Origin of the sequence: Rhizobium sp. P44RR-XXIV (assembly GCF_001999485.2) — a bacterium.
In the GTDB taxonomy this organism is placed as follows: Bacteria; Pseudomonadota; Alphaproteobacteria; order Rhizobiales; family Rhizobiaceae; genus Rhizobium.
The window spans coordinates 1599713-1823770 of record NZ_MPVZ02000028.1 but is presented as its reverse complement, the minus strand read 5'-3'; the positions used below and the strand labels follow the sequence as shown (position 1 = coordinate 1823770).

At 60.4% G+C, this 224058-nt stretch carries 218 protein-coding genes, 2 tRNA genes, 14 pseudogenes and 1 riboswitch (2 of these 235 only partly in view); of the genes and pseudogenes, 124 read left to right on the top strand and 110 right to left on the bottom strand.

Going from position 1 to position 224058, the window contains the following annotated elements; translation table 11 throughout:
- On the top strand, window positions 1-1258 hold the 3' portion of the coding sequence (locus BSK43_RS26110) for a cyclopropane-fatty-acyl-phospholipid synthase family protein (protein ID WP_068384790.1). The gene continues 2 nt to the left of window position 1, outside the view; 1258 of the gene's 1260 nt are visible here — the last part of the coding sequence; only part of the start codon is in view: it crosses the left edge, with 1 base visible at window position 1; its stop codon occupies window positions 1256-1258.
- Window positions 1259-1328: 70 nt separating this feature from the next.
- On the opposite strand, the gene BSK43_RS26105 is transcribed toward BSK43_RS26110, so the two are convergent.
- The gene (locus tag BSK43_RS26105) at window positions 1329-1763 is read right to left on the bottom strand and encodes a hypothetical protein (RefSeq protein WP_068384792.1); all 435 of its coding nucleotides are present in this window, start codon (window positions 1761-1763) and stop codon (window positions 1329-1331) included.
- A gap of 271 nt (window positions 1764-2034) precedes the next feature.
- Between BSK43_RS26105 and BSK43_RS26100 the strand changes: the two genes are divergently transcribed.
- The 3 genes from BSK43_RS26100 (at window position 2035) to BSK43_RS26090 (ending at window position 4347) form a co-directional block, all read left to right on the top strand.
- Window positions 2035-2844 carry a MipA/OmpV family protein gene (locus BSK43_RS26100; protein ID WP_077471321.1) on the top strand — a complete coding sequence of 270 codons (810 nt, stop codon included), beginning with the start codon at window positions 2035-2037 and terminating at the stop codon, window positions 2842-2844.
- A gap of 62 nt (window positions 2845-2906) precedes the next feature.
- A complete protein-coding gene (gene ubiA, locus BSK43_RS26095; RefSeq protein WP_077471320.1) occupies window positions 2907-3869 on the top strand; it encodes a 4-hydroxybenzoate octaprenyltransferase in 963 nt (320 codons plus the stop codon).
- Window positions 3870-3891: 22 nt separating this feature from the next.
- Window positions 3892-4347, top strand: a complete 456-nt coding sequence (locus tag BSK43_RS26090) for a GNAT family N-acetyltransferase (RefSeq protein ID WP_077471319.1) — start codon at window positions 3892-3894, stop codon at window positions 4345-4347.
- 68 nt (window positions 4348-4415) lie between these two features.
- On the opposite strand, the gene BSK43_RS26085 is transcribed toward BSK43_RS26090, so the two are convergent.
- Window positions 4416-4982 (bottom strand): DUF6101 family protein, encoded by a 567-nt coding sequence (locus tag BSK43_RS26085; protein ID WP_068384801.1) that lies wholly within the window; start codon window positions 4980-4982, stop codon window positions 4416-4418.
- A 316-nt stretch (window positions 4983-5298) separates the two neighbouring features.
- Here BSK43_RS26085 and BSK43_RS26080 point away from each other — a divergent pair, with 316 nt between their 5' ends.
- From BSK43_RS26080 to BSK43_RS35820, 3 genes and pseudogenes are all read left to right on the top strand, one after another.
- Entirely contained in the window at window positions 5299-7806 is a 2508-nt protein-coding gene (locus BSK43_RS26080; protein ID WP_077471318.1) for a DUF1217 domain-containing protein, read from the top strand.
- A 217-nt stretch (window positions 7807-8023) separates the two neighbouring features.
- Complete coding sequence (locus BSK43_RS35825) at window positions 8024-9445, top strand: hypothetical protein (RefSeq protein WP_246662674.1); 1422 nt, start codon at window positions 8024-8026, stop codon at window positions 9443-9445.
- A 1-nt stretch (window position 9446) separates the two neighbouring features.
- Window positions 9447-10997: pseudogene (locus BSK43_RS35820) on the top strand (DNA translocase FtsK); the annotation flags it as partial.
- A gap of 285 nt (window positions 10998-11282) precedes the next feature.
- Here BSK43_RS35820 and BSK43_RS26070 read toward each other — a convergent pair.
- Window positions 11283-11834 (bottom strand): MOSC domain-containing protein, encoded by a 552-nt coding sequence (locus tag BSK43_RS26070; RefSeq protein WP_077471316.1) that lies wholly within the window; start codon window positions 11832-11834, stop codon window positions 11283-11285.
- 72 nt (window positions 11835-11906) lie between these two features.
- On the opposite strand from BSK43_RS26070, the gene phnF reads away from it, so the two are divergent.
- Entirely contained in the window at window positions 11907-12641 is a 735-nt protein-coding gene (gene phnF, locus BSK43_RS26065; protein WP_077471315.1) for a phosphonate metabolism transcriptional regulator PhnF, read from the top strand.
- Between the two features lie 15 nt (window positions 12642-12656).
- Here the strand turns inward: phnF and BSK43_RS26060 are convergent.
- From BSK43_RS26060 to BSK43_RS26050, 3 genes and pseudogenes are all read right to left on the bottom strand, one after another.
- Window positions 12657-14083 (bottom strand): annotated as a pseudogene (locus tag BSK43_RS26060) (FAD-binding oxidoreductase).
- Between the two features lie 36 nt (window positions 14084-14119).
- Window positions 14120-15093 (bottom strand): annotated as a pseudogene (locus BSK43_RS26055) (L-threonylcarbamoyladenylate synthase).
- 58 nt (window positions 15094-15151) lie between these two features.
- Window positions 15152-15769 carry a DUF6656 family protein gene (locus BSK43_RS26050; RefSeq protein ID WP_068384818.1) on the bottom strand — a complete coding sequence of 206 codons (618 nt, stop codon included), beginning with the start codon at window positions 15767-15769 and terminating at the stop codon, window positions 15152-15154.
- Window positions 15770-15870: 101 nt separating this feature from the next.
- Here BSK43_RS26050 and BSK43_RS26045 point away from each other — a divergent pair, with 101 nt between their 5' ends.
- The 3 genes from BSK43_RS26045 to BSK43_RS26035 all read left to right on the top strand — a co-directional run bounded on the left by BSK43_RS26045 (window position 15871) and on the right by BSK43_RS26035 (window position 19139).
- Window positions 15871-16284 (top strand): ACT domain-containing protein, encoded by a 414-nt coding sequence (locus tag BSK43_RS26045; RefSeq protein WP_077471313.1) that lies wholly within the window; start codon window positions 15871-15873, stop codon window positions 16282-16284.
- A gap of 217 nt (window positions 16285-16501) precedes the next feature.
- Window positions 16502-16706: riboswitch (cobalamin riboswitch) on the top strand.
- A gap of 97 nt (window positions 16707-16803) precedes the next feature.
- A complete protein-coding gene (locus BSK43_RS26040) occupies window positions 16804-18048 on the top strand; it encodes an aromatic ring-hydroxylating dioxygenase subunit alpha (protein ID WP_077471312.1) in 1245 nt (414 codons plus the stop codon).
- Window positions 18049-18056: 8 nt separating this feature from the next.
- Window positions 18057-19139, top strand: coding sequence for a hybrid-cluster NAD(P)-dependent oxidoreductase (locus BSK43_RS26035; protein ID WP_205910658.1), 1083 nt, complete (start codon window positions 18057-18059; stop codon window positions 19137-19139).
- On the opposite strand, the gene BSK43_RS26030 is transcribed toward BSK43_RS26035, so the two are convergent.
- The gene (locus BSK43_RS26030; protein WP_077471310.1) at window positions 19136-20140 is read right to left on the bottom strand and encodes a glycoside hydrolase family 25 protein; all 1005 of its coding nucleotides are present in this window, start codon (window positions 20138-20140) and stop codon (window positions 19136-19138) included. The two genes, BSK43_RS26035 and BSK43_RS26030, sit on opposite strands and share 4 nt — an antisense overlap.
- A 246-nt stretch (window positions 20141-20386) precedes the next feature.
- Here BSK43_RS26030 and BSK43_RS26025 point away from each other — a divergent pair, with 246 nt between their 5' ends.
- Entirely contained in the window at window positions 20387-20848 is a 462-nt protein-coding gene (locus tag BSK43_RS26025) for a BA14K family protein (RefSeq protein ID WP_077471309.1), read from the top strand.
- A 62-nt stretch (window positions 20849-20910) separates the two neighbouring features.
- On the opposite strand, the gene BSK43_RS26020 is transcribed toward BSK43_RS26025, so the two are convergent.
- Window positions 20911-21912 (bottom strand): CorA family divalent cation transporter, encoded by a 1002-nt coding sequence (locus BSK43_RS26020; protein ID WP_077471308.1) that lies wholly within the window; start codon window positions 21910-21912, stop codon window positions 20911-20913.
- Between the two features lie 289 nt (window positions 21913-22201).
- On the opposite strand from BSK43_RS26020, the gene BSK43_RS26015 reads away from it, so the two are divergent.
- Window positions 22202-23980, top strand: a complete 1779-nt coding sequence (locus BSK43_RS26015; RefSeq protein ID WP_136687238.1) for an acyl-CoA dehydrogenase — start codon at window positions 22202-22204, stop codon at window positions 23978-23980.
- Window positions 23981-23989: 9 nt separating this feature from the next.
- Window positions 23990-24742 carry a crotonase/enoyl-CoA hydratase family protein gene (locus BSK43_RS26010; protein WP_077471307.1) on the top strand — a complete coding sequence of 251 codons (753 nt, stop codon included), beginning with the start codon at window positions 23990-23992 and terminating at the stop codon, window positions 24740-24742.
- 36 nt (window positions 24743-24778) lie between these two features.
- Here the strand turns inward: BSK43_RS26010 and BSK43_RS26005 are convergent.
- A pseudogene (locus BSK43_RS26005) lies at window positions 24779-26028 on the bottom strand (class I SAM-dependent RNA methyltransferase).
- Window positions 26025-26764, bottom strand: a pseudogene (locus BSK43_RS26000) (TlyA family RNA methyltransferase). Before BSK43_RS26000 ends, BSK43_RS26005 begins: the two co-directional pseudogenes overlap by 4 nt.
- Before the next feature lie 114 nt (window positions 26765-26878).
- Here BSK43_RS26000 and BSK43_RS25995 point away from each other — a divergent pair.
- From BSK43_RS25995 to BSK43_RS25985, 3 genes are all read left to right on the top strand, one after another.
- Window positions 26879-27886, top strand: coding sequence for a DUF4424 domain-containing protein (locus tag BSK43_RS25995; RefSeq protein WP_077471306.1), 1008 nt, complete (start codon window positions 26879-26881; stop codon window positions 27884-27886).
- 228 nt (window positions 27887-28114) lie between these two features.
- Window positions 28115-30055: a methyl-accepting chemotaxis protein gene (locus BSK43_RS25990; protein WP_077471305.1), complete on the top strand. Its 1941-nt coding sequence runs from the start codon at window positions 28115-28117 to the stop codon at window positions 30053-30055.
- Between the two features lie 348 nt (window positions 30056-30403).
- Window positions 30404-31432, top strand: a complete 1029-nt coding sequence (locus BSK43_RS25985) for a sensor domain-containing diguanylate cyclase (RefSeq protein WP_077471304.1) — start codon at window positions 30404-30406, stop codon at window positions 31430-31432.
- Between the two features lie 49 nt (window positions 31433-31481).
- On the opposite strand, the gene dxs is transcribed toward BSK43_RS25985, so the two are convergent.
- The 4 genes and pseudogenes from dxs to BSK43_RS25965 form a co-directional block, all read right to left on the bottom strand.
- Window positions 31482-33398 (bottom strand): 1-deoxy-D-xylulose-5-phosphate synthase, encoded by a 1917-nt coding sequence (dxs, locus tag BSK43_RS25980; protein WP_077471303.1) that lies wholly within the window; start codon window positions 33396-33398, stop codon window positions 31482-31484.
- Between the two features lie 125 nt (window positions 33399-33523).
- Entirely contained in the window at window positions 33524-34447 is a 924-nt protein-coding gene (locus BSK43_RS25975; protein WP_077471302.1) for a pirin family protein, read from the bottom strand.
- A 71-nt stretch (window positions 34448-34518) separates the two neighbouring features.
- Entirely contained in the window at window positions 34519-34770 is a 252-nt protein-coding gene (locus BSK43_RS25970) for an exodeoxyribonuclease VII small subunit (RefSeq protein WP_077471301.1), read from the bottom strand.
- Between the two features lie 2 nt (window positions 34771-34772).
- Window positions 34773-35716, bottom strand: a pseudogene (locus tag BSK43_RS25965) (histone deacetylase family protein).
- A gap of 168 nt (window positions 35717-35884) precedes the next feature.
- On the opposite strand from BSK43_RS25965, the gene BSK43_RS25960 reads away from it, so the two are divergent.
- Window positions 35885-36286, top strand: a complete 402-nt coding sequence (locus BSK43_RS25960) for a thioesterase family protein (protein ID WP_068384861.1) — start codon at window positions 35885-35887, stop codon at window positions 36284-36286.
- A 7-nt stretch (window positions 36287-36293) separates the two neighbouring features.
- On the opposite strand, the gene BSK43_RS25955 is transcribed toward BSK43_RS25960, so the two are convergent.
- The 3 genes from BSK43_RS25955 to BSK43_RS25945 are packed head-to-tail and all read right to left on the bottom strand — an operon-like array spanning window position 36294 to window position 38159.
- Complete coding sequence (locus BSK43_RS25955; protein WP_077471299.1) at window positions 36294-36851, bottom strand: biotin transporter BioY; 558 nt, start codon at window positions 36849-36851, stop codon at window positions 36294-36296.
- A 28-nt stretch (window positions 36852-36879) separates the two neighbouring features.
- Complete coding sequence (locus BSK43_RS25950; RefSeq protein WP_077471298.1) at window positions 36880-37482, bottom strand: CbiQ family ECF transporter T component; 603 nt, start codon at window positions 37480-37482, stop codon at window positions 36880-36882.
- Entirely contained in the window at window positions 37482-38159 is a 678-nt protein-coding gene (locus BSK43_RS25945; RefSeq protein WP_077471297.1) for an ABC transporter ATP-binding protein, read from the bottom strand. The genes BSK43_RS25950 and BSK43_RS25945 overlap by 1 nt, the downstream gene beginning before the upstream one ends.
- A 105-nt stretch (window positions 38160-38264) precedes the next feature.
- On the opposite strand from BSK43_RS25945, the gene BSK43_RS25940 reads away from it, so the two are divergent.
- Both BSK43_RS25940 and BSK43_RS25935 read left to right on the top strand, forming a co-directional pair.
- A complete protein-coding gene (locus tag BSK43_RS25940) occupies window positions 38265-39455 on the top strand; it encodes a winged helix-turn-helix domain-containing protein (RefSeq protein ID WP_077471335.1) in 1191 nt (396 codons plus the stop codon).
- Window positions 39456-39617: 162 nt separating this feature from the next.
- Entirely contained in the window at window positions 39618-40163 is a 546-nt protein-coding gene (locus tag BSK43_RS25935; RefSeq protein ID WP_077471296.1) for a GNAT family protein, read from the top strand.
- A 77-nt stretch (window positions 40164-40240) separates the two neighbouring features.
- Here BSK43_RS25935 and BSK43_RS25930 read toward each other — a convergent pair whose 3' ends face one another.
- Window positions 40241-40702 (bottom strand): Lrp/AsnC family transcriptional regulator, encoded by a 462-nt coding sequence (locus tag BSK43_RS25930; protein ID WP_246662673.1) that lies wholly within the window; start codon window positions 40700-40702, stop codon window positions 40241-40243.
- 137 nt (window positions 40703-40839) lie between these two features.
- Here BSK43_RS25930 and BSK43_RS25925 point away from each other — a divergent pair, with 137 nt between their 5' ends.
- Window positions 40840-42084 carry an argininosuccinate synthase gene (locus BSK43_RS25925; protein WP_077471294.1) on the top strand — a complete coding sequence of 415 codons (1245 nt, stop codon included), beginning with the start codon at window positions 40840-40842 and terminating at the stop codon, window positions 42082-42084.
- A gap of 176 nt (window positions 42085-42260) precedes the next feature.
- Here BSK43_RS25925 and ribB read toward each other — a convergent pair whose 3' ends face one another.
- Together ribB and aroC are read right to left on the bottom strand one after the other, a co-directional pair.
- On the bottom strand, window positions 42261-43364 hold the full coding sequence (gene ribB / locus BSK43_RS25920) for a 3,4-dihydroxy-2-butanone-4-phosphate synthase (protein WP_077471293.1): 1104 nt from the start codon (window positions 43362-43364) through the stop codon (window positions 42261-42263).
- Between the two features lie 10 nt (window positions 43365-43374).
- A complete protein-coding gene (gene aroC, locus BSK43_RS25915; RefSeq protein ID WP_077471292.1) occupies window positions 43375-44472 on the bottom strand; it encodes a chorismate synthase in 1098 nt (365 codons plus the stop codon).
- A gap of 372 nt (window positions 44473-44844) precedes the next feature.
- Here aroC and BSK43_RS25910 point away from each other — a divergent pair, with 372 nt between their 5' ends.
- Complete coding sequence (locus BSK43_RS25910) at window positions 44845-45105, top strand: DUF1344 domain-containing protein (RefSeq protein ID WP_068384882.1); 261 nt, start codon at window positions 44845-44847, stop codon at window positions 45103-45105.
- Between the two features lie 111 nt (window positions 45106-45216).
- Here BSK43_RS25910 and BSK43_RS25905 read toward each other — a convergent pair whose 3' ends face one another.
- From BSK43_RS25905 to BSK43_RS25890, 4 genes are all read right to left on the bottom strand, one after another.
- On the bottom strand, window positions 45217-45813 hold the full coding sequence (locus BSK43_RS25905; protein ID WP_077471291.1) for a histidine phosphatase family protein: 597 nt from the start codon (window positions 45811-45813) through the stop codon (window positions 45217-45219).
- An 18-nt stretch (window positions 45814-45831) separates the two neighbouring features.
- Window positions 45832-46650 carry an enoyl-ACP reductase FabI gene (fabI, locus tag BSK43_RS25900; RefSeq protein WP_068384885.1) on the bottom strand — a complete coding sequence of 273 codons (819 nt, stop codon included), beginning with the start codon at window positions 46648-46650 and terminating at the stop codon, window positions 45832-45834.
- A 122-nt stretch (window positions 46651-46772) separates the two neighbouring features.
- Window positions 46773-47933: a DnaJ domain-containing protein gene (locus BSK43_RS25895; protein WP_136687274.1), complete on the bottom strand. Its 1161-nt coding sequence runs from the start codon at window positions 47931-47933 to the stop codon at window positions 46773-46775.
- Window positions 47934-48238: 305 nt separating this feature from the next.
- Window positions 48239-48643, bottom strand: coding sequence for an RT0821/Lpp0805 family surface protein (locus tag BSK43_RS25890; protein WP_246662694.1), 405 nt, complete (start codon window positions 48641-48643; stop codon window positions 48239-48241).
- A 118-nt stretch (window positions 48644-48761) separates the two neighbouring features.
- Here BSK43_RS25890 and pdxH point away from each other — a divergent pair, with 118 nt between their 5' ends.
- Complete coding sequence (gene pdxH, locus BSK43_RS25885; RefSeq protein ID WP_077471289.1) at window positions 48762-49382, top strand: pyridoxamine 5'-phosphate oxidase; 621 nt, start codon at window positions 48762-48764, stop codon at window positions 49380-49382.
- A gap of 22 nt (window positions 49383-49404) precedes the next feature.
- Here the strand turns inward: pdxH and BSK43_RS25880 are convergent, their stop codons facing one another.
- On the bottom strand, window positions 49405-50463 hold the full coding sequence (locus tag BSK43_RS25880) for a polysaccharide deacetylase family protein (RefSeq protein ID WP_077471288.1): 1059 nt from the start codon (window positions 50461-50463) through the stop codon (window positions 49405-49407).
- Between the two features lie 230 nt (window positions 50464-50693).
- Between BSK43_RS25880 and BSK43_RS25875 the strand changes: the two genes are divergently transcribed.
- Together BSK43_RS25875 and BSK43_RS25870 are read left to right on the top strand one after the other, a co-directional pair.
- Window positions 50694-51983 carry a D-alanyl-D-alanine carboxypeptidase family protein gene (locus BSK43_RS25875; RefSeq protein ID WP_077471287.1) on the top strand — a complete coding sequence of 430 codons (1290 nt, stop codon included), beginning with the start codon at window positions 50694-50696 and terminating at the stop codon, window positions 51981-51983.
- A gap of 108 nt (window positions 51984-52091) precedes the next feature.
- Complete coding sequence (locus BSK43_RS25870) at window positions 52092-52397, top strand: pyrophosphatase (protein WP_077471334.1); 306 nt, start codon at window positions 52092-52094, stop codon at window positions 52395-52397.
- Between the two features lie 13 nt (window positions 52398-52410).
- Here BSK43_RS25870 and tldD read toward each other — a convergent pair whose 3' ends face one another.
- Window positions 52411-53826: a metalloprotease TldD gene (tldD, locus tag BSK43_RS25865; RefSeq protein WP_077471286.1), complete on the bottom strand. Its 1416-nt coding sequence runs from the start codon at window positions 53824-53826 to the stop codon at window positions 52411-52413.
- 63 nt (window positions 53827-53889) lie between these two features.
- Window positions 53890-54509: pseudogene (locus BSK43_RS25860) on the bottom strand (invasion associated locus B family protein).
- 339 nt (window positions 54510-54848) lie between these two features.
- Here BSK43_RS25860 and coxB point away from each other — a divergent pair.
- From coxB to BSK43_RS25830, 6 genes are all read left to right on the top strand, one after another.
- Window positions 54849-55739: a cytochrome c oxidase subunit II gene (gene coxB / locus BSK43_RS25855; protein WP_077471285.1), complete on the top strand. Its 891-nt coding sequence runs from the start codon at window positions 54849-54851 to the stop codon at window positions 55737-55739.
- Between the two features lie 12 nt (window positions 55740-55751).
- The gene (gene ctaD / locus BSK43_RS25850; RefSeq protein WP_077471284.1) at window positions 55752-57446 is read left to right on the top strand and encodes a cytochrome c oxidase subunit I; all 1695 of its coding nucleotides are present in this window, start codon (window positions 55752-55754) and stop codon (window positions 57444-57446) included.
- Between the two features lie 58 nt (window positions 57447-57504).
- Entirely contained in the window at window positions 57505-58464 is a 960-nt protein-coding gene (locus tag BSK43_RS25845; protein ID WP_077471283.1) for a heme o synthase, read from the top strand.
- Window positions 58461-58601: a hypothetical protein gene (locus tag BSK43_RS25840; RefSeq protein WP_169055456.1), complete on the top strand. Its 141-nt coding sequence runs from the start codon at window positions 58461-58463 to the stop codon at window positions 58599-58601. Before BSK43_RS25845 ends, BSK43_RS25840 begins: the two co-directional genes overlap by 4 nt.
- Before the next feature lie 9 nt (window positions 58602-58610).
- The gene (locus BSK43_RS25835; protein ID WP_077471282.1) at window positions 58611-59222 is read left to right on the top strand and encodes a cytochrome c oxidase assembly protein; all 612 of its coding nucleotides are present in this window, start codon (window positions 58611-58613) and stop codon (window positions 59220-59222) included.
- A 63-nt stretch (window positions 59223-59285) separates the two neighbouring features.
- Complete coding sequence (locus BSK43_RS25830; protein WP_077471281.1) at window positions 59286-60164, top strand: cytochrome c oxidase subunit 3; 879 nt, start codon at window positions 59286-59288, stop codon at window positions 60162-60164.
- A 60-nt stretch (window positions 60165-60224) separates the two neighbouring features.
- Here BSK43_RS25830 and BSK43_RS25825 read toward each other — a convergent pair whose 3' ends face one another.
- Window positions 60225-60878: a chloramphenicol phosphotransferase gene (locus BSK43_RS25825; RefSeq protein WP_077471280.1), complete on the bottom strand. Its 654-nt coding sequence runs from the start codon at window positions 60876-60878 to the stop codon at window positions 60225-60227.
- A gap of 146 nt (window positions 60879-61024) precedes the next feature.
- Between BSK43_RS25825 and BSK43_RS25820 the strand changes: the two genes are divergently transcribed.
- The 9 genes from BSK43_RS25820 to BSK43_RS25780 all read left to right on the top strand — a co-directional run bounded on the left by BSK43_RS25820 (window position 61025) and on the right by BSK43_RS25780 (window position 68462).
- Window positions 61025-61444, top strand: a complete 420-nt coding sequence (locus BSK43_RS25820; protein ID WP_077471279.1) for a DUF983 domain-containing protein — start codon at window positions 61025-61027, stop codon at window positions 61442-61444.
- Entirely contained in the window at window positions 61437-62198 is a 762-nt protein-coding gene (locus BSK43_RS25815; protein ID WP_077471278.1) for an SURF1 family protein, read from the top strand. The genes BSK43_RS25820 and BSK43_RS25815 overlap by 8 nt, the downstream gene beginning before the upstream one ends.
- Before the next feature lie 161 nt (window positions 62199-62359).
- The gene (ispH, locus tag BSK43_RS25810; protein ID WP_068384923.1) at window positions 62360-63367 is read left to right on the top strand and encodes a 4-hydroxy-3-methylbut-2-enyl diphosphate reductase; all 1008 of its coding nucleotides are present in this window, start codon (window positions 62360-62362) and stop codon (window positions 63365-63367) included.
- Window positions 63368-63562: 195 nt separating this feature from the next.
- Window positions 63563-64528, top strand: coding sequence for a homoserine kinase (locus BSK43_RS25805; RefSeq protein ID WP_077471277.1), 966 nt, complete (start codon window positions 63563-63565; stop codon window positions 64526-64528).
- Entirely contained in the window at window positions 64525-64965 is a 441-nt protein-coding gene (gene rnhA, locus BSK43_RS25800) for a ribonuclease HI (protein WP_068384929.1), read from the top strand. The genes BSK43_RS25805 and rnhA overlap by 4 nt, the downstream gene beginning before the upstream one ends.
- A gap of 141 nt (window positions 64966-65106) precedes the next feature.
- Entirely contained in the window at window positions 65107-65544 is a 438-nt protein-coding gene (locus BSK43_RS25795) for a GNAT family N-acetyltransferase (RefSeq protein ID WP_077471276.1), read from the top strand.
- Window positions 65541-66167, top strand: a complete 627-nt coding sequence (locus tag BSK43_RS25790; RefSeq protein WP_077471275.1) for an NAD(P)H-dependent oxidoreductase — start codon at window positions 65541-65543, stop codon at window positions 66165-66167. Before BSK43_RS25795 ends, BSK43_RS25790 begins: the two co-directional genes overlap by 4 nt.
- A 38-nt stretch (window positions 66168-66205) precedes the next feature.
- Window positions 66206-67651 carry a PLP-dependent aminotransferase family protein gene (locus BSK43_RS25785; protein WP_136687236.1) on the top strand — a complete coding sequence of 482 codons (1446 nt, stop codon included), beginning with the start codon at window positions 66206-66208 and terminating at the stop codon, window positions 67649-67651.
- A gap of 109 nt (window positions 67652-67760) precedes the next feature.
- Entirely contained in the window at window positions 67761-68462 is a 702-nt protein-coding gene (locus tag BSK43_RS25780) for an NAD(P)H-binding protein (RefSeq protein ID WP_077471274.1), read from the top strand.
- 47 nt (window positions 68463-68509) lie between these two features.
- Here the strand turns inward: BSK43_RS25780 and BSK43_RS25775 are convergent, their stop codons facing one another.
- Complete coding sequence (locus BSK43_RS25775) at window positions 68510-69505, bottom strand: aldo/keto reductase (RefSeq protein ID WP_077471273.1); 996 nt, start codon at window positions 69503-69505, stop codon at window positions 68510-68512.
- 142 nt (window positions 69506-69647) lie between these two features.
- On the opposite strand from BSK43_RS25775, the gene BSK43_RS25770 reads away from it, so the two are divergent.
- On the top strand, window positions 69648-70229 hold the full coding sequence (locus BSK43_RS25770; RefSeq protein WP_077471272.1) for a TetR/AcrR family transcriptional regulator: 582 nt from the start codon (window positions 69648-69650) through the stop codon (window positions 70227-70229).
- A 58-nt stretch (window positions 70230-70287) separates the two neighbouring features.
- On the opposite strand, the gene BSK43_RS25765 is transcribed toward BSK43_RS25770, so the two are convergent.
- From BSK43_RS25765 to BSK43_RS35810, 6 genes are all read right to left on the bottom strand, one after another.
- Window positions 70288-71535 (bottom strand): MFS transporter, encoded by a 1248-nt coding sequence (locus BSK43_RS25765; RefSeq protein ID WP_077471271.1) that lies wholly within the window; start codon window positions 71533-71535, stop codon window positions 70288-70290.
- Entirely contained in the window at window positions 71532-71861 is a 330-nt protein-coding gene (locus BSK43_RS25760; RefSeq protein ID WP_077471270.1) for a hypothetical protein, read from the bottom strand. The genes BSK43_RS25765 and BSK43_RS25760 overlap by 4 nt, the downstream gene beginning before the upstream one ends.
- 1 nt (window position 71862) lies before the next feature.
- Complete coding sequence (locus tag BSK43_RS25755) at window positions 71863-72429, bottom strand: isochorismatase family protein (RefSeq protein WP_077471269.1); 567 nt, start codon at window positions 72427-72429, stop codon at window positions 71863-71865.
- A 58-nt stretch (window positions 72430-72487) separates the two neighbouring features.
- Window positions 72488-72940 (bottom strand): MarR family transcriptional regulator, encoded by a 453-nt coding sequence (locus tag BSK43_RS25750; RefSeq protein ID WP_077471268.1) that lies wholly within the window; start codon window positions 72938-72940, stop codon window positions 72488-72490.
- An 85-nt stretch (window positions 72941-73025) separates the two neighbouring features.
- A complete protein-coding gene (locus BSK43_RS35815; RefSeq protein WP_246662672.1) occupies window positions 73026-73259 on the bottom strand; it encodes a helix-turn-helix transcriptional regulator in 234 nt (77 codons plus the stop codon).
- Complete coding sequence (locus BSK43_RS35810) at window positions 73190-73777, bottom strand: cupin domain-containing protein (protein WP_246662671.1); 588 nt, start codon at window positions 73775-73777, stop codon at window positions 73190-73192. Before BSK43_RS35810 ends, BSK43_RS35815 begins: the two co-directional genes overlap by 70 nt.
- Before the next feature lie 259 nt (window positions 73778-74036).
- On the opposite strand from BSK43_RS35810, the gene BSK43_RS25740 reads away from it, so the two are divergent.
- Together BSK43_RS25740 and BSK43_RS25735 are read left to right on the top strand one after the other, a co-directional pair.
- Window positions 74037-74882 carry an SDR family oxidoreductase gene (locus BSK43_RS25740; RefSeq protein ID WP_077471267.1) on the top strand — a complete coding sequence of 282 codons (846 nt, stop codon included), beginning with the start codon at window positions 74037-74039 and terminating at the stop codon, window positions 74880-74882.
- Window positions 74883-75076: 194 nt separating this feature from the next.
- Window positions 75077-75385: a Dabb family protein gene (locus BSK43_RS25735; RefSeq protein ID WP_068384970.1), complete on the top strand. Its 309-nt coding sequence runs from the start codon at window positions 75077-75079 to the stop codon at window positions 75383-75385.
- A 78-nt stretch (window positions 75386-75463) separates the two neighbouring features.
- Here BSK43_RS25735 and BSK43_RS25730 read toward each other — a convergent pair whose 3' ends face one another.
- From BSK43_RS25730 to BSK43_RS25710, 6 genes and pseudogenes are all read right to left on the bottom strand, one after another.
- Entirely contained in the window at window positions 75464-76366 is a 903-nt protein-coding gene (locus BSK43_RS25730; RefSeq protein ID WP_077471266.1) for a zinc ABC transporter substrate-binding protein, read from the bottom strand.
- A 19-nt stretch (window positions 76367-76385) separates the two neighbouring features.
- Window positions 76386-77257: pseudogene (locus tag BSK43_RS25725) on the bottom strand (metal ABC transporter permease).
- Window positions 77254-78036, bottom strand: coding sequence for an ABC transporter ATP-binding protein (locus BSK43_RS25720; RefSeq protein ID WP_077471264.1), 783 nt, complete (start codon window positions 78034-78036; stop codon window positions 77254-77256). The pseudogene BSK43_RS25725 and the gene BSK43_RS25720 overlap by 4 nt, the downstream one beginning before the upstream one ends.
- Window positions 78033-78161, bottom strand: coding sequence for a hypothetical protein (locus BSK43_RS36035; RefSeq protein ID WP_281406655.1), 129 nt, complete (start codon window positions 78159-78161; stop codon window positions 78033-78035). Before BSK43_RS36035 ends, BSK43_RS25720 begins: the two co-directional genes overlap by 4 nt.
- A gap of 225 nt (window positions 78162-78386) precedes the next feature.
- A complete protein-coding gene (locus tag BSK43_RS25715; RefSeq protein WP_077471263.1) occupies window positions 78387-78872 on the bottom strand; it encodes a peroxiredoxin in 486 nt (161 codons plus the stop codon).
- Window positions 78873-78954: 82 nt separating this feature from the next.
- Window positions 78955-79794 carry a protein-disulfide reductase DsbD domain-containing protein gene (locus BSK43_RS25710; RefSeq protein WP_077471333.1) on the bottom strand — a complete coding sequence of 280 codons (840 nt, stop codon included), beginning with the start codon at window positions 79792-79794 and terminating at the stop codon, window positions 78955-78957.
- A 141-nt stretch (window positions 79795-79935) separates the two neighbouring features.
- Between BSK43_RS25710 and BSK43_RS25705 the strand changes: the two genes are divergently transcribed.
- The 3 genes from BSK43_RS25705 (at window position 79936) to BSK43_RS25695 (ending at window position 82026) form a co-directional block, all read left to right on the top strand.
- Window positions 79936-80541 carry a YqgE/AlgH family protein gene (locus tag BSK43_RS25705; RefSeq protein ID WP_077471262.1) on the top strand — a complete coding sequence of 202 codons (606 nt, stop codon included), beginning with the start codon at window positions 79936-79938 and terminating at the stop codon, window positions 80539-80541.
- Window positions 80542-80635: 94 nt separating this feature from the next.
- Window positions 80636-80827: a CsbD family protein gene (locus BSK43_RS25700; RefSeq protein ID WP_068384996.1), complete on the top strand. Its 192-nt coding sequence runs from the start codon at window positions 80636-80638 to the stop codon at window positions 80825-80827.
- Between the two features lie 143 nt (window positions 80828-80970).
- Window positions 80971-82026: a putative zinc-binding metallopeptidase gene (locus BSK43_RS25695; protein ID WP_077471261.1), complete on the top strand. Its 1056-nt coding sequence runs from the start codon at window positions 80971-80973 to the stop codon at window positions 82024-82026.
- 30 nt (window positions 82027-82056) lie between these two features.
- Here the strand turns inward: BSK43_RS25695 and BSK43_RS25690 are convergent, their stop codons facing one another.
- Genes BSK43_RS25690 through thrC form a run of 4 tightly spaced genes read right to left on the bottom strand, consistent with a single transcriptional unit; the run spans window position 82057 to window position 88347 of the window.
- A complete protein-coding gene (locus BSK43_RS25690; protein ID WP_077471260.1) occupies window positions 82057-84969 on the bottom strand; it encodes a sensor domain-containing phosphodiesterase in 2913 nt (970 codons plus the stop codon).
- Window positions 84966-85580, bottom strand: coding sequence for a GNAT family protein (locus BSK43_RS25685; RefSeq protein ID WP_034489725.1), 615 nt, complete (start codon window positions 85578-85580; stop codon window positions 84966-84968). Before BSK43_RS25685 ends, BSK43_RS25690 begins: the two co-directional genes overlap by 4 nt.
- Window positions 85581-85630: 50 nt before the next feature.
- On the bottom strand, window positions 85631-86929 hold the full coding sequence (locus BSK43_RS25680; protein ID WP_077471259.1) for a pitrilysin family protein: 1299 nt from the start codon (window positions 86927-86929) through the stop codon (window positions 85631-85633).
- A 20-nt stretch (window positions 86930-86949) separates the two neighbouring features.
- Window positions 86950-88347, bottom strand: a complete 1398-nt coding sequence (thrC, locus tag BSK43_RS25675) for a threonine synthase (RefSeq protein ID WP_077471258.1) — start codon at window positions 88345-88347, stop codon at window positions 86950-86952.
- Between the two features lie 313 nt (window positions 88348-88660).
- Here thrC and BSK43_RS25670 point away from each other — a divergent pair, with 313 nt between their 5' ends.
- Window positions 88661-89281, top strand: a complete 621-nt coding sequence (locus BSK43_RS25670) for a hypothetical protein (protein WP_077471257.1) — start codon at window positions 88661-88663, stop codon at window positions 89279-89281.
- 173 nt (window positions 89282-89454) lie between these two features.
- Here the strand turns inward: BSK43_RS25670 and BSK43_RS25665 are convergent, their stop codons facing one another.
- Window positions 89455-90147, bottom strand: a complete 693-nt coding sequence (locus BSK43_RS25665) for an HAD family phosphatase (protein ID WP_077471256.1) — start codon at window positions 90145-90147, stop codon at window positions 89455-89457.
- Between the two features lie 232 nt (window positions 90148-90379).
- Here BSK43_RS25665 and BSK43_RS25660 point away from each other — a divergent pair, with 232 nt between their 5' ends.
- The 3 genes from BSK43_RS25660 (at window position 90380) to BSK43_RS25650 (ending at window position 92345) form a co-directional block, all read left to right on the top strand.
- Window positions 90380-91048, top strand: coding sequence for a GntR family transcriptional regulator (locus tag BSK43_RS25660; RefSeq protein ID WP_077471255.1), 669 nt, complete (start codon window positions 90380-90382; stop codon window positions 91046-91048).
- Between the two features lie 284 nt (window positions 91049-91332).
- A complete protein-coding gene (locus BSK43_RS25655) occupies window positions 91333-91923 on the top strand; it encodes a biotin transporter BioY (RefSeq protein WP_077471254.1) in 591 nt (196 codons plus the stop codon).
- Window positions 91920-92345 (top strand): DUF1284 domain-containing protein, encoded by a 426-nt coding sequence (locus tag BSK43_RS25650; protein ID WP_077471253.1) that lies wholly within the window; start codon window positions 91920-91922, stop codon window positions 92343-92345. The genes BSK43_RS25655 and BSK43_RS25650 overlap by 4 nt, the downstream gene beginning before the upstream one ends.
- Here BSK43_RS25650 and BSK43_RS25645 read toward each other — a convergent pair.
- Window positions 92342-93040 carry a helix-turn-helix transcriptional regulator gene (locus BSK43_RS25645; RefSeq protein ID WP_077471332.1) on the bottom strand — a complete coding sequence of 233 codons (699 nt, stop codon included), beginning with the start codon at window positions 93038-93040 and terminating at the stop codon, window positions 92342-92344. The two genes, BSK43_RS25650 and BSK43_RS25645, sit on opposite strands and share 4 nt — an antisense overlap.
- A 71-nt stretch (window positions 93041-93111) precedes the next feature.
- On the opposite strand from BSK43_RS25645, the gene BSK43_RS25640 reads away from it, so the two are divergent.
- The 3 genes from BSK43_RS25640 to BSK43_RS25630 all read left to right on the top strand — a co-directional run bounded on the left by BSK43_RS25640 (window position 93112) and on the right by BSK43_RS25630 (window position 95073).
- Window positions 93112-93441, top strand: a complete 330-nt coding sequence (locus BSK43_RS25640; RefSeq protein ID WP_077471252.1) for an NIPSNAP family protein — start codon at window positions 93112-93114, stop codon at window positions 93439-93441.
- Window positions 93438-93803 (top strand): antibiotic biosynthesis monooxygenase, encoded by a 366-nt coding sequence (locus tag BSK43_RS25635; protein ID WP_077471251.1) that lies wholly within the window; start codon window positions 93438-93440, stop codon window positions 93801-93803. The genes BSK43_RS25640 and BSK43_RS25635 overlap by 4 nt, the downstream gene beginning before the upstream one ends.
- 139 nt (window positions 93804-93942) lie before the next feature.
- The gene (locus tag BSK43_RS25630) at window positions 93943-95073 is read left to right on the top strand and encodes a site-specific DNA-methyltransferase (protein ID WP_077471250.1); all 1131 of its coding nucleotides are present in this window, start codon (window positions 93943-93945) and stop codon (window positions 95071-95073) included.
- A 290-nt stretch (window positions 95074-95363) separates the two neighbouring features.
- Here the strand turns inward: BSK43_RS25630 and BSK43_RS25625 are convergent, their stop codons facing one another.
- The 3 genes and pseudogenes from BSK43_RS25625 to mutY all read right to left on the bottom strand — a co-directional run bounded on the left by BSK43_RS25625 (window position 95364) and on the right by mutY (window position 97473).
- Window positions 95364-95729, bottom strand: coding sequence for a nuclear transport factor 2 family protein (locus tag BSK43_RS25625; RefSeq protein ID WP_077471249.1), 366 nt, complete (start codon window positions 95727-95729; stop codon window positions 95364-95366).
- Between the two features lie 3 nt (window positions 95730-95732).
- Complete coding sequence (locus BSK43_RS25620) at window positions 95733-96347, bottom strand: HAD family phosphatase (protein WP_077471248.1); 615 nt, start codon at window positions 96345-96347, stop codon at window positions 95733-95735.
- A gap of 17 nt (window positions 96348-96364) precedes the next feature.
- Window positions 96365-97473: pseudogene (mutY, locus tag BSK43_RS25615) on the bottom strand (A/G-specific adenine glycosylase).
- A gap of 95 nt (window positions 97474-97568) precedes the next feature.
- Between mutY and BSK43_RS25610 the strand changes: the two are divergent.
- From BSK43_RS25610 to ppdK, 5 genes are all read left to right on the top strand, one after another.
- Window positions 97569-98063: a DUF721 domain-containing protein gene (locus BSK43_RS25610; protein WP_068387611.1), complete on the top strand. Its 495-nt coding sequence runs from the start codon at window positions 97569-97571 to the stop codon at window positions 98061-98063.
- Window positions 98064-98230: 167 nt separating this feature from the next.
- The gene (locus tag BSK43_RS25605) at window positions 98231-98959 is read left to right on the top strand and encodes a DsbA family protein (RefSeq protein ID WP_077471246.1); all 729 of its coding nucleotides are present in this window, start codon (window positions 98231-98233) and stop codon (window positions 98957-98959) included.
- 185 nt (window positions 98960-99144) lie between these two features.
- Window positions 99145-102606 (top strand): chromosome segregation SMC family protein, encoded by a 3462-nt coding sequence (locus tag BSK43_RS25600; protein WP_077471245.1) that lies wholly within the window; start codon window positions 99145-99147, stop codon window positions 102604-102606.
- Between the two features lie 138 nt (window positions 102607-102744).
- Complete coding sequence (locus tag BSK43_RS25595; RefSeq protein WP_077471244.1) at window positions 102745-104070, top strand: hemolysin family protein; 1326 nt, start codon at window positions 102745-102747, stop codon at window positions 104068-104070.
- A 194-nt stretch (window positions 104071-104264) separates the two neighbouring features.
- A complete protein-coding gene (gene ppdK, locus BSK43_RS25590) occupies window positions 104265-106931 on the top strand; it encodes a pyruvate, phosphate dikinase (protein WP_077471243.1) in 2667 nt (888 codons plus the stop codon).
- A 27-nt stretch (window positions 106932-106958) separates the two neighbouring features.
- On the opposite strand, the gene BSK43_RS25585 is transcribed toward ppdK, so the two are convergent.
- Together BSK43_RS25585 and BSK43_RS25580 are read right to left on the bottom strand one after the other, a co-directional pair.
- Window positions 106959-107240 (bottom strand): hypothetical protein, encoded by a 282-nt coding sequence (locus tag BSK43_RS25585; protein WP_077471242.1) that lies wholly within the window; start codon window positions 107238-107240, stop codon window positions 106959-106961.
- Between the two features lie 91 nt (window positions 107241-107331).
- Window positions 107332-107745: a hypothetical protein gene (locus BSK43_RS25580; RefSeq protein ID WP_136687235.1), complete on the bottom strand. Its 414-nt coding sequence runs from the start codon at window positions 107743-107745 to the stop codon at window positions 107332-107334.
- A gap of 241 nt (window positions 107746-107986) precedes the next feature.
- Between BSK43_RS25580 and BSK43_RS25575 the strand changes: the two genes are divergently transcribed.
- Window positions 107987-108919: a DUF1499 domain-containing protein gene (locus tag BSK43_RS25575; protein ID WP_077471240.1), complete on the top strand. Its 933-nt coding sequence runs from the start codon at window positions 107987-107989 to the stop codon at window positions 108917-108919.
- 67 nt (window positions 108920-108986) lie between these two features.
- Here BSK43_RS25575 and BSK43_RS25570 read toward each other — a convergent pair whose 3' ends face one another.
- Entirely contained in the window at window positions 108987-109895 is a 909-nt protein-coding gene (locus BSK43_RS25570) for an MBL fold metallo-hydrolase (RefSeq protein WP_077471239.1), read from the bottom strand.
- Window positions 109892-110194 (bottom strand): cupin domain-containing protein, encoded by a 303-nt coding sequence (locus BSK43_RS25565; protein ID WP_068385075.1) that lies wholly within the window; start codon window positions 110192-110194, stop codon window positions 109892-109894. Before BSK43_RS25565 ends, BSK43_RS25570 begins: the two co-directional genes overlap by 4 nt.
- A gap of 156 nt (window positions 110195-110350) precedes the next feature.
- Here BSK43_RS25565 and BSK43_RS25560 point away from each other — a divergent pair.
- A tRNA-Gln gene (locus BSK43_RS25560) sits at window positions 110351-110425 on the top strand.
- An 89-nt stretch (window positions 110426-110514) separates the two neighbouring features.
- Here BSK43_RS25560 and BSK43_RS25555 read toward each other — a convergent pair.
- From BSK43_RS25555 to BSK43_RS25540, 4 genes are all read right to left on the bottom strand, one after another.
- Window positions 110515-111237 (bottom strand): amino acid ABC transporter ATP-binding protein, encoded by a 723-nt coding sequence (locus BSK43_RS25555; protein WP_077471238.1) that lies wholly within the window; start codon window positions 111235-111237, stop codon window positions 110515-110517.
- The gene (locus tag BSK43_RS25550; RefSeq protein ID WP_077471237.1) at window positions 111224-111892 is read right to left on the bottom strand and encodes an amino acid ABC transporter permease; all 669 of its coding nucleotides are present in this window, start codon (window positions 111890-111892) and stop codon (window positions 111224-111226) included. The genes BSK43_RS25555 and BSK43_RS25550 overlap by 14 nt, the downstream gene beginning before the upstream one ends.
- Before the next feature lie 136 nt (window positions 111893-112028).
- Entirely contained in the window at window positions 112029-112847 is an 819-nt protein-coding gene (locus tag BSK43_RS25545) for a transporter substrate-binding domain-containing protein (protein WP_205910657.1), read from the bottom strand.
- A 353-nt stretch (window positions 112848-113200) separates the two neighbouring features.
- Window positions 113201-113611, bottom strand: coding sequence for a hypothetical protein (locus BSK43_RS25540; protein ID WP_077471236.1), 411 nt, complete (start codon window positions 113609-113611; stop codon window positions 113201-113203).
- A gap of 302 nt (window positions 113612-113913) precedes the next feature.
- Here BSK43_RS25540 and BSK43_RS25535 point away from each other — a divergent pair.
- Window positions 113914-113990, top strand: a tRNA-Pro gene (locus BSK43_RS25535).
- Between the two features lie 187 nt (window positions 113991-114177).
- Here the strand turns inward: BSK43_RS25535 and BSK43_RS25530 are convergent.
- Complete coding sequence (locus BSK43_RS25530) at window positions 114178-114843, bottom strand: hypothetical protein (RefSeq protein ID WP_077471235.1); 666 nt, start codon at window positions 114841-114843, stop codon at window positions 114178-114180.
- Between the two features lie 440 nt (window positions 114844-115283).
- Between BSK43_RS25530 and BSK43_RS25525 the strand changes: the two genes are divergently transcribed.
- The 5 genes from BSK43_RS25525 (at window position 115284) to BSK43_RS25505 (ending at window position 118041) form a co-directional block, all read left to right on the top strand.
- Complete coding sequence (locus tag BSK43_RS25525; protein ID WP_246662693.1) at window positions 115284-115937, top strand: pentapeptide repeat-containing protein; 654 nt, start codon at window positions 115284-115286, stop codon at window positions 115935-115937.
- A 42-nt stretch (window positions 115938-115979) separates the two neighbouring features.
- The gene (locus tag BSK43_RS25520) at window positions 115980-116477 is read left to right on the top strand and encodes a GAF domain-containing protein (RefSeq protein WP_077471233.1); all 498 of its coding nucleotides are present in this window, start codon (window positions 115980-115982) and stop codon (window positions 116475-116477) included.
- A 179-nt stretch (window positions 116478-116656) separates the two neighbouring features.
- A complete protein-coding gene (msrB, locus tag BSK43_RS25515; RefSeq protein WP_068385086.1) occupies window positions 116657-117106 on the top strand; it encodes a peptide-methionine (R)-S-oxide reductase MsrB in 450 nt (149 codons plus the stop codon).
- Window positions 117103-117630, top strand: a complete 528-nt coding sequence (gene msrA, locus BSK43_RS25510; protein WP_077471232.1) for a peptide-methionine (S)-S-oxide reductase MsrA — start codon at window positions 117103-117105, stop codon at window positions 117628-117630. The genes msrB and msrA overlap by 4 nt, the downstream gene beginning before the upstream one ends.
- 51 nt (window positions 117631-117681) lie before the next feature.
- Window positions 117682-118041, top strand: coding sequence for a DUF6314 family protein (locus tag BSK43_RS25505; protein ID WP_136687233.1), 360 nt, complete (start codon window positions 117682-117684; stop codon window positions 118039-118041).
- Between the two features lie 66 nt (window positions 118042-118107).
- On the opposite strand, the gene BSK43_RS25500 is transcribed toward BSK43_RS25505, so the two are convergent.
- The 5 genes and pseudogenes from BSK43_RS25500 to BSK43_RS25480 all read right to left on the bottom strand — a co-directional run bounded on the left by BSK43_RS25500 (window position 118108) and on the right by BSK43_RS25480 (window position 124057).
- On the bottom strand, window positions 118108-118533 hold the full coding sequence (locus tag BSK43_RS25500) for a lipocalin-like domain-containing protein (protein ID WP_077471230.1): 426 nt from the start codon (window positions 118531-118533) through the stop codon (window positions 118108-118110).
- Window positions 118534-118898: 365 nt separating this feature from the next.
- Window positions 118899-119959, bottom strand: a pseudogene (locus tag BSK43_RS25495) (3-deoxy-7-phosphoheptulonate synthase).
- A 445-nt stretch (window positions 119960-120404) separates the two neighbouring features.
- Complete coding sequence (locus tag BSK43_RS25490) at window positions 120405-121466, bottom strand: porin (protein WP_077471228.1); 1062 nt, start codon at window positions 121464-121466, stop codon at window positions 120405-120407.
- Between the two features lie 435 nt (window positions 121467-121901).
- Entirely contained in the window at window positions 121902-122267 is a 366-nt protein-coding gene (locus tag BSK43_RS25485; protein ID WP_246662670.1) for a hypothetical protein, read from the bottom strand.
- Window positions 122268-122494: 227 nt separating this feature from the next.
- Window positions 122495-124057, bottom strand: coding sequence for an MFS transporter (locus tag BSK43_RS25480; RefSeq protein WP_077471227.1), 1563 nt, complete (start codon window positions 124055-124057; stop codon window positions 122495-122497).
- A 178-nt stretch (window positions 124058-124235) separates the two neighbouring features.
- On the opposite strand from BSK43_RS25480, the gene BSK43_RS25475 reads away from it, so the two are divergent.
- The 3 genes from BSK43_RS25475 (at window position 124236) to hisC (ending at window position 126750) form a co-directional block, all read left to right on the top strand.
- Window positions 124236-125159, top strand: a complete 924-nt coding sequence (locus BSK43_RS25475) for a LysR family transcriptional regulator (protein WP_077471226.1) — start codon at window positions 124236-124238, stop codon at window positions 125157-125159.
- Between the two features lie 131 nt (window positions 125160-125290).
- Complete coding sequence (locus BSK43_RS25470) at window positions 125291-125581, top strand: hypothetical protein (RefSeq protein WP_077471225.1); 291 nt, start codon at window positions 125291-125293, stop codon at window positions 125579-125581.
- A gap of 110 nt (window positions 125582-125691) precedes the next feature.
- A complete protein-coding gene (gene hisC / locus BSK43_RS25465; RefSeq protein WP_077471224.1) occupies window positions 125692-126750 on the top strand; it encodes a histidinol-phosphate transaminase in 1059 nt (352 codons plus the stop codon).
- 89 nt (window positions 126751-126839) lie between these two features.
- On the opposite strand, the gene cysN is transcribed toward hisC, so the two are convergent.
- From cysN to BSK43_RS25450, 3 genes are all read right to left on the bottom strand, one after another.
- Window positions 126840-128330 carry a sulfate adenylyltransferase subunit CysN gene (gene cysN, locus BSK43_RS25460; protein WP_077471223.1) on the bottom strand — a complete coding sequence of 497 codons (1491 nt, stop codon included), beginning with the start codon at window positions 128328-128330 and terminating at the stop codon, window positions 126840-126842.
- A 1-nt stretch (window position 128331) separates the two neighbouring features.
- Window positions 128332-129285 carry a sulfate adenylyltransferase subunit CysD gene (cysD, locus tag BSK43_RS25455; protein ID WP_077471222.1) on the bottom strand — a complete coding sequence of 318 codons (954 nt, stop codon included), beginning with the start codon at window positions 129283-129285 and terminating at the stop codon, window positions 128332-128334.
- Window positions 129286-129410: 125 nt separating this feature from the next.
- Window positions 129411-130148, bottom strand: a complete 738-nt coding sequence (locus BSK43_RS25450; RefSeq protein WP_077471221.1) for a phosphoadenylyl-sulfate reductase — start codon at window positions 130146-130148, stop codon at window positions 129411-129413.
- A gap of 490 nt (window positions 130149-130638) precedes the next feature.
- Between BSK43_RS25450 and BSK43_RS25445 the strand changes: the two are divergent.
- Window positions 130639-131084: pseudogene (locus tag BSK43_RS25445) on the top strand (Rrf2 family transcriptional regulator).
- A 3-nt stretch (window positions 131085-131087) separates the two neighbouring features.
- On the opposite strand, the gene BSK43_RS25440 reads toward BSK43_RS25445, so the two are convergent.
- From BSK43_RS25440 to betI, 5 genes are all read right to left on the bottom strand, one after another.
- Window positions 131088-132449 carry a chloride channel protein gene (locus tag BSK43_RS25440; protein ID WP_077471220.1) on the bottom strand — a complete coding sequence of 454 codons (1362 nt, stop codon included), beginning with the start codon at window positions 132447-132449 and terminating at the stop codon, window positions 131088-131090.
- 178 nt (window positions 132450-132627) lie between these two features.
- A complete protein-coding gene (gene betA, locus BSK43_RS25435; RefSeq protein ID WP_077471219.1) occupies window positions 132628-134277 on the bottom strand; it encodes a choline dehydrogenase in 1650 nt (549 codons plus the stop codon).
- A gap of 172 nt (window positions 134278-134449) precedes the next feature.
- Window positions 134450-135913 (bottom strand): betaine-aldehyde dehydrogenase, encoded by a 1464-nt coding sequence (gene betB, locus BSK43_RS25430; RefSeq protein WP_077471218.1) that lies wholly within the window; start codon window positions 135911-135913, stop codon window positions 134450-134452.
- Window positions 135913-136554, bottom strand: a complete 642-nt coding sequence (locus BSK43_RS25425) for a glutathione S-transferase family protein (RefSeq protein ID WP_077471217.1) — start codon at window positions 136552-136554, stop codon at window positions 135913-135915. Before BSK43_RS25425 ends, betB begins: the two co-directional genes overlap by 1 nt.
- Before the next feature lie 3 nt (window positions 136555-136557).
- Window positions 136558-137145 carry a transcriptional regulator BetI gene (gene betI, locus BSK43_RS25420; RefSeq protein WP_077471216.1) on the bottom strand — a complete coding sequence of 196 codons (588 nt, stop codon included), beginning with the start codon at window positions 137143-137145 and terminating at the stop codon, window positions 136558-136560.
- 152 nt (window positions 137146-137297) lie between these two features.
- Between betI and BSK43_RS25415 the strand changes: the two genes are divergently transcribed.
- The 4 genes from BSK43_RS25415 (at window position 137298) to BSK43_RS25400 (ending at window position 141414) form a co-directional block, all read left to right on the top strand.
- Window positions 137298-137846 carry an HdeD family acid-resistance protein gene (locus tag BSK43_RS25415; RefSeq protein WP_077471215.1) on the top strand — a complete coding sequence of 183 codons (549 nt, stop codon included), beginning with the start codon at window positions 137298-137300 and terminating at the stop codon, window positions 137844-137846.
- 224 nt (window positions 137847-138070) lie between these two features.
- On the top strand, window positions 138071-138322 hold the full coding sequence (locus BSK43_RS25410) for a type II toxin-antitoxin system ParD family antitoxin (protein ID WP_077471214.1): 252 nt from the start codon (window positions 138071-138073) through the stop codon (window positions 138320-138322).
- A gap of 208 nt (window positions 138323-138530) precedes the next feature.
- A complete protein-coding gene (locus tag BSK43_RS25405) occupies window positions 138531-140336 on the top strand; it encodes an EAL domain-containing protein (RefSeq protein ID WP_077471213.1) in 1806 nt (601 codons plus the stop codon).
- 79 nt (window positions 140337-140415) lie between these two features.
- Window positions 140416-141414, top strand: a complete 999-nt coding sequence (locus BSK43_RS25400) for an NAD(P)H-quinone oxidoreductase (protein ID WP_077471212.1) — start codon at window positions 140416-140418, stop codon at window positions 141412-141414.
- On the opposite strand, the gene BSK43_RS25395 is transcribed toward BSK43_RS25400, so the two are convergent.
- On the bottom strand, window positions 141395-142819 hold the full coding sequence (locus BSK43_RS25395; RefSeq protein WP_077471211.1) for an MFS transporter: 1425 nt from the start codon (window positions 142817-142819) through the stop codon (window positions 141395-141397). The genes BSK43_RS25400 and BSK43_RS25395 overlap by 20 nt on opposite strands.
- Before the next feature lie 100 nt (window positions 142820-142919).
- On the opposite strand from BSK43_RS25395, the gene BSK43_RS25390 reads away from it, so the two are divergent.
- Window positions 142920-143546: a MarR family transcriptional regulator gene (locus tag BSK43_RS25390; RefSeq protein ID WP_077471210.1), complete on the top strand. Its 627-nt coding sequence runs from the start codon at window positions 142920-142922 to the stop codon at window positions 143544-143546.
- 102 nt (window positions 143547-143648) lie between these two features.
- Window positions 143649-144656: an asparaginase gene (locus tag BSK43_RS25385; RefSeq protein ID WP_077471328.1), complete on the top strand. Its 1008-nt coding sequence runs from the start codon at window positions 143649-143651 to the stop codon at window positions 144654-144656.
- A gap of 9 nt (window positions 144657-144665) precedes the next feature.
- Here the strand turns inward: BSK43_RS25385 and BSK43_RS25380 are convergent, their stop codons facing one another.
- Window positions 144666-145145, bottom strand: coding sequence for a DUF2127 domain-containing protein (locus BSK43_RS25380; RefSeq protein WP_077471329.1), 480 nt, complete (start codon window positions 145143-145145; stop codon window positions 144666-144668).
- A gap of 168 nt (window positions 145146-145313) precedes the next feature.
- The gene (locus BSK43_RS25375) at window positions 145314-146069 is read right to left on the bottom strand and encodes a DeoR/GlpR family DNA-binding transcription regulator (protein WP_077471209.1); all 756 of its coding nucleotides are present in this window, start codon (window positions 146067-146069) and stop codon (window positions 145314-145316) included.
- A 125-nt stretch (window positions 146070-146194) separates the two neighbouring features.
- Here BSK43_RS25375 and BSK43_RS25370 point away from each other — a divergent pair, with 125 nt between their 5' ends.
- Together BSK43_RS25370 and BSK43_RS25365 are read left to right on the top strand one after the other, a co-directional pair.
- Window positions 146195-146551: a DUF4406 domain-containing protein gene (locus tag BSK43_RS25370; RefSeq protein WP_077471208.1), complete on the top strand. Its 357-nt coding sequence runs from the start codon at window positions 146195-146197 to the stop codon at window positions 146549-146551.
- A 151-nt stretch (window positions 146552-146702) separates the two neighbouring features.
- Window positions 146703-147323 carry a glutathione S-transferase N-terminal domain-containing protein gene (locus BSK43_RS25365; RefSeq protein ID WP_077471207.1) on the top strand — a complete coding sequence of 207 codons (621 nt, stop codon included), beginning with the start codon at window positions 146703-146705 and terminating at the stop codon, window positions 147321-147323.
- Here BSK43_RS25365 and BSK43_RS25360 read toward each other — a convergent pair whose 3' ends face one another.
- Together BSK43_RS25360 and BSK43_RS25355 are read right to left on the bottom strand one after the other, a co-directional pair.
- Window positions 147324-147686, bottom strand: coding sequence for an MmcQ/YjbR family DNA-binding protein (locus BSK43_RS25360; protein ID WP_077471206.1), 363 nt, complete (start codon window positions 147684-147686; stop codon window positions 147324-147326).
- A 27-nt stretch (window positions 147687-147713) separates the two neighbouring features.
- Window positions 147714-147899: a hypothetical protein gene (locus BSK43_RS25355; RefSeq protein WP_077471205.1), complete on the bottom strand. Its 186-nt coding sequence runs from the start codon at window positions 147897-147899 to the stop codon at window positions 147714-147716.
- Window positions 147900-148047: 148 nt separating this feature from the next.
- On the opposite strand from BSK43_RS25355, the gene BSK43_RS25350 reads away from it, so the two are divergent.
- Entirely contained in the window at window positions 148048-148944 is an 897-nt protein-coding gene (locus BSK43_RS25350; protein ID WP_077471204.1) for a LysR substrate-binding domain-containing protein, read from the top strand.
- Window positions 148945-148950: 6 nt separating this feature from the next.
- Here the strand turns inward: BSK43_RS25350 and BSK43_RS25345 are convergent, their stop codons facing one another.
- A complete protein-coding gene (locus BSK43_RS25345) occupies window positions 148951-149610 on the bottom strand; it encodes a glutathione S-transferase family protein (protein WP_077471203.1) in 660 nt (219 codons plus the stop codon).
- A 446-nt stretch (window positions 149611-150056) separates the two neighbouring features.
- On the opposite strand from BSK43_RS25345, the gene BSK43_RS25340 reads away from it, so the two are divergent.
- The 7 genes and pseudogenes from BSK43_RS25340 to BSK43_RS25310 all read left to right on the top strand — a co-directional run bounded on the left by BSK43_RS25340 (window position 150057) and on the right by BSK43_RS25310 (window position 160497).
- A complete protein-coding gene (locus tag BSK43_RS25340) occupies window positions 150057-153557 on the top strand; it encodes an indolepyruvate ferredoxin oxidoreductase family protein (protein WP_281406658.1) in 3501 nt (1166 codons plus the stop codon).
- 88 nt (window positions 153558-153645) lie between these two features.
- Window positions 153646-154809, top strand: coding sequence for an isovaleryl-CoA dehydrogenase (locus BSK43_RS25335; RefSeq protein ID WP_077471202.1), 1164 nt, complete (start codon window positions 153646-153648; stop codon window positions 154807-154809).
- Between the two features lie 36 nt (window positions 154810-154845).
- A pseudogene (locus BSK43_RS25330) lies at window positions 154846-156454 on the top strand (carboxyl transferase domain-containing protein).
- Window positions 156455-156464: 10 nt separating this feature from the next.
- Window positions 156465-156848, top strand: a complete 384-nt coding sequence (locus BSK43_RS25325; protein ID WP_077471200.1) for a RidA family protein — start codon at window positions 156465-156467, stop codon at window positions 156846-156848.
- 9 nt (window positions 156849-156857) lie between these two features.
- Window positions 156858-158846: an acetyl/propionyl/methylcrotonyl-CoA carboxylase subunit alpha gene (locus BSK43_RS25320; RefSeq protein WP_077471199.1), complete on the top strand. Its 1989-nt coding sequence runs from the start codon at window positions 156858-156860 to the stop codon at window positions 158844-158846.
- Window positions 158843-159712, top strand: coding sequence for a hydroxymethylglutaryl-CoA lyase (locus BSK43_RS25315; RefSeq protein ID WP_077471198.1), 870 nt, complete (start codon window positions 158843-158845; stop codon window positions 159710-159712). The genes BSK43_RS25320 and BSK43_RS25315 overlap by 4 nt, the downstream gene beginning before the upstream one ends.
- Window positions 159709-160497, top strand: a complete 789-nt coding sequence (locus tag BSK43_RS25310) for a crotonase/enoyl-CoA hydratase family protein (RefSeq protein ID WP_136687229.1) — start codon at window positions 159709-159711, stop codon at window positions 160495-160497. Before BSK43_RS25315 ends, BSK43_RS25310 begins: the two co-directional genes overlap by 4 nt.
- Here BSK43_RS25310 and BSK43_RS25305 read toward each other — a convergent pair.
- Window positions 160494-161864, bottom strand: coding sequence for a TIGR03808 family TAT-translocated repetitive protein (locus BSK43_RS25305; RefSeq protein ID WP_077471196.1), 1371 nt, complete (start codon window positions 161862-161864; stop codon window positions 160494-160496). The genes BSK43_RS25310 and BSK43_RS25305 overlap by 4 nt on opposite strands.
- Before the next feature lie 217 nt (window positions 161865-162081).
- Between BSK43_RS25305 and BSK43_RS25300 the strand changes: the two genes are divergently transcribed.
- The 4 genes from BSK43_RS25300 to BSK43_RS25285 all read left to right on the top strand — a co-directional run bounded on the left by BSK43_RS25300 (window position 162082) and on the right by BSK43_RS25285 (window position 166605).
- On the top strand, window positions 162082-162849 hold the full coding sequence (locus BSK43_RS25300; RefSeq protein ID WP_077471195.1) for a carbon-nitrogen hydrolase family protein: 768 nt from the start codon (window positions 162082-162084) through the stop codon (window positions 162847-162849).
- Window positions 162850-162878: 29 nt separating this feature from the next.
- Complete coding sequence (locus BSK43_RS25295; protein ID WP_077471194.1) at window positions 162879-163889, top strand: ligase-associated DNA damage response exonuclease; 1011 nt, start codon at window positions 162879-162881, stop codon at window positions 163887-163889.
- Window positions 163889-165526, top strand: a complete 1638-nt coding sequence (locus tag BSK43_RS25290; RefSeq protein WP_077471193.1) for a cisplatin damage response ATP-dependent DNA ligase — start codon at window positions 163889-163891, stop codon at window positions 165524-165526. The genes BSK43_RS25295 and BSK43_RS25290 overlap by 1 nt, the downstream gene beginning before the upstream one ends.
- A gap of 89 nt (window positions 165527-165615) precedes the next feature.
- On the top strand, window positions 165616-166605 hold the full coding sequence (locus tag BSK43_RS25285; protein ID WP_077471192.1) for an alpha/beta fold hydrolase: 990 nt from the start codon (window positions 165616-165618) through the stop codon (window positions 166603-166605).
- Window positions 166606-166617: 12 nt separating this feature from the next.
- Here the strand turns inward: BSK43_RS25285 and scpA are convergent.
- Window positions 166618-168749: pseudogene (scpA, locus tag BSK43_RS25280) on the bottom strand (methylmalonyl-CoA mutase).
- Between the two features lie 347 nt (window positions 168750-169096).
- Entirely contained in the window at window positions 169097-170350 is a 1254-nt protein-coding gene (locus BSK43_RS25275; RefSeq protein WP_246662668.1) for a methylmalonyl-CoA mutase family protein, read from the bottom strand.
- 156 nt (window positions 170351-170506) lie between these two features.
- On the opposite strand from BSK43_RS25275, the gene BSK43_RS25270 reads away from it, so the two are divergent.
- Complete coding sequence (locus tag BSK43_RS25270; RefSeq protein WP_077471190.1) at window positions 170507-171313, top strand: L,D-transpeptidase; 807 nt, start codon at window positions 170507-170509, stop codon at window positions 171311-171313.
- A gap of 161 nt (window positions 171314-171474) precedes the next feature.
- Window positions 171475-172206, top strand: coding sequence for a L,D-transpeptidase (locus BSK43_RS25265; RefSeq protein WP_077471189.1), 732 nt, complete (start codon window positions 171475-171477; stop codon window positions 172204-172206).
- Between the two features lie 97 nt (window positions 172207-172303).
- On the opposite strand, the gene BSK43_RS25260 is transcribed toward BSK43_RS25265, so the two are convergent.
- Window positions 172304-172768: a MarR family transcriptional regulator gene (locus BSK43_RS25260; protein ID WP_077471188.1), complete on the bottom strand. Its 465-nt coding sequence runs from the start codon at window positions 172766-172768 to the stop codon at window positions 172304-172306.
- A 134-nt stretch (window positions 172769-172902) separates the two neighbouring features.
- On the opposite strand from BSK43_RS25260, the gene BSK43_RS25255 reads away from it, so the two are divergent.
- The 3 genes from BSK43_RS25255 (at window position 172903) to BSK43_RS25245 (ending at window position 174543) form a co-directional block, all read left to right on the top strand.
- Window positions 172903-173325 carry an organic hydroperoxide resistance protein gene (locus BSK43_RS25255; RefSeq protein ID WP_068385214.1) on the top strand — a complete coding sequence of 141 codons (423 nt, stop codon included), beginning with the start codon at window positions 172903-172905 and terminating at the stop codon, window positions 173323-173325.
- Window positions 173326-173450: 125 nt separating this feature from the next.
- Window positions 173451-173834 carry an MbcA/ParS/Xre antitoxin family protein gene (locus BSK43_RS25250; RefSeq protein ID WP_077471187.1) on the top strand — a complete coding sequence of 128 codons (384 nt, stop codon included), beginning with the start codon at window positions 173451-173453 and terminating at the stop codon, window positions 173832-173834.
- On the top strand, window positions 173794-174543 hold the full coding sequence (locus BSK43_RS25245; protein WP_077471186.1) for an RES family NAD+ phosphorylase: 750 nt from the start codon (window positions 173794-173796) through the stop codon (window positions 174541-174543). The genes BSK43_RS25250 and BSK43_RS25245 overlap by 41 nt, the downstream gene beginning before the upstream one ends.
- Before the next feature lie 6 nt (window positions 174544-174549).
- Here the strand turns inward: BSK43_RS25245 and BSK43_RS25240 are convergent, their stop codons facing one another.
- Entirely contained in the window at window positions 174550-174996 is a 447-nt protein-coding gene (locus tag BSK43_RS25240) for a MarR family transcriptional regulator (RefSeq protein WP_068385223.1), read from the bottom strand.
- 71 nt (window positions 174997-175067) lie between these two features.
- Between BSK43_RS25240 and BSK43_RS25235 the strand changes: the two genes are divergently transcribed.
- Both BSK43_RS25235 and BSK43_RS25230 read left to right on the top strand, forming a co-directional pair.
- On the top strand, window positions 175068-175793 hold the full coding sequence (locus tag BSK43_RS25235) for a thioredoxin family protein (RefSeq protein ID WP_077471185.1): 726 nt from the start codon (window positions 175068-175070) through the stop codon (window positions 175791-175793).
- Between the two features lie 221 nt (window positions 175794-176014).
- Window positions 176015-176791, top strand: coding sequence for a VOC family protein (locus BSK43_RS25230; RefSeq protein ID WP_077471184.1), 777 nt, complete (start codon window positions 176015-176017; stop codon window positions 176789-176791).
- 138 nt (window positions 176792-176929) lie between these two features.
- Here the strand turns inward: BSK43_RS25230 and BSK43_RS25225 are convergent, their stop codons facing one another.
- A complete protein-coding gene (locus tag BSK43_RS25225) occupies window positions 176930-178456 on the bottom strand; it encodes a helicase HerA-like C-terminal domain-containing protein (protein ID WP_136687228.1) in 1527 nt (508 codons plus the stop codon).
- 217 nt (window positions 178457-178673) lie between these two features.
- On the opposite strand from BSK43_RS25225, the gene BSK43_RS25220 reads away from it, so the two are divergent.
- From BSK43_RS25220 to BSK43_RS25210, 3 genes are all read left to right on the top strand, one after another.
- Complete coding sequence (locus tag BSK43_RS25220) at window positions 178674-179072, top strand: hypothetical protein (protein ID WP_077472676.1); 399 nt, start codon at window positions 178674-178676, stop codon at window positions 179070-179072.
- 150 nt (window positions 179073-179222) lie between these two features.
- Window positions 179223-180584, top strand: a complete 1362-nt coding sequence (locus BSK43_RS25215; protein ID WP_246662667.1) for a metallophosphoesterase — start codon at window positions 179223-179225, stop codon at window positions 180582-180584.
- An 87-nt stretch (window positions 180585-180671) separates the two neighbouring features.
- Entirely contained in the window at window positions 180672-181535 is an 864-nt protein-coding gene (locus tag BSK43_RS25210; protein WP_077472675.1) for a carbon-nitrogen hydrolase family protein, read from the top strand.
- Window positions 181536-181582: 47 nt separating this feature from the next.
- Here BSK43_RS25210 and zwf read toward each other — a convergent pair whose 3' ends face one another.
- The 4 genes and pseudogenes from zwf to BSK43_RS25190 form a co-directional block, all read right to left on the bottom strand.
- Window positions 181583-183109, bottom strand: coding sequence for a glucose-6-phosphate dehydrogenase (gene zwf / locus BSK43_RS25205; protein ID WP_077472674.1), 1527 nt, complete (start codon window positions 183107-183109; stop codon window positions 181583-181585).
- 165 nt (window positions 183110-183274) lie between these two features.
- On the bottom strand, window positions 183275-184045 hold the full coding sequence (gene tam, locus BSK43_RS25200; RefSeq protein WP_077472683.1) for a trans-aconitate 2-methyltransferase: 771 nt from the start codon (window positions 184043-184045) through the stop codon (window positions 183275-183277).
- A gap of 15 nt (window positions 184046-184060) precedes the next feature.
- Window positions 184061-185620 (bottom strand): TerC family protein, encoded by a 1560-nt coding sequence (locus BSK43_RS25195; protein WP_077472673.1) that lies wholly within the window; start codon window positions 185618-185620, stop codon window positions 184061-184063.
- A 334-nt stretch (window positions 185621-185954) separates the two neighbouring features.
- Window positions 185955-186996 (bottom strand): annotated as a pseudogene (locus BSK43_RS25190) (zinc-dependent alcohol dehydrogenase family protein).
- 207 nt (window positions 186997-187203) lie between these two features.
- Between BSK43_RS25190 and BSK43_RS25185 the strand changes: the two are divergent.
- Complete coding sequence (locus BSK43_RS25185; protein ID WP_077472671.1) at window positions 187204-188091, top strand: branched-chain amino acid aminotransferase; 888 nt, start codon at window positions 187204-187206, stop codon at window positions 188089-188091.
- An 18-nt stretch (window positions 188092-188109) separates the two neighbouring features.
- On the opposite strand, the gene BSK43_RS25180 is transcribed toward BSK43_RS25185, so the two are convergent.
- A complete protein-coding gene (locus BSK43_RS25180; protein ID WP_077472670.1) occupies window positions 188110-188634 on the bottom strand; it encodes a GNAT family N-acetyltransferase in 525 nt (174 codons plus the stop codon).
- A gap of 142 nt (window positions 188635-188776) precedes the next feature.
- Here BSK43_RS25180 and BSK43_RS36030 point away from each other — a divergent pair, with 142 nt between their 5' ends.
- Both BSK43_RS36030 and BSK43_RS25175 read left to right on the top strand, forming a co-directional pair.
- Complete coding sequence (locus tag BSK43_RS36030; protein WP_267549768.1) at window positions 188777-188899, top strand: hypothetical protein; 123 nt, start codon at window positions 188777-188779, stop codon at window positions 188897-188899.
- Window positions 188900-188968: 69 nt separating this feature from the next.
- A complete protein-coding gene (locus BSK43_RS25175; protein ID WP_077472668.1) occupies window positions 188969-189220 on the top strand; it encodes a DUF1488 domain-containing protein in 252 nt (83 codons plus the stop codon).
- 5 nt (window positions 189221-189225) lie between these two features.
- Here BSK43_RS25175 and BSK43_RS25170 read toward each other — a convergent pair whose 3' ends face one another.
- The 3 genes from BSK43_RS25170 to BSK43_RS25160 all read right to left on the bottom strand — a co-directional run bounded on the left by BSK43_RS25170 (window position 189226) and on the right by BSK43_RS25160 (window position 192062).
- The gene (locus BSK43_RS25170; protein WP_077472667.1) at window positions 189226-190455 is read right to left on the bottom strand and encodes an MFS transporter; all 1230 of its coding nucleotides are present in this window, start codon (window positions 190453-190455) and stop codon (window positions 189226-189228) included.
- Window positions 190452-191138 (bottom strand): YbhB/YbcL family Raf kinase inhibitor-like protein, encoded by a 687-nt coding sequence (locus BSK43_RS25165; protein WP_077472666.1) that lies wholly within the window; start codon window positions 191136-191138, stop codon window positions 190452-190454. Before BSK43_RS25165 ends, BSK43_RS25170 begins: the two co-directional genes overlap by 4 nt.
- A gap of 108 nt (window positions 191139-191246) precedes the next feature.
- The gene (locus BSK43_RS25160; protein ID WP_077472665.1) at window positions 191247-192062 is read right to left on the bottom strand and encodes a helix-turn-helix domain-containing protein; all 816 of its coding nucleotides are present in this window, start codon (window positions 192060-192062) and stop codon (window positions 191247-191249) included.
- A gap of 186 nt (window positions 192063-192248) precedes the next feature.
- Here BSK43_RS25160 and BSK43_RS25155 point away from each other — a divergent pair, with 186 nt between their 5' ends.
- Window positions 192249-192593: a nuclear transport factor 2 family protein gene (locus tag BSK43_RS25155; RefSeq protein WP_077472664.1), complete on the top strand. Its 345-nt coding sequence runs from the start codon at window positions 192249-192251 to the stop codon at window positions 192591-192593.
- A gap of 38 nt (window positions 192594-192631) precedes the next feature.
- Here the strand turns inward: BSK43_RS25155 and BSK43_RS25150 are convergent, their stop codons facing one another.
- The 3 genes from BSK43_RS25150 to BSK43_RS25140 all read right to left on the bottom strand — a co-directional run bounded on the left by BSK43_RS25150 (window position 192632) and on the right by BSK43_RS25140 (window position 194042).
- Complete coding sequence (locus tag BSK43_RS25150) at window positions 192632-193282, bottom strand: aspartate/glutamate racemase family protein (RefSeq protein ID WP_077472663.1); 651 nt, start codon at window positions 193280-193282, stop codon at window positions 192632-192634.
- Between the two features lie 140 nt (window positions 193283-193422).
- Complete coding sequence (locus tag BSK43_RS25145) at window positions 193423-193638, bottom strand: hypothetical protein (RefSeq protein WP_077472662.1); 216 nt, start codon at window positions 193636-193638, stop codon at window positions 193423-193425.
- Between the two features lie 197 nt (window positions 193639-193835).
- The gene (locus BSK43_RS25140; protein ID WP_068385273.1) at window positions 193836-194042 is read right to left on the bottom strand and encodes a cold shock domain-containing protein; all 207 of its coding nucleotides are present in this window, start codon (window positions 194040-194042) and stop codon (window positions 193836-193838) included.
- Window positions 194043-194432: 390 nt separating this feature from the next.
- Here BSK43_RS25140 and BSK43_RS25135 point away from each other — a divergent pair, with 390 nt between their 5' ends.
- Both BSK43_RS25135 and BSK43_RS25130 read left to right on the top strand, forming a co-directional pair.
- Window positions 194433-195035, top strand: coding sequence for a superoxide dismutase (locus tag BSK43_RS25135; RefSeq protein WP_068387638.1), 603 nt, complete (start codon window positions 194433-194435; stop codon window positions 195033-195035).
- A gap of 115 nt (window positions 195036-195150) precedes the next feature.
- Window positions 195151-195993, top strand: coding sequence for a metallophosphoesterase (locus BSK43_RS25130; protein ID WP_077472661.1), 843 nt, complete (start codon window positions 195151-195153; stop codon window positions 195991-195993).
- A 10-nt stretch (window positions 195994-196003) separates the two neighbouring features.
- On the opposite strand, the gene BSK43_RS25125 is transcribed toward BSK43_RS25130, so the two are convergent.
- A complete protein-coding gene (locus tag BSK43_RS25125) occupies window positions 196004-196705 on the bottom strand; it encodes a YafY family protein (protein WP_077472660.1) in 702 nt (233 codons plus the stop codon).
- 128 nt (window positions 196706-196833) lie between these two features.
- Here BSK43_RS25125 and BSK43_RS25120 point away from each other — a divergent pair, with 128 nt between their 5' ends.
- From BSK43_RS25120 to BSK43_RS25110, 3 genes are all read left to right on the top strand, one after another.
- Entirely contained in the window at window positions 196834-197469 is a 636-nt protein-coding gene (locus BSK43_RS25120) for a LysE family translocator (RefSeq protein ID WP_077472659.1), read from the top strand.
- A 164-nt stretch (window positions 197470-197633) separates the two neighbouring features.
- The gene (locus BSK43_RS25115) at window positions 197634-198077 is read left to right on the top strand and encodes a cytochrome c (RefSeq protein WP_077472658.1); all 444 of its coding nucleotides are present in this window, start codon (window positions 197634-197636) and stop codon (window positions 198075-198077) included.
- A gap of 101 nt (window positions 198078-198178) precedes the next feature.
- Window positions 198179-199093 carry a cytochrome c gene (locus tag BSK43_RS25110; protein WP_077472657.1) on the top strand — a complete coding sequence of 305 codons (915 nt, stop codon included), beginning with the start codon at window positions 198179-198181 and terminating at the stop codon, window positions 199091-199093.
- Between the two features lie 16 nt (window positions 199094-199109).
- On the opposite strand, the gene BSK43_RS25105 is transcribed toward BSK43_RS25110, so the two are convergent.
- Entirely contained in the window at window positions 199110-199883 is a 774-nt protein-coding gene (locus BSK43_RS25105) for a class I SAM-dependent methyltransferase (protein WP_077472656.1), read from the bottom strand.
- Between the two features lie 107 nt (window positions 199884-199990).
- Here BSK43_RS25105 and BSK43_RS25100 point away from each other — a divergent pair, with 107 nt between their 5' ends.
- Entirely contained in the window at window positions 199991-200617 is a 627-nt protein-coding gene (locus BSK43_RS25100) for a C39 family peptidase (RefSeq protein ID WP_281406654.1), read from the top strand.
- Window positions 200618-200656: 39 nt separating this feature from the next.
- Here the strand turns inward: BSK43_RS25100 and BSK43_RS25095 are convergent, their stop codons facing one another.
- On the bottom strand, window positions 200657-201145 hold the full coding sequence (locus BSK43_RS25095) for a GNAT family N-acetyltransferase (protein ID WP_068385291.1): 489 nt from the start codon (window positions 201143-201145) through the stop codon (window positions 200657-200659).
- A gap of 199 nt (window positions 201146-201344) precedes the next feature.
- Window positions 201345-201758 carry a helix-turn-helix domain-containing protein gene (locus BSK43_RS25090; RefSeq protein ID WP_068385294.1) on the bottom strand — a complete coding sequence of 138 codons (414 nt, stop codon included), beginning with the start codon at window positions 201756-201758 and terminating at the stop codon, window positions 201345-201347.
- A gap of 126 nt (window positions 201759-201884) precedes the next feature.
- On the opposite strand from BSK43_RS25090, the gene dmeR reads away from it, so the two are divergent.
- From dmeR to bla, 3 genes are all read left to right on the top strand, one after another.
- A complete protein-coding gene (gene dmeR / locus BSK43_RS25085) occupies window positions 201885-202157 on the top strand; it encodes a Ni(II)/Co(II)-sensing transcriptional repressor DmeR (RefSeq protein WP_077472654.1) in 273 nt (90 codons plus the stop codon).
- 36 nt (window positions 202158-202193) lie between these two features.
- Complete coding sequence (gene dmeF / locus BSK43_RS25080) at window positions 202194-203150, top strand: CDF family Co(II)/Ni(II) efflux transporter DmeF (protein WP_077472653.1); 957 nt, start codon at window positions 202194-202196, stop codon at window positions 203148-203150.
- Window positions 203151-203235: 85 nt separating this feature from the next.
- Complete coding sequence (gene bla / locus BSK43_RS25075; RefSeq protein WP_077472652.1) at window positions 203236-204237, top strand: class A beta-lactamase; 1002 nt, start codon at window positions 203236-203238, stop codon at window positions 204235-204237.
- An 84-nt stretch (window positions 204238-204321) separates the two neighbouring features.
- Here bla and BSK43_RS25070 read toward each other — a convergent pair whose 3' ends face one another.
- From BSK43_RS25070 to BSK43_RS25055, 4 genes are all read right to left on the bottom strand, one after another.
- Window positions 204322-204855: a hypothetical protein gene (locus BSK43_RS25070; RefSeq protein WP_077472651.1), complete on the bottom strand. Its 534-nt coding sequence runs from the start codon at window positions 204853-204855 to the stop codon at window positions 204322-204324.
- Window positions 204856-204930: 75 nt separating this feature from the next.
- Window positions 204931-206436 carry a protein adenylyltransferase SelO gene (locus BSK43_RS25065; RefSeq protein ID WP_077472650.1) on the bottom strand — a complete coding sequence of 502 codons (1506 nt, stop codon included), beginning with the start codon at window positions 206434-206436 and terminating at the stop codon, window positions 204931-204933.
- A 72-nt stretch (window positions 206437-206508) separates the two neighbouring features.
- Window positions 206509-207036 (bottom strand): DUF1697 domain-containing protein, encoded by a 528-nt coding sequence (locus BSK43_RS25060; protein WP_077472649.1) that lies wholly within the window; start codon window positions 207034-207036, stop codon window positions 206509-206511.
- Window positions 207037-207057: 21 nt separating this feature from the next.
- Window positions 207058-209151: a S9 family peptidase gene (locus tag BSK43_RS25055; RefSeq protein ID WP_077472648.1), complete on the bottom strand. Its 2094-nt coding sequence runs from the start codon at window positions 209149-209151 to the stop codon at window positions 207058-207060.
- 285 nt (window positions 209152-209436) lie between these two features.
- Here BSK43_RS25055 and BSK43_RS25050 point away from each other — a divergent pair, with 285 nt between their 5' ends.
- Window positions 209437-209826: a DUF930 domain-containing protein gene (locus BSK43_RS25050; RefSeq protein ID WP_077472682.1), complete on the top strand. Its 390-nt coding sequence runs from the start codon at window positions 209437-209439 to the stop codon at window positions 209824-209826.
- Window positions 209827-209850: 24 nt separating this feature from the next.
- Here the strand turns inward: BSK43_RS25050 and BSK43_RS25045 are convergent, their stop codons facing one another.
- Complete coding sequence (locus BSK43_RS25045; protein WP_077472647.1) at window positions 209851-210183, bottom strand: chaperone modulator CbpM; 333 nt, start codon at window positions 210181-210183, stop codon at window positions 209851-209853.
- Between the two features lie 3 nt (window positions 210184-210186).
- The gene (locus BSK43_RS25040; RefSeq protein ID WP_077472646.1) at window positions 210187-211098 is read right to left on the bottom strand and encodes a DnaJ C-terminal domain-containing protein; all 912 of its coding nucleotides are present in this window, start codon (window positions 211096-211098) and stop codon (window positions 210187-210189) included.
- A 268-nt stretch (window positions 211099-211366) separates the two neighbouring features.
- On the opposite strand from BSK43_RS25040, the gene BSK43_RS25035 reads away from it, so the two are divergent.
- Window positions 211367-212161: a polysaccharide deacetylase family protein gene (locus tag BSK43_RS25035; RefSeq protein WP_077472681.1), complete on the top strand. Its 795-nt coding sequence runs from the start codon at window positions 211367-211369 to the stop codon at window positions 212159-212161.
- Between the two features lie 22 nt (window positions 212162-212183).
- On the opposite strand, the gene BSK43_RS25030 is transcribed toward BSK43_RS25035, so the two are convergent.
- Both BSK43_RS25030 and BSK43_RS25025 read right to left on the bottom strand, forming a co-directional pair.
- Window positions 212184-213353 carry an AI-2E family transporter gene (locus BSK43_RS25030; protein ID WP_077472645.1) on the bottom strand — a complete coding sequence of 390 codons (1170 nt, stop codon included), beginning with the start codon at window positions 213351-213353 and terminating at the stop codon, window positions 212184-212186.
- Window positions 213354-213455: 102 nt separating this feature from the next.
- Complete coding sequence (locus BSK43_RS25025) at window positions 213456-214322, bottom strand: VOC family protein (protein WP_077472644.1); 867 nt, start codon at window positions 214320-214322, stop codon at window positions 213456-213458.
- 313 nt (window positions 214323-214635) lie between these two features.
- On the opposite strand from BSK43_RS25025, the gene BSK43_RS25020 reads away from it, so the two are divergent.
- On the top strand, window positions 214636-215304 hold the full coding sequence (locus tag BSK43_RS25020; RefSeq protein ID WP_077472643.1) for a hemolysin III family protein: 669 nt from the start codon (window positions 214636-214638) through the stop codon (window positions 215302-215304).
- Here BSK43_RS25020 and BSK43_RS25015 read toward each other — a convergent pair.
- Window positions 215279-215794: a hypothetical protein gene (locus tag BSK43_RS25015; protein WP_077472642.1), complete on the bottom strand. Its 516-nt coding sequence runs from the start codon at window positions 215792-215794 to the stop codon at window positions 215279-215281. The genes BSK43_RS25020 and BSK43_RS25015 overlap by 26 nt on opposite strands.
- Before the next feature lie 345 nt (window positions 215795-216139).
- Between BSK43_RS25015 and BSK43_RS25010 the strand changes: the two genes are divergently transcribed.
- The 8 genes from BSK43_RS25010 to BSK43_RS24975 all read left to right on the top strand — a co-directional run bounded on the left by BSK43_RS25010 (window position 216140) and on the right by BSK43_RS24975 (window position 223046).
- Window positions 216140-218515, top strand: a complete 2376-nt coding sequence (locus BSK43_RS25010; protein ID WP_077472680.1) for a putative monovalent cation/H+ antiporter subunit A — start codon at window positions 216140-216142, stop codon at window positions 218513-218515.
- The gene (locus BSK43_RS25005; RefSeq protein WP_077472641.1) at window positions 218512-218931 is read left to right on the top strand and encodes a Na+/H+ antiporter subunit B; all 420 of its coding nucleotides are present in this window, start codon (window positions 218512-218514) and stop codon (window positions 218929-218931) included. Before BSK43_RS25010 ends, BSK43_RS25005 begins: the two co-directional genes overlap by 4 nt.
- On the top strand, window positions 218931-219308 hold the full coding sequence (locus tag BSK43_RS25000; RefSeq protein ID WP_077472640.1) for a Na+/H+ antiporter subunit C: 378 nt from the start codon (window positions 218931-218933) through the stop codon (window positions 219306-219308). The genes BSK43_RS25005 and BSK43_RS25000 overlap by 1 nt, the downstream gene beginning before the upstream one ends.
- 4 nt (window positions 219309-219312) lie before the next feature.
- Window positions 219313-220878, top strand: coding sequence for a Na+/H+ antiporter subunit D (locus tag BSK43_RS24995; protein ID WP_077472639.1), 1566 nt, complete (start codon window positions 219313-219315; stop codon window positions 220876-220878).
- A complete protein-coding gene (locus BSK43_RS24990) occupies window positions 220875-221348 on the top strand; it encodes a Na+/H+ antiporter subunit E (RefSeq protein WP_077472638.1) in 474 nt (157 codons plus the stop codon). The genes BSK43_RS24995 and BSK43_RS24990 overlap by 4 nt, the downstream gene beginning before the upstream one ends.
- A complete protein-coding gene (locus BSK43_RS24985) occupies window positions 221345-221722 on the top strand; it encodes a cation:proton antiporter (RefSeq protein ID WP_077472637.1) in 378 nt (125 codons plus the stop codon). The genes BSK43_RS24990 and BSK43_RS24985 overlap by 4 nt, the downstream gene beginning before the upstream one ends.
- A complete protein-coding gene (gene mnhG, locus BSK43_RS24980) occupies window positions 221722-222087 on the top strand; it encodes a monovalent cation/H(+) antiporter subunit G (RefSeq protein ID WP_077472636.1) in 366 nt (121 codons plus the stop codon). The genes BSK43_RS24985 and mnhG overlap by 1 nt, the downstream gene beginning before the upstream one ends.
- 527 nt (window positions 222088-222614) lie before the next feature.
- Window positions 222615-223046 (top strand): MucR family transcriptional regulator, encoded by a 432-nt coding sequence (locus BSK43_RS24975; RefSeq protein WP_068387651.1) that lies wholly within the window; start codon window positions 222615-222617, stop codon window positions 223044-223046.
- 169 nt (window positions 223047-223215) lie between these two features.
- Here the strand turns inward: BSK43_RS24975 and BSK43_RS24970 are convergent, their stop codons facing one another.
- Together BSK43_RS24970 and BSK43_RS24965 are read right to left on the bottom strand one after the other, a co-directional pair.
- Window positions 223216-223638, bottom strand: coding sequence for a SufE family protein (locus tag BSK43_RS24970; protein ID WP_068385369.1), 423 nt, complete (start codon window positions 223636-223638; stop codon window positions 223216-223218).
- A 130-nt stretch (window positions 223639-223768) separates the two neighbouring features.
- Window positions 223769-224058 carry the 3' portion of a DUF5330 domain-containing protein gene (locus BSK43_RS24965; RefSeq protein WP_077472635.1) on the bottom strand. Its footprint extends 175 nt past the window's final position, so only the last 290 of its 465 coding nucleotides appear in the window; the start codon falls outside the window, past its right edge; its stop codon occupies window positions 223769-223771.

The window sequence follows — 224058 nt, the reverse complement described above, 5'->3', positions numbered from 1 at the left end:
GGCGTCGGCACTTCTATCTCTCGTCAAGAAACTCATCCGTAAAGGTTCGCTGAAAATCACGCTCGCTTCCGGCGAGACGCAGGTGATCGGCGACGGCACCGGCGAAACCATCGTCGTGCGCATCGCTGATCAGCAGGCGGAGGACGCGATTGCGCGCGATCCGACCTTGAAGCTCGGCGAAATGTACATGGAAGGACGCTTCATACTGGAGCAGGGGGATATTTATGAATTCCTCTCCCTGGTGAAGCAGAATACCACGAACGAAATCTTCGACCTGCGCATGGCCGCCCTGCTCATGGGGCGCATCGTCTGGCAGCAGCTCAAGAGCCGCTCACCGATCAATCGCAACAAATACAATGTTGCGCATCACTACGATCTGTCGGCCAAGCTCTTCGATCTCTTCCTCGATGAGGACTGGCAATATTCCTGCGCCTATTTCAATCCGCCGGGCATCAGCCTCTACGAGGCGCAGGTTGCCAAGAAGCGCCATATCGCCGCGAAGCTGTTGGTCGAGCCAGGTCAGCGGGTGCTGGAAATCGGTTCCGGCTGGGGCGGCATGGCAATGTATCTTGCCGAAGCCTATCCCGGCCTTGATGTCACCGGCATCACTTTGAGCGAAGAACAGCTGAAGGTCTCGCGCGAGCGCGCCGCCAAGCGCGGCCTGTCCGATCGCGTGCGCTTCGAGCTGCAGGATTACCGCTATCTCAAGGGCAAGAAGTTCGACCGTATCGTTTCGGTCGGCATGTTCGAACATGTCGGCATTGGCGATTACCGCAAGTTCTTCAACAAGGTCTCCGAGCTGCTCGACGATAACGGTGTCATGCTGCTGCATTCCATCGCGCGTCCGAAGCCGAGCTTTGCGACCAATGCCTTTATCGAGAAGTACATCTTCCCGGGTGGCTACATTCCGTCGATCGGCGAGACCACGCCGCCGCTGGAAAAGGCCGGCTTGCTGTCCAGGGACATCGAAACCCTGCCGATGCACTATGCCTACACGCTGCGGCATTGGCGCAACAACTTCGTGGCGCGCAAGGCCGAGGCCGTTGCGCTCTATGACGAGAATTTCTTCCGTATGTGGGAGTTCTATCTGGCCGGCTCGGAAATGGGCTTCCGCTGGGACGAGCTCTTCATCATGCAGATCCAGATCGCCAAGAACCAGTTCGCCGTTCCCGACAACCGCAACTACATTGCGGAACGCGAGGCGAAGCTGAAGGAGTTCGAGGCAACGCGTGCGCCGCTGGAGAAGATAACGTTCTAAACGGTCAATTGCCGTTCTTTTCGCTGCGCCGGCCCCTGGGTTTCCAGGGGCCGGCGTTTGTATTTCAAATTCATTTCCCGACGTGAACGACGAATGTTCCGTCTTGCACCGTGCCGTCTGTGTTCAATCCAGTCAGGCGAATGGTGAATTGATCGGTGCCCGCGAAACCCGGGTTCGGCGTGTAGAAAATGATGTTTCCCTGAACGGTTTTGCCGCTGCATATGAAAGCAGGGCTGTCCTTCGCAAATTTCGCGGCGACAGGACCATGTTCGACATCGACTTTGCCATGAGCTGGCTCTTTGACAACGCCGGTATAGGGGAAGCCCGCAAAGGTGCAGTCCTGCTTCACCAGCGAGGTGCTCGTGATTTTTGTTTTCTTGCCGGGGGCGATCCTGCTTGAAAAATGGCTTTGCTTCGCGCCCCCGATCGGTGCGCTGACGCAACCTGACAGTGCAACGCCAATGCCGAGGAACAGGCCTAGGGAAATCAGGGATGTGGTCTTCATTCGTTTCTCTTCTGCAGGATCCGGGGCTTTGAATGATCATGCGCCGCAGCACGCAAGTGACCATTACCTATGATTGAGTATCTCATAACCCATTTAAATCACCGCGACAGATCGGCGCAGGCTGCGGGCCAGCAAATTTCAACCTAAATTTGGCTTGCTCACCGGATTCGGCTGCTTGTGGTTAAGAGACCGGTAACGCGATCCGGATAGTTTGAGGCAACTCTAGGGCTGCGTGTATCGCCCTTTGTATTGCGTATTATGGAGTTGCGTTGTGTTTGTAAAATCGCGTCTGTTTTTCACTCTCAGCTTGCTTGTTGCCTCCGCCGGCGCCGCCTCGGCGGGAGACGGCCAGCATCTCTGGTCGGGCGATTGGTACTTAAGCGTCGGTGCAGCCGGTTTCTCTGCGCCGAAGTTCGAGGGTGGCAAGCACAACAAGCTTCAGTGGGCGCCGTTGATCTCCGTCGGCCGGCAAGGCCCCGGTCCACGCTTCTCCTCCCGCAATGACAATCCTTCCTTTGCCTTTATCGAGACTGACGCTTTCCGCGTCGGTATCGTCGGCAAGTTCGTGCCGAGCCGCGATAGCGGCGACGGGCGCGAGTTGAGGGGGTTGAAGAAGACCAAATGGGGGCTGGAAGCCGGTGGTTTTGCCGAAGCCTATCCGACGGACTGGCTCCGGGCCCGCGTCGAAGTGCGCCAGGGCATCCGCGCCCATAGCGGCCTCGTCGCCGACGCGGCCGTTGATGCCTTCACCGATATCACACCGGAGTTTCGCGCCTCGGCCGGTCCGCGCATGACGCTCGCCACCAACGACTATTTCAACACCTATTACGGCGTTAACGCGCGCGAGTCGGCGGCATCGGGCTTGAGCCGCTATAACCCGGGCGGCGGCGTAAAGTCCGTCGGTTTCGGCGGCGCCCTGACATGGAAGGCTTCGCAGAACTGGACGACCAGCACGTTCCTTGAATATACCCGCCTGACAGGCCCCGCTGGTGACAGCAGCCTCGTGCGCGAGCGCGGCGACCGCAATCAGTTGCTGATCGGTGTCTCCGCCAGCTACAAGTTCAACTTCACGATGAACTGAAATGAGCGGGGCTCCGACCCCGCCGCTTGACCTCCGAGGCCGGATGTCACTACTAGTTGCCTATGCAAAAGACAGGCGACATCAACGGGCGCGTCGCTGACGCGCCATCCGGCAACTGGGTGTACCGCGTTCTGCCCCCGGCACTGTGGCCCTATGCGCAGCTCGCGCGCTGGGACAGGCCGATCGGCTGGCAGCTTTTGATGTGGCCGTGCTTCTGGTCGGTAGCACTTGCCGCCAATGCCTCGGCGTCCACGGGGCATGGTTCACCAGGCCTTGTGGTGGTCTATCATCTCTTCCTTTATTTCATCGGCGCCGTCGCCATGCGGGGCGCCGGCTGCACCTATAATGATCTGGTCGATCACAAGATCGACATGTCGGTGGCACGTACCCGCTCGCGCCCGCTGCCGTCAGGCCGCGTGACGCGCAGTCAAGCCAAGGTCTTCATCGCGCTACAGGCTTTGGTCGGCTTGCTGGTGCTGCTGCAATTCAATTGGTTCGCGGTCATTCTCGGCGTGCTGTCGCTGGCCATCGTCACGCTTTATCCCTTTGCCAAGCGCTTTACCGATTGGCCGCAATTCTTCCTCGGCCTTGCATTTTCCTGGGGCGCTCTCATGGGTTGGGCCGGTCTCTTCGGCAGCCTGTCCCTTGCCCCGATCATCCTTTACGCAGCCGCCATCCTCTGGACGATCGGCTACGACACCATCTATGCGCATCAGGACAAGGAAGATGACGAGTTGATCGGCGTGCGCTCGACCGCCCGGCTCTTCGGGGATCAGACGCGGCTCTGGCTGATCGGCCTTTATGGCGCGGCGCTGCTTTTGATGCTGATCGCCTTTGCCCTGGCCGGTGCAGGCTGGATTTCCTATGTCGGCCTGATCGTTGCCGGCGGCATGTTCGCCTATCAGATCGCCGTGCTTGACATCAATGACGGCGAACAGTGCCTCGCCCTGTTTAAATCGAACAACCGGGTCGGCCTGATCATCTTCGCCGGCCTCTTTCTGTCGTTTCTGTTTCTTGTCCCGTAGTTACACCTATTGAGGGATTGTCGTGGTTTGCAAAATCCGCGCGGCTCGCGAAGGGGATGCTGAAGCAATCAGCCGCGTGATTATCGCTGCCCTTCGCGAAACCAATGCCGGAGACTACTCTCCCAAAATCATTGCCCGCGTTGCCGAAAACTTCAGTCCCGCGGCCGTGCTCCGGCTTCTGGCATCCCGAGTGGTTTTCGTGGCAGTCCAAGGCGCGACGGTGGTCGGCACCGCCAGTCTCGATGGCGCTGTGGTTCGCACCGTATTCGTATCGCCTTCGGCGCAGAAACAACGTGTCGGTCTGAAGCTCATGGCTGAAATAGAAGGTGCGGCCAGAGCCAATGGCATCGCAGTCCTCTCCGTGCCATCGTCCATCACGGCACAGGGCTTTTACGCGAAGCTCGGTTTTGAAGCCGTCGAGGAGCGCTACCATGGAGATGAGCGGACGATCGTCATGAAACGATCCTTGGCCTCCTAAAGATTTCGGCCGCGGGATTGATGATCCCACGGCCGACGGTTGGCAGTATTCTTCTGATCGGGCGCGGCTCAGTGCCTTGCGATGATCTCGCGGCCTTCGATCTTCATCTTGATACCGAGCTTGCCAGTCGAGCGGCGCACCAGGAAGCGCGGGCGGCGATCGGCGAAATAGGAGTGGCGCCGACGCGGCTGGCTGTCCTGCGACCGGACGCCGCCCAGATGTTCTTCCAGCGGGCGGGCAACGCCGTCGGCTTCGATCATCAGCATCGGGATGCGGAAGGCTTCAGACCAGGAACGCCAGTCGGCAGCGATGTCGCTGAGGTCGTGAGCAACCAAGAGGGGGATGCAGAGATCCGGATCGGAGTGATGCAGTTCCAGCGTGACGGTGACTTCGCCGTCTCCATGGTCGATGGCCCGTGCGGCAACACCCATGAAGGCGCGCTTCGGCAGAGCAACGGAGAGTGGCAGCCCGCTGGATGGCAGGATCTTGCGCAGCACCGCTCCACGCTCGTCGATCGTGATGGTGACGTCTCCATCGGCACCGCGCATGGCGTAGCTGACCTGTTGAGGAAAGCGCGTCGGATCAAGTCGCAGTGTGGTTCCAGCCCAATCGGGCTTTAGGACGGTATTTGTCATCGATTTTCTACCCTTGCTTTACCTGAGAGCCCGTTTCCCGGCCTTCTCTCGGAGAACTTCTGTCCTCTCGTTGTTGGGCAGATTAGGCGCCGTCTCTTCCGGACAGCTTAAAAATCGAGGTTAAGAAAACTTTGCGTCCTCAAATGGTTAGCAAAGTCGAATGCATCAGGGTTTCCATAAGGTGAACACACGGCAGGGCGGCTGCCCCAATATAGTGCACGTATAAGGTGAGTGTGTGTAAGTCTCGGGTAAGGTTTGTATGTAACAATCACCGCTAGATTCGCCCCTTTATTAGAGATCTATTGGGATTCTGCTGATGATTTCCACCTATCTTGGTTATACGATCGCAACCAGAGATATGGCGACCTCGCTCAATCAGGTGGCGTCGCAGGCGCAAAACAAGCGCCAGATCGACTATTACAATGCCAATATAGGCAAAGTAACCAACGCCGACGACTTCGTGAATAACTATCAGCTATACAGTTATGCCATGGAGGCCTACGGGCTCTCCGACATGACCTATGCCAAGGCCTTTATGAAACAGGTGCTGACGAGCGACCTCAGCGACTCCACCAGTTTTGCGAATCAGCTGACGGATCCGCGCTACAAGGAATTCGCCGCCGCGTTCAATTTCGGCACTGGCAGTACGAATACGGCGCAATCCAGCACGCAGGAAGACGATCTGATCGGGCTTTATCAGCAGTCGTTTACGAATGAAGAGACGTCCGCCGCCACCGAAACCAGCTATTACAGCCAGAACATCAGCTCCGTGAAGACGGTCGATGACCTGCTCGGCAATAGCAGGCTGAAGAACTACGTGCTGCAAGCCTACGGCATCGATCCGACGGATGTATCGAATTCGATCCTGAAGCAGATGCTGACGAGCGATCTCAGCGACCCCAACAGCTTCGTCAATCAGAATGGCGGCGCGGCCGACAAGGCTCTGGTGGCGGAATTCAATTTCAATGCGGACGGCACGGTCAAGACGTCGACGCCGGATAGCGATACGGCCTACTATCAGGCCAATATCGGCTCGATCACCTCGGTCGATCAGCTGACATCCAATGCACGGCTGTTTCAGTACGTCAGAACTGCTTTCAATATCCCGTCCTACATCACTGCGGACCAGTTCAATGCGTCGGCCATGGATGCAAGTGCTGCGAGTTCGAACGGCCTGACCAGTGTCATGGCCCAATTCAACTTCAAGAGCGACGGAACGGTCGCCTCCGGCTCGCAGGCGCAGACATCGGATCAGATAAGTGCCACGACGGCGGCCTACACTACAAATTATCCCGGTGGACCGCAGACCCTCGGCCAGCAGGCCGATGTGATGAGCGCTTATAATTCGACCGTACCCTCATTCGTCACGAGCGTCGGCGCGGCCGACAATGACCTGTATTACAAGGATCATATCGGCTCGATCACCTCTGTTGACCAGCTGACATCGGACACGCGCCTCTTCAATTACATCAAGACGGCCTATGGCATCGACCCGACCACGCCTGCCGTCGTTTTCAAGAACGCCTTCGGAGATGCGACGACCGCCTCGATCTTCGGCCTGACGGATGTCGTCGCGGCGTTCAACTTCCAGTCGGACGGCACGCTTGCATCCGGCGCGACGGCGCAGTCCCAGAGTGAGATCACCGCAGCCTCGACTGCCTATATGAAGAATTATCAGACGTCACAGTCGAGCCTGACGACCGATGCGGTCACCAACTACAAGAACCGCCTTGCCGACGTGAAGACCATCAAGGATTTCTTCACGAGCAACACCGCCGATAGCGACACCACCAATGACAGCATGCCCGAGATCTACCAGATGGCGTTGCGCGCCTATGGCATCGGCACGAACGAGGTCACCAAGTCGCAACTGACGAAGATGCTCGAAAGCGACCCCTATGATCCGAAGAGCTATGTCAGCTCGCTCAAGGATTCCCGCTTTACCGCACTGGTCAAGGCTTTCAACTTCGACAGCTCGGGCAATCTGAAGGCTCCGGTCCAATCCCTGTCGCAAACGCAGATCAACGGCTACATCTCCGAATATTCCAGCCGCAGCACCGCCGGCTTGACGGGCGCCCAACTGACCAAGGCCACCAGCGATGCCAAGGACGCCGGCACCTATTTCGCGACCAACATCGTCAAGGTGAACAGCGTCACGGATCTGCTGGCGGACAGCAAGCTCACCAATTTCGTCCTCACCGCCAACGGCATTGATCCGAAAACGGTCGATACGGCGACCCTAAAGAAGGCTTTCGCTTCCGACCCGTCCGATCCGAAGAGCTTCGTCAACACCACCGACGGCGCCAAGTTCAAGAGCATCGTCGAGGCCTTCAATTTCGATACCAGCGGCAATCTGACGGATAGCAAGCTTGGAACGGCGCAAAATGCCGGCGCATTGTCCCAGACGAATGATCTCTACCTGCACCAGACGCTGGAGGACCAGCAAGGCGATACCAATCCCGGCGTACGCCTGGCCCTCTACTTTCAGCGCAAGGCGCCGGATATCAATTCGGTTTACGACATCATGGGCGATGCGGCGCTCTATCAGGTGATCACGACGACCTACAATCTGCCAAGCTCAATGTCGTCGATGGACGTCGATACGCAGGCGCAGATGCTGGAAAAGTTCGTCAACGTCAGCGATCTCCAGGATCCAACCAAGGTCAATACGCTGCTGCAGCGATTCTCGGCGCTGTACGATATGCAGAACAATACGACCTCATCGACGTCGCCGGCCCTGTCTATTCTGACGGGTGGTTCTTCCGGCGCCGGCATCAGCGCCGACACGCTGCTTTCGATCGCGCAGCTCTCCTCGTCGAGGTAGCCTAACATTAAAAAATATGGCCTGTCTCTTTGCCGCGTTTCCGCGCGGCAAAGCTGTTGCTGCGCGCCTCTTTCATCGGGATTTCCGATGTTGTTCGGCTAACACAGTGAGGGCGAAATGAGAGCTTTCAGGGGGGATAGGAAGGAACTTATTAACCATCCTTGCCCTATTCGATTGAGTAGCCATCGGCAATATCAATGACTGGGTTGCAGGTCTTATGCGTCATCCCCGAACGACATTTTCAAATGCGTCACAAGGCGTCCAGCCCGAGGGCGAATTCGACCCGGAGCAGGCAGCCGAAGAGGCACGCCGTGCCGAGCAGATCGCTGCCCGCCGCGCGTTCCTGGAAGAGAAGATTCGCAACGCCCGCGAAGCCAAGCGCAAGGCGGAAGAGCACCGCCGCGCCGAGGAATTGCGGCGTGCCGAAGAAGTGAGGCAGCGCACTGCCGCCGCGCCGAAACCGGTTGTCGAAGCCCTGCAGGCAAAGCCTGCAGAGGGTGCTCCGGTCATGCCCGTGCTGCCGCAGGGAATTTCCGCCGAGGATCTTGCCACGCCCGGCTGGCAGAACGCCTTTTTAATGGGGCCGAACGTTCGCTTCACCCGCACGCGGGAAAACGAAATCATCAGCCGCCGCCCGCCCGCCGAACCTACCGTCGTGATCGTGCCGCCCGTCGCCGCGCACGCCGCGATGCGGGTGATGGAACCGCCTGTCATCGAGGCTCCAGCCACCCCCGCTGCGCCGCAGCCAACAGAGCCTGCCGAGTTTCATCTGCCGCTGCTGGAGGACATGCCCTTCGCGGTGGAGAGCTACATACCCTCGGTAATTCAGAAATTTCCGGCGACCGCGCCGGACGCATTGGAGATGACCGTTATCGCTACCGCATTTTCGAAGGCTCCGGCGATTGCGCTGGACGCTTCCCCAGTTTCGTCGAGTGTTTCCGAATCCGTTGCCGCGCCTGTGGTCGAGTCGCGTCTTAGCCATCTTTCCGATTTCGCCTTCTGGGATGCGATGCCCTTCGACGGCGAATTCGTATCCGCCATCCGGGGCATGCCAGGCCAGCCGGTGATGATTCCCCAGCTTGAGGTCGAAGCCGAATCGATCGTCGCGAAGTTCCGCATCGTCGAATGCCGCCGGACCGCTGTCATTGCCGAGACCCTGCCGATTGTCGAAGCGCCCGCTTTGGTCGAAGCCCCTGTGTCTGTTGACGCAGTTGCCGGCCTCTCGCCAGCCACCGTCAACACGCCGGTCATGGACGAACTTGCCGCATGGGAGGCCACGGTTGTGGCATCCGTCGCAGAGCAGGCGGCGCCAGAGGTTGCCGCACCGGTCGTTGCCGAGCCGCAAGCCGTGGCCGCGCCTGACGTATTCGTACCGCCAGCCTTCGTGACCGCCGTCTATGGCGCTGAAGCTGCAACACCTGCCAAAACCCTTCTGGCACCGGTGGTGGTCGTGGCGCCGATGCCGGCCAAGGTCGCGGCATCCGCACCCGTCGAGCCGGTCGCCAAGGCAACGCCGATCGTTCCGGCCGTCGAAGCCGCCGCGCAGGCGCCTGATCGATGCGCCGCCATCGCGGATCTCGCCGCGCAGGCCCGCATCCCTGACACCGCCCGAATGGCGCCCGATCGCCAGCAGCGGTGAAGGAGAATATGAGCTTCCGCCGCGCGAGTTGCTGCAGGAGCCGGCCGTCCGCTCCGGCGTGATCATGACCCAGGAAACGCTGGAGCAGAATGCCGGCTTGTTGGAAAGCGTGCTCGAGGATTTCGGCGTCAAGGGCGAGATCATCCATGTCCGCCCCGGCCCGGTCGTCACGCTTTATGAATTCGAACCGGCCCCCGGCGTCAAATCCTCGCGTGTCATCAATCTCGCCGATGATATCGCTCGCTCCATGTCGGCGCTCTCGGCACGTGTCGCTGTCGTTCCCGGCCGCAACGTCATCGGTATCGAATTGCCGAACGTGACCCGCGAGACCGTTTATTTCCGCGAGATGATCGAATCTCCGGATTTCGAAAAGAGCGGCTACAAGCTGGCGCTCGGCCTCGGCAAGACGATCGGTGGCGAGCCCGTCATCGCCGAACTCGCAAAGATGCCGCATCTGCTGGTCGCCGGCACCACCGGCTCGGGCAAGTCGGTCGCTATCAACACGATGATCCTGTCGCTGCTCTATCGCATGACGCCGGAACAGTGCCGCCTGATCATGGTCGATCCGAAGATGCTGGAGCTGTCGGTTTACGATGGCATCCCGCACCTCCTGACCCCCGTCGTCACCGATCCGAAGAAGGCCGTCATGGCGCTGAAATGGGCGGTGCGCGAAATGGAGGATCGCTACAGGAAGATGTCGCGCCTCGGCGTGCGCAATATCGACGGCTACAACAGCCGCGTTGCCTCCGCCAAGGAAAAGGGCGAGACGATCCACGTCATGGTCCAGACCGGCTTCGACAAGGGCACAGGTGCCCCGATCGAGGAAAGCCAGGAAATGGATCTGACGCCGATGCCCTATATCGTCGTCATCGTCGACGAAATGGCCGACCTGATGATGGTTGCTGGCAAGGAAATCGAAGGCGCGATCCAGCGTCTGGCCCAGATGGCGCGTGCCGCCGGTATCCACCTGATCATGGCAACGCAGCGTCCCTCCGTTGACGTCATCACCGGCACGATCAAGGCGAACTTCCCGACGCGCATTTCCTTCCAGGTGACGTCGAAGATCGACAGCCGCACCATTCTCGGCGAACAGGGTGCTGAACAGCTCCTCGGCCAGGGCGACATGCTGCATATGGCCGGTGGTGGTCGTATCTCCCGCGTCCACGGGCCGTTCGTTTCGGACGAAGAAGTCGAAAAGGTCGTCGCGCACCTGAAGCTGCAGGGCCGTCCGGAATATCTCGACACGGTCACCGCCGACGAGGACGAGGAAGACGAGGAAGAAGACACCGCAGTCTTCGACAAGGGCGCGATTGCTTCTGAAGACGGCGACGATCTCTACGAACAGGCGATCAAGGTGGTCATGCGCGACAAGAAGTGCTCGACCTCCTACATCCAGCGCCGCCTTGGCATCGGCTACAACCGTGCAGCCTCGCTCGTCGAACGCATGGAAAAAGACGGTCTTGTCGGTCCGGCCAACCATGTCGGCAAGCGCGAGATCATCACCGGCAACCGCAATGGCGGCGGCAATGCGAGCCAGGAAGATTTCGACTGATATAGCAGGGGGTTGACGCTAGCCGCGGTCGCCGCGGAGAGTGCGCACCCCCCTCTGTCACTGTCGTGCCATCTCCCCCACAAGGGGGGAGATTGGTAACCCGCAGCGCGTACTCGCCTCAAACAAGCATCTCACCCGCAGAAACTAAAGTGTGATAACTTAGCGACGTCTGGCAGCATACTCCCAACAATCTCCCCCCATGTGGGGGAGATGTCCCGAAAGGGACAGAGGGGGGTATCAGACGCTCGGCATACTCGAAGCTGACTTCTCTTCAAACGGAGCGCATCAGACGCGCTCGAGCTTCACATGCGGCAAGGGCGGCAACTCGACCCGGACGGTGTCGTCAGGCTGCACCCGGCCGCCCTTTGAGACAATGCCCATGATGCCGGCCTTGCGGACCAAACCGCCATCCGCATCCTTGTCGAGCACCGCATGTAGCAAGCCCTTCTGGAAATCGTCGATCTGCTTGCAAGGGTTGCGTAGGCCGGTTACCTCGACGATCGCGTCGTCGCCGATATGCAGGCGTGTGCCCTGGGGCAGGGAAAGCAGATCGAGCCCTCTGGTCACGATGTTTTCACCCATGTCGCCCGGAGCAACGGAAAACCCTTTCTCGGTGAGTTCGGCGAACAGCTCTTCGTGGATGATGTGCACCTGGCGCAGATTGGGTTGCGTCGGATCGACCGCGACGCGAGAACGGTGCTTTACCGTGACCCCCATATGCGCGTCACCTTCGACACCGAGCCCCGTCAGCAGTCGAATGTGATCCTTCGTCTGCTTGCTGAACCCGTGCACGCCGCTGCTGCTGACCGATGTCACATATATGCGCTTGCCGCCCATGCCGAACCCTTCCATAAACGATCCAGATCTTTATAAATTGGTATATACCAATTTCAAGGCGACAGTATTGTGATGGACGAGAAAAATCGGCAGGGCAAAGGCGTAAAAGCGGGGGCTGGCTGGGCGACCGTAGCTGATGAATTGCGGAGCGCCATCGACAAGGGCAAGCATGCGCCGGGCACCCGGCTGCCGAGCGAGCGTGCCCTGTCGGAACAGTTTGGTGTCTCACGGGTGACGATGCGGCGCGCAATTGCCGAGCTGGAGGGTGAGGGGCTCCTGCGCGTCGCGCGTGGTAGCGGCGCCTATGTGCGCGCCGACATGCCCGTTCGCTTCCAGCTGGGCGACAAGGTGCGGTTCGGCAAGGACCTGACCGCGAGGGACGCAAATCTCACCCGCAAGGTTTTCTCGACCAGGGAAATTCCAGCCAGTGCCGATATCGAGGCGAGGCTCGATCTGCAGCCGGGCGAAATGGTGCTGGAAATGTGTGTGGTTGCCTACGCCGACGAACTTCCCGTCTCCGTGGTCCTGCGCATTTGTTCGGCTGCGCGTTTTCCCGGGTTGGCGGAGAAGTTCGCTGCATTCGGCTCGTTCACGGCGGCGCTGAAGGATTACGGTGTGACGGACTATTGGCGCCGCTCCACCGACATCACGGCGCGGATGCCGACGGAGGTCGAGGCACGCCTCCTGCAGCAATCGCGCCTGACGCCGGTTCTCGCCTATGCCGGCGAAGACATCGATGCCGATGGCACGATCATTTCGCGCCAGATCGGCTGCTTTGCCTCGGAGCGGGTCGTGGTGACCGTTTAAGGCCGTCGATTGAACTCAGGCCTTGAGAACCTTCCCCGGGTTCATGATCCCCGCCGGGTCAAACGCCGTCTTGATCCGGCGCATCAGGTCCATCTCGATATCCGAGCGGATGGAAGCCAGTTCGTCGCGCTTTAGCTGGCCGATGCCGTGCTCGGCTGAGATCGAGCCGCCGTGCTGCAACACCAGTCCATGCACGATCTTGTTCATCTCATGCCAACGGCCGATGAACTCGTCCTTGTCGGCGCCGACCGGCTGCGAGATGTTGTAGTGGATATTGCCGTCGCCCATATGGCCGAAGGCGCAGATGCGCGCGCCGGGCAGGGCGGCCATAACAGCCGTCTCGGCCTCGGCCATGAATTGCGGCACCTGCGCGACAGGAACGGAAACATCGTGCTTGATCGAGCCGCCTTCCGGCTTCTGCGCGTCCGACATGCTCTCGCGCATGTGCCAGATCGCCTTCTGCTGCGCTTCAGAGCTGGCAATGGTCGCATCCTGGATCAGGCCGGCCTCGTAGCCTTGTTCCAGCAGCGTCATCATCATCCGCTCTGCGGTTTCGGCCGAATCCGAGGTCGAGATATCGATCAGCACATACCAGGGATGCACTGTTTCCAGCGGATCGCGCACACCGGGATATGGCGCTCGGTGAATTCGACGCCAAGGCGCGGCATCAGCTCGAAGCCGGTCAGCGCCGTGCCGCAGAGGCCGGAGGCGTTCTTGAACAGGGTCAGCGCATCATCGACCGACTGTAGCCCGGCAAAGGCGACCTGATGGCCGAGCGGCTGCGGGAAGAGCTTCAGCACTGCCCCGGTGATGACGCCAAGCGTGCCTTCGGCGCCGATGAAGAGATCGCGCAGATCGTAGCCGGTATTGTCCTTCTTCAGGCGGCGCAATCCATTCCAGATCTCGCCTGTGGGCAGTACCACTTCGAGCCCCAGGCAGAGCTGGCGCATATTGCCATAGGCGAGAACCGCCGTGCCGCCGGCATTGGTGGAGAGATTGCCGGCGATGCGGCAGGAGCCTTCCGAGCCGAGAGACAGAGGGAACATGCGGCCATGCTCAGCCGCAGCCTTGTGCACATCCGCCAGAATGCAGCCGCCATCGACGATCATGGTATTGCCGACCGGATCGATATCGCGGACCCGGTTCATGCGTTCCAGCGACAGGATGATGTCGGAGCCGCCTTCGCGCGGTGTCTGACCGCCGACAAGGCCGGTATTGCCTGTCTGCGGCACGATGGCCGTGCCGGTCTCGCTGGCAAGCTTGAGGATTGCCGACACCTCCTCCACGGACGCGGGCTTCAGCAGCATCGGCGAAGCGCCGTGGTAGAGCCCACGGTTCTCGACCAGATGCGGTGCGATCTCTGCGGGGTCCCGCGACGCATGCTTGTCTCCGACGATCGCAGCGAAGCGGTCGAGAAGGGCTGAAGAGGGGGCAGAGCTCATGGCGTATCCTTTGCCGATAGAGTGTCGGGCCGATTTTTAATCTCTGGGTGCTGCCGCACGGCGCAGCCGGTCGTTGATGGCCTCGCCGAGGCCCTCGTCCGGAATATGGGAAAAGGCGATCGTTGCAGCACCTGTGGCGTCGGCGCGCTTCATGAAGTCGAAGAGGTTTGCCGCGGCCTCGGAAAGATCGCCTGTGGCGCTCAGGTCGAGCACGGCAATGGCGCTTTCGATCCCGGCAATGTCAGGCGTCCCGAAGCGGATCAGTGTTTCACCGGCCGCAACCTCCGTCGCGTCGAGCCGCACGGCCGCGCCGGGGGCATAATGCGACGCCAGCATGCCGGGGGCTTCGATGGCGGCCGATGCCTTCTTCTTGCGCTTCAGCGCCTTGCCCGCGACCCGCTCGATCTCACGGGCGGCCAATCCGCCCGGCCGCAACAGCCGCAATTCGCCGTCTTCGACCTTGACGATGGTCGACTCGACACCGACGACGGAGCGCCGGCATCGAGGATCAGCGTGATCCGCTCGCCGAGATCGTCATCGACATGGTCGGCGCTGGTGGCGCTGATCTTGCCCGACGTATTGGCGCTCGGCGCGGCAAGAGGGCGCCCGAAGGCACGGATCAGCTCGCCGGCAAAGCCCTGCGGCACGCGGATGCCGACCGTGTCGAGTCCGGCCGTCGCCAGCGGATGGATGCCGCTGTCGGGCCTGAGCGGCAGCACCAGCGTCAGCGGGCCTGGCCAGAATGCTTCCGCCAACTTGCGGGAGATGGGATCGAAGATCGCATACCGTTCGGCCATGGCGAGATCGCTCATATGGCAGATGAGCGGGTTGAAGCGCGGCCGTCCCTTGGTTTCGTAGATCCGGGTGATGGCAGCCGGGTTGGTGGCATCGGCTGCAAGGCCGTAGACCGTCTCCGTTGGCAACCCGATCGGCAGACCTTCGGCAAGCGTTGCCGAGGCGACATCTATCGCCGTTTGCGGATGTTCGAGAATGTCTATGTGTCGTGCCATGGCCTGCCCGTTTGCAGTTCAGGCCGTTCTTATGCTTTTCGAGTTTTCGGATCAATGATCAAAGCTGGCGAATGATGTCGCGAAGCTGTTCGTTGCGGGCGCCGAGCAAGAGGACGTTACGGACGGCGATCTGCGGATCGTGCGTGTGGAACAGCACGCCGTTGCCGCGAATGTCGCGATTGATCGTCAGCTTCTTGTCTTCCGCCTCCTTGCCCGGATGGATGGCGACGGCGAAATACATCCGCGAATATTTCAGGCTGATATCCTCGAAGAAATTCTCTTCCTGGCCGATGCGGGCAAAGAAGTTCGCGATGTAGAAGGCCCAGTTCACCTCTTCATATCGAGCGAATTGCGTGCGCGCCGCTGTTACGTGGCAATAGCCGAGATGCGGCGTGTCCTTCAGCGTGTGATGAAAGATGAGCTTCGGAAAACGAATAGACTTATGAAAGCCGTTGAGCCGGTCATGGGTCATTTCCCCGGCATTCCGCAGCTTCTGCGCGGTCTGCTCGGCGACCTCCTGGTGGGTCATGTATCGCCGCTCTTCGGCAAGCCAATGTGGCCTGTCGCGGTTGATGCGACCGGTGCGCAGGAATTCGCTATGCCCCGTTGTCGATACCGCCGGTATCGGCTCGGGGTCGGCGGGCTTCCCAGCGTCGAAATATCTGAGTTTGGCCATGCCGGGTCTCGCTATAGAGGTCTGGAGACTGCATGATAGCTAGTCTTGCTTGAGCCGGGCTTAACGGCGCTGGTTGCAAATCCCCGAGGAGGCCAAAACATATGTCCGGAATTACCGATCTCAATCTGCTGCTTTCCGGCATGAAACCGAATCTCGTCGAGGGCGAGTTCGTCTATTGCACCGTTCCATCGTCGACATTGGCCGATCATATTCATCTGGAGCCGATCGGTTTTTTCCGGGAAGGGGAGGGCGTGACCCTGATCCTGCCGCTGGAGGCCGCGCGGCAGACCGGGTTTCCGATTGCGCCCGCAATGCGCATGATCACGCTCGATGTCCATTCCTCGCTGGAGGCTATCGGCCTCACCGCGGCGTTCGCTACAGCCTTGGGAAATGCGGGCATCAGCGCCAATGTCGTCGCGGCCTATTACCACGACCATATCTTCGTTCCGGCTGCTGATGCTGACCGTGCAATGGCGGCGCTGCAGGCACTTTCGGCGGCGCAAGCGACCCCTTGATTATCGGAGATCAACCGCATTGTCGCAATCAGGATAAAGCGTCATCAAGAGGAGGCAAAGTAGCGACGATCTACATGTCTGCCGATAATCGATAAGAGATTGAATTGCCTTCCTATATTGCCTCTCCCTACGACCGTCTTGCTGTTCCGTTTCATCTGTCGCCAATTTCGAAGCCGATGTCGCATTGTAGCGCAGCGGCTGACGGGGCCGAGAGTTATGATGTTATCAATCTCAAGGTGCCGTCTGCTAGGGAGACGGAGAATTGGGAAGCCGGTCAAAATCCGGCGCTGCCCCCGCAACGGTGGTGGAGTGAGGCATGGCGAATAAAGCCACTGGGTCGGCCGACCTGGGAAGGTGCCATGGGGTTCTGGAAACAGGACCGCTCCAGAGCCCGGAAACCAGCCTTGGGGAAATTCGGTTTACTGACCGCGGCGGGCGGTCGGGACATTGCTTCAGGCCGCTCCCAAACGGCCTTGCATGTCCTTCGTCCGTTTCCCGGTAACGCGCAAGGATAGGCAAATGGATATCAGCAGCAATGTTTTGCGGCAATTGAAGAACCGCCGCGAGGGCTTCAGCCTCGAGCAGCCTTTCTATATCGATCAGGATTACTTCAAGCTCGATATGGAAATGATCTACTATCGCGACTGGCTGTTCATCGGCCATGACTGCGAAGTGCCGCGCGCGGGCAATTATTTCACCGTCCAGATCGGCGATTATCCTGTCGTCATCGTCCGTGGTCGCGATCAGGTCATCCGCGCCTTCCACAACAGCTGTCGCCATCGCGGCTCGCGCGTCTGCACGACAGAGCGCGGCTCGTCGGCAAAGCTTGTCTGCCCTTATCACCAGTGGACCTACGAGCTGGACGGCTCGCTGCTGTTCGCCCGTCAGATGGCCGAGGACTTCGACAAGACCCAGTATTCGCTGAAGCCGGTTCACTGCGAAAGCGTCGCCGGCTACATCTTCATCTGCCTGGCAAAGAACGCTCCGGACTTCGCGCCCGTCCGCGCCACGATCGAGCCCTATATGGCGCCGCATCGCATGAGTGAGGCCAAGGTCGCCTTCCAGAGCACCATTATCGAAAAGGGCAACTGGAAGCTCGTCTGGGAAAACAATCGCGAGTGCTACCACTGCGCTGCCAACCATCCCGAACTCTGCCGCACGTTTTCGGAAGCGCCGACGGTCAGCGGCGTGCAGGGGGCGATGAGCGATCCGGTGATCACCGCTCATTGGGAGCGCTGCGAAGCCGCCGGCCTGCCGAGCGAATTCAAGATCTCGCCTGATGGCCAGTTCCGCGCCGCCCGCATGCCGCTCATCGAAGGGGCCGAAAGCTACACCATGTCCGGCCAGAACGCCGTCAAGCGGCCGCTCTCGCCCGATGTGACGATCAACGGCATCGGCACCATGCTGCTGTTCCACTACCCGACGACATGGAACCACCTGCTTGGCGACCACGCGATTTCCTTCCGCGTCCTTCCGCTCAATGCCGAGGAGACCGCAGTCACCACCAAATGGCTGGTGCACAAGGATGCCGTCGAAGGCGTCGATTACGATCTCGAGGAACTGACCCACGTCTGGACCGAGACCAACGACCAGGATCGCCGCATCGTCGAGGAAAATGCTTTCGGCATTCACTCGCCGGCCTATGAGCCCGGTCCTTACTCGGAACTCCACGAGGGCGGCGTCATGCAGTTCGTCGAATGGTATTCGAATTTCATGATCAACCGGCTGCAGGGCGATCAGGCCAAGCTGTCGGCGGTTGCCTGAGTATGAACATGACCGTCTCCCTTAGCCATCGACACCTCGATCAGATGCAGCCCTGGAGCGACAGGCAGCATCTGCTCGAATGCCTCTCCGTCACGCCCGAAGCGCCCGATGTGATGACCTTCACATTCCGGTCCGACAAGGACAACTGGTTCCGCTATCTGCCGGGCCAGTTCGTGACGCTGGAGCTGCCGACGGCGCCGGAGCCGGTCATGCGCACCTATACGCTGTCCTCGACGCCATCGCGGCCCTTCTCGGTCGCGGTGACGGTCAAGGCGCAGAAGGACAGCATCGGCACGCGCTGGATGTTCGAGAACCTCAAGCCGGGCATGCGCATCAAGGCTTTCGGTCCTCTCGGCGATTTCACGCACGTCCGCCATCCCGGCGATAAATACCTCTTCGTCTCCGCCGGTTCCGGCGTGACGCCGATGATGGCCATGACCCGTTACATGGCCGACACCGCGCCATTGTCCGACATCACTTTCGTCAATTGCTCGCGCAGCCCGACTGACATCATCTTCCGCTCGGAGCTGGAATATCTCGCCCGCTTCATGCCGAACCTCAATCTCGGCCTGATCGTCGAGGGCTGTGGCCGCACCGATCTCTGGTCGGGGCTGAAGGGCCGCATCGACAAGGCCAAGATCGGCCTGCTGGCGCCTGATTTCATGGATCGCACGATCTTCTGCTGCGGCCCGGAAGTCTTCATGGATGCCGTCCGTTCCATGTTGGAAGCGCACGGCTTCGACATGAAGCGCTACCATCAGGAAAGCTTCCAGCCGGCAAATGCGGCGACGCCGCTTGCTGAAGTTACCGACGATGCCTCAACGGACGCTGCGACCACGATCCGCTTCACCATGGCCGGCAAGGACGTGGTTTGTGCGGCCGGGCAAACCGTGCTTCAGGCCGCGCGCGGCGCCGGCGTGCGGATCGGCGCTGCCTGCGAATCGGGTCTCTGCGGCACCTGTCGTGTCATGAAGCTTTCGGGCGAGGTCGAGATGAGCCACAATGGCGGCATCCTCGATGACGAGATCGAGGAAGGCTATATCCTGGCCTGCTGCTCGCGCCCGAAGACGGATGTTCAGGTCGAAGCCTAATAATCCTGGTAATTCAGTTCATTGATCTCCACCGGCGCGGATCGGCTGGTAGAGGCCGTGACGACCGGATCGACCATCAGCGAGACAAGCGTCTGTAGCGGCCCGCTGCAGGTCGGTCCCTGAGCGATCGTCAGGTCGGGCGCAGGCAGCGGTTTCGCGGGCAGCAACTCGCCCTGTGGCCAGATCTTGGCGAGCTGTATGCTGGTCATCGGCACCACATTGACGTCGATATCCGTCAATGTGCCGGGAACGCGGTAGGGGCAGCTCTTGTCGGAACAATTGTCCGATGAGGCAAACTGCCAGATGGCGTAATTATCCCAGTTGCCAAGCGGGAAGGTGCCCTTCAGATCCGGCTTGTAGCGCGCGTACCAGAGCGGTAGCCGCGACAGCAGCGGATAGATATCGCGGTGATCGGCGATATAGCGCGCGGTGTTGTGATTGACGTAGAGGATCGGATAACGTCCGGTCCTGACCTTGATGTGTGCGACAAAGACCTGCGCATCATCAAGCGACATGAAACGCGTGGGATCCATGCCGTCAATGTCGAGCACCATCAGCTCGTCCGGCTGTGGATCGGCATAATCGAGAAAATGATTGGCCTGATCGATCGGATTGCCCGGTCGCCCCAGATGATAGGCGCCCCATAACAGGCCATTCGTTTTCGCCAGCATCCGGCGGGTCTGATAGAGTTCGCGCGTGACGGCATATTTGCGCCACATGGTCTTGCAGTGAGCGAAGGTGTCACCGGCATGGTCGCCCGTACAACTGAAACTCTCGGGCAGACCGTCGGACGCCTTGGAGATGAAAGCGGCGATCCGCTTGTCCTGCAGGAACGCGGTCCAGTCGATGGTATTCAGTTCATAGGCGTCGACGATGAGGGCGTTTTGTGGATCCGTCCAAGGCTGGTTTTCGCCGGCCGAAGGCTTCGTGGCCGGCCCCAACAGGGCCAGTACGGTCAGGAAGCTGCAAATCAGGCTGTGACTGTGCCGGGACCCTTTCATGAAATAATAGTAAGGATTGCTGGTTAATCTTGGGTTAAGGATCGGTTCACTATACATTCATCGTGGAGCCCTCGCATAACTCCTTAAATTGGTAGGGATTTAAGGAACAGAATAAGGTGTTGCCGCGTTTCTTGTTGTCTATTCGGACATGCTGCGAAGCAGGGCGCTTAATCCTGCGAAAGAAGCATGCCCGACATCAAACGCTATACGCTTGAGCACAAGACAAACCAGCGAATGGAGATAAGAATGCTTGGTTTCCGTGCGAGAATTGCGACCATCGCTATTTCGGCCGCTGTCACCCTGACGAGCTTCACGCCGTCCTTTGCCATTCAGATGCCTGCTGCGCCGATCGCACCTGTGGAGAAATCCACGCTTGGCAATGTCGAGCAGGTTCAATGGCGGGGCTATCACGGCGGCTATTATCGCCGCGGCTGGTATGGCGGCTATCGCGGCTATTCGGGTTATCGCCATGGCTATCGTTACCATGATGGCTACTGGTTCCCGCTGGCCGCCTTCGGTGCCGGCGCGCTGATCGGCGGGGCGATTGCCAGCCAGCCTCGCTACTATGCGGCCCCGCCTCCGTCCGGCGGCATCAATCCGCGCCACGTCGAATGGTGCTCTGATCGTTATCGTTCCTATCGGGCTTACGACAACACGTTCCAGCCCAACCAGGGCCCGCGCCGTCAGTGCTACTCGCCCTATTATTGAGCGACACGCCAAAAATCATCGACACAGCCGCCCGTTATCCGGGCGGCTTTTTTGTGCCGGCGTCAGAGAATGTTGACCCGCTTGAGCAGCCACCATGCCAGCAGCATGGATGCGATAATAAAGCCGATCGCGTATCCCGTACCGCTTGAGCCGCCCGAAAGGGGCAGGCTCGATGTATTCATGCCGAAGAAGCCGGTCACCAGCGTCGGCGGCAGCAGGAACGCCGTCATGATCGAGAGGATGTAGAGATGGCGATTGATCTCGGAGGCAAGCTTCGAGTCGATTTCTTCATGCAGCAGCCTGGCGCGCTCCTGCAGCGCGTAGACATCGTGTTCGACTGCCTCGAGGCGTCCCGTCAGACGTCCCGCAATGTCCTCGAATCCAAGCGGCATTTCCTCGTCGTCTGAGGCGGCCGCATGCCGCATCAGGGAGAGGACGGTGCGCAGATGGCGGTGCAGCCGCACGATCGTCCGTCGGATGGGCGGAAGCTGCGTGCGCTCGTCACGCGAGCTATTGCCGTGGATGAAATCCTCGATGCCGTTCAGCTCTTCGCTGATCTCGATGACGACGGAGATCAGGGTGCGCTGGAACTCGACAACCAGCGCTTCGAAAATATCCACAGGGCATGAAAACCGTGCAGCATTCTTTTCGATCAGCACGCGTCCCCGGTCCACGCTGCGAAGCGGCTGCAGCCGGCTGGTGATGAGCACGCGGTCAGTCACGGCGAAATGCAGCCAGCCGATGTCATGGGTGTTGTGAGCGAAATCGCGCTGAAAATCGACAAGGGTGCCGAAAAGCATCTGGTCGTCGACGGTGATCGTCGCGTGGGTCTCGTGCGTCGTCAGCGCTATGCGCGCCGCGTCGTTCAGCCCCGGCGCGTCCTCCAGGAAGGCTGGAACGCGGGCGTCGACGAGATTGAGATGCAGCCAGAGGAAGCCGTCTCCGTCAAAGAGCGTGGTGCGATCCGCATCGTCGGGGAGCCGCTCCGCCTTGTCCGCGCCTGGACGAAGACGATAGGCCCAGACAAAGCCGGGTATGGTGGTGGCTGACGTTATCGTGTTCATGGCCGCATCATTCGCTTTGTCAGAACAGTTGCCTTAGTCTTCGTTCATGACGATTGTTTATGCAAGGCTGCATGTCGGTGGAATAATCGCACATGCCGGCGCCGTTATTGACGACGTGTGGCGCGCGTGACGCGAACTGCCGTTCCGGTTCACGATTGAGTGGAAATCGCCCTGCGGAATGCCTCAGTGAAAATTGACGTTTACGTAAAAATAAACTAGCTCTATCCACATAGGGCCGATGATCCGGGTGAGGCGGGTAATCGGCAGCACCGACGCGGAGGAAATCACCATGTACAAAGCGCCTGTCGAGGAAATCGCATTCACGCTGAAATACGTCGCCGGCATGGATCGGGCGATGGAGGAGGGCATTCTCGGCGATCTCAGCGCCGATGTCCTCGATGCCATTCTATCGGAGGCCGGGCGTTTTGCCGGCGATGAGATGGAGCCACTTGCCGAAAATGGCGACCGGCAGGGCGCGAAGCTGGTCGACGGCAAGGTGGTTCTTCCCGACGGATGGGAAAAGCTCTATCGCGACTGGATCGCCGGCGGCTGGAACGGGCTGACCGCGCCGGAGGAATTCGGCGGGCAGGGCCTGCCGCATATGCTCAATATCGCGACGCTGGAAATGTGGAATTCCGCTTCGATGGCCTTTGGTCTCGCCCCGACGCTGACAATGGGCGCGGTCGAGGCGCTGAACGCGCACGGCAGCGATGACCTCAAGAAGAAATATCTGGCAAAGCTCATCTCCGGCGAATGGTCTGGCACCATGAACCTGACCGAGCCGCATGCCGGTTCCGACGTCGGAGCCTTGCGCACGCGTGCGGAGCGTCGGGACGATGGCACCTATCGCCTCTTTGGCCAGAAAATCTTCATCACCTGGGGCGATCACGAGGCGGCGGAAAACATCATCCATCTGGTGCTGGCCCGTCTTCCGGACGCGCCGGCCGGCACGCGGGGCATCTCGCTGTTCCTCGTGCCGAAATTCCTGGTGAACGATGATGGCTCGCTTGGCGCCCGTAACGATTATTTCGCCCATTCTTTGGAGCACAAGCTCGGCATTCACGGCTCACCGACCTGCACGATGATCTGCGGTGACGGCAAACATGGCACTGAAAAAGGTGCCATCGCCTGGCTGGTCGGCGAGGAGAACAAGGGCCTCGCCTGCATGTTCACCATGATGAACAATGCCCGTCTCGCCGTCGGCATTCAAGGCGTGGCGATCGCGGAAGCGGCGACCCAGAAGGCCATCGCCTATGCACGGGAGCGCACACAGGGCCGCGCGCCGGGAACGAAAGCGGCAGGCATGAGCCCGATCATCGAGCATCCCGATGTCGCGCGCACGCTTCTCACCATGAAGGCGCTGACGCAGGGATCTCGCGCCATCTGCTACGCTTGCGCCGAGGCGATCGACATGTCGCATCGCGATGCGCAGAAGGCTAAATATTGGCAGGAGCGCGCAGCACTACTGACGCCGATTGCCAAATCCTTTTCCACCGATGCCGGCGTCGATGTCGCTTCGCTGGGCATTCAGGTCCATGGCGGCATGGGCTTCATCGAGGAGACGGGTGCGGCGCGGTTGTTGCGCGACGCCCGCATCGCCCCGATCTATGAAGGCACCAACGGCATCCAGGCGATCGACCTCGTGACGCGCAAGCTGACCATCGCCAATGGGGACCATGTGCGCGGCTTCATCGCTGAGCTGCGCGAGATCGCTGACGCCGTCGCCAAATCCAATCTCGATGGCTTCGGAGAGACCGCGCCGCGGCTGCGGGCGGCCATTGCCGACCTGGAAAAGACAAGTGAATGGCTCCTGACGAAACAGGCGGAAGGTGCTGTCGCGGAAGCGCTTGCAGGCGCTACCCCTTACCAGCGGCTCTTCGGCCTGGTGCTGACCAGCTCGTATCTGGCCAAGGGAGGCCTTGCCAATGCAGGGGATGGCGAGGGAGGCAAGCGCATCGCGCTCTGCCGCTTTGCTGCAGAAAACCTGCTGGCCGAAACCGCTGCTCTCTCTGATCGCGTGACTTCCGGCGCCTCCAGCCTTGAAGCCGCCCGCGTCGCCCTTGCCTGAGGAAAATCCATGACCGACCACATTCTGATCGAACGTTCCGAGACCGCGCCGCATGTCCAGATCATCCGGTTCAATCGACCGGAAAAGAAGAACGCGATCACCCGCGCCATGTATCAGGCGATGACCGATGCGCTGAAGGCGGCAGACGAGACGCCGGATATCCGCGTCAGTGTCTTCCTTGGCACGGACGGCTGCTTCTCCGCGGGCAACGACATGGCCGATTTCCTGGCCTTCGCCATGGGCGGCAGCATGGGCCGCGAAGTGATCGACTTTCTCGTCGCGCTGGCGAGCGCCAGGAAACCGGTCGTTTCCGGCGTCGACGGACTTGCGATCGGCATCGGCACGACGATCCATCTGCATTGCGATCTGACGGTTGCGTCCGACCGCAGCCTGTTCAAGACGCCCTTCGTCGATCTCGCCCTCGTGCCCGAAGCCGCCTCAAGCCTGATTGCGCCGCGCCTGATGGGTCATCAACGCGCCTTCGCCCTGCTCGCCCTCGGCGAAGGTTTTTCCGCTACTGACGCGAAGGACGCCGGCCTGATCTGGAAGGTGACCGCACCAGAGGCTGTGGAAGCCGAGACCCTGGCACTTGCCGCCAGGCTCGCCGCCAAGCCGCCAGAGGCGCTGCGGATCGCCCGCGACCTCATGCGCGGCCCGCCGGACGCCATCCTTGGCCGCATCACGGAAGAGGCCGAGCATTTCGCCGCGCGGCTGAAAAGTGCGGAAGCCCGCGCGGCCTTCGAGGCGTTCATGAAGCGGTGAGGATACCTGCGCGAGGACTCTGCCTCGCGCAATTCCTTACTTCTCGAGCGCCACGACCACCTCGACATGCGAGGTCCAGAGGAACTGGTCGATCGGTGTCACCTTGGTGATGCGGTAGCCGCCTTCGATGAGCAGCGCGAGATCGCGGGCGAGCGTCAGGGGATTGCAGGAGACCGCGACGATCTTCTTGACTTGCGAGAGGGCGAGTTCCTTGCTCTGAAACTCTGCTCCGGCGCGCGGAGGGTCGAAGACGACGGCGTCGTAGACTTTCAGTTCCTGTTTCATCAGCGGCCGGCGGAAGAGATCGCGGCGCTCAATGGTGACGGGCTTCAACCCCTGCGTATTGCGGGCGGCGTGGTCGAGTGCGGCGAGCGGCTTGCCTTCGCTTTCCACCGCATGCACGCGCCCGATGCGCGCCAGACGCAGCGAGAAGGTGCCGGCGCCGGCGAAAAGATCGGCGATGCGCTTGGCCTTGCCAACATGGGCTGCGACCAGCTCGGCCATCGCGTCCTCGGCCTGCTTGGTTGCCTGCGTGAAGGCGCCCGGAGGAGGTGCGATCTGCACGCCGCCGAATTCGATGATCGGCTTTGCCGGCTCGACCAGGATTTCGCCGTTCAGCGATACGCGGGCTATGCCGCGAAGCGCCAGCACAGTCTCGACCGTGCTGCGGCGCTGCTTGTCGGATAGAGATTTGATGCCGTCGACGGCGAGATCGAGGCCGGATGACGTTTCCAGCACGGAGATGCGGAAGGCTTCGGCATTGACGGCGAGCGCGTCGCGACCGCCCTGATCGCCTCCAGCCGCGACATGATCCCCGCGGACGCGATGGGACATTCCTCGATCGCGACGATGTGATGGCTTTCGGCCTGGTTGAAGCCGATCAGCGTGCTCTTTTCGGTCTTGCGTGCCGCAAAGACCACCCGCCGCCGCTCGCCGGGATGGGCAGCGACGATATCGTCCACCTCGGGCGTCAGGCCCTTGGAGCGCAATGCATCGACGACGAGCTGACGCTTGAAAGCGCGGTAGGGCGCATCGGCATAGTGCTGCAGCGTGCAGCCGCCGCAGGTGCCGTTGACGCCATCCGGGCCGAAGTGTCGACAGTGCGGCTCCTGCCGATCCGGCGAAGCCGATGCGATCGACATCAGCGTGCCCTGACTTTTCACCCGCGCGATGGCGACGCTTTCGCCGGGAAGCGTGAAAGGCACATAGATCGGTCCGTCCGTGCCTTGCGCAATGCCGTCGCCCTGGGCGCCGAGCTTCTGGATGGTGACGGTTTCAGTGCTCATGGCTTGATCCCTGCGAGAAGAAATTCGTGGTTGCGTCGCCGCCGGCAATGGGCGAGGGGATGAGGCCGAGGCTCTTCCAGCCCATATCCTCGGAGAACCAGCGCTCAAGTTCGGCAGCAACCGCCGGAGCGGAGGAGGGATCTTTCAGCAGTCCGGCCTTGCCGACAGCATCGCGACCCGCCTCGAATTGCGGCTTCACCAGCAGCGCCGCGCGCGCGCCCGGTTCGGCAAGAGCCAAGGCCGGTGCCAGCGCCAGCTTCAATGAGATGAAGGAGACGTCGGAAACGAGAAAGGAGAACGGCCCGCCGATATCTTCGGCGGTGAGGTTGCGGGCGTTCAGCCCTTCCATATTGGTGACGCGCGGATCGGCCGATATGCGCGGATGCATCTGTCCATGGCCGACATCGATGGATGTGACATGCGCGGCGCCGCGCTGCAGCAATACCTCGGTAAATCCGCCGGTGGATGCGCCGACGTCGAGACAGTGCAGGCCTTGCGGATCGAGACCGAAATGATCGAGCGCGGCTACCAGTTTCAAGGCCGCACGGGACACGTAATCCTGAGCCGGATCGTCGATGCCGATCTGCACCTCCTCGGTAAACAGCGTCCCCGGCTTGGTCACGACCCTGCCGTCGACGGTCACGGTGCCGCGTTGGATGGCATCGCGCGCGCGGGATCGGCTGGCGAAGAGCGAAAGGGTGACGAGGAGCTGGTCAAGGCGTTGAGGTTCGGACATAGGCTGTCCATGCCGGTCAATGCATTGCGTTGCAAGCCTTTTGTGGCAATCTCGGCGTTGACGCCGGACTGCAGCCGGAGATAATCGCTTAAATCAACGGCTGAGGGGTCATTCATGCGAAGAATCGGTGGCTATGCGGCTCTATTGGCGATGTTTGCCACGCCGGCCCTGGCGAACGACACCATGGCCGAGCTGAAGACGGGCGGCCTCGCCTATGTCCGCAGCGGCGATATCAGCATGGATCAGGAAAAACTGTTCATATCGGCAACCGAGGTGCGGGTGGATTACGTCTTCGAAAACACCTCCGATAAGGATGTCGAAAGCGTGGTTGCCTTCCCGATGCCCGATATCAAGGGCGATGTCGACAGCATGGTCGATGCCGGAAATGTCGAGGCAGACAATTTTCTCGGTTTCACTGTGACCCAGGATGGCAAGGCCATCACCCCAACGCTTCAGCAGCGCGTATCGGTCGCCGATGTCGACATGACCGATGAGTTGAAGGCGCAGGGCGTGCCGCTGTTGCCGCTCAGCAAGGCCGCGATGGATGCCGTCGCCAAGTTGCCTCTCGATGTGTTGGAAGATTGGACGGCTCGCGGTTTGATCACCGACGACGAATACGACAATGACGGCCAGGGCATGAAGCATCATCCGACGCCGATGTGGACCCTGCATACCACTTACTGGTGGCGCACCAAATTCCCGGCCAAGGCGAAGATAACAGTCCAGCATCGTTACAAGCCGAGCGTCGGCGGCACCGTGGCCATCACCTTTGCCGGCGACGAGGACTACCAGAAGCAGCAGCTGCAGGTCTATCGCGGCCGATATTGCGTGGATGAGGCATTCCTCAAGACGGCGACCAAGCTTGCCGCCGTGGCCGACAAGGGTGGCCGCACCTATGTAGAGAGCTGGATTTCCTATGTGTTGACGACGGGCGCCAACTGGTCTGGACCGATCAAGCACTTCGAGCTGACCGTCGACAAGGGCAGCCCGGAAAACTACATCAGCTTTTGCGGAACGGACGTCAAGAAGACCGGGCCAACGACTTTCCAGGTGACGGCGCAGGATTTTTATCCCGAGCACGATCTGGACATTCTGATCCTTTCCGCGGCACCCGTGAACTAGGCCGCGTTTAAAGACCAGTTGCGCGAAATTAAATAAATTTAAAGCCGAAGCCCTTACGGATATTCGGGATTACGGCGATCGGTTTCGAGATCGCCGCCTGCCATGAAGGCTTCGCGCTTTTGCGTCCCAATCATGCCCTTCCCTGAATTTCCCGAGTATCCGGCAGTGTTTCTCCCAAACACGGCCCGTCGATGCTCGCCAGGACCGGCGCTCAGGAGGCGCTCGCTCATGTTTGCGAAAAGACTCTCGCTGAATGGCAAGCTTGCCATCACGTTCACGGCGCTGATTGCCATTTTCGCCTGTGTTTCCGCATTCGTCTATTCCAAGGAAGAGGTGTCGGCCGGCGCTGCTGCAGAGCAGGCCAAGTCACACCAGCTCGTCAATCTTGTCGACGACTCCTTGCAGGCCATGCTGGAACAGGCCGTCAATCTGCGCGGCTTCCTGTTGCTGCGCAGCGACAGCACCTATGGCGATATTTTCGCCAACCGCGAGCGGATGCTGAAGAGCATTGCCGCTGCCAAGCAGGTCGCGGCTGATTCTCCGGACTTGCTGCAGGCCATAGACAACATGCAGAAGGCCGCCGATATCTATTTCCATCAGCTTGCAGAGCCGCAGGCCAAGGCCCGCAAGGAAACCGAGACGCCGCTCGACCAGATCGTCAAGATCGGTCAGAACGAAACCAAGGGCCAGCTCGATGGCTTCCGCGAGGCTGCGGCGAAGATCAAGCAGGCCGCCCGTACCCAGGCCAACGATCTGGGGGCTATGCAGGATGAAGCCAACAGTGATCTGCGCCTGACGCTGATCGCAGGCGGCATTTTCGTGGCACTGCTTGCCGCACTCCTCGCCTGGCTGCTGTCGCGCATCACCGTTCGTCCGATCGTCGGCATGACGGCTGCCATGGGCCGCCTGGCCAGCGGCGAGCACGATATCGACGTTCCGGCTGTCGGCCGTGGCGACGAAGTCGGCCGCATGGCCGATGCCGTCCTCGTCTTCAAGCAGGCGGCGATCGAAAAGCTCCGTCTTGCCAGCGAGACCGATCGCATGCGCGATGACGCTGAGCGCCAGCGCCAGATGAGCGACGAGCAGAAGGCGCGCGAAGAGGGTGAAATCCGCTTTGCCATGGAAACGCTTGCGGGCGGGCTTGCCGCTCTCTCCTCCGGCAATGTCGCGGCACGCCTTGACCGCGCCTTCGCACCGCAGTTCGACAGCGTTCGTGCCGATTTCAACAATGCCGTCGAGAAGCTGGAAGCAGCCCTGCAGTCGGTCGGCCGTAATGCCGCCGCCATCAATGCCGGTGCCGGCGAGATCCGCTCCGCGGCCGATGAGCTTGCTCATCGCACCGAGCAGCAGGCAGCCTCCGTCGAGGAGACAGCCGCAGCGCTGGAACAGGTGACGACGACGGTTCGTGATTCGGCCAAACGCGCCGAAGATGTCGGCCATCTCGTCGAACGCGCCCGTCTCGGCGCCGAAAAGTCCGGCGAAGTGGTGCGCAAGGCAGTCTCCGCCATGCAGCAGATCGAAAAGTCTTCGGGCGAGATCAGCAACATCATCAGCGTCATCGACGATATCGCCTTCCAGACCAACCTGCTGGCGCTGAACGCCGGTGTCGAAGCCGCCCGTGCCGGCGATGCAGGCAAGGGCTTTGCCGTCGTTGCCCAGGAAGTGCGCGAGCTCGCCCAGCGCTCCGCCAATGCCGCCAAGGAAATCAAGGCGCTGATCACGACCTCGAGCGACCAGGTCAATACTGGCGTGTCCCTGGTCGGCGAGACCGGCAAGGCGCTGGAGCTGATCGTCTCCGAAGTGCAGGAAATCAATCGCCATGTCGGCGCGATCGTTACGGCGACCCGCGAACAGTCGACCGGCCTGCAGGAGATCAATACTGCGGTCAACACCATGGATCAAGGCACGCAGAAGAATGCCGCCATGGTCGAGGAACAGACTGCGGCAAGCCATGCGCTTGCCCGCGAAGCTGCTGGGCTGAACGAACTGCTCCAGCAGTTCCGCCTCGGCAACGCACCACAGGCAGCGCCCGCTCGGCCTGCCGTCGCGACCCCACGTTCGAAGCCGGCGGCATCGCCGGCGAGGGCTCTGAGCCGCACCGTGGCCAAGGCTTTCGGCGCCAAGGCAAGTGCCGTAGCGCCCGCGCAGGACGAATGGGAAGAGTTCTGAGCGCTTTCCGGTAATGCTCCCAGTGGCAGCCTTGCGAGGCCGCCACTGGGGAATCATCGCCTTCAGACTTCGTCGGCCCGCCGCTCTGTGGCGGGCCGATTTGCGTTTCACAGGCTGCGCAAAAAGGAAAAATTGTGGATGCGTTATTTTGGAGCAGGCCGTTTCAAGGCAGGCGGCGGCTCTTCCCAAGGGCTGCGGGGTTTTAAGAGCTGCCATACCGTTTTCGATGCGCGGCCGGGACATGCTTTCGTCAAGATTTATTAAATATTTGATCGGTGGCAGGGTTGCGCTGAGCGTCGATCCACTTTTTCTATAGCCCGGTCACAAGGATTGCCGAGGGAGATTCGAATGGGACAACTCGTCCGAGTTCCGGCCAATGAAACGCAGAGACTTTTGGCCGTACGCTCCCTGAATGCGATCCACAGCATTCCGACGCCGGAGCTGGCCATTGTCGCCGAGCTCGCAAGGCAAGTCTTCGCCTCGCCCTATGCCGCGATCAATATCATCGACGAGGACTGGCAGCGCATAGCCGGGCAGGCAGGCCTGAAGATTGCCGAATGCTCCCGCGACATGTCGATCTGCACCCGCGTGGTCTTCGACGACGAATTGCTTGTTATATCCGATCTCGCCGCCGATCCCGAGCTGAAGAGCGCCCCCTTCGTGGTCGAGGATCCGCATCTGCGCTTTTATGCGGGCGCGCCGGTGCGGTTGGAAAATGGCCTGCCGGTCGGCGCCTTCTGCATTCTCGACCAGAAGCCGCGGGAGTTTTCCGAGAGCGAGGAGCAAAGCCTCGTGCGGTTCGCCCAGATCGCAAGTGCGCTTCTGCGGCTTCAAAAGACCAATCTGCTGATGGGCATCGCCGAGAATGGTTTGCGCACTGCTGCCATGACCGACCCTTTGACTCGTTTCCTGAACAGGTCGGCGCTGGAGGCCGTGGTCGATGGATCGCTGAGCGCTGCCGTCGCTGCCGGCCGCAACTTCGGTGTGCTCTATCTCGACATGGACGGCTTCAAGTCGATCAACGACCGCTTTGGTCACAATGTCGGCGATGAGGTCTTGTGCGAGGCTGCCCTGCGCATCCGCTCGGTCATTTCCACCGAGGACATTGTCGTACGCATGGGCGGCGATGAGTTCGCGATATTCGTTCCTGATCCGGCCGACAGGAGCGCTCTTCTATCGCTTTCGGAACGGCTGCTTGTCGCCTTTCGTGCGCCATTCACGGTCGACGGTGTGTCCATTTTTGCCCGGTTGAGCATAGGCGCGGCGCTGGCGCCGCATGACGGTGCGACGCGCATATTGCTGTTGAAGAATGTCGATGCCGCCCTCTATCAGGCCAAGGCAGCCGGGCGAGACCGGGTTGCTGTCTTCCAGCCCTGAGATCACAAACGATCAGCAAGGCCGAGATGCTGCCGATAAGGCTTAGATCCTATCCGGCTGCTTCGACGATACGGCTGTGGCCAAGCGCTCTGAACACCGTCTGCACGATGCCGGCGCGGTCGAGGCCGGCCTTGGCATTCATCACCTCGGGCTTGGCCTGATCCATCCAGATATCGGGCATGACGAGCGTGCGGATCTTCAGCCCGTTGTCGAGCAATCCCTCGCTGGCGAGGAACTGCATGACCTGGCTGCCGAAGCCGCCGACCGAACCTTCTTCGATGGTGATCAGCATCTCGTGGTGAGCGGCCAGCTGGCGAATGAGATCGTGATCGAGCGGCTTGGCGAAACGGGCGTCCGCAACCGTCGTCGGCAGGCCGGCAGCATCGAGATCCTCGGCAGCGGCAAGGCTATCGGCCAGGCGCGTGCCGAAGGAGAGCAATGCAACCTTCGAACCCTGCTTGATCACGCGACCCTTGCCGATTTCCAGAATCTGGCCGCGCTCAGGCATTTCGATGCCGACGCCTTCGCCGCGCGGATAGCGGAACGAAATTGGGCCGAGATCATAGGCGGCCGCAGTGCGCACCATGTGCTTGAGCTCCGCCTCATCGGAAGCGGCCATGACAACGAAACCGGGCAAGGTGGCAAGAAAGGCGGTGTCGAAGGAGCCCGCATGCGTCGGACCATCAGCCCCGACAAAGCCGGCACGGTCGATCGGGAAGCGAACCGGCAGGCCCTGGATCGCCACGTCATGCACCACCTGGTCATAGGCGCGCTGCAGGAAGGTGGAATAAAGCGCCGCGAACGGCTTGTAGCCTTCGGTGGCAAGGCCTGCGGCGAAGGTCACGGCATGCTGCTCGGCGATGCCGACGTCAAAACAGCGCTTGGGGAAAAATTCCTGCAGCTTATCGAGGCCGGTGCCATTCGGCATGGCGGCTGTAATGCCGACGATCTTCTCATCGAGCGTTGCCTCCTGCACCAGGGCATCGGCGAAGACGCTGGTATAGCTCGGTGCATTTGGTTTCACCTTGGCCTGCGCGCCGGTGATGACGTCGAACTTGTTGACGCCATGGTACTTGTCGGCAGCTGCCTCGGCAGGGGGATAACCCTTGCCCTTCTGCGTCACGACATGAATCAGCACCGGACCCTGCGCATTGTCGCGCACATTGCGCAGCACTGGCAGCAGGTGTTCGAAGGAGTGACCGTCGATCGGGCCGATATGGTAGAAACCCATCTCCTCGAACATCGTCCCGCCGGTCACATAGCCCCGTGCATGTTCGACTGCCCGCGTGATGGCGCGATCAACCTTCTTGCCGAGATAGGCCGTCAATTTCTTGCCGAGGTCGCGGAAGCCCATATAGGTGCGGCCTGAGGCGAGGCGGGCGAGATAGGCGCTCATTGCGCCGGTCGGCGGTGCGATCGACATGTCGTTGTCGTTGAGGATGACGATCAGTCGCGCGTCGAGCGCGCCGGCATTGTTAAGGGCTTCATAGGCCATGCCGGCCGACATGGCGCCATCGCCGATGACGGCAATGACGCGGCGGTCGGTCTTGTCGAGCTCGGCGGCTACAGCCATGCCGAGGCCGGCGGAAATGGACGTCGATGAATGCGCGGCGCCGAAGGGGTCGTATTCGCTTTCGGCCCGGCGCGTGAAGCCGGAAAGGCCGTCTTCCTGCCTCAGCGTGCGGATACGATCACGCCGCCCGGTCAGGATCTTGTGCGGATAACACTGATGCCCGACATCGAAGATCAGGCGATCGCTCGGCGTATTGAAAACGCTGTGGATGGCGATGGTCAGTTCGACGACGCCGAGGCCGGCGCCGAGATGCCCGCCGGTGCGCGACACCGCATCGATCATCTCGTCGCGGACTTCGCGGGCGAGTTGCGGCAAGTCCCGGTCCTCAAGCTTGCGCAGGTCGGAAGGAAAATGGACCCGGTCGAGCAGCGGCGTCTCTGGCATTTGTGTCAAGGCTGGAGCCTCTTTCTTGCTATTCTTGGGCGGGATCCCGCCTTTACGTCAAAACAGATTGCGACAAAAGACGCCGAATTCAAGGTGCTCCCGAACAAGAAACATGTGGGATTGTTATGAACCCGTTAGCCCTCCGGCAATGGAATGAATTCTTCCTCATCGCCCGGTACGATGTCGAAGCGGCCCGTGCGCCATTCTTCCTTGGCCTTTTCGATGCGTTCCTTGGAAGATGACACGAAGTTCCACCAGATATAGCGCTTCGAATTGAGCGCCGCACCACCAAAAAGCATGAGATGACAGCCTTTTTCCGCAGCTTCGAGGGTTATGGCGTCGCCGGGGCGGAAAACGAGGAGCTGATCCTGAGCAAAGTGATCGCCCGCAACGATGAGCGAGCCGGAGAGAATATAGACCGCTCGCTCTTCATGGGCTGCGCCAAAAGGAAACGTCGCGTTCGGCTGAAGCTGCAGATCGACATAGAGCGTGTCGGTGAAGGATTTCACCGGAGATTTCAGGCCTTCGAAATCGCCGATCACCACGCGCCCGGTCACGCCGCCATCGGAAATGACAGGTAGCTCGTTTTTTTCCGTATGGGCAAAGGATGGGTCGATCTCCTCCCTGTCGTCGGGAAGTGCCAGCCATGTCTGCAGGCCAGACATGGCAAAGGGATGGTCGCGCAGATTTTCCGGGGTGCGTTCGGAGTGCACGATCCCGCGTCCGGCCGTCATCAGGTTGACGTCGCCGGGGCGGATTACCTTGGCCGTGCCGAGGCTGTCGAGATGGCGGATTTCGCCGTCGAACAGGTAGGTGACGGTGGAAAGGCCGATATGCGGATGCGGGCGCACATCAACCGCCTGGCCCGGGCGAAAGATTGCAGGCCCCATGCGGTCGAAGAAGATGAACGGCCCCACCAGCCGCCGCCGGCTGCTTGGAAGAGCCCGCCGCACGGAGAAGCCACCAAGGTCGCTGGTGCGTGGGATGATGAGATTCTCGATCGCGTCGCAGGCGAAGGCATCACCGGCGTGCGGATCATTTCCTGGGAAGAAGGACATGGAGGCTCTCCTTTCGGTTGAGGTGCAACCTACCGGGAATGTCAGGCAAACTCAAACTTTCCCGTTTTGTCTCACGCGCCGTCCAGCGGCTCCGTGCCCTGCGGCTTACCGGCGCGGTCGAGCCGGATCTTCTCGATGCGGTTTTCGGCTGCCGAGAGCAGCGCCTCGCAATGCTTCTTCAGCGCTTCGCCGCGCTCATAGATGGTGATGGATTCGTCCAGCGCCACGTCGCCGCGCTCCAGGCGTGCGACGATGCTTTCAAGCTCCGCCACGGCCTTCTCGAAGGAATAGCCTGAAACATCTACCTTGGCGTTCTCGCTCATCGTCACCCCTTCATCATGCGCAGAATATGCAGGCCAGCCGATTCGGCCAGCCCTTCCAGATCATAGCCGCCTTCGAGCAGGCTGACGACCCGGTTCTTGGCGCTGCGATCGGCAGCCTCCAGAATCCGCCCGGTCGCCCAGTCGAAATCCTCACCGGTGAGGTTCAATTGTGCCAGCGGATCGCGATGGTGGGCGTCGAAACCGGCGGAGATGATGATGAGATCTGGGCGGAAATCATGAAGCGCCGGCAGCACACGCGACTTGAAAGCCTCGCGGAAATGGTCGCCGCCGGTATTCGGCGAGAGCGGCGCATTGACGATGGTGTCATGCGCGCCGCGCTCATCTTTTTTGCCTGTGCCTGGATAGAGCGGCATCTGGTGGGTCGAGCAGAACAGCACGGACGGATCGTCCCAGAAGATGTCCTGCGTGCCGTTGCCGTGGTGGACATCCCAATCGACAATGGCGACGCGCTCAGCTCCGTGGGCCTTCTGCGCATGGCGGGCCGACGATCGGCCGCATTGTTGAAGAAGCAGAAGCCCATGGCCTTGGATTTCTCGGCATGGTGGCCCGGCGGGCGGGCCGCGACGAAGACATTGTCGGCAGCACCGGAAAACACATCGTCGACCGCCGCCATCGCCCCACCGACGCCGTGCATGATCGCCTGCAGCGTCTTCGGGCTGGCATAGGTATCCGCCTCAAGCTGGTTGATCTCGCCGTCGTCGCCCTTGTCCGGCATCGAGCGCAGCACGAATTCCAGATGCTCTTCAGGATGGGCGAGCAGGACTGCGTCCACGTGGGCCGCAGGGGCTTTGCGCCGGTCAAGCCGTTCGAAGTTCGGATGTTCCAGCGCAATGTTCAGCGAGCGCAGCCGATCCGGCCGTTCCGGGTGGCCTGGTGGAACAATATGTTCAAGAAAGATCGGGTGTTCGTAAAGACGTGTGCTCATGGTGCCAATCTATAGAGGAGGTGCGACGCCTATTAGAGGACATGGACCATGTCACTACAATGTCAACAAACCATCTTAACCACTTTGGGGTAGCGCCCGTTTACTTATCGAGGCGCGGTGTTAAGCTTTCATTAAGGTGTGTGTGGCGTCGGCCAGGGTTGTTTAGTGATGATGAGTATAGAACGATCCGATGTCATCGAGGTGAGGGTGCCGCCGCGCGATGTCGACAGGCACGGCCAGATGTTCATTGCATCCTATATCTCGCAGGCGGAAACGGCTCTTTCGAATTTCTGGCGCACCCGGCCGCTGGTCGATGACGAACCCGCCTACATCGCCACCAAGGCGTCCTGCTCTCTGCACCGGGCCCTGCGCTACGACGATCTTGCCCGCTTCTCGATCAGCGTCAACAAGATCGGCGGCAAATCCGTCGGCTTCGTCGTCTTGGTCGAAACCGGCAACGAACTGGCGGCGGAAGTCGAGATCCGCTGGCTCGCGGTTCGCGGTGAGGAACAGGACCCGGCTTCCCTGCCGGAGGACACGCGCGACTGGCTCTACAAATATCTTTCCTAAGCCGCGGTTAGCTCCGCTGCGGCAGAAGCGGATAGCCGGCCATGACAGCGCGTCCCACCAATGCTGCGACGACAGCCTTGATGACATCGCCCGGCACAAAGCTCAGGGAACCGATAAAGGCCTTCTCGAAGCCGATATTGATGCTCAGCCAGGCAATGCCGAAGGCATAGAGCACGATAACACCGCCTGCCACTGCGGCGAGGAAGAAGCCAACGCCCTGGACGAGGCTGCTTTGCTCGGCCTTGACCAGCCTCTCCGAGAGATAGCCGGTGACAAAGGCCGCGAAGATCCAGCCGATGAAGAAGCCAGCGGTCGGACCTGCAAGAACGGCAAGGCCACCGCGGCCACCTGACAGAACCGGCAGGCCGATGAGCACCAACAGGACGACGATCAGCACCGCGATCGTGCCGCGCTTGGCACCGAGCACGACGCCGGCCAGCATGATGCCGAGCGATTGCGCGGTGATCGGCACAAGGATGATGCCGATCGGGATTGGCGGCAGCAGGCCGAGCGCCACGATGATGGCGGCAAAAAGCGCCGAGAGGACGAGGTCGCGGGTGATCATGGCGGCTCCTTCGCAAACAGATTGTTGTTCAATGCCGACGAATGCCGCGTGCGTCAATCGCAGCTGCGATATTGTCCGCATCGCGCAGAGTCAGGATGATGAGCGGAGCGAGCGTCGTTGCCATGCGTATCTTGATGCCGCGAGCCTGATGCGCATCGCGGATGGCGCGATAACGGTCGAGAATCTCGGGCACGAAGCGGATGACGAGGCCGATCGCGAGCCCGATATCGGCTGCCCTGAGCAGGCCGATTTTTTCGAGCGGCATCGCAAGCGTCGTGATCTCGTCCATGAAGTCGGTCATCGATGTCGTCGCCGTCACCGCAGCCGCAAACAGCGCAAGCGCGGTCAGCCGCAGCGCCACGACGATGGCGGCATGCAGCGGGCTCAGGAGTGCGGTAAAGAGCGCCAGCATGGCGATGGAGATGAGGATCGGCCGCAGTCGCCTCAACGCCTCCCGTAGCGGCAGGCCGGTCCGGAAGTAGAAGGCGGCGCCGATGAGGTTCGCGAGCGCGAGGGCTGCGACGGCATCGAGGAGAAACAGCAGGATGCCGAGCGCTGCGAGTGTAGTGAGTTTCACCCGCGGCGACAGCCGATGGAGCCAGGTGTCAACGTCTACATGCAGCGTTTGCATCAGCCTGCCATCTCCCTGTATCGAGCGATGGCGTCCGCCGCCGGAGCATCGGCCACCAGCCGGCCCTGGTCGAACAGCAGCACGCGATCGAAATCCTCCAGCAATGGCAGGTCGTGGCTGATGACGATGACACTTTCCGGCAGGCTCGCAATGGTCCCTCGCACCAGCGCGCGGTTCTTGAGGTCGAGCTGGTTGGTCGGCTCATCAAGGATCAGAATATCCGGGCCGGTGACCAGCACCGAGCAGAGGGCGGCCATCTGCAGCTCGCCGCCTGAAAGCTCATGCGCGCGCCGCGCACCGAGATGGCTGACGCCGAACCGCTGGAGAATACCGTCGACCGCCGTCTCGATCTGTGTCTTGTCATAGCCACGCGCCTTGAGCCCGAAAGCGATGTCGTCACGCACGATCGGTAGGATGATCTGGTTCTGCGGCGACTGGAAGATATAGCCGACCCTGCCGAGTACCTTGGCCGCATCGGTGATCGTATCCAGCCCATCGACGACGACACGGCCGGCCGTCGGCTTGGCGAGCCCGTTGATCAACCGCGCGAATGTCGTCTTGCCCGAGCCGTTGAGGCCGATGACCCCGATCCGCTTCTCCTGGAGCGTCAGGCTCAGCGGGAAGAGGGCGGTGCGTGCGCCATAGTCTACGCCGGCATTGTCGAAGCGGATATCCAAGCGGCTGCCCTGTTTCCTGATGGTATCGCGGTCCTATAGCGCATCGCGGTCATTTATCAAATGAGGTGGTTTGAAAGCATGGGAATTTATGCCTATGATCCCTCCATGACAAATCTGCTTTCGAATCGGGATGCCCGCCGCGTTTTCCTTGCCAAGCAGGGGCTCGCCAATCCACCGAACCGCGCCTTGACCAAGGCGAGACTGCTGCAACTCATCCATGATATCGGCTTTGTGCAGGTGGATAGCATCGGCACCGTCGAGCGTGCGCATCATCAGATCCTGTTCTCACGCAACCAGACCTATCGGCGCGAGCATCTGACGGAACTCCTCGAAAAGGACGGCGCGCTATTCGAGCACTGGACGCATGATGCCTCCATCGTGCCGAGTGCCTTCTTCGTCTACTGGAAACACCGGTTCCGCCGCGAGGAATTGGCTCTGGTGGAGCGCTGGCGAAAGTGGCGTGGCGAGGGGTTCGAATCCGCCTTCGAGGAAACCTACGAGCGCGTGTTGAAGAACGGCGCGATCATGGCGCGCGAAGTCAAGGCGGAGAATCATGTCTCCGGCGGCTGGTGGAACTGGCATCCGAACAAGACGGCGCTCGAATATTTCTGGCGTACCGGCAAATTCGCCATCGCCGGCCGCACCAATTTCCAGAAGGTCTATGATCTCGTCGAGCGCGTGCTGCCCAATCATTTCCATGAGCCCGAGGTCGAGCATGACGAGTTCGTCGATTGGGCTTGCCGTGGTGCGCTTCAGCGCCTGGGCTTTGCCACCTCGGGCGAAATCGCTGCCTTCTGGGACCTTGTGACGCCGCAGGAGGCCAAGAGCTGGGTCGAGACGCACCGGGACGAACTGACCGATGTGCTCATCGAGCCGGCTGCGGGCGACAAGCCGCGCCCCTCTTTCGCATTCACCGATTTCCAGACGACGCTCGACAGCTATCCGGAGGCGCCGGCGCGCATCCGCGTCCTCAGCCCCTTCGATCCGACGCTGCGCGACCGCAACCGCACCGAACGCCTCTTCGGCTTCTTTTACCGCATCGAAATTTTCGTGCCCGAGCCCAAGCGCGAATACGGCTACTATGTCTTTCCGCTGCTGGAAGGCGACCGGCTGATCGGTCGAATCGACATGAAGGCCGACCGCAAGGCTGGCACGCTTGACGTCAAGCGCTTGTGGCTGGAACAGGGTGTCAAACCCTCCGCCGGCCGACTGGAGAGGCTGGAAGCGGAACTGGAGCGTGTCGCCCGCTTTACCGGCGTTGAGAAGGTGGTGTTTCTCGAGGGCTGGCGTGGTTAATCACCTCCCCCTTGAGGGGGGAGGTCGCGCGGAATGCGCGGGTGGGGGTGACAATTGTTTGGCTCTGCAGGTGGCGGCGATCACCTCACCCCGGAGCTTCGCTCCGACCCTCCCCCTCAAGGGGAGGGTTAAGAAGAGACGCCTGTAAAAAGGGAGGGTTCATTGCCATCGCCAATTCTTGAAGGCCGCAATGTCAGGCTGCGCCCGCCAAGTGCCGCCGATGCCGAAGTGCGTGCCGCTCTCGGCAATCATGCCGAGATAGCGGAGATGTACGGCGTAAACAAAGAGGACGTGAAGCCGATCACCCGGGAAGGCGCGACTGCATGGGTGCAATGGCTCACCAATCATCCGCATGCGTGGGTCATCGAAATCAATGGCGTCTTCGCCGGTGAGATCAGATTGGACAACGTCAATAGCCAGGACAGGCGCGCGACGATGGCGCTCGGTATCAATAACCCCGCTTTGCTTGGCAAAGGCTTCGGCACCGAAGCCATCACGCTGCTGCTGAACCATGCCTTCGGCGATATGGGACTGCATCGCATCGGAATACGCGTGCTCGCCTATAACAAGCGTGCCATCCGCGCCTATGAAAAATGCGGGTTTGTGGTCGAAGGGCGGGAACGGGAGACGGCCTATGTCAACGGCAGCTGGCACGACGACATCATGATGGGCCTGCTGGACCACGAATTTTCGGCGAAAGGGCTTTGAAGCCTCAGCAAAGGCAAGCTCCAACTGCGATCAGCCCAAAAGGCCGGAATGGCACAAAATTGGATATGAACGCCTCCTTACCTCACCGGTAATTCGAAGCTGTGCTTGAGCGTCTCCATCGGCACGTCAGTCTTGACGTTCAGCACGCTGGGGATGCGTGTCAGATAGTCGGCCTGGAAACGCCAATAGCTGTGCAGATCGGCGGTGACGATCCGCAGGATCGCATCGCATTCCCCTGTCGTCAGGTAGCATTCGATCACCTCCGGAAATCTACGGATCGCCTCGCCGAACTGCACCGTTATCTCGGCATCCTGCGTCTTGAACCAGACACGGGCAAAAACCGTGAGGCCGGCGCCGACCTTCGCCGGATCAAGCAAGGCAACGTAACGGTCTATGACCCCAGCCTCCTCCAGCAATCGTACCCTGCGTAGGCAGGGCGATGGCGATAAACCGACTTCCTTGGCCAGCTCCACATTGGAGACGCGCCCATTTCGCTGGAGTACGCGCAAGATACGGCGGTCGATGTCGTCCAAACTCATTGGCGTTATCTGCCTCATGGATCATTAATTTTGGCATTTTATGCCAAATACTGATCTCTTTTTGCTTTCTTCGCAAGGTCGTTGCGCACAGCTTGGCCTAACATTCCATCCGTTCAACACGAGATGGAAACTTACTCATGCCGAAAAAGCTCAATAAAATCGTGCTCTCCTATTCGGGCGGCCTGGACACATCGATCATCCTGAAATGGCTGCAGGAGACCTATCAGTGCGAAGTTGTCACCTTTACTGCCGATCTGGGGCAGGGAGAGGAGTTGGAACCCGCGCGCAAGAAGGCCGAAATGCTGGGGATCAAAGATATCCGGATCGTGGATGTCCGCGAAGAATTCGTGCGAGACTTTGTTTTCCCGATGTTTCGCGCCAATACGCTTTATGAGGGCCAGTATCTCCTCGGCACATCGATCGCTCGTCCGCTGATCGCCAAGCATCTTGTCGGCATTGCCCGGGACGTCGGCGCAGACGCCATTGCGCACGGGGCAACCGGCAAGGGCAACGACCAGGTCCGCTTCGAATTGACCGCCAATGCCCTCGATCCCTCGATCAAGATCATCGCTCCCTGGCGCGAATGGGACATTCAGTCCCGGACCCAGCTCATCAGCTATGCCGAAAAGCATCAGATCCCTGTTCCCAAGGACAAACACGGCGAAGCGCCCTTCTCAGTCGACGCAAATTTGCTGCATACGTCCACCGAAGGCAAAGTGCTCGAGGATCCCGCCGATATCGCGCCTGATTATATCTACCAGCGAACCGTCGATCCCCTACATGCGCCCGACATGCCCGAGATCATTACGATCGGCTTCGAAAGGGGTGACGCGGTATCTGTGAATGGCGAAAAACTATCTCCGGCGGCACTTCTGACCGCGCTCAACGAATTGGGTGGCAAGCATGGAATCGGGCGGCTCGATCTGGTCGAAAACCGCTTTGTCGGCATGAAGTCGCGCGGAGTCTATGAAACACCCGGCGGCACGATCCTGCTCGCTGCCCATCGCGGGATCGAGTCAATCACGCTCGACCGTGCAGCCGCTCACCTGAAAGACGAGATCATGCCGCGCTATGCGGAGCTGATCTATAACGGCTTCTGGTACTCACCCGAGCGGGAGATGCTGCAGGCCCTGATCGATACGAGCCAGACCTACGTGACCGGCGAGGTGACGGTTCGGCTCTACAAGGGCTCGGCCAGTGTCATCGCGCGCAGCTCTCCCCACTCGCTGTATTCGACGGAACTGGTGACCTTCGAGGAAGGCACGGGCGTCTACGATCACCACGATGCAGAGGGCTTTATCAAGCTCAATGGGCTGCGCCTCAAGACGTGGGCGGCTCGTAACAGGCAATCGGATAAGTCCGGCTCGCTGCAAAGCTTTTAAGCATAGCGGAGAAGCTTGGCCCTGGTGGATGGCTGCATCAATCACCTCCCCCTTGAGGGGGGAGGTCGCCGCGAAGCGGCGGGTGGGGGTGGCAATTGTTTGGCTCCGGTGGTCGCCGTGATCACCCCACCCCGAAGCTTCGCTCCGACCCTCCCCCTCAAGGGGAGGGTGAAGAATCAGCAAATCTCGGTCTTGGCGATCTTGATGCCGAAGCCTTCGAGGCCGACATAGTGGCGCTCGCGGCTGGTGAGCAGCTTGATGGAGCTGACGCCGAGATCCTTGAGGATCTGCGCGCCGAGACCGATTTCCAGCCACTCGCTATCGCGCGCCTGCGCCTCGCTATGGCTCTCGCGTTCGGCCTGGCGTGCCTTGCGGCCATTGTCGAAATGGCCGACGCCGACGGAGCCTTCGCGCAGATAGACGATGATGCCACGGCCTTCTTCGGCAATCTTCTTCATGTAGAAATCGACGGGCCGGCGCTTGCCGAAAATATCCTCGGCGACGTTTTCCGGATGCAGGCGCACCGGAATGTCGATGCCATCACGGATGTCGCCGAAAACGACGGCGAGATGCTGCATCGTGTCCCAGGGCAGGGAGTAGGTGTGCGCGCGAGCCTTGCCGAACGCCGTATCGATATCGAAGCTGGTGCCGAGTTCGATCAGCGTTTCCTTGCGCTGGCGATAGGCGATGAGATCGGCGACCGAGACCATCTTCAGCCCGTGCTGCTCGGCGAAACCGGCAACCTGCGGGCCGCGCATCACCGTGCCGTCGTCATTGACGAGTTCGCTGATGACGCCGATCGGCGGCAGGTCGGCGAGCTTGCAGAGATCGACTGCGGCTTCGGTATGGCCCGAGCGCATCAGTACGCCGCCTTCGCGGGAAACCAGTGGGAAGATATGGCCCGGGCGAACGAAGTCCGTGGGGCCAACATTCGGATTGGCGAGATTGCGCACCGTCAGCGTGCGGTCGTCGGCGGAAATGCCCGTTGTCGTGCCGTGCTTGAAGTCGACGGAGACAGTGAAAGCGGTCGTATGGGCGGAATCATTTTCTGCCACCATGGCATTGAGGTTAAGCCGCTTGGCTTCCTCGCGCGGCATGGGCGTGCAGACGATGCCGGAGGTGTGGCGAACGATGAAGGCCATCTTCTCGGGCGTGCAGTGAACGGCGGCAACGATCAGGTCGCCTTCGTTTTCGCGGTCATTGTCATCCATGACGACGACGATCTCGCCGGCCTCGAAGGCCCTGATAGCATCGACAACACGCTTCTGATCGTAAGGCATCTCGGAATTCCTATCTCTGCTGGCCCGTCTGGCCGCGATCCCTCAGATAATGGTCGGCAATGGCGCAGGCAACCATTGCTTCACCGATCGGTACGGCGCGAATGCCGACGCATGGATCATGGCGGCCCTTGGTGCGCAGGTCGACATTGTTGCCGTCGGCATCGATCGACTGGCGTTCCGTCAGGATCGACGAGGTCGGCTTGATGGCGAAGCGGGCAACGACAGGCTCGCCCGTGGAAATACCGCCCAGAATGCCGCCGGCATGGTTGGAGAGGAAAATGCGCTTGCCGTCATTGCCCATACGCATCTCGTCGGCATTTTCCTCGCCGGTCAGCTCGGCCGACGCGAAGCCTTCGCCGATCTCGACGCCCTTGACGGCGTTGATCGACATCAAAAGCGAGGCGATATCCTGATCGAGCTTGCCGTAGATCGGTGCGCCGAGACCCTCAGGCACGCCTTCGGCCACGACTTCGACCACGGCACCGATCGAGGAACCAGCCTTGCGGATGCCGTCGAGATATTCTTCCCATACGGGCACGATTGCCGGATCGGGCGCGAAGAAGGGGTTCTGGTCCACTTGCGCCCAATCCCAGTTGGCGCGGTTGATCTTGTGCTTGCCGATCTGCACCAGCGCCCCGCGGATGGTTACGCCAGGCACGACGAGGCGGGCGATGCCGCCGGCGGCGACACGTGCGGCCGTCTCGCGGGCAGACGAACGTCCGCCGCCGCGATAGTCGCGAATTCCGTATTTGACGTCATAGGTATAGTCGGCATGGCCGGGGCGGTAGCGGCGGGCGATCTCGCCGTAGTCCTTCGAGCGCTGGTCGGTATTCTCGATCAGCATCGAGATCGGCGTCCCCGTCGAGATCATCGTCTCGCCGTCCTCGTCCATCATCACGCCCGACAGTACCTTGACGAGATCATCCTCGCGCCGCTGCGTCACGAAGCGTGACTGTCCAGGCTTGCGTTTGTCGAGCCAGACCTGAAGCTCCTCAAGCTTGAAACGAAGACCGGGAGGGCAGCCGTCGACGACGCAGCCGAGCGCCGGCCCGTGGCTTTCGCCCCAGGTGGTGACGCGGAAAAGATGACCGAATGTATTATGCGACATGGAAAACGACCGGATTGATGCGGCCTGCCGGCAGACCGCGTTTAGTCTCTTGCGATTGCGGCACACTCATAGAGCATGATGCCGAAAAGTGTAAGCGGTTTTCGGGTGACATCATGCGCTGCCTATTTGATCCCACAGCCGGATGCCGGCAAGGCAAAATCTTTCTTTCGGTGGTCGCTGAAACGGCACTCAGGCATTTTTTCTTGCGCCCATCGGCATGGTAAACAAAGATTAATCCGAATTGTGGATTGTGACGGCGCATTCACCAATTGGGCGAGCAAGGTCACTATTGGGGGCAACTTCCGCCATATTCGACGTGTTTTCTGCACCGCATAAGAAATCACAATCAAATTGACCTGAAGGGTAACGACGATGCGCTTTTTTGTAGCGACGCTTTTGGCCACGGCCAGCCTGCTTGCTCCCGTCGCAGCTTTTGCCGAAAGTGCTGACGTCGAGTCCACGATCAAGAAGGTCGACACGAAGAATTTCAGCATCACGCTGGATGACGGCAAGAACTATCAGGTGCCCGAGGATTTCGACTTCAACGGCCTGAAGGCTGGCGTCAAGGTCGTCGTCTTCTACACGGAAGTCGATGGCAAGCGCGTCGTCAACGATCTCGACATCGTCCAGTAAGCATCAATAGAGCCGCCCGGCCGGGGCGGCTTGTGAATGCGTCAGTGCTGCGCTGATGTGTGCCCTATGCAGATCCGGACAGACGCTGCTGCCAGCTTTTCCGGAATTGCCCTAGATCCAGCCGATGATCTTCATCTGCGGATCGACCTTCAGGATCTGATCCTGATGGATCGGAATTTCCGCCGCTTCTTCCTTCGCGACATCGCCGACCAGCCGGAACAATGTCCGGATAACGCCGCCATGCGTGACGCAGACGGTTGGCCGCTCGACCGACGTCAGCCAGGAGCCGACGCGCCAGGAGAGGATTTCATAGCTTTCAGCATCGTCGCCGGGCGGGATGAAGTCCCATTTGCCGGCCTTGCGCTCGGCAAGCCGCTCGGGTTCGGTTGCCTTCAAATCCTTGAGCGTGAAGCCTTCCCAGGCACCGAAGGAGACCTCTACCAGTCGTTCATCGGTAGCATAGTCCTTCGGCGGCAGACCCATGGCCGTCCGCGCGATTTCCATGGTCTCGCGCGTTCGCCGCAAGGGGCTTGCGACGAAATCGAACGGGCGGTTTTCGAATGCGAGGATTTCGGCCAGATCGACGCCGTTCTGCCGTGCTTGCTCGCGGCCGATGGCGTTGAGATCGATATCCTTCTGCCCCTGCAGACGGCGCTCGGCATTCCAGTCTGTCTGACCGTGACGTATCACATAAAGGATTGGCGACACGGTCAGCTTTCCTGTTGATCAGTCCTTCTGGACGGAAATGTCGGGCGCATCCACGGACTTCATGCCGATGGTGTGGTAACCGGAATCGACATGGTGGATTTCGCCTGTCACGGCCGTCGACAAGTCGGACAGAAGATAGAGGGCGGAGTTGCCGACTTCGTCGATCGTGACAGTCCGCTTCAGCGGTGCGTTGTATTCGTTCCACTTCAGGATATAGCGGAAATCGCCGATACCGGAAGCGGCGAGCGTCTTGATCGGGCCTGCCGAAATCGCGTTGACGCGAATGCCGCGGCTGCCGAGGTCGACGGCGAGATAGCGAACGCTTGCTTCCAGAGCAGCCTTTGCAACGCCCATGACGTTGTAGTGCGGCATGACCTTTTCCGCACCGTAATAGGTGAGGGTGATCATCGAGCCGCCGTCATTCATGATTCGCTCGGCGCGCTGTGCAACCGCCGTGAAGGAATAGACGGAGATGTCCATCGTCTTCGTGAAGTTGTCGCGGCTGGTGTCGAGGTAACGGCCGGTCAGCTCGTCCTTGTCGGAAAAGGCGATGGCGTGCACGACGAAATCGATCTTGCCCCATTTCGCTTCAAGTGCATCGATGACCGCGTCGATCGTTGCCGGCTCGGTCACGTCGCAATGGCCAGCCATGAACGCGCCGAGTTCCTGGGCGAGTGGCTCGACGCGCTTCTTCAAAGCGTCGCCCTGCCAAGTCAAAGCGATCTCGGCTCCGGCTTCCGAACAGGCCTTGGCAATACCCCACGCTATCGAACGGTTGTTTGCTACGCCGAGGATGACGCCGCGCTTGCCTGTCATGAGGCCAGTGGATTGAGCCATATTCTGCTCCCTTGAACTTTCGAATGATCCTGCCTATGGCATAGGCCGTTCCCCTGTTCAAGCATCGTAAAGATCATCAACTGTTAGGGATCGTAACAAAGGGTGCTGTTGTCACCAAAATTTCACAGGAAAAGCCCTTCGCGCATGCTGCGCATCAAATCCGTAATCTTGTCATCGGGTTTTTCCCACAGCATCAGCCGCAATTCGACAATGAGATCACCTTTCCCGCCATTTCCGTCGGGTAATCCCTCGCCGGGAATGCGGACGATCTGATCCGAACCGGACCAGGCCGGCACGGTAAGCCTGACCGGACCATTTAGTCCCTCGACGGTGGTTTCGCAGCCAAGCACCGCATTTTCGATGGTGACGGGCAATGTCGTGCGGACATCGTGGCCTTCGGGCATGAAGCGGGCATCGGTGGAGAGATGGACGGTGATGGCGACGTCGCCGCGCAACATTCCCGGCAGTTTCAGCCCCTGGCCTTTCAGATGCAGCACCTGGCCGTTGCTGATATCCGTCGTCGCCTGGAAGCGCGCCTCGCGGCCATCGGAGAGAAGAACGGTAATCCAGCGGGCCTTCAGCATGTCGTCAAGCGTCACCGTCGCTTCGGCCGCGACTTCGGGTGTCTTTTCCGGAGGCTTCTCCTGAATGGTGCTGCCGGTGATGCGGCGCACCAGTGAGCTCAGAATGCCGAAACGAGGGCGGGAGCCCGCCGAAGCCGTGCCCGTCGCCAAAAGCTCTTCTTCCGCCTGGGTTTCCTCTGCGGCAGCGGCATTGGGCTCTTGCGCCTTCTCGGCCTGCTGCGCAACCGTTTCGGCTGCAGGCCTGCCCTGTTGCGCGGCAGCGGCTTTCACGCCGAAGATGCGTTCGACCATATCCTCGGGCGACTCGTTCGCCCCGGCCTGTTGGCTTGATGTGGCGGAGGCTGCCGCCTTGCGGGCATTCGCCCGTGCAAGTTCCGCCATAACTTTTTCAGCATTGGCTCGTGCGACCTTGGCGCGTTCGGCCGCCTCACGCATAGCCTGCCGCTGCTGAATGATCGTCTGTTCCTGGCTCTGGCCCTTTGCTCTCGCCATGCCGGCGATCTGGTCGTAGCGGCTGCGCTTTGTCGGGTCCTTCAGCGTCTCATAGGCGCGGCCGATTTCGGCAAAGCGCTCGGTTGCCGTCGGATCGCCCATATTGTGATCGGGATGAGCCGACTTGGCGAGATTGCGCCATGCCGCCTTGATTTCATCGGCTCCCGCATCCTTGCTTACGCCCAAAACCTTGTAAGGATCGCGCATCTTTCCAGCCACCATTCCGGGGGTATCCGGCTCCGCTCGGAGCACCCCAAACAAAAACTCATGAACCACACTTCGCCGCCTTGCAGCCCTGGGAGAGGCAAGGTCGAAATGCGCATGGGCTGATCCTGCCGGACGAGTTGCTAATCAGGCGTTACGTCTGTTGGGGAGAGGCCTGCTCCATTTTCGCGGATGGTTAGCCGATCGCTAACGATGGATGCGAGAAATAGGAATGGGAGGTGCAGCGGATCCTTCCGCGCGTCGCCTGGGATCGCGTCAGCGGTGGGAAAATGGCCGGAAACCGGTGCTCAGCCCGCCTGTTGAAAACTCAGCAATTGCCAGATGCCCTGGCCGACGAGGCAAGTCCTGCCGGAGAAGTTGGCAATGCCTTCATAGGAGTGCCGGGTGGTGCGGAACTGGCGGCAGACCACGCCGGAAGCATTGCTTTCGACGATCGTATCGATGACGCCGGCGCTGCCGGTAGAAGCGTTGGCCCAGGGAATGGTTTGTCCGTTCAGCTTCTGAAGATCGGCTGATGTCACGGCATTGCGCACTGTGGTTTCGTCGGAAATGCTGTCGGTGGTGACAGGGGCCGTCGGCACGGTGCCCGTCGATACGCTGCGATCCACTTTTGCCGAGCTCAGATAGTCCATGCCGCCGCCGACGCAGCCGCCAAGGGTGAAAAGGGAGACAAGGGCGACAGCCGTCGTCACGCCTTTTGCAAGCTTGCGCTTTGTATGAACGGTCGACTTTGCTATGACTTCCACCTGAAGATCTTGGCCAGCCTGAGAGGCCGGCTGTTTCTAGGAATTGCGGAGTATTTAAACTAATATGTCGGAAAACGAGTTAACAAGCGGTGACTTCACCGAACAGAACGAACCCTTCACTCTTTTTGCAGCGTGGCTGCGCGAAGCGGAGACCACAGAGCCGAATGATCCGAATGCGGTTGCCTTGGCAACGGTGGATAAGGATGGATTGCCAAATGTCCGCATGGTCCTTCTGAAGGGTTTCGATAGCGACGGATTCGTATTCTATACGAATTTCGAAAGCCAGAAAGGTAAAGAAATTCTTTCCCAGAAGAAAGCGGCCATGTGCTTCCACTGGAAGTCGCTGCGCCGGCAGGTACGCCTGCGCGGACTGGTTGAAGTGGTGAGCGACAAGGAAGCTGACGAATATTACAAGACCAGGGCTCGTGGCAGCCGCATCGGCGCCTGGGCTTCGAAGCAGTCCCGCCCTCTCGAGGGCCGATTTGCGCTGGAAAAGGCGGTTGCCGAATATACCGCGCGCTATGCCATCGGCGATATTCCGCGGCCTCCCCATTGGTCTGGCTTCCGTATTCGCCCGCTGTCGATCGAATTCTGGCACGATCGCCAGTTTCGCCTGCACGACCGAATCGAATTTCGCCGTGATGTGCCGGAAGGCGCCTGGCAGAAGGTGCGGATGTACCCGTAAGACCAAGGCTGTCTCTGGGGCGCTAGGTGGTTTCCCGGCGTCCCATCAGTCGCGTCGGTATGCCGGAGGCGAGCGCTGAGGCGTAGCGCGCCTTTTGATAATGACCGTTCAGAGATAGTCTCGGCAAGAGGGTTAGGGCATCACTGCTCGCTGCCGTGATCGTTCCAGGTCGCGTGGTGACGCCGACCTGGAAGCCAAGTTCCGCGGCAAGCCTGCCCTCGCGCGTCGAGACCGCTTGGGGCGTGCCATAGGGATAGGCGAATGTGGTCGGCCGCTTGCCGGTGATGCCGGCGATGTAATCGGACGAAAGTGCCATTTCAGCCGCAGCTTCTGCTTCGGGGAGGCGCGCCAAGGCCCGATGGCTGACGGTATGTGCGCCGAGCGAGACGAGCGGATGGCCGGCCAGCGCCTGCAATTCGGCCCGATCCATGATCGATGCGCTGACAATGTCGAGCGGTTCGAGACCATGCCGTCTGGCAAGCTCGTCGATCCGGCCGACGGCATCGCTTTCGTCATTGCCATGAACGAATGCGGCGAAACGCGAAAATGCCGCCTGCTTCTGGCTGGCCTCGCCGAGCGGCAGGAATTCCTCGCCGCCACCGAAATCGAATGTCAGCCGATCCAGCCGATCCAGCAGCTCGGCCAGCGTTTCCCACCACAGGCTATGCGTTCGCTCCGAAAGGCCCTGGGCAATGAAGATCGTGAAGGGTACATCGTGACGGGCAAAGACCGGCAGGGCATGGTCGCGATTGTCGCAGTTGCCGTCGTCAAGCGTGAAGGCGACGAACGGCGGTTTTCCCTTGGCGTTTGCGATGCGCACCGGCAGTGCATCGAGCGAGATGAATTCATAGCCATCCTTGCGCAAGCGCGCGATCGCCTGGTCGAGAAAATCGGGCGAAACCTCAAGATGCGCATTGGGAGCAAAGCGGCGGGGGAGGGCGGGGCGGACATGGTGAAGCGTAAATATGGCGCCCGCGCCGGCGACATTCCGCATCAGGCCGGCGCCTTTGAGAATTGCGGCGGCCTCCAGCCCGCTGGAGATCACGCTACGTTTCAGGCGGGCCTTTATGCCCTGTTCCATACGGATCGATCCGGTTGACGACTGCCAACGCTCTACCGCATGTTGCGTTAAACCTTACTGAATCTTTGTCATAATTTCCAATGCGTTAATAGTTATTTTACCAGGAAGGGCAAAATTAGAGAACTATCGAGGCTGTTGCCTCAATATCGCACCGGTATCAGGTTTTTTTGTCGCAAAGTCGCACAGGGATTGATGCGGTGTGTTGGCATATGTTTCGGTTGGGGACGATTATGAAAAGACTATTGATGGCCCTGTCTGCGGCCGTCTTGCTCGTGAGCACACCTGTGGCGAGCTTCGCCGGCAGCGCCTATTTCATCATGGATGCCAAGACCGGCAAGGTTCTGGCATCGAGCAATGCGGATGATCTCAACCACCCGGCATCGCTGACCAAGATGATGACGCTCTACCTGACCTTCGAAGCGATCCATCGCGGCAAGCTGAGCTGGAACACTCGCATCCCCGTATCGAGCGCCGCCGCTGCCAAGCCCCCGACGAAATTGGGTCTGAAGCCCGGCGGCACGGTCACCGTGCGCGAAGCTGTCGACGGCATGATCATCAAGTCCGCCAATGATGCGGCCGCTGCCATGGGCGAAGCTCTCGGCGGCAGCGAAAGCGGCGTAGCCCGGCTGATGACGCAGAAGGCACGCGAACTCGGCATGCGTCGCACCGTTTTCATGAATGCGTCCGGCCTTCCGAACATGCAGCAGGTCACCACCGCTCGCGATATGTCGACGCTTGCGGTCGCCCTGATCAATAACTATCCCCAGGAATACCGGCTCTTCTCGCAGGCAAGCTTCAATTATCGCGGCCGGCCTGTGCGCGGCCATAACAACCTCATGTACCGCTATCAGGGCATGGACGGCATCAAGACCGGCTACACCAATGCCTCCGGCTTCAACATTGTCAGCGCCGTGCGCGACGGCAACCGTCGTGTCATCGGTGTTGTGATGGGCGGCGCAACCGCGCGCGGCCGTGATGCCCTCATGGCGTCGCTGCTCGATCGCAATGTGCCGAAGGCGAGCTCGGTTTCGACGTCGCGGCTTGTTGCGAGCATCGGCAATATCAGGACGAAGCAGGTCGAAGTGGCATCGGCTTCCGACGATGTCGCCGTGGATATCGACTCACAGACGACGGCCACGACACGCAAGCGCCCAGACGTCGCTCCGGTCGCTCCGCTGGCATATGCCGCCACGTCAAACGTCACCGTGCCGATGGACCGTCCCGTCGCGATGGATGAAATCATGAATGCCGGCAAGCCGGCTGCATCAGGTGGCTGGCAGGTACAGATCGCTGCCACCCCGACCGCGCAGGCTGCCAAGGATCTGCTGTCCGCGGCAAAGTCCAAGGCCGGCAACGCGCTTGCCAATGCTTCGCCCTATACGGAGGCCTTCGGCAAGGGCGGCAACACGGTCTATCGCGCCCGCTTCGTCGGCTTTTCCACCCGTGACGATGCAAGCTCCGCCTGCGCTGCGCTGAAGCGCAAGGACTTCGATTGCATGATGCTGCCGAACAAGGGCTGAGCATATCGAGAATTTGAGAAGTCGAGCCGGCGGAGACACAACTCCGCCGGCTCGACTTTTTGCAGGGAATCGTTCATGAATGCTAAGAACATAAAGGGAACGATATCGATGCTATCCGATCTGATGCAGCAGTTCGAAACGGCCTCGGCCACCTACGCCGCCGAAAACGGCCTGGAGCGTGACGACGATTGGTTCGTCCTCAAGCTTCAGGAGGAAATGGGTGAACTCACGCAGATCTGGAACAGGACGACCGGCCGGGGCCGTCGCAAGGGCATGACTGAGGAGCAACTGGCGACGGCGCTGGCGGATGAGACGGCCGATGTGCTCGGCCATATCCTCCTGTTCGCACAGCGAAACCGTCTAGATCTCGCCGCTGCGATAGAGCGCAAGTGGCGCTTTCGTCCTGCAGATTAAAGGAAGAAGCGGTTTAGGCCTTCGTGCCGCCCACCGTTACCTGATCCATCCTCAGATGCGGCTGGCCGACGCCGACGGGAACCCATTGGCCGGCCTTGCCGCAATTGCCGATGCCGGTATCGAGCTTCATGTCATTGCCGATCATCGACACCCGCTTCATGGCCTCAGGTCCGTTGCCGATCAGCATGGCGCCCTTGATCGGTGCACCGATCTTGCCGTTCTCGATCAGATAGGCCTCGGTGCAGCCGAAGACGAACTTGCCTGACGTGATGTCCACCTGGCCGCCACCGAAGGAAACGGCGTACACGCCCTTCTTCACCGATGCGATGATCTCCTCCGGCGTCTTGTCGCCACCGAGCATGTAGGTGTTGGTCATGCGTGGCATCGGCGTATGGGCATAGCCCTGGCGGCGGCCGTTTCCGGTGGCTTTCATGCCCATCAGGCGGGCATTCTGCCGGTCCTGCATATAGCCGACCAACTTGCCGTTTTCGATCAGCACATTATAGGCCGAAGGCGTGCCTTCATCGTCTACCGTGATTGAGCCGCGGCGGCTTTCGATCGTACCGTCGTCGACAACGGTGACGCCCGGTGCTGCAACCATCTGGCCCAGCAGGCCCGCGAAGGCTGAAGTCTTCTTGCGGTTGAAATCGCCTTCCAGCCCGTGTCCGACGGCCTCGTGCAGCATGACGCCCGGCCAGCCGGAGCCAAGTACGACATCCATCGTGCCGGCGGGAGCATCGATCGCCTCGAGATTGATGAGCGCCTGGCGCAAGGCCTCGTCGGCGCCACGCCGCCAGTCTTCCTGCGTGATGAAATCGCCGAAACCGATGCGTCCACCGGTGCCGAAGGAACCGGATTCCTGTCGGTCACCGTCACCGACGACCACGGAAATGTTGATACGCGTCATCGGCCTGATATCGCGGACGCGATGGCCATCGGCACGAAGAATGTCGACCACCTGCCAGCTTGCGCCGATCGTCGCCGTCACCTGGCGCACCTTGTCGTCCTTGTCGCGCAGATAACGGTCGATCTGCTGGAGCAGCGTCGCCTTTTCCTCGAATGTCGGTGCGCCTATCGGGTTCTCGTCGCTGTAGAGCACTTTGTTCGTGCGCTGCGGCGCGGCTGCATAGGAGCCCGTGTAGCCTGCGGTCACAGCGCGCACGGCATCGGCCGCCCGCTTCAATGCCGCTTCCGACAGATCGCCCGCATGCGCATAGCCCACAGCTTCGCCGGCAACTGCGCGAAGACCGAAACCTTGCTCTGTGTTGAAGCTTCCGCCCTTCATCCGGCCGTTGTCGAATGTCAGCGATTCCGCCTGGACATGCTCGACGAACAGTTCGCCGTCATCGGCACCCGAAAGCGCATCGGCGACGATGCTGCGCAGCTTGACTTCGTCCGTGTCAAAAAGAGTAAGGAGATCGGTATTCATGGGTCAGGTGCTCCGTTCAGAGCCGATGTAGGATTCGCACGGCGCAAGAGCAAGCCCATTCCGTCAGGGAAGGGCGTCGTAGCCCTCGGCAAAGCCCTTCAAGTCCACAGGAATGCCGATGCCTTCTTCCGGCGACTGGAAGACGATGAAGGTGGCGCTGGCGCCGCTGCGCAGCGTCTTCAGCAACTCGTCCTCAAGAACCACCTCGGCGTAGCAGCCATCGGCGAAGCAGCGCACGAAATATGCGCGGCCAATATCCTTGCCGTCGATGTTAAGGCCGAGGCCGTTTGGCAGCAGCACGCCGAGCGGGGCGAGCACGCGCAGGATCTTCGACTTGCGGTCGCAGTCTTCAGCACGACGACGGAAAGGCCGATTTCCGGGCGATCTTCGGCGATGACATTCTGCATCAGCGCGCATTGTTCGCTCGAAGCGCCGGCCGGCTTGTCGCAGACGACGGACCATGCGCCGTGGCTGGAGCGCACCGTACCCGGCGGTTGTGGAACCTGGCTGGTGGGAACCTGCTGCGTATGAGGTTGCGGCTGGCCTTGCTGCTGCGGCTGTAGCTGTTGGGTCTGTTGCGCGGGCTGAGTCTGTTGCGCTTGTTGCGCCCATGCGGGTGCTGCGACCGAAGCAGCGATGCTGCCGGTAACAAGCCAAAGCCGGGCGAGGGAACGAAAACCCATGGAAACCTCTAGATTCGAATCAGTGCCGATATTGTTGAAGCCCAGGCCGGCAAATGAAAAGCCCCGCGTGCTGGATTCCAATCGACTACGGCGGAAATACGACGTGTACTCCATTTTGTCCGGCTGGCGCCATGGACCACGATGCAATTTTTCGTATGATGATGAAATGCTTGCCATGTCCGGCTGGCAAAAGGGGGAATATATCAGCGCAAAAATGCCGCACTAACAAATGGCGGGAGTTGTTGCGGAGTACCCCAAACTGTGGTTTGAAGCGCAATGGAATGTAGGGATACTGCGTTTGAGGTTGATCTGGGATCAAACGCTGGAGGGAGAGACATCGTGATTAAGAGAGCTTACGCGGCTCTGACGGCTCTGATCTGTCTGCTTTTCGCGACAGGCAGCTATGCCGATCAGCCGAGACCTTGGGAAACCGGTATGCAGGAGGCGGCAACCGGCAATATGCATCAAATCCGTTGGTTTGAGGCATACACGCTTTGGTTTGTCATTCCGATCACGCTGCTTGTTCTCGTCCTCCTCCTGGTTGTCATGGTGAAGTTCCGCGCTTCCAAGAACCCGGTGCCATCAAAGACGAGCCACAACACGCTGATCGAAGTCATCTGGACCATCGGTCCGGTTCTGATTCTTCTTTTCCTGGCAATTCCTTCCTTCAACCTCCTCACGGCCCAGCTGACATTCCCGGAGCAGACGGACGTCACCGTCAAGGCAACGGCGACGCAATGGCAGTGGAACTACGAATATGAGGGTAGCGGCGCCACGCCGCTCGCTTTTGATTCGTTCATGCTGAAGGAGCCGGATCGCGCAGCGGCCGGCAAGGAAGACAAGTCCAAATATCCGCGGCTTCTCGCTGTCGATAACGAGATGGTGGTGCCTGTCGGCAAGAATGTCCGCGTTCTCGTTACGGCTGCACCGACTGACGTCATCCATTCCTTCGCCATGCCGTCCTTCGGCGTCAGGATCGACGCCATTCCCGGCCGTCTGAACGAGACCTGGTTCAAGGCTGACCGCGAGGGCCTGTTCTACGGGCAATGTTCCGAGCTTTGCGGCAAGGACCACTCGTTCATGCCGATCGCCATCCGCGTCGTCTCAGAGGATCAGTACAAGCAATGGCTGGCGACGGCTGCGACTGATCTCAACAAGGCGAACAAGTCTCTGATGGCCGCCGTCGACCAACCGGCAGCCGTCAAGGTCGCCGAAAACACGGCGAAGTAAGGGGTAGGAACAATGGCTGGATCCAAGGCACACGACGACCATTCGCACGATCTTCAAGACGCTCACGCGCATGACGATCATCACGCCCACACGCCGAGCTTTGCCAATCGCTGGCTGTTTTCGACGAATCACAAGGACATCGGAACGCTGTATCTGATCTTCGCGATTTTCGCGGGTGTGATCGGCTTCCTTCTGTCCGTTGCCATCCGCATGGAATTGCAGGAGCCCGGCATTCAGATCTTCAGCGGTCTGGCGTCGATGGTTTATGGCTATTCGGGCGATGCTGCCATCGATGGCGGCAAGCAGATGTATAACGTCTTCGTCACCGCCCACGCGCTGATCATGATCTTCTTCATGGTCATGCCGGCGATGATCGGCGGTTTCGCCAACTGGATGGTGCCGATCATGATCGGTGCGCCTGATATGGCGTTCCCGCGTCTGAACAATATTTCCTTCTGGCTCATCGTTCCCGCCTTCCTGCTGCTTATCCTCTCGATGTTCGTCGAAGGCCCTGCAGGTGCCTATGGTGCGGGTGCAGGCTGGACGATGTATGCGCCTTTGTCGGGGATCGCCGGCCATCCAGGCCCTGCGATCGATCTGGTGATCTTCGCGCTGCACCTTGCAGGCGCGTCCTCGATCCTGGGTGCTATCAACTTCATCACGACCATTCTCAACATGCGCGCTCCGGGCATGACGCTGCACAAGATGCCGCTTTTTGCCTGGTCGGTGCTGATCACCGCGTTCCTGCTGCTGCTGTCGCTGCCCGTTCTTGCCGGCGCGATCACCATGCTGCTGACCGACCGCAACTTCGGCACGACCTTCTTCTCGCCGGAAGGCGGCGGCGATCCGCTGCTCTACCAGCACCTGTTCTGGTTCTTCGGTCACCCGGAAGTCTACATCCTGATCCTGCCCGGCTTCGGCATGATCAGCCACATCATCTCCACCTTCTCGCGCAAGCCGATCTTCGGTTACCTCGGCATGGCCTACGCTATGGTGGCGATCGGTGCGGTCGGCTTCGTCGTCTGGGCTCACCACATGTATGTGACGGGCCTCTCGCTCGACACGCAGCGCTACTTCGTGTTCGCCACGATGGTTATCGCGGTGCCGACGGGTGTTAAGATCTTCTCCTGGATCGCGACGATGTGGGGCGGTTCCATCGAGTTCCGCACGCCGATGATCTGGGCGCTGGGCTTCATCTTCCTGTTCACGCTCGGCGGCGTCACCGGCGTCCAGCTCGCCAATGCCGGCCTCGACCGTGAACTGCATGCGACCTACTTCGTGGTGGCACACTTCCACTACGTTCTGTCGCTCGGCGCCGTCTTCGCCATCTTCGCGGCCTGGTACTACTGGTTCCCGAAGATGACCGGCTACATGTACAGCGAGCGCCTCGGCAACTGGCACTTCTGGATCACCTTCATCGGTGTGAACATGGTGTTCTTCCCGCAGCACTTCCTCGGTCGTGCCGGCATGCCGCGCCGCTATATCGACTATCCGGATGCCTATGCGGGATGGAACTTCGTCTCCTCCATCGGCTCCTATGTCGCAGCCGTAGGCCTTTGCTTCTTCTTCTGGGGCGTTATAGATGCTTTCGCCAAGAAGCGCGTTGCAGGCAACAACCCCTGGGGTGAAGGCGCAACCACGCTGGAGTGGCAGCTGACTTCGCCGCCGCCGCACCACCAGTGGGAAGAGCTGCCGCGCATCAAGTAATCTGTTTCCGGACGCCGTGCTGAGCGGCGTCCGGCTTAACTGGTAATTGGAAGAAAGAATGACGGTCATCGACAATCACGAAGCGCTCGCGGAGCAAGGCGATACCGGCCTGTCGGAAGCGAGTGCACGCGATTATTTCGAGCTTCTGAAGCCGCGCGTAATGTCGCTGGTCGTCTTCACCGCCTTTACCGGCCTGGTGGTGGCTCCCGGTCACATCAATCCGGTTCTCGGTTTCATCGCCATTCTCTGCATTGCGGTGGGTGCCGGCGCATCGGGTGCCCTGAACATGTGGTACGACGCCGATATCGACGCAGTGATGAGCCGTACGGCGCGCCGGCCGATACCGTCGGGCCGCATCAATCCATCCGAGGCTCTGGCGTTCGGCCTGGTTCTGTCGGGCTTCTCGGTGGTGATCCTCGGACTTGCCATCAACTGGCTTTCCGCCGGCATTCTCGCCTTCACGATCTTCTTCTACGCCGTCATCTATACGATGTGGCTGAAGCGCTCGACGCCGCAAAACATCGTCATCGGCGGTGCCGCCGGCGCCTTCCCGCCTGTTATCGGCTGGGCTTGCGTCACGGGAAGCGTATCGATCGAGAGCATTGTGCTCTTCCTGATCATCTTTCTCTGGACACCGGCGCATTTCTGGGCGCTGGCCCTGTTCAAGATGCGCGACTATGAGGCCGTCGGAGTTCCGATGCTGCCGAACGTCTCGGGTATCCCAACGACCAAAAACCAGATTGTCGTTTATGCTGTGCTGACCGCGATCGTCGGCGTGGTGCCGGCCTTCATGGGCTTTGCGAGCCTGGGTTACGGCGTGGTTGCCGCAGCCCTTGGTGTGATCTTCGTACACTGTTCCATCGCCGTCTGGCGGATGGCCGATGGCGACGAAAAGATGGTGCCGGCAAAGAAGCTTTTCGCCTATTCCATCTTCTATCTCTTTGCGATCTTCTCCGCGCTGCTTATCGACAGGCTCGTCGCCGTGCTGATGGCAGCTGGCGTTGGAGGCTGGCTATGATCGAGCTTGTCAAATTGACGGAAGCGCAGAAGAAATCGCGGCGAGGGCGTAATATCGCGCTCGGATTGGTGTTGGCCGGCCTGGTGGTCCTGTTTTACGCGATCACCATCATCAAGGTCGGCACCGGACACGTTTGAGGAGGCGTGATGGAGGAGGGGGCAGTGAAAAGCACAAGAACGGGCGGCCGTAACAACGGGCTGGTCGTCGCCATGTGCCTGAGCTTCGTCATCGGCATGAGCGCCATGTGCGCCGCTGCAGTGCCGCTTTATCGCATGTTCTGCCAGGTTACTGGCTACAACGGCACGACGCAGCGCGTCGAACAGGTGTCCAACGTCATTCTCGACAAGCCGATCCAGGTTTCCTTCGACGCCAATGTCGCGCCGGGCTTGCCCTGGGATTTCAAGCCGCTGCAGAAATCGGTGAGCCCCAAGATCGGCGAGACGGTCGAGGTGAAGTTCGAGATCGAGAACAGGTCCGACAAGACGGAGCGTGGCCAGGCGATCTTCAACGTCACGCCGCTGGAAGCTGGTGTCTATTTCAACAAGGTCCAGTGCTTCTGCTTTAATGAAACGGATCTCGGGCCTGGGGAAAAGCGCGAGATGTCGGTGGTTTTCTATGTCGATCCTGAGATCACCAAGGCTGTAGAAACCAAGACGATCAATGCGCTGACACTATCCTACACATTCTACCCACGGGAAGGCGCAAAGCCCGTGGCGTCGAATGAAGGCACGGTACAGGCTGTTGAAAAGAAACTTTGATGGAGAGTGCTTTTCGGTTTGACCGGGAGCAATATGGGAAAAAGTTATTCGGGGATTGCTGACATGGCCGAAGCGCATCAGAAGAAACACGACTATCACATTATCGATCCCAGCCCCTGGCCGATCGTCGCGGCCATCGGGGCATTCGTGCTCACCTTCGGTGGTGTCGGATTCATGCGCTACCTGAATGGCAGCGCACTACATCTGTTCGGCGTGGATTGGGCGCATCCGTGGCTTTTCTTCATCGGCCTGGCTGTGGTCCTCTACGTCATGTATGGCTGGTGGTCGGATACGATCAAGGAAGCGCATGAGGGCGCGCATACCCGCGTGGTGTCGCTGCACCTGCGCTACGGCATGATCATGTTCATCGCGTCTGAAGTGATGTTCTTCGTCGCCTGGTTCTGGGCCTATTTCGATGTCAGCCTGTTCCCGAATGAGGCGATCCAGGCCTCGCGCACGGCCTTCCTTGGCGGCCAGTTCCCGCCGAAGGGCGTCGAGGTTCTCGATCCCTGGCACCTGCCGATCTACAACACCATCATCCTGCTGCTCTCCGGCACGACGGTCACCTGGGCGCACCATGCGCTGCTGCATGGCGACCGCAAGGGCCTGATCCAGGGTCTGACGCTCACCGTTCTGCTTGGCGCCCTGTTCTCCTGCGTGCAGGCTTATGAGTATGCGCACGCGCCCTTCGCGTTCAAGAACTCGATCTATGGCGCGACCTTCTTCATGGCGACCGGTTTCCACGGTTTCCACGTGTTGATCGGTACGATCTTCCTGCTGGTCTGCCTCATCCGCGCCATCAAGGGCGATTTCACCCCGAAGCAGCATTTCGGCTTCGAGGCGGCTGCCTGGTACTGGCATTTCGTCGACGTCGTCTGGCTGTTCCTGTTCTTCGCCATCTACATCTGGGGCAGCTGGGGTGCGCCGCTCGCGGCGGGTTAAGGCCGAGCATCAATCATCCTCTTGCAATGAAAGGCGGGCACTTGTTGCCCGCTTTTTTGTTTAAGCAGTCTCAGCTGCCAGCCGTTCAAATGCCGATGGGTTGGGAATGCCACGCTCGAGGGCCTGCCTGATCTCTTCCGCGCATGCCTGCGGGCTATTTGTCGAGGTATCGACTTCCAGATCGTAAATCCCCGGCCGGTGCACCTGTTGCTGCCAGGTAAGCACCGGTGCCGGAACCGCCATATCCGGGCTGACCGGAATATAAGTTCCTTGCCTCTCCGGGCCTTCTGCCAGCCGGCGCTGCATCACCACATCGAGCGAGCAGTGCACGCCGACAAAGAGTGTCGGCAATCCCGCTAACTGTCTGGCGCAATTAGAGAGAATGTTTAGCGGGCGCGAATAGGCATCGTGATGCCCGAACTCGGCGACGACGTTGAGGCCGAGGCGGCTATGTGCGGCGATCGAGGCATAGAGTGCGGCATAAAAGCGCGGAATCAGCGGCTCGAGATCGGGCCGTTCGCCGCCGGGGCGCAGGCCGATGCCCGGACGATAGCGCAGCGGCGTGGCATGGCGCACATAGACGTCGACACCGAGATTGACCCATACGCCGTCAAATCCAGCCTGAATCGCCTCGACGATGCTGCTCTTTCCGGATCGTGGCGCGCCGTTCAGGATGATGATACGGCCGGCGCCTACGCCTTGGCTTTGTTGCATGAGGCAGTTCCCTTTCGGATGTATTCGGACCTGAATGCGGTGTACGAGCTTTTCGATTGGACGGATTGGCGCATCGCGGCTACTGATTGTGACAGGGACGAGACCATCATGCTCGCCCGCAATGGCAGGCTGATCGAGACCGAATTTTGACCTCAGAGCAAGACAAGAACCCCAGCGAAACGCCCCATGACGACAGCGCCCTCTTTGCGCCCGTCGATCCGTTCAAGGTCGGCTTCCAGGGCTGTTGTCCGCGTTGCGGCCATGGCAAGCTCTTCGATGGATTATTGTCGATAAAGCCGCGCTGTTCCGCCTGCGATCTCGACTATGCCTTCGCCGATGCGGGCGATGGCCCGGCGGTCTTTGTCATCCTAATTGTCGGTTTCATCGTCATCGGCCTGGTCCTGTGGATGCAGATCAACTACGCGCCGCCGGTCTGGGTCTACATAGTGCTGTTTGCGCCGCTGACCATCATCCTCTCACTGCTGTCTCTGCGCTGGTGCAAGGGCATTCTGATCGCGCTGCAATACCGCAACAAGGCCAGCGAAGGGCGGATCAGCCATGACTGAGGCCGCCGTGCCGGTTCGCCGCTCCAATCCTTTGTGGCAGGTCCTCAAGGCGCTGATCCTGCTCGCCGTGCTCGTGATCCTTGTGGGGTTGGGCACCTGGCAGGTGCAGCGGCTGCACTGGAAGGAAGGCCTGCTCGCCGACATTGCCGCGCGTAAGGATGCGCCCGCCGTGCCGCTATCGGCAATCGAGGCGATGGCAGCGTCCGGCGGAGATATCGAATATCGCGTGGTGACCGTCAGCGGCCATTACCTCAACAACAAGGAACGCGATTTTCTCTCCACCTATGGAGAGGAGCCGGGCTTTCACATCTATACGCCTCTGCAGCTTGCCGATGGCCGCTTCGTCTTCGTCAACAGGGGCTTCGTGCCCTCCGAGGCCAAAGAGCCGGAAATGCGCAAGCAGGGGCAGTTGACCGGCGAGCAGACGGTGACGGGCCTTGCGCGCGCCAAGCTCAGCGAGCAGCCCTCGGGCATGCCGGATAATGATCTCGGCAAGAACATATTCTTCTGGAGGGATCTGGATGCGATGGCGTCCAGCGTCGGACTGCCGAAGGACAAGGTCCTGCCTTTCTTCATCGATGCCGACAAGACGCCGAATCCCGCCGGCCTGCCGATCGGCGGCGTCACCATCATCGACCTGCCGAACAGCCACCTGCAATATGCCGTGACTTGGTACGGCCTCGCGGTAGCGCTTGTTGCCATCGTCGCGATCTCCTGGTGGCGCAAGCATCACCCGGACGCACCCTCACAATAGAGGCATGCAATAGAATTGCTTCATTTCGATGGAATATTCGGCTAGAGCATGATCCCAAAAGTGCGCAACGGTTTTTGGATAAGATCATGCGGACTCAATGGAGCAGGCGGCAGGGCCTACCTACCTATGGCTGAGCCCCCGTCGCGCATTTCGGAAGAGACATGAACATAGCCGTTTCCAAACCTGACCTGACCATCCGGCTTTGCGGGCCGCGCGGCTTTTGCGCCGGCGTCGATCGCGCCATCCAGATCGTCGTGCTGGCGCTGAAGGCCTATGGTGCGCCTGTCTATGTCCGCCACGAGATCGTGCACAATCGCTACGTGGTCGAGGGGCTGGAGGCCAAGGGTGCCATCTTCGTGGAAGAGCTGGACGAAATCCCGGCTGAGCACCGCGCCCAGCCGGTGGTCTTTTCCGCCCATGGCGTGCCGAAGGCCGTGCCGGCCGACGCCGATGCGCGCAATCTCTTTTATCTCGACGCTACCTGCCCGCTGGTCTCCAAGGTGCACAAGCAGGCCATGCGCCACAACCGGCTCGGTCGTCATGTCGTCCTCATCGGCCATGCCGGCCATCCGGAAGTGATCGGCACCATGGGGCAGCTGCCGGAAGGCGCCGTTTCGCTGATCGAGACGGTGGAAGATGCCGATGTCTACGAACCGGTCGATCCTGACAATCTCGGCTTCGTCACGCAGACGACGCTCTCGGTCGATGATACCGCCGGCGTTATCGCGCGGTTGCAGGAGCGCTTTCCGAACCTGACGGCGCCCGCCGCCGACTCGATTTGTTACGCGACGACCAATCGCCAGGAAGTCGTGAAGCAGGCAGCTCCCGGCTGCGATCTCTTCATCGTCGTCGGCGCGCCGAATTCCTCGAACTCCAAGCGGCTCGTCGAAGTGGCGCTAAGGGCAGGGGCGACAAAATCCGTGCTTGTCCAGCGCGCTTCGGAAATCGATTGGGACAATATCGGCGACATCAAGACGGTCGGTCTCTCGGCTGGTGCATCTGCGCCAGAAGTCATCGTCAACGAGATCATCGAAGCGTTCCGCGCTCGCTACAATGCCGTCGTGGAGCTCGCCGAAACGGTCAAGGAAACCGAGAATTTCCTCGTCAATCGCGAGCTGCGCAGCATCGAGTTGACGACGGCGGACATGGCTTTCGTCAACGGGGATTGAGGAAGGGCCACCTCGTCCTTCGAGGCCTAGCCGCTTGCGCTGACGCTTAATCGGCAAGGCACCTCGGGATGAGGCGGAGAGAGTTTCGTCGCCGGGCGCCCAAAGATCAGCCCTCATGGTGAGGAGGCCCGAAGGGCCGTCTCGAACCACGAGGGCGGGTGGTTACGGCGCCAGCGTGTATCAAGGGAATGTTTCGTGGCTGTTTATACCGATATTACCGAAGACGATTTGAAGTGGTTTCTGACGGAATACGACGTTGGCGAACTTCTCTCCTACAAGGGCATTGCCGAGGGCGTCGAGAATTCGAACTTCCTGCTGCACACCACGCGCGACCCGCTGATCCTGACGCTCTATGAAAAGCGTGTCGACAAGGGTGACCTGCCGTTCTTCCTGGGGCTGATGCAGCATCTGGCGAGCCGCGGTCTGTCCTGCCCGCTGCCGTTGCCGCGCAAGGATGGCGAGCTGCTTGGCCATCTCTCCGGTCGGCCGGCCGCGCTGATTTCCTTTCTCGAAGGCATGTGGTTGCGCAAGCCCGATGCCAATCATTGCCGCGAAGTCGGCAAGGCGCTGGCTGCCATGCATGTCGCCGGTGAAGGTTTCGAAATCCGCCGCCCGAACGCCTTGTCGCTCAATGGCTGGCAGGCGCTCTGGGAAAAGTCCGAGGCGCGCGCCGATGAAGTCGAGGCTGGCCTGCAGGACGAGATCCGCGGTGAGCTCGATTTCCTTGGGCAGCATTGGCCGAAGGATCTGCCCGAGGGCGTCATCCACGCCGATCTCTTCCCGGACAATGTCTTCTTTCTCGGCGACACGCTATCCGGTCTGATCGATTTCTATTTCGCCTGCAACGATCAGCTTGCCTACGATGTTTCCATCTGCCTCAACGCTTGGTGCTTCGAGAAGGATCACGCCTACAACATCACCAAGGGCATGGCGCTGCTTGAGGGATATCAGAGCGTGCGGCCGCTGAGCGCTGCCGAAATCGCGGCACTTCCGACGCTGGCGCGCGGTTCGGCGCTGCGCTTCTTCCTGACCCGCCTCTATGACTGGCTGACGACGCCGGCCGGCGCGATGGTCACCAAGAAAGACCCGCTTGAATATCTGCGTAAGCTGCGCTTCCACCGTCAGATCGCCTCTGCAGCCGAATACGGGCTGAAGGCATGAAGCACGTCGATATCTTTACCGATGGAGCCTGCTCCGGCAATCCCGGCCCGGGCGGCTGGGGCGCGGTGCTTCGCTATGGCGATGTGGAAAAGGAACTGTCCGGCGGCGAGGCTGACACCACCAACAATCGCATGGAGCTGCTGGCGGCGATCTCCTCGCTCTCCGCCCTGAAAAGCCCCTGCGAAGTCGATCTTTACACCGACAGCGTCTACGTCAAGGACGGCATCACCAAGTGGATTTTCGGCTGGAAGAAGAACGGCTGGAAGACCGCGGACAAGAAGCCGGTGAAGAATGCCGAGCTGTGGCAGGCGCTGGATGAAGCCTATAATCGCCACAAGGTGACGCTCCACTGGGTCAAGGGCCATGCCGGCCACCCGGAAAATGAACGGGCGGACGAGCTGGCACGCAAGGGCATGGAGCCTTTCAAGAAGAAATAGGTCTCGGCTCCAGACTAGATGAGGCACTGGCCGCGCTTGTAAAGGCGGCCAATGGCCCAGTCCATTTGTCGATTTTTGGTCCTGTTGAGCGGGTCATGCGCGGCGTAGATTTTGCCGGTCCCCATTCAGCGAGAGCCAAACATGAATTTCAGGCATATCGAAAACGCAGAGGATATTGCGGAGAGCTTCGCGGTCATGCGCGAACTGCGCCCGCATATCGAAGACCCCGACATTTATCGCGAACGCGTCCAGCGCCAGCAGCAGGATGGCTATCGGCTGCTGGGCGTCTGGCAGGATGGCGCGCTGTCGGGGCTGGCAGGTTATCGTCATCTCGAAAACCTGATCTATGGGCGGTTTACCTATGTCGACGATCTTGTCGTGCGCCAATCCTGCCAGCGGTCCAGATTCGGTGCAGAGCTGATCGATCACGTCCGCGAGCTGGCCAAGGCCGACGGAAGAGCCATGCTGGTGCTCGACACGGGGCTTGGCAATTCGCTGGCCCAACGCTTCTATTTCCGCAATGGGCTCCTGGCTCGCGGTCTGCATTTCAGCCAGGTTTTGAAGGAAGCAAGCGCGTGAAGACCATCTTGCTTCTGAATGCTAGTCCGCTTGGATCTGCGTCGCGCAGCTATGAGCTGGCAAGGAAGGCGGCCGGCAATCTGCTCGACGCTGGGCAGGATATCAGACTGGTCGAACGCGATCTCTCGGTCATGTGCCCGTCGCCGATCACCGAGCACTATGCCGATGCTATCGTCAAACGCGCGGAACATCATCTGCCTGCCTTCGCAGAATCGGAAACATTGATTCGGGAAATCGAGGCCTGCGATTATCTGATCGTCGCGACGCCAATGCATAATTTTTCCGTGCCGGCATCGCTGAAGCTCTGGATCGATTATGTGCTGCGCGCCGGCCGCACCTTCACCTATCGGGATGGCTACAAGGTCGGCCTTCTCGAGGACCGCCCGACGCTTGTCGTTGTGGGTTCCGGTGGTGCTCATGATGGTCCGCGTGCCCGGCAACCCGATTATCTCTCGCCCTATTTTGCCCATGTGCTGGCGACGATCGGCATCACAAACGTGCAGTTCATTCGCCTGCAGGGATTGGCGATGCCAGATCTAGCAACCGAGGCTCTCGCGCTCGGCAACCGGCAGCTTGCCGCCAATCCTGTCTTCGGGCTAACCTCTGCCGTCACGGGATCGTAGACGTGGGCGCGAGCCCGCATAGGCAGGACATAGCCTTCATGGCACAGCAGGGCGTTTCGGGTCGGGTGGAAGATATCGCGCTTTCGCGGGAGGGCGACCATCCGATCTATCTGCAGATTTGTGCCCGGTTCAAAACCGCGATTGCCGAGGGGCGCCTGGCGCCGGGAGACCGGCTGCCGTCAGTGCGGACGCTCGCCAGCGAGCTTGGTCTCTCGCGCGGAACCGTCAATCTGGCCTATCAGATCCTCGCGGAAGAGGGCTATCTCGAATTTCGCGGCGCAGGGGGCACCTTCGTCGATTTGCGGCTGAAGAAGACAAGCGCGGACGAGCCATCGAGTTCCGCGCCGAGGACTGCACCGGCGGAACAGTCACCCAATGTCAGGCCGTTTCAGCTTGGTCTCCCCGCTCTCGATGCCTTTCCGCGCAAGACCTGGAACCGGCTCGTCAGCCGCCGCTCGCGAGAGCTCGGCGCAGAGCAGCTTGGCTATCCAGAGCCTCCCGGCCTCCCGGCGCTGCGAGAGCGCATTGCCGCCTATCTCGCCTTTTCACGGGCCATCGTCTGCCGGCCGGAGCAGGTATTCGTGACCTCGGGCCATCGCGCCAGCCTGGAGCTGATCATGCGGTCGCTCTATCGGCCCGGTGACGGCATATGGTTTGAGGATCCTGGCTACCCCGTCGCCCGGGAATTTCTGCTGTCGATAAATGCCAAACTTCATCCGGTGCCGGTCGATCAGGATGGCCTTGTCGTCGAAGAGGGCAGGGAGCGCGCGCCAGATGCCCGCTTTGCCATCGTTACGCCCGCCAACCAGAGCCCACTCTGCGTGATGATGTCCAAGGACAGACGCGGCGAATTGCTCAAATGGGCCGAGGACGGGAAGCGCTGGATCATCGAGGACGATTATGACAGCGAATATCGCTACAACCGTCGGCCGCCTTTGTCGCTCAAGGCCATGGATCGCGGCGAGCGTGTCCTTTTCACCGGCTCGTTCAGCAAGGTTCTCTATCCGGCACTGCGGCTTGCCTATCTGGTCGTGCCGCCAGCGGAGGTTGAGGTATTCGAGCGCGCCTGCCGGGTCGGGGGCGGTGGCAGCCCGATATTCCATCAAGCCGTCATCGCCGATTTCATCGAGCAAGGGTATTTCGTGCGTCATCTCAAGAAGATGCGCTCCTTGTACGCCGAGCGTCGCCAGTTGCTGGTCGATACGATGCAGGATGTCTTCGGAGACAGCGCCAGGGCGATTTCTCCCGCCGCCGGGCTGCACCTCGTCATGCAGTTTGATGGATATCGGGCGTCTTCAGCCAATATCGCCGCATTGGCGCAGGCGGACGGCTTCGGCCTGCAGCCTCTGTCGCTCTGGCATATGGGGCCGCAATCGGTCGATGGTCTGCTGCTGAGCTTTACCAATCTTGCCAGCAGGCACATGGCCGAATCTTTTGCGGTGCGTCTGAAAGCGCTCTGCACGGCGGCTGATCGCGACAGTTGAGATCTGCCTTTGGCCTAGTCGAATCGTCGATTCTTGCATCTGTTTTCCAGGCCAAGCTCGTGCGAAAAAATATGCATCAATTACGATGCAAACATCTCAGGAGTTTCCAATGGGCGAGACCATTTTTCTTGCTGGCGCAACCGGTGCGATCGGGAGCAGGCTTGTGCCCCTGCTGGTCGAGGCAGGCTTCACCGTCTACGGTTCCACCCGCAAGCCGGAACGCGGGGAAAGCCTGCGCCAGGCAGGCGCCACGCCTGTCGTTGTCGATGTCTTCGATGGCGATGCCCTGAAGGCGGCGCTGCGGCAGATAAAGCCTGGTATCGTCATTCACCAGCTGACCGATCTGCCCTTCGGGCTTGATCCCGCGCAGATGGAAGAGGGGCGTGCCCGCAATGCCCGTATCCGCGAAGTGGAAACGAAGAACCTCGTCGATGCCGCCGTCGCGGTCGGGGCGCAGCGGATGCTTTCGCAAAGCATCGCCTGGTCCTATCAGGTGGGTAGAGGGGAGATCACCGAGGAGACCCCGCTGCAGGAAAGCGCAACTGCGGTTCGGACGCTCGAACGGCTCACGCTCACGATTGCTGGCATTGCCGGTACGGTCTTGCGATATGGGCTTCTCTATGGGCCGGGCACCGGCTGCGATGCACCGAACGGACCCATAAGTCTGCATGTGGATGATGCTGCCCGCGCCGCCCTGCTGGCGGTGCAAAGCTCGGTGATCGGCGTCTTCAATGTGGTCGATGATGGTGGCCCGGTTTCGAACGCCAAGGCAAAATCCATATTCGGCTGGCAGCCGCGCAAGCACGACTAGGCGATGGCAGGTCCTCCGGGATTGACCGGAGGACCTTTTCGGCATGCCTATCGCGTTGCATCGCCCCGACGGTACTCGAGGGTGAGATCATCGAGCCTTGCCTTCAGTTCGGGCGCAAGGGTGTAATCGGAGGCCGCGAGCGTGTCGGTTAGTTGCCCGGTCCGGCTGGCACCCAGAATGACCGAGGTGATCGCTGGATTTGCCATAACCCAGGCGACGGCGAGCTTTGCCAGCGGTTCTCCGGCTTCCTGGGCTATCGCCCTCAGTTTTTCGATTGTTTCGAATTCGCGCTGGTGCCAATAGCGCGCCATATACATGGCACCGAACTGACCGACTTCTGCTGAAAACCGCCCCGTTTCAGGCTTCTCATCCTGTTGGTATCGTCCGCTCAGAAGCCCGCCGGCGAGCGGATTGAACGGGATGACGGCCAGGTTTTCCTCCTGGGCGAGAGGCAGCAATTCGCGCTCTATCTCGCGAAACAGCAGATTGTAGCGCGGCTGCGCGGAGACGAAGCGCGCCAGCCTTAACGTGTCTTGGCGGCCAATGGCGCGCGCCAATCGATAGGCCAGGAAATTCGAGACGCCGATGTAGCGCGCCTTGCCCGAGCGGACGATCGCATCAAGCGCTTCCACGGTTTCGTCGAGCGGTGTCTCCGCATCGTCCATATGCACCTGATAGAGGTCCACATAATCCGTGTTCAGGCGGCGAAGGGATGCGTCGATCGCATCGAGCAGGTGCTTGCGCGACGAGCCGCGATCCCATGGCGATGCTCCCATCGGGCCGCCGCCTTTGGTGCCGACGATGAACCGGTCGCGCTTGCCCTTCAGCCATCGCCCCGTGATTTCCTCCGACCTGCCGACTTCGGACATGGTGCCGCCTCCGGGATAGATGTCGGCGGTGTCGATGAAATTCACGCCGGTATCCGCGGCCTTGTCCAACACCTGAAACGATTCGGCTTCGTCGGTCTGCTTGCCGAAGGTTCCGGTCCCGAGGCAGAGGCCGGATACCATGAGGCCGGTACGGCTGAACTTTTTGAATTGCATGAGAATTTCCTTCACGAGAGCCGCCTGTCGCCGGCGACATCGAAATATAACGATCGCTATATTTGACGATTTGCGTGGCCTGTCAAGAAGGATTATATAGTGCTCGCTATAGAAGGCGGTAACGAAGACAGGCAGCGAGCAGATGGCGCGACCAAGGGTGCTGGATATTGAAAAGGCGATCGACGTGGCGACGACGCTCTTCTGGCGAAATGGCTATGAGAGGACCTCGGTCGCCGATTTGACCAAGGCCATGGGCATAACCCCGCCGAGTTTCTACTTTGCTTTCAACAGCAAGGACGGCTTGTTCCTCAGGGTGCTTGAACATTATCTCGAGACACGGTTGAGCTATGCCGAGGAAGCGCTGAACGAGCCGACCGCGCGCGGGGTTGCCGAGCTGATGCTCTATCGAATGGCCGATCTCTACACGGATGCCGCCCATCCGCCCGGTTGCCTCGCCGTCAATTGTGCACTGGCATGCGCCGATGACCCAGGCCCGATCCGTGGCGAACTTTCAAAGCTTCGCGAGGCGCGGCGAATGCGGCTGTGCAATCGGCTTCAGGAGGCGAAAGCGGCGGGAGACTTGCCGCCCGATGCTGTCCCCGAAGAACTCGCGCGTTTCTTAATGACTGTCGGCTGGGGAATGGCCCTCGACGCCCAATCCGGCGCGAAAAGAGAACAACTCTATGGCACGGTTGAAAGAGCGCTCAAGGCATGGCCGAGTTGATCGTGACGCAGGCCGAACCCTGCGGCGGGCTCGTGAGCGTATGGGAGCGCGTTCCTCGTCAACGCCTGGCCATATCCTGTTGCGCACGCTTGCCTCGTCCCTTTCGATACATCGCATAAAGGCCGACCACAGTGGCCGCGAAGCCGGAGGTGGCGCCGACACCGAGCGCCCAGGAGGGTCCGCAGTGATCAGCCACCCAGCCGACAATCGGCGCCCCGATGGGCGTGCCCCCGAGCGCAATCGCGACCCGCAGCGCCATGATCCGCCCACGCATGGCGGGCTCGGTCGAAAGCTGCATGAGGCTGTTTGTCAGATTGGTGAAGATCAGGCCGGCAGCGCCGATCACGACGAGCGCGGCGGCGAACGGCCAATAGCCCGGGATAAGGGCTGCCAGCAGGCAGCCGCCGCCGAAGGCGCTTGCGGCTAAGGGAAGGCCCCCAAAGCGGGCCTCATCGCGGCTTCCGCTCAACAGGGCACCTGCCATTGTGCCGATGGCCATGATCGAGGATAGAAGCCCGTAGCCGCCGGCATCGACGTGAAAGACGTCGACTGCCATGGTCGAAATGAAGATCGGAAAATTCAGGCCGAAGGTTCCGATCAGGAACAGCATGATCAATATGGCGAGAAGGTCGGGTCGCTTACGGACGTAGCGCAACCCTTCGATAAAACTTCCCTTCGCGCGTTCGGCCCTCGCGCTCGTGCGAAGTTCGCTGAGGCGCAGCAAACCAAGCGAGAGCAGCACCGCCGCGAAGGACATTCCGTCGATCAGAAAGGCCCAACCGGTCCCCAGTCCCGCGATCACCATTCCGGACGCGGCAGGGCCGACCATCCGCGCAGCGTTGAAGGATGTCGAGTTCAGCGCAACCGCATTCGGCAGGTCCTCGTCGCCGACGAGTTCGGCGACAAAGGTCTGGCGCACGGGAGCATCAAACGCGGCCGCACAGCCGAACAGAAAGGCCAAGACATAGACATGCCAGAGCTGCACGACGCCAAGCAGTGTCAGGGACGCGAGAGCCAGCGACAGCAACCCCATCGTCGCCTGCGTTACCATCAGGAGCTTGCGCTGGTTGAACTGATCGGCGGCAGACCCCGTCCACGTCAAGAGCAAAAGCTGTGGGGCGAATTGCAGTCCCATCACGATGCCGACGGTGGAGGCATCGTGATGGGTCAGCTCGGTGAATACCAGCCAGTCCTGTGCCGTTCGCTGCACCCAAGTGCCGATGTTGGACACCAGCGCTCCCGCCGCCCAGATGCGGTAGTTGCGATGCCGCAGGGAGCGGAACGGATTGGCAAGCGTGCCGGTCACGAGCGTTCGGGGTCGTTGCCGCCGTGAAAGCGGCCGAAATGCCGTGCGCCAAACAGCGCGATCAACAACGCGCCCAGACCGAGTGACAAAATATCGGATGCGTCGTTCAACGAGAAATCACCGACCTCGCAGACCAGAAGATAGGCAATGACGAGATTGGCGAAGCCCCAAAGCACGTTGACGGTGGAGGAGGACAGGCCCTCTCCACGCGGCGTGGCGAAAGGCGTCTGGAACGGCCGGCCCATGACCCCGCTGACCAGATGCGGCACGGCGTTCATGAGAAAAAGGCCGCCGAAGAAGTAGGATAGAAGATGGTGCCATTGCATATCAGGCGGTCCTCGATGCGAGCAGGTTGATGATATCTCGGGCTGGGGCGGTCTCGCCAAGGCGCGGGAAGATGTTCTTGATGCTGTAGTCATGTGCTTCCGCCCGGCCATCCGTCATCGCGTCGATGGCGAGGGTAACGTTGAAACCCTGCTCATAGGCCTGACGGGCAGTGGCCTCGACGCCGGTGCCGGTGGCAACGCCGATGACAACGACCTGCGTGACATCGAGGGCCCTCAAGCGCTTCTCCAGATCGGTGGTCGCGAATGCGCCCCATGACCGCTTCGTCACGACCATATCCTCCGGCTGTTGGCCAAGCTCGGGAATGAAGTCGGTAAAGTCGGCGGGGAAAGCGCCGACATGGCGCGGAGGCTGCTCCGTGCGGCCGGGCGCTCCGCCCGCGACATTGACCAGCACGACAGGAAGATGCCGAGCGCGAAAGGCTTCGATCAGCGCGACCGCATTCGCGACAACCGGTCCGATGGGATGGGCGAAAGGCGATCCGATGATGCCCTTCTGAAGATCGACGACGATAAGCGCCGTCTTTGGATCAAGGGTGGTGAGGGCCATGAAGATTGCCTTCGTTGTTTGTTGGGAGTGATAGGCTCAGAGAGTGGACGATAGAACGTCAGTCATCGGCGAGCCGTTGCAGCAGTTTGATTGCAGACAGCAGCCGGTCCTGTTCCTCACTCGAGAGTCGCGCCTCGATCGTGCGGGAAAGCCAGTCCTGCCGCGCCGCGCGGCCCTCTTCGATGCGCTTGCGGCAGGCATCGGTGATTGAGAGGATCGTTTGGCGACCATCATTCGGATCCGCAAACCCCTTTACAAGGTCTGCCCCTTCCAAGGCCGCGATGACGGCTCCCATGGACTGCGGCCGCATGCCCTCGGCTCTCGCCAGGCTGGACGTCGTCATCGGTCCGTCTTTCTCAAGACGCACAAGCACCGATATCTGCGTCGTGGTCAGATCTCCCACATCAGCCTGGTCGCGCAGGCGACGCTTGAGTTTGCTGACGACGCCGCGGAGGTCCTGCGCGATGGCGGCGGCGGTGGAGTGGAGTGGTTGGTCAGATTGAGTGTTCATATGGAGGGCTTAGCATATAGGAAGATAAACTGCAAAGGTAAACTTCATATATATGTTCAGCCCGCCGACTCCGGCCCGTTCTGGCTTAAGTCTGGGCGATTGCCGCGTATTCGCTCGGCGGGCAGCCGACCCTGTGACTGAAAGCGGTACTGAACGCACTTGTCGACTTGTAGCCGATCTGGAACGCAATCTCCTCCAACGTGCCGCTTCCGCGGCGCAATGCGTCCTTCGCGAGCGCCATCCGCCAATTCAGCAGATACTCCACTGGCGCCGCACCCACGGCCTCGGAAAACCGCCGCGCAAATGCGGCCCGCGACATGCCGGCCTGTCGCGCCAGCTCTTCGACGGTCCATCCCCTGGCGACATCGGCATGGATGTTGGCGAGCGCTTGGCGAGCCTCGTATCGGCCAGTCCGCCCAGTACGCCGCGATGTGGCAGGGAGGACGCGACTTCACGGCGCAAGGTTTCGATGAGCATAACCTCGATCAGGCGGGAGAGAACTGCGTTGCGACCCGGGCGCGTTTCATCGGCCTCTTCACGGACGATGGAGACGAGCGTGTGCAGTCTGGCTGCCGCCTCATCTTCGGCACGCAGATGGATGCAACGGGGTAACAATTCGACAAGCAGGTGCGCATTTGCCGGATCGCAGACGATCAATCCACCGACGATCCGAGTTGCCGGTTCGTCCAGCGGATTGCCGAGCCGCACTTCGCCGTCGACGGAGTGAATGGCCTTGAAGGCCTCATCCGACAGTACCGTTTTTGCCGTTGGCTCGCTGAGAAACACGTCCGCCATCGGCCTGGAAGACAGGACATAATCTCCCACCCGCAGTTCCAAGAGGTCACCTCCGGCCACTTGAAACCAGCAATTGCCCTCCATCGCAAAATAGAAGACCGGGCCGTTGAGGTGGCACCTGCACGCCCCAGAGGCCAGACGCAGCCATTCTGCCGAGCAGCACGGTCTGTGGGCGAAGCAACTGAATGATGTCGGTTAAAGCGTCCATTGAGACGATCCGTAATGAAATCGAGATTAATCATTATAGATTATCATCTTTTGCTCGCTTAGCAATTCTCCAACACGAAATGGAGAACAACACATGACCAAGACTGTCCTTATCACCGGCTGCTCGTCAGGAGTGGGCAAATCCGCCGCGAGGTTCTTTGCGGCTCAGGGCTGGAACGTTGTCGCGACGATGCGAAATCCGCAGCCGGAGCTTGCGAATGAAAACCCGGAGCGAATCCTCGTTGTGGCACTCGACGTATCCGATCAGGCCAGCATCGGCGCGGCCATTGAGGCCGGCATTGCGCGTTTCGGCAAGATCGACGTGGTCATCAACAACGCTGGTATCACGATGGTCTCGATCTTCGAGGCGACACCGCAAGAGGCCGCGCGCCAGATTTTCGAAACCAACGTTTTCGGGGTGATGAATGTCATTCGAGAAGCAACACCTCATCTGCGCAAGCAGGGTGGCGGCACCATCGTCAATGTCACCTCGGGCGTCGGCTTCATGGCGGTGCCGCTGCTCTCCCTTTATGTCGCCTCCAAGCATGCCGTCGAAGGTCTGTCGGAATCGCTCTCCTATGAGCTGGAATCGCAAAATATCCGGATCAAGATGGTCGAGCCTGGTGCGATCCGCAGCACCAATTTTGCCGCGAGCGGAATGGCCCTGTCGCAGCAGATACCCGTTCCGGAGAACTACAAGGCCTATTTCGATCACGCGCTTCAGTCGATGATCGATTATCCCTTCGATTCGACGGAGGAGCAGGTGGTGGTGGAGACTATTTTCCAGGCGGCAACGGATGCCTCCAGTCGTCTCCGCTATGTCGTCGGGCCTGATGTGGAAGAATATGCCCGTCTCCGCTGGAGCACCTCCGAGGATGAATATCGTGCCGAAATGAGCCGCCTGACAGGGCAAAACGCCTGGCGCGAAAGAAGCGTCTGAACGTATCGCGATGATTTGCGCGGGAGCCGGCAGACCGGTTTCCCCGCATCTTCTAGCTGCTCCTCGCAAGGCTCAAGGCGAGACTGCGGCTGTCCTTTCCAACAGCTGATAGAAATACCGGGATTGCTGTGTAGCACCTTGCCCCATCCCCCTTTCTCTCTATGCTGCCCCCAACATCAAGGGAGGCTGTATCCATGATCCTGCACTGCGTTTTCCTGCGGCTGAAATCTGCCATGACACAGGATGAGAAGAAGGCGCTTTTTGAAGCCGTGGCCGCTTTGCAGCAGGTCATTCCTGGCATTGTCGATGTGAAGTATGGGCCGAATGTCTCGCCGGAAGGGCTGCATGGCGGCTTTGTCGATGGCTTTGCGGTGACGTTTGAAAGCCCGGAAGCGCGGGATGCCTATCTGGTGCATCCGCAGCATGTGGCGGTCGGCGAGCGGATTGTCTCTTCGACCGATGGCGGCCTTGCCGGGCTGCTGGTCTTCGATCTCAATCTTTAACTCCGTCTTTAAGCAGAATGGGGCGCAGGTGAAATCCACCTGCGCCCCATTTTGTTCGTTGTTTGCTCAATCGGTAGTTCAGCTGGCCTTCGCCATCGCAGCGGCTAGCTGGTCAACGTTATAACGGAACATTTTCTCGTAAGTCGAAGCCGGTCCATTGGTCTTGGAAAGGGATTCGACATAGAGCTCGCCGCCGGGCTGAGCGCCGGTCGCCTTGGCGACCTGCTTGACGAAGCGCGGATCGTTCGAGTTTTCGAAGAAATAGGTCTTCACATGCTCGGTCTTGATCTGCTCGATCAGCTGGGCGACCTTGGCGGCCGAGGCTTCGGTTTCCGTCGAGAAGCCGAGCGGGGCAAGGAAGTTCACCTTATACTCGCGGCCGAAATAGCCGAAAGCGTCGTGGCTGGTCAGCACCTTGCGGCGGTCGTCAGGGATCTTGTCGAACTTGCTGTGCGCGTAAGCGTCGAGCTCGGTCAGCACCTTGGTGTAGCGCTCGGCATTGGCCTTGAAATCGGCGGCATCGGCCGGATCGGCAGCGGACAGCGCCTTCTCGATATTGGCGACCCAGATCTTCACGTTGACTGGGCTGTTCCACACATGCGGATCGGTGACCGTCTTGCCGTCATCGACCATCGTGCGGGTATTGATGCCTTCGGAGACGACGACCGGCGTGCCCTTGTAGCCCGAAGCCGTGATCAGCCGGTCCATCCAGCCTTCCAGGCCTTCACCGCTGACGAAGGTGACCTTGGCGGCATTGAGCCGCTTGGCATCGGCCGGCGACGGTTCGAATTCATGGGGGTCGCCGTTCGGGCCGACAAGGCTCGATACCTTCACATGGTCGCCGCCGACCTGCTTGACGACATCGGCAAGCACGGTGAAGGAAGCGACGACATCAAGCGTCTCGGCAGAGGCCGGGCGGACGACGCCGAAGGCGACGAAGGCCACCGCAGCGGCTGAGATGAGCAGTCTCTGTTTGTTCATGCGAGTCTCCTTGTTCGGATTAGCCCCGGAGATGGGGACGGGGGAAGAACCGCCGGGCAAGGCCCGAAGGCGCGAAGAGAATGGAAAAGCCGTAGATCACGCTCGCGGTGATGATGATGGTCGGACCCGAGGCAAATTCGAGATGATAGGAGGCGATGAGGCCGATATAGCCGGAAGCTGCCGCCGTGCCGGTCGCGATCACCATCATGGCGGGCAGGCTGCGCGACCAGAGCTGCGCAATGGCGGCCGGCAGCATCATCAGCCCCACGGCCATCAGCGTGCCGAGCGCCTGGAAGCTGGCGACGAGATTGAGCACGACGAGCAGCAGGAACAGGAAATGATAGACCGGCCCGCGCCCGCCAACCGCGCGCAGGAAGCCCGGATCGAAACATTCCATGACCAGCGGTCGGTAGATGACCGCGAGCGCCAGCAGCGTCACGGTGGTGATCGCGCCGATCTGGTAGAGGGCAGGGGCGTCGATCGCCAGGATCGTGCCGAAAAGTACATGCAGGAGGTCGATATTCGACCGAGCAGCGAGACGATGAGCACGCCGAGCGCGAGAGAGGTGAGGTAGAAGCTGGCAAAGCTCGCATCTTCCTGCAGCACCGTCATGCGGCTGACGAGGCCCGAGAGCAGTGCCACCGAAAGGCCGGCCACGAGACCGCCGAGGCCCATGGCCGTCAGCGACAGCGAGCCGGCGATAAGGTAGCCGATGGCGGCACCCGGCAGAACGGCATGGCTCATGGCGTCGCCCATCAGGCTCATGCGCCGGAGCATCAGGAAGACGCCGATCGGGCCGGAACCAAGGCCCAGGCACAGGCAGGCTATGAGCGCGCGCCGCATGAAGCCGTAATCCGCAAACGGCGCGAGGAAAATATCGTAGACCGTCATTCGGCCGGCTCCCGCCGTGCAATCTCGCCGGTGTTGGGCGCATCTTCAGGCCGGCATGCATCTGCCTCTTCGTCCCAGCGCTCCGCCATGGCCCGCGCCTTGAGGAGATTGCTGGAACTCATGACCTCCTGTGTCCGGCCCCAGTCGACCAATTCACGGGCGATCAGCAGCGTTTCAGGGAAATGGGCGCGCACCTGATCGAAATCATGCAGCACGGCGATGACGGTGCGCCCTTCCTTATGCCACCTGAGGACAAGGTCGAGCAGGTCGCGCGTCGTACGTTGGTCGATAGCGGTGAAAGGCTCGTCCAGCAGGATGACGCTGGCGTCCTGCAGCAGCAGCCGGGCGAAGAGCACGCGCTGGAACTGCCCGGCCGAGAGTGCGCCGATATGCCTGTTTTCGAAGCCCGAAAGCCCGACGAGCGAAAGCGCATCGCGAGCCCGATCCGCATCCTGGCGCGAGAAGCGACCGAAGGCGCCGGAGGTCTTCCAGGCGCCGAGCATCACCGTATCGGCAACCGAGATCGGAAAGCGGCGGTTGATATCGGCCGCCTGCGGCAGATAGCCGAAATCGTTCCGCGTCAATGTTCCGCGATCGATCGATCCTTCGACCGGGCGCAATTCGCCGATGATCGCCTTCAGGAGCGTCGACTTGCCGGCGCCATTCGGTCCGGCGATCGCCGTCAGGCTGCCGGTTCGGAAGGCGCCGGAAACGTGATGCACGGCGGGGTGACGTTCATAGGTGACGGTGAGATTGGTGAGGCGGATCAGATCACTCATGCCAGGGCTACCGCCCAGCCGATAGCAGCCCAAAGCACCGCGATACCCACGGCAACATAGGCAAGTCGCGTCAGAGCGGAGCGCCCTATCAGGGAGGACGCGAGGGGGTCGCGTTCAAATCGCATGCGGGCACTCTCTTTATGTAATAACGTTACGTGTAATAGCGGGGAGAATGCGGCAAAAAAGAGGCAAGAACCAGAATAGCTGTGACTGGCTATAGCAGGCAGCGAATTCGCTTGGGCAAGCGACTTGCATGCATCAGGATCAGCCCGATCGATTGAGCACTCAAGCGTATTAAACAACAAAGGGCGCCATTGAGGCGCCCTTTCATTCTGCGTTGAATTTTGAAATCAGAGCTGCTCAATCATCGCCGCAGCGCCCGAAACCGTCGCCTGGCCGGGACTTTCCTCGATGTTCAGCGTCTTTACCACGCCGTCTTCGACCAGCATGGAATAGCGCTTGGAGCGAACGCCGAGACCGCCGGCGGAGAGGTCGATATCGAGGCCGAGTGCCTTGGCGAAGGAGCCGTCCCAGTCGGCGAGGAAATGGATCTTGCCCATGCCGCCGGAGGATTGTGCCCAGGCACCCATCACATGCCAGTCGTTGACCGAGATGACGGCGATGTCATCGACGCCCTTGGCGAGGATGGCGTCACGGTTTTCGAGATAGCCGGGCAGATGGTTGAGCGAGCAAGTCGGCGTGAAAGCGCCGGGAACGGCAAAAAGCACGACGCGCTTGCCGGCAAAAAGCTGCTCGGTGCTGATCTCGACCGGACCGTCCGCGGTCTTTTCCTTGAAGGTGGCGGCAGGCAGTTTATCGCCGATAGCGATGGTCATGGGGTCTCTCCTTGGGGCGATATCGGGGCGTTTGAGCCGCCGCCGATTGGATGAGGATTGATAGTGAAACTATAGGTCAGGGCTATTCCAGCGCAAGCGTGGTTTCCATGGCGCGGTCACCGTCGACCACGAGGATGCCCCACGTCTTGCCCTTGGTGTCATAATTCTTGGGCAACTTGCCGATCGTGATATCGGCTGAATAGGCGTTGCCTTCCCGTTTCGCATTTGCCTGCTCGAAAAACGCGTAACCTGCCGGCCCGGTAACGTAGATCGTTGGCGCGTCTCCTGTCGCCTCAGGCAGCGTCAGGCGCAGCGCGAGCGTCTTGGCGTCTGACGAGAGGCTATGGCTCTGGAGGGCGAAATCGGAGGATGGTGCCTGCGGCAGCGAAGCCTTGGCCGCATCCAGCAGCGCCAGCTCATGTGTCGTCGGCTGCTCGCCTGCCGGCAGTTCAAGCGAATACTCCGCCTGGAAGGGAATGCAGATATCCTTGCAGAGGCCGATGAAGGCGGTCAATTCCAGTTTAGTCGGCGCTTTGCTTGTGGTCCGGAAATCGAGCGGCAATGTCACCGGCGCGTCATAGCCGATCTCCTGTATGTTTCCGACCATGATCTGCTTCGGTGTCGGGTAGCTGGCCCTTTCGAGAGTGACGCCGCTCCCGGGCGCGAGGCTCACTTGCGGAGGGATGCCGCTCTGGCCAGGTTCGCGCCAATAGGTGATCCAGCCGGGCTGCGGTTCGATCTGCAGGGCGGCGCGGATATGCCCCTCTGCGTCCGGCGCCAGTGCCACTAGCCGCATGCGGCCACCCTGATTGTCCACCCAGTCGCTCATCGCGGCATGGGCGGCGATGCCGGCGCAAAGTGTGGCGGCAAATGTTCCGGCAAGGAGCGTCGACAAGCGGGCAAGGGTGGTCAATCCGATCATGGGATGAGGATTTAACGGATCGGGCGGCGCGGGGCCAGCGCGGCGGAAAAAAGAAATGATCATTTTCAGTTGATTGATTTATGACATTGCCCCATCTTGCTTTTTTAGCGGTGCAGTTATGGACTGCGGTCAGGAGGCACGATGTCCCTATCGACGCTGAAGAATAGACGCGAAAGAGGTTTTCTCGACGGTCAGTTCGTGATCGCCATGCCCGGCATGGAGGATCGGAACTTCAACCGGACGGTTATTTATATTTGCGCGCATTCCGATGCCGGCGCCATGGGCTTCGTCATCAACCGGGCTCAGAAGCTGACCTTCACCGACGTGCTTTTGCATCTTGAAATGGTCAAGGACGACGATGCCATCGTTCTCCCGGCTGCCGCGCGGGATTTTCCGATCCAGACCGGGGGACCCGTCGAAAGCGGTCGCGGCTTCGTATTGCACTCGGACGACTATATCAGCGACAGCAGCATTCCGGTCAGCGATGATATCAGCCTGACGGCGACGCTCGATATCGTGCGGGCAATTTCCAAGGGAAGCGGCCCGAAACGCGCCACCATGCTGCTCGGCTATGCCGGCTGGGGTGCCGGCCAATTGGAGGCCGAAATCGGCAACAATGGTTGGCTGAATTGCCCTGCCGAAGAGGCGCTGATCTTCGACCGCTGCCTCGATGACAAGTACGAACGCGCCTTGGCGCTGATGGGCATCAACCCTGCGATGCTGTCGCCGCATGCGGGTCATGGCTGAAGCAATCTGCATTATATTGGAACGATATAGCACTCGTGACGTTTCCCTCCCAGAACAACGGCAATACCGCCGTGCAACCAAGGAGGCGCTCGATATGGGCAGCATGAGTGACAAGGTATCCGGCAAGGTAAACGAAGTGGCCGGCAAGGCCAAGCAGATGGCCGGCAAGGCCACCGACGACAAGGAATTGCGCGCAAAAGGCGCGGCCCAGGAAGCCAAGGGCAAGGTTCAAAGTGCCGTCGGCAAGGCCAAGGATAAGGTCAAGGGCGCAGTCGACCGGATGTAGTCCGGTTGCTCGTTGAGAGCCGATTTCAGGCCGCCGGCAATCTGAGATAGTATTGTCGTCAGCGGCCTGCCAGGAAGAGCCTGTCGCGGAGACGCGACGGGCTCTTTGATGTCAGGCGAAGCGTCATTTCGAAGAGGGCTTCCATGCGGCTTTTCACTTGCGACCATTGCGGCCAGCCGGTGCATTTCGACAATAGGCAATGTGTTCGCTGTGGCCATCAGCTTGGTTTCGTCCCGGATCGTCTGGCGATATATGCGCTGGAAGGTGAGGGCGGCACTAACTGGCATCTGGTTTCGGAGCCGGAGAGGCATGTCCGCTTCTGCGCCAATGCCGAACTCGATATCTGCAATTGGCTCGTCGATGCCGAAGATCCGCAGCTCTATTGCGTTGCTTGCCGTCACAATCGCCTTGTGCCCAACACCGACACTCAGCAGGGCATAGACCGCTGGCGACGCATCGGCCAGGCGCAAAGACATCTGTTCTATTCGTTGCTGCGCTGGAATCTGCCGCATCCGGATCGGCATGACGACCCCGAGGGTGGGTTGGTGTTCGATTTCCTTGAGGACGAAGTGCAGGGTGGCAGTGTTGTGCCGGCCAAGACAGGCCATGAAGAGGGGTTGATCGCCATTCGTGCCGCCGAGGCCGATGACGTCACGCGCGAACAGGCACGCACCTCCATGAACGAGCCATATCGCACGCTGCTCGGCCATTTCCGACACGAGACAGGACATTTCATCTGGAACAAGCTTGTCCGCGACCGTGGCCAGTTCGATGCCTTCCGTACTGTCTTCAGTGATGAGAGGGTGGATTACGGCATGGCGCTCCAGCATCACTACGACAATGGACCACCGCCAAACTGGCAGGAAAATTTCATCAGTGCCTATGCCAGCGCACACCCCTGGGAAGATTTTGCGGAATGCTTCGCGCACTATCTACACATCGTCGATACGTTGGAAACCGCGCGCTCATTCGGCCTGGCGGTCGATCCGAGAGGCTATCACGAGATGGCGGCGGAAGTGGATTTCAATCCCTACAGAGCCGAAAGCGCCGATCAGCTCGTCAGCGCCTGGATTCCCCTGAGCGTGGCGATCAACGCCATCCAGCGCAGCATGGGACAGCCGGATTCCTATCCCTTCATCCTGTCGCCGCCGGTGATTGCCAAGCTGGATTATATGCGCGGCCTTATCGAGAGCGCCTGATCTGCCGCTCTCAATAGATGCGGAAGTGGGCTAGGCCCGCTTTGTCAGGGGAAAGCGTTCTTTCAGCAGCCTGATAACCGACTCTGATCCCATCGGCGGCCCGAAGATGAAGCTCTGCCCGTAAGTGCAGCCGATCTTGGCGAGTTCCAGCGCATCCTCTTCGGATTCGATGCCCTCGGCGACAACACGCATATTCAGTTCGCGCGCCATGGAAATGACGGAGCGCAGGAGAATGGCCTTCTTGTCGCTCTCGTCGCGGACCATCGCCTTGTCGAGCTTGATCGTATCGAAGGGGAAGCGGGTGAGGTAGGCGAGCGAGGAATAGCCGGTGCCGAAATCGTCAAGCGCCAGGCCGATGCCGGCTTCGCGGAGCTTGTCGAGCACCAGCCGGGCCTGCTCGGGGTTTTCCATCACCTGCGATTCCGTCAGCTCCAGCTTGATCCGGCTCGGATCGCAATGGGTCTTGGCGAGCAGGGCGCGGATATCGTCATAGAGTTCGTTGTTGAGCAACTGCACGCTGGAAAGGTTGATGGAGACGAACAGCGGCAGGTCGCCGGTCTGTCGCTGCCAGGCCTTCAGATCGTTGGTCGCCTGCTCGAGCGCAAACATGCCAAGCGGGCCGATAATGTCCGAGGCCTCGGCAATGGGAATGAATTCCGTGGGCGGAATGTTGCCGCGTTTCGGATGTTCCCAACGCATCAGCGCCTCGAAGCCAGCCACTTCGGCATCCTCCAGCCGCACGATCGGCTGATAGACCAGCGAAAGTTCCTTGCGTTCAACGGCACGGCGCAGGTCGGTTTCGAGCTGCAGACGATCGGTGCCGAAGCTGCGGAAGGCGGGCTGGAACGGCTCGACGCGGTTGCCGCCGGCGCGCTTGGCCCGATACATGGCAAGTTCGGCGTCGCTGAGCATGCCGGACGCATTTTCCTGCTGATCGACCCATGAGGTCAATCCGACGGAGGCCGTCAGGATGATCTCGCGGTTGGCGAAATTGATCGGCACCATGATCGCCTTGCTGATCGCATCGGCAAAGTCCGCGACTTTTGCCGGATCGCGTTCGGACACGAGAATGAGGCCGAACTGGTCGCCGGAGAGACGAGCCAGCGTGTCCTGAGGCTTCAACAGGCGGCGAAGGCGTCGGGTCAGCGCAATCAGGATATTGTCGCCCGCCGCCACGCCAAGCGTATCGTTGACGAGCTTGTAGCGATCGATGTCGATGACCATCACGGTCGGCCGCAATTGGTTGCTATCCGATGCCAGCGTCAGCACGGCCTGCAGGCGATCGAGGAAGACCTGGCGGTTCGGCAGCCCTGTCAGATTGTCGTGCACGGCGTCGTGCAGCAGTCGTTCGATCGAATTCTTCTGCTCTGTGATATCGACGATGGTGCCAACGCAGCGAATGATTTCGCCGTTCGAACCGAGCACCGGCCGCGCGCGAATGGAGAGCCAGTGGAAATGGCCATCTTCGGCACGAATGCGGAATTCGTGGTTCAGCCGGCCGCGTCGATGTTCGAGAAGAACGTCAAGAGTCGCTCGGAAACGGTCGCGGTCGTCGGGATGCAGTCGCGGCAACCAGTTACGGGCCGCGCCGTGCATGCTGCCGGGCGAAAGACCGAGCTTCATGGAGATGTCGGGGGTCGTGACGACGCGGTCGCGCGCTACGTCCCAATCCCAGACGGTATCGCCCGAGCCGGTGAGGGCGAGGGATTGCCGCTCGAGGTCGGAGAACAAGCCCTGCTGGAAGGCGCCGCCGGCAAAGGCATGCTGCATGACGGTAAAGCCGATCAGCAGGACGATGAGCACCAGGCCGCCGCCGAGTGCCGGCTGGATGATGTCGTTGTCCAGCTTGCCCATGATCGTCATCCAGGCGCCAAACAGCCAGACGAGGATCAGCGCCCAGGCGGGCACGAGCAGGATGGCACGATCATAGCGGTTGAAGCCGAGATAGATGATGAGCAGCAGACCCGCGGTCGCCGTCAGCGCCAGCGACAGCCGGGCGATACCGGCCGCGATCGACGGATCGTAGATCGCCACGCCGAAGAGCAGGGCAAGACCGAGGACCCAGGCCAATGTCACATAGCCGAGATGCGCATGCCAGCGATTGAGATTGAGATAGGTGAACAGGAAGATCACCAGACTCGATGCGAGCGCCACCTCCGCGCAGGCGCGCCATATTCGCTGATCGCTTGACGTGATGCTGATGAGCTTGCCGAGGAAGCCGAAATCCACGCAGATATAGCCGAGCACCGCCCAGGCGAGCGCCGCCGTCGCCGGCAGCATCGACGTGCCTTTGACCACGAAGAGAATGGTCAGGAACACCGCCAGCAGGCCGGCAATACCAAGCACGATGCCGCGATAGAGCGTGAAGGCGTTGACCGTGTCCTTGTAGGCGTTCGGTTCCCAGAGATAGAGCTGCGGCAAGTTCGGAGAGGAAAGCTCTGCGACGAAGGTGACGACTGCGCCGGGGTTCAGCGTGATGCGGAAGACATCGGCCTCGTCGCTCGGCTGCCGATCGAGCGCAAAGCCTTCGCTCGGCGTGATGGCAACGATACGCTGCGAGCCAAGATCCGGCCAGAAGACTTTCGAGTTCACAAGGCGGAAATGCGGGGCGACGATGACGCGCTCCAACTGCTCTTCGGACACATTGGCGAGCGCGAAAACGGCCCAGTCGCCCTGATGGTTTGGCGAGGAGGATCGTACCTCAATGCGGCGCCGAATACCGTCGGCGCCTGCGGCCGTTGAAACCTGAAAAGCCTCGCCCTGATTGGTGTAGATCTCTGTCGTCGCCGTCAGGTCGAGCGCGGTATCGTCGCGGGAAATCTTCACGGGCTCGGCTGCATGCGCCATGCCGGCAAAAAACAGCAGCAGGGCGGCGGCAAGTGTCGCAAGCACTGTGCCGAGCCGTTTGGCCATCGGCATCGTCGGTATCAGCGCGGTAGTCATCGCTGGTCGTATTTTCGGTTCGGGTCGGCATCCGCAGCCAACCTGGAAAACATCACGTGGTCGCGCCACTGACCGTTGATTTTTAGATAACCGCGCAAATGACCTTCCCGCTGGAAACCGGCTTTTTCCAAAAGCCGCATGCTACGCTCGTTATCCGGAATACAGGCTGCTTCAATTCGGTGCAACTCAAGTCCGGAAAAGATATAGGGTATAACCAATTGAAGTGCGGCGAACATATGTCCCTGACCGGAATAGCGTTCGCCCATCCAATATCCGATCATGCAGCTCTGCGCAGCACCGCGGCGAATGTATCCGATCGTGATGCCTCCGACCAATGTCGTGTTTTCCCTGAGGAAAACGAATAGCGGTATGGCCTGGCCGGAACTATATTCCTGCTTGCCTCTGATGATACGGGCCCGATAGGCAGCCTCCGTCAACTCGTCATGCCGCCAGGTGGGCTCCCAAGGCTCCAGAAAGCGGCGGCTTTCAGCCCTCAACCTGTGCCATTGGTTGAAGTCGGAATAGCGCGGCAGACGCAGCAAATATGTGTCGTTTTCGAGTTCAACCGCGTCCGGATGACGTGAGAGAAACCGAAAGACAGATTTTTGCATCCCGCCAAGCACTCCCCCGAGAACTGAACCCATCGACCCGCGGCGTGCCCTTAGCCGCTGGCGCTTCTGGACGCCGGCTTTGGCGACGACAGCGACATGACGATGTCTTCCATCGGCGCAAGCTGTTCCAGCGGCCCGATCGCCGAAAGCGTCGGTACTGTATCGAAGAACAGCCGGCCTGCAAGATCCGTCAGGCGGTCGATGGTGATGCCCTCCAGGCGCTCCAGCATCTCCTGGTTCGGGATGGGGCGGCCATAGAGCATCATCTGCCGGGCGACCTGGCCGGCGCGAGCAGCCGGGCTTTCCTGACCCATCAGCAGCTGTGCGCGGATCTGGGCGCGGGCGCGCTCGATTTCCTGCTGCTCGATCTTGTGGGAAGCCTTGTGCAGCTCATCGACGATGACAGGCACCAGCTCCGGCAGGTTCTCGCCGCCGGTCGCCGCATGGATGCCGAAAATGCCGGTGTCGGAAAAGCCCCAGTGGAAGGCATAGACCGAATAACAGAGGCCACGCAGTTCTCGGACTTCCTGGAACAGGCGCGAGGACATGCCGCCGCCGAGAACATTGGCAAGGATCTGCGAGCAATAGAAGTCGCGCGTGTGGTAAGCGCGGCCTTCGAAGCCGAGAAGGATCTGCGCGTCCATGAGGTCGCGAGTCTCGCGAACATTGCCGCCAATATAGCGAGCCGGCTCGATGATGGGCGAAGTCGAGGGTTTGGTCGGCAGGCTGGAGAAACGCTCCTCGACCTGACGCACGAAGCTTTCGTGATCAACTGCGCCAGCCGCGACGACGAACATGCGGTCGGTCGTGTAGTTGCGATCCAGATAATGACGGATCTGCTCCGGTGAAAATGAGACGACTGTTTCCGGCGTGCCGAGGATGGCGCGGCCGAGCGTCTGGCCGCGATAGGCAACCTCGGAAAACTTGTCGAAGACCACGTCGTCAGGCGTGTCGTTCGCCGCGTTGATCTCCTGCAGGATAACCTGCTTTTCACGCGCCAATTCCTCCTCGTCGAAGGCGGACTCCGTCAGGATATCGGCAAGTATGTCGACAGCCAGCGGCACGTGGTCCTTGAGCACGCGGGCGTAATATGAGGTCGTTTCGGTCGAGGTGGCGGCGTTCACCTCGCCGCCGACATTCTCGATCTCTTCGGCGATCTGCCGGGCCGAGCGACGCGCCGTACCCTTGAACGCCATGTGCTCGAGCAGATGCGCGATCCCGTGTTCTGCTTCGGTCTCGTTACGCGAACCGGACTTGATCCAAACGCCGAGTGCCACGCTTTCGAGGTGTGGCATCGATTGGGTTGCTACTGTCAGCCCGGACGCAAGCCGGGTGCATTCCACTGTCATCGCTTGTCTTTCCGCGTCTGTTATTCGCCGGCCCGGGCATGCTTGCCGATAAAGCTTTCAACAGCTTTAAGTTCCGGATCGAGAATATCGAAACGCTCCTCCCTGGTCATCAGACCAGCAAGCCACGTCGGAAGCGCCGGGTCAATACCGGAGGCGGATTTTACTGCGGCGGGGAATTTTGCCGGATGCGCGGTCGCAAGCGTCACCATCGGGCTTGTCGGACGCTCGTTCTTCTCGGCGACAAAGACGCCGATGGCCGTATGCGGATCGAGCAGATAGCCCGTTTCGGCAAGCGTTTTTTTGATGGTTTCGGCAACCTGCTTTTCGCTGGCGCGGCCGGCCTTGAAGTCTTTCTTGATGAACTTCAGGGCGTCATCGCTGACCGAGAAACCATTCGATTGCTTCAGGCTTTCCATCGCAGCGCGGACCTTCGAGGCATCGCGGCCATGCGCCTCGAACAACAGTCGTTCGAAGTTGGAGGAGATCTGGATATCCATCGATGGCGCGCTGGTGGCCTTGACGGCGCGCATTTCATAACGGCCGGTCTTCAGCATGCGGGCGAGGATGTCGTTCTCATTGGTGGCGATGACCAGGCGTTCGATCGGCAGGCCCATCCGCTTGGCGACGTAGCCGGCGAAAATATCGCCGAAATTGCCTGTGGGAACGGTGAAGGAAATCTTCCGGTCCGGGCCACCGAGCGCTACCGCTGTCGTGAAGTAATAGACCACCTGCGCCATGATTCGGGCCCAGTTGATCGAATTGACGCCGGAAAGTCTGACTTTGTCGCGGAAGCCGGCATCGTTGAACATAGCTTTGACGAGGTTCTGGCAGTCGTCGAAATTGCCGTTGATCGCCAGCGCATGCACATTCGCCTGCGTCGAGGTCGTCATCTGCCGCTGCTGTACCGGCGAGACCTTGCCATTCGGAAACAGGATGAAGATGTCGGTGCGCTCGCGGCCGGCAAAAGCGTCGATCGCCGCGCCACCTGTATCGCCCGATGTCGCGCCCACGATGGTCGCCCGCTGTCCGCGCTTCTCCAGCGCGTAGTCCATCAGCCGCGCCAGCAGCTGCATGGCGACATCCTTGAAGGCAAGCGTCGTGCCGTGGAACAGCTCCATGACGAAGCTGTTCGGCCCGGTCTGCACCAGCGGCGCCACCGCCGGATGGCGGAAGGTGGCGTAGGCATCGTCGATCATACCGCGGAAGACGTCTGCCGGGATTTCGCCGTTGATGAAGGGCGACAGGACGGCGAAGGCAACATCCTGATAGCTCTTGCCGCGAAAGGCGCGGATTTCTTTCTTCGTCAGGGTCGGCCATTCACGAGGAACATAGAGCCCGCCGTCACGAGCAAGGCCAGCCAGGAGGGCGTCGCAGAAGCCAAGGGCAGGGGCTTCTCCCCGCGTTGAAATATAGTCCACGGTCTAAGATTCCTTTGGTCGCAAAATTGCCTGAGTGATCGGTTGAGAGAGTAGAGGAATGAAGCGGCGACGACCTGTCTTTTTGCGCCGGATCAGCCGCGTGGTTTTCGCGTTTGCGCAAGGCGCGTGGGATCGGTGCCGGCTGGCCGCAGTTTGTGCCAATCTGTCGATCTCGAAAAGTGAGCCAAAACGGTGTCTACCCAATCGATTTTTCGCTGCGTCGCTGGTATAGACCATCGCCAAGTGTCATAAAAGGCCCGTCGGACAGGCTTCAGGCCGATAATGTGAAATATTTGGAGAGGGTGGAATTATAGTGTTTGGCAGGGTTTCGCGTCGTCTTTTCTCCGCTTCGCTTCTGGCATTGCTCACGGGTTGCAGTACTCTCGGTATCGGCGGCAATAGTGACAAGCAGCCGGCAACGGATGTTACCGTCGCTCCGCAGGCAAGTGCCGCAGGGGCCGCTCCGACCGGTGGTCAGACCTATGTTGCCGGCAAGTGCCCGCAGGTCACCATTCCCGATCAGTCATCCGTCTACCGGCTTTACGCCAAGGGTGCCAAGGACGATGCGAGCCAGTTGACCTATCAGGCGTCGCTGGCACAGGCCACTCGCCAGTGCACGAGCGATGGCACCAGCCTGGGCATCCATGTCGTCGCGCAGGGACGGCTTGTTGCCGGCCCGATGGGCAGCTCCGGCAAGGTGACCTTGCCGATCCACGTCTCCGTCATGGATAATGACACCTCACTCTATAGCAAGACGATCAACTACACGGCGGAAATTCCGCCGGGAGAAACCACAGCGCAGTTCCTGTTCAGCGAAGACGATATCAAGGTCGCTGGCGGATCCGGTGGCTTCACTATTGTTGAGATCAGTTTCGATCAGGGACCGCAGAAGCCTGCAAAGGCCGAGAAGCCGGTACGCAAGAAGCGCCACTAGGCGCTTTGACCCCGCACAATCTTGCATCGTATGAGTGTTGTGCTCTCAAGGTAAAAACGAAAAAGCCCTGCTGTTCAGCAGGGCTTTTTCTTTATGGCAGAAGCCAAGCGGGTAAGGCATAGGAGGCCGCGGGTGGCAGCTCCGCTCGCCAGAAGGCTTCTTTGAAAGGCGCCTTAGAGGACGCCGTCCCATTCAGCCAGTGCCATTACCACGCCGGGAAGATCGCTCATGCGGGAAACGACGGTTTCCGCGCCGGCATCGGTCAGCCGATCGGCATGCGAGGGATAGGTGTGCGATGCGCCAGTAAAGCCGATGACGCGCATGCCGGCTGCGCGTGCCGCCTGGACGCCATGGACCGAGTCTTCGACCACGATGGTGTTGGCGGGGCTGACATTCATCTGCTTGGCGCCATGCAGGAAGATGTCCGGCTTCGGCTTCACGCGGTCGGCGCCGAGATCCTTGGCGGAGTAGACGTGCGGCGCGAACAGCTTGAGGTAGCCGACCTTGGACAACATCATCTCGAGCCGCGCGGCGCTGGAATTCGAGCAGATGCAGCGTGGCATCGGCAGCCGCGACAGCGCAAGGGGAACGCCGGGAATGGCCTGGACGTCGGCGGCAAGCTTGAGATCGAGCAGCTTTTCCGACTTGTCGAGCAGAGATGCGGAAAGCGGGATGCTCGCCTCGCGCTCGACTTCGAACAGAATGTTGCGCCAGGTCATGCCGGCGAAGCGCTCGCCCATTTCCTCGGTGCTGATCGGATAGCCTGCATCCGTCAGCAGCTTGGACTCGACTTCCGCCGCGATGATTTCCGAATCGACCAGAACGCCGTCGCAGTCGAAGATGATAAGGTCGAAGCCATTGCTCATGAAAATTGCTGCCTTTTATCAGGGCTGGGTTCGGCATGCTCCCCGCAAACAGTTGCGTTTTGGGGCATGCTCAAAAAATGACCGTCGCGCTTTACACGATATGTCGACAAAGCTCAACCAATGGGCGGGCATGGCTGTGCTGCGCTGACGGAAAAGGTCAGGGCCGTTCAAAAGGCTTGAAGACTTGAGTGTACCGCTCGACATCAGGCAAGGCCGCCTTTAAGGATTGGCCATGGCCAACGAGCGCGACGACACCATTGCCAGCCGTATCAGCCGGGTGCTTGCCGATCGCATTATTCGCGGCGAGATCGCGCCCGATGCGCGCTTGCGGCAGGATCATATTGCCGAGGAATTCGGCACCAGCCACGTGCCGGTGCGCGAGGCATTCCGGCGGCTGGAGGCACAGGGGCTTGCCGTCAACTTGCCGCGTCGCGGCGTTCGGGTCGCTTCTTTCGATCTCAAGGAAGTCCGCGAAGTTGCCGAAATGCGCGCCGCATTGGAAGGCCTCGCCCTGAGGCACGCGTCACAGCACTTGACCTCTGCCATTCTCGACGCCGCCGAAGAGGCGACCAGGGAAGGCGATGCCGCTGCCGACGTCCATGCATGGGAAGAAGCCAATCGTCGCTTCCACCGTCTCATCCTGGCGCCTTGTGGCATGACGCGCCTGCTGGCCGCTATCGACGATCTGCATGCGGCCAGCGCCCGCTTTCTGTTTTCGGCATGGCAATCCGGCTGGGAAAAGCGCACGGATCACGATCATCGCGCCATCCTTGCCGCGCTTCGCCAGGGACGAACTGACGAGGCCGCCGCTATCCTTCAGAAGCACGTCCAATGGATCGGTCGTGCTCCCGTGCGCACGCCATCAGGCTCGACGCGCGAAGCTTTCGCGATCGTCGGATAGTTCCGTCGAAAATTATAGATAATCTGAGTGCGCTTGATTTGCGGCTCATTTTTTAATGACCGAATTTGGGTGAGTTGTACTCGTATTGCATCCGAGAGCTGAGCTTTTTGTCTCCGCATGCCGAGATGGGTTGGCTAAGCGCGCCTCCCTCAAATCTCTCGTCATGCAGCCGCTTCCATCGCGAGAAAATCAATTTTCCACATCTGCCGCTTGCCTCGTCATGTAAACTCGGCCATTAAATAGATGGGAATTAAAAATTATCTATAATTTGAAAAGGAGAGTTCATGTCCCTGTTGCATCATCATGAAGACGCCGCTTTTGATCCGCTGCGCCTTGGTCAGCGATCCCTGATTGTCAAGGCCGTCTTCGTTCTCGCGGGGACGCTGGTGCTGGCACTCGCCTCGCAGATTTCGGTGCCGATGGTGCCGGTGCCGATCACCATGCAGACCTTTGCGATCACCATGATCGGTGCGCTCTATGGCTGGCGCCTCGGCGCGATCACCATTCTGGCCTGGCTGGGTGAGGCCATGGTCGGCTTCCCGGTTCTCGCCGGCGGAGCAGGCGGCATCGCGCCCTTCATGGGTCCGACGGCCGGCTATCTCGTCTCCTTCCCGATCATCGGCGCCCTCGTCGGCTGGCTTGCCGAGCGGGGCTGGGGCGGAGAGCGCGTGGTGCGCAGTTTCCTCGCCCATCTCTCGGTCAATATCCTGTGCCTTGCGATCGGCGGTGCATGGCTTGCGGCCTTGATCGGTGCTGAAAAGGGCTGGCTCCTCGGCGTAGCACCCTTCATCCTCGGTGCAGCGCTGAAGTCTGCCCTCGCGGCAGCCGTGCTGAAGACCGTTCAGGTCTATGGCGGCAAGGCAAAGCTGAATTGACGGTTCGGCTTCGCGCCCATCATCTGCTCTGCATGCTGACCTTCGTCGGTGAGGGCTATACGCCTGCCTTCACCGATAATTATCGCCGCATCGCAAAGCGCCTGACGGAAGGGGAGGAGATCGAGCTGGTCTCCGGCCCCGACGATATCTGCGCGCCGCTTCTGGACGAGGCTGAGCCGCACTGTTTCAAGGCTTCCGTCATCGAGCGGGACGCCGCCGCCCTCGCGGACGTTGCTTCATTGATTGGCGAAGAGATCGAACCGGGCGCTGTATTGGTGCCGGATGCGAACCTGCTTGCGAACCTGCGACGCAATTTCGCCAGTGGCGAGATTCGCCGTGCCTGCAATGGCTGTGAATGGCGAGATCTGTGCAGCCGGATTGCCGCCGGCAATTTCACCGGCGTTCTGGTCGGACACCCTTAAGACCGGTCACCCAACTCGATCGGAAAGAGTGCCAGGAAACGACGCTCACCCTCGGGGGTGAAGAAGATCGAGCGGCTGTTTTCGGTCCGCCGCGCCCAGCCCTTGTCGAGAAAATTCGAAAGCAGCGCCTTGCCGAGGCTTCCGGCGAGATGCGCGCGCCTTTCGCTCCAGTCCAGGCAGGATCGGCAGAGCGGACGGCGGCTGGAGCGCAGATCGGAGACGTCGATGCCGATCGATCCGAGATGCTTTTCGCCATCGGCCGTCAGGCTGAGCCCTTCGCCCATGGTCGAAATCGAACCACGTTCTATGAGGCTGTCGAGCATGCGCACGCCAAAGTCGCCGGCGAGATGGTCGTAGCAGATGCGGGCTTTGCGCAGCGCCGGTTCCTTCGGGCCGGGACGATGACGCAGATGTCCGCGACTGGCGGCAAAGCCCATGATCCCCTCAAGCAACTTGCCGACACCATCATCGGCCAGCGCGAAATAACGATGCCGACCCTGCTTGCGCTGCGCCAGCAATCCGCCTGCCTCGAGCTTGGCAAGATGCGCGCTCGCGGTCTGCAGCGTCACACCTGCCGCAGCGGCAAGCTCCGTCGCGGTCAGCGCCCGGCCGCCCATCAAGGCCGTCAGTATGTTCGCCCGCGCCGGATCGCCGATCAGCGAACCGATCTGCGCTATGTCAGGACCTTCTTTCATACTTCGATCGTAGCCGAAGCATCGCCGTTCTTCAATGTGCGAAAACAGGGTCATCAGCAAAGGAGAACACCATGATCACCTGTTTCATCCGCTATCAGATCGATCCCTTCAAACAGGAAGCCTTCGCCGAATATGGCAAGGCCTGGGGCCAGATCATCCCGCGCAACGGCGCCGATCTGGTCGGCTATTTCGCGCCGCATGAGGGCTCTTTGACGACGGCTTACGGCGTCTACAATATTGAGAGCCTGGCAGCCTATGAGGCCTATCGCAAAAGCCTTGCCGCCGATCCGCAGGCAAAGGCCAATCTCGATTTCTCCCGCCGCGAGCGTTTCATCCTGCAGGAAGATCGCATATTTCTGAAAAACGTGTCGTTGCCGCTTGCTCCGAGGATATCGCCATGATCGCAGTTATTTTCGAAGTTGTCCCCCATCCTGACCAACGCCAGCACTATCTCGACATTGCCGCAAGGCTGCGCGGCGAACTCGAAACGATCGACGGCTTCGTCTCCATCGAGCGCTTCGAGAGCCTCAGTCAGCCGGGAAAGGTCCTGTCGCTTTCCTTCTGGCGCGACGAGGCTGCCGTTCGCGAATGGCGAAACCGCGAGGCGCATCGTGGCGCGCAGAAAGCGGGTCGACAGACGGTATTTGCCGACTATCGCCTGCGCGTGGCTGAGGTGCTGCGGGATTACGGCATGAACGAGCGGGACGAAGTGCCGGATGATAGCCGCGCCACGCACGACAGATCGGATCGCGCAGTGCGATAGTCTCCATCGATCAGCGATAAATTCCCGGTCGCTGTCCGGGAATTCGAAAAATCTGACGCCGCTTCAGTGTTTGGTAACCAAGTTAGGTAACCATAACACCCAGTTAAGAGCATCGAGTAAGTGTAACAGCGAGTATCAAATGGCGTCAGTTTTCCCGCTTGCCGACCTCAGGACCTCAGCAGTTCCAGGGTCTTGGATCGACACGATCATCAAGGGCGATTGCGTGGCCGCTCTTGAGGCACTACCCAATCAATCCGTCGACGTCATCTTCGCCGACCCGCCTTACAACCTCCAGCTCGGCGGCACGCTGCATCGTCCCGACCAGTCGCTTGTCGACGCGGTCGATGACGAGTGGGATCAGTTTGCCTCCTTCGAAGCCTATGATGCCTTCACCCGCGCCTGGCTGCTCGCCTGCCGCCGCGTGCTGAAGCCGACCGGCACCATCTGGGTCATCGGCTCCTATCACAACATCTTCCGCGTTGGCGCGACGATGCAGGACCTGAACTTCTGGATCCTCAACGACATCGTCTGGCGCAAGACCAATCCGATGCCGAATTTCAAGGGTCGCCGTTTCCAGAACGCCCATGAGACGATGATCTGGGCGAGCCCGAACGCCAAGGCCAAGGGCTACACCTTTAACTACGATGCCATGAAAGCCGCCAATGACGATGTGCAGATGCGCTCCGACTGGCTGTTTCCGATCTGCAATGGCGGCGAGCGCCTGAAGGGCGACGACGGCAAGAAGGTGCATCCGACGCAGAAGCCGGAAGCGCTGCTCGCCCGCGTCATCATGGCCTCGTCCAAACCCGGCGACATCATTCTCGATCCCTTCTTCGGCTCGGGCACGACGGGCGCCGTTGCCAAGCGCCTCGGCCGCCACTTTGTCGGCATCGAGCGCGAGCAGGATTATATCGATGCGGCAAGCGCCCGCATCGCCGCCGTCGAGCCGCTCGGCAAGGCGGAACTCACAGTCATGACCGGCAAGAAGGCCGAGGTTCGCGTCGCCTTCAACGTGCTGATCGAAAGTGGCCTCATCAAGCCAGGGCAGGTGCTGACGGATGCGAGGCGTCGCTATAGCGCCATCGTCCGCGCCGACGGCACGGTCGCGTCCGGCGGAGAGGCCGGTTCCATTCATCGCCTTGGAGCGAAGGTCCAGGGCCTTGATGCATGCAACGGATGGATGTTCTGGCATGTCGACGACGGACGATCCCTGCGTCCGATCGACGAACTGCGGGCCATTATCCGCAGCGATATGGCAAAGGCGGAATAGCCTCGGTCGTTCGTTTAGGCGGACCCGGTTGCGAATCGCCCCACGATTTCGAGAATGCCGCCAACGACTGAATCTGAATACCCGCCTTCTTCCGCCGTGTACCTCCAGTTAGGGAAGAAGGCGAAACGCCCAGGGCCTTGCCGAACGTTCTGTACTGCAAGGCCCTGGGCGTCTCTTTAGCTTCGTGGCCTTGAGCATTTTCGCTTTTCTTCGAATCGCGAAAGCGCTCTATCTCCTTGTTTTTACGCATTCCGGACGGAAAACCGCTGCGCACTTTTCCTGGAAATGCTCTAGAAGTCCTGATAGTCCGTGACATCAACGCGCACGACGCGGCCATCCTCGTCGAAGGTGATGGTCTCCTCCCCCTCGCGAATGAGCGGCTTGCCCGTCTTGCTGTTGGTGGCCCGAACGGACCAGACCGCGCGGCCCGAAAGCGGCGTCAGCGTCTCCACCAGCGACTTGGATGCCGTCTGATCGGGATAGGTGTCGAAGTAGCCGCGGAATGCTTCCATGATCGCCTCGCGGCCGGCGAGGTCGCCGACACCGTTGGAAACATAGGTGGCGTTCTCGGCGAAGAAATTCTCGATCTCTTCATAGTTGATACGATTGATCGCATCGTGGAACAGCTCGATACGTTCTGCGGGATCGAAAATCATGGTTCAAACCTTTATGCCATGGGCGGCGAGATCGCTGCGCAGCTTCTCGGCGCCGGTGAAATGAACTGCATGCCAGCCGGCTGCCCGCGCACCTTCGACGTTCGGATAGGAATCGTCGATGAAAATGGTTGAGGCCGGATCGAGGCCGAAGCTTTTCGCATGGGTGTCGTAGATCGCGACATCGGGCTTGATCAAGCCGATATCGCCCGACACCGTGACGCCGCGCGGTTTCTTGAGGAACGGAAAGCGCTCCTGCGCCACGCGAAACGTGTCGGAGGCGAAGTTGGTCAGCATGGTGACGTCCCGTCCCTCGGCGATCAATCCTTCGAAGATTGCGACGCTGTCGTCATAGGCATGCGGCACCATCTCGTTCCAGTGCTTGCGGAATGCACGGATCTGTTCCGCCCGTTCCGGATGCTCGGCAATCAGCAGGCCTTCGGCCTCTTCCCATGTGCGGCCGCGATCCTGCTCGAGGTTCCACTCGTGGGTGCAGACGTTGGCGAAGAACCATTCGCGCTCGGCATCATCAGGAATGACGTGGTTGTAGGGAATGTTTGGATCGTAATGAAGGAGAACCTTGCCGATATCGAAAACGATGTGCCGTATTTCCGTGGTCATGAATGGATTCCTGATGTTTAGGCGCTGGCTTTATTAAATGCCCCAACTTTTGTGAAGGCATTGGGAATAGCCTGAGTGATCGCTTTTTTCATGACTGTTGGCAGTGCCTGCGCTTCAAGATTTGTAACCGGCTCCCACCATCCGTCATTGTGCCCGGCGTTCGATGCCACTTGAGCGCGATAGATCGACAGCCGCAATTCGAAATGGGTGAACACATGCGTCACAGTCCCCGCGGCCTGCCAATCGGCTCGGAAAGGGGCTGCCTCGGTTCCTGTCGCGCCATCGATACGCGCGGTCCAGCCGGTTGTGGGCACTTCCGTCATGCCGCCGAGCAGGCCGCTTTCGATGCGCCGGCGCAGAAAGATTTCGCCATCGCCATTGACCGCGACGAAAGCCGCGCCTTGCCGTATCGGCTTATCCTTCTTGGCGGCCTTGACGGGAAAATGTTCGGGGTCATGCCCGGCCAGCGCCTGGCAGGCGCCGTTGAACGGACAGAGCGAACAGACGGGGCGCTTCGGCGTGCAGATCGTCGCGCCGAGATCCATCATCGCCTGGGCAAAATCGCCGGGTCGGTCGGCGGGTGTCAGCAGGGCGACTTTCTGCTTCATCTGAGGCTTGGCGCCGGGCAAGGGCGCAGAGATCGCGTAGAGCCTGGAAATGACGCGCTCCACATTGCCGTCCATCACGGCTGCCTGCCGGTTGAATGCGATTGCGGCGACGGCAGCGGATGTATAATCGCCGATGCCCGGCAATGCGCGCAGCCCATCCTCGGTATCGGGGAAGCGGCCCGCATGGTCTGTCGCAACCGCCTCGGCGCATTTCTTCAGGTTTCGGGCCCGCGCGTAGTAGCCGAGCCGGCCCAGGCTGCCATGACCTCGTCGTTCGGCGCCGCTGCGAGATCGTTCACCGTCGGCCAGCGCTCCACGAATTTTGCGAAATAGGCTTTGACCGCCGGCACAGTCGTCTGCTGCAGCATCACCTCCGACAGCCAGATACGATAGGGGTCAGGCTTGACGCCCTTTGCTGCCATGGACGGCGAGACGCGCCACGGCAGATCCCGGTGGTGGCGATCGTACCAGGCAAGCAGGGATGCGGCCGAAGGGGATTGTAAAGTCGTGGTCATGATTTGCCGCGTTGAGGGGAATTGCTCTATACTTGGCCAAGCTGCGTCGGGCGATCAAGCTCTTGAACGTATAAAGCATGCGCCGGAAGCCGATTGAGATGAGTTATCCCCGAAAAGGCGAAAAGCAGATTTCCGAGCTGACCAACGGCATCGTCGATCCCGTGCTGGCGAAGCGTGCCGGCATCAATACGGCTCTGCTCGGTTCCTGGGACGAGATCGCTGGGGACGATTTTGCCGAATGCACGCGGCCGGAAAAGATCGCCTGGGCGAAGCGCGGCGGCACCGGCGAGGACAGTCGCTATCAGCCGGGTGTGCTGACCATCGCCTGCGAAGGTGCCCGCGCCCTTTTTCTCACCCATGCGCAGGGCGAGCTGATCCAGCGCATCAACGGCTTCTTCGGCTTTCATGCCGTCAGTCAGATCCGCATCGTGCAGAAGCCGGTCTCGGTTGCTTCGAAGCGCTCCCGCACACCACCGCCGCTGAAAGGCGAGGCGGCCCGCAAGCTCGAAGGCATGATGGACGGGATCGAGGATGAGAAGCTGCGCGCGGCAATCCAGAGGTTGGGCACTGCAATGGTCTGGAAGCGCCGGTAGAAGGCTGGGCGTGCCGATTATTCGTGATTGTGGAAGAAATTTAAGGCGTTTGTCTTTGCTAGGTCACAATTCTTTGAAGAAAGTTGGTCAACCGTGCCTTGTTAGCGGCAACCAGCCGTTATATCGCATGAAACATTCGAAGACCTCTTTCAACGACGGGTGACTCTATGCCGATGTCCGACATGCTCTTGACCAAACGCCACCTGCTGGGCGGTTCTGCCGTTGCAGCTCTCTCCGTGGCGTTCGCTGCCCTTGCCGACACCGCATCCGCTGCAAATGCCTCGACGGCCGCAGGCGGCCAGGAGTCCACCGCTTCCGGTGACGACGCAGTCCCCCCGGCGGATGGCGACGTCAACATGACCGAAGTGCTGAAGCCCGGCCCGCTGCCGGAAATCGCACTCGGCAAGGAAGATGCTCCGGTCAAGATCGTCGAATACATGTCGCTGACCTGCCCGCACTGCGCGCATTTCGCTGTTACGACTTTCGAAACGATCAAGCAGAAATATATCGACACCGGCAAGGTTCGCTTCATCATCCGCGAATTCCCGTTCGATCCGCGCGCCGCTGCAGCCTTCATGCTGGCCCGTTGCGCCCCGCAGGAACAGTACATGCCGATGGTCGAAATGCTGTTCAAGCAGCAGATCGCCTGGGCCTCTCCGGATGTCGATGGCCGTGCCGCACTGCTGCAAATGTCGAAACTCGCTGGTTTTACTGAGGATAGCTTTACGAAGTGCTTGACGAACCAGAAGCTTCTGGATGATGTCAATTCCGTAAGGGAACGCGCTGCCAAGGATTTCGGCGTCAATGCGACACCGACCTTCCTGATCAATGGCAAGCGCTATGCAGGGGACATGTCTGTTAATGCCATGTCGAAGCTCATCGACGGCCTTCTCTGATCCGCGCCTTTTTGATGCACAGGCGGGCGGCAGAGGTCGCGCGCCTGTTTTCTACTACCTCCCCCTCGAGGGGGGAGGTCGCGCGGAACGCGCGGGTGGGGTGATTTCCGGGGTGAATGCATGATCACCCCACCCCGAACCTTTGGTCTGACCCTCCCCCTCAAGGGAAGGGTGGAGATCAGCCGATGAAATTCAACAAGCTTCGACTGGTCGGTTTCAAATCTTTCGTAGAGCCGGGGGAATTTGTTATCGAGCGCGGTTTGACCGGCGTTGTCGGCCCCAACGGTTGCGGCAAGTCCAACCTTGTCGAAGCCCTGCGCTGGGTCATGGGCGAGAATTCATACAAGAACATGCGCGCCTCCGGCATGGATGATGTCATCTTCTCCGGATCGGGCAATCGTCCGGCGCGCAACACCGCCGAAGTCGGCCTCTATCTCGATAATAGCGACCGCACCGCGCCTGCCGCCTTCAACGATAGCGACGAGATCCAGGTGACGCGCCGCATCGAGCGCGAACAGGGATCGGTCTATCGCATCAACGGCAAGGAAGCGCGCGCCAAGGATGTGCAGCTTCTCTTTGCCGACGCCTCGACGGGCGCGCGCTCGCCGTCGATGGTCGGGCAGGGGCGCATCGGCGAGCTGATCCAGGCAAAGCCCCAGGCGCGGCGCCAGCTGTTGGAAGAAGCAGCGGGCATTTCCGGCCTGCATTCGCGCCGCCATGAGGCCGAGCTGCGCCTGCGCGCAGCCGAAGGCAATCTTGAGCGCCTGGATGATGTCACCTCGCAACTCGAAAGCCAGATCGAAAGCCTGAAGCGTCAGGCACGCCAGGCCAATCGCTTCAAGATGCTGTCCGCCGACATCCGCGCTCGCGAGGCGATGTTGCTGCATATTCGCTGGGTGCAGGCGAAAGAAGCCGAAGCCGAGGCCGATAGCGCGCTTAACCAGGCAACGGTATTGGTGGCCGAAAAGGCTCAGACCCAGATGGACGCGGCAAAGGCCCAAGGAATCGCCAGCTTCAAGCTGCCGGATCTACGCGAAGACGAGGCAAAGGCCGCCGCCGCCCTCCAGCGCCTGCAATTTGCCCGCAACCAGCTTGAAGAGGATGCCAATCGCATCCTGCGCCGCCGCGACGAGCTGACCCGCCGGCTCGCACAGTTGGCCGAGGATATCAGCCGTGAGGAACGTCTTGTCGCCGACAATGCGACGATCCTTGCCAGGCTGGACGCGGAAGAGAGTGATCTTGCCGAGATTCTCGCCGATTCCGGGCGGCTTGCCGAGGAAACGCGCGGGGTGTTCGAGGAGGCCGCCGCGAAGCTTGCCGATAGCGAACGCATATTCACCGCACTGACGGCAGAGCGCGCCGAGGCCGCCGCCGGCCGCAACCAGCTCGAACGCGCCATTCGCGACCTCGCCGACCGCAAGACGCGGCTCGAACGCCAGTTGGACGAGGCGAACCGCGAACTTGCCGCCATCGACGAAAAGATGGCCGACCTTCCCGATCCCGGCGAAAAGCGCGACATGGTCGAAGCGGCCGAAGGCGTCGTTGCGGATGCCGAGGCGGCGATCCAGCTTGTCGAGGCGGCTCTCTCTAGGGCACGCGAAACCGAAGCTTTGTCGCGCGGACCGGTCGAGCAGGCACGGGCTCGGCTGAACGCTATCGAGACGGAAGCGCGCACCATTTCGAAGATGCTGGCGGCAGGCGATACGTCGGGCGCGTTTTCGCCCGTCGCAGAGGAGTTGCGCGTTGACCGCGGCTTTGAGACCGCGCTCGGTGCCGCTCTTGGCGATGATCTGGAATCCTCGCTCGATCCCCAGGCGCCCTCTTATTGGTCCGACAATAGTGGTGGCACCGCCGACCCAGCCTTACCGGAAGGTGCGATGCCGTTGATTTCGCATGTCGGCGCGCCAGCGGCGCTGACCCGTCGTCTCCGTCAGATCGGTATTGTCGCTGCAGCCGATGCCGAGCGGCTGATGGCGGCGTTGAAGCCCGGGCAGCGGCTTGTCACCAAGGACGGCGCGGTGTTTCGCTGGGACGGCCATGTGACCGGAGCCGATGCGCCGAGTGCGGCAGCCCTGCGGCTGGCTCAGAAGAATCGCCTCTCCGAGCTGGAAGCCGAGGTCGAGCTTGCGCGCGACGTGCTGAACGAAGCCGAAGAGCGCCTGTCGATAGCCGCGGAAGCGATCCGGGCGGAAGAGGGACGTTTGGGTGCCGCCCGCGATACCAGCCGCCTTGCCGCCCGCAATCTGGCCGAGGCCCGCGAAGCTCTGGTTGTGGCCGAGCGCGCGTCGGGCGATCTTATCCGCCGCCGCGATGTGGTCGCCGAAGCAATCAGCCGGTTGCGGGAGCAGCGGGAAGATGTGGCGATGCAGGATGAAAATGCCCGCATCGAGCTGGAAGACGCACCCGATCTTGCTGCCATCGATCTGAAATTGCAGGCGCAGCAGGCGGAAGTCGCGACGGATCGCGGCGCATTGGCCGAAGCCCGCGCCCGTCATGAGGGCCTGAACCGCGAAAACGAGGCGCGACAGCGCCGTATCCTGGCGATCCAGCAGGAACGCGACACCTGGCACCAGCGCGCTGCCAGCGCCGAAGAGCATATTCAAACGCTGCGTGACCGCGAAGAGGAAGCGCGTGACGAGGCCGCCGAGCTCGACCTTGCACCGGATGAATTCGACGACAAGCGCCGCGCCTTGATGAACGAGCTGCAGAAGGCCGAGGAAGCGCGCCGTGCGGCTGCCGACCGTCTCGCCGAAGCGGAAATCGTTCAACGCGAAGCTGATCGCCACGCGGCAACCGCACTGTCCGAACTTGCCGAAAGCCGCGAAAAGCGCGGCCGCGTCGAGGAAAGGCTGGTATCCGCCCGCGAGCGTCGGCAGGAGAGCGAATTGCGCATTCGGCAGACGCTGAATGTCGAGCCGCATGAAGCCATGCGATTGACCGGCCTGTCGGTGTCACAAAACATGCCGGATCTGCGCGAAGTCGAGCGCGAACTGGAGCGGTTGAAGATCGAACGCGAGCGCCTGGGCGCCGTGAACCTGCGCGCCGAGGAGGAAAGCCAGGAGCTGATCGAGCGGCTGCAGGCGCTGATCAAGGAGCGCGACGATGTGATCGACGCCATCCGGAAGCTGCGCGGCGCGATCCAGAGCCTCAATCGCGAGGGCCGCGAGCGGCTGATCGTCGCCTTCGATATCGTCAATGCGCAGTTCCAGCGGCTGTTCACGCACCTCTTCGGCGGTGGCACGGCCGAGCTTCAGCTGATCGAATCCGACGATCCGCTGGAAGCGGGCCTTGAAATTCTCGCCCGCCCGCCAGGCAAAAAGCCGCAGACCATGACGCTGCTCTCCGGTGGCGAGCAGGCACTTACGGCCATGGCGCTGATCTTTGCCGTCTTCCTCACCAATCCCGCGCCGATCTGCGTTCTGGACGAAGTGGATGCGCCGCTCGACGACCATAATGTCGAGCGCTATTGCAATCTGATGGATGAGATGGCCGCCTCGACCGAGACGCGTTTTGTGGTCATCACCCACAATCCCATCACCATGGCCCGCATGGATCGTCTCTTCGGTGTGACCATGGCGGAGCAGGGCGTCTCACAGCTTGTCTCCGTCGACTTGCAGACCGCCGAGCGCCTGCGCGAGATCGCCTGAGCGTCTTCCCGTGGTTCGGGAAGAAAACTGTTCCGTTATCGACAAGAAATTGCCGCGTCGGCTGCCGCACAGCCGTAAAGCGTGATAGTTTTGTTTTTGATCAACAATATGTGGCGCTAATCCGCCCGGAAGGGAAGTATGTCTGGATCTGGAGGCGGTATTTTCGATTTCTTCGGAATACTCGCCGTGTTGCTGCTCGTTGCCGCCAATGGCTTTTTCGTTGCGGCGGAGTTTTCTCTGGTTTCCGTTCGCCGCAGCCGCGTGACGGAGCTGGTTGCCGAAGGGCGGATGAATGCCAAGTCGCTGCAGAAGGCGGTCGACAATCTCGACGCCAATCTGGCGGCCACGCAGCTCGGCATCACGATTTCGTCGCTCGCCCTCGGTTGGGTCGGTGAACCCGCGCTTGCCCATCTTCTCGAGCCGCTTCTCACATTCCTTCCCGGCGCATGGGCCGCTGCCAGCTCGCACGCCATTGCTGTTGCCATTTCCTTCATCATCATCACAGCGCTGCACATTGTCCTCGGAGAGCTCGCGCCGAAAAGCCTGGCCTTGCAGCGCAGCGAAGGCACAGCCCTTGGTGTTGTTCGTCCGCTCGGCCTTTTCCTCTTCCTGCTGCGTCCGGCAATCACCGTCCTCAACGGTCTCGGCAATCTCGTCCTGCGTCTTTTCGGGCTGCAGCCGGGTGCCGGCGAGGGGTCGCTGCATTCCCCTGCCGAGATCAAGCTTCTGATCGCCGAAAGCCAGGAAGCCGGTCTGCTGGAACAAGCGCAGCAGGATCTGGTCGAGCGCGTCTTCAATATCGGCAATCGTGACGTCTCCAACATCATGACGCCACGGCTGGAGGTCGACTGGATCGATGCCGACGACACGCCGGCTGAGATGCAAAAGACCATTCGCGAAAGCCGTTTCGAACAGCTTCTGGTGGCGCGTGGATCGATCGACGAGCCGATCGGCATGGTCCTGAAAAAGGATCTTCTCGATCAGCTGCTGAACGGTGAGCCCCTGAATCCACTGGCCGTTATCCGCCAGCCACTGGTCGTGCATGAGGCGACGGCGGTCTTCAAGGTGCTTGAAAGCTTCAAGCGCGCGCCGGTGCGCCTCGCCATGGTCATCGATGAATATGGCAGCCTGGAAGGCATCGTCACCCAGACCGACCTTCTGGAAGCAATCGCCGGCGATCTGCCCGATATGGAAAACGAGACGCCCGATGTCGTCGAGCGCGCTGATGGCTCGCTACTGATGGAAGGCATGATGCCGGTCTATGACGCCTTTGCGAGGCTTGGCCTGCGCGAAGGTGAGGAGGACGTCAGTTTCCATACGCTCGCAGGCTTTGCTCTCTACCAGTTCGGCCACCTGCCTGAAGTCGGCGAAAGCTTCACCTTCGGCGGCTGGCACTTCGAGATCGTCGATCTCGACGGCATGCGGATCGACAAGATTCTGGCGCGGAGGGAGGCCGAAGTGTGAACTTCGGCTCAAGATCCGTGATCGCCGTTTATTTCTCACGTTTCTGACAGCCTCCAAGGCGCCGATTTCAATCAATCGATTGAAATCGGAAAGCCGCGGGGCATATTTATTGTGCAGCGCAACATTTTGCCGTATTTGTCGATTTTCATTTGCCTCTCAATGAATTAAGTTCAACGCGGGAGTTGGACGAGACAATGACAAAGTGGGTCTACACATTCGGTGCCGGTAAAGCCGAGGGGCGCGCCGGAGACTATGAGATGCTCGGCGGCAAGGGCGCAAATCTTGCTGAAATGTGCAGTCTCGGCTTGCCGGTTCCTCCCGGCCTGACGATTGTCAGCGAAGCCTGTACCTACTATTACAAGAATGGCCGCAATATTGCCGATGAGCTGAAGCCGCAGGTGATGCAGGGCCTGAGGCAGATGGAAGCCATCACCGGACGCAAGTTCGGCGATACCAGGCAGCCGCTGCTGGTTTCGGTGCGCTCCGGCGGACGCGCGTCCATGCCCGGCATGATGGATACGGTCCTCAATCTCGGTCTCAATGACGACACGGTACAGGCGCTCGGCCACGATGCCGGCGACGCACGCTTTGCCTGGGACAGCTATCGCCGCTTCATCCAGATGTATGCAGATGTCGTGATGGGCCTCGACAACGAGGTCTTTGAAGAGATCCTCTCGGATGAGAAGGCTCGCTTCGGCCATGAATTCGATACGGATCTCACCGCCGTCGAATGGCAGCATGTCGTCTCGATCTACAAGACCGTTATCGAGGAAGAGCTTGGCGTCGCCTTCCCGCAGGAGCCCGAGGTCCAGCTCTGGGGGGCGGTCGGTGCGGTGTTTTCCAGCTGGATGAACCCGCGCGCCGTCACCTATCGCCATTTGCACAATATCCCCGAGGCTTGGGGCACCGCCGTCAATATCCAGGCGATGGTTTTCGGCAATCTGGGCAATTCCTCAGCCACCGGTGTTGCCTTCACCCGCAACCCTTCCACTGGCGAGAAGGAGCTCTATGGAGAGTTTCTCGTCAATGCCCAGGGCGAGGATGTCGTCGCCGGCATCCGCACGCCGCAGAGCATCACGGAGGCCGCCCGCATCGCCTCCGGCTACGACCGGCCGTCGATGGAGAAGGTGATGCCGGAAGCCTTCGCGGAATTCCGAAGCATCTGCGCGCAGTTGGAAGCGCATTATCGCGACGTCCAGGATCTGGAGTTCACCATCGAGCGCGGCACCCTCTGGATGCTGCAGACACGAGCTGGCAAGCGCACCACCAAGGCGGCGATGAAGATAGCCGTCGATATGGTGGCCGAGGGGCTGATCAGCGAAGACGAAGCGGTTTCCCGCATCGACCCGATGACGCTCGACCAGCTGCTGCATCCGACCATCGACCCGCGTGTCCGTCGCGAAGTCATCGGCTCCGGCCTTCCGGCATCACCGGGTGCCGCCACCGGAGAGATCGTCTTTTCGGCCGAAGAGGCGATCACGGCCGAGGAAGAGGGCCGCAAGGCCATTCTCGTGCGGATCGAAACCAGCCCGGAAGATATTCACGGCATGCATGCCGCCGAGGCGATCCTCACCACACGCGGCGGCATGACCAGCCACGCGGCTGTGGTCGCTCGTGGCATGGGCATCCCTTGCGTCGTCGGCGCCGGCACCATGCGCATCGATATGCGCAACGAAAAGCTGATCGGCATCGGCGTCACCCTGAAGAAGGGCGATATCGTCACGATCGACGGCTCCACCGGCCAGGTGCTGAAGGGCGAAGTGCCGATGATCCAGCCGGAATTGTCCGGAGATTTCGGGCTCATCATGGCCTGGGCCGACCGCTCGCGGCGCATGACGGTGCGCACAAATGCCGATACGCCGGCCGATGCGCGCGCTGCGCGCTCCTTCGGTGCCGAAGGCATAGGTCTTTGCCGCACCGAGCATATGTTCTTCGAGGGCGACCGCATCCATGTGATGCGCGAGATGATCCTTGCCGAAGACGAGGCCGGCCGCCGTGTTGCCCTTGACAAGCTGATGCCGATGCAACGGCTCGATTTCACCGGCATGTTCACCATCATGCACGGTCTGCCCGTGACCATTCGTCTCCTCGATCCGCCGCTGCATGAATTCCTGCCGAAGACGGACGAGGAGATTGCCGAGGTTGCCGGCAGCATGGGCATGGAGCCGGCTATCCTGCGCCAGCGCGTCGATGCCCTGCACGAATTCAACCCCATGCTCGGCCATCGCGGTTGCCGGCTGGCGATTTCCTATCCTGAGATCGTCGAGATGCAGGCGCGGGCTATCTTCGAGGCTGCGGTGCTGGCAGCGCGCGAAACCGGTGCCCCGGTGGTGCCCGAAATCATGGTGCCGCTCGTCGGCCTGCGCTCGGAGCTGGATTACGTCAAGGCGCGGATCGATGAGGTTGCTCGCGCCGTCATGACCGAAGCCAAGATGAAGATCGATTATCTCGTCGGCACGATGATCGAGCTGCCGCGCGCCGCGCTGCGTGCCCATATCATCGCCGAGGCCGCCGAATTCTTCTCCTTCGGCACCAACGACCTCACGCAGACCACTTTCGGCATGTCGCGCGACGATGCCGCCGCCTTCATCCCGACCTATCAGCGCAAGGGCATCATCGAGCACGATCCGTTCATATCGCTCGATTTCGATGGGGTAGGGGAGTTGATCCGTATAGCCGCAGAGCGCGGCCGCCGCACGCGCAACGACATGAAGCTCGGCATCTGCGGCGAGCATGGCGGCGATCCGGCCTCGATCCATTTCTGCGAGGATATCGGCCTGGATTATGTGTCCTGTTCGCCTTTCCGTGTGCCGATCGCGCGGCTGGCAGCGGCGCAAGCGGCGATCAGGGGACGAGCCTGATTCTCAAGTGATTGCGTGCGGCCTTGTTCAGCGACGCCAATAGCCGCGGTGATAGTAATATCCTGGGCCGCCGACAACGACTGTCGGACCCCAGAAGAAATCATCGTTGCTTTCCATGAAAGCCCGCTGATCTGCCTGTCGGCTAAGATCCTGATTCATCAAGCAATTGGCAAAATTCTCAGTGCCGCGACGGAAACCGTAGCCGCCACATCTGGCTTCGTCGGCCGCTCGTATTTCCTCGGCCGTCTGGCACGAAGAAAGCACGAACGCAATGGCGAGAAGGGAGACGATGGAAGCAGCGATACGCATGACTTGATGTCCTGAATGCAGAGATGCAGTCACGAATTATAGCGCCGCGCCTGATGGCGCGAAAGGCCTATCATCGCCGCGGGCCGAATGCCTAGGCGGCTTCTCTCGGCTGTTCCGGCAGGCGCTGCAGCAGGTCGATGAAGGCATCGGCGAAACGCAGCAGATGCTCGGTTTCCTCATCGGGTTGCAACAGGCGGATCTCGGCGCCGTCCTCATCGAGCGCAGCAAACAGGGTGCGCATTGTATCTCCCTCGGGGATCCTGATAACTGCAAGCCTGCGGCAATCGGGGATCAGGCCGGTTGCGGGAAGATCGAAGAGGAAATCGCCGTTGACGGCTGAAGCGGCGCTTCGCACGGCTTCGCAAAAGCCCGGCTCGCCGCCGGAAAAGCCTTCGAGCGAAAGCTCCAGCTCCAGAAGCTCGAGCGGCAGGATCGGGTCACCCGCATCCGCCGAGGTCATCGGTGCTCCTGCTGCCGGCTTGGCGGTGACGTCTTGAGAAAGCATCGGTTCCATCTCATCAAGTCCTTTCACAGCCTCGATAAAACGCCAAAGAATGGCCTTTTTTAGGAATTTAAGCAAGTACTCACATTTTTGTGCTGGCCATAGCTGCATTCGACGCCGGCGGGAGATTGCTCAAAGACGGCATGGGATTTGATTTATTTTCACCATTTCCTGATCTAAGCATAAGTTGCTTTCCGGGAATCGGCGCATCCGGCTTCCGATCCGACGTGCCGACGAGCCATTGATGACCATTCGCTTCGACCGTCCCGTTTCACATGCTGCCCGCGCTGCGCGTCTGATCGCGTCCTTTGCGCTGGTGCTCTGCGGTGTCACGCTGATCGGTCATCGTTTCGGCTCCCTGGAAATGCCCTATTTCGTGCTGCTGCTGTTGATCTCGGCCGGCTGTGCCGCCGTGGCGGTTCTGCTGGCGGTGATCGGCCTTGCCCAGCTTTGGCAAAGCGCTGCCTTCGGCGGTGTGTCCGCGGTCAAGGCAATCGTCTATGCCGCCTTGCCCCTTGCGATTTTCGGCTTCGGTGCCGAGCGCTATTGGACCCGCCCGCCGATCTACGAGGTCTCGACCGACCTTAGTGATCCCCCCGAATGGCTGTCGACGCCGGATGCCAGGCAGATCTGGCTGCCGTCGCGGCATCTGGTGACGCAAGGGGAACGCGACGCGCAATTCGATGCCTATCCCGCCCTGATCAGTCGTCGCTATGAGGGTGCCGCCGACCGCGTGCTGGAGGCGGTGCGCAAGGTTGCGAGAGACAATCACATCACCATCATCAAGGCCGATGGCGCCGATGTTGCCGATCCGAACGGCGCTGTGAAGCCGAAGCGGCGCACTCGTACGCTCACTCCCGGCCCAGCCCAGGATGACAATGCCGTCGGCGACGTGCCCGGTTTTGTTCCTGTGCCGACGCCGCGCCCCTTTCGCGATGGCGTCGCCGATCTGATCCGCCAGAACACCGATGTCATCCTGCAGGGTGAGACCCGCACCCGCATTTTCGGTCTACCTTGCGACGTGTTGATCCGTCTTCGTGAAGAGGCTGAAACGACGCTGGTCGATATCCGCGTCGCATCCCGCTATGGGCAGAGCGATCTCGGTGTCAGCGCCGACATGGCGGACAGTTTTCTAAAGGCACTGGATGCGGAGCTGCTTGGCATTGCCGGAAGCTAGCAATTCCAGGAAAAGTGCGCAGCGGTTTTCCGTCCGGAATTGCGTTAAAATAAAGAGGTAGACTGGTTCAGGCCGGCCGATAGGTGCCCATGAGTGCCGGCGGGCCATCGGTTTCTACGCGGCCCTTTTCGACGAGATCTTCCAGATGCGCCAGCACCGAAAGTGCTGCTGCGCCATGCAGGCGAGGGTCGGTATCGCGATAGATGGCTTTCACCATATCGGGTATCAGCCGATCGCCAGCCTTGATGCGCTCCAGCACGGCGCGTTCGCGCATGCGCCGATGGGTCCTGAGCCCACGCATGAATGCGGCCGGCTCCTTCACCGGACCGCCGTGGCCCGGCAGGAACAGGCGATCATCACGCGCAAGCAACCGTTCGAGCGATGCCATGTAATCGGCCATCGAACCATCAGGCGGCGCGACGATGGAGGTCGCCCAGGCCATGACATGATCGGCGGAGAAGACAATGCCGCTGCCATCCAACGCAAAGCAGGCATGGTTGGCCGTATGGCCCGGCGTCAGCAGCGCCGTCAATTGCCAGCCGTCTCCGGAGACGCTTTCGCCATCGGCAAGCACGATATCCGGCTGGAACTCCATGTCGGAGCTTTCGGCGAAAGGGTTGATCTCGCCTTGAAAGAGCGGCCGTGCGGAGCGATGCGGCCCTTCGCCGACCGTGCGTGCGCCCGTTGCCTCCTGCAGCCGTCTTGCGAGCGGCGAATGATCGCGATGGGTGTGGCTGACGAAGATATGGGTGACCTCGCGCCCCTTCAGCGCCGCCATCAGGCCGGCAAAATGCGCCTCATCCTCAGGGCCAGGATCGATAACCGCCACGGATGAGCCGCCAACGATATAGCTGTTGGTGCCATGGAAGGTGAAGGCGCTGGGATTGTTGACCGTCATCCGCTCGATGCCGGGCGCAACCGGGACGGCGCGGCCATAGGCTGGCTCGAAGGCAAGGTCGAAGTCGGGTGTGCTCATGATTGCTTGTATTCGATTTCGATGAATGACATCGGCTCGGAGCCGGCATTGACCACATTGTGCTCTACGCCCGCCTCGCGCCGATAGGCAGCCCCCTTGGCGATGTCGACGCGCCTGTTGCCGCCTGGCTCCTCCAGAAGAAACTGACAATCCGTCATCGGCACCACGACATAGCCGAGGCCATGAACATGGTGTCCTGTATCGGCGCCCGGCTCGAAATCCCATCGCGTGATGCGCACGACGGCGTCATCGAGGAGCACGGTCGGGACAGCCGGCGGGCGGGCGCGAAACTGGCTCATCGGATCTCCTGGTTGGATTGCAGCGCAGCAAGACCTATCATAGCGATCCGGGAAGCGCACAGAAATATGCGCGCGAGCATAATTAGTGATTGTGGCGGGATGCGACCTTTGCTAATCAGACGCCGGTTTGGCCGCTATGGCAGCCATTTCCTCTGTTGGGGCGTCGCCAAGCGGTAAGGCACCGGTTTTTGGTACCGGCATTCCCAGGTTCGAATCCTGGCGCCCCAGCCACAGCTTTCGGTTTTGCCATACTCGCCGCTCCGGTACTTTGCCATTCCGTCCATCAAAACGGAAAAGGCCCGCCGAAGCGGGCCTCTTGTCTAGAGTATCTTCGCCAGAAAACTCTTTGTTCGATCCATCTTTGGATTTGAAAAGAGATCCTGGGGAGCACCTTCTTCGAGGATCTGGCCGTGATCCATGAAGATCACGCGGTGGCCCACCTCGCGGGCAAAGCCCATTTCGTGGGTGACGACGACCATCGTCATGCCCTCATGCGCCAGGTTGTTCATGACCTGAAGCACTTCGCCGACCATCTCGGGATCGAGCGCCGAGGTCGGCTCGTCGAAAAGCATGACATCGGGTTCCATCGCCAACGCGCGCGCTATGGCGACACGCTGCTGCTGGCCGCCGGAAAGTTCGTCTGGATAGTTTGCTTCCTTGCCCGTCAGGCCGACTTTCGCCAACAATTCGCGCGCGACGCGATTGGCCTCGTCGGGCGAGATCTTCTTGACCTTGCGCGGTCCGATGGTGATGTTTTCCAGGATCGTCAGATGTTTGAAAAGATTGAACTGCTGGAACACCATTCCGACATGCTGGCGCAGCTTGTGGATGTTCGTCTTTGAATCGGTCAGCATCATTCCGGCGATTTCGATATCGCCGCTGGTTGGCGTCTCCAGCCCGTTCAGGCAACGCAGGAAGGTGCTTTTCCCGCTTCCCGACGGTCCGATGACGACGACGACCTCATTGTTCTCCACATGCGTGGTGATGCCTTTGAGGATCTCGTGATGCCCGAAGGACTTGTGAAGCTCTTTAACGCTTATCAACTTGAAGCCTCCTCTCAATGTACGACGAGAACTTCGACAGGGAGAAAATCATCACGAAGTAAAGTGCCGCGACGAAGCCCCATATCGTGAAGGATGCGAAGGTTTCGGAGATGACGATCTCGCCCTTGTAAACCAGTTCGGCAATGCCGACCGGCGCCAGCAGCGAGGTGTCCTTGATCGTCTGCGCCGCCTGGTTGACCAAAGGCGGGATCATCCGCTTGAAGGCCTGCGGCAGGACGATATAGCGCATCGTCTGGAAGCCGGTCATCGCGATGCTTGCCGCCGCTTCCTTCTGCCCGCGGTCGACGCCGAGAATGCCGGCTCGGACGATCTCGGTGACATAAGCGCCTTCATTCAGGCTGAGGGTGAAGGCGGCTGCCAGAATGGGATAGGTGAGCTGTCCGAACCAGGCATTGACCGGCAGGATTGCCGGCAGGCCGAGCACGATGAAGAAGAGCTGGACCAGCAGCGGCGTCGAGCGGAAAATCTCGACATAGGCTGTGGCGATCCATCTGAGCGGTGCGACCTTCGAAAGACGCATGAGCGCCGCAACCAGCCCGATGATGACCATCAGGATGATAGCGACGATCGAGTATTCGATGGTCAGGAACAAACCGCTTAAGATGACAGGTAGGTTTTGCCAAATGGCGTCCATGAATCGCGCCTTGTTTTATTTATTTATCTAGGATGAGCGAGGCGCGCGGCACTCTTTTCATGCCGCGCAGCCCCTGGATCAGTCATAGAATTTTCGAGACGTCGAATTATCTTCGGTCGTATCTCGCCGGCGGATATTACTCCGAAAGCGCGACCTTTGCCGGGTCGAGGGCCTCATTGACCTCGCCGCTGGTATCACCGCCAAAATACTTGACGAAAAGCTGGTGATACTCGCCGCTCTTCCGGATCTTGTCCAGGCCGTCATTGATCTTGGTGACGAGCTCGGGCTTCGTCTTGCTAAGCGCGATACCGTAATATTCGCCTGTCAGCAGCGGTCCGACGGTCTGCACGCTGTCGCTGTGCTTGGCCTTGAAGTCGATGTTGACGGGGTTGTCGAAGATGACCGCATCAGCACCGCCAGTCATAAGCGCCTGATAGGCAGCGTCGATATTCTGGAACTGCTTGATGTAATCGGCCGAGAAGCCGTGTCCTGTGAGATAGTCGACCGAGGACGTTGCCTTCTTGGTGGCGACGACATGACCCTTGAGATCATCGAAGCTGTTGATCTTGGAGTCCTTCTTCACCAGAACCGACAGGCCGGACTTATAATAAGCGTTGCTGAAATTGGCATTCTGCAGACGGCTGGCCTTGATCGTGATGCCCGCGACCGCGCCGTCGATCGAGCCGGCCTGCAAGCTCGGAATGAGGCCGTTGAACGGCAAGGTTCTCAACGTGACCGTCAAATTCTCGGCCTTGGCGATCGCATTGATCATGTCAATGTCGAAGCCGGTAACGACACCGTCCTTTTCGCTTTCAAAGGGTGGAAAGGTCGTATCGGCACCGACCACGATGCTGGTCGCTGCATCCTGAGCGACTGCAGCAGTGGTTGTGCAAATAGTGGTTGTAAGGCCGGCGGCCAAAGCGGCGACCAACGCGATGAATGACTTGTTTTTCAAGGGGGCTCTCCTTTTGACGGGAGACCAGGCGCCTGCGTCACCGCAAAGATTTCAACGGCCACCAAGCTCAGATTGCATGCATCTCCCAAGCCGATATATTCACCGTCATCGTTGGTGGGTCAAGGGTCGGTCGATAACAATTTCGACAAGATTCAGACGATTTTGGACGAAATTTGTCACCCAGCGAAGCGATTTCAGCTTCTTTTGTGCCATTTCGATCGAAAAGTGAGGTCAATTATCGAAAAATCGCCTGATTTCGGTAAAATCCCAAAACCATCTTGGGGAGCATTGGAACAAAAGCAGCAGGCGGCCGCTTGGGCCGCCCGCTCATATCATTTCGGGAGGCCGTGGCCTCAGCTCGCCTGCGCTTTTTCCGGCGGAGCCAGAAGTTCGGCGCAATAGGAAGAGCCGCTCACGCCGGGCTGGTCGCCGAGGATGCGGACCGAGCGGATGACGTAGCTCTGGTTGGTGACGATGTCGGCCTTGCAGCTGAGGTAGCGCTTGCCGCCCTTCTTGCCGTCCTTGGTCGCGATGGTGATCGTCTTGTAGCCGCCGCGCCAAGTATAGACGCGGTTGCCGCTTTCGTCGCGATCGGTAAGCGGCGGGCCGTAGGCCGCAAAGAAACGTCCAGCAGACTGGCCTTCCCAGCGATCCTGAACGGGGTTGCTCGCGATCAGCGAGAGGCCTGGTGTCGTTGTTGTCGTGGTGCTGCAACCGGCTAGCGCCAGCAACAGTCCCGCCGCGGTGGTCATGCGGATATTCATCGTGTCGTCCTTGAGCTTCTGTCACGCATTCGGTCGCGGAAAGGTCGCTGTCCCACGACGTTTCCACCTGTCCCGCCTAGGGCTTTAGCGCCAAAGCCGGCAAAAGAAAATTCCCATCCGCGTGTACAAGCGGGATTTTAATCAATCTGTTGCGTCTTTTGCACGCCAACCCCTTTCGAGCGTCTCTTCTGCCGATTTTCTGGGCAATGGTCGCTGTAATCTTTTCGTCAAAAATCAAATGGTTTTTTGAGATTGGTGCTTGTGCATCAAAAATGGCTGGTCTATAGAAGCGCCGCTGGTCACGGAGTGTAGCGCAGTCTGGTAGCGCACCACGTTCGGGACGTGGGGGTCGAGTGTTCGAATCACTCCACTCCGACCAGCGAAAAGCCTTGCGGATAAAGGCTTTACTCCCGAACAAGCCTCCTTCGATAAAAGCTGTTTTCTGGATGACGGACCGATTGCTGTCCACCTCAAAAGCGAATGCGAGGAATGTCCTCGCTCTCCGCCTTTGAGGCTCTAACCGCGCATTTGGCAAAGGTCGCGGCTGCTGGATGAAGTAAGATCGCCTAGGACAGATCCTTGATCAGTTCAGCCGCACTGGCCTGCCGTTCTCGCGCATAGCTCAGGACGTCGAGGGCAACGGTAAAAAAGGAGTTGAAGGATACGCTCCAGTACATGGGATCTCCAAAAAGGATATCGCCAGGCCCGCCGAAGTTTGTGTGAAGGCGCTCTAGCTTGTCGAGCGCGGGTTCCAGCGTGTAGAGCGCGCCACTCATGTGCTTCGCATCCCAGGCCTGAAGGTCATCGATTTTTTCGAATTCAAGCGTAAGAAGTTTTATGGCGCTTTGTGCGTCGGAATAGGCGGATCGCATATCGGCGCTGCCATGGGCTGCCTTTTCCTTGATGCGGATCATCTCCTCGGCTCGATATTGCAGGAGGATGCATCGGTTCATGACCCGTTCGGCCAGCCGGATGTCGTCTCTGTACTCGGCTCTGATGGATTGAGCGTGCTGCTTGCCGCTTTGCAGGATCTGCTCGCGAAGCAGAAAGAGGGTCGTGAGTGTCGCAATCGCGCCAACCCATCCACTCAGCGCTGCAAACCACTGCTGAATGCATGGGTCGTCCGGTTTACAGAATTGACTTTTTGCAAGAAAATCGAACTGAACTAATAGGATGACGGCCGCTATCGCGCCGACAAAAATGATCAGGGAATAAATTGCCGCTCGAATCAATGTGACCTCCTGAAGAAATTGCGCACACATAAGCTTTGGGGCGCTTGAACTGCAACGGAGGGTCGTGCGTGGCTATGCAAAATAGCGCCGGAGCTTGCAGCACGGGTGAGTTGCAACCCATGCGCCGCCGCGGCACGATCATGGGTATTCCTCATTCCTTCCGGGATGCTTTTGTAAAACCGTTCTTTTTGTCGCGCGCAGCGCCATATACAAAGGAGGGTGCGTGCGTCCGACTCGGGCACGAGACGGACTACAGGGCTAAGTGGAGTAACGGGATGAGTTTTTTTGAAGGGCTGGCCGGCTTGGTCGGGGAGGGGCTGAAGTCATTGAGGCAACGTCGCGATGTTCGGCCGCCAGATGCCGTCGGGCAAAGGCTGAGCGTTGCACGCAGTCTGGATATTCTGGTCCTGAGCGCTGTGCTTCTGCTGGCGGGAGCCAGTATGTCCGCACAGGCGGGCGATTGCGGTAATGTTGCAGCGCCCGGCCTCGACTGGAGCAAGTGCAGCAAGACCAACATCATGCTGCAGAGCAGCGATCTTCATGGTGCAAATCTTGCCGGCGCTCACTTTGACAGCACGGATTTGAGTGATACCAACCTGACTTCCGCCAATCTTGAAAAAGCGACCTTGGTGCGCACGTGGCTGAAGAATGTTCATGCCGATGGCGCGAACTTTAAAAGGATCGAGGCATATCGATCCGATTTCAGCAACGCCTCCGCCAATGGTGCTTCCTTTGCCAATGCCGAGTTGCAGCGCGCCGAATTCGGGGGCGCCAAGCTCAACAATGCCGATTTCCAGAAGGCCGAGCTCGGCCGTGCCGATTTCGACAAGGCGGTGCTCTCGAACGTGAATTTCTCCTTTGCCAATCTCTCCCGCGCGACGCTGGCCGGTGCTGTCATGCAGGGGCCGGTATCCTTCAGCGGGGCCTTCATGTACCTGACCCGCATCGAGGGCCTGGATCTGTCGAATTCGACGGGCCTCCAGCAGGCACAGATCAATCTGGCCTGTGGCGACACCACCACCAAATTGCCATCGTGGTTGAGCGCGCCTTCCGTCTGGCCATGCCCGCCCGATGACCCTGACGATAAGGACTGATGCAGGTCCCAAAAGACGCGAATCTTGAGAAAGCGGTAAGTGATGTTTGCAGAGAAGACGATCGAACACGACAGCAAGCCAGAATTCTATCGCGAGCTGGCGGGCCAGTTGCAGTCATTGCTTGCGGGTGAGCCGGATGCAATCGCCAATGCCGCCAATACTTCCGCGCTGATTTTTCAGATGTTGCCGGAGCTCAATTGGGCTGGCTTCTACTTTCTGCATGGAAATGACGAGCTTGTGCTTGGCCCATTCCAGGGCAAGCCGGCCTGTGTGCGCATCGCCGTCGGTCGCGGCGTCTGCGGGACGGCGGTCGAGAAGGCGCAGTCGATCCTGGTGGAAGATGTCCACGCTTTTCCCGGCCACATTGCCTGCGACGCTGCTTCGCGATCCGAACTTGTGGTGCCGTTGTTGCGTGATGGCCGGGTTTTCGGCGTGATCGATCTCGATAGCCCGGTTACCGGCCGTTTCGATCCGGACGACCAGGCCGGCATCGAGGCGCTGGCCGCAATTTACGCCAATGCCAGCCAAGCGTCCGGCTGAGCCGCGAGGCGGGCAACGCGTCACGCCCGCGTGATCGATATGGCAAAACACGCCGGTGATGCCTATATTGGCTCTGCAATCATTCCCTTAGCGCTGACCGAGCTCAATGACCGCCCCCGCATCCTCTTGCAGGCACTGGCCAAGCTCGAAACGCGTGCCGAGGGGCAAGGAGAACAAGAATGGCCAAATACAGCAAGACAGCAGAGGCAATAGCCAAGCTTACCCCCGAGCAATATCGCGTGACGCAGCAAAGCGGCACGGAACGTCCCGGCTCCGGCGAACTCCTCTACAACAAGGAACCGGGTATCTATGTCGATATCGTATCGGGGGAGCCGCTTTTTGCCTCTTCTGATAAATTTGATTCCGGTTGCGGCTGGCCGAGCTTCACCAAGCCGATCGAGCCGGCCAATGTCAGCGAGCTGACCGATATTTCGCACGGTATGGTGCGCACCGAAGTACGCTCGGCCAATGGCGACAGTCATCTCGGCCATGTGTTTCCGGATGGGCCATATGATCGTGGCGGCCTGCGCTATTGCATCAATTCCGCCTCCCTTCGCTTCGTGTCGCGTGACCGGATGGAAGCCGAGGGTTATGGTGCCTATATCGACCAAGTGGAGGATGTAAGATGACTACGGAACGTGCAGTTCTCGCCGGCGGTTGCTTCTGGGGCATGCAGGATCTCATCCGCCGCTATAGTGGCGTCATCTCGACGCGCGTCGGTTACAGCGGCGGCGATGTCCGCAATGCCACCTATCGCAATCACGGTACGCATGCCGAAGCGATCGAGATCATCTTCGATCCGCAGAAGATCAGTTTCCGCGACCTTCTGGAATTCTTCTTCCAGATCCACGACCCGAGCACGCGCAATCGCCAGGGCAACGACATGGGCACCAGCTACCGCTCGGCGATCTTCTACACCAGCGACGAGCAGAAGCGGGTGGCACTGGATACGATCGCCGATGTCGATGCTTCCGGCCTGTGGCCCGGCAAGGTCGTGACGGAAGTTGTACCGGTCAGCGATTTCTGGGAAGCCGAGCCGGAGCACCAGGATTATCTGGAGCGTTATCCGAATGGCTACACCTGCCATTTCGTCCGGCCCGGCTGGAAGCTTCCGGTCCGGAATGCGGACGCAGCGCAGCGCGCGGCATCCTGATAGGGGAGCGGTCCCATCGACCGGTTGAAGCCCTATCTCGGTACGTGGAATGTGAAGCGTCGGATCATCGATCGCTTCAATCGCTCCGTGATCACCTTCGAAGGACAGGCGTTCGTAACGCCTGTCCAGTTCGAGGAGCATGGTGACACGCGCAGCGAGCACGCGACGCTGAGAAGCAGTCGCACCTATCGGCTCGACGATGCGGCCGATGCCCTCACTATCCGCTTCCCTAGCCTTGCCGAATTCATCCGTATCGATGACAACGCATCTCAGCGTGTCATCCATCATTGCAGTCCCGATCTCTATCAGGGCCGCCTGTTCTTTCGCGGGCCGGATGCCTGGGCGGAGATGTGGCACGTGCGTGGGCCGCGCAAGCACTACCTAAGCCTCGCGCACTATCGACGAGCCTGAGAGGTCGACTGAAGAACAAGCCGGCTGACTAAGGGTCGCCTGGTTGCGAATCCAGCATAGTGAAAATCACTCGCGCCTGAAGTTGAGAACAGCCCTTCCTATTGGATTACCCGTTACCAACGGATTTGGCATCCAGGCCGTAGACACCTCGAGCGTGTCGCCGTCGAGCTTGTAGAACCGCTCTTGCTCACTGCCGTTCCAGGCCTCATTCCAGGATGAGTCAATCTTTGTGATGAACCTATTCCCGTCGATCCGGTACCGTCCGGTATAGGCCATCAACGTGCGAAAAAGTCCCAGCAGTCTCTCATCCGTATTGCCCGGTTCCCGCGCCTCTGCAGTTACCAGCACCATCATTCGTCCATCGGAGCCGAAGATAAGATGCCCGTTGGGCTTGGCGCCCCATGGTTGACTGCGCTCCTTTGAATCCTGCAGCTCAGTCTCCATGGAAACCAGCCGCCAGGAACCGTGAAGCCGGGTTTCGCGCTCAGACATATTCGCTCCTGTCGTCGTTTGCATCAATGTACCCGCCTGCCGAAGGCAGAACATGTTGCCACGCAAATTGCAAAACACCATCAAATTCGCGGATGCGCCACGGACCGCTGATGCCCGCCCACAGCCAGCCGGAACCGCCGAAGGTTGCTTAAATCCTCGTTGCTAAACCGAGTGAAAGAGAAATTGGGTGATTTCAATCCGTTGGGTTGCGAAGCAGTCGAATGATGCAGATGGCCCTTCAGGGATTTCCAGGCCACGGCGGAAAGCGCCGTGGGCTGGATATTCGCCGCTCATAGCGGCCGCGTCTCAAGGAGATTGATACGAGCGTGCAATGCCACTTGCTATGTCAAGCCTGGCTCTGAGACCTATCGAGCCAGGCGTCGTCTTGCCTGTGCCGCGCGTGCCAAATCCTCGAGGGTGCGCACGGATGTTGGCCAGTCGATGCAGCCGTCGGTGATGCTCTGGCCATAGACCAGCGCCTTGCCGGGAACGAGGTCCTGGCGTCCGGCGACGAGATTGCTTTCCATCATCATGCCTTTGATGCGCCGGTCGCCGGCCGATACCTGCTCGGCGACGGAGGTGACCACCAGCGGCTGGTTTTCCGGATTCTTGCTGCTGTTGGCATGGCTGGCGTCAATGATGATGCGTGGCTCCAGCCCGACCTTCAGTGCCTGCTCTGCAGTCGCCTGCACGCTCGCCGCATCGTAATTTGGCTGCTTGCCGCCACGTAGGATGAGGTGACAATCCTCGTTGCCGCGTGTCGAGGCGATGGCTGCAAGGCCTTCCTTGGTCACGGCCGGAAAATGATGCGGCTGCGAGGCGGCAATAATGGCATCGAGCGCGATCCGCACATCGCCATTGGTCCCGTTCTTGAAGCCGACGGGGCAGGAGAGGCCGGAGGCCAGTTGCCGATGCACCTGGCTCTCGGTCGTCCGGGCGCCGATCGCCCCCCAGCTCACGAGATCCGAGATATATTGCGGCGTAATCGTATCGAGATACTCGCAGCCAGCCGGCAGGCCGATTTCGTTGACGTCGACCAGAAGCTTGCGCGCGATCCGCAGCCCTTCTTCGATGCGATAGCTGCCGTCGAGATGGGGATCGTTGATCAGGCCCTTCCATCCCACGGTGGTGCGCGGCTTCTCGAAATAGACCCGCATGATGATTTCGAGATCGTCACCGAACCGGTCCCGCTGTTCCTTCAGCCGCGTTGCGTATTCGCGCGCTGCGGCGGGGTCGTGGATGGAGCAGGGGCCGATGACGACGATCAGCCGGTCGTCTTCATCGCGCAGGATGTTGTGGACGGCATTGCGGGCCTCGGTGACGGTTGTCGTCACGCTTCGTCGCGGGGAATTTCATCTATGATGCCAGAGGGCGGCGTCAGCGCCGTGATCTCGACAATGCGCAGGTCGTCAGTGGAATTCAGCACGGTATCGGTTCCTTGTAGAGGTCATACCGTGGCGACAAAAAAAGCCGCCAGGTAGACTAGCGGCTGTTCGGGTCTTTGGTGTCGCGTCGAGTTTAACTACGCACAGGCCCGCCTCCGCTGAGAGCAGCGGTACGAATAAAATCGCGAGGCATATGCATAATTGAACGACATGCGATGTCTGTACGATAAAAAATGCGCGATGTCGATGAGATTGATACGGAAGAAATGAATGCTGTTCGCCCGCTGCAATGGTATTTCATCTTGCGGTCAAATCGGGTCTTCGGGCCTGTTAACGCGATCGCTGCCGCGCGATTGAGGGCCGCAAGAAGAGGGGTGCGGAAAAGCGTAACCCCTGTCTCGGAAGGGCCGGCCCGACTTCGCTGGAAGTAAGGCCGACCCCCATCCGATCAGGGGTCAAGTCAGATCAGATCTCGTAAACGAGCTATTAGAAGCTGCGGTGGAAACGCAGCAGGCCGGACCACTGGTCCTGATTGATCGAATCCCAGTTGGTGTAGGAGATTTCTGGGGTGATCTGGAAGTTCTTGACCGGGGTGAACTTGAGGTTCGCCGTAGCGGCAAAGATCTTCGAGTCGGTGTAGGCAACCTGAGCGTTGGCCTGAACCTTGCTGTTGATCGGAACGGTCACGCCGCCCCAAGCAGCCCAGTCACCCCAGCCGATCGTCTTGGCAGGGCCGGAGCCGTTCGAGCTTGCGTACTTGTTCAGCTGATCGCCATCGGTGTTCCAGCCGGCCATCAAGAAGGCCTTGAAGACGCCGAAGTCGCCGTCGATGCGAGCCTTGATAGCGCCTTCTTCGACGATGGAGTCATAGCCACCGACGATCTTGAAGCCGAAGTTACCGGCCTTGTAGCCGAGACCGGCAACAACGTCAGGCGTGTAGTGGTTGACGCTGCTGCGGCCGTTAACGCCCGTAGCGCCAGTGCCGGAATTGCTGTCTTCGAGCGAAACAACAGCCGTGAAGCCGTTGCCTGCATCGTAGTTGTAGGTCAACTGGTTGAGTTCGTACGGGCCGTCATAGACCACGTCGTCGTTCATGACGCCCCCGGCATAACCCGTGTACAGGTTGTACTGCGAGTCGAGCTTACCGATCGTGAAGCCGCCGAGGCTGATGTTGGCGAACAGCAGCTTGGTGGTGGTTGCGCCGCCGTCGTTCCAGTCGAAACGCAGGACCGTGTTGGTCTTCAGAGCACCGTATTCCGTGTCGGATGCGGTGTCGACGGTCAGGTGAGCACGGCTACGCCAGTAGGTGCCGTTGTGCGAAGCCGGGTTGTAAGCGTCGTACCACTTGCCCTCGGTGCGAACATAACCACCGATCTTGAGGCAGGTATCGCTACCCGGGATGAAGAAGTAGCCAGCGCCGAATGCATCGCAGATGCGAACGTATTCGAGCGGTTCCGGCTCAGCGGCGACGATAGCGTCAGCTGCCTGAGCGCCAGAAACTACTGCGAGAGCAGCAGCGGAGCCAAGAAGAAGGCTCTTGATGTTCATAAAAAACTCCAATCCAATATAGATTGGGCATAGGCTGTCGCGCCGAAAAATCGACGTGCCCTGACCCTATCCCTGTTTAAAACCCCGACTCGGGAGAAACGGGCCCCACCCGCTTCTGGTCGTTATTAAAGACGAATTCCTGTAAAGTTATATGATATATTTTTCACAAAATGACTTTTCCGTGAATTTTGAATTCTAGTTGCATGAATGCCACATCTACAAACGCAGATAGTAAGTTCTGCATAATATTGGCTGCGCAATAGTCATTGCGGGATACGAAATGAGTGAATTCAAAACTCTGCTACTCTTGAGATATACTTGAATGGGGGTGGGTAGACCGGGGAGATCGCTCATTTCCCAAGCGAGCAGCGGCGATCATGCCCGCGCGCTAGTCGAAGGCATTGTCGTTAAACGACTGCTTGCTCTTTTAGTATTTCAGTATGATGCCGTCCGCTTCGACGCGGAGGCTACCAGCCTGCTCAAGACCGAACCGAGCATGATGCCCCATAGCCCGCTGGCCATGCCGACGATGATGTCGAGCGTCGAGCCATAATTGCCGTTCGCCAGAAAATGCGAAAGATAAAGCGCGAACACACTACCGATCATCAGCAGGCAGGTGAAAGATGGTGATTGGGGATAGGCGAGACGTGCCAGCATGCCGGCTGTGCAAAGCGCACCGGCGCGAAATATGTCGAACGGATTGCCAAGCGCGGCTTGCCAATTGAGATGCGCAAGGGTCACGGCAACCAGCGCCGCGATGTAGGCCCATGCGATAATCTTCAAAAACCGGTCTGACGTCATGACGATACCGTATAGCATCGGCGGATTTAAACGCCAGTCTCACGCCGTTTCAAAGATGGAAGTCCGCCGCGTTTTGATGCGCACATTTTATATGATGGCGAAATATTCTGTTGCGCTGCGAAAGCGCTTTTGGTGCGCTTCGGCCCTCGATTTGCCGTCTTGCCGTGCCGCGAGCAGTCGCGGGGCCGGCCGGTGTTATTGCCCTCGGCCGGCTTGTGAAAATGTCCCTATGCCTTCGATATGCGGAGCGCCTCGTCTCCTTCGGGCAGTTCGTCAGTGTCTTGGCCGATATCGTTCGACGATCCCCTGCCAAGGAAAGAGAAGACCACGATTGCCGTGATGGTGGTGATCGCCGTCAGCAGCCAGAGCAGTGCGCTGAAGGCGTCGCCGTAACCCTGTATCAACCCATCATGCCCGATTGCCGGCACATTCGATGTCGCGGCCGCAAGATCGCCGGTGACAAGTCGCTGTGCGGCGGCTGATGCGTGTTCGCCCGCCGAGGTCCCGAGACGGGACTGGATGAAGGCGGAAAGAATGGCACTGACGACGGCAAGGGCAACACCTTCGCCCGCGACACGTGTGGTGCTGAAGATGCCGGTCGCCATGCCAGCGCGCTCCTTGGGAACGACGCTGACGGCGAGCCCGTCCATCAAGCCCCATGGCAGGCTGATGCCGATGCCGATCGTCAGCAGCGGGCCGATTAGGGATGACGGCACGGAGCCGGCGGCGAAATGGCTGAGCCAGAAGAGGCCTGCCGCCGAGATCAGGAGACCGGTGCCGCAGATCGTCGCCGCACTGAACCAGCGGGTCAGAAGGCCGGCCACGATCGGCAGGATGAGCAACGGTGCCGACAGGGCGACCATCATCCGTCCGGCGGCAATCTCGCTCATACCTTCGATGCCGACAAAGCGCACGGGCAGCAGGATCAGCAGCACCACGAAGGCATAGGCGGGCGCCGCCGCCAGCAGCTGCACGCCGACGAAGCGCGGATAGCGAAACAGCGTGAGATCAAGCATCGGCCGTTTCACGCGGCGTTCGATGATCCCGAAGGCGAGGAACAGCAAGGCTGCGCCAGCCAAAAGGGCAATGACGAGCAGATCGCTCCAGCCGGTCTCCGGCGCGCGCAGCACGCCATAGGTGAAGAGCGTCAGGGCAAGCGTGAAGCTCAACGCTCCCGGCCAATCGAGCCCGGTTGCGGCGGGATCGCGGGATTCACGCAGGAAATAACCGCCGAGGCCGAGGGCTAGCAGTGCGAGGGCAACGACGAGCAGGAAGATCGATGGCCAGCCGAAGGCATCGATCATAAGCCCTGAGGTAATCGGCCCGAAGGCGAGGCCAACGCCGAAGCTTGAGCCGACGATGCTGAAGGCCCGCATGCGTGCGGCACCGTCGAATTCCTGCGCGAGCGACGCCATGCCGCCCGAAAAGGCCGCTGCCGCACCGAGACCCTGCAATGCTCGCAATATATCGAACCAGACGATATTGCTGGCAAAGGCCAGCCCGGCCGAAAACAGTGCGAAACAACCGACGCCGGTGAGGAAAATGCGGCGGCGGCCGAAGCTGTCGGCAAGTGCGCCGGCGGCCATCAGGCTGCTGCCGAAGGTCAGCATGAAGGCGTTGGTGACCCAGTTGAGCGCGATCGGGCTACCGCCGAGCGTTCGGCTGATGGCGGGCAAGGCAACGGCTGGGCCGGTAAATGTCAGGGGCATTGCCGCCGCCGCGCAGCAGACTGCGACGAGGACGAAGAATTTTTCGGTCGGACTTGCGACCTTTGACTTGGATGAGGTCATCGGATTTTCCGTTGGGTTTGAGCAAGGAGAACCGTGGGCGTTGCTGGGAGTGATGCGGGTGACGCGCCGCTGCCCACGGGGCTTCAAATGGCCAATGGAAGATAGTTTTGCTGTAATCGGATGATAATGAGGCTATAACTCCATATATATCGGAAGAAAACGCTCGAATGGAGTGGCTATGGATCGCTTGAGTGGCCTGAATGCTTTTGTCCGCACTGCGGATCTCGGCAGTTTTGCCGCCGCCGGCCGCGTGCTCGGTCTCTCTGCGTCGGCGGTCGGCAAGGCGGTCAGCAATCTGGAGCGCCAGCTTGGCGTCCGGTTATTGCAGCGCTCCACCCGCAGCATCCGGTTGACGGAGGAGGGGCGGCTCTTTCACGAGCGCTGCCGGCGCGTGCTCGACGATCTCGACGATGCCCAGGCTTCGTTGGCGCAGTCGGTTGCGGTGCCGCGTGGAAGGCTGCGCGTCAGCGTGCCCATCGTCAGCTATCATTTCCTGCTGCCGGTGGTGCCGGAATTCGTGGCGCGCTATCCCGATGTCGAACTCGACATCGATTTCAACGACCGCATTGTCGATATGATCGAGGAGGGTGTCGATGTCGCCATCCGCAGTGGCGACCTGCCGGATTCGCGGCTGATGTCACGCACCCTGCGGCCGTTCCAGATGCTGATCTGCGCAGCTCCCAGCTATTTGGAGCGCCACGGCATTCCCGAGAGCCCGCGCGCGCTCAACGAGCATCTGGCGGTGCGGTTCCGGTTTCCCAACAGCGGCAAGCTACAGGATTGGCCGTTATCCTTGTCGGAGGAGGAGCCTGAGTTGCGCATGCGAACGGCCTTTTCCTGCAATAATATGGAAGCCGTGCGCGGCGCCACCGTCGCCGGCCTCGGCATCGGATGCATGCCGGATTTCCTGGTGCGCAGTTCGCTTGCCGAAGGGAAGCTGCAAACCGTTCTCGATGATTTCATCGATGAGCCCGGCCATTTCCACGTGCTCTGGCCATCGAGCCGTCATCTGTCGCCTAAGGTTCGGGTATTCGTCGATTTTCTGAGCGAAAGGCTTTTTGCAAAGAGTTGCGATGTGCTGCCTGCTGCCGACAAGGCATGAAGCAAGGTCATGTTGACCAGTTTTCAATGGCCATGCAAAATTGTGGCGTTATGGAGCAAGTAGCACCACATCGTCTGGCGGCAACTTTGCGCCAATTGCGGTCATTCCGCTTCTGATTTAGGCTTCGTATCATGGCCCTTGCTCGCAAAATAATCCTTCACAGCCCGGTGTCTGACAGCTCACGCCTGAGAGACTTCATAGAGCGATGCCTCGCTGAAAAGGTATTGCTGCTGGCGATTGTCGGGCGAGAGGCTGACAAACTGGAGGATCAAGTGGATTGGATAGTTGTAGGGGACGGCAGCGATCCAAGCCGCTTTCTTTGCACCACGTCACATCCTCACGAGTCACTCGAGGATGTGCTCGACATGGCAAATGCTTGGGAAGCCGACGCTGACGCCTGCGTGGAGCAAGTTTTTCTCTAGTCCGCTTCGGCCGAAACTCGTCATTCGATGACGGCATTTGCTACATCAGACCCTAAAATCGAACCACGCCATACCAACCCGCCTGCAACCGCCAAAACTTGGAAATTACCATGAGCCGTTTCTGGAGCCCGATTGTTCACTCCTTGATCCCCTATGTCGCCGGCGAGCAGCCCGCCATCAGCGATATCGTCAAGCTGAACACCAACGAAAACCCCTACGGCCCGTCTCCCCATGCCTTGGAGGCGATTTCGCGGGCCGTGAACGATACGCTTCGGCTCTATCCGGATCCGACGGCGCAGGGGCTGCGCGCCGCAATTGCCGCAAGCCATGGCCTCGACAAGAGCGAGATCTTCATCGGCAATGGTTCGGACGAGGTTCTGGCGCATACGTTCCAGGCGCTCCTCAATCATGAAGAGCCGCTGCTTTTCCCCGACATCACCTACAGCTTCTATCCGACCTATTGCCGCCTCTATGGAATCAGCTTCCGTGAAGTGCCGCTCGATGCGGAGATGCGGGTTCGGGTCGACGATTATCGCCAGCCCTGCGGCGCGATCATTCTGCCCAATCCCAACGCACCAACAGGCATCGGCCTGCCTCTGTCGGAAATTGAGGCGCTTGTGCGAGAGCATCCGGACCAGGTGGTCGTCATCGACGAAGCCTATGTGGATTTCGGCGGCGACAGCGCCATTCCGCTGGTCCGCAAATACCCCAATCTCCTCGTGGTCCAGACCTTCTCGAAGTCCCGAGGTCTTGCCGGGCTTCGCGTCGGCTTCGCCGTCGGACAGAGGCCGCTGATAGAGGCCCTGGAGCGCGTCAAGGACAGCTTCAATTCCTATCCCATCGACAGGCTCACGCTGGCGGGGGCGATTGCTGCCTGGGAAGACCGGGACTGGTTCGAGCGTCAACGCGCTCTGGTCATTGCCAGCCGGGAACGCCTCGCCGTCGGGCTGAAAGAATTGGGCTTCAACGTGCTTCCGTCATCCGCCAATTTTGTGTTTGCGAGGCACCCTGACAGGCCGGGCGCGGATCTGGCCGCCGAACTGAGGAACAGGCGCATTCTGGTGAGGCGCTTTGCGGCTCCGCGTATCAGCGACTTCCTGCGCATCACCATTGGCACCGATGCAGAATGTGATCGGCTGCTGGCGGTACTGGGCGAAATATTGGGCTGATTCAACGAAACCCCAGCTCAACGCGCGGGAGCGCTCGGTGCCGAGGCCGACACAAGTCGGCCTCGTTGCCATTAGGTATTATGAAGCGATCAGATATCGCTTGCCGCGTTCGTCCAGATTTCCGCTGCCTGCGCCGATGTCACGCGGCGGACTTCGGTTTCGTCGCGGCGGCTGACGAAGAGTTCGCTCGCCATGATCTGCTCGGCGAGATCTGCCGGCAGGGACAGGAGAACGCGCTGGCCTTCCTTGTGGATGCCGCCGACATCGGTGCGCTTGCCGGTGATCATGCCGCCGGCGACCGTGTTGTTGGTCTCGGGGTCGATCAGGATGAAGGAGCCGGTCGAACGGTTCTGGTCGTAGGGGTCGAAGACAGCGGCTTCATCGAAGGAAAGACGAACCTTGCCAATGGCGTTCATCCACAGCGCCTGCGCCGGTGCCCAGGCGCCGGTCTTCAGCTCGAGCTGGGCGATCGGCTGCACCTGCACGCGCTGGCGGCGGCTGCCGCTCTTCAGCCAGTAACGCTTGCCGGCCTCGATGCCCTCAGGCTGCAGCGCAACGATCTGCGCATCAAAGGACAGGCCCGATTGCGGCTGGCTGTCAATCGCGACGATCATGTCGCCGCGAGAGACGTCGACCTGACGATCGAGAACGAGGGTGATCGCATCGCCGGCAACGGCGGCATTGCGCACCAGATCGAAGGTGACGATCTTGGAGACATTGGCGACCATGCCCGACGGCAGGATCATGACGCTGTCGCCAGGCTTCACCGAGCCGCCGGCAACCGTGCCCTGATAACCGCGGAAGCTTTCGCCGGGGCGCGAGACGCGCTGCACCGAAAGGCGGAAACCGACCGCCTGCGCCGAGCGCACAGTTGCCAGTTCCAGCGCTTCGACCAGCGTCGGGCCGCTGTACCAGGGCATGACGGCCTGACCGGAATAGACGACATTCTCGCCCTTCAGGGCCGACATCGGGATGGCCGTAATCTGCTTGACACCGAGCGACAGCGCGAATTCCCGGAAATCATGCGAGATCTTTTCAAAGCCGGCGCGGTCGTAGTTCGTCAGGTCGATCTTGTTGATGGCCAGCACGAACTGCTTGATGCCGAGCAGCGAAGCGATCGTCGCGTGGCGGCGCGTCTGTTCGAGAATGCCCATGCGCGCATCGATCAACAGAACGGCGAGATCGGCGGTGGAAGCGCCAGTCGCCATGTTGCGGGTATACTGCTCGTGACCGGGTGTATCGGCGACGATGAAGGAGCGGTTGTCGGTCGAGAAATAGCGATAGGCGACATCGATGGTGATGCCTTGTTCGCGCTCGGCCTGCAGGCCATCGAGCAATAGCGCGAAGTCGGGCAGGCCGAGATCGTTCTGCTTGCCGGTGGAATCGCGCCGCAACGTGGCGGCCTGGTCTTCCTTGACGGCCTTTGTATCCCAGAGCAGGCGACCGATCAGCGTGGACTTGCCGTCATCGACGCTGCCGCAGGTGATCAGGCGAAGCGGACGCGAGTCGCGGATCGCCTTGGCGGGCTCGGCGGCAGGCCCAACAGCGGGTAGGGTGACGACGTTGGCGTTTGCGGTCATCTCAGAAATATCCTTCACGCTTCTTCTTTTCCATGGAGCCGGACTGGTCGCGATCGATGGCGCGGCCCTGACGTTCGGAAACCGTGGCGATCTCCAGTTCTGCAATGATCTCTTCAAGGGTCGTGGCGGTGGAACGGATAGCGCCGGTCAGCGGGAAGCAGCCGAGCGTACGGAAACGGATCAGCTCCTCGCGCTTGACTTCATCCGGCAGCAACTCCAGCCGCGGATCGGCCGCCATGATCATCATGCCGTCGCGCTCGACGAACGGGCGCTTCGCTGCGAAATAGAGCGGTACGATCGGGATCTCTTCAGCCTGGATGTAGCGCCAGATGTCGACTTCGGTCCAGTTGGAGAGCGGGAAGACGCGCACGCTTTCGCCCTTGCGGATCTGGCCGTTATAGACGTTCCAGAGCTCCGGACGCTGGTTGCGCGGATCCCAACGATGGTCGGGCGTGCGGAAGGAATAGATGCGCTCCTTGGCGCGGGAGGCTTCCTCGTCGCGACGGGCGCCACCGAAAGCGGCATCGAATTGGCCGGCATCAAGCGCATGGCGCAGCGCCTCCGTCTTCATGATGTCGGTATAACGGGCCGAACCATAGGTGAAGGGCGTGATGTTCTCCGCCTTGCCGCGCGGATTGATATGCTCGATCAGGTCGAGATCGTATTTCTTCACGATCTCGTCGCGGAAGGTGATCATCTCGGCGAATTTCCAGCCGGTGTTCACATGCAAGAGCGGGAAGGGGATGCGGCCAGGGTAGAAGGCCTTGCGCGCCAGATGCAGCAGCACCGAGGAGTCCTTGCCGATCGAATAGAGCATGACGGGACGCTCGAATTCGGCCGCGACTTCGCGGAATATGTGGATCGCTTCGTTTTCGAGCGCCTTCAGGTGCGGATCGAGCGGCGGCTTGATGCTTTGCGGATTGGAAAGTTCCGTATCCGGACGGCTATCGGGCATGTATGACTCCAGGACTTCAATTGTCTCGACCGGAATTTGGCCGGAAAGAATGGATGCGTTGGTTCCCTAGACATCGGCGGCGATGAAACGCGCTTCGGATCGGAGCCGGGAGCCGGCGGGGTATGCTATTGAGCGGTGCTTGCCACCTCTTCGTGAACATGCAGGCCGCATTCGCGCTTCTCGTCGTTCTCCCACCACCAGCGGCCGGCGCGCTCTGGCTCGCCCGGCTTGATGGCGCGGGTGCAGGGCTCGCAGCCGATCGAGGGATAGCCGCGGGCATGCAGCGGATTCACCGGGACGCTGTTGTCGGCGACGTAGGCGCGGATGACATCGATATCCCAATCCGCCAACGGGTTGATCTTGATCAGGTTGCGCTCGGGGTCGAACTCGGCAAAAGGCGTATCGGCGCGATTGGCGGACTGGCCGCGGCGCAGGCCGGTGATCCAGATCGTGGCGCCGGAAAGTGCGCGCGCAAGCGGCTTCAGCTTGCGCACGCCACAACAGGCATGCCTGGCTTCGACACTTTCGTAGAAACCGTTGAGACCATACTTCTCGGCATAGGCATCGACATCGGCCTGTTCTGGCTCGTAGCGGACGATATGGATATCGTATTGGCTTTCCGTCTCGGCGATCAAAGCGAGCGTTTCAGGAAAGAGACGGCCGGTCTGCAGCGTTGCCACTTCGATCGGTAGGCGGTGATTGCCGATCTCGGCCGTGATGACCTGATCCTCTATTCCGAGCGATGTGGTGAAGACGACACGCCCGCCGAGGCTGGCAACCAGAGACAGACGGCCTGCAAGATCCAGCGCTGCCAGCTGACTGTTGAGCGTGGCGGCATCTTCAATTGATGTAATGGCAGTCATGGGGGGATCCTGTCCTGATACTGAAGCGAGTATTGCAGTTCATGGTGGCATCGGACAGAAAAATAGATTTCGAAAGCAAGCGAATGGAGAGTAAATATCTCCATGAAGCTGCGCTGATAAAGAAAAGCGAACGCCTCGGCTATTAACCAAGGCATTTGGCCGTCTGAAGCGGCTAGTCTGGAGCGCTTGATATGGCTAGCCATGTTTAAGCGCTTGCTTTAATGTCTATAGAAATAGTAGAGTTACACACAGCTTGTCAAATGGAAATCGGAAGTGATGGCTAAAATGATGCGTGACGGCGGATTTTGAGCTAAACTATGAGAATAGCAACAAAAGAATGAAAACAAGGCTGGGTTGCCATCGTTTTCCCGACGTTGCCCCATTGGTGTATTCCTCCCGAGGCTAGCCGGGTAGGAAGCCTGCGGAATTGCCAAATGCCCGGCTGAACAGATCGGCCAAACCTATCGCATGTGTGTGTAAGCGGTTCGAAATGATTACTCAGAAAGCAAAATATGCGCTGCGCGCGCTATCGGCACTGGCCCAGTCCGGGGCAGGCGAACCGATGATGATTTCAGACATCGCCGCGCAGCAAAGGATCCCGAAGAAGTTTCTGGAGCAAATCCTTCTCGACCTGAAGCACCAAGCATCGTCATCAGCCGTCGTGGCAAGCAGGGTGGCTATCTCCTTCGCAAGCCGGCCGAAGAGATCACCTTCGGCGAGATCCTGCGCGTCATCGATGGGCCGCTGGCGCCGCTGCCCTGTCTTTCGCTCACCGCCTATCGTCGCTGCGACGATTGCGACGGTGAGCAGACCTGCGAAATCCGGCATGTCTTCGCCCGGGTTGCCGATGCGACCCGCAAGGTTCTCTTCTCGACCACTATCGCCGACGCGGTGGCCCAGCCTGACGGTCCGGAAGTCACCAGGCTGATGGCCTGATCCTTAGTGGGCGGCGGTCTCCTCGCCGGCTTCCTTCTCCATCGTACGTCGCGCGCGGATTGCCGCCGCGATAAAGACGCGCGACAGACCGTGATAGAGCGGTTCGCGCGAGAGCAGCCGCGACGTCACATAACCGATCATCGAGACCGCCATGATCGGGATGACGGCTTGATGGTCGCCGGTCATTTCCAGAATGATGACGAAGGCGGTCATCGGTGCCTGCACGACGCCGGCGAAGTAGCCGGCCATGCCGAGGATCGCCGCAAGCGCTATGCTGCCACCAACCAGCGTGCCGACCGTGCTGCCGAAACCGGCGCCGACGGCGAGCGACGGCGCGAATATGCCACCGGGAATACCGGAAATCATCGACAGGAAGCTTGCGAGCAGCTTTTCAACGAAGAAAAGCGCGGGCAGGGCGTGTCCCTCCACAGCACCGCGCGCCTGCTCATAGCCAGTGCCGAAGGTCTGTCCGCCGGAGAAGACGCCGATCGCGGCAACGACCAGGCCGCACAGGCCGGCAAGGATCAGCATGCGCTTGAGCGGCTGCGGCTGCGCCCAGCGGCGGATACGGATGCCTGTATAGAGAGCCATCCCGCTGAAGGTGGCGCCGAGCGCGCCGCCGCCGACACCGCAGATCAGCATGACGATCCAGTCGCGAAACATCGTCGGCGCGGCATCGGCCGTGCCGAAATAATTGTAGCTGCCGGAAAGGCCGAGTGCGGCAAGGCCAGAAAGAATGACGGCGGTTAGGACGAGACCGTTGGCGCGCGATTCATAGGTGCGGCTCATTTCCTCGATAGCAAAGACGATCCCGGCAAGCGGCGTGTTGAAGGCGGCCGCGATGCCCGCCGCCGAGCCGGCAAGGATGAGCCCCTTCGCCTGTGCCATGCCGCCGAAGCGGGCGACGGCCAGCATGAAGGAGGCCCCAACCTGTACGGTCGGTCCCTCGCGGCCGATCGAGGCGCCGCTCAAAAGCCCGAGAATGGTCAGCACGATCTTGCCGAAGGCAAGCCGCAGCGACAGTAATTTCGTACGATCCTCGGGGTGGTGAAGATGTCGCGCGGCGATCGCCTGCGGAATGCCGCTCCCTTGCGCGTTGGGAAACAAGGTCGTGGCGAGATAGGCCGATAGCACGAAGCCGAGCGGCGTGAGCACCAGCGGCAGCAGCCATGTCCATTCTCCGGAATGGGTTACGCCTGTGAAAGCGCGCTGCGCCAGATCGGCAAGCTTGGCAAAGCCGACGCTGATCACCCCGATCGCCAGAGCGCCGGTCCAGAACACCAGTCGCGGCCGCCAGAGATTGAAGGAGCCCCAGATGACACGGGAACGGCGGAGCAGCTTGGATTTGCGGTAGATAGGGGGCATTGGACGTGTGACCGGCAGATTGATGGACGGGTCTTTGCGGACTCTGTTCGGGCAATCTGCTTAAAAACGACGTCTTAAGATAGTCACACTGTCTTACAGAGCTTCACTTTACTGACGGTGTCTTTGCGCCCCCTATGCATCGACGTCAATCTATTATGTGAAGCGGTCACGTCCGCTATCAGCGATCACTCGTCTCCCAGCGCGGATTGACCCACGGTTCCTGATTGGAGCGCGCCAGCCGCTGCTTGCCGAGAATGTGGTCGGCGGCCTTTTCGCCGGTCATGATCGAAGGGCCGTTCAGGTTGCCGTAGGTCACATGCGGGAAGATCGAGCTGTCGGCGACGCGCAGGCCGTCGACGCCGATGACGCGGGTGTCGGGATCGACCACGGCCATCGGATCGTCCTTCGAGCCCATCCGGCAGGTGCCACAGGGGTGATAGGCGCTTTCCAGATGTTCGCGCAGGAAGGCGTCGATCTGCTCGTCGGTCTGAACGTTCTCTCCAGGCTGGATCTCCGCGCCACGATAGTCGTCAAAGGCTTTTTGGCCGAAGATCTCACGGGTGAGCCGCACGCAGTGGCGGAATTTTTCCCAGTCCTCCGGATGGCTCATATAGTTGAAGCGGATCACCGGATCGGCCTTCGGATCGGAGGAGCGAAGCGTCACATTGCCGCGCGATTTCGACAGGTTATAGCCGACATGCACCTGGAAGCCATGGCTCTTGGCCGCTGCCTTGCCGTCATAGCTGATAGCGACAGGCAGGAAGTGATACTGGATGTCGGGATGCTTGACGCCAGCTGCGGAACGCAGGAAAGCACAGGCTTCGAACTGGTTGGATGTGCCAAGGCCGGATTTGAAGAACATCCATTGCGCACCGACAATCCCCTGCATGTACCAGGGCAGCCAGGAATAGAGCGATACCGGCTTCAGGCTGGTCTGCTGGAAATAGAACTCCATATGGTCCTGCAGGTTGGCGCCGACGCCCGGCCGATCGACCTTCACCTCGATGCCCATATCACGCAGGTGCTGAGCCGGGCCAATGCCGGAAAGCATCAGAAGCTTCGGCGAGTTGAATGAAGACGCCGAAATGATCACCTCGCGGTTCGCCTTGATGACTTCGATCTTGCCGCCGCGCTCCACTTCGACACCGATGGCGCGGCCGTTTTCGATGACGACCTTGCGGGCGAAACAACGGATAAGCTCGACATTCGGCCGCTTGAGGGCCGGCTTGAGATAGGCTGTGGCCGCAGACCAGCGCCGTCCCTTCCAGGTCGTCTGCTCCATCAGGCCGAAGCCTTCCTGCTTGCTGCCATTATAGTCTTCGGTCGCCTCGAAGCCCGCCTGCTTGCCGGCCTCTATGAAGGCGTGGAAGAGCGGGTTGCGGGCATCGCCACGCCGCACATGCAGCGGGCCGTCCGTGCCGCGCCAGCCCTCTTCGCCGCCATGCGAATGCTCCATCCGCTTGAAATAGGGCAGCACGTCGGCATAGGCCCAGCCCTGGGCGCCAAGCTCTTCCCAGCGATTGAAGTCCTCGGCATGGCCACGGACATAGACCATACCGTTGATCGAGGAGGAGCCGCCGATCACCTTGCCGCGTGGCGCGGTGATGCGTCGGTTGTTGAGCTGCGGTTCCGGCTCGGAAAGATAGCCCCAATTGTAGCGATCCATGCTCATCGGCCAGGCAAGGGCTGCCGGCATCTGGATGAACGGACCGAAGTCGCTGCCGCCGAATTCCAGCACGATGACCGAATGCTTGCCGTCCTCCGACAGGCGGGAAGCCATGGCGGAACCGGCTGAACCCGAGCCGACGATAACGAAATCTGCTTGCATGACCGTGTGCTCCAGGTGGGTAGCGGCGAAAATCCAGACGGTTCTACACCCTCCCCTTGAGGGGGAGGGTCGGAGCGAAGGCCGGGGAGGGGTGATCGTTGGTATGCGCATAGCGGCTGGTCACCCCCACCCGCCGCTTCGCGGCGACCTCCCCCCTCAAGGGGGAGGTAGATCAATAAGGCGCCTGCACCGGCCCCATGCCGACATAGACGGTCTTCAGTTCCGAATAGTGCTCCAGCGCGGCCAAGGAATTCTCGCGGCCGAAGCCGGATTGTTTCGAACCGCCGAAGGGAATTTCCACCGGCGCGAGATTGTAGGCGTTGATCCAGAGCGTTCCGGCCTCGAGCTGGTCGACGACACGGTGGGCGCGGGTGAGATCGGCGGTGAAGACGCCGCCGGAAAGGCCGAATTCGGTGGCATTGGCGCGGGCGATCACCTCAGCCTCGTCATCGAAATCAAGGACGCACATGACCGGTCCGAAGATCTCCTCGCGGGCGATGGTCATGTCGTCGGTGACGTCAGCGAAGACGGTCGGCTGGATGTAATAGCCTTCGCCGGAGACGTTGTTCGGGATGCCGCCGCCGGCAACAAGCGTCGCGCCTTCCGCCTTGCCCTTCTCGATATAGGCAAGCACCTTCTCGCGCTGCGCCCACGAGACCATCGGGCCGATCTGCGTTGCCTCGTCCATCGGGTCTCCGATGAGCATGGCTTCGGTCCGGCTCTTCAGCCGCTTCAGGAATTCGGGCTTGATCTTGCTGTTGACGAAGACGCGGGTGCCGTTCGAGCAGACCTGACCGGTCGAATAGAAATTGCCGAGCATGGCGCCGCCGATGGCACTGTCGATATCGGCATCATCGAAGATGATCAGTGGCGACTTACCGCCGAGTTCCATGGTGACGTGCTTGAGATTGCCGGCGGCAGAGGCCGCCACCTTGCGGCCTGTCGGCACCGAGCCAGTCAGCGAAACCTTGGCAACATCTGGATGGTTGACGAGCAGCGGCCCCGTTTCGCGGTCGCCCTGAATGACATTGTAGAGGCCTTTCGGCAGGCCGGCCTCGATGAGGATCTCGGCGATCTTCAGTGCGCCGAGCGGCGTGTTTTCCGAAGGCTTGAACACCATGGCATTGCCGGCGACGAGGGCCGGCGCGCCCTTCCAGCAGGCTATCTGCTGCGGGTAGTTCCATGCGCCAATGCCGACGCATACGCCGAGCGGCACGCGCTTGGTATAGGCGAAATCGCCGCCGAGCGGGATGTAGGAGCCATTGAGGGCGGCTGCCGCGACGCCGCCGAAGAATTCAAAGGCGTCGGCGCCGGAGGTCGGGTCGGCGACAATGGTTTCCTGGATCGGCTTGCCCGTATCCAGCGTCTCCAGCTCAGAAAGCTCGCGGTTACGCTCGCGCATGATGTCGGCGGCCCGCTTCAGGATGCGGCCACGTGCGGTCGGGCTCATGGCGGCCCATTCCGGCTGTGCTCGCTTGGCGGCGGCAATCGCCCTTTCGACGATGGCAGGCGTTGCCGCGTGCAGTCGGGCGATCACTTCGCCGGTCGCCGGATAAATGCTCTCGATAAGGGTGCCGTCGGTGTCCTCGACATATTCCCCGTCGATGAAATGCGAGGCTTTCGGTTGTGCGCGCATTATAGAACCCTCAATTCTTCGTAGGACACCATGACATGCTCTTGGAAAGCAGGCCGCTCGGTCAGGTTTTGGTAGTAGCGCTCCAGCCGCGGATGGGCGGGACGCTGGATGTCGATGTCGAAATAGCGATAGAGCAGATGGCCGAATTGCACGTCGGCAAGCGTCAGATTATCGCCGGCAAGGAAGCTATGCCGTCCGAACTGCGACTCGGCGATGTCTAGCTTCGTAGCGAGCGCGGCGACGGCCGCAATGATTGCCGTCTCATCCTTGAGAGCAGGGGCTGTGCGCACCACGCGCCAGAATATCGGGCCGGTGAAACTCTGGGCGATATTGATCTTGGCCCATTCCGCCCATTTGTCGATCTGGGCACGATGCCGGGCATCCTTCGGCCAGAAGACATCCTCGCCATATTGCGTGGCGAGGTAGCGCAGGATGGCGCCCGTTTCCCACAATGGCTCGTCATCGCCGTCACGCAGCACCGGAACCGTGCCGTTCGGGTTCATCGCCAGGAATTCCGGGGTATCGTTGACGCCGTATGTGAAGCCGGCATCGATGCGCTTATAGGCAAGCCCAAGCTCGCCGATGCACCACATCAGTGCCTGCACGTTGGATGACGATTTGCGGCCCCAGACTGTCAGCATGCCCTAGCCCCTCAGCGCGTTGAGATGGGTTGTCAGATAGTCGTCGGTCAGCGCAATTGACGCCTCGATGCTGATCGGGGCGGATCGCAGGCTCTGGCGGATGTAAAGCCCGTCGATCATCGCTGCGGCACCTTCTGCGATGCGCTCGGCGTCTTCGGCCGGGCACAGCGTCTTGAGATTGGCCACCAGGTTAGACCGCAGCCGGCGGGCATAGATGACGAGAAAGCGACGCGTCTCTTCGGAGCGCTGCGCTTCGGCATAGAATGCAAGCCAGGCGGCGATCGTCTCCGGCGCAAACTGGTCGGCCTGGAAGCTGACGCGGATGACGGCCGAAAGCTTCTCGCGCGGCGTCGGTGCCGCGCGCAGTGCCGTCACGACGCTGTCGCGCAGGCGCTGTAGATGAACGCGGACGGTCTCGATCAGCAATTGTTCCTTGCTGCCGAAATAATGATGCGCAAGAGCAGGGGAGACGCCCGCCTGCTTGGCGATTTCGGACATGGTCACGGTCAGCGAACCGTGATCGCCGATCACGCGCATCGCAGCATCCACAAGCGCCTTGCGGCGCACCGGCTCCATTCCGACTTTCGGCATGCATCAATCCCCAAGGCTGGGAAGACTGTATTTTTGATTGACTGATCAATCAATAAAAAAATCGCGCGAGCGCCGGGTAACCGCGAAAAATCCGCAACCTCTTTCCGAGTTGCATTTCTGTGCCATACTTCCCTTGAGGAGGAGGTACGGTCATGGTCGATATTCCTGATGAAGTTCCACCATCTGCAATGGGCGACAAATGGGGATGGTTTGTCGGTCTCGGCGTCCTGCTGCTGATCTGCGGCGGCATTGCTCTCGGCAATCTGTTTATCGCCACCGTCGCCTCGGTCTATTATGTCGGCATGCTGATGCTGATCGGCGGCATTGTGCATCTGGCGCACGCGTTTCAGGTGCGCGGATGGGAGCACATCGTATTCTGGGTGCTGAGTGGTCTGCTCTATACGCTTGCCGGCATCCTTGCCTTCGCCAACCCTCTCCTGGCCTCCGAGGCGCTGACCCTGTTCCTTGCTATTGCGCTCCTGATCGCCGGCACATTTCGCGTCTGGGTCGGCCGCAAGGTGATGCCGGAACGCGGATGGATCTGGATCGTCATCAGCGGGCTTGCGACCGCCGTCGCCGGCATCGCCATCGCGCTCGGTTGGCCGGTCAACAGCCTCTGGATTCTCGGTCTTTTCTTGGGCTTCGATCTGGTTTTTCAGGGCTGGACGCTGATTGTCTTCGGCCTCATCCTCAGGCGATAAGCCGCCGTTCAAGGGGATAACAAAGTGCTGCTTTTTGACAAGGAGCGTGAGCGGCGTTACTCTTCGGGCGTCATGTTGTAGAGCGTGCGGTGCCGAATTGATGTTGTGACGGCGCCATGATCTGGAGTTCGCGTGTCCAAGACACGCCTCGAAAGCACTGCTCAAGGCTGCGGAATAAGTCTCCAGCGAATATTCCGCCTAACGACGGTCAAGGGAGGAATATCATGCCGATGGTAACGGTTTCCATCTCTCCGCTTCAGGCTGCCGGCATTCGCGCCGCGGTCGACACAGGTACCTATGCTTCAAGCAGTGAAGTCGTGCGGGAAGCACTTCGCATGTGGGATGCAGCACGCAAGCGCGGTGACGTCTGCGATGTGCCGCAAGCCGCCAACGATCAGGACGAGACGGTAAGAGGCAGTCGTTGCGTCGCCGACATGTTCGCCGACTACGAAGCCGAAAAGCACCCGCATAACTGAGCCGGAAACCGGCTTTCGGGCCGCGGCCATGTCGCGGCGCCCGATTTTGCTCGGCCGAACGAATGGTTAATATTGCTTTACCATTCACGAAACTTTCACATGAGGGAAAGGTTTCGTTGACGCTTTATGGCGCATGTTCGGTCGAAAACGCGGTAAATCCAAAGTTTTACTTAAATAAATTAGATCAAGAATTCCAAGGGAGATGGGCATGTCTTTGACTGCCGCAGTCGAACCGGGCGTGCTACGCCGGTATGCCAGCGACCAGATTGTCACTCTCGCCAAACTCGTGATCGAAAATGCATTTCAGCCGATCGTGGAGGCCGGCACCGGCGCCGTTTTCGGCTATGAATCCCTGATGCGAGGCCAGCAGCGTATCGGTTTCGACAGCCCGATCGATATCCTCGACGAAGCCGAGCGCATGGGCCAGCTTCTCGGGCTGGAACAGATGGTCACCAGCCGCGCGCTGGCAAAATTCGCCACCCTTCCCAATGCAGTCTCGGCAACCCTGTTTCTCAATCTGGATGTCCGCCTGATCCCGCAGGGTGCCGCGCTGATCGATAGCCTGTTGCAGCACATGAAGAAGGCCGGGATCGCGCCTTCATCCATCTGCTTCGAATTCTCCGAGCGGTTCGACAATACAATCGTGCCCGAGTTCTGCGACCTGGTCGCCAAAATGCGCAATGCGGGCTTCAAGCTGGCCATCGACGATTTTGGCGTCGGTCATGGCGAGATGAAGCTCCTGTCGGACTATCCGGTCGATTACCTGAAGATCGATCGTCACTTCATCGTCGATATCGATCGCAGTGCCCGCAAGCGCCATATTCTGAGGAATCTCGTCAATATCGCCCACGTCCTCGGCACGCGGGTCATCGCCGAGGGTATCGAGACCGAGGCGGAGTTCCTGACCTGCCGTGAATTCGGCGTCGATCTGGTCCAGGGCTGGTTCATCGCTCGCCCGACGGTGCTGGTTAATGAACTCAAGCCGAGCTTTCCGCACTTGCAGGATCTCGGCAAGACCGTGCGCAACAGCCAGTCGCTGGACGAAATCCTCATCCGCAAGCAAATCGAAGTGTTGCCGACTATCCGCGAAAACGACAGCATCGACAGCGTCTTCGAACTCTTTCGCCGCAATCCGCGCCGGGCTTATTTCCCGGTCGTGAACGCCAATCAGGAGCCGCGGGGCATCATCCATGAGTACCAGCTCAAGGAATATATCTATCAGCCATTCGGCCGCGATCTCCTGAAGAACAAGGTCTATGAGCGGTCGATCTCGCATTTCGTCGAGATGGCGCCGATCGTCGGGCTTGATTCCGATGCGGATACGCTGATGGCGATCTTCGCCAATATGGAGAGCAGCGATTGCCTGATCGTCACTGAGGGCACGCATTATGCCGGCATCGTTTCGGCCGCGTCGCTGATCAAGGTCATCAACGAAAAGCAGCTCAAGATCGCTCAGGATCAGAACCCGCTGACCGGTCTGCCCGGCAACAGGGCGATCCACGATTTCATGCAGAGCGCCGGCCGAGATGGCGATGAAATCAGGCATTTCTGCTACTGCGACTTCGATAATTTCAAGCCGTTCAACGACGCCTATGGTTTCCATCTCGGCGACCACGCCATTTCGCTGTTTGCCGCGCTGATGCGCCGCTATTTCTTCGCCGAGCGCAATTTCCTCGGTCATGTCGGCGGCGATGATTTCTTCATCGGCGTCACGGATTGGAGCATGGAGCAGCTCCGCGAGGTCCTGGATCGACTGCTCGCCGATTTCCACGCGGATGTCCTCGATTTCTATTCGGCCGAAGACCGTGCTGCCGGCCGCATTCGCGGCCACGACCGCAGCGGCGCGGAGGCGGACTTCCCATTGATGCGCTGCTCAATCGGCATCCTGCAGCTGCCCGAGGGGTTGGTAATCGACAACATTAACCGCGTCAGCACCTCGATCGCGGGCATCAAGGCCAAGGCGAAGGAAAGCAAAGCCGGCGTCGCATTCCTCGGTCTGACCGAGACGAATTGACGCCCTACGACAGTCCCTCCTTTTCAAGCGGCTCGCGCTAAACTATCTCCATTGCTTCGTTGGGAGAGGAGATTGGCCCATGCCCTTGCCGTCTGAAATGCGTTTCGTGGACTTGCCGTCCTTTGGTGGCCCCGAGGTCATGACCATCGCCCGCAAGCCTCTGCCCGTTCTGAAGCCCGGCGAGATCCTCGTTCGCGTCGAGGCGGCGGGCGTCAATCGGCCTGACGTGGCGCAACGGCAGGGCATCTATCCGCCGCCGAAGGAAGCAAGCCCGATACTGGGTCTGGAGATCGCCGGCGAGGTTGTCGACGTCGCTCCCGGCGTAAAGGAATTCGCCATCGGCAACAAGGTCTGCGGCCTTGCCAATGGCGGCGGCTATGCCGAATATTGCGTGCTTCCTGCTGGGCAGGCTCTCCGATTTCCGAATGGCTATGATGCCGTGCGTGCCGCGGCTGTGCCTGAAACCTTCTTCACCGTCTGGGCCAATCTCTTCCAGATGGCCGGCCTCACCGAAGGCGAAAGCGTGCTGATTCATGGCGGTTCCAGTGGCATCGGCACGACGGCGATCCAGCTTGCTCATGCCTTCGGTGCGACCGTCTATACGACGGCTGGCTCGAAGGAGAAGTGCGAGGCTTGCGAAAAGCTCGGCGCCAAGCGGGCCATCAATTACAGGCAAGAGGATTTCGCTGAAGTCATCAAGGCCGAGACGGATCACGGCGTCGATATTATCCTCGACATGATCGGTGCAGCCTATCTGGAGAAGAACCTCGCGTCGCTTGCCCGCGACGGATGCCTTTCGATCATCGCCTTCCTTGGCGGTGCGGTGGCGGAAAAAGCCAATCTGCAGCCGATCATGGTAAAACGCCTGACGGTGACCGGCTCGACCATGCGGCCGCGTACGGCGGAAGAAAAGCGCGCCATTCGCGACGATCTTCTTTCCCAGGTCTGGCCGCTGCTCGACGAGGGCACGGTTGCCCCCGTCATTCACAAGGTATTTTCCTTTGACGATGTGGTCGAGGCGCACCGGTTGATGGAAACCAGCGACCACATCGGCAAGATCATGCTGAAGCTGGCCTGATCGTGAAGGACAGGATGATAGCGACGACGCCGGGCACGGCCATCAGGGCATAGAGCCAGGTGGCGGCCGAGATGCCGCCGGCAATACCGCCGGGATGGGTCAGGCCCGCACTGTTGACGATGACGCCGGTAAGTGCTGCGCCGAATGCGCCGCCCAGCGACTGAACCATTGAGATGGCGGCCGATGCTTTGTCCTGCTCTGTCTTTCTCGCGATGCTGATGATCCTGGTTATCAGATGCGCCCATCCCAAGCCGACACCGAAGCCCATCAGGAACATGGCGATAACGGCCGGTGCAAAGTGCAGGAGATCGGCTGAGGAAGCAGTTGTCGCAAGGAGCGGGACCAGCGATGCCGTGGCGGCAGTTTCCAGGATACAGCCGGTTATGATGGCAATGGCCGCCTGCCGCCCTGAAAACGAGGCGCTGAAGAAAGCCCCGATCGTCCAGCCCAGCGCCACCAGCGCGACGAGGTAGCCCGAGACGAGAGGCGTGACGCCGTGAAGCGTCTGCAGGAAGTACGGGATGTAGATGTCGCTCGTCAGCACCAGCATCAGCGTGAACATCGTCAGATAGAGCCGCGAGAGCGGGTTGGCGAGCATGACAGTGCCATAGGGGAACAGCCTGATGCCGTCCTTCCGCTCGATCACCACCATCGCTGCGACGAGTGCGATGGAAATTGCGATCAACGCAATCTTGTAGGATCCGTGCTCGATCGTGCCGGCGATGCTGACGAACAGGACCGCCGTCAGCAAAAGCACGATCTGGACAAGGGGCGTTCTGGTATCGATCCGATCGTCGGCGACATTAGGTAGCAACCAGCGTGCTGAAAGCGCCATCAGCACGGCGAGCGGCACCAGGACGATGAAGGCCTCGCGCCAGGCGCCTCCGGCAGCGAAGAGGCCACCGAGCGTCGGCCCGAGCACCGTCGCCACACCCCAGATGGCGGCGTAAAGGGTGGAGGCTCTGCGCCACAAGGGTTCGGGATAGGCGAAGCGGATGAAGGCATAGGCAAGGCCTGACAGCATGCCGGCGCCATAGCCCTGAACAGCTCGACCGACCAGCAACACGGGCATGGTCGGGGCGATGGCGCAGGCAAGGCTGCCACCGCCAAAGACGAGTGCCGCTGTAATATAGACGGTGCGCAGACCCATGCCCTTCGGCCGGGTTGCGACCGTGATCGAGCCGAGCACGCCGGCGGCGACGAACAGCGTCGTCATCCATGAGAACAGTTCAAGGCCGCCAATGTCCCGGACGATCGAGGGTGCGATCGTGGCGGTGATGTAGGATTCGACGGCATAAAGCGTGACGCCGCCGCCGAGCATCAGTGTTGCAGGCAGAAGCTTCGGCGAAAACAGCGTGAAGAGACTGGCGGATTTGAGAGGGGCGGTATTTTCGATGCTTGACATCGGATGATCCTCGGCATTTTCCCTAGCGGTTGATTATTTTCCAAGTTATAGGTTGGAAAATTGCACGGCTGCAGGATTAAAACAAGAGATAACTTGGAAAATGCGTCAATCACCGATCAATCGAATTCTGATCCTGTTGAAAACCGAGGGGCCGCAGCTGGCATCCGGCCTCGGCGATGCGCTCGGCATATCCTCGGAGGCGGCTCGCCAGCAGTTGGCGAAGATGGCGGAGGAAGGGTTGGTCGAGCCCGTGACATCAGCCGCATCGGGCAGGGGGAGGCCCAAGCAGCTCTGGCATTTGACCGCCGCCGGCAATCGGCAGTTTCCGGATGGTCATGCAGACCTGACCGCAACGCTGCTGTCGACCATGGTCAGCCAATTGGGGCAGGGCGCTGTCGATGCCGTCATCTCTGCTCGCGAAACGGACATGCTGCGGCGCTATCGCAGCGAGCTCGATGTTGCGGTCGATCTGCCGTCGCGCGTCGCCGGCCTCGCCGCCATCCGCACGCAGGAAGGCTATATGGCCGATCACTGGCAGGAGGAGGATGGCTCGCTCATGCTGGTGGAGAACCATTGCCCAATTTGCTCCGCTGCCTGCGCCTGCTCCGGTTTCTGCCGGTCGGAACTGGAGACGTTTCGCGTGATCCTCGGTGCGCAGGTCGAGCGCGAAGAACACATCCTGCTTGGGGCAAGACGCTGCGCCTACAGGATCCGCACAGTCGTCTGAATGGCCTTGCTTTTACGGTTGCAGGGCGATGATCGGAGATTGGCAATGCCGAGGGTAGCCGCTATCACTGGCCATCCAGCAAATCAAAGGCCGCGTCCCATCATGTCCAATCCCGTCTGCGTCGAACTCACCCGTGGTGCCCTGGTCGAAAGCTGCCATCGCGGTTCCGTCGTTGCGGTTGACGGCGATGGAAAGCTGGTCTTTTCCGTCGGCGATATCGAACGGGCCGTGTTCCCGCGTTCTGCCTGCAAGGCGATGCAGGCCCTGCCGTTGGTCGAAAGCGGCGCTGCGGACGCTTATGGCTTTGGCAACAAGGAATTGGCGCTCGCCTGTTCGTCCCATAATGGCGAGGATGAGCACGTTGCGCTCGCCGCCTCGATGCTGGCGCGCGCCGGCCGTGATGTCGGCACGCTCGAATGCGGCGCGCACTGGTCGTCGGATCTGAAAACCGTCATTCATCAGGCGCGCACCATCGATAAGCCCACGGCGCTGCACAATAATTGCTCGGGCAAGCATGCGGGCTTCGTCTGCGCTTGCAGCCATCAGGGCATCGATCCCAAGGGCTATGTCGGCTACGACCATCCGCTGCAGCAGCAGATCCGTGACACCATGCAAAGCCTGACCGGTGCCGCTCTCGGCCACGATAATTGCGGCACGGACGGCTGTTCGATCCCGACCTATGCCGTGCCGCTCAAGGGGTTGGCGCATGGCTTTGCCAGGATGGCGACCGGTGTCGGTCTTGAGCCTTCGCGCGCCAAAGCGTCACGCCGCTTGTTCGAGGCCTGCATGGCCGAGCCGTTTTATGTCGCCGGCACTGATCGCGCCTGCACCAAGCTGATGCAGATCGCCCCCGGCCGCATCTTCGCCAAGACAGGTGCCGAAGGCGTGTTTTGCGCTGCAATCCCTGAGCAGGGCGTCGCCATCGCGGTCAAATGCGATGACGGCAATAGCCGCGCCGCCGAAGTCATGGTGGCGACGGCGTTGGCCCGTTTCTTTGAAAAGGGCGGCGAGGTTCATGCCGGTCTGATGGCCATGGCCAACCGAGCGTTCAAGAACTGGAACGGCATCCACGTTGGCGATATCAGGCCGACGGCTGCGTTGACGGCTTAGAGCTTCGCTTCAACGTTTGGCCGGTATATGTTGCCGAACGATCCTGTATTCGTGCCAGATCAGCAGCATGACCACGGCGTCGAAGACGGTGAGGATGATCAATCCAATGCCGTGCGTGTCGGTGAAGCGGTAGAGCTGGTAGGCGATGAAAAGCGCCAAGGCCACCAACGATGCCGGATAGGCCCACATCTTGCCCCTGAGCAGACCGATGACCAGCAGCACCTTCACCAGCCCGTGGCTCAACAGGTAGTAGGCATAGAAATTCTTCGTGCCGACAGAGAAATCCTGCGCCCAGGCAAGCAGGTGCGTGGCAATGAAATCATTGGGATCGTTGAGGAGTTCAGGCTGCGTGATCCTGTTTGCCAGCTGGAGGATCGATTCGGTGCTGACAAGGGCGAGAATGATGCCGCCGATGCATTCGATCAGGGCATGGGCCCCTTTCAATAGGACGCTGATTTCGAAGAACTGGTGAATTCGACGCTCGTTCATATGTGATCGTAACCTTGCATAACGCCTCAAGCCGGCTTGATCGGCGATCACCATCGAACAGACCGATATCAGCCCGTCATAAGACCCGTCTTCGACCGGATCATGGTCGCCGCGCAATGTAAATCCCAATGCGGCATCTTGTTCCAGCTGTGAACGACGGGTCTGATGTCAGGCGAGGAGGATTGGCACCTCGATTGCCTGATAGGGCACAAGGCTATCCTCGGAGATATCGGCGGGCACGATCAGGCCGGAAATGCCAGCCATCGGCAGGATTTGGCAGGGAGAGGCCGCATCCAGCTTTTCACCCGTCGCCAGCACATAGGTTTCCGCCGAGCATTGCGCGATGTGCCGCTTGATGGCCGCCTCCTCGAAATCGCCAGTCGAAACGCCGCGGGCAGGGTGGATGGCAGTGACGCCGAGAAAGAACATATCCGGCCTTATGGATGAGATCGCCGTCATGGCCGCAGCACCCGTTGCCACCATCGAATGCTTGTAGAGCTTTCCGCCGATCAGGATCACTTCGGCAGCCGAATGATGCTCCAACTCGACTGTTATCGTCGCGCTGTGCGTGACGATCGTGACGGGCAGATCCTTGGGAAGATGGCGGACGATCTCGGCATTGGTCGTGCCGCCGTCGAGAAAGACGGTTTGATGAGGTCGAACCATCTTGGCCGCATAGGCGCCGAGCCGGCGCTTCTCGTCGGAGGAGACGCCCTGCCGCGTCGAAAAATCCGGCAGTTCCGGCGAGAGCGGCAGGGCGCCACCATGCACCCTCTTCAGCAGCTTTTCCCCTGCCATTTCCCGCAAATCTCGGCGGATCGTATCCTCGGAAAGCTCGAGCTCGTCGGCCAATGCTTTGGCAATCACCTGGCCGTCCCGGCGCAACCTGTCGAGGATGAGGGCTTTTCGTTGGCTTGTAAGCATGCCGGTCTCTGCACGTTATTTCGTGAATAATCATGAATCTATCAGAATCGATTCGACAATCAAGAAAATATGCGCATATTCGTGCAAATTCCTGCAACAAGCAGGAGGATAAATGGAGACATGACATGTTGATCTTGATCGCCGGGCCCTATCGCTCCGGCACCGGGGATGATCCCGCGAAAATGGCCGAGAACCTCAAGCGGCTGGAGGAGCCGTCCCATGCCCTGTTCAAGGCAGGGCATCTGCCGATGATTGGTGAATGGGTTGCCTTGCCGGTCTGGCATGCCGCCGGTGGCAAGAGCATCGGCGATGATCTCTACGAGGAGATTTTTCATCCAACGGCTGGCCGTTTGCTGCAGCTTTGCGAAGGCGTGTTGAGATTGCCGGGCGATTCCAAGGGGGCGGACAATGATGTCCGCATCGCCCGTGAGCGCGGCATTCCCGTCTGGCACAGATTGGAAGACGTGCCCGGCTGCGCGTAAGCACCGTGCCCATCCTTGTGATCTGATGTCACGGGGATGGGCGTTATAGCCTGATCGATCAAAACCTTTTGTAGCGGCCATCAACGCCAGCCACTTCCGTATTTGCCTCGTTGCCTTTAGCTTTCTGCGGAGTCGAACCGAGGAAATGAACATGCTGAAGCTCTACTTCGCGCCCGGAAGCTGCGCGCTCGCCAGTTTGATCGCCCTGGAAGAGTCGGGTCTTGCCTATGAGCCCGGACGCCTGAACCTTGCCAACGGAGATCAGCGTCAGCCGGATTATCTCGCCATCAACCCCAAGGGGCGAGTGCCGGCACTGGTAACCGACAAGGGCGTCATCACCGAGAATATCGCGATTATGACCTATATCGCCCAGATCGCGCCGGCTGCCAGGCTGGCGCCGCTCGACGATCCCTTCGAATTCGCGCAGTTGCAGTCCTTCAACAGCTACATCGCCTCGACGGTTCATATCAACCATTCCCACAAGGGGCGTGGCTATCGCTGGACCGACGATGCGGCGGCCATCGAGACGATGAAGGCCAAGGTGCCGCAGACCATGGCCGAAAGCTTTGCCTTGATCGAAGAAAGGATGCTGAAGGGGCCGTGGGTGATGGGCGAGCAATATACCATTGCCGACGGCTATCTCTTCACCATGGAAAGCTGGCTGCCGGGAGACGGCGTCGATCGCGACCGTTTCGCCAAGGTCAGCGCCCACTATGCCCGTATGCTTGAACGCCCGGCCGTTCAGAAGGCGCTTGCTGTCGAGAAGGGTTGATCACATCTGCCGGAATGCCGCCTGCAGCTTCTTTGGGGCACGGTATCGCCACGCCTCGACCAGGCGCTGCTGCAGTTCCTCGTCGCCGATCGCGGTGATGCGCAAGGGCAGGGACGGCCAGCCGATATAGTGATCGGTCTGGAAGTAGATCTCCGGCGCCATCTCCATCAATTGCTCCTTGCGGTCGATGGGGATGGCCAGCACGATGGTCTCGTTGTTCTTGACCGTGACGAACGCCTTGCCGCCGACTTTCAGCGCCGGCAGGCCATAATGCGTACCATACTCGACGCCGGGTAGCTTGGCCTGCGTGACAAGCTGCTGTAGACGGGCAGCGATGCCATTCATGTCGATGGTTGCGGTCATGCTCGTGCCGGGGATATGGGGTCTCTCTTATGCGCATTCTTCCGGCTGAGCGGTGCGCTTGTCCATAGGGCGCCCCAGATTTTCCGGCATCAGCGGCAGATCGGCCAGTTCTTCGAGCGACATGGCGGCAAGCGCCGGGTGCCGCAGCGGGTCGCTGTCGGACTCGCGCTCGTCTTCCATTAGGTGGCTAAAGAAAAGCTTCAGTATCGACATGGCATGCCTCCTTGTATCTCCGCATCGATGCAACCGTGAGGGCATCAGTCGGCTGGCGGTGGCAGGTTTTAATTCCACGCTGCAATAATCGCGCGAATTATCGCGCGATGCAATTGAGAATGATGAGATGCTGATATAGATATTCTATATGAAGAATCTCAACAGCGTTCATCTCAATGGCCTTCGCGCCGTCGAGGCGGTCGGCAGGCTCGGCTCCTTGCAGGCCGCTGCCGATGAGCTTGGCGTCACGATCGGGGCCGTCAGCCAGCAGGTCATCAAGGCGGAGGCACAGCTGGGCCGACCGTTGTTCGAACGTACGCCCAAGGGCATGATTGTCACGGAGACGGGCATTGCCGTACTGGCGCGTCTCGGCGAAGCCTTCCAGGCCATGTCGGCCGCCGTCGCGCTCGCACAGCATCGGGACGACAATATTCTCACCATTTCGGTGGCGCCCGTATTGGCAGCTCGCTGGCTCGTGCATCGGCTCGATCGTTTCGCCAGCCGACATCCGGATATTCGCCTTCGCATCGACGCGACGACGCAGCTGGTCAATCCTGCAACATCGGATGTCGATATCGGTATCCGTGTGGGCACCGGGCGCTGGCCGGGCGTCAAATCCGAGCTGCTGCTGGCGCAGGAGATTTTTCCCGTGGTCACGCCGCAGATCGCGGCAACGCTTCGCGAGCCGGCCGATCTATTGAAGGTGCCCGCCGTCATCGACGGGCACGCCATGTTCACCTGGGATGTCTGGCTCCGCGCGGCCGGCCTTTCCGGACGCTGCATGGAAGAACGGCATGTGTTCAACGATGCTTCGCTCTGCCTCGATGCCGCCATGTCCGGTCAGGGCGTAATGCTCGCCTGGCAGACGCTGGCGGCTTACGCGCTGCAGCAGAAATGCCTCGTCGATCCCTTCGGCATTCGCGCCAAGACGGGCTTCGGCCATTATTTCATCACGGCTGAAGGTGCGCGCGAGGCCAAGAAGGTGACCGCCTTCAAGGCCTGGATTCGCGAGGAGATGGAAGAGAGCATGCGCCTCTTTCGATAGTGGGGATCAGACCGGCTCCTTGCCGCGCGTTGCCTGCATCGCCTTGTAGGCGTTACGCGCCTGGCAGCGCTCTATCCAGGCTTTCACCTGCGGATGGCTGTCGAAAATGTCCTGTTCCGTCTGTGCGTAGCGCAGCACTTCCGCGAGGTTGAGATCGGCAGCGGTGAAGCGGCCGCCGATGAGATAATCCTGCCCTTGCAGGTGCTTTTCCAGCACATCCAGCGGCCTCTTCAGTGAACGGCAGGCAACTGCGATCCCTGCCTTTCCAGGCTCGCTATTCTCCTTGGCATTGTCATAGATGCGGACGATTGCGACGCTGTGCGGCTCGACCTCGGTCGCGGCCCACATGGTCCACATCGCCATCAGCCCTTCTTCCTCGACCGTCTGGCCGGCGAGCGGCCCGCCATATTTGCGGGCAAGATAGAGGTTGATGGCAAGCGATTCATGCATGATGAGATCGCCGTCCTTGATGCATGGGATCATGCCCATCGGGTTGATGGCCAGAAACTCCGGCGACAGCGTGTTGATCGGCGCATCGGCGGCCAGCGGATTGGCGAGCCGGCTTCCCTGCATGACCGGCACGGACTGGAACTCGATCCCGAGCTCCTCTGCCATCCAGTAGTTGCGTGAGGCGCGCGAGCGATAGACGCCATAGATCGTCAGCATGTCAGTCTCCGAAGTTTGTGAGTCGGCAGGACGTTATGCGTGGGGCCGGTCAAACGGAAGAGACTTCCGTTGATATCTGCGATCAAAGCTTTTGATGCGCGGTGAGCCGCGGGGGCCGCCCCCGCCCTTCGAGGCATTTCTCCGCTGCGCTCCGAAATGCGCCTCAGGATGAGGCGGGGCTGGCTTGCCGGTCTGCGGTGAGATGCACCGGGACATGACGGTAAGCCGCAAGAGATCAGCCCTCACCCTGAGGAGGCCTGCAGGGCCGTCTCGAAGGGCGAGGGCGGGTGGCGGCAAGCACGAAATATCCGCGGGCCGCCCCAAATCTTTGCAAATCATGCGGCCGATGCCACGCCTTCGTTCGGAAATTAGCGTCGTCGCATGTTACCGTCTAATCTCGGGTTTGTCGGATGCGGTAGGAGGTATCCGGCGAAACAGCGCAATTGGTGACTGCGATCTCGGGAGGAGAGCAGATGCTGGCAACCAGCGTTTCGCTAGACGATAAATATACCGCGGAAGAAGGCCGTGTTTTCATGACCGGCCTGCAGACGTTGGTGCGGCTGCCCATGACCCAGATGCGGCGGGATCGCGCCGCCGGTCTCAACACCGCAGCCTTCATTTCGGGTTACCGCGGCTCACCTCTCGGCGGCTACGACCAGCAGCTCCTGAAAGCCCAGACCTATCTCGACGCGCACGACGTCACCTTTCAGCCCGGCATCAACGAGGACCTGGCGGCCACCGCCGTCTGGGGCACGCAGCAGGTCGGCCTTTCCCCCGGCGTCCGCAAGGATGGGGTGCTCGGCATCTGGTATGGCAAGGGCCCCGGCGTCGATCGCTCAGGCGACGTGCTGAAACACGCCAACGCCGCCGGAACCTCAAGGCATGGCGGCGTCCTCTGTTTTGCCGGCGACGATCATTCCGCCAAATCCTCGACCATTCCGCACCAGACCGATCACGAGTTCATGTCGGCGGTCATGCCGGTCATCTATCCCTCGTCCATCCACGAATTCCTCGAATACGGCCTGCTCGGCATCGCCATGTCGCGCTATTCCGGCTGCTGGGTCGGCATGAAATTCATCGCCGACACGGTTGAGACGACGGCCGCCGTCGATCTCTCGGGGGAAAAGCGGCAATTCATCTTGCCAACTGATTTCGAGCTGCCGCCCGGCGGCCTCAACCTGCGCTGGCCCGATCCGCCGCTGATGCAGGACGATCGCCTGCAGAACTACAAGGCCTATGCCGCCATCGCCTTTGCCCGCGCCAATCGTGTCGACGAAATCACGCATGACGTCCCGAAAGCCCGCTTCGGCATCATCTCCTCCGGCAAGGCCTATGAGGACGTGCTGCAGGCACTGCGCGAACTGGAAATCGGCCCGCAGGAAATGGCTGCGATCGGCTTGCGCATCCTGAAGATCCGCATGCCCTGGCCACTGGAGCCGGAGATTGTGCGGCATTTCTCCGAAGGGCTGGACGAGGTTCTCGTCGTCGAGGAGCGGCGCGAGATCATCGAGAACCAGATCAAGCAGCAGCTGTTCAACTGGCGCGCCGATGTCCGCCCGCGCATCGTCGGCAAGTTCGACGAGCACGACAAGCCCTATCTCAGCCTCTCGTCGGCACTGACTGTGGGTGTCGTCGCCAGAGCCATTGCGGGGCGCATCATCAAGCTCGACCTCGATCGGGGCCTGCATGATCGGATTGCCAACAAGCTTGCCTATCTTGCAGAGCGCGGCCAGATCAGCCGCGGCCATGTCGCGCCGCTGAACCGCACGCCGTTCTTCTGTTCCGGCTGTCCGCACAATACGTCCACCCGCGTTCCTGAAGGCAGTCGTGCGGCGGCCGGCATCGGCTGCCATTACATGGTCACCTGGATGGATCGCAACACCGAGACCTTCACCCAGATGGGCGGAGAAGGCGTGCCGTGGACGGCGATCGCGCGCTACACCGACGAAAAGCACATGTTCGTCAATCTCGGTGACGGCACCTATTTCCACTCAGGCATTCTCGCTATCCGCCAGTCCGTCGCCGCCAAGGTCAACGTCACCTACAAGCTGCTCTACAATGACGCGGTCGCCATGACCGGCGGCCAGCAGATCGACGGCCATCTGACGCCGCAACTGGTGACGAAGCAGCTGCATGGCGAGGGCGTCAAGCCGATCTACCTGCTGTCGGATAGTCCCGATGCCTATCGCGCCTCGGAACTGGCGCCCGGTGTCAAGGTGTTGCATCGCGACCATATCGATCAGGTGATGTTGACCTTGCGCGACACCGAGGGCTGTTCGGCGATCGTCTATGTTCAGACCTGTGCGGCCGAGAAGCGCCGTCGCCGCAGTCGCGGCCTGATGGAGGATCCAGCCAAGCGCGTCTTCATCAACAAGGCAGTCTGCGAAGGATGCGGCGATTGCTCGGTGCAGTCCAACTGCATCTCAATCGAGCCGCTGGAGACGGAGTTTGGCCGCAAGCGCCAGATCAACCAGTCGAGCTGCAACAAGGATTTCTCCTGCGTCAAAGGCTTCTGCCCATCCTTCGTGACGGTGCATGGCGGCAAGCGTCGCAAGCGCAAGGCGCTGGATCATGCTGACACCACAGTGCCCCTGCCGGAAATCCCCGTCATCGCCGATCGCCCCTGGAATATCGCTATTGCCGGCGTCGGCGGCACGGGCATTCTGACTGTCGGCGCCATTCTCGGTATGGCGGCGCATCTCGATGGCAAGGTACCGATGATCCTCGATATGGCCGGCCTCGCGCAAAAGGGTGGTGCCGTCATGAGCCATCTGCGCATTGGCCTCAACCAGGCCGATGTCACCTCGTCGCGCATCGTCAATGGCGGCGCTGACCTGCTGCTGTCGGCAGATGACGTGGTAGGGGCGTCCAAGGACGCGATCACGCTCTGCTCGTCGGTGCGCACCACGGCCATCGTCAATACCGGCCTGATGCCGGTCGCCGATTTCGTCCGCAATCGCGATTTCGATTTCAAGGCCGGTTCGGTGCAGCATGCGATCGCCAGGACCGTGAGCGACAAATCCGTCTTCCTCGATTTCAACCATGTCGCCACCGAAGTCACCGGCGACGCCATATCGACCAATATTTTGCTCACCGGCTTTGCCTGGCAGCGCGGCTTGCTGCCGCTGTCGCTCGAGGCGATCGAAAAGGCGATCGAACTCAATGGCGTTGCCGTCAAGGCCAGCCTCTCCGCCTTCCATTGGGGCAGGCTTCTCGCCCATGATCCGCAAGCCGTGCACGGCATGTTGGCCGAGCGGGATGTCGGCAAGACGCTGGTGAACATGAGCCTCGATGAGCTCATCAGGCATCGCAAGGCGCATTTGACCGCCTATCAGGATGCAGCCCTTGCCGACCGTTACGCCGCCTTCGTCGCCCATGCCAACGCTTTGGCCATCAAGGAGCGCCTTTCCGACAAGGTGCCGTTTGCCGTTGCCGTCACCTATGCGCGCGTGCTTGCCTACAAGGACGAATACGAAGTCGCCCGGCTTCTGACTGATCTCACCTTTCAGGCGCATCTGCACGAGGAGATGGACGGTGATTTCAGGATTGCCTTCAATCTTGCGCCGCCCATGATTGGCGGCAAGGATCCGAACGGCCGGCCGAAGAAGCGAGAATTCGGCGCGTGGATCCTGCCGCTTCTGCGGATAATGGCGCCGATGAAGCGCCTGCGCGGCACGGCGCTCGATCCCTTCGGCTATATGGCCGAGCGGCGCGGAGAGCGCCGGTTGATTGCCGAATATGAAGCGATCGCCGGGCGTGTGCTTGCCGGCCTGCGCAACGACAACGAGACGGAAGCCCTTGCCATCCTGTCATTGTTCGATGAGATAAGAGGCTTCGGTCCGGTCAAGGAGGAGGCTGCCCGAAAGGTCATGGCCGGCATTGCCGATAGGCTGCAGGCCTATGAGGTGCCGCGGGAGCAAAAGCATATCCCCGCCGATGCGGCCTGAGGGAACTGCAGCAGAAACTTGAAGCGGATACAACGAGACATACGTTCTGAAAGATGGGACGTTCGAGGAATTCGGGAGGAGATGTCGGATGTTTGAAGGGGGACTGAACTTCGCGCTGGGTGAGGAGATCGACGCGCTGCGCGAGCAGGTACGCCGCTTTGCCGACCGCCGCATCGCGCCGTTTGCCGACGAGATCGATCGCAACAACAGTTTCCCGATGCATTTATGGCGGGAGATGGGGGATCTCGGCCTGCTCGGCATCACTGCCGGAGATGCCTATGGCGGCGCGGGCCTTGGCTACCTCGCCCATACCGTTGCCATGGAGGAGATCAGCCGCGCTTCCGCCTCCGTTGGCCTGAGCTATGGCGCCCATTCCAACCTCTGCGTCAACCAGATCAACCGCAACGGCACGACAGCGCAGAAGGAGCGCTATCTGCCAAAGCTGATTTCGGGCGAGCATGTCGGGGCGCTGGCCATGTCCGAGCCGGGCTCGGGGTCCGACGTGGTGTCGATGAAGCTGCATGCGGAAAAGCACGGGCATCGCTACGTGTTGAACGGCAGCAAGATGTGGATCACCAACGGCCCGGATGCCGATGTCCTTGTCGTCTATGCCAAGACCTCGCCGGATGCCGGACCGCGCGGGATCACCGCCTTTCTCGTCGAGAAGGGGTTTCCCGGCTTTTCTGTCGGCCAGAAGCTCGACAAGCTCGGCATGCGCGGTTCCAACACCTCCGAGCTGATCTTCGTCGATTGCGAAGTGCCGGAGGAAAATGTGCTCGGCCAGGTCGATGGTGGCGTCAGGGTGCTGATGTCCGGCCTCGATTATGAGCGCGTCGTACTATCCGGCGGCCCGGTTGGCATCATGGCGGCCTGCATGGATGTGGTTCTGCCCTATCTGCATGAGCGCAAGCAGTTCGGCCAGTCGATCGGCGAGTTCCAGCTGATGCAGGGCAAGCTTGCCGATATGTATGTGACCATGAATGCCTCACGCGCCTATGTCTACGCGGTTGCCGCGGCCTGCGATCGCGGCGAGACGACCCGTAAGGATGCGGCCGGCTGCATTCTCTATTCGGCCGAAAAGGCGACGGCGCTGGCGCTCGAATGCATCCAGGCGCTCGGCGGCAACGGCTACACCAACGATTATCCGGCCGGCCGGTTGCTGCGTGACGCCAAGCTCTACGAGATTGGCGCCGGCACCTCCGAAATCCGGCGAATGCTGATCGGCCGCGAATTGTTCGCCGAGACTGCCTGACCTTGAAATGCCATTCCCATTAATCGGTAAAGCCGCATGACTGTCCTGAAATCAGAGATATCGACGCATACGGATCGCTTCCGGGATAACCGTGCCGCCATGCTGGAGGCGATCGGCGTCGCGGAAACAGCGGCCCTACAGGCGGCGGAAGGTGGCGGGGCGCAGTCGGCGCGAGCGCCATGTCAGCCGAGGCAAGATGCTGCCGCGCGACCGGGTGATGGGGCTGATCGATCCGGCAACTCCGTTTCTGGAGATTGGCACGACCGCAGCCCATGGCTTGTACGGCGGCGATGCACCAGGTGCCGGTCTGATCGCCGGCGTGGGCCGGGTTTCCGGCCGCGATTGCATGATCGTCTGCAACGACGCCACGGTCAAAGGCGGCACCTACTATCCCGTCACCGTGAAGAAGCATCTGCGGGCGCAGGAGATTGCGGCGGAAAACAATCTGCCCTGCATCTATCTCGTCGATTCCGGCGGCGCCAACCTGCCGAACCAGGATGAGGTCTTTCCCGACCGTGATCATTTCGGTCGCATCTTCTATAATCAGGCCAATATGTCGGCGGCCGGCATTCCGCAGATCGCGGTGGTCATGGGCTCCTGCACGGCGGGCGGGGCCTATGTGCCCGCGATGTCCGACGAGACCATCATTGTCGAAGGACAGGGGACGATCTTTCTCGCCGGGCCGCCGCTGGTCAAGGCCGCCACCGGCGAAGTGGTCTCGGCCGAAGATCTCGGCGGCGGCGATGTGCACACGCGCCTTTCCGGCGTTGCCGACCATCTGGCCCGCGACGATGCCCATGCGCTTGCGCTTACCCGGCAGGCTGTCGCCAATCTCAATCGCCGCAAGCCCGAGAGTGTCGAGTTGCGCGCGCCCGAGCCGCCGCTTTACGATCCGGAAGAAATCCTCGGCATCATCCCCTCCGATCCGCGCACGCCCTATGACGTGCGTGAGGTGATCGCCCGCACGGTCGACGGCTCGCGTTTCGATGAATTCAAGGCCCGCTATGGCACGACGCTGGTCTGCGGCTTTGCCCATATCCACGGCATTCCCGTAGGGATCATCGCCAATAATGGCGTGCTCTTCTCGGAATCGGCGCTGAAGGGCGCGCATTTCGTCGAGCTTTGCTCGCAGCGCAAGATCCCGCTCATTTTCCTGCAGAATATCACCGGCTTCATGGTCGGCCGCAAATACGAGACCGAGGGTATCGCCAAGAACGGCGCCAAGCTGGTGACGGCGGTTGCCACCACCAAGGTGCCGAAGATCACCATGCTGATCGGCGGCTCCTTCGGCGCCGGCAATTACGGTATGGCTGGCCGTGCCTATTCGCCGCGTTTCCTCTGGACCTGGCCCAACAGCCGTATCTCCGTCATGGGCGGGGAGCAGGCGGCCGGCGTTCTTGCGACGGTGCGCGGCGAGGCGCTGGCGCGCGCCGGCAAGCCCTGGACGAAAGAGGAGGAGGCCGCCTTCAAGGCGCCGACGCTCAAGATGTTCGAAACCCAGAGCCACCCGCTCTATGCCTCTGCCCGCCTTTGGGACGACGGCATCATCGACCCGCGCAAGAGCCGCGATGTACTGGCGTTGTCGCTCTCTGCTGCGCTCAATGCGCCGATCGAAGACACACGCTTCGGCCTGTTCAGAATGTGAGGAGATCGAGATGAAACGCGATGCCATCAATGCCAAGAATGCGCCTCAGCCGCGCGGGGGCTACGCTCAGGCGGTGAAGCTCGAGAATTTCGAGAAACTGCTGTTTGTCAGCGGCCAGATCCCGATGACATCGGACGATAAGCTTCCCGAGGGCTTCCAGGCACAAGCCCGCCAGGCCTGGCTGAATGTCGACGCCCAGTTGAAGGCCGCGGGCATGAGCAAGGCCGATATCGTCAAGGTGACGGTCTTTCTTGCCGATCGTCAGCACACCATGGAGAACCGCGAGATCCGCGCGGAATATCTGGGCGCGCTCACACCGGCCATGACTGTCGTGATTGCGGGCATTTTCGACACCGCCTGGCTGCTCGAGGTCGAGGTTATTGCCGCGCAATAGGATTCCTAGATGTTTTCGAAGATACTGATCGCCAATCGCGGAGAAATTGCCTGCCGGATCATCCGGACGGCAAGGGGGCTGGGTGTCCGCACGGTCGCCGTCTATTCGGATGCCGATATCGATGCGATGCATGTGGCGCTCGCCGACGAGGCCATCCATATCGGCGCGGCGGCCGCCAGCGAAAGCTATCTTTCAAAAGAGAAGATCATCTCGGCGGCTCAAAGGGCCGGCGCGCAAGCCGTTCATCCCGGCTATGGCTTCCTGTCGGAAAATGCCGGTTTTGCCGAGGCGGTCGAGAAGGCCGGGCTGGTCTTCATCGGCCCGTCGCCGGCCTCGATCCGAGCCATGGGTCTCAAGGATGCGGCCAAGGCGCTGATGGAGCGTGCCGGCGTGCCGGTCGTTCCCGGCTATCATGGTGAGGGACAAGAGCCGGGCTTTCTGGCCGAGCAGGCTGATGGCATCGGCTTTCCAGTCCTGATCAAGGCGCGGGCGGGCGGTGGCGGCAAGGGCATGCGCCGCGTCGATCGGCCAGAGGATTTTCCGAGCGCATTGGAAGCGGCGCAGCGCGAAGCCAAATCGGCCTTCGGTGACGAGGCCGTGCTGATCGAGAAATATCTGGTCCAACCTCGCCACATCGAAATCCAGGTTTTTGGCGATAGCCAGGGCAATGTCGTGCATCTCTTTGAACGTGATTGTTCGCTGCAGCGCCGGCACCAGAAGGTGATCGAGGAGGCGCCGGCGCCCGGCATGACGCAGGAGATGCGCAGCGCCATGGGCGAGGCGGCCGTTCGCGCCGCCCGCGCCATAGACTATCGCGGCGCAGGTACGGTCGAGTTCATCGCCGATGTCTCAGATGGCCTGTCACCGGATCGCTTCTTCTTCATGGAGATGAACACCCGCCTGCAGGTCGAGCATCCCGTCACCGAGGCGATCGCCGGCGTCGATCTGGTCGAATGGCAATTGCGTGTTGCCAGCGGCGAGCCATTGCTGAAGACGCAGGACGAACTCACCATAAACGGCTGGGCCTTCGAAGCTCGCATCTATGCCGAGGATCCATCGCGCGGCTTCCTGCCTGCAACCGGCACGCTCTCGCATCTCCGCTTTCCCGAAGGCAATGTCCGCATCGATGCCGGCGTGCGCGAGGGTGACAGCATCACCCCGCATTATGATCCGTTGATCGCCAAGCTGACGGTCCATGCCGCGGACCGTCCGGCTGCGCTCGCCAAACTGACGCAGGCGCTGCAGCAGACGCAGGTGGCCGGCACCACCACAAACCTCGATTTCCTCACCCGCCTCAGCCAGCAGCCGGATTTCGTCGTGGGCCGTCCGGATACGGGGCTGATCGATCGGGAGGCGGAGGCTCTGACGTCTGCGCAACCGCCCGACGATGCAGCGCTGGCTATCGCCGCCATTGCCGAAGCGGGAGGCTTTACTCGGCTTGAGGGCACCGATCCGGGGTTTGCTCTTGGCGCCTGGCAGATCTGGGGCGAAATGAGCCGGCCCGTGACGCTGCATTTCGGCGGCGGCCAGGCAAATTGCCGTGTTACTGCAAAGGGCCGGGAGCTTTTCAGTGTCGCTTTCGAGGGTCGCACCATTCCCGTGCGTCTCCTGATGCAGGGCGATGATACCCATCGCGTCGAGATCGATGGCCGGCAGTCGAGCGTCGATATTTTTGAGGCATCGCATGGTATGACGCTGTTCCTCGACGGGCGCACGCATCATTTCCATCGCCTCGATCCGCTCGATGGCGGAGAAGAGGCATCGGCGGGCGGTGACCGGCTGATCGCCCCGATGCCGGGTCTCGTCAAGATTGTCCGCGTCCGTGAGGGCGATGTGGTGACCAAGGGGCAGGCGTTGATCGTCATGGAAGCCATGAAGATGGAGCTGACGCTGACGGCTATGCGCGACGGCATCGTCGAGAGCCTGCATGTCGGCGAGGGTGACCAGACGAGCGAGAGCGCCGTGCTTCTGTCGCTACGGCCGGAGGATGCGGCATGATGGAAGATCTGCCCAACCATGTCACGATCGTTGAAATGGCCCCGCGCGACGGCCTGCAGAACGAAAAGCAGCTGATCGATACCGCGAGAAAGATCGAGCTGGTCGATCTGCTTTCCGATTGCGGCTTCGGCCGCATCGAAGTCACCAGCTTCGTCAGCCCGAAATGGGTGCCGCAGCTTGCTGACGCCGCTGCCGTCATGGCCGGCATCGCGCGCAGGCCGGGTATCCGCTATGCGGCGCTGACACCCAATATGCAGGGCTTCGAGGCGGCAATTGCTGCGGATGCCGATGAAATAGCGATCTTCGCCTCTGCGTCCGAAACCTTCTCGATGCGCAACATCAATTGCTCGATAGCCGAGAGTATCGAGCGCTTCCGGCCGGTGGCGGCCGCGAGCCGTGATCGTGGCGTTCCTCTACGCGGCTATGTCAGCTGCGTCGTCGAATGCCCTTATGAAGGCGCCGTGCCTCCGGAGAATGTCGTGAGTGTAGCCTGGCAGCTGCGGGCGCTCGGTTGCTATGAAGTCAGCCTCGGCGACACGATCGGCAAGGGCACGCCGGAGGCTGTCGACCGGATGCTGGCTGCTGTTCTGGGGGAGCTTCCGGCTACGGCGTTTGCCGGCCATTTTCATGACACGTCGGGGCGGGCGCTCGACAATATTGCCGTCGCGCTCGAGCGCGGTTTGCGCGTGTTCGACGCCTCGGCCGGCGGGCTTGGCGGCTGCCCTTTTGCGCCCGGCGCAAAGGGCAATGTCGATACCGTCGCGGTCCATGAATATCTGACGGCACGCGGCTACGAGACCGGCCTTGACGAGGAGAAACTCGCCCGCGCCGCCGCTTTTGCCCGCAGCCTCAGGAGTGCCTCATGACACCGCAAACGATCCGTATCGCCACCGATGAACGCGGTGTCGCTCGCCTCACTCTGGCACGTCCGGAAAAGCATAATGCTCTTTCGGCCGATATGATTGACGAGTTGACGGCTGCAGCCCGCGATCTTGGCAATGACAAGGCAGTCCGGGTCGTGGTCCTTGCCGGTGAGGGCGCCAGTTTCTGCGCCGGCGGCGATCTCGGCTGGATGCGCGCCCAGTCGAGCGCAACGCGCGACGGGCGCATGATCGAGGCGCGGCGGCTCGCCATGCTGTTCAAGGCGCTGAACGAATTGCCCAAGCCGCTTGTCGCGCATGTCCATGGCAATGCCTTCGGCGGCGGCATTGGCATCTTGAGTGTCTGCGACATGGTGATATCAGCCACCACGGCACGCTTCGGCCTGACGGAGGTGCGCCTCGGCATCATCCCCGCCACCATCAGCCCTTACGTCGTTGCCCGAATTGGCGAGGCCAATGCCAGGCCACTCTTTCTTTCGGGCAAGATCATCGATGCCTGGCAGGCGCATGCTGCAGGGTTGCTTTCAAGGGTCGTACCCGAAGAGGCGCTGGATGAGGCTGTCGAGGCGGAAGTCCGCCATTTCCTTGCAGCTTCCCCACAGGCCGCGGCACGTGCCAAGGCGCTCGCCCGCTCGGTCGGTCGGCCGATCACCGATGGCATGATCGATCATGTCGTCGAGCAATTGGCGGATGCCTGGGAAACCGAAGAGGCGAAAGAGGGGGTGACCGCCTTCCTCGAAAAACGGCGACCGAACTGGCTGCAGGCCTAAACCAGCCTGTTGTTCTCGATGCTCAATTGCGGGAACTGCGTGTTTCCCTTGGCGAGTTCATCGGATGCCGGCTTGTCCCAGCGAAAGCCCATGATCGCGCCTTTTTCCATCTCCTGGAAGAGATTGCCCGATATCACGGCCGAGCCGGCGCCATCGGCCACCGAGACGACGCAGCCGATGCCGGCATGGCGGACGATGTTACCTTTGGCGACCACATTGCGGAGATAAGGCCCCCAGCCGAGTTTCAGTCCCCAGAGCGGCGCGTTCTCGATGACATTATCGGCAATCAGCGTGTCCGCTTCGGCCGATATGCCGATGCCGAACCCGCCGTCCTGAGCGTATGGGGCTGTCAGCGACAGATTGCGGACGATGTTGCCCGTCACGGTGGCGAGCCGGCCGCCCTTGTCGAAATTGGCGACGGCGATGCCGTTGGCCGCGCCGTCGATCAGATTATTGTTGATGGTGGCGCCCACGAATTCGAACTCACAGAAGATCGCCGTCTCGCCGGAGCGCAGGCATTGATTGCCCGAGATCTGCACGTTCGATGCCGAATTGGCGCGGATCGCGGTGAAGGCGCAATCGGCAATGCGGTTACCGGAAACCAGCACGCCGTCGGCGCGAAAAACATTGATGCCGTTGCCGTTCTGGCCGGTGCCGCCACCATTGGCGCCGATGCGGGCGATGCGATTATCGGTAATGCTGCTGCCGTCCTCGGCCTTGTCCCAGCGATGGATGAGGATGCCGCCATTGCCGCAATCCTCGACGCTATTGCCCGAGACAGTCAGCCCGGTCGACTGCACGGAATAGATGCCGGCTTCGGCCGCGCCCGAGATGCGGTTACGCTCTATCCGGCCGCCGCAGCGCTCCAGCTGCAGCGCATGCTTGCGGCTGCCGGCAATCACGCAATTGTCGATCAGCACGTCATCGACGCCGGTGAATTGCAGAAGACCACCGGCATAGTCCGCCAGCCAGCGATTGCCGCCATCCAGAACCAGGCCGGAAAGCTCGATGCGCTTGGCCTTGTCGGCATTCATCAGATGGCCGTCGCCGCCATAGACGAGACGTGTTGCGCCGGGAACGCCGGTGATGCGCGTATTGTCGGGGAGCGTCAGGTTCGAGATCGTGAAATTGCCGGGCGGCAGAAGCAGAGGCACTTTGTTGCGCGCGGCGGTGTCGATCATCGCCTGCAGCTTGCCGCTCTTGAGGTCGCTCGTGCCCGGCGTTGCCTTGTAGGCGATGGCATCGATCGGGCCGCGCAGTTCGGCGCCATTCATCTTCGCAAGCGGGGCAGCAAAAATGCGGGGCGCGAACAGGCCAGCCGCCGCGGAAGCGGCGACAGAGGCGATGAACGCGCGGCGCTGGATCATGGCGAACTCCCGAAACAACGGTGAACAGGCAGAAATCGTGCCAGGTAAATCTGTCTCGTTTTGGCACGCTTGCGGCCCGCAGTCGGGGCTCGGGCGCCTTCATGCTGGCCGCAGAGGCGTATCCTTTGCATCTCCTTAACCAATACGGGACAGACGGCGATCGGAATTCGATCGGTTCAGCCTATGGGCGACTCGCCGTCCATGCTAGCTCTGCCGCATGCGCATCGCAGCCTTTCAACGTATGGCACTTTTCGACGCCGTCGATCAGGCGGCGGACGTGTTGGCGCGCGATCTTGCATGGGCGGAAACCCAAGGCATCGATCTCGCTCTCTTCCCCGAATGCTACCTTCAGGGTCATAGCTACGACGAGGCCATCGCCAGGCGGCGCGCTCTTTCCCTGAATGATCCCCAGTTGCATGCTCTCGTTGGCCGCTTTGCCGTGGGGAGAACGACTGCGATCGTCGGCTTTTTCGAGCGGAGAGGCAACGCGCTCTACAACAGCGCTATCGTCACCAAGGCAGGCCGGATAATCGGCGTCTATGCCAAGGCACATCCTCTGGAAAGCGGTTGTTCGCCCGGAAAGGATTTCCCTGTCTGGGAAGAGGGCAGCTGGCGCTTCGGCATCAATATCTGCGCCGATCTCAGATACCCCTATACATCGCGTCGCCTGGCTCGAAACGGCGCCGGCCTCATCTGCAACCCCATCAACCTGATGCTGCGGCCCCACAAGGCGGAAAGGTGGCACAAGCCGGGCATATCGAGCCTGCAAACCTGCGCCAGACACACGAAATGCTGGGTCATGGCGTCAGATGTCGTCGGCAGCAATGATGACGGCTGGTTCAGCTATGGCAGCACTGCCATCGTCGATCCCAAAGGCGTCGTCGCTAAGGCGAAGCCACATAGCGAGGATGTCCTTGTTTTCGATCTGCCCGATCGACAGCCGGTACGCGGATTCGATCAAAAAGCAGAGCTCATCGCTACCTAATCGTGCAAATCGCGCTATCCTCTTGAATCATGAGACCGGAGCAACTGCTTTATCCCGCGCCTGAAGGATTGTTCTGTCCGATCGGCGGCTTTTACATCGACCCCGTGCAGCCGGTCGAATGTGCGCTGATAACGCATGGCCATTCCGATCATGCCCGCTCGGGCCACGCCCATGTGCTCGCCACACGCCAGACCCTCGATATCATGCGCATTCGCTATGGCGCTGAGTTCGCCGGATCGGAGCAGGCAGCCGACTTCGGCGAGGAGGTGACGATAAACGGGGTGAAAGTGTCCTTCCATCCGGCGGGCCACGTTCTCGGCTCGGCCCAGATCGCGGTGGAGAAGGATGGGTTGCGGATCGTCGTGTCAGGCGATTACAAGCGCCGGCCCGATCCGACCTGTGCGGCCTATGTGCCCGTTCCCTGCGATGTCTTCATCACCGAAGCCACTTTCGGGCTGCCGGTGTTTCATCATCCCGATCCGATGGCCGAGACACGGAAGCTTCTGGCGTCCCTTCGCCAGTTCCCCGAGCGGACCCATATGATCGGCGCCTATGCGCTCGGCAAGGCGCAGCGCGTCATCCGGCTGCTGCGTGATGCCGGCTATGACAAGCCAATCTATATTCATGGCGCGCTCGAGACCTTGTGCGACTACTACATCAGCCAGGGCATCGCGCTTGGTGAATTGCGGCCGGCAACGGTAGAAAGCCGCGATCAGTCGATCTTCCACGGCGCCGTTGTCGTCGGCCCGCCGTCTGCTTTCCAGGACCGTTGGGCGAGGCGGTTTCACGATCCATTGCCGGCTTTTGCCTCCGGCTGGATGATGGTGCGCCAGCGCGCCAAACAGCTCGGCGTCGAGTTGCCGCTGGTCATATCGGACCATTGCGACTGGCCGGAGCTGACCGAGACGATTTCCGAGTTGAAGCCGGCCGAGGTCTGGGTCACCCACGGCCGCGAGGAAGCGCTGGTGCGCTGGTGCGAGCTGCAGGGCATCGCGGCCAAGCCCTTGCATCTCATCGGCTATGAAGACGAGGGCGATTGATGAAAGCCTTTGCCGATCTCCTCGACCGCCTGGTGCTGACGCCGAGCCGTAACGGTAAGCTGAAGCTGCTGACTGACTATTTCCGCGACACGCCCGATCCCGATCGCGGTTATGGCCTTGCCGCCATCGCCGGCACGCTGGAGGTGCGCAACGTCAAGCCCGCCATGCTGCGCGAGCTCGTGCTGGAGCGCATGGACGAGGTGCTGTTCCGCTATTCCTATGACTATGTCGGCGATCTCGCCGAGACCATCTCGCTGGTCTGGGACAAGGAAAGCGATATCGAGCGTTCTCCTGCCGAACAGCCGCGGCTCGGCGAGGTTATCGGCCGCATGAATGCGCTGGGGCGTACCGAGGTTCGCGGTTTCGTCCGCGATTTGCTGGACAAACTGGATACTTCGGGGCGCTTCGCCTTCCTCAAGCTCGCGACCGGTGCCCTGCGCATCGGCGTATCGGCTCGGCTTGCCAAGCAGGCGCTGGCCGAGCTCAGCGGCAAAGACGTGACCGAAATCGAAACGCTGTGGCATGGCCTGCAGCCGCCCTATGAAAGCCTGTTCCAATGGCTTGAGGGGCGGGGAGAGCGGCCGGTTCTGGCGACGCCGGCGATCTTCCATTCCGTCATGCTCGCCAATCCGGTCGAGCCGGGTGATCTCGATGGGCTGGATCCGAGAGACTTCGCGGCCGAATGGAAATGGGACGGCATCCGCGTCCAGCTTTCGCGCTCCGGTTCCACGAGCAAGCTTTATTCTCGCTCCGGCGACGATATCTCCGGCGCCTTTCCCGATATCGTCGATGCGATGAGCTTCGAAGGCGTCATGGATGGTGAGCTGCTGGTCGGTGGCACCGTGCGCTCCAACAGCGCGACGCGCAGCTTCTCGGATCTGCAGCAGCGCCTCAATCGCAAGACGGTCACAGCGAAGATGCTGGAGGAGTTTCCTGCCTTCATCCGAGCCTACGATCTTCTGTTCGACCGCGAGAAGGATGTGCGTGGTCGCGGTTTTCTCGACCGACGCCAGCGGCTGACCGAGATCGTCGAGACGGCGCCCCACGACCGCTTCGATCTGTCGCCCCTTGTCGATTTCACGTCCTGGGATGAACTCGACCGGCTGCGTTCCTCGCCACCAGATCCGGTGATCGAGGGCGTGATGATCAAGCGCCGTGACAGCGCTTATCTCGCCGGCCGGGCCAAGGGGCCATGGTTCAAATGGAAGCGCGATCCCTACAATGTCGATGCCGTGCTGATGTATGCGCAGCGCGGCCACGGCAAGCGTTCCAGCTATTATTCCGATTTCACCTTCGGTGTCTGGTCGATGACGCCGGAGGGCGAACAGCTGGTGCCCGTCGGCAAGGCTTATTTCGGTTTCACCGATGCCGAGCTCGAAGTGCTCGACAAGTTCGTGCGTAACAACACGGTCGACCGCTTTGGTCCGGTGCGGGCGGTGCGCGCCGATCGCGATTTCGGCTTCGTCCTCGAAGTTGCCTTCGAGGGCATCAATCGCTCGACCCGCCATAAATCCGGTGTTGCGATGCGTTTTCCCCGCATCGCCCGTCTTCGGCCGGATAAGCCGCCCTATGAGGCGGATAGGCTGGAAACTTTGATCGCGCTGATTGACGCGAAGGCTCCCGCTGTTGATGAATAGGGTAGGGCGATTCCTCACCACAATGTGAGTTGGCCTTGCCTTTCAATCCATGCAGATTTGAGCTGCGCCGGGATATTTGGACAAAGCCTATGACCATGTCTGACGACAACATATTCCGTCCCAATCGCCGCCGCGTTCTGGCCGGTCTGGCTGTCACGCTTTTCGCGCCGAATATTGTGAGAGCGGCTGATGACAGCACGGTTGGGAGCAAGCCGGCCGATAGCAAGCCAGTGGTTGTCCCCAGGGGTGATGAAAAGGCCGCGGATGCGCCGCCGCTGATGTCGGGCGACTACCGCAAGGAACGCTATCTCTTCAAGACGGATCTGCTCAGCAAGGGGCCGGCGCCGGATATCTACGAACCGCTGGTGACGCCGCCAACCGCCGACCAGCTCTTCTATCGCAGCGGTCTCGGTGGCCAGTTGGAGCTTGTCGCCTGGGTCTCCCGTTACGTGCGCACACGTACGCCGAAACCGGCCGTGCTTTTCCTGCATGGCGGCAATGCCATCGGCCAAGGTCATTGGCAGCTGATGAAGCCCTATGTCGAGGCCGGCTATGTCGTCATGATCCCCTCCATGCGGGGTGAAAATGGCCAGAAGGGCAATTTCTCCGGCTTTTACGATGAGGTGGCCGATGTGCTGGCCGCCTCCAACCGTTTGCGCAATTTGCCCGGTGTCGACCCGCATCGCATGTTCCTCGCCGGGCATAGCATCGGGGGCACGCTGGCCATGCTGGCGGCCATGTCGACCAAGCGTTTCCGGGCGGTGGCGCCGATCTCCGGCAATCCGGATGCCTATGCCTTTTTCAGCCGCTATCCGGAGGACATCCGGTTCAACACCAAGAATCCGCGCGAATTCCAGATGCGTTCGCCGCTCTGCTATGCGCGCAGCTTCAGAAGCCCGATGAAGCTGTTCCACGGTACGGAGGAAGCCCATTTCGACTCGCGGCTGGCGCTGCTCGCCAAACGCGCGACGGCCAGCGGCGTGAAAATAGAGATGGCGACGGTGCCGGGCAGCCACAATTCAGCCCTGCCGGGCGAGATCGAACAAAGCATCCAGTTCTTCAAGAGCGTGGCTGTCTAGCGGCAATAGCTGCTAGACCATCAATCTTTCGATCAATGCCGCTGCTGCTTCCGCGATCACGGTTCCCGGCGGGAAAATCGCGTCTGCGCCGGCTGCCTCCAGTGCCGAGAAATCCTGGGGCGGGATGACGCCGCCGACCGCGATCAGGACATTGCCGGCATGGCGGCGCAACAGTGCTTCCTTCAATTCCGGCACCAATGTCAGATGGCCAGCCGCAAGTGAGGATGCGCCGAGGATATCCACACCTTCCCGAACGGCAACATCCGCCACTTCTTCCGGCGTCTGGAACATCGCGCCGACGATGACGTCGAAGCCGAGATCGGCGAATGCCGTTGCGATGACTTTCTGGCCGCGATCATGGCCGTCCTGTCCCATCTTGGCGATGAGAATGCGGGGCTTTTCGCCGCGCGCCTTGCGGAAGGCTTCGACCGCGGCGACTGCCTTGTTGAAGATCGGGTCGGCATCGCCGACTTCCTGACGATAGACGCCAGAGATGGTCCTGATCACGGCGACATGGCGGCCGAAGGCCTTTTCCATCGCCAGCGAAATTTCGCCGACCGTCGCCCTTGCCCGTGCCGCCTTCACGGCAAAGTCGAGCAGATTGCCCGTGCCGTTGCGTGCGGCATCCGTCAAGGCATCGAGGGCCGTTTCCACCGCGGTGGTCTCGCGCGTGCCCTTCAATTGCTGCAGCTTCGAGAGTTGCCGAGCCCGCACTTCGGAATTGTCGACCTTCAGCACGTCGACTTCGATATCCTTTTCCGGCTTGGAAAAGTTGATGCCGACGAGGATCTGATGGCCGCTGTCGATACGCGCTTGCGTGCGGGCCGAGGCCTCTTCGATGCGAAGCTTCGGAATGCCCTTTTCGATCGCCTTCGCCATGCCGCCGAGCGCTTCGACCTCCTCGATATGCGAAAGGGCGCGGGCTGCAAGATCATGGGTCAGACGCTCGACATAGGCCGAACCGCCCCAGGGGTCGATGATGCCTGTCGTGCCGGATTCCTTCTGCAGCAGGATCTGCGTGTTGCGGGCGATGCGGGCCGAATGGTCGGTCGGCAATGCCAAGGCTTCGTCGAAGGAATTGGTGTGGAGTGATTGTGTATGCCCCTGCGTCGCCGCCATGGCCTCGACCATGGTGCGGATGATGTTGTTCATCGGGTCCTGTGCCGTCAGCGACCAGCCGGAGGTTTGGCTGTGAGTCCTGAGCGCCAGGGATTTCTGGTCCTTCGGTGCGAAATTCTTCTGCATCAGCGCAGCCCAGATCAGCCGGCCCGCGCGCATCTTGGCGACTTCCATGAAGAAGTTCATGCCGACGGCCCAGAAGAAGGAGAGGCGAGGCGCGAAACTGTCGATATCCATTCCCGCCGCGACGCCCGCCCGCGCATATTCTATGCCGTCGGCGATCGTGTAGGCCAGTTCCAGATCGGCGCTCGCTCCGGCTTCCTGCATGTGATAGCCGGAAATCGAGATCGAGTTGAACTTCGGCATGCGCTGGCTGGTATAGCTGAAAATGTCCGAAACGATCCGCATCGAAGGCTGTGGTGGATAGATGTAGGTGTTGCGGACCATGAACTCCTTGAGGATGTCGTTCTGGATCGTGCCCGACAGCTTGTCCTCGGAAACGCCTTGTTCCTCGCCTGCGACGATATAGAGCGCCATGACCGGCAGCACGGCGCCGTTCATGGTCATGGAGACGCTCATCTCGTCGAGCGGTATGCCGTCGAAGAGCTGGCGCATGTCGAGAATGGAATCGATCGCCACGCCTGCCATGCCGACATCGCCCGCCACACGTGGATGATCGCTGTCGTAGCCGCGATGGGTGGCAAGGTCGAAGGCGACGGAGAGACCTTTCTGGCCGGCGCGAGGTTGCGGCGATAGAAGGCGTTGGACTCCTCGGCCGTGGAAAATCCGGCATACTGCCTAATGGTCCAGGGTTGCTGGACATACATTGTCGGGTAGGGGCCGCGCAGGAAAGGTGCGGCGCCGGGATGAGTGTCGAGGAAATGCAGGCCGGCGAGATCGCGTTCGTCATAGCGACGCTTGACGGCGATGCCTTCCGGCGTATCCCAGACCAGCGCATCCGTCACCGCCGCCTTGGTTTGCGGCTTTGTCCAGGGGATATTGGCGAAGTCGGGGATTCTGGTCATGGAGCCGATACCTCCGTGAATGTTGAGCCTGGGTTACCCCCCTCTGTCACTTCGTGACATCTCCCCCACAAGGGGGGAGATCGGTAACCTGTGGCGCGAATTTGCCCCAAATCGGTATTCAGCCAGCTGGAACGGCGTTGGATACTGTTGTGGAGAGAGCGACGTGCTCCCAACGATCTCCCTGTGGGGGAGATGTCGCGAAAGCGACAGAAGGGGGTACTGCGCGCACGGCAGATTCGACAAACAAGATCATGCCCCCACTCCCTCATCCAGCCGCACCGGTGTCAGCCCCATCCCGCCCGCAAGCGGCCCCAGCGGACCCAGGATCTCGACCGGCCGCTCCGTCTTCATGGCAAACAAGGTGGATCCAACAATGGGCTTGCGCTGCGGCTTGCACACGCCTCGGCAACCATCGCCGCCAGTTGGCCGCTGGCGATCACCTTTGCCAAGCCGCCGTCGCGCTCGATACCGGTAAAGATTTCCCACGCCCGTTCGGCCAGTGCATCGGTCAGCGCTTCGATGCCACCAGCGCCGGCGGCGGGATCTGTGACGTGATCAAGATGGCTTTCGGCGATGAGGATCGTCTGTGTGTTGCGCGCCAACCGCCGCGCCAGCGGATCGGGAATGCCATGCGCCAGGCTGTGCGGCAGCACGGCGATCTCGTCGGCGCCGCCGGTGCCGGCGGCAAAGACCGCAATTGTATTGCGCAGCGTGTTCGTCTCCGGGTCGAGCGTCGTGAGCATGCGATAGCTGGTTTCGACGAAGAGATGCGCTGGCTTGGGATCGGAAACCCCACAGACCTCGGCGATGCGGCCGAAGATCAATCGTGCTGCACGGATCTTGGCCATGGTTGTGAACTGATTCTGGTCGGCCGACAGGCAAAGGCTCGCCGCCGTCAACGCTGCTTCCGGCGAAAGTCCGGCGTCATTCAGCAAGCGCAGATGGCCTGCAAGGCTTGCGGCCATGACGGCCAGCTCCTGCGCTTCGGTTCCGCCGGCATTGTGGACGGCGCGGCCGTCTGCGTTGACGATCGTGCCGGGCAGCTTTTGTTCGGAGAAACGGCGAATGTCGCCCGTTATATCGGCTTGCGCGGCACCTGCTGAAAAAGCGTCGAGGCCAAGGTGTATCACCGTCAGTGGGTTGGCTTTCAGCGCAGTGCTCAAAGTCGCCGTGGCATCATTGGTGAAGCCATCGAGGCGCAGCGAGATGGACTTGCCGGATAGCGCGTCAGCGATTCTCTGGGCAAATGCCGGCGTGTCGACGCTGGTTCCCGTGCCAAAGCCAGAGGCGGATTGAGGGGAGACGATACAAATGCCGCTGGCGCCGTTGGCAAGATCGTCCTCGAGCTGCCGAAGAGCGCGATCCACATCGGGATCGTCCATGCGCTGGGTGAGGGTCCAGGGGATATCGGCCCGCTTGCGCGATAGAGGCGCGCAGTCTGACCGGCGCTCGTAGAGCGGTTCGATCGCAATGCCGTCGTCGGTTTGCGATACCAGCGTTTCCTGGAAATCCTTGCCCTTCAGCGCCCGTTCCACCAACTTCAGCCAGGTCTTGCGATCGGTCCGGTCGAAGATGCTCGGGTCGAGACTGTCGATATTCATGCCATCCTCCGTCTCGCAATGGTCTAGCCCATGATGCCGCGAGGGAAAACAGAAGTTTGGTCAATCCGCGCAATATCTTCGCTGCCGACGCCAGCTTCGCTCCAGCCGCATCCGCCATGATGTCGCCGACCCGATCTGTGTTCCAAATGGTTTTCGATGATGGCCGATCTGCTGCCCGTTTCCCGTCGCCTGCTTGCCGCAGCCGCCTTGGCTGGTTTGTCCGCCTGCAGCATCATTCCGGATACAGGTGCGACCGATCCGGATCGCTTCGTGCAGGACACGACGCCGGTGTTTTACCGCCCGGAGGGCATCGATCCACAGAGAGTGCATCGCTTGCCCGTGCAGCCCGTGCCGCAATCTCGTGATCTCTTCCGCACGCAATTCCATCAGACCTACGGTCTGCCGACCTTCAATCCGGTGCATCAGGCCATGTATGCGCAGCGCAGCGAAGACGACTTCACGCTGCCGGCCATTCCCTACAAGCGCATCGATCCGCGCTTCCTGCGTCAGGAAGTGGACTACACGAGCAGCGAGCGGCCCGGTACGATCGTCGTCGATACCAGAAGCCACTACCTCTATCTTATCGAGCCGGGCGGCAAGGCCATGCGTTACGGCGTGGGCCTGGGTGCCGCAGGTTATGCCTGGCATGGCAAAGGCGTGATCCAGTGGAAGCAGAAATGGCCGCGCTGGACGCCGCCGGCCGAAATGGTTTCCCGTGAGCCGCAGATGAGGCCATTGTCGGCCGAGCGCGGCGGCATGAATCCGGGGCCGACCAATCCCCTCGGTGCACGGGCGCTTTACATCTATCAGAATGGCAAGGACACGCTTTACCGTGTTCACGGGACGCCGGATTGGCAGTCGATCGGCAGGGCGGCTTCGTCCGGCTGTGTGCGCATGCTCAACCAGGACGTGATAGATCTCTACAACCGAGTGCCGGACAAAGCCGAAATTGTCGTTTTGTAGTGCTAATTTACCACAAATTTTCGTGATGTTGCATAAGTGCGATAGCGGGACGCGGCTGCGCTCTTTAGTTTCGCTCCTGTCTCTGCGAACCTCCGGGGAGCCGAATCAGCCTGTTTGTCTCGGGTTCTTGCTTCCCCTTCAATAGGAACGATGCTGTCGACATGAGCGTGCCTCCATCACTATCCCGACGTAATTTCCTCACCCTTGCTAGCATCGGCGCCGTCACGACGCTCGCCGGCTGTGCCTCCACTGTCGAAAACGGCTCTGTCGTCAGCCCGGTGCAATATACCGGCTCGCCCAGGCCGTTCCGTACCTGGTTCTCCAGCTATGATGGCGAGCAACCGGATCCGGCAGTGATCTATGCGGCCGTGGACGACGGCGGTTTCCATGTTCCGGCCGTACCCTACCAGCAGATTGATCCGCGCTTCTATCGCCAGCGCGTCGTCGATCCGACAGGCGAAGCACCCGGTAGCGTCGTGGTCAACACCACCCAGCGCATGCTGTACGTCACCGAACAGGGTGGCACGGCGATGCGTTACGGCATCGGCGTCGGCCGCGAAGGCTTTGCGTGGCAGGGCCGCGGCGTCATTCAATGGCGCAAGAAGTGGCCGCGCTGGAACCCGCCGGATGAAATGGTCGCCCGCCAGCCGGAGCTCGTCAAGTTCTCTATCGCCAATGGCGGCATGGATCCTGGCCTGAAGAACCCGCTCGGCGCCCGCGCGCTCTACATCTTCGAAGACAAGCAGGATTCGCTTTACCGCCTGCACGGCAATCCGGAATGGCGCTCCATCGGCAAGGCCGTTTCCTCAGGCTGCGTCCGTCTGCTCAATCAGGATGTCATCGATCTCTATGACCGCGTTCCCGAGCGCGCACCGATCCTGGTCACCGCGTAAGATCGCAAGACCACGAAAACAGCAGGGCGCCCGAAAGCGGCGCCCTTTTTTATTTCCTCGCTTTTACCGCAAAGGCACATGGTAAACGCGCGCGGCCTCACTCGGCGGCGAGGTTGGTCTTCAGCCGCCGCAACTGGTCGCGCAAATTGGAGATCTCGGTCATGTCGCAGCCGGTAGCCTGACCGATGGCGCCCATGATCGTGTCGACCTGACATTGCATGGCGCTGCCCTTTTCCGTGAGTGAGACGATCACCTGACGCTCATCCCTCGGATCGCGTGCGCGGCCGATCAGGCCTGCCTGCTCCAATCGCTTCAGAAGAGGCGAGAGCGTGCCAGAATCGAGATCGAGCTTTTCGCCGATGATCTTGACCGATAGGCTGCCTTTTTCCCATAGGACGAGCATCACGAGATATTGCGGATAGGTGAGGCCAACCCGATCGAGGATCGGCTTGTAGGCGCGGTTAAAAGCATGCGCAGCGCTGTAAACCGCAAAGCAAAGCTGCCTTTCGAGCCGCTTTTCCTCATCCGGGATGATGGTTTGCCCATTCACATTGTCTGTCATTGCTGCTCCGCCATTTTCTTGTTGGCGGCATTGTCACAAATTCACTTTGCAAAATCAAATTGCAAAAAATATATGTTGCGCACGATTAAATCGTGATATATACAATAATCATCCAAACCGAAGGGAGACATGACATGCCTATTCTCTACACCACCAAAGCTTCTGCCACGGGTGGCCGCGCTGGCCGCGCTGTTTCCGAAAATGGCGTTCTCGACGTCACGCTGACCGTTCCGAAGGAACTTGGCGGCGATGGCGCCACCGGCACCAATCCTGAGCAGCTTTTTGCTGCCGGCTATTCCGCCTGCTTCCTCGGTGCTTTGAAATTTGTCGCAGGTCAGCAGAAGGTCAAGGTTCCGGAAGACACCAAGGTCACCGTAACGGTCGGCATCGGCCCGCGTGAGGACGGCGGCGGTTTCGGCATCGACGTAGCCCTGTCGGTTCACATTCCCGGTATGGACAAGGCCGAAGCTGAAAAGCTTGCCGCCGCTGCTCACATCGTGTGCCCCTACAGCCACGCCATGCGCACCTCGACCGAAGTGCCTGTCACCGTCGCCTAAGACGGAACTTAGTCGTGCTGCCTCAAGGGCGGCAAGAATAGATTGGGAGCGGTGAGCTTTTTATTCGCCGCTCCTTTTCCTTTGCAAGAAATATGCTATATCTTTTCCAAGGAAAGGATGTGGCTATGGCAAAAACCCAAATATTGAGTCAGGCAAAACCTGGTGAAGCTGTTGTCATCACCAAGGCTGTGGTCAATGCCGCCGAGCGGCTGGGATTGAATGCCCGCATACTGGCGGCCGTCATCGGTGTTTCGGAGGCTACGGTCTCGCGCATGAAGCGGCAGGATCATCTTCTGGAGCGCGACAGCAAGCCCTTCGAACTCGGCGTGCTCTTCGTCCGCCTGTTTCGCTCGCTCGACGCCATCGTTGGCGGCGACGAGGCCGTGGCGCGCCAGTGGCTGCGCAACAACAATCTCGCCCTTGGCGCAGCACCCCAAGACAAGATCACCTCGATTTCCGGATTGACAGATGTCCTTGCCTATCTGGACGCCCGCCGCGCTCTCATCTGAGGCGCGCGCTATTTCCGGCCGCTATTGGCGGCTGGTGGAATCGCAGCATCAGGTCTCGACGCTGAAGCTGGTCGATACTCTGGAGGAGCAGGCGCTTCTCGAAACGCTTCTGGAGGAGAGCAAGCCGGTCCTGCCGCCGGAATGCGCTGGTCTCGACTATCTGCTGGCGACGCCCTTTCGCTATGGTGCAATCTATCCGCACGGCTCCCGTTTTCGGCGTGCGGGCCGCACGCTCGGTGTTTTCTATGCCTCAGAGCAGGTGGAAACGGCGCTGGCCGAGATGAGCTTCTATCGGCTGCTGTTCTTTCGCGATTCCCCGGACACGCCCTTGCCCGGTAATGCGGCGGAATACACAGCCTTTGCGGCGGCGATCGCCACTAAACAGGCAATCGACTTGACAAGCCCCCCATTGGACCGTGACCGGCAGCAGTGGACCGATCCGGTCAACTACGAAGCATGCCAGTCGCTTGCCGAGGCGGCGCGAGCGGGAGGGGGCGAGGCTATCCTCTATCGGTCCGTGCGGGATCCCCAGGGCGGCAGGAACATCGCCCTTTTGACCGCCAAGGCTTTTGCTGCGCGCGAACCTGTGGAACGCCAAACCTGGCGCATCCGCCTGTCACGAGCCGGCGTTCAGGCACTCTGCGAATTTCCCAGGCGCCGCATCGGCTTCGAAAGGCAGGATTTCGGCAACGATCCCCGGCTGTCGTAACAGCCTTCAGAGCAGCATTGCCAGATCGCGGCGCAAGCGGTCGCCGTTGCCATCGGGCAGCCGCTCTTCCAGCGCCGCATGCGTCAGCTTCCACGTGGGTACGGCCGCGGCAAGAGCCGCTTGACCCGAAGGTGTGAGGCTGAGAAGGCGAGCGCGGCGATCCTTAGGATTGGGCACGATGTTTACCCATCCGCGTCGCTCCAGCGGTTTCAGGGCGGCAGTCAGCGTCGTCTGGTCCATCGCAAGCAGCGCCGTAACCGAGCCCATGGATGCGGGCATTGGTCTATTCAGGGACATCATCAGGGAAAACTGGCCGTTGGTCAGTCCAAACGGTCTCAGCGCTTCATCGAAGCGACGAGCCAGGGCGCGTGCGGCACGCTGCACATGCAGGCATAGGCAGGTGTCGCGCACAAGTAGGGTGGTTTCAAAGGGGACTTGTACTGTGTTTGACATGATTAAATAATATTGATATCAATGTATTTGTCAAGATTTTGGAGTTGGAACGCCGGAGGAGGGCGCTGACAATGAACCAGATCGTTTCCAGAGACGTATGGCTGGAGGCCCGTCGGCAATTGCTCGCCAGCGAAAAGGAGGCGACGCATCTGCGCGATCGCGTCAATGCCGAGCGCCTGGCTCTGCCATGGGTGAAGGTGGACAAGGATTATGCCTTCGACACGCCTGCGGGCAAGAAGTCGCTTGCCGATCTCTTCGATGGCCGCCACCAGCTGATCGTCTATCATTTCATGCTCGGCCCGGACTGGGATGCCGGCTGCACCGGCTGCTCCTTCCTTGCCGATCATCTCGATGGCGCACTTCCGCATCTCAACCATCATGACGTTACGTTGATAGCCGCATCCCGCGCCCCGCTCGAGAAGGTTGAAGCCTACAAAAAGCGCATGGGCTGGCGTTTCCCCTGGGTGTCGTCCTTCGGCAGCGACTTCAACTTCGATTATCAGGTCTCCTTCTCGAAGGAGCAGCTCGCCGGCGAGACGGTTTTCTACAATTTCACGCCCATGGATTCGGCAGAAGGGTTTGACGAGCTTCCCGGCCTCAGCGCCTTCTACAAGGACGATGCCGGCAATGTATTCCACACCTATTCGAGCTATGCCCGTGGCCCGGAAGAGTTGATCGGCACCTTGATGATCCTCGATCGCGCCCCGAAGGGACGCAACGAAAGCAGCACGATGAATTTCGTCCGGCGCCATGACGAATATGAGGACACTGCGAAGGCGGATTCCTGCTGCCATTGATGCGGATGGGACCCGATGGATCTAAGCGGCGGAAACATAGGGGTCGAATTATCGCGCGTCGTGCCTAGTTATAAACTAGCACCTGCTTGCCGGGTAACAGACGGGTCGGTCGATCGACCATCGCTCGGCCGTCACTTTTATCGGCGATGATGCGCCTGTGCCGACATCGTGCGCAGGCCGATACAGACGACTGCCACAATTACAATAGGGAGAGAGATTCGATGGCTGAGAAGGGATATTTTGTCTGGTACGAGCTGATGACGTCGGATATGGCGGCAGCAGAGGCTTTCTACCGCAAGGTTGTCGGCTGGGATGCAGCCGATGCCGGCATGCCGGAAGTCGGCATGGACTACACGCTGTTCAGTGCCGGTGCAGGTCCGGTCGCCGGGTTGATGATTTTGCCCGAGGAAGCAAAAGCCATGGGCACGCCGCCTTGCTGGACCGGTTATATCGGCGTTCCCGACGTCGATGAGGCCGCAAAGACCGTTGTTGCCAAGGGCGGCAAGCTTTACCGCGAGCCGACCGATATTCCAGGTGTTGGCCGCTTTGCCGTGGTTGCCGATCCCTATGGCGCTGCCTTCTGCCTCTTCACGCCGTTGCCGGGTCAGGATTGGGAACCGGCGGCGCCCGCTACCCCCGGCTATTTCGGATGGCACGAGCTTTATGCCGGTGACGGCCCGAAGGCTTTCGATTTCTATTGCGAGATGTTCGGCTGGGAATCGAGTTCCGATTTCGACATGGGGCCGATGGGCAAATACAAGATCTTCAAGATCGGCGACCGCGACTTCGGCGGCATCATGACCAAGCCGGCTGAAATGCCGGTGCCGGCCTGGAACTTCTACATCAATGTGCCGGCAATCGACGCGGCGATCGCTCGGATCACCGAAGGTGGTGGCACGATCGTCAATGGCCCCATGGAAGTTCCCGGCGGCAGCTGGATCGTCCAGGCTACCGACCCACAGGGGGCGTTTTTCTCCCTGGTCGCACCGGTGCGATAAAATAACACCTCCCCCTTGAGGGGGGAGGTCGCCGCAAAGCGGCGGGTGGGGGTGACTTCGGACCTCTGGAGATCGTCGCAGATCACCCCGCCCCGGATCTTCGCTCCGACCCTCCCCCTCAAGGGGAGGGTAAAGCTTCTACCGCTTCAGGCTGCCGAGAATTCCCCGCACCAGCGCACGGCCGACTTGCGTGGCGACCGTACGGGCCATGCTTTTCATCGTTGCTTCCAGGATCGTCTCGCAGCTGATAGCCGAGCGGCCGCGGGCAGCCGGTTTGCTGTCGCCGCCGCCGAAGCCGGGGAGCGTCCAGCCGCCGGTGCTGGAGCCACCTTCCTTGGTTGCTGCCTCATCGGCCGCCTTGCTGGCGCGCGCCGCGAGGATCTCGTAGGCAGATTCGCGATCGATGGTCTGATCATAGAGGCCGGCAACCGGGCTGGCGTTGATGACGGCCTGGCGTTCGGCATCGGTCAGGGGACCGATGCGCCCGGACGGCGGCCGGATCAGGGTGCGCTCGACGATCGACGGCGCACCCTTGCCTTCGAGCATGGACACCAGCGCCTCGCCGGTGCCGAGCGTGGTGATGATATCGGCGGTCTTGAAAGCCGGGTTGGGGCGGAACGTGTCGGCCGCCGTCTGCACTGCCTTCTGCTCGCGCGGCGTATAGGCGCGCAGGGCATGCTGCACGCGGTTACCGAGCTGCGCCAGCACGGTTTCCGGCACATCGAGCGGGTTCTGCGTGACGAAATAGACGCCGACACCCTTGGAGCGGATCAGGCGCACGACCTGCTCGACGCGCTCGATCAGCACCTTCGGCGCATCGTTGAAGAGCAGATGCGCCTCATCGAAGAAGAAAACCAGCCTTGGCTTTTCAGGGTCACCGACTTCGGGCAGCTCCTCGAAGAGTTCGGAGAGCAGCCAGAGCAGGAAGGTGGCGTAGAGGCGCGGGTTCATCATCAGCTTGTCGGCGGCAAGCACCGACACCTGCCCGTAACCGTTGTTGGTGACGCGCATGATGTCGGAGATTTTCAGCGCCGGCTCACCAAAGAAGTTTTCGGCTCCCTGCTGCTCCAGCACCAAGAGCGATCGCTGCAATGAGCCGACGGAGGTCTTGGAGATCAGGCCGTATTTGTTGGAAAGCTCGCTGGCATTCTCACCCATGTAGTTCAGCAGCGCCTGGAAGTCCTTGAAGTCGAGCAGCGCCAGGCCATTTTCATCGGCGATCTTGAAGGCGATGTTGAGCACGCCTTCCTGCGCCTCGGAGGCATCCATCAGCCGCGAAAGCAGCAGCGGTCCCATCTCGGCGACGGTGGCACGGACGCGATGGCCCTTTTCGCCGTAGATGTCCCAGAAGATCACCGGAAACTGCTCGAATTCATAGGGCTTAAGGCCGATTTCCTCGGCACGCTTCAAAAGGAAATCCTTCGGCTCGCCCTTGGCGGCAATGCCCGAGAGGTCGCCCTTGATATCGGCGCAGAAGACAGGCACGCCGGCCTTGGAAAACCCCTCCGCCAACACCTGCAATGTCACGGTCTTGCCGGTGCCGGTCGCGCCGGTGACGAGGCCGTGGCGGTTGCCGAATTTCAGCGTCAGGAATTCGTCCTTGTTGATGCTTTCGTCCGGATTGCGGCTGGCGCCCACGAAAATCTGTCCGTCCTGCTGCGGCATGGTGTCGTCTCCCTCTGGGCGGCGGCACAGCAACTTTTGAGGGTTGCCAGAGCCGTTCATCGATTTGTCCTGACACTGTTATAAGAACTGACTTGAACGGGGACAACCATTCGCGTCATGCTTATGCTTCTGGTAGTATAACGAGGTCCGGCACGGCTTGTGTCGGTTGCCCCGTTCAGTTACGTTGACGTTAACGTTATAAAGGCAGGAGGCCAAAGTGAACGAAGTTATTGACCAGATCGCAACCAAAGCCGGCATTGCTCCTGATCTCGCAGAGAAGGCCGTCGGCATGATCCTCGGCTTTCTGCAGCGCGAGGCACCCGATGGCCCCGTCACCAAGATGATCCAGGCGATCCCCGGCGCGCCTGATCTCGTTGCCCAGTATAACGGCGAGGGCAGCACGGGCGGCGGTGGTCTGCTCGGCGGTCTTCTCAGCGCAGTCGGCGGCGGTGGCGGCCTCATGGCGCTTGGTCAGCAGCTGATGAGCAGCGGCCTCAGCATGGGCGAGATCACCTCGCTCGCCAAGGAAACGATCGCAACGGCTCGCCAGCATGCCGGCGACGAAGTGGTCGACCAGGTCGTCAACTCGGTCCCGGGCCTGCATCAGTTCCTCTGAGGCGAATAAGGCCTTTCCGGAAAGCTCGGGGAGGCCAGCCGCCAGAGGCCCGTGGATTTTGCGGGCGTCGTCAGCGAGCGATAATTTAATCTTCATGTCTTCCGGCCTTCGCCATCCTCTGTGGAGCGAGGGCCGTTGCTTTTGGAGAGGTTGCTAAGTGTCGGTCAATCCTATTCCCTCCCTTTTGCCGAGAGGGGCGGGCCATCGTTTCGTGCTGTACGGCGATTCCTGTTCCGGTGTTTCGGGCGCCTGCATGAAGGCACCTTTGCTGCCGTCAACTCTGTCCTGCGCCGGCTCGATCCGCCGCCTGAATTCATCCTGTTTCCGGGCGACGAGATCATTGGGCTGACGGCTGATCCGGAGGCGCTTCGGGCGCAATGGCGGCATTGGCTTGACCAGGAGATGGCATGGCTCGACCGGGAGGCGACACCGATCTGGCACACCACAGGCAATCACACCACCTACGACGAGATGAGCGAGCAGGTTTTCCGCGAGGTCTTGCAGCTGCCGGAAAACGGGCCGCCGGAGCAGGAGGGACTGTCTTACTGGGTCCGCCACGGCGATCTCCTGCTGGTTTTCGTGCATACCCTATCGACCGGCCTTGGCGGCGAAGGACATGTCGAAACGGAATGGCTGGAGGCGACGCTCAAGGCGCATACCGACGTCAGGCACAAGATCGTCCTCGGCCATCATCCCGTCTTCCCGGTGAACGGTTTTTCCGGCGCCTATCAACGCGAAATCGGTCCCGAATATGCCGGGAAATTTTGGAATATTCTCGTTGAGGCCGATGTTCTTGCCTATGTCTGCAGCCATATCCTTGCCTTCGACGTTCAGGTGCATCGCGGCGTCCTCCAGCTTTGCACGGCAGGGGCGGGAACCGCGCATCGAATGCCCGAAGGTGTGGAATATCTCCATTGCATCCAGGCCGCACTCGATGCGGAGGGGTTTCGCTATCAGGTGCTCGATACCGAGGGTGTGGTCCGCGAGCAGTTGCAGTGGCCTTTCAAATCAGCCGAGAATTGGAGGAACCTGCCGCATGGGTCGCATGCTGCAGCCTTCACCGGCTCCAAAGGCCCAAACAACATCGTCGAACTGCGGATTGCCGGGCTCATGGCCGAAAAGGCGCATGCGCCGGCGCAAACGCTCTTTTCCGCCTTCGACCACCAAATCATCGCCCCGCTCTGGCTTGGTCTGCGCGGTCCACGCCAGACCCTGACCTTGATCCTCGGCCGCCAGCCCGGACGCAGCCCGCACTATTGGTTCGGGCCCGATCTGCACCCTGGTCAGCCTTTCGATATCGACATCGCCTTGCATGCCGGCATGGGACCCGGTGGCATGCTCTATCGCATACATGGTGATGACAGATGGAGTTCATTCCACGGAGCCTCCGCGACCGGCCTCGAACAGATGATTTGGCCAGGCCAATGGAGCGTGGGACATGGTCAGGGCGGTCCTGCGGACCGGCCCTTCATGGGTAGCGCAATCGCCGTCCAGATTGGATATGAAAGTTAGCGCTATCACACGCGTGCGCTTTCCGTCGCCGTTTCGGATTCTGCTAAACTGCCTCTGTGACCGAGTCGCAGACAAGGGAGTGTTGGCATGGCGAAATGGGATGGCGCCTATACCTGGCACAAGCGGCCGTCGGCTGTCGGGGCGCCGGAGCGGTTACGCGTTGCGACCTGTCAGTTCCCCGTAGGTTACGACATTGCAGCGAATACGACGCAGATTCTATCTTTGATGGAAGCGGCGGCGAAGGCGGGCGCGGATGTCGCCCATTTCCCGGAATGTGCTCTATCCGGCTATGGTTCGGCCAATTGGCCTGATTGGAGCGGCTTCGATTGGGTGGCTCTGCAATCGGCGCTTGAAGCGGTAACGTCAGCCGTGCGGACGCACCGCCTCTGGGTCGTGACCGGCAGCGTCCATCGCGACGAGATCACCGGCAAGAAATTCAACTCGGTCTATGTCCTGGATCGTGATGGTAACCTTGTCGGTCGTTACGACAAGCGTTGCTGCTCAGCCAATGATTTGCGCGCTTTCGAATTGGGCCGTCGGCAGCTTACCGTCGATATTGAGGGTGTTTCTTGCGGCTTCCTCATTTGCCGGGATTGGAGCCATCCTGAGCTTTGGCGAGACTATGAGGGACGCGTCGAGCTGGTGTTTCATTCCGCCTGTGCCGATGGACAGGGCCGCGACAAGAACGAGACCCACACCATCCCGGCAATGATGCAGGCTTATGGCAGGCAATATCTCTATGCGATAAGCTCTTCCAACTCCTGCCGGCAGAGCCAGGACTATCCAAGCCTATGGATCGAGCGCGGTGGTTATATGGGCGGTCAAGCCATACGCCATGAAGCGGGTTTCACCAGCAATGCACTTGCCGACGATCCGGAACAAGACCGCTTCTTCGCTGCGGTTTTGGAAGCGCATCGTGCAGAGCGAATCTTGTACGGGCTGGTCGATTAAAACCAGATCGGCGGGCCGGCATCCATCGATACCGGCCCTTTTCAGCTTCAAACCTTCTTGCCGCCCAGTTTCTCATCCGGCTGGTGCCATTTGCGGCCATCGCGTTCGATGAGGTCGTCGGCGCAGGCCGGACCCATGCTGCCGGGCGCGTAAGGATCGGGCTTGCCGCCCTCGGCCCAGAGATCGAGGAAGGGCTGCACCGCCGCCCAGCCGGCTTCGATGCCGTCGGCGCGCTGGAACAGGGTCTGGTCGCCGACGAAAAGTTCGTAGAACAGGCTCTCGTAGCCCGTCTGCTTGCCGATGTCGAAACGGTCGGCATAGCGGAAATCGAGCGACACCGGCGCCGTCTTCAGGACGAGCCCCGGTGATTTGATCGAGATTTCCATGTCGAGCCCTTCGTCGGGCTGCACCTGGATGATGAGCCTGTTCGGCGGCAGCTCGGGGCTGGAGGCGTGGGCATTGCGGGGGAACTGCGCGAAGGGCACCTGCCGGAAGGTGATGACCACTTCAGTATCGCGCGCCTTCATTGCCTTGCCGGTGCGCAGGTAAAAGGGCACGCCGGCCCAGCGCCATGTATCGACAAACAGCTTCACTGCCACGAAGGTCTCGGTGCTGCTGTCGGGCGCGACATCGGCGGTCTGGGTGAAGGCTGGCAGATCCCTGCCAGCAATCGGACCGGCGGTATATGCACCGCGAACGCCATTCTTGACCGCATCTTCGCGGGAATAATGGCGCAAAGCCTTCAGAACCTTGCCCTTCTCGTTGCGGATCGCCTCCGCATCGAAGCTGTTCGGCGGTTCCATCGCCACCATCGCCAGCAGCTGGAAGAGATGGTTTGGCACCATATCGCGCAGTGCGCCGGTCGCGTCGTAGAACTTGCCGCGCGTGCCGACATCCACCAGTTCGGCGGCGGTGATCTGGATGTGGTCGATGTAATTGTTGTTCCAGAGCGCCTCGATCATCATGTTGGCGAAGCGCGTCGTCATGATGTTCTGCACCGTTTCCTTGCCGAGGAAATGGTCGATGCGATAGATCTGGCTTTCCGCCACATGGTTCAGCAACCGGGCGTTCAACGCCTGTGCCGAGGCGAGATCGTGGCCGAAGGGCTTTTCGATCGCGATGCGGCGGAATGCGCCTGTGGCTTCGTTGGTCAGTCCGTTTTCGGAAAGCTTCTCGGCGATGTCGCCAAAGAACTGCGGCGGTACAGCAAAGTAGAAGGCCGCATTGGCGCTTGGCGCCTTCGAAAGGTGGTCGGCGATTTCCTTGTAGACGGCATTCTGCGTGAAGTCGCCGGAGATGTAGCCGATGCGCTTGCGCAGGCTCTGCCATGCCGCCTGCCGGTCCGGCTCCTCCATGTCACCGGAGGTTTTCAGGAACGATTCCAGCCGCTCCAGCAGCATGTCGACGCCACCGGGCTCGATGCCGATGCCGAGGATATGGAGATCCTCTCCGACGAGACCGCTGCGCGTCATGTTGATCAGCGTCGGGATCAGCAGGCGTCGGGTCAGATCGCCGGCGGCGCCGAAGATCACGAAGGTCAGCGGCGGTGCGGGTGCGACATCAGGGGTGGTCATGAGCGCTTCTCCATTGTGCGGGCACACATCGGGCTTCTGGTCGACATGGATATCTCCTCGGACCTGTTTCAGCTTTGGCTGTTGTTGTTCTAGCGCGGGCCGACGCCGGTTGTCGATGGGATCGACGTGCCGCCGTCAGCCTGATTTTAGCGATGGGTGGGGTGCCTATTTCTTCACGGCGATCAGGAAGAGCCGCGGGAAGCGCAGCAGCACCTTGCCGTCCACGAGCGGCGGATAGGCCTTCTCGATGCGCTTCAGATACTCGGCCGTAAAAGCGTCGCGATGCTCGGCGCCCGCGTGATCGAGATAGGGGCGCAGGCCCGTGGCCTTCACCCATTCGACGATGGCCGCCGCATTCTCCAGCGCGTGATTGTAGTTGGTGTGCCAGATATCCACCCTGGCCGACTTGCCGATCAGCCTGTTGTAATAGACCGAGGGCGAGGGAAGGGGATTGCGGCGCACGCTCTTCCTGGCAAAAGCCTCGCTCCAGGGGCCATTCTTTGCAGTCTCTTCCATCATCAGATGGCTGAGTTCTGTCAGATTGTCAGGCATCTGGATGGCAAGCACGCCACCGGGCTTGAGGGCGTCCATCAGATGATCGAAGATCTCGAGATGGCCGGGCAGCCATTGAAAGACGGCATTGGCAAAAAGCAGGTCAACAGGTTCATCGGGACGCCACGTCGCAAGATCGGCCTTTTCGAAACTCGTGCCGGGCATACGCTTGCGGGCGGCCTCCAGCATGTTGTCGTCGCTGTCGAGACCGGAAACGCCGGCAGCACCATAGCGCTCGACGATCAACTCGGTCGAATTGCCGGGGCCGCAACCAAGGTCGATCGCTCGTTCGATACGTTCCAGCGGCACTTGCGCCAAGAGATCGCGCGCCGGGCGCGTGCGTTCATCCTCGAATTTCACATATTGGCCGGCAGACCATGCCATGAGCATATCCTCTTCCTAGATTGCGTATTCCATCGGTTGGATCCGAACCTTGTCGATATTTCGGCCATTGAGTTTGACCACTTCGAAGGCGAGTCGGCCAGAGTTGAAGCTTTCGCCTTCATGCGGCAAATGCCCAAGCCCCCACAGAATGAAACCGGCCAGCGTCGAATAGCGATCGGCCTCGTCGACGAGATCGATACCGACAAGCTTCGAGAGGTGGCGAATGTCGATCCAGCCGTCGACCGTCAGCGATCCGTCCTCGCCCTTGTCCATGGTCAGCGGCTCATTGTCTTCGTCGGGGAATTCGCCGGCGATCGCCTCAAGCAGATCGGTCGTCGTCACCAGCCCTTCGATTTCGCCATACTCGTCGAGAACCAGAGCCATGCCCTGGTTCGACTGGCGCAGCCGCTCCATCAGCTTCAACACATTAATGCTTTCATGCACGGCAAGCGGCTGGCGGATGGAACGCTGCAGGTCTATCTCGCCATTCTGCTGCAGATCGCGCATAACGTCGCGCGCGCTGGCGATGCCGACGAAATCATCGAGGCTGCCACGAACGACGGGAAAGCGCGAATGGCCGATCTCGATGACGCGGCGCTGCTGCTCTTCGCGTGGCTTGTCGAGATCGAGCCAGACGATATCGGTGCGCGGCGTCATGATCGAGCGGGCCGAGCGGTCGGCAAGCGTCAGCACGCCGTGGATCATGTCCTTCTCTTCCGTCGAGAATACGGCCTCGTTCACCGCTTGCTCAGCGGTTCGCTCGCTCGCTTCGCCAAGTGCGCTCTGTGGACGTTTCGCGCCAAGAAGACTGAGCACGGCATCGGCGGTGCGGTTGCGGATGTTGGTCGGCGTGATCAGCCGTTCCTTGTTGTGGCGGGCAAGCTGGTTCAGCGTTTCGATGGTGATCGAGAAGCCGATTGCCGCGTAGAGATAGCCCTTCGGCACATGGAAGCCGAAGCCTTCGACAACAAGCGAGAAGCCGATCATCATCAGGAAGCCGAGGCAGAGGATGACGACGGTCGGGTGCTTCGAGACGAAGGCCATCAGCGGCTTCGAGAGGAACAGCATGACGCCGACCGCGAAGATCACGGCTACCATCATGACAGAGAGTTCCTGCACCATGCCGACAGCGGTGATGACACTGTCGAGCGAGAAGATGGCGTCGAGCACGACGATCTGCACGATGACCTGCCAGAAGACAGCGTGAACGAGCTTCTTTTCGCCCTGTGCCTCGTGGCCTTCCAGCCGCTCATGCAGCTCCATCGTGCCCTTGAACAGCAGGAACAGGCCGCCGAGGATCAGAATGAGGTCGCGTCCGGAGAGGTCGACGCCCCAGAGGGAAACCAGCGGCGCCGTCAGCGTCACGACCCAGGAAATCGAGGCGAGCAGCGCCAGGCGGATGATAAGCGCCAGCGCCAGGCCGATCATGCGCGCGGCATCGCGCTGGTGCGGCGGCAGCTTGTCGGCAAGGATTGCGATGAATACGAGATTGTCGATGCCGAGAACAATCTCGAGAACGATCAGGGTAGCAAGACCGATCCAGGCGGATGGGTCGGATAGCCAGTCGAAGACCATTAATTGCTAAGCTTGGCACCGGCCTTGAGGAGCCTGCCAATTCTTTCCTTCAGTTTTTCGGATGATATGCCGCGCACCAATGCTGAAGCGCGGCTGGTACAACCGTCGCTATCCGGATCGCTCAGACCAATCGGGTCGGCTTTCCTGGAACTGGAACTATAAGGCTCGCTATCGGGCATGGCCTGCTATCTGGACACGAAACGGTGTTTGCGCAAGTGCATTGGGCAGATCAATCTACCCAAGTTGCATGACATTTTTTCGAAAAGGCTTTCTCGCTCAGCGTTTTGGCCCGTTCGAGGGTCGATAGTGCCGCATTGTGCCCGGACTTCGGAGTTCAAAATCGCGTGATGACGCTGATCCCGGTGCCCTCGGCCTTATCCAATGCCATCAGCGCGGGAACGGCTTCTTCCAGGCTTATCCTGCGGCCGATGAGCTTCTGCGGCGCGATCTTGCCGGCCGCCAGCATGTCGAGCATGGCATCGTAGCGCCAGGCCTGCATGCCGTGGCTGCCATAGATTTCAAGCTCATGGCCGATGACCTGCGCCATCGGTATCTGCGGCGTCGCATAGTCGCCAAGCATCAGGCCGACCTGCACATGCCGGCCGCGCCGGCGCAGGTTCTTGATGGAGTTGAAGCAGGTGGCGGGGTGGCCGAGCGCGTCGATCGAGACATGCGCGCCGCCCTTGGTGATCTCGCGCACGGCTTCTGCGACGTCGGCGACACTGGTCGCGTTTATCGTTGCTACCGCGCCGCATTCGCGGGCGAAAGCCAGTTTCTCGTCCGAGATATCGACGGCGATGGCGTTGGCGCCAAGAGCGCTGGCGATCATGATGGCAGACAGGCCGACGCCGCCGCAGCCATGCACGGCGATCCATTCGCCGGGCCGCGTCTTCGCCTGGTCGGCGACGGCACGGAACGAGGTGGCGAAACGGCAGCCGAGGCTCGCCGCGGTCGGATCATCCACGGTCTCGGGTAGGTGCACGAGGTTGGTGTCGGCATAATCGATGGCGACATATTCGGCAAAGGAACCCCAATGGGTAAAGCCGGGCTGGAACTGGCTTGGGCAGACCTGCTGGTTGCCGGAATGGCATTCGGCGCAATGGCCGCAACCGGAGACGAAAGGGACGGTGACGCGATCGCCGACCTTGAAGCGCATGACGCCGCGACCTGTCGCCACCACCTTGGCCGGTAAGCTCGTGGCCCGGCACATGCGGCAGCTTGATATCCGCGTCATGTCCCATCCAGCCATGCCAATCGCTGCGGCAAAGCCCGCTCGCGCCGACGGCGATGACGACGCCGTCCTCGTCAGGCGTCGGGTCGGCCAAGGTGCGGATCTCGGGCGTCGCCTGGAAGGACTCGTAATACATGGCTTTCATGGGAGTTCTCGCTGTTTCCTGACGTCTGTCCGGTCCATCATTTTTCCTGATGGACTCATTCGTCAAGTTGTTGTTTCGGCGCATGAAAATTGCGCTATGAATGCGATATCAAGCGCTTTGTTGCAAATGGATTCTGCCGCGCTGTTTCCGCTTGACCCTGAGATTGTGCGGTTATTTGCTTCTCGCCAGTTGAGAGAGGAAACCACCATGGCCGTCGATACGTCGCCCCGCACCACCACCTGGACCTTTGTCGAAGGAGAATGGCTCTCCGGCAACCCGCCGCTGATCGGGCCGACCTCGCACGCCATGTGGCTTGGCTCGACGGTGTTCGACGGTGCGCGCTGGTTCGATGGCATCGCGCCCGACCTCGATCTCCATTGCCAGCGCATCAATCGCTCGGCCGTCGCCATGGGGCTGAAGGTGCTCAAGACCGCAGAGGAAATCGAGGCGCTCGCCTGGGAGGGCATCAAGAAGTTCGACGGCAAGACGCCGCTCTACATCAAGCCGATGTATTGGGGCGAGCATGGTTCGCCCGGCAGCGTCGTGGCCGTCGATGTGGAGTCGACGCGCTTTGCCCTCTGCCTGTTTGAAGCGCCGCTCGGCGGCACCGGCGGCATCACGCTGACGGTCTCGCCCTTCCGCCGCCCGTCGCCGGAAACGGCAATGACCGACGCCAAGGCCGGCTCGCTCTATCCCAACAGCGGCCGCATGATCCTCGAAGCCCGCGCTCGCGGCTTCAACAATGCGCTGGTGCGCGACATGAATGGCAATGTCGTCGAGACCGCATCCTCCAACGTCTTCATGGTCAAGGATGGCATCGTCTATACGCCGGTCGCCAACCGTACCTTCCTGGCCGGCATCACCCGCGCCCGCGTGATTGGCCTCTTGCGCCAGGAAGGCTTCGACGTGCGCGAGGAGACCTTGTCCGTCGAACAGTTCCTCTCCGCCGACGAGATCTTCACGACCGGCAACTATTCCAAGGTCGTCAGCGTCAATCGTCTGGATGATCGCGAATTCCAGGAAGGTCCCGTCGCCCGAAAGGCGCTGGAGCTTTACATGGATTGGGCGCACGGACGTAGCGCCAGCGAAGAATAGTCAGCTAAAGCCCGCACCCTATTCTGCTTCGAAAGCGTCCCTGGTGATTTGATAGGACGCAAAGGGCTGGCCGAGATAATCTGTCTCGTGCGTCGCCGACAGACCGAGCTTTTCGGCAACGCGCATGGAAGCGATGTTGCCGGGCGCTATATCGGCGATGACGCGGTCGAGGCCGAGCGTGGCAAAAGCATGAGCAAGAACCGGTCTTGCCGCTTCCGTTGCATAACCTTTGCCCCAGCTGAATCTGTTCAGGCGCCAGCCGATCTCGATTTCCGGCCCGACTGCATCGGCGGGGATCAACAGTATCCAACCGAGAAATTGCGCCGGATTGTCTTTGGCGAAGATTGACCAATAGCCGAGGCCATCACCGAACTTAGCCTCCATGCGGCTTGTCAGGAATAGTCGGTGTGCCCGCGGATCGTTCCACGGCCCCGGAATGAATCTCGTTACGTCCGGATCTCGATCCATGGCAAGGCAATCCTCGATATCCTTTATAGTGCGCGGACGCAGCACCAGACGGTCGGTTTCAAAAGTCGGAAGCACTGTTGTTCTCCACGGCTATCGAGACAAAAACAAAGATCCCAGGCAATCATAATCAAACGCTGTGCCAATCCAAATTAAACGGCGCGAAGACAGCTTTTATGCTATTATGATTTTGGTCGGCACAACCATTAAGGAGGCCGCCATGAAGATCTCTCTTCCTGCTTCTGTCTATCTATACGACTATTACAGGCTGTTCTTGCAGCTCTGTGTCGTCGCGGCGATTGGATTTGTCATCTACTCCACGCTGTTTGGATTGACCTGGTGATATTGGAAGTCATCAACGCCGCCGGCCTGCATGAGGCCGTCGGCCTATACTCTTATGAGGTAGTCGACGATGGGCTTGAGCTTTCCCAACCGCAGCCGCAGTTATGATGCCTCGGCAAGGCGTATCCGCTTCACCGGCCATGACGGCATGTTCGAGGTCTCGTTTCTCGTCGACGCAGATGTCTTCCCGGGTTCGAATACCGAAGCCGGCTATCTTGCCGCCTTCGATAATGGACGTGAAGCGATCCAGAAGGTCGCAGCCAAGGCCTACGGCCATGCCCGGCGACGCCTCTACGTCCTGACCTCAAGCGATTTTCGCTGAGAGGACTACTCTGCTTCCTTCTTCGGGCTGACCCACCAGCAATAGACAGCCCCCATCGCCAGCAGCACGCAGGTGCCGAGGAAGACGGCGCGCATGCCGATATGGCCGCCCACGAAGCCGCCCATCACGGGACCTGCCACCTGACCGACATATTGCGACGAGATGGAAAGGCCGAGGATGCTGCCGGTGGCCGCATCCGGAACATTGTGCCGGATAACGGCGGTGATGCACGGCAGGAGGCCGCCGAGCGCCACGCCCATCAGGAAGCGCAGGCCGATCAGTTGCCAGGCGGAGGTTACGAAAGCCTGTGGAATGAGCAGCAGCGCCGCGACGGCAAGGGCCGCCATGATGACCTGCCAGTAGCCGATGCGGTCGGCAAGCTTACCGAGCCATGACGACGACAGGATGCTGCCGAGTGCCGCAGCGGCCATGACGACGCCCGACACCATCGTCACATTGGCGTCGGTGACGAACTGCGCGACATAGACGGTTATGATCGGCTCGATCGACATATTGGCCAGCATCAGCAAAAGGCCGAGCGACAGCATGGCGATGACGGGGCCTTTGTCGGGAATGGAGGCCCAGCTGCCGCTGGCCTTCGCGGCCTTCTTGCGAGCGGCGGATTTCTCCTCCTTGATCAGGAAAGTCGTCGCCAGGAAGGTGAAGAAGATCACGCCGCCGGCCAGCAGGAAGGTGCCGCGGATGCCGATGATCGGCGGCAGCGCGCCGCCAATCAAGGGTCCCACGAGATTGCCGGCCATAATACCGGCAGACAGCGTGCCCAGCGCCCAGGCGGAGCGATGCTTCGGCGTCTGCGCCGCTACCAGCACCATCGATCCCGAGGCATAGCCGCCGGCAAGACCGGTGAACAGGCGCAGCGCCACCAGCTGCCAGACATTGCCGGCCATGCCCATCAGCGAGATCGCCACCGTCATGCCAAGGCTGGCGCGGATCAGCATCAGCTTGCGGCCGTAGATGTCGCCGAGCCGCCCCCAGAGCGGCGCGACAAAGGCGGCCGCAAAGAAGGTGGCGCCATAGGCGATGCCCGACCACTGCACGATCGCCGCCTTGTCGGTGACGCCGAGTTCCTCGACATAGAGCGGCAGAAAGGGAAGCAGCAACGTCATTGCCACAATGGTTGTGAACGAGCCGACGAGGGCGACAATCAGGTTCCGCATCCAATGGGCGGTTTCCGGCTCGGCAGGCGCTGCTGCTTCCCATCTCGTCTCGGTCATTTCTTGGCCTTTGCATTCATTGTGTAAAACAGTTCCCGGCTGCCTGACGCCAGGATGTGACCCTTCGCGGCGGCGATCAGATCGGCGCGGGTGAACAGGTCGGGAAGATTCAGGCGGTCGACATCCAGCGCATAGACGGTGACGTGATAGCTATGGATACGCTCGTCGTTCCAGGGCGGGCATGCGCCCATATAACCGCCATGCGGTCCATCCTTCAAGTTGCCGCCGCCGGCACCATTCTGGCCGCGCCGCCCATAGTCTGTGCGCTCAAGCGGCAAGCCGGTCGCGGAGGGACCATTGCCATCCGCGCCTTCGGCAAGCGTCGTTCTGGAGGCGGGAATATCGGCAAGAACCCAATGGACGAATTCCATCCGCTTGAAATCCTTCGGGATGGTCTTGTCGTCCTTGTTGAACAGCGAAAAGTCGGTCGGCACGTCCGGGTCGACCATGGCAATGGCGTAGGAGCGCGTGCCCTTCGGCCCCTTCGACCATGACAGCGGAAGGCTCTTGTTCGGGCCAGGCGCCGATTTGTCGCTCGGCGTCGAAATGCAGGATGCATTCTCCGGCAACAGCATCCGACCGTCGCTCTTTTGGATCGTCACCTTGAGATCGGCCGCCAGCGCCGGCGTGGCGATTGCTGTTGCGAGGATGACGGTGTTCAAAAACTTGAGCATGGTTTTCATGATGTTGCCCTTTCGTGTTTGAGCTCGGTTGAGCTTTCGAGGGCAGGGTCTAGCAAATTCATTCGGAGCGTCGGCGCACGTAAACGCTCAATATGCGGCCTGAAACGCTCAGGCGCTGCGCAGCCGATCGGCGAAGCGGCGAGGGGAGCGGTAGCCGGTGGCAAGGGCCGCCTCGCGCAACGACAGTCCGTCTTCGGTGAGCAAGGTCGTCGCCAGCGCCACACGTTCGCTTGCCAGCACCTCACGCAGCGATGCTCCCTCCTGTGACAGGCGGCGTCGCAGGGTCGCGTTGCTTGTCCCCAGCTCCGCGGCGATGAGATCGGCGGTCCAGGGGCGATCGGGTTGCCAGCGCACCAGCGCGCGCACCGCCTCGGCGGTCGTTTCCGGTGAGCCCGGTAGGGCGCCGCGCATGCCGAGCACCATCAACACTTCCAGCAGGCGATGTTCGATCAATGCGATCGGCAGTCCGCCCTGGGCGATGCCTTCGCCGGCATGCTGAACCACGGCAGCCAGCAGCGCATCCAGCGGCAGATCGATCTGCGAGGCGATATGCGCGGGCGGAAAGGCCTTGGCGGCGCGACGCACAAGCTCGTCGGGAAAGGTGATGAAGATCGCCCGATAGACACCGCTTTGCGGGTCGGGATCGTTGACGACATCGCCGTTCCATCCGGCCGGCAGCACAATTACCGTACCGGCAGCAAAGCGCCGATGCCTCCCCATGCTCAGGATCTCCTTGGAGCCTTCGAGGATCGCAACGATCGAAACCTGGGAAAACGCCGATCCGGCGATGCGCTCGCGTTCACGCGTGACGAAGGTGAAGAGCGAGGAGTAACTGCTAGCGCCGATCGGCGGCGTTGTCGGACGGTTGTCCTTGGCCGCCAGGCGGCGCAGTTTTTCCAATATATGATGATGAGCCTCGGACACGACGATGGCTTCCTGCTGATGGGGTTGCGGATGAGTTTGGACCACACGGGCGTCAATGCCAAGTCCGCAAACCGCCTTGTCGGTTCGGTCGATGCATGTTATAAACTGATTGCATTATGCAATCAGTTTATGGTGCCCCCGAACGGAGATCGAAACTGGTTGCCCATCCTGAAAAGGAGATGCGCCATGAACTCCCTTGAAGCTTCCCGCTGTGACACGGTACGGCGTCTGTTCGCCGCCTATGTGGCGCAACACCCCGACATCGTCGAGCCGATGCTGGCGCCCGACTTCACCTTTTCCAGCCCGCGTGACGATCACATCGACCGGCGACGATATTTCGAGCATTGCTGGCCGCGGGAGAAGGTGTTTCGCGATATTCACATCGAACATCTGATTGCCGATGGTGGCGAGGTGATCGTCAGCTATCGCGCCGAGAAAATGGATGGTGGCAGCTTCCGCAATGTCGAGCTGATCCGCTTCGCCGGCGATAGGATCGCGGAAGTGAATGTCTATTTCGGGCGCAACATCTGACGCTTTCCGTCCGGAGTGGTATGAAATCACAGTTGCATTCACACAGCGGCGATCTTTGACAGAGCTGCGGCGAGCGCGGTCGTCGGGCCGCTCATGGGGCGCACGCATGTCTCGGGGAGCAATCGTGCTGCATCGGTCATGGAAGCCTGCGCGAAAGCTACAGTAGTAGGGTTTTCGTCGTAGGCAGCCTTTACCGCTTCTGCGATGGAGGCGAGATAGGCCGGTTGATCGCCCGCCCGGAACAATGCCCATGCGCCGGGGATCAATCGAACTTCGATTTCGGCGCCTGTTGCCTTTGCCGCCGCCTCGAACAGCTCGGTGGTCGGGTCGACGGTCGTTTCGACGGTGCAGAGGATGATAACTTTGCCGCCCGCTTTTACAGCCTCGTCAGCAAGCACGCCGTCGGCTCTGATGATCGGAGCTGCGGCAGCGGTAGCGGCTTGCAAGGATGCCGGACCGAGTGTGGAGCAGTTGAGGATGACGGCATCGGCGTCCTGTGCAAGGTGTTGCAGGGTGTCAGCCGTTTGCGCCACGATATCGGCCGTCAATCCTCCCAACCGCTCGGCAGTCAGGAGAAGATCGGCGCGGACATGGTGGTGGAGGGCGCCAGCCGGCAGGCCAATCTGCCTCGCTGCGTCCTCATAGATAGGGATATTGCTGTCGGCTGTGTGCAGGCAGGCTATTTTCAAGGGTCTGGTCTCGCCAAGGCCACCTTGATGGCGGCGGTTCGGCGAACCTAGCCTTTGGCACAATGGTTGTCGACGCGTGACATGCGCAGCTGTCTGGCGGCGCATTGGCAATACGAAAAAGGCGAAGGCGCGAGCCTGATTTATTCGGCGTCTGCGCGGGCCGAGATCGGCTCTATGTCGATTTCCTGGGTCACCCGCTCCTGGGCGACGTCGTCATTGCGCATGCGATATTGCGGAGAATTGTCCCGCACAGGAAGAAAAGCCGTAATCCGATAAACATCAGCCGCTTTTGGCGAAAGGCCTTTCATGCTCTTGAGGCGAACAGTCTGGCCGATGGGGAAACGATGGATGGGCACGGTGGACTACGTCTTTCCGACCACTTCTATTGCAATGGCCTTGTTATCGTGGCGCTCGGGCGCGGATGTTGTTTATCGGAAGATGCATGTCCGGCAAAACGGCGGAACTGCCGCTTGCCGAACATCGTGGCTTGATTGTTGGCGGAGTGATTGCGGGCTGCCAGTACATCCGTGGTCAGCAACGCATTCCGTTCCAATCACGCCAATCTGAGTTTGGAAATCGAGCTGCGGCCCATGCCGTCCTGCTCCATTTCGAAGATCAGTTTCTGACCCTTTTTAAGCGTTTCCAGACCGGATTTCATCACGATCTTCGCATGAACGAAGATAGCGACACTTCCGTCCGTCGGCTGAATGAAGCCGTAGCCTTTTTCCAGGTCGAAATTCTTGACGATACCGTTGAACACACTCTCTCCCCGGACTTGGCACAATCAAACGCCGACAATTGTGCCGTCGATAGTCAGACCATACGGTTGAGGAGATCAGCGGGTCGAGAACTCTGACGCCGCGAAGAGCTAAGCTGCTCAAAACGATAGATGCGCAACTATAGGATGATTGAGGCTTAAATAAGACCAGTCATTGGTGAAAGGGCGAATAGGCTGCCGAATACCGAATTTAAGCGGCGACATCGTGTCCATGCCGGCTTGGTCGGCACAAGTGATATCTGACTGATTGACGGGTAAATTTTCCTCCGGCGTGCAACTTTTTTGGCATGTCGGCGGTTGCTCTTCCAGGTGACCGCTCCTATGTTCCGCATCACCTGCCGACGCAATTTTTTGCCAAGAGGAGATATGACCATGGCTTTCGAATTGCCTGAACTTCCCTATGATTACGAAGCCCTTTCGCCCTTCATGTCGCGTGAGACGCTCGAATATCACCACGACAAGCATCACAAGGCCTATGTCGACAACGGCAACAAGCTCGCTGCTGAAGCCGGCCTTGCCGATCTCTCGCTCGAAGAGATCGTGAAGAAGTCCTTCGGCACGAATGCCGGCCTCTTCAACAATGCAGCCCAGCACTACAACCACGTCCATTTCTGGAAGTGGATGAAGAAGGGCGGCGGCGGCAACAAGCTGCCTGGCAAGCTCGAAGCAGCCTTCGCCTCCGACCTCGGCGGCTATGACAAGTTCAAGGCCGATTTCGCCGCTGCCGGCGCCACTCAGTTCGGCTCCGGCTGGGCATGGGTTTCCGTCAAGAACGGCAAGCTCGAAATCTCCAAGACCCCGAACGGCGAAAACCCACTCGTTCATGGCGCCACCCCGATCCTCGGCGTCGACGTATGGGAACACTCCTACTACATCGACTATCGCAACCTGCGTCCGAAGTATCTCGAAGCCTTCATCGATAGCCTGATCAACTGGGACTACGTCCTGGAGCGCTACGAAGCCGCAACGAAGTAAACTTCGCCGCATCGGCTGGTTTTCGCACCCGGCGTCTCCTTGGCGCCGGGTGTTTTCTTATAAGCCAGTCGGCAACCATGTATCCGCCTGCCGCTTGCCGACCTAAGGAGGCTGAATGCCATCAGCACCGCTCTTCCGATTTGGTGTCATCGCCGATCCGCAATATGCCGATCTGGAGCCAAACCTGGCCCTCAATCGCTATCCGGCGAACAGCCTCGCCAAGCTTCGCGATGCGATAGAAGAATTCAATCGGCACGATCTCGCCTTCGTGGTGACGCTCGGCGATATCATCGATCGCGAATGGAAGAGTTTCGATGCCATTCTCCCTGTCTATGAGACTTTGCGTCATCCAAGGCATTTTCTGCTCGGTAATCACGACTTCGCTATAGCGCCCGAGCATCTGAAGGCCGTTTCCACGCGCGTCGGCATGCCGTCGGCCTATTACGACTTCAGCCATGCCGGCTATCGCTTCATTGCGCTCGATGGCAACGAGATCAGCGTTTTTGCGCCGCCGGAAGACGACCCGCGCCGGGACGAAGCGAAGGCGCTGATGAAGGCGCTGGAGAACTCGGGCGCCCCGAACGGGCAGCGCTGGAACGCCGCCATCGGCAGCGCCCAGTATGACTGGCTGGTCGAGAAGCTGCACGAGGCAAAGACGGCGGGCGAGAAGGTCGTCGTGATGAACCACTACCCGATCTTCCCCGAGGACGGGCATAACGCGCTCGACAGCGAGCGCATGCTGGCGCTGCTTGCGCAACATGATCACATCGTCGCCTATCTGAACGGCCATAATCACGCTGGTAATTTCGGTGCTGTCGGCGGTACTTACTTCATCAATTTCAAAGGCATGGTCGATACCGAGACCAGCAGCGCCTATTCGATCGTTTCGGTATACGAGGATCGGCTTGATATCTCCGGCTTCGGACGAGAGACAAGCAGGAGCTTGCCGTTAGGCTGATAGCTTTATGTCAGCCAGTTGCGGCGGAAGTGCCGGTCTGCCAGCCGCTCACCCAGATCTGCCGCAACCCGTCGCCTTCGCCTTTGAACCTGAGCCCGGTCGCCTGGCAATCCTCGATCCGGTCGCTGCGAAAATTGCGGATCGCCTGGCGCAGCTCGCACCAAGCGACGATATTGGCGGTTTCGGCGTAGTAGATCAGCGCGATCGGGCGGATCAGGCGCTCTGTGGCGCGGCCGTGTTCGTCACGATAGGCAAGATCGAGCTTTTCCTCGCCGCGAATGGCACGGCGCACCAGCGAGAGGTCGATGGCCGAGGCCGACGGAGCGGCAAAGCCCCAGGCATGCAGTGCGTTGGCCTCGAAGGTCTGACGCAGCGGCGGCGGCACGGCGCCGGCAATCTTGGTGCTGACGCGCTTGGCAGCCTGCTTTAGCTCATCATCGCCGGTGCGCTCCAGAAGCGCCAGCGACAAGACGATCGCTTCCATTTCCTCGATCGAGAACATGAGCGGCGGCAGGTCGAAGCCGGGGCGCAGGATATAGCCGATACCGCGCTCGCCCTCGATCGGCACCCGCATGGCCTGCAGGGCGGCGATATCGCGGTAGACCGAGCGCACCGTGACTTCCAGCCGTTCCGCGATATCGGCCGCCGTAACAGTTCCTTTGGCCAGCCGCAGGATCTGAATGATCTCGAACAGGCGCGACGCCTTGCGCATTTCCTCTTCCCGCATTAAAGGCTACTGACAATACCCTGTCAGTTGGGATGATCTATAGAACTACCTATCGACTTGAAAATCAACAATTTCCTCTGCCGCATCCGCGCGGAGAACGATAGGCAACTGACATGGGTTACGCAGAAAATCTCTGGCTCTTCTTTCTTCTTCTATTCGGCATCATCATCGTTCCGGGCATGGACATGCTGTTCGTGCTCGCCAATTCGCTCACCGGCGGCAGCAATCGCGGATTGGCCGCGACAGGGGGCATCATGCTCGGCGGCGCCGTGCATTCGTTGAATGGCGCCATCGGCATCGGTCTCCTGATGCATTTCGTGCCCGTTCTCTTCAATCCGCTGTTGGTCTTAGGCGGCGCCTACATGGCCTACATCGGCTACACGCTGATGCGCAGTTCCATCACGGTCGGGGAAGAGGGTCCGGCCGGCAGCCGCTCCGCCTGGAAGGCTTTCCGCCAGGGTGCGGTGACTTGCCTGATCAATCCCAAGGCCTATCTCTTCATCCTTGCCGTCTATCCGCAATTCCTGAAGCCGGATTACGGCCCGATGTGGATACAGGCCGTCATCATGGGAGCCATGACCATCTTAACGCAGTTTGCCATCTATGGCGGCCTTGCCATCACAGCCGGTCGCAGCCGTAATCTATTGGTCGCCAATCCCGGTGCTACTGCCTTTGCCGGCCGCGCCGCCGGATTGCTGCTCGTTGCAGTCTCGGCATTCACGGTCTGGGAGGGCCTGAAATTGGGGTGACGGCTGTGGCGGCGAATGTGTGTGTCGATAGCATGACACTGATTTCACTTAGCTCTCACCACTTTGTGACTTCATTGCCGGAGGGGAAACCGGCAAACATGTCGCCGTAATCATGCGCCGGGCCGCATGCGCGGTCTTGAACACCGGAGAGGTAGGAGAACGAAATGAAGTGGAAAGCGATTGTGATGGCGACGGCTCTGGCCGGCGTCGCACTGGGTTCGGTCGTCGCAGCCGACGGCACGCATGACTCCCGCATCGGGATGATGAAGAAGATCGGCGGCGCCACGGGGGCTCTCGGCGCGATTGCCAAGGGCGACAAGCCCTATGATGCCGATATCGTCAAGGCGTCGCTGACGACGATCGCCGAAACGGCAAAGGCGTTCCCGGATCAGTTCAATCCGCAGAGCGACAAGACCGATGCCGAGGTCAATCCGAAAATCTGGGACAATCTCGATGACTTCAAGGCGCACGCCGCCAAGCTTTCCACCGATGCCGAGACGGCACTCGCCCAGCTTCCGGCTGACAAGGCTGGCGTCGGCGCGACGTTGAAGACGCTCGGTGGCAGCTGTGGCGCCTGTCATCAGGCCTACCGCATCAAGAAGGACTAAGCGGTAGGTCGATCTCGTCTCAGAATTGGTTTCGGCATCCGCACCGGCCTTGCCGCCGGTGCGGTGCCTTGTAGTTTTAAAGCCGAGCTAAGGGGGTAGATGTGATGGCGCGGTTTGTCCGGTGGCTGCTTTGCCTTGTCGGCGTGATCGTTCTTGGCTGTGGCGCGTTCTATGTGATCACCGCACCGTCGCCCTTGCCGGCAAGCCATTGGGCCAACCTCGGCGATCCCGATGTCAAGAATGGCGAGATGGTGTTCTGGGCCGGCGGCTGTACGAGCTGTCACGCTGCTCCCGGCGCCCAAGGTGATGCCAAGCTGGTACTGTCAGGCGGCCTTGCACTGACGAGCCCCTTCGGCACCTTCCATGTGCCGAACATCTCGCCGGATGAAAAGGCCGGGCTCGGCAGCTGGACACTTACCGATTTCGGCAACGCCATGAAGCGCGGCGTCGGTAAAAACGGCGAACATCTCTATCCGTCCTTCCCGTACGGCTCCTATACCCGCATGAGCGACAAGGACATCAACGATCTCTGGGCCTTTATGAAGACGCTGCCGAAGAGCGACAATGTCGCCCCGCCGCATGAACTGCCGTTTCCCTTCAACATCCGGCTGGCGCTCGGCGGCTGGAAATTCCTTTATCTCAACGATCAGCCGCGCGTCGTGATTGCCAATGCCGACGACAAGATCAAACGTGGCCAGTATCTGGTGGAGGGCCCGGGCCATTGCGGCGAGTGCCACACCCCGCGCGATGCCCTCGGCGGCTTCTTGAGCGGCCAATGGCTGGCCGGAGCCCCCAATCCGGAAGGCAAGGGCCAGATTCCCGATATAACGCCCGGCTCGAAGGCCATCGGCAGCTGGAGCGCCGGCGATATCGCCAACTATCTCGAAACCGGGTTCACACCAGACTACGATTCCGCTGGCGGCTCGATGGCCGAAGTGCAGCAAAACATCGCCCACCTGCCGGCCACCGATCGCGAGGCGATCGCGGCTTATCTGAAGGCGCTGCCGTCGCGGTGAGGGGAGGTTATTTTGATCAACCCGAGCGCCGGGCGAGATAGAGATGCGTTTCGTAATGCAGCTCGAATTCGCCCCCTTGGGCGGTGATGGCATCGGCAAGCTCGGAAAACAGCGCTTCCCGCCGATCGTCAGGCAAGAGCCGATAGCTTGAGAGCGTGCGCAGCAGGTCGGTGTAGCTTTGCGCGGTGTGCGCTCGGCTCCAGCGGTAGCATCGCTGTGTCGGTGCATCGAAATATTCGGACTGGCGCAGTAATTCGGCAAACGGACCATCTGGCAGATACCAGGCCTCCGCTGGAGGACCCGCAAGCTGCGGAGCATGGCGGGCGAAGATATCGGCGAATTTTTCCGCGAATGGCGGCTCGGGCGGTATCGGGACATTGCCGAAAACCGCGAGCGTTCCATCCGGCGCAAGCTGGGCGGCTGTCTTGGCGAAGCGCGGTTCCGGCGCAACCCAGTGGAAAGATTGTGCCGCCGCCACAAGCTTGAACGCTACCTCTTCGCCCGGCCATGCCTCGAAGGTGGCCTGCGCAAAGCGAACCCTGGGAAACTCCTCCAGACCTTTCCGTGCGACCGCGATCAGGTCCTCGCCCGGATCGAGCGCGAGAACGGAAAGACCCCGCCGCGCAAACGCCTGCGTCGCCTGGCCCGTGCCGCAGCCGATTTCAAGGATCTCATCCCTGTCGTTGAGGCCGGCGAAGGCGATCACATCGTCGAAGAGCCTGTCAGGATAGGTGGGGCGCGCATTGTTATAGAGCTTGGCGACACCATCGAATGTGAACCGCTGTTCCAAGGCACGCCCCCCGTTACAGATCGAAGCTGACAGCCATTTTTCTAGCGCATTTCCGATAAAGCTTATAGCGGCAATAGCGCGGGATTCGGCAACGGGAGAGAGCAGTCGTGGACGCAAGGGTGGCGCATAGGGTTCCTTATTTCAGCCAATGGGAAACGCCTGACATGACGCTGGCTGTCGTCGCCGAAGGCGCGCAGGTGGCTTTGCTTGGGGACCCGCTCTGGGCGTCGTCCGGTGCCCGCACCGTCGAGGATTATGCCCGCTGGGCCGGCAATCTCTGCGGTATGGCCTGCCTGAAGATGGTGCTTGCCGCCCGCACCGGCAAAACAGCGCCGATTATGGATCTGGCGATGGGATGCAAGGATTACGGCGGTTATGTTGAGGAGCCGGATGGCAGGATCAAGGGGCTGATCTATGCGCCCTTCGTTCCCTTCGTCAGGGAGCGCTTCGATCTGAATGCCAGGGTCGTCACCGGAATTTCCGTCGCCGACATTGGCGATATCCTCGGGCAATCGGAGTTCTTTATCGCGTCAGTGCATCACTCGATCCGCTGGCCCGAGACCGAGCCGCCGGCCAAGGGCGGCCATCTGGTGCTGGTGACGGCCATCGATGGAAGCAGGATCCGCTTCCACAATCCGTCCGGTCACGTCGATGCGACGCGTGAGAATGCGGAGATGTCGCTGGAGGTGTTCGAGAAGTTCTTTGCAGGCCGTGGGATCGCCATCGATCACTAAATTAAGTGCGTTCGACGGCAATCCCTCTAAAGCCCGGCATCAGGCAAGTGCCTGCAGATAGCGCATGCCGGTCACCGGCCGCGGCTTGAAATCCATGTTTTCGTAGAAGCGGTGCGCCTGGACATTGCCTGTGGCGGCGCCCACGGAAAGATAGCTGCAGCCGGACTTGCGGGCCACTTCGCGGGCGCGGTCAACGAGATGTTGCCCGATGCCGTGGCCGCGATGGCCGTCGCGCACGAAGAGATGATGCAGGTCCATGCCCCGCTGTCCCTCTTGCGCCTTGTAGAGCGGCACGAGGATGGCGTAGCCGATCAGCCCGTCATCGCCTTCAGCCACCAGCGCCGTGATCCAGGGCATCGGGCCGAAAAGATCGCGCTCGAGCTGTTCGGCGGTTGCGCCGGAGGGATCGCCGTGATGGGCGGCCAGCAGCCGGATCATGTCGTTCAGTTCCGGCAGGTCGCGCGGCTGCGCATTGCGGATGGTCAGAACAGGTGGGCGAAGTAGTGAGATGTCGCTATCGTCTAGCATGGCATTCTGCGTCCTTGTTATTTCAATGAGCCGTCAGGACGCTGCCGATACAACAAAGCCGCCTGACGGCGGCTTGTTGACAAAATGATCTGTCTTGGCCGCCCCTTACAGGTACAGCCAAAAATACGAGCGATTGTGGAGCGCGTGCTTGATCATGGGCGCATAGATGATCCGCTTCAGCGCATTTGTCAATGGCCCCCTAATGCTCGTGTTCGCATAGTCCGTGATCCGAAAGCGCCCGGATCACATAGCAATCCTCGATGCTGTGGCCGTCGCAATGCGAGACGATGCGTTCCAACTCGTGCTCCAGCCTCTTCAGCTGCGCGATCTTGATGCGCACATCGTCCAGATGCTCACGGGCGATGCGGTCGGCGCCGACGCAGGGGCTGTCCGGATGCTGGCTAAGCGAGATCAGTTCCTTGATAGCGTCGATCGTCAGGCCGAGGTCGCGGCCATGGCGGATGAAAGCCAGCCGTTCCAGATCGGTCTTCGAATAGCGCCGCTGGTTGCCTTCGCTGCGGTCAGGCTCCGAGATCAGTCCCATCTGCTCGTAATAGCGGATGGTCGGCACTTTCACGCCGGTACGCTTGGACAGCTCGCCGATCGACAACATGGCATAATCTCCAATACCTCTAGTCTCTAGAGCAATATATGCGAGCGCTTCGGGAATTTGCAAGGGCGGGCTTCCCTCCTGGACTTAATAATAGTATACCCCCCTATATTATATCTCGAGGTGCAGATGTCCCACACCATTCGCCAGCAAGCCAAGCTTCTGTCACGCGTTCGTCGCCTGAAAGGCCAGATGGAGGCGGTGGAGCGTGCGTTGGAAGCGGAAAGGCCGTGCGGCGAGGTGCTGCAGCTTCTCGCCTCCATTCGCGGTGCGCTGACTGGGCTGACGGGTGAGATCTTGGAAGATCATCTGCATGAGCATGTACTCCATGCTGAAAGTGACGAGGCCCGCCGCCAGGCGGTCGATGAAATATCCGATGTGCTGAAGACCTACCTGCGTTGATCGGGATTTCAGCATGTTCAACAGGAGAATGATGTCATGAGTATTTCCTCCGAAATGGGCCATAGCCACGTCTTTCTCGGCTCCGATCATAGCCGCAACGAGAGGCGCATCTGGCTCGTCATCGCGCTGACGGCGGTCATGATGGTGGTCGAGATCGGCGCGGGCTCGGTCTATGGCTCCATGGCGCTGATTGCCGATGGCTGGCACATGTCGACCCATGCCAGCGCCATGCTGATTTCGGCGCTCGCCTATCTCTATGCGCGCCGGCACGCTCACAATGCGCGCTTCACCTTCGGCACCGGCAAGCTCGGCGATCTCGCCGGGTTCGCCAGCGCTATCGTGCTGGCGGGGATTGCTTTGCTGATGGGGTGGGAGAGCTTGCAGCGGCTCGTCAATCCGGTCGCCATCAACTTCCGCGAGGCGATCGCCATTGCGGTGGCGGGTCTCGTGGTCAATCTCGTCAGCGCATGGCTCCTGCGCGGCGATCATGGCCACGATCATCATGGCCATTCCCACGCACATGAACACCATCATGACCACGGCCACGACCACGCTCCCGGCGGCAAGGACAACAATCTGCGCTCGGCCTATATTCATGTCATCGCCGATGCGATGACCTCTGTTCTTGCCATTGCCGCGTTGCTGCTCGGCAGCCGTTTTGGCTGGACCTTCCTCGATCCGTTGATGGGCATTGTCGGCGGACTGGTGATCCTGCAGTGGTCGTGGAGCCTGCTGCGGGCCTCCGGTGCCATTCTGCTCGATTTCATTCCGGTGGGCGAAGACTTGCCGGATGAGATCCGCGAAGCCATCGAAACCGGCGAGGATCGCATCACCGACCTCCATGTCTGGCAAGTCGGGCCTGGACACCACGCGGCGATCGTGGCGGTGGCGACACCCATGTCGCGCGACCCCGCCTTCTACAAGGCCCGGCTCGCCGATATTCATGAGCTATCTCACGTCACCGTTGAAGTCACGGTCGACAAGGCGGCATGAAATCAGATAGCAATCGGAGTGGTCAGAGGCTTGCCGCATTCCTCGCATAGCCCTCAATCTGCCCGATTCTGCTGGAGGCTTTCGCATGCCCATATTGCTCACCCGCCGCCGCCTCGTGGCCGGCTCGGCGCTGCTCGTTCCCGCCCTGACATTCGGCCCGGATTTGCTGTTTGCCGAGGATAGCAGCGCCTCGCCGCAGCCCCCCGCCGCAACGGACAACGCGGCAACACCGGATGCCAGCCGGCAGGGTATGGATGGAACCGACGCGGCGCAGGACAATTCGCAACTCTCCGACGATGTCGACAAGCAGCTGGCGGATCTGGAAAAGAAGACCGGCGGCCGGCTCGGCGTATCCGTGCTCGATACAGAAACCAATATTTCGCTCGGCCATCGTGAAGAAGAGCATTTTCCGCTGTGCAGCACCTACAAGGCGCTCGCCGTCGGTTTCGTGCTGGCGCGCGTCGACCAGGGTGTCGAGAAGCTCGACCGTCGCGTTGCTTATGGCAAGGACAAGGTTGTCACCTATTCGCCGGAAACGGAAAAGCATGCCGGCACCGATGGCATGACCATTGCCGAGCTTTGCGGTGCTGCGATCACGCTGAGCGACAACACCGCCGGTAACCTGCTGCTCGAAAGCTTTGGCGGTCCTGCGGCACTGACCGCGTGGCTGCGCACCACCGGCGATACGGAAACCCGCCTCGATCGCAACGAGCCAGACGTCAATCAGGCGATCAAGGACGATCCGCGCGATACGACGACGCCGGATGCCATGCTCGACAGTATCGGTCTTCTGACGCTCGGCAATACGCTGTCGGAAACATCCAGGGATCAATTGGTCAACTGGCTCGTCGGCAACACCACGGGCAACAATCGCCTGCGCGCCGGACTGACGAAAGAGTGGAAGGTCGGCGACAAGACCGGGACCGGCAATAACGGCTCCTATGCCGATGTTGCCGTCATCTGGCCGCCGGAGCGCGGCCCGATCCTGGTGACGACCTTCGTCGCCGAGGGCACGGCACCGGCGAAAGACATCGAAGCCGTCTTTGCCGAAGTCGGCAAAATCGTCGTCGGTATGGTCGGGCAATAGCAGGAAATACGGTAGATAAAACAAGGCGATGCGATCGTGATGTGAATCAGGATCGCATCGCCTTCATGTAACGTGGCAATAGGTTCAAACGAGAGACAAGGCAGAGGACGCGCTATCGGTTTCCTTGTCGTCGTCGCTATTGTTGACGCCGAGCTTCTGCTTGATCTCATCGGCGATCTGGTCGTTGATGGCCTTCTGATCGTCGGCGGACAGCGACTTGAAGGAATCTTCCGTCAGGCCATGCGCGTCGAGATATTGCGCGCGGATCTTTTCGGCCGGCGTCATGTTTGCCCATTTGGCAAACTCATCCAGAATGTCCTGGTTTGACTGTTTGGCCGATGCTGCCGAGCTGCTGCTGCTTGCAGCTGACGAATCGTCTTCATCGGTGCTGCCGTCGGATGCCGAAGACGATGTCGCGCCGATCTGGCTGAGCCAGAAGCCGGACGAAATCGAGGACGGGACGCCGCTCGACGAGATCGAAGGTCCTTGCGATTCTTCCTGCTGATCGCCATCGCCGCCCGGCAGGGTAAAAGGCGTGCTGTCGTCACCATCGGCATCCTGCTGGCTGCCGCGGATCGGTGTGCTGAAGTAATTCTGCGTGCTGTGGTGCACCTTCATCGTCATATCTCCCTGTAGGGTTTGACGCGACGATGACTCCGCAAACCTGTCCGGGGCTTGTGCATCCGGCGTTTCTCAGGTGCCGCAGAAGGTCTGCAGTACCCGTTCCGCCGGTAAGGGCGGCTCGGCATAGGGAGCGAAAGACGGCTGATCCTCGTAGGGCCTGGAAAGCACCTCCAGCAGCGCTTCGAACAGCGAGAAATCCTCGTCCTCGACCGCGGCCTGGATCGCCTGCTCGATTCGATGATTGCGCGGAATGAAGGCCGGGTTGGCCTTTCGCATTGCCTGCGCCCGTACCGCCGCAGTCCGGGGGTCGCGCTCCAGCCGCTCGCGCCAGCGCTCAAGCCAGGGCGCTAGGGATTGCGGATCCTCGAAGGTCCCGGCAAAATTCGTGACATCGTCATCGGCGACGAGAGAGGAAAGCCGGCGGAATGCGAGCGTGAAATCGGCGCTCTGTTGCTGCATGATCGCCAGCAGCGACTGGATCAGCTCAAGATCGCCATCTTCTTCGTTCGCCAGACCGATCTTGGCGCGCATGCCCGCAAGCCAATGGGCCTGGAAGCGCTCGCCATAGGCTTTGATGACGGTATTTGCCAGGTCGATCGCCGCGTCGGGCGATGGGTCGATCAGCGGAATCAGCGTCTCGCCGAGGCGCGCAAGGTTCCATTGGCCAATCGCCGGCTGGTTGGCATAGGCATAGCGACCGTTGCGGTCGATTGAAGAAAACACGGTTGCCGGATCATAGGCATCCATGAAGGCGCAGGGACCGAAGTCGATCGTCTCGCCTGAAACGGTCATGTTGTCGGTGTTCATGACACCATGGATGAAGCCGACATGCAGCCAGCGGGCGATCAGCGCCGCCTGCCGTTCGGCCACGGCTTCGAGAAGCGCCAGATAAGGGTTCACCCTGTCTCTGATTTCAGGATAATGGCGCGCAATGACATGATCCGCCAGTGTCCGCAGGCTGTCGGTATCGCCGCGCGCTGCAAAGAACTGGAAGGTGCCGACGCGGATGTGGCTCGCGGCTACGCGCGTGACGATCGCGCCGGGCAGTGCCGTCTCGCGGTAAACCGGCTCCCCGGTGCTCACAGCCGCCAGTGCCCGTGTTGTGGGAATACCCAGCGCGTGCATGGCCTCGCTGACGATATATTCGCGCAGCACCGGACCGAGCGCCGCACGCCCGTCACCACGCCGCGAAAACGGCGTCGGGCCAGCACCTTTAAGCTGAATATCGCGTCGTCTGCCGTTGCGGTCCTTCACCTCGCCGAGAAGGATCGCGCGACCATCGCCGAGCTGCGGCACGAAACTACCGAACTGGTGTCCGGCATAGGCCATGGCAATTGGCTGTGATCCCGGCAAAAGCTGGTTTCCCGAAAAGATCGCTGCGCCATCACGCTCCAGCGCGGCCACGTCGAGCCCGAGCTCTCGCGCCAGTGCCTCGTTGAATTTGATCAGTCGCGGCGCCGCCACAGCCGTCGGCGCCTGGTCCGCGAAGAACTGCTGCGGCAGGCGCGCATAGCTATTGTCGAACGGAACGGGTGGCGCTTGAAACGCAGCTGTTTCGGAAGGAAGAGAGCTCATGTCCCTAAGGTAGGGCGGGCGAGGAAGAGACGCAAGCTGCGGGTCGCAGTCCGATCGTATCCCGCAGTGTCGTCAGCCTTTGTCATCTTCCAGCTCACGCGCCATTTCCGCCAGTTTCCTCACCGTGTTGAGATTTCGCGCTGTTCCCGCCTTTAGCGCCGGCAGCTTCAATTTCGAACGCCCCGAGCCGTCGGGATAGTGGATGTAGATTTCCCTGCCTGCCACCTGCACCTCTTCGCCACCGGGGGCGGCGAGCTTGTCGAGCGCATCCTTCGGCGCTGCTTCGGGAAGGAAGGTTACGAGCAGATAGTTCGGCTTGGCATTCGGGAAGGGGGAGCTTTCCGCTGCGGTCTCTAGCTCCCGGCGGCTGCGCAGGATCACGCCGGGCGATTTGCCCATCTTGCGCGCCAATGCCTCCTCCAGGCGTGCCTTCACCGTGGCCTCGGCCTCATCCGAGCGAAAAAGCAGGTTGCCGCTCTGGATATAGGTCTTCACATCAGTGAAGCCGATCTCCTCGCAGAGCACCTTCAGTTCCGCCATCGGCAATGTGCCGGTGCCGCCGACATTGACGGCACGCAGCAGGGCGACAAAGACGGTCATCGGTTCCTCCCGGCATTTCGCCTACATCTTATTCGCGACCTTGATGGCGAAGGAATATTCGAACGCCACTTCCTCCAGGCGCTGGAAACGACCTGACGCACCGCCATGACCGGCATCCATGTTGGTCTTCAACAGGATCGGCGCATCGCCCGTCGTCTTGTCGCGCAGCTTGGCAACCCATTTCGCCGGTTCCCAATAGGTAACGCGAGGATCGGTGAGGCCGCCAAGCGCGAGGATGGGTGGGTAGGGCTTTTCGCCGACATTGTCATAGGGGCTGTAGGCGGCGATCTGCTCGTATTCTTCCTTGCTGTCGATCGGGTTGCCCCATTCGGGCCATTCCGGCGGGGTCAGCGGCAGGGTGTCGTCGAGCATGGTGTTGAGCACGTCGACGAAGGGGACGGCGGCGATGACGCCAGCGAATTTTTCCGGCGCCATATTGGCAACCGCGCCCATCAGCATGCCGCCCGCCGAACCGCCCTCGGCGATGATCTTCGCGTAAGAGGTGAACTTCTGCTCATTCAGATAGTCGGCAGCGGCGATGAAGTCCTTGAACGTGTTGGTCTTCTTCTCCATCTTGCCGTCTTCGTACCACGAAAAGCCCTTGTCCTTGCCACCGCGGATATGGGCGATGGCATAGACGAAGCCGCGGTCGGCAAGCGACAGGCAATTGGTGTTGAAGCCGGACGGAATGGCGATGCCATAGGCGCCATACCCATAGAGCAGGCAGGGAGCCGAGCCGTCGAGCGGCGTGTCCTTGCGATAAAGCAGGGTCACCGGCACCTGTTCTCCATCCCAGGCGGGAGCGAAGACGCGGCGGGTCACGTAATCGGCCGGATTATGACCCGAGGGCACTTCCTGCGTCTTCAACAGGGTGCGCTCGCGCGTCACCATATTGTAATCGTAGAGCTGGCTCGGCGTCGTCATCGACGAATAGGAGAAGCGGATGACATCCGTATCGTATTCCGCAGCCCCTTGCAGGCCGAGCGAATAGGCTTCTTCCTCGAAGGCGATGGAATGTTCCTCGCCGCTGCGGCGGTCGCGGATGATGATGCGCGGCAGACCGTCCTTGCGCTCCAGCCAGATGAGGTGGCGGGCATAGGCCATGTGGCTAAGGATCAGCGTGCCTGGCTTGTGGGCAACGATCTCGCGCCAGTTTTCCTTGCCCGGTCTGTCGGCCGGCGTCTCCATGATCTTGAAATCCTTGGCGTCGCCGTCATTCGTCAGAATGTAGAAGACCTCACCCCCCTCCGTGATCTCATATTCGATCCCGGTCTCGCGCTCCGCCACCAGCTTCGGCTCGGCCGTCAGATCCGAGGTCGGGATGATGCGGTATTCGCTGGTCTCGTGGTCGTGGATATCGATGAAGATATAATCATCCAACAGCGAGCCGCCGACGCCCATGAAGAAACCGGCATCTTCCTCTTCATAAACCAGACGGTCGTCGGATTGCGGCGTGCCGATGATGTGATGGAAGATCTTCGACGGGCGATGGTTCTCGTCCTGCAGCGTGTAGAAGAAGCTCTTGCCGTCGGGCGCCCAGACGCCGCCGCCACCGGTATTGTCGAGTACATCGGCAAGATCTTCGCCGGTCTCGAGGTTGCGAACCTTCAGCGTGAAATATTCCGAGCCCTTGTCGTCAAAGCCCCAGATGCCGTGGCTGTGGTCGGTGGAATGGTCGATGCCGGAGAGGCGGAAATAGGACTTCCCTTCATTCTCCTTGTCGCCGTTCAACAGCAGCTTGCGGTCGCCGCCGTCGCGGGCCTCGCGGAAATAATGCGGCTGCTCGCCACCGGTGACGAAGAGCGTGCCGTAGGCGTAAGGGCCATCCTTGACCGGAACAGAACTGTCATCCTCCTTGATGCGGCCCTTCATCTCGGCGAACAGCGCCTTCTGCAGGTCCTTCGTGTCGGCCATAGCCGCATTCATATAGGTGTTTTCGGCCTCCAGATGCGCGCGGATTTCCGGGGCCAGGATCGACGGATCCTTGAACATCGCCTGCCAGTTGTCGGCGCGCAGCCAGGCGTAATCGTCGCTGCGGCTGATGCCGTGGCGCGTATCCGTAACGGGCTTTTTCGGGGCGGCAGGCGGCGTGGGGAGGCTCTTGAAAACTGACACTGGAGCGCTTTCTCTGGTATGAAAGTCAGATGCGAGGAGAAGAGAGAAATAGAGGGCAGCCGCGCGAGGTTCAATAGGCAAGTGTGTCCTCAAGCTTCATGCAAGTCGTGGTAATTAATCTCGGTCGAACAGGCAGCGTGCGGAAAATCCGAGGGGAACGTTGCCTTGATGAGACCACATTCTTTACCGAAGTCGACACGTAATGCGTCGACATAGGGCGGTTGAACCGCCTTCCCCGGTGGAATGGACGCAATCAAATCCAGAACAATGCACGGGACGGTCATCATGCTGAAATTCTTTGCCCTCCTTATCCCTTTGGCCGCTTTCGCCAACTCCGCCTTTGCCGTTGATGCGACCATGAAGAAGGAATTGGAGAAGCTCGATCCCTCCGAACGGATGGAGCAGGCCTGCGACGCGGAGGCGATGAAGCGGATTGGCACGGACAAGACTGGCTTCAAGCCGGACAAGGTGATTGCCTATACCTTCGGCGACCCCGCGATGAACACCGATTCCATGAATGCGCCCGGCGCAGTCTTCCGCAGCAAGGGCGACTGGTATCATCTCTCGTATAATTGCGTCACTGGCCCGCAGCATGTTCATGTTCGGGAATTGAGCTATCAGATTGGCGACAAGGTGCCGCGCGACAGCTGGCAGCAGCACTATCTCTATAATTGAACGACCGGTCGATTCCGCCAGAGGCTAGCGCAGCCTTTGGCCTTCCACGCGCGCAAGTTCAGACAGGATGCGCTCCTGCACATCGGGCGGCTGGCGGCGGACGGCATCCGTCACGTCGCGCAGCGTTGCGCGGAGACTGTGAAGCTGATCGACCAGATCCATGACGACATCGACACCGGGCTCGTTGAGGCCCATGGCGTTGCTGAGATCGAGAATGAGCTGGCCGCGCGCAATATCGGCCTCGCGGAAAGTCCTGCCCCGGTCGGTGATTTCCGGCACCAGCCAGCCTTGCGAGATCCAGACTTCCAGCACCGTCGTCTCGATCTCGAGGTGCAGTCGAAACTCTTTCTCTTCCATCACCTATTCTCCCATGGTCTTTCTGGGATCTTGCGTCTTGCCTGCCTCCCACTCGGAGACGAAACGCGTGAGCTCGGGGTCAGCCACATCGGGAAGGACTACCTTCAAAGTGACGTAGGCGTCGCCGTTGTCCTTCCCGCGCACCGGCGCACCCTTGCCCTTCAGCCGCAGCACCTTGCCGGAATTTGAATTCGGCTGCAGTGTCACTGTGACGGCGCCGGATGGAGTGGGAACACGGACCTTTCCGCCCAACACCGCCTCGGTCAGTGAGATCGGCAGCTCCAGCCGGATATCGTCACCGTCGCGCGTGTAGAAACGGTGCGGAGGCACATGTACCGCAATCAGCGCATCTCCGGGCTTGCCGCCGTTAAAGCCGGGGTCGCCCTTGCCCTTCAGGCGCAGCGTCTGTCCGTCGCGGGTGCCCGGCGGTATCTGGACGTCCAGCTCCGGCCCATCGGGCAGGCTGATCTGCTTTTTCACGCCGTTGATGGCGTCAAGAAAGTCGACTTCCATTGTATAGTGACGATCTTGACCCTGCATCTGGGATTGGCCTCGGCTGCGCCGCGAAAAGAAATTGGAAAACATGTCGTCGGCATCGCCGAAATCGGCAAATCCGCCGGCATTCTGATAGGGGCCACGCTGACCTTCATTGGCAGCGTAATCACGGTAATAGCTGCGCGGCGGCTTCTCGGCGCCGCTGCTGTCGATCTCGCCACGGTCAAAACGCGCACGTTTTTCCTCATCGCCGACGATGCCATAGGCTGCCGAGACTTCCTTGAACTTGTCTTCTGCCTGCTTGTCGCCAGGGTTGAGATCGGGGTGCAGCTTCTTGGCAAGCTTGCGATAGGCGCTTTGGACATCCTTTTGCGGGGCATCCCGTTTTACGCCCAGAATTTCATAGGGATCGCGGCTCATGCATGTCTCTCTTTGGGAGCACCGAAAAATACGCAGATAGTGCTAAGGCGGTCTCATATCAATCGTAACATAGACGTGGTTTGGTTGAAGCCCGCAGCCTTGTGCTTTGTAAGCTCAGTGCATTGTGATGGAAATGGCCACATTTGCCGCCGGTTTGCCATATTTCCGGCGTGTTGCCGGATGATGGCGAGCGTCGACGTGAAAAGCTGTGGCAATCACAGGCTTCTTCCGCGAGATTTTATTGCTCGATCCACTTGGTGGCTGCCCGATGAACCGTTTTTTGCTGACGTCCGCATTCCTTTTCGCCACCGCCTCGGTCGTCGTGGCTGCTCAGCCGGCGCAACCGCCGGCCGGTTGGCCTGAGTTGCCGCCCAAGGCTCCGGCCTCCAACGTCAAGCTCGTCGAGCCGCATCTGCACGTCAATCGGGCCGGCAAGGGTGCGCCGCGTATTGCTCTGACGTTCGACGCCTGTATGGGCAAGACCGATCCGCGCATTCTGAGCACTCTGGTCGATCAGCGTATCCCGGCGACCATCTTCGTCACCGCGCGCTGGCTGCGTACCAATCCCGATTCTCTTGCCGTCTTCCTGGCCCACCCCGATCTCTTCGAGCTGGAAAATCACGGACAGAACCATATTCCCGCTGTCGATGTCCCCACAAAGGTCTATGGCATTCCCGCCGCCGGATCGCCGCAGGCGGTGGCCCAGGAGGTCAAGGGTGGGAGCGATGCGATGATCGCCGCCGGCATTCCGCAGCCGCGCTGGTTCCGCGGCGCGACCGCGAAATATACACCTGCCGCCATTACGCAGATCCGCGGCATGGGTTATCGGATCGCCGGGTATTCGGTGAATGGCGACAGCGGCTCGCTGCTGCCGGCCAGGATGGTCGAGAAGCAATATGCCTCAGCCAAGGACGGCGATGTCATCATCTCCCATATCAATCAGCCGACACATGCAGCCGGCGAGGGCGTGGCGGCCAGCATTCTGGCGCTGAAAGCCAAGGGCGTGCAGTTCGTCCGCCTGCAGGATATCCCCGAAAAGGGCGACGACGGCACCACGAACTGATGGCGTAAAGCGCGGTTCTGCCTCAGCCGGGCAGTTGCGGCTGGACCTTTTCCTCGATGAAAAGCTCGTTGATGACCGTCATGACGATCAGCGACAGCGGCAGCGCCAGCATGGCGCCGACGGCTCCCCACATCCATGTCCAGAAGATGATGGCGAAGAAAACGACAAAGGGATTGAGTTCCCATTGCCGGCCCATGATTGCCGGAAAGACCAGGTTTTCCACGGCCAAATGCACCGCAAAGAAGACAATGGCGGGGGCGAGTGCGATGACGATGTCCGAATGCGTAATGATCCCGGCAATCGCCAGCGCGATCGTCATCGTCGTGACGCCGAGGAACGGGATGAAGCTGGCAACGAAGGCGAAGACGCCCCAGAGCACCGGTACGCTCAAGCCGCCGACATAGGCGATGATGGTCATGGCGACGCCGATGCCGGCATAGATCAGCGAAGCCGTGGCGAAGTAGAAGCCGAGCACCTGCTCGACCGCATTGATGATCCGGATCGTCGTCAGTCTCGCCGCCCTGTTGGAAAAGGCCATGATGATCGTCTTGCGCAGGGTGATGCGGCTGGCGAGAAACAACAGCAATGCCGCAAAGAAGATCAGGATTTGAACGATGGCCGGAGTGAGATTGCTGGAAACGACATGCAGAACATTGCCGCTGTTTTCCAGCAGGGTGCTGATCGACATGGGGCCGCTCTGGAAGGTTTCCGGCGAAATGTGCAGCCATTTGAACCGATCGAGATAAGGCATCAGCCTATCGGAGGTTCGCTGGAAAAAATCAGGAGCCTCCTGCGCCAGCTTGGCCAGCGGTCCCGCCAGCGCATTGATAATTAGGAAGATGGCCAGCGCCACGGCCGACGAGAGAAGGACAGCGTTGAGGATGCGCGGCACGCCGAGCTTGCTGAGTTTCTCCGCCGCCAGGCCGAGGATCATGCCGACCACGACAGCCAGCGTCACCGGAATGAGGATGATCGACATCATGTAGACGCCGGCGAGCGCGAGAATGAGGAAGATGCCTATGGTCGCCCAGGAGGCGGCGACTTGAAGCTGGCTTTGTGGCGGATCATCCACGAGCTCGGAGGCGGCTGTGTCATTGCCAGATCCTTGGGGCGTGTTTCGCCCCGAGCTGGAACCGCCTTCACGCCCCGCCGGGCCGCGTGGCTGGCTGCCGGCGGTTTTATCGATCTCCATGCCCGTCAAATCCCCGAAGGCACGATCGCCTTACCACTCAAACGCGAAAGACCCGTTCCGGTTCCGGAGCGGGCCTCGATACGTCTGGGTGTGTTGGGGGAATCAGGCGATCAGGTTCAGTCCGATGCCCCAGGGATCGCGCAACGAAACGCCGCCATCGCGCTTCTCGGTCTTGATCTCGTGCTGCTCCAGAGCGGCGACAGCACTGTCGAGTGCGGCCTTGTCGTTGAAACGCAGTGTGTAATCCGAGAGGCCAGTCATGTGCTCGGAGCGGACGCCAGCACCTCGGCTGTTCCACGTATTGGCGCCGAGATGGTGGTGATAGCCGCCGGTCGCAAGGAAAGTCGCGCCGGGATAGCGCGCAGCCATGACCTTCATGCCGAGAACGTCGCGATAGAAGGCGTTGGCTTCGGCAACGTCGCCCACTTGCAGATGGATGTGCCCGATGGCCGAACCATCGGCCATGCCGTCCCAGCGATCCTGCGGCGCGCTTTCGTAGAGCGCCTGCAGATCGAGCCGCAGCGTTGCCATCTCCACTGTACCGTCGCCGTGGAATTTCCACTGGTCGTGCGGCCGGTCAGCATAGATCTCGATGCCGTTGCCCTCGGGGTCGGAAAGATAGATCGCCTCGCTGACGATATGATCCGATGCACCCTCCAGCACGACGTTATTCTGTGCGGCATGCCGCAGCCAGCGGGCAAGCTCCACGCGGTTCGGCAAAAGGAAGGCGGTATGAAACAGGCCGGCGGCCGATTGTGGGGCGCGCACTGCAGCCCGATCCGTGGTCAAGGTCAACAGGGGCTGGCCGGCGACACCCAAGACTTCGCCGCTTGCCGTCTTCTCGATCACCTTCAGGCCGAGCATGTTCTGATAGAAGCGCGACACCAATGGCAGGTCGGTGACGACGAGATGCGATTGGCCGACATAGGCAGGGCGTGTCAGTGCGTAGGAAGGGGCGATTTCGGTCATGGGGGTCAGTTCCAACCTCGATACATGTGAAAAAGGCAACCGGCGTCGGCGGCAAGGGGCCGTCAGTGGCGGGTCAGAGATTTCGCCGGTTGATATGCCTCTTTGATATTCTCGGCCCGCTGTACTTGATGTTGTATATGGCGGAATTACATTGTTCACAGAAGGCCAGAAATTGCGGATTGAGCGTTCGCTTCTTGTTGACGAGATGCCTTAGCCGTTCACGAAGATTTATCGAAATGCCCGTTCCGTGCGGTTGCGTCCACCTTGGCGAGGTGCAAGGATCGGGCGGTTACGGAATTGGAACACGCACTATATGGCCGACTACAAGGGCATTCGCTGGGCTTACGACCGGTATGAAGTGATCGCCGACAGCATTGTCAACGGCGTCGGCGTCATATTTGCGCTCATCGGCGCGACCGTACTGATCTTCTACGCGACCGTCTGGAGCTCCCATGGAGAGATCGCCGCCGCCTGGATCTACAGCATCGGCCTCGTGCTGACCTTGGGCATGTCCTTCACCTATAATCTGTGGCCCGTGTCGCGGACGAAGTGGTTTCTTCGGCGTTTCGACCATTCCTTCATCTATGTGCTGATTGCCGCCACCTATACGCCTTTTCTCGAGCGCGGTGCCGAGGATCCGCTGCTGTTTGCCATGTTGATCGCGGTCTGGGTTTTCGCGGCCTTCGGCATCGTGCTGAAATGCCTGTTTCCGGGGCGATACGATCGGCTGGCGATCCTGCTCTATCTTGCCATGGGCTGGAGCGGTATCGTCGTGGCCAAGCCCGTTTCGATGTATATCCCTTTCGCCTCGATGCTGCTGATCGTCATCGGCGGGGTGATCTACTCGCTCGGCGTCATCTTTCACGTATGGGAAAAGCTGCGCTTCCAGAATGCCATCTGGCACGGCTTCGTGGTTGCCGCCGCCGCCGTGCACTATTCGGCGGTGCTCACATGTTTCAGCCTGTCACCGGAAGGTTTTTGACGACCTGCGCCGTCGGCGTGCACTTCTTCGTCGACCGCAGGCTGCGCGCCAGACGCATAACGATGACGTCGTAGCGCTGCATGTCCGCCTTTGAATAATCCATCTGGAAGAACGCGGCTCCGCCGTTGCAAAGCGCCACGCCGCGAACATAGACGATGCGGCCCTGTTTCGTGCCCGAAAAGCTGATGCCGCGCGAAGTTGATTTGGAATAGGAGATCTTCCAGCCCTGATCCTTGGCCAGCGCGACACGCACATTCGCTTCCGTCGTGAAGTCGCCATTGGCGACCGCCGTGCCGAAAACCTGCAGCATCGCGGATCGGTCCGCCGGTGACAGCGCAAGGCGATTGAGGTCGTCGGATGGTGCCGAAAGATGGAAGTCCGACGGCAACTCGATCGCATAACCGAAGCCCGCATTGTCATAGGACCACCAGTCAGCAGCAAATGCCGAGGTGGGGCAAAGAAGCAGGAGGGCGATCAGACGCGCGAGCATTGCGGTTTCCGGGAGGCGGGTGCTGCAAACCGATCAAGAATAGCCCTATTTTCCATAGGAATTCCATAGCGATTTAGGAAATGCGTGTAAATTAGCTCAAATTCGTTACAGCTTCATTGCGAGCCATGCAGAAATGGCGGTTTAGCCAGCTGGTATTTGTAGTTGTGATGTCGCGGTGGCGAAAAAGCTTGCAACCTTCGTCATCAGATCCGCGGAAAGCCGATTTTAGTGGTTTACCTCCGGTTTTCTCTTGCCGGGGCTTGAGAGGGGCCACCCTTTCGCCTATCCCTGCACCCTAGCTCCGGTTTTGCCGGATTCCGCACGATGATTCAGCAGGGGGAAGGCATGGCCGGTGTCACGGGCCTGACATTCCTGGCTCTATGTCTGCCCTTTTTCGGTGCGCTGATCGCGCCCGTTATCGTTCGCCGATTTGGCCATAATGCAGCTTGGCCGCTGTCGCTGCTGCCCGCGCTCGCTTTTCTCTATTTTGCCGGGTTTCTACCCGAGATTGCTTCAGGGCAAGCTGTTGAGGGGGGCCTCGACTGGGTGCCAAGCCTGGGCTTGCGTTTTTCCTGGCTGCTCGATGGCCTGTCGCTGACCTTTGCTCTGCTCATCACCGGCATCGGCACGCTGATTATCCTCTACACAGGAGGTTATCTGAAGGGGCATGCGGATCTCGGGCGCTTCTTCTCCTTCATGTTCCTGTTCATGGGCTCGATGCTCGGCCTTGTCGTATCCGATAGCTTCTTGACGCTGTTCGTCTTCTGGGAGCTGACGTCGATCACCTCTTTCCTGCTGATCGGCTTCGACCATCAGCGGGAAGCGTCGCGCCGGGCGGCACTGCAGGCCCTGGTCGTTACCGGCGGTGGTGGTTTGCTGTTGCTGGCGGGCCTGCTGCTGATCTGGCAGATCACCGGCATCGCCTCCATGTCCGAACTGCTGCATTCAGGCGACACCCTACGTACAAGCCCGCTCTATCTCTCCGCCTTGATCCTGGTGCTCGGCGGCGCTTTCACCAAATCGGCGCAGTTTCCGTTTCACTTCTGGCTGCCGAACGCCATGGAAGCGCCGACGCCCGTATCGGCTTATCTGCATTCCGCGACGATGGTGAAGGCGGGTGTCTACCTGCTGATGCGGCTCAATCCTGTCATGGGCGATACCGTGGCGTGGCAGACGATCCTTCCGATTTTCGGCGCCGCGACGCTGCTGGTCGGGACGTTGCTGGCGATCCGTCAGACCGATTTGAAGCTGAAGCTCGCCTATACGACGGTTTCCTCGCTCGGCCTGCTCGTGTTGCTCACCGGTTTCGGCACGGACTATGCCATCGAGGCCGCCGTACTTTATCTGGCGGCGCATTCGCTGTTCAAGGGCGCTCTGTTCATGGTCGCCGGCATTGTCGATCATGAAACGGGAACGCGCGACATTACCCGTCTGGGCGGTCTGCGCTCCGCAATGCCGCTCACCTTCGCCGCAGCGATTGTTGCTGCCGTCTCGATGGGCGGCCTGCCGCCTGCCTTCGGCTTTCTCGCCAAGGAGGAGATCTATGTGGCATTGGCGCAGGCTTCGCCGTGGGCGATTATCCTGACCGTCATCGCTGTTGTCGGCAACGCGCTGATGTTTGCCATCGCCTTTGCCGTGGCACTCAAACCCTTCGTCGGGTCCCTTACCGAGACGCCACGCCATCCTCACGAGGCGCCGCCACTGCTATGGCTCGGACCGGTGGTGCTCGCCTTGCTCGGTCTCGCTTCGGCCTTGCTCTCGGGATCATGGCACGGATACGTCTCCTCGCCGATGGCCAGTGCTGTCGGCGGCAAGGAGTTGCATATCTCGGTCTCGCTAGTCCCGCATATCGGCTTGCCCCTGGCACTCTCGCTCGTCACCGTGCTCATCGGCGTCCTCGTCTATTGGCAGCTCGATCGCGCCCGTTTCCTGATGTCGGTGATCTTGCGGAACCTGGGTCCAGGGCCGGATCGCGGTTTCGATGGCTTTATCTCCGGTCTGGTTCGAGTGTCGCACGTTGTCTCGCGCATCCTGCAGCCAGGCCGCCTAGAGATCTATGTAACCGTGACGTTCCTTTGCCTCGCGGCTATGCTGCTGCTTCCGCCCATTTTCCATGGCGAATTGCCGGCAATCCCTGCCTGGCCGAATTTGCAATGGCATGAGGCGACCATCTTCCTTATCGCCATCATCGGTCTTGCCGCCGTGGTGCTTGCGCGCGACCGGCTGACGGCCATCGTCTCGCTCGGCATTCAAGGCTTTGCTGTCGCCGTCATCTTCCTGCTGTTCGGCGCACCGGATCTGTCCTTCACCCAGTTCATGGTCGAGACCCTTGCGGTCGTGATCCTGGCCATGGTGATGACGCGCCTGCGCCTTTCCGCTTCGGATCGCCGTCCGCCGTTGAAAATGCTCGCCCATGCGCTGATTGCCATCGCTTGCGGTACCGGCTTCGGCCTCCTGTTGCTGAAAGCGACGGAGGCGCCGTTTGATCTGACGCTGACGGCCTTCTTCAATCATTATTCGAAGCTGATCGCCCATGGCGACAATGTCGTCAACGTCATCATCGTTGACTTCCGAGGCACGGATACGCTCGGCGAGATCGCCGTCGTTGCTATAACCGGGCTTGCCATTCTGGCGCTGATCCGCATCCGCGCTGGCGGCGAGCGCAAGCTTGCGGCCAATGATCCCGATCTTGAGGAAAAGATGGAGGCGGAGCGCTCATGAATACGCTGATCTTCCGCACTGCCGCTCCGTTTCTGACGGCCCTGATGCTGCTCTTTTCCGTTTTCGTGCTGTTGCGCGGCCATAACGAACCCGGCGGCGGCTTCATCGGTGGGCTGATCGCAGCCTCTGCCTTTGCGATCTATGGTATCGCCTGCGGTGTGACGGCCGTGCGTCGCGCCATCATCTTTCACCCATTGGCGATTGCCGGCTTTGGCCTGCTGGCAGCCACCGTCGCCGGCTTCGTGTCCGTCTTCTCCGGTGTGCCGTTCATGACCGGGCTGTGGATCTATCCGCACCTGTTCGGCGTCGAGGTACCGCTTTCCACTGTCATGTTCTTCGATATCGGCGTCTATCTGGTCGTCGTCGGCGCCATCACCTCGATCGCGCTTGCGCTTGAAGAGCGGGAGGTCGATTGATGGAGGTCGTCTTCGCCACTCTGGTCGGCCTGTTCTTCGCCGCCGCGATCTATCTGATGCTGTCGAAATTCTCGATCCGCATCATGCTCGGCATCGCGATCCTCGGAAATGCCGTCAACCTGTTGCTCTTCACCGCCGGCCGGATAACGCGTGAAGTGCCACCCATCATTCCGCAAGGCCAAAGCACGCTGGATCTGGCTGCGGCCAATCCGCTGCCGCAGGCGCTGATCCTGACGGCGATCGTCATCTCCTTTTCGTTTCTCGCCTTTCTGCTTGTTCTGACCTATCGGGCCTATCAGGACCTCAAGACGGACAATACCGGCGAGATGCGAGTAGCCGAACCAGACGAGCGGCCGCTGCCGCCTTTGGGGTACTGACGACATGGCCGGACCGACCGACATTCCCGTCGATCTCTCTGCCGCGCTGGTGGCGGCACCCGTGCCGCTCGGGCATTGGCTAGTCATCCTGCCGGTCGCCCTGTGCATTTGCCTTGGCGCCATACTCCTGATGTTGCGTAACCGCACGGAATGGCACGCCTGGATCGCTATTCCCGGCCTGTTGCTGCTGGTGCTCATCGACGCCGCCTTGCTTTACAAGGTCGCGAGCGATGGAGCCGTGACGATGGTCATGGGTCGATGGCTGCCACCCTTCGGTATCGCCTTCAGCGTCGATCTCCTCGGCGCTGCCATGGCACTGGCTGCGGCGATCGTTGCGCTCGCGGCTAGCATCTATGCACTCGGAGAGATCGGCACCAGTGGCCGCCGCTATGGCTTTTTCCCGTTTCTGATGCTGTTGCTGGCCGGCGTCAGCGGCGCCTTCCTCACTGGAGACGTCTTCAATCTCTATGTCTGGTTCGAGGTATTGCTGATTTCGTCCTTCGGCCTGCTGATCCTCGGCTCGGAGCGGGAGCAGATCGACGGCGCGTTGAAATATGCGGTGCTGAACCTCATCGCCACCACGCTGTTTCTCGTTTCTGTCGGCTACCTCTATGCCATCTTCGGCACGCTCAACATGGCCGACATCGCGATCAGGGCGAGGGCAGGCGACACCACCGCGCCGTTGATGACACTGGCCGGTCTGTTTTTGCTCGCTTTCGGCATGAAGGCGGCTGCCTTCCCGGTCAATTTCTGGCTTCCAGCTTCCTACCATACGCCGCGTATCACCGTTTCAGCCCTGTTTGCTGGCCTCCTGACCAAAGTGGGTGTCTATGCGCTCATCAGGGTTCTGGTCATGTTGCTGCCGGTCGAGCGCATGGAACTCGGCCCGATGATAACGGTCGTTGCCATCGCAACCGTGCTGGCGGGGGTGCTCGGGGCACTCGGCTCGAACGATATCCGCCGTATGCTCGGCTATATCGTCATATCGGGGATCGGCACGATGCTGGCGGGTGTCGCCCTTGGCAGTGCCGATGGCCTCAGCGGAACGCTCTTCTACGCGCTGCACTCCATGGTGCTGATGACGGCGCTCTATCTGCTTGCGGGTGAAGTCGCCCGGCTCGGCGGCAGCTTTTCGCTGACGTCTCTTGGTGGGCTTTACCGGCGGAACGGTTGGTTCGCCGGCCTCTCCTTGGTGCTGTTCTTCGCTGTCAGCGGACTGCCGCCCTTTTCCGGCTTCTGGCCGAAGGTAGTTCTGGTAAAGGCAGCGCTCGCCACCGGCGCATGGTGGCTTGCCGCCACGATCCTGCTCGCTGGTTTCCTGACCACGATCGTCTTTGGCCGCGTCTTCCTGCTGGCCTATTGGCGACCTGCGACGGATGACACTGCCGTCTCGGCAGAGCCGATCAAGTGGCAGGCAAGCATGCCGCTTCTCGCTCTCACTCTGCTCGTTGTCGCCTTCGGCTTCTTTCCCGAAAGGCTTTTGCAGCTGACCCAGTCTGCCGCGGCTGGTCTTGAACAGCCGACAGCCTATCTGCATTCGGTCTTCCCGCAGGCGGGAGCTAAGCAATGATCCTGTTTGTTCTAAACCTGTTGCTCGCCATCGTCTGGGTCGCCATTACAGGCAGCGCTTCTTTCCTCAATCTGCTGTTCGGTTTCGTCCTCGCGGCGATTGCGCTTGCCATCGTGCGGTATTCCTATGGCGGAGTGCTTTATCTCGGCCGTGTTCGACGGATCCTTGCGCTCTTCTTCCTGTTTCTGGGCGAACTTGCCAAATCCGCCTGGGCGGTCGCCGTTGCGGTCATGAGCCCGAAGATGGATGTGAAGCCCGGGATTTTTGCCTTCCCTTTGACCGTCGATCGCGATTTTGAAATCGCGCTGCTCGCCAATCTCATCACGCTGACGCCGGGCACGCTATCCGTCGACGTTTCTGACGATCGCAAGACCCTGTACGTCCACGCGCTCGATTGCTCCGATCCGGAGACCATCAGGCGCAGCATTGCTGACGGCTTCGAACGCCGGATACTTGAGGCTTTCCGATGATGGCGGCATCCATCGTTTCGGCAGCAGCAATGGTGGCGCTCGGCATTTTGAGCGTCGCATTCCTGTTTACGGTTTATCGTGTGGTCGCCGGCCCGACATTGCCGGACCGGATTGTGGCGCTCGATATGCTGGTGGCAATCGCGATCGGCTTCATCGCCGTCATCGCCATCAAGACCGGCTTCACGCTCTATATCGATATCGCAATTTCGCTGGGGCTCGTCGGTTTTCTCGCCACCGTCGCCTTTGCCCGCTTTGTTCTTACTCAAGCACAATCCGGCACTTCGGCGCGGTCTCCTGCCGAGCGGGAGAATAGTAACGAATCGCTGCGAAAGCGACCGCGCAAGCAAAACCGGCGACAAAAGGGAGGACGGTAATGGATCTGCTTTGGGCCATCCTCGTGGCAGTCATCTTGCTCGCAGGGGCATTGTTCTCGCTCATCGCTGCGATCGGCATCGTCCGCTTGCCCGACCTTTACAGTCGCATGCATGCCGCGTCGAAGGCCGGTACAGTTGGCTCCGGCCTTTTGCTACTTGCGGTCGGTATTCATTCGCAAGACTTCTCGATATTGGCACGATCCTTGGCCGGATTCGTCTTTTTCGTGCTGACCGCACCGATTGCCGCGCATCTTCTCGCACGCGCGGCGCACAAGGCCGGGTATCGACTGACCGAGCCTTCCGTGCGGGACGAATTATTACTTCAAGGGCAAATCGCGAGGCGCGTGTATAGGAAGAAGACCTAACAAACGCAAAGATTGTTAAAGAAGCAATAGCAGTTCGCCTCTTTAGTTATCCGTTTTTTAGTAGATGAATTTTTTGCGAAGAAATGTTGGTATTAAAAACTGGACATTTGGGTAAAGAGTGCTAATTCAGATTCAAGTAGAGTTCTGATGTTGAGTTAGTCTCGGCCGGGTTTAAGCTCTCAATGCTTTTAACTTTCTTGGGGAAAAGCTGAGCAAAACTTTCCTCCGGTTAACGATTGGAGATCACCTCGTGTGGTCGCTAATCCTGACATCAGGCGGCAAGAAGCGGTTTTCTTCGCGTGAAGTCTAGGGGTGGATTTCCTGCGGTATGAAATGTGGCGTTTATCCACCGTTTTTTGCTGATGGCTGCTACGAATACGGGCGATGCGTTTGTGCGGATTGCTCGGCGCTACGGGACTTGGGGATCAGCAGATTTCTGGGCTAGGCGCGGATTACATAGCAACGTTGTGCCTGTGGGCTCTCTGGAGACGCGGCGCAGCAAGCAAGCCGATGAACAGGAGAACACAATGTCAGATACGGCCCTTGGCAATGGGCAGGAGTTACTGGTTGAACTGACCGCCGACATCGTTGCGGCCTATGTCAGCAACCATGTCGTACCGGTCAGCGACCTTCCGAATTTGATTTCCGACGTACATTCCGCCTTGAGCAGCACCTCGGTTCCGGCGCCCGCCGTTACCGTTGTGGAAAAGCAGAAGCCGGCCGTATCTGTCCGTAAATCGGTACAGGATGACCAGATTACGTGCTTGGAATGTGGTGGAAGCTTCAAGTCGCTGAAGCGCCACTTGATGACCCATCATGGTCTTTCGCCTGAAGAGTATCGCGAGAAGTGGGATCTGGCAGCGGATTATCCGATGGTAGCGCCTGCTTACGCGGAAGCGCGTTCCCGCCTTGCGAAGGAAATGGGTCTCGGGCAGCGCCGCAAGCGCGGCAGCCGCTGAGTGTCATAACGCTTGAAGAAAAACCCGGCTTTCGAGCCGGGTTTTGACTATGGCCGCCCGATAGCGGCCTGGATATGTCATGCGATCGATGGGATCCGCATCGCTGTGCCGTTGATAGTGTTCCGGCGCAGCGCCGAACGAAGGTCTACCAATACTCTTCTGAAATTGTTTAGGCAGGCGCCCTGACGCGTGCTTCTTCACGGATGCGCTTGATCATCGAGCGTAATCCATTGGCGCGCTGCGACGAGAGATGCTCGACCAGACCGATCTTGCCGAAGACGTCGAGCGCATCGAGAGCGGCGATTTCCGAGGCCTGTTTGCCGGAATAGGTGGCAAGCACGATTGCCACCAGCCCGCGGACGATATGCGCGTCGGAATCGCCTTCGAAGGTCAATGTCGGATTTTCGGGATCGCCGGATGCATGCGTGACAAGCCAGACCTGGCTGGCGCAGCCCTGCACCTTGTTTTCCAGCGTTCGCTTGTCTTCCGGCAGGTCGGGCAGCGCCTTGCCGAGTTCGATCACGTAGCGATAACGATCCTCCCACTCGTCCAGGAAGGCGAAGTCCTCGATGATCTTGTCAAGCGCAGCCATTGTATCTGTCCAGATTATCCATTGAGGATGGATATAGGCGAAACGGCGGGCAATTTGAACCCGCTGCAAAAAAGAACGCCGCTGGCCATGCTTGGCTCGCGGCGCATGAGGCGGGCAAGAGTAGAAGGTGTCAGATCCGTGGCCGCGGCATCGGCAACGGCACGGAGGAAGGCAGCCGCACCGTTCCGGTGACGACCACATCGGCGGTCTCGGTGCCGGTCACGCGCTTGGCAGGCATCGGCTGCGTCGTTGCGGCAATCTGTTCCGGGCTTACATGCTCAACTGCTGTGCCGGCAACGGTATTTGAGGACTGGTCCTTGAAGTGGCGGCCGAGCATGTCATAGGCAACCCGGGCGCCGTCACCGACCTGATATCCAAGGGCGGTCAGCGTTTCGCCACCCTTGACGCAGACCTCAGGCT

Bases quoted from the DNA above. Each gene is read 5' to 3' on its own strand.
- BSK43_RS25425 (WP_077471217.1), bottom strand. From the start codon at position 136,554: ATGCTGACAGTCTGGGGCCGCAAATCGTCATCCAACGTGCAGGCACTG.
- BSK43_RS25165 (WP_077472666.1), bottom strand. From the start codon at position 191,138: ATGAAAACCATGCTCAAGTTTTTGAACACCGTCATCCTCGCAACAGCA.
- BSK43_RS25795 (WP_077471276.1), top strand. From the start codon at position 65,107: ATGAATTTCAGGCATATCGAAAACGCAGAGGATATTGCGGAGAGCTTC.
- BSK43_RS25010 (WP_077472680.1), top strand. From the start codon at position 216,140: ATGGCCGGTGTCACGGGCCTGACATTCCTGGCTCTATGTCTGCCCTTT.
- BSK43_RS25060 (WP_077472649.1), bottom strand. From the start codon at position 207,036: ATGACCGTCTTTGTCGCCCTGCTGCGTGCCGTCAATGTCGGCGGCACC.
- BSK43_RS25685 (WP_034489725.1), bottom strand. From the start codon at position 85,580: ATGCAAAAATCTGTCTTTCGGTTTCTCTCACGTCATCCGGACGCGGTT.
- BSK43_RS25470 (WP_077471225.1), top strand. From the start codon at position 125,291: ATGGCCCTTGCTCGCAAAATAATCCTTCACAGCCCGGTGTCTGACAGC.
- BSK43_RS25170 (WP_077472667.1), bottom strand. From the start codon at position 190,455: ATGACCGAGACGAGATGGGAAGCAGCAGCGCCTGCCGAGCCGGAAACC.
- BSK43_RS25410 (WP_077471214.1), top strand. From the start codon at position 138,071: ATGCCGATGGTAACGGTTTCCATCTCTCCGCTTCAGGCTGCCGGCATT.
- BSK43_RS25520 (WP_077471233.1), top strand. From the start codon at position 115,980: ATGTTTGCAGAGAAGACGATCGAACACGACAGCAAGCCAGAATTCTAT.
- BSK43_RS25870 (WP_077471334.1), top strand. From the start codon at position 52,092: ATGCTATCCGATCTGATGCAGCAGTTCGAAACGGCCTCGGCCACCTAC.
- ppdK (WP_077471243.1), top strand. From the start codon at position 104,265: ATGACAAAGTGGGTCTACACATTCGGTGCCGGTAAAGCCGAGGGGCGC.
- BSK43_RS25740 (WP_077471267.1), top strand. From the start codon at position 74,037: ATGACCAAGACTGTCCTTATCACCGGCTGCTCGTCAGGAGTGGGCAAA.
- BSK43_RS25735 (WP_068384970.1), top strand. From the start codon at position 75,077: ATGATCCTGCACTGCGTTTTCCTGCGGCTGAAATCTGCCATGACACAG.
- BSK43_RS25910 (WP_068384882.1), top strand. From the start codon at position 44,845: ATGCGCTTTTTTGTAGCGACGCTTTTGGCCACGGCCAGCCTGCTTGCT.
- BSK43_RS25130 (WP_077472661.1), top strand. From the start codon at position 195,151: ATGCCATCAGCACCGCTCTTCCGATTTGGTGTCATCGCCGATCCGCAA.
- BSK43_RS25440 (WP_077471220.1), bottom strand. From the start codon at position 132,449: ATGCCCCCTATCTACCGCAAATCCAAGCTGCTCCGCCGTTCCCGTGTC.
- BSK43_RS25115 (WP_077472658.1), top strand. From the start codon at position 197,634: ATGAAGTGGAAAGCGATTGTGATGGCGACGGCTCTGGCCGGCGTCGCA.
- BSK43_RS25605 (WP_077471246.1), top strand. From the start codon at position 98,231: ATGCCGATGTCCGACATGCTCTTGACCAAACGCCACCTGCTGGGCGGT.
- BSK43_RS25925 (WP_077471294.1), top strand. From the start codon at position 40,840: ATGCCGAAAAAGCTCAATAAAATCGTGCTCTCCTATTCGGGCGGCCTG.
- BSK43_RS25015 (WP_077472642.1), bottom strand. From the start codon at position 215,794: ATGCTCGCGCGTCTGATCGCCCTCCTGCTTCTTTGCCCCACCTCGGCA.
- BSK43_RS25155 (WP_077472664.1), top strand. From the start codon at position 192,249: ATGAACTCCCTTGAAGCTTCCCGCTGTGACACGGTACGGCGTCTGTTC.
- BSK43_RS25950 (WP_077471298.1), bottom strand. From the start codon at position 37,482: ATGCAAACGCTGCATGTAGACGTTGACACCTGGCTCCATCGGCTGTCG.
- BSK43_RS25895 (WP_136687274.1), bottom strand. From the start codon at position 47,933: ATGCGCGATCCTTACAAGGTTTTGGGCGTAAGCAAGGATGCGGGAGCC.
- BSK43_RS25730 (WP_077471266.1), bottom strand. From the start codon at position 76,366: ATGAACAAACAGAGACTGCTCATCTCAGCCGCTGCGGTGGCCTTCGTC.
- BSK43_RS26040 (WP_077471312.1), top strand. From the start codon at position 16,804: ATGGATATCAGCAGCAATGTTTTGCGGCAATTGAAGAACCGCCGCGAG.
- BSK43_RS25815 (WP_077471278.1), top strand. From the start codon at position 61,437: ATGACTGAGGCCGCCGTGCCGGTTCGCCGCTCCAATCCTTTGTGGCAG.
- BSK43_RS25880 (WP_077471288.1), bottom strand. From the start codon at position 50,463: ATGGAACAGGGCATAAAGGCCCGCCTGAAACGTAGCGTGATCTCCAGC.
- BSK43_RS25475 (WP_077471226.1), top strand. From the start codon at position 124,236: ATGGATCGCTTGAGTGGCCTGAATGCTTTTGTCCGCACTGCGGATCTC.
- BSK43_RS25485 (WP_246662670.1), bottom strand. From the start codon at position 122,267: ATGACGTCAGACCGGTTTTTGAAGATTATCGCATGGGCCTACATCGCG.
- BSK43_RS25450 (WP_077471221.1), bottom strand. From the start codon at position 130,148: ATGACTGCCATTACATCAATTGAAGATGCCGCCACGCTCAACAGTCAG.
- BSK43_RS25005 (WP_077472641.1), top strand. From the start codon at position 218,512: ATGAATACGCTGATCTTCCGCACTGCCGCTCCGTTTCTGACGGCCCTG.
- BSK43_RS25830 (WP_077471281.1), top strand. From the start codon at position 59,286: ATGGCCGAAGCGCATCAGAAGAAACACGACTATCACATTATCGATCCC.
- BSK43_RS25050 (WP_077472682.1), top strand. From the start codon at position 209,437: ATGCTGAAATTCTTTGCCCTCCTTATCCCTTTGGCCGCTTTCGCCAAC.
- BSK43_RS25125 (WP_077472660.1), bottom strand. From the start codon at position 196,705: ATGCGCAAGGCGTCGCGCCTGTTCGAGATCATTCAGATCCTGCGGCTG.
- BSK43_RS25690 (WP_077471260.1), bottom strand. From the start codon at position 84,969: ATGACTACCGCGCTGATACCGACGATGCCGATGGCCAAACGGCTCGGC.
- BSK43_RS25335 (WP_077471202.1), top strand. From the start codon at position 153,646: ATGTTTGAAGGGGGACTGAACTTCGCGCTGGGTGAGGAGATCGACGCG.
- BSK43_RS25975 (WP_077471302.1), bottom strand. From the start codon at position 34,447: ATGTCCTTCTTCCCAGGAAATGATCCGCACGCCGGTGATGCCTTCGCC.
- BSK43_RS25700 (WP_068384996.1), top strand. From the start codon at position 80,636: ATGGGCAGCATGAGTGACAAGGTATCCGGCAAGGTAAACGAAGTGGCC.
- BSK43_RS25770 (WP_077471272.1), top strand. From the start codon at position 69,648: ATGGCGCGACCAAGGGTGCTGGATATTGAAAAGGCGATCGACGTGGCG.
- BSK43_RS25035 (WP_077472681.1), top strand. From the start codon at position 211,367: ATGAACCGTTTTTTGCTGACGTCCGCATTCCTTTTCGCCACCGCCTCG.
- BSK43_RS25955 (WP_077471299.1), bottom strand. From the start codon at position 36,851: ATGATCACCCGCGACCTCGTCCTCTCGGCGCTTTTTGCCGCCATCATC.
- BSK43_RS36030 (WP_267549768.1), top strand. From the start codon at position 188,777: ATGAAGATCTCTCTTCCTGCTTCTGTCTATCTATACGACTATTACAGG.
- BSK43_RS25695 (WP_077471261.1), top strand. From the start codon at position 80,971: ATGCGGCTTTTCACTTGCGACCATTGCGGCCAGCCGGTGCATTTCGAC.
- betA (WP_077471219.1), bottom strand. From the start codon at position 134,277: ATGCAAGCAGATTTCGTTATCGTCGGCTCGGGTTCAGCCGGTTCCGCC.
- BSK43_RS35825 (WP_246662674.1), top strand. From the start codon at position 8,024: ATGCGTCATCCCCGAACGACATTTTCAAATGCGTCACAAGGCGTCCAG.
- BSK43_RS25580 (WP_136687235.1), bottom strand. From the start codon at position 107,745: ATGCTTTCTCAAGACGTCACCGCCAAGCCGGCAGCAGGAGCACCGATG.
- BSK43_RS25785 (WP_136687236.1), top strand. From the start codon at position 66,206: ATGGCACAGCAGGGCGTTTCGGGTCGGGTGGAAGATATCGCGCTTTCG.
- BSK43_RS25315 (WP_077471198.1), top strand. From the start codon at position 158,843: ATGATGGAAGATCTGCCCAACCATGTCACGATCGTTGAAATGGCCCCG.
- BSK43_RS25550 (WP_077471237.1), bottom strand. From the start codon at position 111,892: ATGGACGCCATTTGGCAAAACCTACCTGTCATCTTAAGCGGTTTGTTC.
- BSK43_RS25640 (WP_077471252.1), top strand. From the start codon at position 93,112: ATGATCACCTGTTTCATCCGCTATCAGATCGATCCCTTCAAACAGGAA.
- pdxH (WP_077471289.1), top strand. From the start codon at position 48,762: ATGTCGGAAAACGAGTTAACAAGCGGTGACTTCACCGAACAGAACGAA.
- BSK43_RS25645 (WP_077471332.1), bottom strand. From the start codon at position 93,040: ATGAAAGAAGGTCCTGACATAGCGCAGATCGGTTCGCTGATCGGCGAT.
- BSK43_RS26015 (WP_136687238.1), top strand. From the start codon at position 22,202: ATGTACAAAGCGCCTGTCGAGGAAATCGCATTCACGCTGAAATACGTC.
- BSK43_RS25630 (WP_077471250.1), top strand. From the start codon at position 93,943: ATGGCGTCAGTTTTCCCGCTTGCCGACCTCAGGACCTCAGCAGTTCCA.
- cysD (WP_077471222.1), bottom strand. From the start codon at position 129,285: ATGCCCGATAGCCGTCCGGATACGGAACTTTCCAATCCGCAAAGCATC.
- BSK43_RS26030 (WP_077471310.1), bottom strand. From the start codon at position 20,140: ATGAAAGGGTCCCGGCACAGTCACAGCCTGATTTGCAGCTTCCTGACC.
- BSK43_RS26025 (WP_077471309.1), top strand. From the start codon at position 20,387: ATGCTTGGTTTCCGTGCGAGAATTGCGACCATCGCTATTTCGGCCGCT.
- BSK43_RS25345 (WP_077471203.1), bottom strand. From the start codon at position 149,610: ATGCTGACGATCTATGGCGTCTATCGCTCGCGCGCCTCACGCAACTAC.
- BSK43_RS25620 (WP_077471248.1), bottom strand. From the start codon at position 96,347: ATGACCACGGAAATACGGCACATCGTTTTCGATATCGGCAAGGTTCTC.
- BSK43_RS25490 (WP_077471228.1), bottom strand. From the start codon at position 121,466: ATGAACATCAAGAGCCTTCTTCTTGGCTCCGCTGCTGCTCTCGCAGTA.
- BSK43_RS25395 (WP_077471211.1), bottom strand. From the start codon at position 142,819: ATGTCAAGCATCGAAAATACCGCCCCTCTCAAATCCGCCAGTCTCTTC.
- BSK43_RS25250 (WP_077471187.1), top strand. From the start codon at position 173,451: ATGGCAAAAACCCAAATATTGAGTCAGGCAAAACCTGGTGAAGCTGTT.
- BSK43_RS25655 (WP_077471254.1), top strand. From the start codon at position 91,333: ATGTCCCTGTTGCATCATCATGAAGACGCCGCTTTTGATCCGCTGCGC.
- BSK43_RS25235 (WP_077471185.1), top strand. From the start codon at position 175,068: ATGAACCAGATCGTTTCCAGAGACGTATGGCTGGAGGCCCGTCGGCAA.
- BSK43_RS25570 (WP_077471239.1), bottom strand. From the start codon at position 109,895: ATGAGCACACCCGACTTCGACCTTGCCTTCGAGCCAGCCTATGGCCGC.
- BSK43_RS25875 (WP_077471287.1), top strand. From the start codon at position 50,694: ATGAAAAGACTATTGATGGCCCTGTCTGCGGCCGTCTTGCTCGTGAGC.
- msrA (WP_077471232.1), top strand. From the start codon at position 117,103: ATGACTACGGAACGTGCAGTTCTCGCCGGCGGTTGCTTCTGGGGCATG.
- BSK43_RS25780 (WP_077471274.1), top strand. From the start codon at position 67,761: ATGGGCGAGACCATTTTTCTTGCTGGCGCAACCGGTGCGATCGGGAGC.
- BSK43_RS25565 (WP_068385075.1), bottom strand. From the start codon at position 110,194: ATGAGCCAGTTTCGCGCCCGCCCGCCGGCTGTCCCGACCGTGCTCCTC.
- BSK43_RS25380 (WP_077471329.1), bottom strand. From the start codon at position 145,145: ATGAACGAGCGTCGAATTCACCAGTTCTTCGAAATCAGCGTCCTATTG.
- BSK43_RS24975 (WP_068387651.1), top strand. From the start codon at position 222,615: ATGTCAGATACGGCCCTTGGCAATGGGCAGGAGTTACTGGTTGAACTG.
- BSK43_RS25275 (WP_246662668.1), bottom strand. From the start codon at position 170,350: ATGAATATCGACAGTCTCGACCCGAGCATCTTCGACCGGACCGATCGC.
- tam (WP_077472683.1), bottom strand. From the start codon at position 184,045: ATGGCATGGTCTGCCGGCCAATATGTGAAATTCGAGGATGAACGCACG.
- BSK43_RS25230 (WP_077471184.1), top strand. From the start codon at position 176,015: ATGGCTGAGAAGGGATATTTTGTCTGGTACGAGCTGATGACGTCGGAT.
- BSK43_RS25840 (WP_169055456.1), top strand. From the start codon at position 58,461: ATGATCGAGCTTGTCAAATTGACGGAAGCGCAGAAGAAATCGCGGCGA.
- ispH (WP_068384923.1), top strand. From the start codon at position 62,360: ATGAACATAGCCGTTTCCAAACCTGACCTGACCATCCGGCTTTGCGGG.
- BSK43_RS25480 (WP_077471227.1), bottom strand. From the start codon at position 124,057: ATGACCTCATCCAAGTCAAAGGTCGCAAGTCCGACCGAAAAATTCTTC.
- tldD (WP_077471286.1), bottom strand. From the start codon at position 53,826: ATGAATACCGATCTCCTTACTCTTTTTGACACGGACGAAGTCAAGCTG.
- BSK43_RS25970 (WP_077471301.1), bottom strand. From the start codon at position 34,770: ATGAGCGAGAACGCCAAGGTAGATGTTTCAGGCTATTCCTTCGAGAAG.
- betB (WP_077471218.1), bottom strand. From the start codon at position 135,913: ATGCGCGCACAACCGAAAGCCTCGCATTTCATCGACGGGGAATATGTC.
- dmeR (WP_077472654.1), top strand. From the start codon at position 201,885: ATGTCCCACACCATTCGCCAGCAAGCCAAGCTTCTGTCACGCGTTCGT.
- BSK43_RS25575 (WP_077471240.1), top strand. From the start codon at position 107,987: ATGACCATTCGCTTCGACCGTCCCGTTTCACATGCTGCCCGCGCTGCG.
- BSK43_RS25595 (WP_077471244.1), top strand. From the start codon at position 102,745: ATGTCTGGATCTGGAGGCGGTATTTTCGATTTCTTCGGAATACTCGCC.
- BSK43_RS25285 (WP_077471192.1), top strand. From the start codon at position 165,616: ATGACCATGTCTGACGACAACATATTCCGTCCCAATCGCCGCCGCGTT.
- BSK43_RS25960 (WP_068384861.1), top strand. From the start codon at position 35,885: ATGATGAGTATAGAACGATCCGATGTCATCGAGGTGAGGGTGCCGCCG.
- BSK43_RS25930 (WP_246662673.1), bottom strand. From the start codon at position 40,702: ATGAGTTTGGACGACATCGACCGCCGTATCTTGCGCGTACTCCAGCGA.
- BSK43_RS25635 (WP_077471251.1), top strand. From the start codon at position 93,438: ATGATCGCAGTTATTTTCGAAGTTGTCCCCCATCCTGACCAACGCCAG.
- zwf (WP_077472674.1), bottom strand. From the start codon at position 183,109: ATGACCACCCCTGATGTCGCACCCGCACCGCCGCTGACCTTCGTGATC.
- BSK43_RS25355 (WP_077471205.1), bottom strand. From the start codon at position 147,899: ATGTCGATACTGAAGCTTTTCTTTAGCCACCTAATGGAAGACGAGCGC.
- BSK43_RS25325 (WP_077471200.1), top strand. From the start codon at position 156,465: ATGAAACGCGATGCCATCAATGCCAAGAATGCGCCTCAGCCGCGCGGG.
- BSK43_RS25610 (WP_068387611.1), top strand. From the start codon at position 97,569: ATGAGTTATCCCCGAAAAGGCGAAAAGCAGATTTCCGAGCTGACCAAC.
- BSK43_RS25045 (WP_077472647.1), bottom strand. From the start codon at position 210,183: ATGGAAGAGAAAGAGTTTCGACTGCACCTCGAGATCGAGACGACGGTG.
- BSK43_RS25940 (WP_077471335.1), top strand. From the start codon at position 38,265: ATGACAAATCTGCTTTCGAATCGGGATGCCCGCCGCGTTTTCCTTGCC.
- BSK43_RS25295 (WP_077471194.1), top strand. From the start codon at position 162,879: ATGAGACCGGAGCAACTGCTTTATCCCGCGCCTGAAGGATTGTTCTGT.
- BSK43_RS25585 (WP_077471242.1), bottom strand. From the start codon at position 107,240: ATGCGTATCGCTGCTTCCATCGTCTCCCTTCTCGCCATTGCGTTCGTG.
- BSK43_RS25835 (WP_077471282.1), top strand. From the start codon at position 58,611: ATGGAGGAGGGGGCAGTGAAAAGCACAAGAACGGGCGGCCGTAACAAC.
- mnhG (WP_077472636.1), top strand. From the start codon at position 221,722: ATGGATCTGCTTTGGGCCATCCTCGTGGCAGTCATCTTGCTCGCAGGG.
- BSK43_RS25290 (WP_077471193.1), top strand. From the start codon at position 163,889: ATGAAAGCCTTTGCCGATCTCCTCGACCGCCTGGTGCTGACGCCGAGC.
- BSK43_RS25985 (WP_077471304.1), top strand. From the start codon at position 30,404: ATGGGACAACTCGTCCGAGTTCCGGCCAATGAAACGCAGAGACTTTTG.
- BSK43_RS25825 (WP_077471280.1), bottom strand. From the start codon at position 60,878: ATGCAACAAAGCCAAGGCGTAGGCGCCGGCCGTATCATCATCCTGAAC.
- BSK43_RS25385 (WP_077471328.1), top strand. From the start codon at position 143,649: ATGTCCAATCCCGTCTGCGTCGAACTCACCCGTGGTGCCCTGGTCGAA.
- BSK43_RS25600 (WP_077471245.1), top strand. From the start codon at position 99,145: ATGAAATTCAACAAGCTTCGACTGGTCGGTTTCAAATCTTTCGTAGAG.
- BSK43_RS25525 (WP_246662693.1), top strand. From the start codon at position 115,284: ATGTCCGCACAGGCGGGCGATTGCGGTAATGTTGCAGCGCCCGGCCTC.
- dmeF (WP_077472653.1), top strand. From the start codon at position 202,194: ATGAGTATTTCCTCCGAAATGGGCCATAGCCACGTCTTTCTCGGCTCC.
- BSK43_RS25760 (WP_077471270.1), bottom strand. From the start codon at position 71,861: ATGCAATGGCACCATCTTCTATCCTACTTCTTCGGCGGCCTTTTTCTC.
- BSK43_RS25375 (WP_077471209.1), bottom strand. From the start codon at position 146,069: ATGCTTACAAGCCAACGAAAAGCCCTCATCCTCGACAGGTTGCGCCGG.
- BSK43_RS26105 (WP_068384792.1), bottom strand. From the start codon at position 1,763: ATGAAGACCACATCCCTGATTTCCCTAGGCCTGTTCCTCGGCATTGGC.
- BSK43_RS25625 (WP_077471249.1), bottom strand. From the start codon at position 95,729: ATGATTTTCGATCCCGCAGAACGTATCGAGCTGTTCCACGATGCGATC.
- bla (WP_077472652.1), top strand. From the start codon at position 203,236: ATGCCCATATTGCTCACCCGCCGCCGCCTCGTGGCCGGCTCGGCGCTG.
- BSK43_RS25000 (WP_077472640.1), top strand. From the start codon at position 218,931: ATGGAGGTCGTCTTCGCCACTCTGGTCGGCCTGTTCTTCGCCGCCGCG.
- BSK43_RS25305 (WP_077471196.1), bottom strand. From the start codon at position 161,864: ATGATCCAGCGCCGCGCGTTCATCGCCTCTGTCGCCGCTTCCGCGGCG.
- BSK43_RS26050 (WP_068384818.1), bottom strand. From the start codon at position 15,769: ATGGCCAAACTCAGATATTTCGACGCTGGGAAGCCCGCCGACCCCGAG.
- BSK43_RS25090 (WP_068385294.1), bottom strand. From the start codon at position 201,758: ATGTTGTCGATCGGCGAGCTGTCCAAGCGTACCGGCGTGAAAGTGCCG.
- BSK43_RS25300 (WP_077471195.1), top strand. From the start codon at position 162,082: ATGCGCATCGCAGCCTTTCAACGTATGGCACTTTTCGACGCCGTCGAT.
- BSK43_RS25720 (WP_077471264.1), bottom strand. From the start codon at position 78,036: ATGAGTGATCTGATCCGCCTCACCAATCTCACCGTCACCTATGAACGT.
- BSK43_RS25660 (WP_077471255.1), top strand. From the start codon at position 90,380: ATGGCCAACGAGCGCGACGACACCATTGCCAGCCGTATCAGCCGGGTG.
- BSK43_RS25270 (WP_077471190.1), top strand. From the start codon at position 170,507: ATGATGGCCGATCTGCTGCCCGTTTCCCGTCGCCTGCTTGCCGCAGCC.
- BSK43_RS25195 (WP_077472673.1), bottom strand. From the start codon at position 185,620: ATGGTCTTCGACTGGCTATCCGACCCATCCGCCTGGATCGGTCTTGCT.
- BSK43_RS26035 (WP_205910658.1), top strand. From the start codon at position 18,057: ATGACCGTCTCCCTTAGCCATCGACACCTCGATCAGATGCAGCCCTGG.
- BSK43_RS26070 (WP_077471316.1), bottom strand. From the start codon at position 11,834: ATGGGCGGCAAGCGCATATATGTGACATCGGTCAGCAGCAGCGGCGTG.
- BSK43_RS25310 (WP_136687229.1), top strand. From the start codon at position 159,709: ATGACACCGCAAACGATCCGTATCGCCACCGATGAACGCGGTGTCGCT.
- BSK43_RS25065 (WP_077472650.1), bottom strand. From the start codon at position 206,436: ATGAGCTCTCTTCCTTCCGAAACAGCTGCGTTTCAAGCGCCACCCGTT.
- BSK43_RS25210 (WP_077472675.1), top strand. From the start codon at position 180,672: ATGGCGAAATGGGATGGCGCCTATACCTGGCACAAGCGGCCGTCGGCT.
- BSK43_RS25350 (WP_077471204.1), top strand. From the start codon at position 148,048: ATGAAGAATCTCAACAGCGTTCATCTCAATGGCCTTCGCGCCGTCGAG.
- BSK43_RS25990 (WP_077471305.1), top strand. From the start codon at position 28,115: ATGTTTGCGAAAAGACTCTCGCTGAATGGCAAGCTTGCCATCACGTTC.
- BSK43_RS25995 (WP_077471306.1), top strand. From the start codon at position 26,879: ATGCGAAGAATCGGTGGCTATGCGGCTCTATTGGCGATGTTTGCCACG.
- BSK43_RS25320 (WP_077471199.1), top strand. From the start codon at position 156,858: ATGTTTTCGAAGATACTGATCGCCAATCGCGGAGAAATTGCCTGCCGG.
- BSK43_RS26045 (WP_077471313.1), top strand. From the start codon at position 15,871: ATGTCCGGAATTACCGATCTCAATCTGCTGCTTTCCGGCATGAAACCG.
- BSK43_RS24985 (WP_077472637.1), top strand. From the start codon at position 221,345: ATGATGGCGGCATCCATCGTTTCGGCAGCAGCAATGGTGGCGCTCGGC.
- BSK43_RS26010 (WP_077471307.1), top strand. From the start codon at position 23,990: ATGACCGACCACATTCTGATCGAACGTTCCGAGACCGCGCCGCATGTC.
- BSK43_RS25175 (WP_077472668.1), top strand. From the start codon at position 188,969: ATGGGCTTGAGCTTTCCCAACCGCAGCCGCAGTTATGATGCCTCGGCA.
- BSK43_RS25665 (WP_077471256.1), bottom strand. From the start codon at position 90,147: ATGAGCAATGGCTTCGACCTTATCATCTTCGACTGCGACGGCGTTCTG.
- BSK43_RS25365 (WP_077471207.1), top strand. From the start codon at position 146,703: ATGCTGAAGCTCTACTTCGCGCCCGGAAGCTGCGCGCTCGCCAGTTTG.
- BSK43_RS26085 (WP_068384801.1), bottom strand. From the start codon at position 4,982: ATGACAAATACCGTCCTAAAGCCCGATTGGGCTGGAACCACACTGCGA.
- BSK43_RS25715 (WP_077471263.1), bottom strand. From the start codon at position 78,872: ATGACCATCGCTATCGGCGATAAACTGCCTGCCGCCACCTTCAAGGAA.
- BSK43_RS25260 (WP_077471188.1), bottom strand. From the start codon at position 172,768: ATGACAGACAATGTGAATGGGCAAACCATCATCCCGGATGAGGAAAAG.
- aroC (WP_077471292.1), bottom strand. From the start codon at position 44,472: ATGTCGCATAATACATTCGGTCATCTTTTCCGCGTCACCACCTGGGGC.
- BSK43_RS25240 (WP_068385223.1), bottom strand. From the start codon at position 174,996: ATGTCAAACACAGTACAAGTCCCCTTTGAAACCACCCTACTTGTGCGC.
- BSK43_RS24995 (WP_077472639.1), top strand. From the start codon at position 219,313: ATGGCCGGACCGACCGACATTCCCGTCGATCTCTCTGCCGCGCTGGTG.
- BSK43_RS25755 (WP_077471269.1), bottom strand. From the start codon at position 72,429: ATGGCCCTCACCACCCTTGATCCAAAGACGGCGCTTATCGTCGTCGAT.
- BSK43_RS25705 (WP_077471262.1), top strand. From the start codon at position 79,936: ATGTCCCTATCGACGCTGAAGAATAGACGCGAAAGAGGTTTTCTCGAC.
- ubiA (WP_077471320.1), top strand. From the start codon at position 2,907: ATGCAAAAGACAGGCGACATCAACGGGCGCGTCGCTGACGCGCCATCC.
- BSK43_RS25030 (WP_077472645.1), bottom strand. From the start codon at position 213,353: ATGGAGATCGATAAAACCGCCGGCAGCCAGCCACGCGGCCCGGCGGGG.
- BSK43_RS25540 (WP_077471236.1), bottom strand. From the start codon at position 113,611: ATGAATATCCGCATGACCACCGCGGCGGGACTGTTGCTGGCGCTAGCC.
- BSK43_RS36035 (WP_281406655.1), bottom strand. From the start codon at position 78,161: ATGCGATTTGAACGCGACCCCCTCGCGTCCTCCCTGATAGGGCGCTCC.
- BSK43_RS25710 (WP_077471333.1), bottom strand. From the start codon at position 79,794: ATGATCGGATTGACCACCCTTGCCCGCTTGTCGACGCTCCTTGCCGGA.
- phnF (WP_077471315.1), top strand. From the start codon at position 11,907: ATGGACGAGAAAAATCGGCAGGGCAAAGGCGTAAAAGCGGGGGCTGGC.
- BSK43_RS25680 (WP_077471259.1), bottom strand. From the start codon at position 86,929: ATGACAGTGGAATGCACCCGGCTTGCGTCCGGGCTGACAGTAGCAACC.
- rnhA (WP_068384929.1), top strand. From the start codon at position 64,525: ATGAAGCACGTCGATATCTTTACCGATGGAGCCTGCTCCGGCAATCCC.
- BSK43_RS25225 (WP_136687228.1), bottom strand. From the start codon at position 178,456: ATGCCGCAGCAGGACGGACAGATTTTCGTGGGCGCCAGCCGCAATCCG.
- BSK43_RS25255 (WP_068385214.1), top strand. From the start codon at position 172,903: ATGCCTATTCTCTACACCACCAAAGCTTCTGCCACGGGTGGCCGCGCT.
- BSK43_RS25095 (WP_068385291.1), bottom strand. From the start codon at position 201,145: ATGCTAGACGATAGCGACATCTCACTACTTCGCCCACCTGTTCTGACC.
- BSK43_RS25025 (WP_077472644.1), bottom strand. From the start codon at position 214,322: ATGACCGAAATCGCCCCTTCCTACGCACTGACACGCCCTGCCTATGTC.
- BSK43_RS25415 (WP_077471215.1), top strand. From the start codon at position 137,298: ATGGTCGATATTCCTGATGAAGTTCCACCATCTGCAATGGGCGACAAA.
- BSK43_RS25245 (WP_077471186.1), top strand. From the start codon at position 173,794: ATGTCCTTGCCTATCTGGACGCCCGCCGCGCTCTCATCTGAGGCGCGC.
- BSK43_RS25775 (WP_077471273.1), bottom strand. From the start codon at position 69,505: ATGCAATTCAAAAAGTTCAGCCGTACCGGCCTCATGGTATCCGGCCTC.
- BSK43_RS25750 (WP_077471268.1), bottom strand. From the start codon at position 72,940: ATGAACACTCAATCTGACCAACCACTCCACTCCACCGCCGCCGCCATC.
- ribB (WP_077471293.1), bottom strand. From the start codon at position 43,364: ATGCCTTACGATCAGAAGCGTGTTGTCGATGCTATCAGGGCCTTCGAG.
- BSK43_RS25405 (WP_077471213.1), top strand. From the start codon at position 138,531: ATGTCTTTGACTGCCGCAGTCGAACCGGGCGTGCTACGCCGGTATGCC.
- msrB (WP_068385086.1), top strand. From the start codon at position 116,657: ATGGCCAAATACAGCAAGACAGCAGAGGCAATAGCCAAGCTTACCCCC.
- BSK43_RS25070 (WP_077472651.1), bottom strand. From the start codon at position 204,855: ATGAAGGTGCACCACAGCACGCAGAATTACTTCAGCACACCGATCCGC.
- BSK43_RS24990 (WP_077472638.1), top strand. From the start codon at position 220,875: ATGATCCTGTTTGTTCTAAACCTGTTGCTCGCCATCGTCTGGGTCGCC.
- betI (WP_077471216.1), bottom strand. From the start codon at position 137,145: ATGCCGAAAGTCGGAATGGAGCCGGTGCGCCGCAAGGCGCTTGTGGAT.
- BSK43_RS24970 (WP_068385369.1), bottom strand. From the start codon at position 223,638: ATGGCTGCGCTTGACAAGATCATCGAGGACTTCGCCTTCCTGGACGAG.
- BSK43_RS25500 (WP_077471230.1), bottom strand. From the start codon at position 118,533: ATGTCTGAGCGCGAAACCCGGCTTCACGGTTCCTGGCGGCTGGTTTCC.
- BSK43_RS26020 (WP_077471308.1), bottom strand. From the start codon at position 21,912: ATGAACACGATAACGTCAGCCACCACCATACCCGGCTTTGTCTGGGCC.
- BSK43_RS25040 (WP_077472646.1), bottom strand. From the start codon at position 211,098: ATGAGCCGCGATCCCTATGAAATTCTGGGCGTAAAACGGGATGCCCCG.
- BSK43_RS25020 (WP_077472643.1), top strand. From the start codon at position 214,636: ATGGCCGACTACAAGGGCATTCGCTGGGCTTACGACCGGTATGAAGTG.
- cysN (WP_077471223.1), bottom strand. From the start codon at position 128,330: ATGACCGCAAACGCCAACGTCGTCACCCTACCCGCTGTTGGGCCTGCC.
- BSK43_RS25845 (WP_077471283.1), top strand. From the start codon at position 57,505: ATGACGGTCATCGACAATCACGAAGCGCTCGCGGAGCAAGGCGATACC.
- BSK43_RS25135 (WP_068387638.1), top strand. From the start codon at position 194,433: ATGGCTTTCGAATTGCCTGAACTTCCCTATGATTACGAAGCCCTTTCG.
- BSK43_RS25360 (WP_077471206.1), bottom strand. From the start codon at position 147,686: ATGACCGCAACCATCGACATGAATGGCATCGCTGCCCGTCTACAGCAG.
- ctaD (WP_077471284.1), top strand. From the start codon at position 55,752: ATGGCTGGATCCAAGGCACACGACGACCATTCGCACGATCTTCAAGAC.
- BSK43_RS26080 (WP_077471318.1), top strand. From the start codon at position 5,299: ATGATTTCCACCTATCTTGGTTATACGATCGCAACCAGAGATATGGCG.
- BSK43_RS25185 (WP_077472671.1), top strand. From the start codon at position 187,204: ATGGCCGTCGATACGTCGCCCCGCACCACCACCTGGACCTTTGTCGAA.
- BSK43_RS25265 (WP_077471189.1), top strand. From the start codon at position 171,475: ATGAGCGTGCCTCCATCACTATCCCGACGTAATTTCCTCACCCTTGCT.
- BSK43_RS25370 (WP_077471208.1), top strand. From the start codon at position 146,195: ATGTTGATCTTGATCGCCGGGCCCTATCGCTCCGGCACCGGGGATGAT.
- BSK43_RS25120 (WP_077472659.1), top strand. From the start codon at position 196,834: ATGGGTTACGCAGAAAATCTCTGGCTCTTCTTTCTTCTTCTATTCGGC.
- BSK43_RS25390 (WP_077471210.1), top strand. From the start codon at position 142,920: ATGCGTCAATCACCGATCAATCGAATTCTGATCCTGTTGAAAACCGAG.
- BSK43_RS35815 (WP_246662672.1), bottom strand. From the start codon at position 73,259: ATGTCGCGGGCCGCATTTGCGCGGCGGTTTTCCGAGGCCGTGGGTGCG.
- fabI (WP_068384885.1), bottom strand. From the start codon at position 46,650: ATGGCTCAATCCACTGGCCTCATGACAGGCAAGCGCGGCGTCATCCTC.
- BSK43_RS25400 (WP_077471212.1), top strand. From the start codon at position 140,416: ATGCCCTTGCCGTCTGAAATGCGTTTCGTGGACTTGCCGTCCTTTGGT.
- hisC (WP_077471224.1), top strand. From the start codon at position 125,692: ATGAGCCGTTTCTGGAGCCCGATTGTTCACTCCTTGATCCCCTATGTC.